The organism is Isoptericola nanjingensis (assembly GCF_050311635.1).
GTDB classification, from domain to species: domain Bacteria; phylum Actinomycetota; class Actinomycetes; order Actinomycetales; family Cellulomonadaceae; genus Isoptericola; species Isoptericola nanjingensis.
In genome coordinates this window covers 102,080-329,696 of the sequence record NZ_JBNOZL010000006.1, presented here as the reverse complement: position 1 = coordinate 329,696, position 227,617 = coordinate 102,080, and the positions used below count along the sequence as shown (strand labels likewise).

The following is a 227,617-nucleotide window of genomic DNA, read 5'->3' as shown; positions in this document are numbered from 1 at the left end:
GGCCGCGTCGCCTACGCGCTGCGCACCGGCGTCCAGCCCGGGGCGAGCACCCCCGAGGGCGAGGAGGTGCCCGACCTGCGCAACGTCGTCGGGCCCGCCGTCATCGACGTCAACACGGCGTGCTCCGGCTTCGCGTACGCCGTGGGCGTCGCCGACCAGGCGATCCGCGCCGGGTCCGCGCGCACCGCCGTCGTGGTCGGCTCGGAGAAGCTCACGGCCGTGACCGACTGGTCCGACCGCAGCAGCTGCATCCTCACCGCCGACGGCGCGGGCGCGGTCGTGCTGCAGGCCACCGACACGCCGGCGGTCGGGCCCGTCGTGTGGGGCTCGGAGCCCGAGCTGACCCCGGCGGTGGTGATCGAGGCGCCGCAGGAGAAGTTCGCGCAGGACGGCCGCGCCGTCTTCAAGTGGGCCATCACCCGCGCCGCCGACCGCGCCCGCCGGATCGTCGAGGCCTCCGGGCTCACGCTGGACGACATCGGCGTCCTCGCCGCGCACCAGGCCAACCTGCGCATCATCGAGCCGCTCGCCAAGTCGCTGGGGCTCGAGGACCGCGTCGTCGTCACCGACATCACCGAGTCCGGCAACACGTCGGCGGCGTCGATCCCGATGGGGCTGTCCAAGTGGTGGCACTCCGGCAGGATCCCGGCGAGCACGCCGGCGCTGCTCTTCGGCTTCGGCGGCGGCTTCACCTGGGCCGGCCAGGTCGTCATCACCCCGTCGAGGTAGTACGGGCTCTGCCGAGGTAGTACCAACCCTGCCGAGGTAGTACGGATTCCGCCGAGGTAGTACTACCTCGGCGAGATCCGTACTACCTCGGCGAGATCCCGACTACCTCGGCACGAAGGGAACTACCTCGCGGGGGTGGGGAGGACGGCGGCGCTCGGGTAGGCTGGCGGAAACCGCTTACCCGACGTCGCCGTCGTGGCGACACCCAAGGAGATCGACGATGCCCTCCGTCCCCACCCCCGCCGGCAGCTCGACCGACGAAGGGCGCCGCCGTTACGCCGTCGCGGGCGCCGGCCACCGTGCCGGCATGTACGTGAACGCTCTGATCGGCGACCACGCCGCCGACGGCGAGATCGTCGCCTGGGTGGAGCCCAACCCGGTGCGCGCGGCCGTGCACGAAGCGAAGGTCGCCGCCGCCGTGGGCGGCGAGCGTCCCGTCTACCACCCCGACCACCTGGAGAAGGCCCTCGACGAGCAGCGGGTCGACCGCCTCGTCGTCACGTCGGTCGACAACACGCACGCCGACCTCGTCTCCCGGGCGCTCCGCGCGGGCGTCGACGTCGTCGTCGAGAAGCCGATCGCCGCCACCGAGGACGAGGCGCGGCAGATCGCCGACGCCGTCGCCGAGACGGGCCGCGACCTCACGATGACGTTCAACTACCGCTACTCGCCGCGCAACTCCGCGCTGCGCGAGGTCATCGCGTCCGGGGAGATCGGGCAGGTGCTGAGCGTCCACTTCGACTGGGCCCTCGACACCGTGCACGGCGCGGACTACTTCCGCCGCTGGCACCGCGAGAAGGTCAACAACGGCGGCCTGCTGGTGCACAAGTCCAGCCACCACTTCGACCTCGTCAACTGGTGGATCGACGCCGTCCCGCAGCGCGTCTTCGCCAGCGGCGGCCGCCGGTTCTACGGCGACGACGCCGCGCACGCGTCCGGCTACGAGCCGACGGCGGGGGAGAAGGCGCTGAACGACCAGGGCGTTGACCCGTGGCGCATCGACGTCGACGCCGACCCGTACCTCTCCGAGCTGTACGGTCCCGAGGCGCAGGCCGTGGACGGCTACCGCCGCGACCGCAGCGTCTTCGACGCGGGCATCACCACCGAGGACACCCTCGGTCTCGTCGTCGAGTACGCCGGCGGCCCGGTGCTCACCTACTCGCTCACGGCCAGCGCGCCGTGGGAGGGGTACCGGGTCGTCGTCAACGGCTCGCGCGGCCGCGCCGAGCTCGAGGTGGTCGAGCGCGGGTCCGTCGTCTTCGGCGCGGACGGCAAGGCGACCGTGGACCCGAGCTTCACCGCGACCTTCGGCGAGGACACGGTGCGCCCCGAGGGTGAGCGGCTCGTCGTGCAGAAGCACTGGGAGCGTGCGGAGGAGCGGCCGATCGTCGCCGTCGGGCACGGCGGCCACGGCGGCGGCGACGCCCTGCTCCTGGCCGACGTCTTCCGCGGCCGCACCGAGGCCGACCCGCTGGGCCGCGCCGCCGGCTTCCGCGACGGCCTGCGCGCGTCCGGCATCGGCTACGCCGGCAACCGCTCGCTGGCCACCGGCGACCCGGTGCGCCTCGACGACCTGGGCCTCGGCATCGACCTCTGACCTCTGCGCCGAGGTAGCAGCGCCCGTGCCGAGGGAGTTCCTGGCCCGTGGTCAGGCACTACCTCGGCGCGGGGCGTACTACCTCGGCGGGGCTCGTGCTACCTCGGCGGGGTGGAGCGGAGCACGCCCGCTCCGGCACCGGCGTCCACCACGGCGGGCACGGCCCGGGTGGGCAGCAGCCGGTAGCGGTAGTGGTCGGACGGCGTCCAGCGGGCGTCGTCGGCGAGCGGCGCGTCGGCCGTGGCGTTGAACGCGCCGACGGCGTCGACGGGGCGACCGTTCACCAGCGTGCCGGTCTCGCGCAGCATCGTGCCGCCGTAGGCGCCCACGGCCCGCGCGGGCTCGACCCCCGGGGCGAGGCGCAGCGCGTTGTTCTCCACGACCAGGCTCGACTCCTTGCCGGCGCCCCAGAAGTACTGGAACGTCGAGGCCCTCGACTGCTCGTAGGAGTTGTCGTAGACGTGCACGTCGCCGAAGCGCACGCGCGGCGCGCGCTGACCGATGTCCTGGAAGTGGTTGTGGTGGATCGTCACGCGGTGCTGGCCGCGGTCCTGCAGCCGCGAGTCGGACGAGCCGATGATCATCGTCTTGTCGTGGGACTCGAAGCGGTTCCACGACACGGTCACCAGGTCGCCGCCGTGCGTGACGTCGAGCAGGCCGTCGTGGATCTCGAACGGCCGTCCGAACACCTGCGGCAGGGACGACGCCGGGTGGTCGCCGTCGTCGAAGGTGTTGTGGTCCACCCAGACGCCGGTGGACGTCCAGACGGACAGGTTGTCGTAGGCGGAGTTCCAGCTGCCGAGGTCGCCGTCGGTGGGGTCCCACTGCGGGAAGCAGTCGCGGCCGTCGGAGAGGGTCAGGTTGCGCACGATGACGTTGTGCGAGTCGCGGACCCGCAGGTTCGCGCCGACGACCCGGGCGTCGTCGCCCACGCCGACGATCGTGACGTTCGAGCCGACGTGCACCTGCGTCTGCGCGGCCTGGACCTTGGCGGCCGCGACGCGCGCGTCCTCCAGCGCCCCCGCGGGCTCCTCGGTGCCCCAGACGGCGGGGTCGTACGCCGCGACGTAGTCGTCCATGGAGAACGGGTCGCCGGTGCCCGCCACCGGCACCCGGTCGGCGAAGTCCTGGCAGCCCAGGGCCGCGCCGTCGGCGCCCGTGAAGGCGTCGATCGTGCCGCGCACGTAGACGATGCGCGGCACCTCGAGCCCGCGCCCGTCGTCGAGGTCCGCGCCCGCGCGGCCGCCCAGGGCGTCGCGCAGCTCGGCCCACGTGTCGACGACGTACACCTCGGACGCCGCGGCCGCGGCGCCGCCGGTGACCGGCGCGGCGTCGCGCGTGACGCCCTCCGGGGAGGTGGTCGTGGCGACCGACGCCCAGCCGTCGGCGCCCGGCGTCACGACCTGGCGGCCGAGGTCGGTGCGCGGGGGATGGCCGTGGCCGGCGGGCCCGCCGTGGGCCGAGGCGGCGCCGGCGCCGGCCGTGACCAGCAGCGCGGCGGCGGCGAGGGCGGCGGCCGCGCGGGGCCGACGTCCGCCCGGGAGGACAGGGGAGGGCTGGGACATGGTGCGAAACTCCTTCGTTCCGGCGGTCACCCGTCCGACGACGGTGTCGGCCGGGGAGGTGTGGCGCGTCAGCCGGCCCAGGGGGCCCCGAGCTCGGCGAACGTGCGCTGCGTGCGCGCGACCTCGGCGCACCAGCGCTCGACGTCGCGCACCACGGGGCGCCGCTCGTCGCCGTCCCCCTGCCACTCGACGTGCTCGGGCGCGATCGGGGTCGGGTCTGCGCTGGTGCGCACGGCCTCCAGCACGCGCATGAACGCGCCGGTGTCGCGGACGTCGCACAGCAGGGGGCGACGGTCGTCGGCACGGGCGGCCAGCAGGTCGTCCAGCAGGGAGGCACGCCCGTAGGTCTTGTCCATCTGGACCGAGTCCGTGCGCAGCAGCAGGCGGTCGTGCTCGTACTCGAGCACCAGCTCGCCGCGGGAGCCGGTCACGACCACGCGCGCAGGCGTGCGCTCCGCCGCGCACAGGGTGAGGCCGAAGCCGTACCGCCGGCCGGCGGCGTCCTTGACCCGCACTGAGGAGGTGTCGTCCGCCTCGATCGGGTTGGCGCGGTACAGGTCGGTGTCCACCCAGGCGACGTCCTGCGCGGTGGACGCCCCGCCGAGCCGCAGGGTGGTCGCGACGGCGTGCGCCAGCGGGTTGGTCACCACGCCGTCGACGACGTCGCGGCCGTCGAGCCGGCGCCGGCCCGCCCAGGCGGCGCGCTGCCAGTACGACGCGGTGCGCACCCAGGTGCCGACGGCGCCGAGGCCCTGCACCTCGCCGATCTCGCCCCGGGCCAGGAGGTCCGCGGCCGCGGGCAGGGCGTGCGAGCCGAACGTCTGGAAGCCCACCTGGCAGCGGCGGCCCGTCCGCTCGGCCACCGCGACGAGCTCGGCGTGCTCGGCGAGCGACGCCGTCGTCGGCTTCTCCAGCAGCACGTCGATGCCCGCCTCCATCGCGGCGCGCGCGAGCCGCAGGTGCGTGGGGATGGGCGTGCTCAGCACGACGACGTCGACCCGCGCCTGCGGGGTGGACAGGAGGTCGCCGAGCGTCGGGAACCAGGGCGCCCCGGCGTCGTGCGCGTCGTGGCCGGGGCCCGGCTCGCGCGGGTCGACGACGGCGGCGAGCCGCGCCCTTCCGGCGCGCTGGAGCTCGAGGACCCGGCGCACGTGGGAGGCGCCGTGGCCGTGGAGGCCCACGACCGCGATCTGCGGGGCGATCCGGGTGGCAGAGCCGTCGGAGGTCGGGTCGGTCATCGTCGTCCTGTCCGTGTCGTGCCGGGGTTGCCGGGAGGGTCAGCGCAGCGTGGCGGCGAGGGCCGCGGCCTCGTCGTGGTCGAGCGCACGGTCCACGAGCGCGGCCACGACGCCCGTCTCGACGGTGCCGCCTGCGGGCACGACGAGCGGCGTGTCCCAGGCGAGCGCCGGCCCCGCGCCGGGGTACTCCGCGGCGCGCAGGAACCAGGGCCGCGGCGGCGACGTCTGCGCGAGCAGCAGCGTCGTCGGGCGGTCCTCGGCGTAGGGGTCGTGGTGCTGCTGGACGTACGCGACCCAGGGCGAGGTGCTGCCGTGGGCCAGGCTCTCGCCCTCGCCCGCCTGCGACAGCACGACCGTGCTCTGCGACATCGGCGCGCGCCAGAAGACGCCGCCGTACCCGGCGCCCGGCCGGCCGTTGGTGGCGGGCGAGCGGATCTCCAGCGGCCGGTACGACGCGTGGAGCGTGGTGCGCCAGTCGAGCACCCAGGTGCCGTCGTCGAGGAGGCGGGCGCCGAGCCGACGCTGCTCGTCGAGCAGGGGCTCGCCGTGCTCGTCGTCCCAGCGCACGGTGTCGTGCAGCACGTGGGGCGCGAGCGGGTCGACCTCCGCGCGCGTGCTCACCTGGCGGCCGTGGTTGGGCAGCAGCGTGGGGCCGACGTCGGCCACGAACGTGCGGCCGCCCCAGAAGCTCGTGCCGTTGACGTCGGGCACCGCCACGCTCACGCCGTAGTGGTGCCGGTGGTCCACCGGCTCGGACTCGGTGAGGGCGACGCCCGCCAGCGAGTGCACCGGGTGCAGGTACGGGCGTGGGGAGTGGATGGCCGGCAGCCGCTCGCCGTCGACGTACCGCGCCAGCGGCACCCGGTCGCGGGTGTGCCGCAGCACGATCTCGCGCGGCTCCACGGACCACGTGGGGCCCGGGTCGACGACGTCGGCCTCGGGCGCCGCGGCGGGCTCGGGCTCCGTGACGACGGCCCGCGCGATGCCGCGCGGCACCGGCCCGGTGCTGGAGCGGGCCTCGAGGCGGGCGGTGAACCGGGTGGTGGTGGCCGCGTGCGCGTCGTCGTCGATGACGGCGTGCAGCTCGCGCCACGCCTGCCGGCCCAGCTCGGCCTGGGGCACGGACACGGTGGTCAGGCCGGGCGTCGCGTACCGGGCGAGGTCGATGTCGTCGAAGCCGGCCACCGAGATGTCGCCGGGCACGGCGACGCCCGCCTCGTTGAGCGCGGCCAGGAGGCCGAACGCCACCAGGTCGTTGTAGGCGACGACGGCGGTGGCCCGGCTCGCGAGCACCTCGCCCGCGGCCGCGTGGCCGGAGGCCAGGTCGGCGCCCACGGGCAGCTCGACGATCTCGAGGTCCGGGTGGCGCCGGAGGGCGGTGGCGAGCCCGGTGCGCCGTGCCACGTCGGTGGCGGCGGCCCGCGGGCCGGCGAGGTAGGCGAGGCGGCGGTGCCCGTGGTCGACCAGGTGCTCGACGACCTGGACCGTGGCGTCCTCGTAGTCGATGACCAGGCTGGGGGTGGCCGGGTGCTCGACGGCGCGGTTGATCACGGCCGCGGGGGTCACGAGGGGGAGCAGCGCGTCGAGCGCGGTGCCGGGCATGCGCGGCGCGACCAGGATGAGCGCGTCGCAGCGCATGCGCGCCTCGCGGGCGATGGCCGCCTCCTCCGAGGGGTCCTCGGCGGCGTCGGCGACGAGCACGCGGTAGCCGTCCTCGGCGGCGGCGGACGTCACGCCGCGGAGGATCTGCTGGAACACCGGGTTGCCCAGGTCGGGCACCACGAGCGCGACGGTCTCCGTGCGCCCGAGGGACAGGCTGCGCGCGACGTTGCTGGGGCGGTAGTTCAGGTCGATCGCCGCCTCCTGCACGCGTGCGGCGATGGCGGGGTCGACGGTGCTGCGACCGTTCATCACGCGGGAGACCGTGGCGCGCGAGACGCCGGCCGCGGCGGCGACGTCCGCGATGGTGACGGACGGGCGCCGGACGTTCAGCTCAGGCATCGATGCCTCCTCGGGCTCACGAGCCGACGGTACACCATTGGAAACCGGTTCCTCTCGTGGTACGTTCCCGAGAAGCAACCGGTTTCCAGGAGCTGGAGCACTGGAAGCCCTCAGATCGACGAAGATCGGGAGGCCGGCGATGACAGCCACCAGCACGCCGATCGGCAGCGTGCGCGGCCGGACGAACGGCCGGGTGCCGCGATGGCGGTGATCCAGGAGGTCGCGCGCACCCGCGGGGCCGCCCGGGAGCGGCGCAAGGGCGACGGCAAGGCCGCGGCGCTCTTCCTCGCCCCGTGGTTCGTCGGGCTGGTCCTCGTCACGGCGTTCCCGCTCGTCGCGTCCCTGTACCTGTCCTTCACGGACTACAGCCTGCTCGAGGCCCCCGGCTGGATCGGGCTCGAGAACTACACGGCGATGTTCTCCGACCCGCGCTTCTTCCAGGCGCTCAAGGTGACCTTCACCTACGTGCTCGTCTCGGTGCCGCTGCAGCTCGCCGCCGCGCTCGCCCTCGCCATGGTGCTCGACAAGGGGCTGCGCGGCCTCGCGTTCTACCGGTCCGTCTACTACCTGCCGTCGCTCCTCGGAGGCAGCGTCGCCATCGCGATCCTCTGGCGGCAGGTGTTCGGGGCCGACGGCCTCGTCAACCAGGTCCTCGGGTTCTTTGGGATCGAGGGCGTCGGCTGGGTGTCGCACCCCGACTACGCGCTCGGCACCCTCATGATCCTGAACGTCTGGACGTTCGGCGCGCCGATGATCATCTTCCTGGCCGGGCTGCGGCAGATCCCGGCGATGTACTACGAGGCCGCGTCGATCGACGGCGCGGGCCGGTGGCGCCGGTTCCGCAGCATCACGGTGCCCCTGCTCACGCCGATCATCTTCTTCAACCTGGTGCTCCAGCTCATCGGGGCGTTCCAGTCGTTCACGCAGGCGTTCATCGTCAGCGGGGGCACGGGCGGGCCGGTCGACTCCACGCTCTTCTACACGCTGTACCTCTACGAGAAGGGGTTCAGCTCCTACCAGATGGGGTACGCGTCCGCGATGGCGTGGTTCCTGCTGCTCGTCGTGGCGGGCATGACCGCCGTGAACTTCCTCGCCTCCAAGTTCTGGGTCTTCTACGATGACTGACGCTCCCGCGCGCACCGAGCCGCGCCCCGAGTCGCACCCCGCCGGTCCCCGCCCCACGCTCTCCGAGGTGGCGGCGACCTACCCCGAGCGCCGTCCGCCCCGCGGCCGCGCCTGGGCCGCCGTCCGCCGCGTGCTCCGGCACGTCGCGCTGATCGCCTTCGGGCTCGTCATGCTCTACCCGCTGCTGTGGATGCTGGCGAGCTCGTTCAAGCCGACCGAGCTCATCTTCCGCGAACCCGGGCTGATCCCCACCGAGTGGGACTTCGGCAACTACACCGACGGCTGGAACGCCCTGCTCGACCCGTTCAGCCACTACCTGCTGAACTCGGCGATCGTCGTGCTCGGCTCGGTGCTCGGCAACCTGGTCTCGTGCTCGATGGCGGCCTACGCGTTCGCCCGGCTGAAGTTCCGGGGCCGCAACCTGTGGTTCGCGATCATGCTCATGTCGATCATGCTGCCGATCCACGTGATCATCGTGCCGCAGTACATCCTGTTCTCGTCGCTGTCGTGGATCAACACGTTCCTGCCGCTGATCGTGCCGAAGCTGCTGGCGACGGACGCGTTCTTCGTGTTCCTCATGGTCCAGTTCTTCCGCGGCATCCCGAAGGACCTCGACGAGGCGGCCCGCCTCGACGGCTGCGGGCACGGGCGCATCTTCCTGCGGATCATGCTGCCGCTGTCGCTGCCGGCCCTCGCCACCACCGCGATCTTCACGTTCATCTGGACGTGGAACGACTTCTTCAGCCAGCTCATCTTCCTGACGAAGCCGGACATGTACACCGTGCCCATCGCGCTGCGGACCTTCGTGGACGCCACGAGCAACAGCTCGTGGGGGCCGCTGTTCGCGATGTCGATCGTGTCCCTGATCCCCGTGTTCCTCGTCTTCCTGTTCGGCCAGAAGTACCTCGTCAAGGGCATCGCCACCACCGGCATCAAGTAGTTCGCACCCGTCGTTCGAAGGAGAACCTCATGCGAGTCACAGCCACCCGGGCGGCACGACGCCGCGGCGTCGCGCTCACCGCGCTCACCGCGGCGGGGGCCCTCGCCCTCACCGCCTGCTCCGGCGACTCCGGCGCCCTGCCGTCCGACGACGACGGCGGCGGCGACGGGAACGTCGAGATCCGCTTCGCGTGGTGGGGGTCGGACGACCGGCACAAGACCACCCAGCAGATCATCGACCTGTTCGAGGAGAAGAACCCCGGCATCACCGTCGTGCCGGACTACACCGACTGGGACGGCTACTGGGACAAGCTGGCCACCGCCACGGCGGGCGGCGACACCCCGGACGTCATCACCCAGGAGGAGCGTTACCTCTCCGACTACGCGTCGCGCGGCGTCATCGGCGAGATGACCGGGGTCGACACCTCCGAGATCCCTGCGGACATCCTCAGCACGGGCGAGGTCGACGGGAAGCTCGTCGGCATCCCGACGGGCGTCAACGCGTACGCGATGGTCGCCGACCCGCAGATCTTCGCCGACGCCGGCGTCGAGATGCCGGACGACACGACCTGGACCTGGGACGAGTACGTCGACATCGCGGGGAAGATCTCGAAGGGTGCCGGCGACGGCGTCTGGGGCGCGCAGGACTACGGCTTCAACGAGGCCGGGCTCAACGTGCTCGCCCGGCAGAAGGGCGAGACCCTCTACAACGCGGACGGCACCCTCGGGGTCTCGAAGGAGACGGTCGCGGAGTTCTTCCAGACGTCGCTGGACCTCATGGCGAACGGCGGCCAGCCCGACGCGTCGCGGTCGGTGGAGTACCAGAACGCCGGGCCCGAGGGCTCGCTGCTCGGCACCAACGCGGGCGCGATGGGCGTGTGGTGGTCCAACCAGCTCGGCGCGCTCTCCGACGCGTCCGGGCACGAGCTGGAGCTGCTGCGCCTGCCTGGTGAGTCCGAGTTCGAGCGCACCGGCATGTACTTCAAGCCGGCCATGTACTACTCGATCTCCGCGAAGACGGAGCACCCGGAGGAGTCGGCGAAGCTCGTGGACTTCCTGCTCAACGACCCGGAGGTCGCCAAGCTGCAGCTCACCGACCGCGGCCTCCCGGCCAACCTGACGGTGCGCGAGGCGATCCTGCCCGAGCTCGCGGCCGCGGACCAGAAGGTCGCGGACTTCATGGCGGCCCTGGAGCCCGACATCGTCGACAACCCGGCGGTGCCGCCGAACGGCGCGAACGAGATCCAGGACATCATGATCCGGATCAACACCGAGGTGCTGTTCGAGCGCATGACGCCCGACGAGGCCGCCGACGCGTTCCTCAAGGACGTCGGCGCCGCGATCGGCGGCTGACCCGGCTCCCCCTCGAGAAAGCGGTCTGCCGCGTCATCCGCTCGGATGCCGCGGCAGATCGCGTTCTGGAAGGGTTTTCGCAGGGTCACGCGGACGGGTCGACGACGCGCGCGACGACGGCGCAACGGTCGTCGCCCGGCGCGGCGCCGGTGGCGGCGCGCACGAGCAGGTGGCGCAGGGCGTCGCGCTCGGCGAGGTCCAGCCCGGCGAGCAGCTCGTCCTCCGCGACGCGCACGCGGGCGTCGAGGTCGGCGAGCACGGCCCGGCCGTGGTCCGTCACGACGATCCGGCGGGCGCGCCGGTCGGCCGGGTCGGGCTGCCGCTCGACGAGGCCGCAGCCGGCCAGCTCGTCGAGCAGGTAGGTCATCACGGTGCGGTCGATGCCGAGCCGGGCGGCGAGCGCCGCCTGGGTGGGCGGCGCGTCGTGGGTGACGGCGGCGAGGACCTCGTAGCCGCGCCCGCCGTGCGGGACGTCGGCGCAGGCGGCGGCGACGCGGGTGCTCCACTCGCGCAGCAGCGCGGCCAGCGACCAGCCCAGCGGGGACGGGGCGTCCGGGCCGGCGGCGGTCTCCGCGGTGCTGCGCGTGGGGTCGGCGGTGGTGCTCACGGTGCCATCGTAAGCGGAATGCGCGGCTCGCCAGAAGAGTTGCCGCTGATATCGTCTGTGCGACAGACGATCTCCCGGACGACGGGAGCGGTCCTCCCGCGAAAGGTCCCGCATGACGGACTACGGCCACGACCTGGTCTTCGGCACGTTCCTCACCCCCACGAACCGCGACCCGCAGCAGCCGGTGCGCCTCGCGCAGGTCACCGAGGCGGCCGGGCTCGACCTGGTGACGTTCCAGGACCACCCGTACCAGCCCGGGTTCCTCGAGACCTGGACGCTGCTGTCGTGGGTGGCCGCGCAGACCGAGCGGGTGACCGTCGCGGGCAACGTGCTCAACCTGCCGCTGCGGCCGCCCGCCGTGCTGGCGCGCGCCGTCGCGTCCCTCGACCTGCTGTCCGGCGGGCGGGCCGCGCTCGGCCTCGGCGCGGGCGGGTTCTGGGACCCGATCGTCGCGATGGGCGGCACCCGCCTGACCCCGGGGGAGTCCGTCGACGCGCTCGAGGAGGCGCTCGACATCATCCGCGGCCTCTGGGACGGCCGGGAGCGCCGCGCGCTGCGGGTCGAGGGCGACCACCACCGCGTCGTCGGTGCCAAGCGCGGGCCCGAGCCCGCCCACGACGTCCCGATCTGGCTCGGCGCGCTCAAGCCCCGGATGCTCCGCCTCATCGCCCGCAAGGCCGACGGCTGGCTGCCGTCGCTCGCGTACCTCGAGGACGGCGACCTGCAGCGCGGGCACGCGATCATCGACGAGGCCGCCGAGGAGGCGGGCCGCCATCCGGCCGAGATCCGGCGCCTGCTCAACGTGCAGGGCGCGGTGACCGCGCAGCCGCAGGGCTTCCTGCAGGGGCCGGTGGAGCAGTGGGTCGACGAGCTGGCGGCCCTCGCGCTCGAGGACGGCATCGGCACCGTCATCCTCGCCGCCGACGACCCGACCCTCATCCAGGTCTACGGCCAGGAGGTCGCGCCCGCGGTCCGCGAGCTGGTGGCGCGCGAGCGGGCGACGTCGGGCACGGCGCCCGCCGCGACGCAGCGCGGCGGGCGGGCCATCGCGCTGCGCCGGCCCGGCATCGACTACGCCGCGGTGCCCGCGGCGCTGGCCGCGTCCGCCGTCGAGCCCGGCGACCGCGCGTACGACGCGGTGCGGCACAACTACCTGCGCTCCGGGGCGCCCGGCCTCGTCCTGCGTCCCCGCGACGCCGCGCAGGTGGCCGAGGCCGTCCGGTTCGCGCGGTCGCAGGACGTGCCGCTCGGCGTCCGGTCCGGCGGGCACGGCATCAGCGGCCGGTCCACGAACGACGGCGGGATCGTCGTCGACCTGGGCGCGCTCGACCAGGTCGAGGTGGTCGACGAGGCCACCCGGCGCGTGCGCGTCGGCGTGGGCGCCACGTGGGGCCGCGTCGCCGAGGCGCTCGCGCCGCGCGGCTGGGCGATCAGCTCCGGCGACTCCGGCGGGGTCGGGGTGGGCGGGCTGGCCACCGCCGGCGGCGTCGGCTTCCTCGGCCGCCTGTACGGGCTGACGATCGACCACGTCGTCGCGGCGGAGGTGGTCACGGCGGACGGGCGCGTGGTGCGGGCGTCCGCCGACGAGAACCCGGACCTCTTCTGGGGGCTGCGCGGCGCGGGCGGCAACCTGGGCGTCGTCACGTGGGTGGAGATCGAGGCGATGGCGCTCGGGGATCAGGGCGCCGTCGTGTTCTCCCAGATGACGCTCGACGCGTCCGACGTCGCGGGCACCCTCGAGCGGTGGGGCGCCGTCGTGGAGTCCGCGCCGCGCGAGCTCACGAGCTTCCTCATCCTGTCGCCGGGACGTCGTGGGGAGGGCCCGGTCGCCCAGCTCATGACCGTGTGGGCGGGCGACGACACGGACGCCGCCGTCGAGCAGCTCGAGCGGCTGGCCGGCGCCGGGCCGCTGCTGGGCCACCAGGCGTACCTGCTGCCCTACGCGGGCGTCGTGCAGGCGGGGGAGAAGCACCACCAGGGCGGCGGGGACCCCGCCGTGCGCTCCGGGCTGGTGGCGCACCTGGACGCCGCGACCGCCCGCGCGTTCGAGAAGCTCGCGCTGTCCGGGGAGGCGTACTTCCTGCAGGTGCGCGCCACCGGCGGCGCCGCGAACGACGTCGACGAGGGTGCGACGGCGTACGCGCACCGGCATCAGAACTTCCTGCTGTCCGCGATGTCGTCGTCGCAGGCCCGGCTCGACGCCGTGTGGGACGACGTCATGGCGCCGTACACGGACGGGCTCTACCTGTCGTTCGACACCGACACCCGGCCGGAGCGGCTCGCCGACGCCTTCCCCGAGCCCACCCTCACCCGGCTGCGCGAGGTGAAGCGCGACTGGGACCCGGACAACGTCTTCCGCGCCAACTTCCCGGTGCGGCCGGCGGAGTGAGCCGGGGGCGCGGCGCGTCGGCCGGGTGCGCGAGGATGGGGCCATGCCTCTCGCACCTCGGTACCTGGCCGACGACGCCCGCTACGAGTCGATGACCTACCGCCGCACCGGTCGCTCCGGCCTGGACCTGCCCGCCCTGTCGCTGGGCCTGTGGCACAACTTCGGCGACGTGAACCCGTTCGACACCCAGCGCGCCATCCTGCGCCGGGCGTTCGACCTGGGCATCACCCACTTCGACCTGGCCAACAACTACGGCCCGCCGTACGGCTCGGCGGAGGAGAACTTCGGCCGCCACCTGGCCAAGGACCTCGCGCCGTACCGCGACGAGCTCGTCATCTCCACGAAGGCGGGCTACGACATGTGGCCAGGCCCGTACGGCGACCACGGCTCCCGCAAGTACCTGCTCGCCTCGCTCGACCAGTCCCTGACGCGGATGGGCCTGGACCACGTCGACGTCTTCTACCACCACCGGCCCGACCCCTCGACGCCGCTGGAGGAGACGATGGGCGCGCTCGCGTCCGCCGTCCAGCAGGGCAAGGCGACGTACGTCGGCGTCTCCAACTACTCGCCGTCGCGCACGCGCGAGGCCGCGCAGGTGCTCGCCGACCTGGGTGTGCCGCTGCTCATCCACCAGCCCAGCTACTCGATGTTCAACCGGCACGTGGAGATCGCCGACCGTGACGACGCCTACGACGGACACCAGAGCGAGTCGCTGCTCGACGTCGTCGAGGACCTCGGCGTCGGCACGATCGTCTTCTCCCCGCTGGCGCAGGGCCTGCTCACCGGGCGCTACCTGGGCGGGTCGGCGCCGGAGGGTTCGCGCGCCGCACGCAGCGACTCGCCGTTCCTGTCGTCGTCGAACCTCACGGACACCTACCTCGACCGGGCGCGGGCGCTGAACGCCGTCGCCGAGGGCCGTGGCCAGACGCTCGCACAGCTCGCCCTGTCGTGGGTGCTGCGCGACGCGCGCGTGACGTCGGCGCTCATCGGCGCCTCGTCCGTGGCGCAGCTCGAGGACAACGTGGCCGCGCTGTCCGCGCCGGCGCTCACCGACGACGAGATCGCCGCCATCGAGCCGCACGCCGTGGACGGCACCGGCCGCTGACCCGCGGTCGGCGCTCATAGGCCAGAAGGGAGCGGTCGATGGTGGTCTGCTGGTTCGTCGGGCTGACGACGCTCGACGTCGTGCACCGGGCGTCGGGACGGCCGGGCGCGAACGAGAAGGTGACCGCGTCGCGGCAGGACGTCGCCGCCGGCGGCCCGGCGGCCAACGCCGCCGTCACGGCGGCCGCCCTCGAGACGCACGCGATCCTCGTCAGCGCGCTCGGCGCCGGGCCGATCGCCCAGGCGGTGCGGGCCGACCTCGACGACCGCGAGGTGCAGGTGCACGACGTCGCGGGCCCGGACGAGGAGTTCCCGCTCGCCGTCTCGGCGGTCCTCGTCGACGCCGCGACGGGCGAGCGGTCGGTGGTCTCGCCCGACGCCTCGCTCGTCGAGGTGCCCGCGCCGCGGCCGGACGCGCTCGCGGGCCTGCCGCGGCCGGACGTCGTCCTCTTCGACGGCCATCACCCCGAGATCGCCCGGGCCGTGCTCGCGCACGTCGACGTCCTGCGGCCCCGGCCGCTGATCGTGGTGGACGGCGGCCGGTGGCGGCCCGTGTTCGCCGACCTGCTGCCCGCCGCGGACGTCGCGGCCCTCAGCGCCGACTTCACCGTCCCGCGGGACGTCGCGCCCGGCGCGACCGACGCGGCGCACGGCGCGCTGGTGCTCGGTGTGGGAGCCGCCGTGGTCACGCACGGCAGCGACCCGGTGACCTGGGCCCTGCCGCGCCGGCGCGACGACGGCGCCGTCGAGGTCGGTGAGCGCGGCACCGTGCCCGTCCCGACGGTCGACGTGCAGGACACCCTCGGCGCGGGCGACGCGTTCCACGGCGCGCTGGCCGTGGCCCTCGCCCGCGGGGAAGGGCTGGCGGACGCCTGCGCCGCCGCGGTGCGCGTCGCGAGCGTGCGCGTGCGAAAGGTCGGGCCGCGGGCCTGGCTCGCCCATCTCCCCGAGCTGTCAGAGCCGCACGGGGGTCTGGACCGACCGGGGTCTGACAGCTCGCGGGACGAGGGGTGACGGCGGTCGCGGCGACGACGGCGGAGCTCGTCGCGCGGGCGCGACGGCTGGCGGTGCCGGGGGAGCGGCGGATCCTGGGGATCGTCGGTGCGCCGGGGGCGGGGAAGTCGACGCTCGCTCGCGCGGTCGTCGCCGGGCTCGGGCCGGCGCTCGCTGTCGAGGTCGGGATGGACGGCTACCACCTGTCGAACGCCGTCCTGGCGGACCTCGGCCGGCGGGAGCGCAAGGGCGCGATCGACACGTTCGACGACGCCGGATACGCGGCGCTGGTCGCCCGCCTCGCCGACGCGCGGCCCGGCGACCCGCCCGTCTTCGCGCCGGTCTTCCGGCGCGAGATCGAGGAGCCCGTCGCCGCGGGGGTGGCCGTGGCGTCCGACGTGCCGCTGGTCGTGACGGAGGGGAACTACCTGCTCGCGCCGACCGGCGCATGGCCTGCCGCCCGGGCCCGCATGGCCGAGGTCTGGTACCTCGACGCGCCCGACGACGTCCGCCTCGCCCGGCTGGAGGAGCGCCACCACGCCTTCGGCAAGAGCCGCGACGACGCCCGCCGCTGGGCGCGCGGCTCGGACCAGGTCAACGCCGAGCTGATCCGGGCGACGCGCGACCGCGCCGACGTCGTCGTCCGCTGGTCGATCTGACATTTCGGTTAGGCCCTGCCGCCTACCGCAATTGCGCTGGAAGACTCGCCTAGGAAGGCTGCTCATTATCCTTCGCGGCGTGCTGCTCGAGCGGGACTGTCGGCGAGTCTGCCCAAGTCGCCCAGTCGAAGCGTGCCATTTACCGGGACCGAAAGGCCAAGGCTTGATATTGCAGCTCGCGCGAATGGATTAACTTCGAGGCAGAACTCGGAACAGAGTTTCGAAGACGATTGATCCTTCAAGACGTCCAGTTGGCTGCTCCGTACAAGAGGTCCCGTGAACCTGCTCGATACATCCTGACCGGATATTCGAGTCAGTAGGAGATGCGAGATCTCGACAACAGGTCCCACTGCTGCGGCGTTCTGCGACCGAATTCCATCGGCAGCGCGGGCAACAGACCCGAGCGCATATTCGCAACGGGCGCGGTCGAGGTAATACCCGCACTCGTCGTCAAGCGCCAGCGCGGCAACTCCAAGCGCGCTCTGAAATTGACTATTTGCGATAAGGACATTCGCGTACTCATTAAGGAACACCCGGAGCGCCGAAGAATAGTCCTCGAACTCACCAGCATGCTCCGCCACTCGTTGCGCGTACACGAGGGCGTCGGCGGCTCGCGTACGCCTGAGGACGCTAATCCTGGTGATCCGAGGCTCGAGCAGAGTGTGGGCCCCTTTGACCGCACCTGAGGCAGCGTGGTCGGATTCGTCGCCTTCAAGTTCTCTTGAGATGAGATATGCACGATTGTAATGATCGCGGCCAACGCCAGGGTGCAGCCGCAATTCTCCGCCGATGCGGCCCACGATTCCCGCAATACGCTTCAACTCACCCCTCTCGCGCAGAACATCTACTGCGACCCGCGCAATTGCAGGATGGCGCGCATAGATCTGATCGCCAGCAAACGAAATCGCCGCCTCCTTTCCGAGCGCGGAGAGTACCCGCTGATCTGTTGCGAGCCGGCCCTGCCCTGCCATCGCCGCAAGCATCACCCTGCTCGTACCCAATCCACTTCGCGCCCCAGCGTCATATGTGACCTGAATCAGGCAGATCGCGCCGAAGATATCGCTCAGGCTCTGCGCAGGTGCGTCGTCGATCTTGGCCGCGCTCAACTTGTCAATCAAATCCTCGACGCGTTGGCGGAGCAATGGCCCATAACGTACCTCAAGAATAGCCCCGAATAGAGACGACGATCCGCCACTGAGCCCTGGTTCGGCGGCCTCAAGAAGTTCCGTGGCAACGCTCGTCACTGCGTTCTCAGAACTGCCCGCGTCGACGAGATTCTTGGCCACATAAGCCGCGGCAAGCGCCTCGGCGTCCTCTTTGGTGAGGCCGCTGAACACGGTAACGTCGGCGTTCTCGAAGCGATGGCCGCCTTGGGACCACCAAAGGCGATCATGACTTGCCAGGCAGAAAATGACACCTGGCTGTCCGAGTCGCGCCTCTTCTGTCGCGAGCAACTGTGGCAAGACCAGGTCGGCCTCATCAACGAATACTGCGACATTTCCGTAGCGAGATTGCACCTCTTCGATCCAACGACCGTCGATCATCGGTGCTGCGGCATCCCGCCAGAACACTGCCCAGTCGGGGTTGGAGCTGGCAACCGCGACCGCTGCTTGACGGAGAGCCATCGACTTCCCCTCTCCGACTGGTCCAATCGCTGCCACGGTCCCACCAGACTCCTTATCGATTCGGCGGAGTACGTGGCTAGTGAACTCTTCCGCTGCATTGAGCACCGGCCAGCTTCCAGGACTTGCGTCGGCCCAAGTCGGCTCGCCGCCATCGGCAAATTCGACAGCGGGCGTTGCGCGGGGTTTTTGGGTCCCTTGAATTCGAAGGTAGCCGTAAGGGCTTGGTGCGGGCGTCTCATCCTCAAATTCTGCTGCTTCGATTCCATCGAACAATGTTGTCGCGTCGATTCCCAGGTATAGATTGAAACCGGGATTGCCTGCCATTGATGCGATGGCCGGAATGTTCTGTGCTTCTGCAACGTTATTGGAGTAGGTCGCCCAGCAGATCTCCGACTCATAGAGATCACGCTCGATCACTCGCTCGTTAAGTGCCCTCGTGAAGGAGTCGTTCCATCCACCATATCCCAAAACTAACACCGTGGAGTTCGTCAGAAGTTGCCGTAGTAGGCCCCGAACGGTTGGTTGTGGGCGGCTGAGTTGCGCAACTGTATTCGACAGCGATCCTTCGGTCCAATACCCATGGAGGTGTAGCACTGGCACGCCGGTCTGATATTTCAGGTGGTCGAGTGTGGGGGCGTTGTCGAGCGATACCGGTATGGAATCGGCGCCGAGGCCGACACGGCGCAGGGCCATCTCAATGAAAGGGTCGAAGTTTGTGGTTACGATCGGACCCCGTATGTCGCCCGGGAGGCTTGCGTAGAATTTTGCGAGTTCCAAATGAGCCCGGGGAATGGTCCAGTTGCCCTCTAGTTCAAGCTGGCGGCATGCATTTGGCCCTGGAAGATCTGTCGCAAGGCCAGAGTTTCGCGTGTAGTCGTCGCAAGCTCGCAGGACGGCACGCCGGATTGTTTTCGCGACCGCATCGTCGCCCATCCTGAGCTTGACGAATGTCGCCGCTTGCCGGTACTTCTCACCGGCGTCCACAGCCGGTGCCAACCTTCGATCAAAGTCGCGACGTTGCGCTAACGGCAGGGCTTCTTTCATGAGATCGATCAGTTCGCTCACATTCGGTAGAACACCGTTGCTAAGTCCGGAACCCACGAGCGGTATAAAACGCCGGCTTTGGTGTTCGACCACGCTAAGTCGAGCGCGAAGGTCCTCGAGGTCGCCGTGTTCCAGGTGTGGCATAGCGTTAGATTGTCGTCGAGTCGGGTGCAGGACGCCAGGCCAGAGGTAGCGTGCCAGCCTGCTTAGTTCGTCGGCAGCGGGTGATTTTCCAGTTCATGCCGTGGTTGCGAAGGCGGTCAGAGTGCGCGCCGCGCCGCCTCGATGAGGGGCCGGATGCGGTACGGGATCAGCTCGCCCATAGACAGCGACGTCTCGGTGCGCTCGACGCCGTCGATGGCGAGGATGGCGGCGTCGATGCGGAACAGGTGGTCGGTGTCCCGGCACACGACGTGCACGCGGAGGTCGGCGGCGCCGCTGTGCCCGTACGCCTGGACGACCTCCGGGATCTCCGCCAGCCGGTCGACGATGGCGGGCAGCTCGCGCTGGCGCACGGTGACCTCGAGGAACGCCGTCAGCGGGTGGCCCAGGGCAGCGGGGTTGATGCGGCGGTCGAAGTCGAGGAAGGCGCCCGACTCCTCGAGCCGGGTCAGCCGCGCGTGCACGGTGTTCCGGGACAGGCGCAGGCGCTCCGCGAGGGCGGCGACGGTGGCCCGCGGGTCGTCGGCGAGGGCCGTCAGGAGGCTCAGGTCCACGGCGTCGTAGCTGCGCACATCGACCAGCCTAACGGCGTCGGCCTGAGCACTCTGCTCAACGTGTCGTGGGGTGCTGGTCGCACTCTGTGAGCGGCGTTACGTTCGCGGTATCCGGCGCTCGACGCGGAGCGGCCGGCGACACGCGAGGTGAGGCGACGATGCCCAGCACCATGGGTTCGACGTCCCGCGACGACCTGTCACGAGCGGGTGCAGCGCGGGCGGAGACGGCGTCCGGTACGACGGACGGAACGACGACGGACGGAACGACGACAGACGGCACGAACGGCAGCACGAACCCGGGCACGACGGCGGCCGGCACGGCGAGCACGGCGCGGCCGGGCGACATCCCGCTGCGCCTGCTCGACGAGAAGGGCGTGCGGCACCCCGACCCGGCGCTCGACCGCTGGCTGACGGACGTCGACGCGGGCACGGGGGACGCCCGGGCGGCGCTGCTGGCGCTGTACGAGGAGATGGTCGTGGCCCGGCGCATCGACGCCGAGGCGACGGCGCTGCAGCGGCAGGGCGAGCTCGCGCTGTGGCCGCCGCTGCAGGGCCAGGAGGCCGCCCAGGTGGGCTCGGCCGCCGCCCTGCGCACCGACGACTTCGTGTTCTCCAGCTACCGGGAGCACGCCGTCGCCCGCAAGCGCGGCGTCGCCCCCGTGGACCTGCTGCGCGTGTGGCGCGGCATCACGGCGTCGGGCTGGGACCCGTACGCGGTGAACATGGCGACGCCGCAGGTCATCATCGGAGCGCAGGCGCTGCACGGCGTGGGCTACGCGCTGGGGATCCAGGCGGACGTCGAGCGCGGCGTCGTCGAGCCGCGCCAGGACGGGACGGACGACGACGGCACGGCCGCCGTCGTGGCGTACGTCGGCGACGGCGCGATGAGCCAGGGCGACGTCAACGAGGCGTTCGTCTTCGCGGCGACGTGGCAGGTGCCGCTGGTGCTGTTCTGCCAGAACAACCAGTGGGCGATCTCCGAGCCGGTGACGCTGCAGTCGGGCGTGCCGCTGGTGCGCCGGGCGGACGGCTTCGGCGTCCCGGGCGTGCGCGTGGACGGCAACGACGTGCTCGCCGTCCTCGCCGTGACGCGCGAGGCGCTGCACCGGGCGCGCACCGGCGGAGGCCCGACGTTCGTCGAGGCCGTGACGTACCGGATGGGCCCGCACACCACCGCCGACGACCCCACCCGCTATCGCGACGCGTCCGAGCTGGACGCCTGGGCCGAGCGCGACCCGGTCGCGCGGCTCGCGGCGTACCTGCGGGCCGGTGGCCTGCTCACCGACGACGACGAGGCGCGGGTGCGCGCGGCGGCCGACGCCGTCGCCGCCGAGCTGCGGGCCGGCGTCGTCGCCCTCGAGGACCCGCCGCCGCTGAGCGTCTTCGACCACGTGTACGCCGAGCCGCACGTGACCGTGGCGGCCGAGCGGGCTGAGCACGCGGCGTACCTGGCGGGCTTCGCCGACGCCGACACCACGACGAGCGGCGAGGGGGCCGACCGATGACCACCCAGACCCTGACCCTCGCCAAGTCGCTCGGCGCCGGGCTGCGTCGCGCGATGACCGACGACCCGACCGTCATGGTGCTCGGCGAGGACATCGGCCGCCTCGGCGGCGTGTACCGCGTGACCGACGGGCTGCAGGCGGAGTTCGGCCCCCGCCGCGTAGTGGACACGCCGCTCGCGGAGTCCGGCATCCTCGGCACCGCCGTCGGCCTCGCGTACCGCGGCTACCGGCCCGTGGTGGAGATCCAGTTCGACGGCTTCGTCTACGTGGCGTTCGACCAGATCGTCAGCCAGCTCGCCAAGATGCACGCCCGCACGAACGGCAAGGTGAAGCTGCCCGTGACGATCCGCATCCCCGTGGCCGGCGGCATCGGCGCCGCCGAGCACCACTCCGAGTCGCCGGAGGCGTACTTCGTGCACACGGCCGGGCTGCGCGTGGTGTCGGTGTCGAACCCGCAGGACGCGTCGACCGTGCTGCGCCAGGCGATCGCCTGCGACGACCCGGTCGTGTTCTTCGAGCCCAAGCGGCTGTACCACGTCAAGGGCGAGGTGGACGCGGACCTGCCGCTCGACGACGCGCCGCCGATGGGCACCGCGCGGGTGGTCCGGCCGGGCGACGACGTCACGCTCGTGACGTTCGGCTCGCACGTCGCGACGGCGCTCGACGCCGCCACCGCGGCGTCCGACGAGGGCGTCTCGGTCGAGGTGATCGACCTGCGCTCGCTGTCCCCCGTCGACCACGACACGATCGCGGCGTCCGTGCGGCGCACCGGGCGGCTCGTCGTGCTGCACGAGGGGCCGCGGCAGGCCGGCGTCGGCGCCGAGATCGCGACGTCGGTCACCGAGCGCTGCTTCGACTTCCTCGAGGCGCCGCCCGCCCGCGTCACCGGCTACGACATCCCGTACCCGCCCGCGAAGCTCGAGGGCAACCAGGTGCCCGACCTCGACCGCGTGCTCGTCGCCGTCGACCGCGTGCTCGGCCGGGTGCCGGCGTCGGGCGCCGGCGTGGAGGTGGGAGCGTGACGGCGACGCGCGAGTTCAAGCTGCCCGACCTCGGCGAGGGGCTGACCGAGTCCGAGGTCGTCGAGTGGCGCGTGGCCGTGGGCGACGCCGTCGAGCTCAACCAGGTGATCGCGGAGGTGGAGACCGCCAAGGCGCTGGTCGAGCTGCCGTCGCCGTGCGCCGGGGTCGTGCGGGTGCTGCACGCCGAGGAGGGGCAGACCGTCGAGGTCGGCGAGCCGCTGGTCACCTTCGACCTGTCAGGACCAGGTGCACCAGAACCTGCTCCTGGTCCTGACAACTCTGCGGGTTCGGCGGGGGAGGACAGCCCGGAGCCGAACCTCGTCGGGTACGGCGCGCGCCCCGCGCGCACGGGACGCCCGGCGCGACGACGGCGCCGGGACGCCCCGGTCGCCGTCCCGGCTCCCGCCGCGGCGGCGGCCCCGGCCCCGACAGCTTCCGCGAACGGCGTCGCGTCGTCCCCGTCGCCGGACGGGCGGGGGGAGCGGCCGCGGTCGACGCCGGTCGTGCGGGCGCTGGCGCGGCAGCACGGGATCGACCTCGCCACCATCACGGGCACGGGCCCGCACGGCCGCGTCACGCGCGACGACGTCGAGGCGGCGTCGTCGGGCACCGCGGGCCCGGTGGCACAGGGCCCGACGTCGGCCCCCGCGAGGACGGCGGACGGCGAGACACGCACCCCGGTGCGCAGCGTCCGCAGGCGCACGGCCGCGGCGATGGTCGCGAGCGCGGCGGCGCCGCAGGCGTCGGTGTTCCTCACCGTGGACGTCACGGCGAGCATGGAGCTGCTGGCCCGGCTCAAGACGCACCCGATGGCGGGCGGTCAGCGGATCACGGTGCTCGCGCTGGTGGCGCGCGCCGTCCTCGCGCTGCTGCCGCAGCACCCGTCGCTCACGAGCCGCTGGGTCGACCTGCCGGGCGGCGAGGCGGAGATCGTCCGGCCCGCGCACGTGAACCTCGGCATCGCCGTCGCGACGGACCGCGGGCTGGTCGTGCCGCACGTCCCCGCCGCGGACACGCTGTCGCTCACCGGGTTGGCCGCCGCCCTGACGGACCTCACGACGACGGCGCGGGCCGGCCGGACCACGCCCGAGCGGCTGATGAACGGGACGCTGACCATCACGAACATCGGCGTTTTCGGGGTGGACTCGGGCACGCCGATCCTCAACCCGGGCGAGCCCGCGATCCTCGGCCTCGGCCAGGTGGCGCGCCGGCCGTGGGAGCACGACGGCGAGGTCGCGCTGCGGCAGGTGACGACGCTCAGCCTCACGTTCGACCACCGCGTGGTGGACGGCGAGCAGGGCGCCCGCTTCCTCGCCGAGCTGGGGGCGGTGCTCGCCGACCCGGCGCTCGCCGTGCTGCTGGGCGGGGACACCCCCGTCCCGGCCCCCGAGGGAGAGGAGCCCGCGTGACCGTCCTCGACTCCGCCGTCGACCCCCGCGCCGACGCGGCCCGCGCCAACGACGAGGCGCAGCGGGCGCTCGCGGACCGGCTCCGCGAGCGCACCGCCGTCGCCGCGGAGGGTGGCACCCGGCGCGCCCGCGACCAGCACGTCTCGCGCGGCAAGCTGCTGCCACGGGACCGCGTGGCACGGCTCCTCGACGAGGGCAGCCCGTTCCTCGAGGTGGCGCCGCTCGCGGCGTTCGGCGTGGACGACGGGGCCTGGCCGGGCGCGGGCGTCATCGCCGGCGTCGGGCTGGTGAGCGGGCGGCAGGTGATGGTGGTCTGCAACGACGCGACCGTCAAGGGCGGCACCTACCACCCGCTCACCGTGAAGAAGCACCTGCGGGCGCAGGAGATCGCGCTGGAGAACCGGCTGCCGTGCGTCTACCTCGTGGACTCGGGCGGCGCGTTCCTCCCCCGGCAGGACGAGGTGTTCCCCGACCGCGACCACTTCGGGCGGATCTTCTACCACCAGGCGAGGCTGTCGGCGGCGCGCGTCCCGCAGATCTCGGCCGTGCTGGGCTCGTGCACCGCGGGCGGAGCGTACGTGCCGGCGATGAGCGACGAGACCGTCATCGTGCGCGACCAGGGCACGATCTTCCTGGGCGGCCCGCCGCTGGTGAAGGCCGCGATCGGCGAGGACGTCACGGCCGAGGAACTGGGCGGCGGGGAGCTGCACGCGCGGCGGTCCGGCGTCGTCGACCACCTCGCCGAGGACGACGAGCACGCGCTCGACCTGGTGCGCGACATCGTGAGCACGCTGCCGCCGGACCCGGAGCCCGCGTGGGACGTCGCGCCCTCCCGGGAGCCCGTCGTCGACCCGCAGGGCCTGTACGCGGCCGTGCCGGTGGACGTGCAGCAGCCCTACGACCCGCGCGAGGTGATCGCCCGGATCGTCGACGGGAGCGAGCTGCACGAGTTCAAGCCGGAGTACGGCACGACACTCGTCACGGGGTTCGCGCGGATCCACGGCCACCCGGTGGGGGTGCTGGCCAACGCGGGCGTGCTGTTCCGCGAGTCGGCGCTCAAGGGCGCGCACTTCGTGGAGCTGTGCGACCAACGCGGCGTCCCGCTGCTGTTCCTGCAGAACATCTCCGGGTTCATGGTGGGCCGCGACGCGGAGGCGGGCGGCATCGCCAAGGACGGCGCCAAGATGGTCACCGCCGTCGCGACGACCCGCGTGCCGAAGCTGACCGTCATCGTGGGCGGCTCGTTCGGCGCCGGGAACTACGCGATGTGCGGGCGGGCGTACTCGCCGCGCTTCCTGTGGTCGTGGCCCGGCTCCCGCATCTCGGTGATGGGCGGCGCGCAGGCGTCGTCCGTGCTCGCGACCGTGAAGCGAGACCAGCTCGCCCGCCGCGGCGAGGAGTGGGACGCGGGCGAGGAGGAGTCCTTCCGCGCCGAGATCCGCGAGGGCTACGAGGTGGCCGGCGACCCGTACCACGCGACGTCGCGCCTGTGGGACGACGGCATCGTCGACCCGCCCGACACCCGCCGCGTGCTGGGCCTCGCGCTGGGCGTGTGCGCCCGCACCCCGCTGCCCGGCGGCTCCCCGACCGCCCCCGACGACGAGCCCCGCTTCGGGCTCTTCCGGATGTGAGGGCGATGGGTACCCGAGAGCTCTCGACCGTCCTCGTCGCCAACCGCGGCGAGATCGCGTGCCGCGTGATCGGCACCCTGCGGCGGCTGGGGATCCGGTCCGTGGCCGTGTACTCCGACGCCGACGCGGACGCCCGGCACGTGCGGGAGGCCGACGTGGCCGTCCGCCTCGGCCCGGCACCGGCCGCGCAGAGCTACCTCGACATCGAGGCGGTCGTGGCGGCGGCCGTCGCCACGGGCGCCGACGCGATCCACCCCGGCTACGGCTTCCTGTCCGAGAACCCCGCCCTGGCGCGGGCGTGCGAGCGCGCCGGCGTCGTCTTCGTCGGGCCGTCGGTCGAGGCGCTCGAGACCATGGCGGACAAGGCCGCGGCCAAGCGCCTCGTCGCGTCCCACGAGGTGCCCGTGCTGCCCGGCACGCTCGACGACGGGCTCGACGACGCGGCGCTCGTCGCGGCGTCGGACGGCGTCGGGTTCCCCCTGCTCGTCAAGCCCGTCGCGGGCGGCGGCGGCAAGGGCATGGAGGTCGTGCGAGCGGCGGACGAGCTGCCGGGCGCGTTGGCGTCGGCCCGGCGGGTCGCCGCGGCGTCGTTCGGGCACGACGGGCTCCTGCTCGAGCGGCTCGTCGAGCGCCCGCGGCACATCGAGGTGCAGGTGCTGGCCGACACGCACGGCGCCGTCGTGCACCTGGGCGAGCGCGAGTGCACGCTGCAGCGCCGCCACCAGAAGGTGGTGGAGGAGGCGCCGTCGCCCGCCGTCGACGACGCGACCCGGGCCCGGCTCGGGGAGGCGGCCTGCGCGGTGGCGCGGTCGGTGGGGTACGTCGGCGCGGGGACCGTCGAGTTCCTCGTGCCCGGCGACGACCCCGGCGCGTTCTGGTTCATCGAGATGAACACCCGCCTGCAGGTGGAGCACCCCGTGACCGAGCTGGTCACCGGGCTCGACCTGGTGGAGCAGCAGCTGCGCGTCGCGGCGGGCGAGCCGCTCGGCCTCGCACAGGGCGACGTCCGGCTGGACGGGCACGCCGTGGAAGCCCGCCTGTACGCCGAGCAGCCCGCGCGGGGGTTCCTGCCCGCCGCCGGGCGGGTGCTCGCCTACGACGACGCCGGCGTCCCCGCCGGCCCGGGGGCCGTTCCCCTGCGGCTGGACAGCGGCCTGCTGGCGGGCGCCGCGGTGACCGGCGACTACGACCCGATGCTCGCGAAGGCCGTGGCCTGGGCGCCCACCCGCGCCGAGGCGATCTCGCGGCTCGACGGCCTGCTGGCCGACGTCGTCGTGCTGGGCGTCGAGACCAACGCCGGCTTCCTGCGCGACCTGCTCGCCGACGACGACGTGCGCGCCGGCCGCCTCGACACCGGCCTCATCGACCGCTTCGTCGCCGAGCGGTCCGACGCGCGGCACGCCCCCGACAACGTGTCAGACGCTCGGGTTGCCCCGGTGGCGCGGACGCCTGACGGGTCGCTGGTCGCGGCGGCGCTGCTCGCCGTCGACACCGGCGCCCCCGCGGCGACCGGCCCGTGGGCCGCCTCCGACGGCTGGCGGCTCAACGGCGCGCCCGTGCCGCGCCGCGCGGTGCTCGTCGACGCGGCGGGCGCGGAGCACGCCGTCGCCGTCATCGGGACACCCCACGACGCCGTCGTCACCGTCGACGACGACGAGCCGGTGCGCGCCTCCTTGCGCACCAGGGACGACCCGGTCCGCGGACGCCACCTGCTCACCGTCGACGGCGTCACGCGCACCCTGGTCACCGCTGTGAGCGGGAGACGCGCCCACGGCACGCCGGGCGACGGGTCCGAACGCCCGCTCACAGCGGCGCCGGCGGTGGTGTGGACGCACCTCGACGGGCGGACGTCGTCGTGCACGGTGCTCGACCGGGCGGCGCTGGCCGCACGACGGCGGGCGGAGCGCGCGCTCGGCGACGACGGCGCGGCGGGCGGAGCGACCCGCGCACCGGTGCGCGTCGCGATGCCCGGCACGGTGTCCGCCGTGCCCGTCGTGGACGGCGACGTCGTCGTCGCCGGCCAGCCCGTCGTCGTCGTCGAGGCGATGAAGATGGAGCACCCGCTGCTCGCGCCGATCGGCGGCGTCGTGCGCCTCGACGTGCGCGCCGGCGACCAGGTGCGCCTCGACCAGGTGGTCGCCGTCGTCGATCCGACCGCCGAACAGCCTGTCGACCCACCCGTCGACACCCCCGAAGACCACGCTCCCGCGCCGGCAGACCCCGCCGTGGCGGCAGCACACTCCGACACCCGAGGAGCGTCATGATCAGCGAGACCCAGTCCACCGTGCTCAGCGACGAGCAGCGGAAGCTCAGCGCCGTGGTGCGCGAGTTCGCGGACCAGGTGGTGGCGCCTGCTGCCTACCGGTACGACACCGAGCGGCGCCTGCCGGTCGAGATCATCGAGCAGATGGGCGAGCTGGGGCTGTTCGGCCTGCCGTTCCCGGTGGACGTGGGCGGGCAGGGGAAGGACTACGTGTCCCTGTGCCTCGCGGTCGAGGCGCTCGCGCGGGTGGACCAGTCGATCGCGGTGACGCTCGAGGCGGGTGTCGGGCTGGGCATCATGCCGATCTTCCGGCACGGCACGGACGAGCAGAAGCAGCGCTGGCTGCCCGACCTGGTCAGCGGCCGCGCGCTCGCCGCCTTCGGCCTCACGGAGGCGGGGGCGGGGTCGGACGCCGGCGCCACGCGCACCACGGCGCGCCGGGACGAGGCCACGGGCGAGTGGGTGATCGACGGCTCCAAGCAGTTCATCACCAACTCCGGCACGCCGATCACCAGCGTCATCACCGTCACCGCGGTGACCGGGACACGCACCGGCGCGGACGGCGCGACCCATCCCGAGCTGTCGTCGTTCCTCGTGCCGTCCGGCACGCCCGGCCTCACGGTGGAGCCCAGCTACGACAAGGTCGGCTGGCACACCTCCGACACCCACCCGCTGACGCTCGACGGGGTCCGCGTCCCCGCCGGGAACCTGCTCGGCGAGCAGGGCCGTGGGTACGCGAACTTCCTGCGCGCGCTCGACGAGGGCCGGATCGCCTTCGCCGCCCTCGCGACGGGCGCCGCGCAGGGCTGCCTCGAGGAGGCCCTGCGCTACGCGAAGGAGCGCGAGGTCTTCGGCCACGCGATCGGCGGCAACCAGCACATCGCGTTCACGCTGGCCCGCATGCAGGCGCGCGTGCACTCGGCCCGCCTGTGCTGGCTGGACGCCGCGCTCAAGCAGGTGCACGGCAAGCCGTTCAAGGCGGAAGCGTCCGTCGCGAAGCTCGTGGGCGGGGAGGCCGCGATGGCGAACGCCCGCGACGCGTCGCAGATCTTCGGCGGCTACGGCTTCCTCAACGAGAACGCGGTGGCCCGGCACTACCGGGACTCCAAGATCCTCGAGGTGGGCGAGGGCACCACGGAGGTGCAGCTCATGATCATCGCCCGCGACCTGGGGCTGGCGTCGTGACCGCCGACCATGCAGCTGCGCACCGTCAGACGGCTCAGAACGTGCGCAGCTGCCTGCTCGGCACGGACGAGGGAGGGCGCGATGCGTGACGAGGTGCAGCGCGGGCTGTACTACGACGAGCTGGACCCGGACGTGCGGTACGTGCACCGGCCGGGCCGCACGATGACGGAGGCGGACGACGTGCTGTTCACGTCCGTCACGATGAACCCGCAGGGGCTGCACCTGGACGCGGCGTGGGCGGCGACGCAGCCGTTCGGACGCCCCCTGGTGAACTCGATGCTCACGCTGGCCACGCTGGTGGGGCTGTCGGTGGCGCACCTGACGCGCGGGACGCTCGTGGCGAACCTCGGCTTCACGGAGGTGGCGTTCCCGCACCCGATGTTCCACGGCGACACGCTGTACGGGGAGACGACGGTCGTCGACCGGCGGCTGTCGCGCTCGCGCCCCGGCACGGGCGTCGTGACCGTCGAGCACGTGGGCCGCAACCAGGACGGCGAGGTCGTGGCGAAGGCGGGGCGGACGATGCTGATGTGGACGCGCGAGGGCCACGAGGAGCACGAGCACAAGAACGCCAGCGAGCACGGCGGGGGCGTGCTGTGAACCCCGCCCCGTTCACGCTCGGGCCGGCGCTCCTGTTCTGCCCGGCCGACCGGCCCGACCGGTTCGCCAAGGCCCTGGACCGCGCCGACGCGGCGATCCTCGACCTCGAGGACGCCGTCGCGCCCGGGCGCAAGGAGGCGGCCCGCGCCGCGCTGGTGGACACGGTGCTGGACCCGGAACGGGTGATCGTGCGCGTCAACGCGGTCGGCACCCCCGAGCACGACGCCGACCTCGCCGCCCTGGCCCGCACGCCGTACCGCACGGTGATGCTGCCGAAGGCGGACGGCCGGTTCGTCGGCCCGCTGCTCGCGCCGGACGGCGGCCCGTACGCCGTCGTCGCGCTGTGCGAGACGGCGGCGGGAGTGCTCGCCGCGCCCGCCCTGGCCGCGCGGCCCGACGTCGTCGCGCTCGCGTGGGGCGCGGAGGACCTGGTGGCGTCGCTGCACGGCACCTCGAGCCGGTTCGTCGACGGCGGCTACCGCGACGTCGCGCGGCACGCCCGGTCGGCGGTGCTGCTCGCGGCCGGCGCGGCGGGCAAGGCCGCGATCGACGCCGTGCACCTCGAGCTCGACGACCTCGCGGGCCTGCGGGCCGAGGCGCAGGACGCCGCGGCCAGCGGGTTCGTCGCGTCGCTGTGCGTGCACCCGAGCCACGTCGCCGTCGTGCGCGCCGCGTTCGCGCCGTCCGAGGCCGAGGTGGAGCGGGCACGCGAGGTGCTCGCCGCGGCGTCCGGCCGGGCGGAGGCGCTCGCGGGCATCGCGGGTGAGCACGCCGGTGAGCACGCCGGTGAGCACGCCGGTGAGCACGGACGGCGCGTGTCGGCCGACTCCGGCGTGCTCACCGTCGGCGGCCGGATGGTCGACGCGCCGCTGCTGCGGCACGCCGAGGCGGTGCTGCGCAGGTCCGAGCAGGCGGAGCAGGGCGCGCAAGGCACTCCCGACGGCCCCGCCGTCGGACGTACGGTCGAGGAGAACGGGGGACGACGATGACGGTGTCGAGGACGGTGGACCGGCTGCAGCCCAGCGCCGTGGCCGCGCTGGACGGCCTGCTGCACGACGGCATGACCATCGCCGTCGGCGGGTTCGGCCTGAGCGGCAACCCGAACGACCTCATCGAGGCGGTGCGCGACTCCGGGGTGAAGGACCTGACGGTCGTGTCCAACAACATGGGCGTGGACGGCAAGGGGCTCGGCATCCTGCTGGAGAACGACCAGGTGCGGCGGGTGCTGTCGTCGTACGTGGGGGAGAACAAGCTGTTCGCGCAGCAGTACCTGGACGGTGCGCTCGAGGTGGAGTTCGTGCCGCAGGGCACGCTTGCCGAGCGGCTGCGCGCGGGCGGCGCGGGCATCCCCGCGTTCTACACGCCCACCGGGGTGGGCACGCCCGTCGCCGAGGGGAAGCCGGTCGACGAGATCGACGGCCGGCGGTACGTGCTGGAGCGCGCCATCGTGGCGGACCTGTCGCTGGTGCACGCGCGTCGTGCGGACCGGTTCGGCAACCTCGTCTACCGGTACACGGCGCGCAACTTCAACCCGGTGATCGCGACGGCCGGGCGGGTCACCGTGGTCGAGGCGGAGGAGATCACCGACGAGCCGATCGACCCGGACGTCGTCGTGACGCCGGGGATCTACACGCACCGACTGGTGCTCGCGCGCGAGCGGGTCAAGGACATCGAGCAGCGCACGGTGCGCCCCGCACCGGCGAGCAGCGTGGCCGACACGACGACGGCGGGAGGTGCGGCATGACCTGGACGCGCGACGAGATGGCCGCCGTGGCCGCCGCCGAGCTGCAGGACGGCGACTACGTCAACCTCGGCATCGGCATCCCGACGCTGGTGGCGAACCACCTGCCGCCCGGCGTGGGGATCACGCTGCAGAGCGAGAACGGGCTGCTCGGCATCGGGCCGTTCCCGGTCGAGGGCACCGAGGACGCGGACCTCATCAACGCGGGCAAGCAGACGGTCACCGCGGTGCCCGGCGCGAGCTTCTTCGACGCCGCCGACTCGTTCGCCATGATCCGCGGCGGCCACATCGACATCGCGATCCTGGGCGCGCTGCAGGTGTCCGCCACCGGCGACCTGGCGAGCTGGACCGTGCCCGGCAAGCTCGTCAAGGGCATGGGCGGCGCGATGGACCTCGTCGTCGGGGCGCGGCGCATCGTCGCGCTCATGGACCACGTGGCCCGCGACGGGTCGCCCAAGCTGCGTCGGCGCTGCACGCTGCCGCTCACGGGGGAGGGCGTCGTCGACCGGATCGTCACCGACCGGGCCGTGCTCGACGTGACCGACCACGGCCTCGAGGCCGCGTTCGTGCTGCGGCGGCTGGCGCCGGGCGTGACCGTCGACGAGGTGCGCGAGGCGACCGAGGCGGAGCTGGTCGTGGAGCTGGAGGACGATCCGGAGGACGACGCCGGGACGGGCGACGGCTCGGCCGCGGCGGTGGAGGAGGGACGACGATGACCGTGATCGCGGGATACCGGCGGACGCCGTTCGTGCGCTCGAACGGGGCGTTCGCGTCCGTGCCGGCGACGACGCTGGGCGCGCACGCGCTGGCGGCGGCGCTCGCGGCGGCGGGCGTGGAGCCGGGGGAGGTGGACGTCGTCGTCGGCGGGCAGGTGCTGCAGGGCGGCGCGGGGCAGAACCCGGCCCGGCAGGCGGGTGTCGGCGCGGGAGTGCCGATGACCGTGCCGGCCGTGACGCTCAACGCCGTCTGCCTGTCCGGGGCGGAGGCGGTGGTGCAGGCGCACCGGCTGATCTCGGGCGGCGAGGCGACGATCGTCGCGGTGGTCGGGATGGAGTCGATGACGCTGGCCCCGCACGCCTGGGTCGGCTCGCGCGCCGGGAAGAAGTTCGGCCCGGTCGAGCTGATCGACACGATGGCGCACGACGGGCTCACCGACGCCTTCGAGCACGACTCGATGGGGCTGAGCACCGAGCGGCACGGCGAGGCGATGGCCGCCGCGGCCTGGAACACGCGCGAGGCGCAGGACGCGCTGGCCGTCGCGTCGCACACGCGGGCCGCCAAGGCGGCCGACCTGCTGGCGGAGGAGATCGCGCCCTACGACGTCCCCGGCCGGCGCGGCACCGTGCGGGTGGAGGCCGACGACGGCGTGCGCCCGGACTCCACGCTCGACGGTCTCGGCCGGCTGCGGCCGGCGTTCCGGGAGGACGGCACCATCACGGCCGGCAACGCGTCGCAGATCTCCGACGGCGCGGCGGCCCTGGTGCTCGTGGCGGACCACGTCGCGGAGGCACGCGGGCTGTCCGGTGTCCGCGTGCGCTCCCACGCGCTCGTCGCGGGGCCCGACGTCGGCCTGCACGCGCAGCCGGCGAACGCGATCGCCGCCGCCTGCGAGCGGGCGGGCCTGTCCCCGCGCGACCTCGGCGCCCTCGAGATCAACGAGGCGTTCGCGGCGGTCGTTCTCGCGTCGGTGGACAGGCTCGGCCTCGACCCGGAGCTGGTGAACGCGCACGGCGGCGCCATCGCGCTGGGGCACCCGATCGGGGCGTCCGGCGCGCGCGTGGTGGGGCACCTCGCCCGGCGGCTGGAGCTGCTCGGGCCCGGCTCGGTGGGCGCCGCCGCGCTGTGCGGCGGCGGGGGCCAGGGGTCCGCGGTGCTCCTGGAGGCCTGAGGCGCGCGGACGGTGGCCGTCACCGGGCGGCGGCCACCGTCACCAGGACGAACGCCGCGACGATCACCGCGAGGCGCACCAGGTGCAGCCGGTCCCAGCGCGTGGCCTGCTCGCGGTGGTCGGCGGGGGCGGTCTCGGCGGTCCAGGTCTTGGCCCGGTCGTTGATCGGCACCAGCAGGGTGACGGACAGGACGACGCTGACGAGCAGCAGGCCGACGGCGGCCCAGGCCACGACCGCGGCATCGGGGACGACCAGCGCGGTGCCGGCGACCAGCAGAGTCGAGCCGATGTACCAGAAGGGCATGAGGCGCCCCAGCATCCGGCCGCCGTGGGCACGGGCGAGGATCCCCGCGCCGTCGGGCAGGCTGTCGAAGATCGGGTTCATCACGAACGCGACGGACAGCTCCACCCCCACCATCAGCCCGGTGACGACGACGGCGACGATCGGCAACCACTCCATGGCCCTGCTCCGTTCCGTGGGCTAGCGCCGCTAGATCTAGCAGCGCTAGAGAACATATCAGCAATCGTCTAGCAGTGCTAGAGTCGCCGGCATGACGACCGCTGCCGCTGCACGACGAGCCCGCCAGGTCGCCGAGCGCCGGGACCGCATCGTGGCCGCCGCCCGCGCGCTCGCCGAGGAGCAGGGGTGGGAGGCCGTGACGACCCGGCGGCTCGCGGACGCGATCGAGTACAGCCAGCCGGTGCTCTACGGGCACTTCCCGCAGGGGCGCACGGAGATCGTCACCGCGGTCGCCCTGGCAGGGTTCGAGGAGCTGGCGGGCGTCCTCTCGTCCGCGACGTCCGGGCAGACAGGGACGGACGCCGCGCGGGTGCGCGGGCTGGTGACGGCGTACCTGGACTTCGCCGCGCGGCACCCCGCGACCTACGACGCGATGTTCCTCCTGCCCGTGCTGGTCCCGTTCGCCTCGGACGACACGCCGGAGACCCTCCGCGCGGGCTTCGCGGCGATCGAGGGGGCGCTGACGGGGCTCGAGGCGCCGCCCTCCGACCCGGCGACCGCGGCCGAGGTGCTGTGGGGCGCCGTGCACGGCCTCGTCGCGCTGCACCGGGCGGGGCGTCTGTCGGCCGGCAACGACGACCGTCGGGTCGACGCGCTCGTGCGGCTCGTCGTCGGCTGACCCGGCGGCGCGATCGATCCCGATCGTTCGGTGGTCCCCGGCGGGTCCCGACCGGCAGGATGGGGCGTCGTGACGACGACGCGCGACTCCCGACCTCCCCGCATCCTGATCCTCGCCGGCCGCGGCCGCCACGAGGACCCCTGGCACGACCACGCGGCGACGTCGCACCGGCTGGCGCTGGTGCTCTCCGGGCTGGACCCGGACGGCGGCGCCCCCGACGTCGTCGTCCGCTCGACGTTCCCCGACGCCCTCGACGACCTGGACGACATCGACCTGCTCGTCGTCAACGCCGGCACGCCGTGGCCGGGGCTCCGGGAGGCCGGCATCGGCCCCGACGACGCGGCCTGGGCGCCGTTCCACGCGCGCCTCGACGCGTGGGCGCGCGCCGGCGGACGGATCCTCGCGGTGCACCAGGCGGCGAACGCGTTCGGCGACCACCCGGAGTGGGAGGAGGTGCTCGGTGGCCGGTGGGTGCCAGGGGAGTCGATGCACCCGCCGCTGGGTCCCACCACGGTGCCGCTGGCCGTGGGGGCGCACGCGATCACGGAGGGGATCGGGGCCGTCGAGGTGGTCGACGAGCGGTACTGCCACCTGCGCGTGGCGCCGTCGTCGCAGGTGCTGGGCTGGGTGATCGGCGACGACGGGGAGCGGCACCCCGCCGTGTGGGTCGCCGACGCGCACGGCGGCCGCACCGTGTACAGCGGGCTGGGGCACGACGTCCGCGCCTACGACTCGCCGTCCCACGCCGAGCTCCTGCGCCGCGCCGCGACGTGGCTCCTGGAGGGTTGAGGCGGTGCGAGTCGTCCTCGTCGCTGCGCTGTTCGTGACCCTTGCGGGCGCGTCGGTCTCCGTGATCGAGGCGCTCGCGCCCGACCTCTCTCCGTTCGGCCGGTTCCTGGTCGATGTGCCGATCTTCATGGGCGGCGGGTGGGCCGTCCGGGCTGCCGCGGAGCGCCGTCGTCGAGAGCGCGCACGCGACCGGATATCTTGACGTCGAGATACTTTCGGAGACGAGGAGACGACATGCGGCTGCATCACGTGCAGGTGGCCTGCCCGCCGGGCGGCGAAGACGCGGCACGCGCGTTCTACGGCGCCGGGCTCGGCCTGACCGAGGTGGCGAAGCCGCCGGAGCTGGCGGGACGCGGCGGCTGCTGGTTCCGGGGGGTCGACGCGAGGGGCGCCGTCGTCGCGGAGATCCACGTCGGCGTGGAGGACCCGTTCGTCCCGGCGCGCAAGGCGCACCCGGCCCTGGTGGTGGACGACGTCGCCGCGCTCGACGCGACGGCGGACCGGCTGGAGGATGCGGGCTTCGCCGTCGACCGCTCCGAGCGGACGACCTTCGCGGGGTACCTGAGGTTCCACACCCGCGACGGCGCGGGCAACCGCGTCGAGGTGCTCGCGCCCGCCTGACGTCGGTCCCAGGCGTGCCGGGACGCGCCAACGGCCGGGCGCCGCCGCGACCGGCGTCAGTTCTGGTTCGGCAGCGGGTGGCCCTCGGACGCCTGCACGACGACGATGCCCTGGCCGGTGAGCCCGAGCTGGTACGCCTCGCCCGAGCCGCGGCCGATGGCGGCGCCGAGCTTCGCCGTCTTGCGCACGGTGCTGGTGAGGGTCGTGGACCAGAGCACCACGCTCTGCATGTCGACGTAGGTGGGCTCGTCGACCTCGAGCACCACGGGGGTGCCGTAGGCGGTGACGGCGAGCGCGCCGGAGCCGGTGAACGTGGTGTTGAACAGCCCGCCGCTGAGCACCGACGCGCCCTGCACGCGGTTGATGTCCCAGGTCAGCGAGCTCTCGAACGCGAGGATGTTGCTGCCCGAGACGGTGACGCTCTCGTTCTCCAGGTACAGCACGAACACCTCGTCGGCGTCCTGGGCGAGGAAGACGTCGCCGCTGCCGGACACCTTCATCAGGGACATGCCCTCGCCGGTGAACGCCTTCTTGAAGAGCTTGGTCATGCCGCCCGCGCCCTCGTAGGCGAAGTCGACGTCGCCCTGGTAGGCGACCATCGACCCCTGCTTGGCGTAGAAGAACCCACCGGAGCCGGCGAGGTCGACCTTGAGCATCCGCGGGTTGACGAGCTGGAAGCTGCCGGGCTCGCCCTGCGGCTCGGTGTGGTGGAAGAGGCTGCTGCGCATGGTGCACATCCTGTCGTCAGCCCCGCAGTGCCCACCACTGGAGCAGCATGATGGTCTTGCCGTCGACGATGCGGCCGTCGCGGACCATGGCCAGGGCGTCGTCGCGGTGGAGCTCGACGGCCTCGATGTCCTCGCCCTCGTGGGCGACCCCGCCGCCGGGTCCGACACGGTCGCCCGGCGTGTAGGGCGCGGCGTAGAAGTGGACCTTCTCCGTGACGGAGCCGGGGCTCATGTACGCGGTGAAGACATGCGCGACCGGGCCGACGGCGACACCGAGCTCCTCGGCCACCTCGCGGCGGATCGCGGTCTCGGGGTCGTCGTCGTCGAGCAGGCCCGCGGCCGTCTCGATCAGCATCCCGTCCGGGTGGTCGTTGACATACGCCGGGAACCGGAACTGGCGGGTGAGCAGCACGGTGGACCGCGCGTCGTCGTGCAGCAGGATCGTGGCGCCGTCCCCGCGGTCGTAGGTCTCCCGCTCGAGGGTGCGCCAGCTCCCGTCACGCCGGCGATGGTCGAACGTCGTGCGGCGCAGCACGTGCCAGCCCCGGGAGGTGAGCTCGACGTCGCGCACGACCACGTCCGGGTTGCGGCGCAGGTCCCGTCCGGCCCGGTCGAGGCCGGTCCGGCCGCGGTGGTCGGGGACGTCGACGCCGGGAAGGCCGCTCACCGGTCGGCGTCCGCGAGACGCGGCACGTCGGCGACGTCGTAGTAGACGGGGAGGCCCCGGCTCTCGGCGATCGCGACGTCCTGGTCGGCCCCGGTCGACTCGCCGGGCAGCCGGAGCACGGCGTCGCAGTGCTGCAGCAGCCGCTGCGCCGTCGGGTAGAGCACGTCGTCCGCGAGGTCGTCGTCCAGCGTGGCGCCGGCCGAGCGCAGCACCGGCAGCGCCACCCACTCGCCGACCACGGGGACGTGCCCGGCGGCGAAGACGGGCCAGGCGGCCTCCTCGAGCCGGCGCAGGTTGGCCTCCATCGCGGCGGGGTCGCCGTCGGTGCCGGAACGGTAGGGGCCGGCGACGAGGATGAGCAGTGGTCGGGTCATGCCCGTAGACTAGACACAAACATGCAGGACTACGAAGAAACGAGAAACGCGATGCTCGCTGCCGAGAGGCGTGACCACCTCCTCGAGACCCTCCGTCGCGACGGCAAGGTCGTGGCCAAGACGGCTGCGGCGGAGCTCGGCCTGTCGGAGGACAGCATCCGGCGCGACCTGCGCGAGCTGGCGGCCGAGGGGCTGTGCCAGCGCGTCTACGGAGGCGCGCTGCCGGTGTCCCCGGCGGTCGTCGACTACGCCGGCCGGCAGCGGGTCGAGGTGGCGGGCAAGGAGCGCGTCGCCGCGGCGGCGGTGCGGCTGATCGACCCGGGGAGCACGGTGATCCTCGACGGCGGGACGACGGCGCTCGCGGTGGCACGGGCGCTCCCGCCGGACCTGGGGTGCACCGTGGTCACGCACAGCCCGACCGTGGCGACGGCGCTGGTCGAGCACCCCGTGGCCGAGGTCTTCGTCCTCGGCGGCCGGCTCTTCAAGCACTCCGCGGTGGCGAGCGGCGCGGCCGCGGTCGAGGCCGCGCAGCGGATCTCCGCCGACGTCTTCCTCCTCGGGGTCACGGGCATCCACCCCGACGCCGGGCTCACCACCGGCGACCCGGACGAGGCCGCCATGAAGCGGGCGCTGGCCGGCCGCGCCGCGGAGACCTTCGTGCTGGGCTCGTCGGAGAAGGTCGGGGCCGCGTCGCCGTTCGAGGTGATCGGGTTCGACGCCGTCGCGGGCGTCGTCACGGACGCCGACCCGGGCTCCGACGTCATGGCCAGGTTGGCAGAGCTCGTCCGCGTCGTCGGCGTGGACGCATGACCGGGCCGGGCACGAACGTGCACGACCGTGCGCCGCTGGAGTATCGGGGACTCATCGACGTCCTGCCCGGGTGACGGCGCCGCGAGACGCGCCGCGTCGCGCTCAGACGGCGCCCGGGAAGCCCGCCTGCCGCCACGCCTCGTAGACGACGATGGACGCGGCGTTGGTGAGGTTGAGCGAGCGCCGACCGGGCAGCATGGGGATCTTCACGCGGTCGGTGACGCGCGGATGGTCCATCGCCTCGTCGGGCAGGCCGGTCGGCTCGGGGCCGAAGAGCAGGACGTCGCCGCGGCGGTACTCGACGTCGGTGTAGGTGGTGTCGGCGTGCGCGGTGAACGCGAAGACGCGCGCGTCGGGCAGGGCGTCGAGCGCGGCGTCGAACGTCGGGTGCACGTCCATGACGGCCAGGTCGTGGTAGTCCAGCCCGGCGCGCTTGAGCTTCGCCTCGGACAGGTCGAAGCCCAGCGGCTCCACGAGGTGCAGCCGCGCCCCGGTGACGGCGGCGAGGCGGATGGCGGAGCCCGTGTTCCCCGGGATGCGCGGCTCGTAGTACACGACGTGGGCGAACGGGGACGCGGGCACGGGCGGGAGCTGGTCGGGCACGGCCCGATTCTCCCACCGGTCGCCCGGGTGGTCGGGCGGGTGGCCGGGAGAGCGGCCGGGCGACGTGCCGCCGTCCCGATGACGCGACGGGCCTCCCGCCCCTACGCTCACTTGATGGCGGAGATCCCGGCGGTGATGAAGGCGGTCCAGCTCGTCGGCCACGGTGGCCTCGACCGGCTGGTGTACCGCGAGGACGTGCCCACGCCCGCGCCCGCCGCGGGCGAGGTCCTGGTCGACGTGCACGCCTGCGGCATGAACAACACGGACGTCTGGGTCCGGGAGGGCGCGTACGGCACGGAGACGGACCCGGGCTCCGTCTCGACGTGGAGACGCGGCAGGTCCACGCTCACCTTCCCCCGGATCCAGGGCGCGGACACGGTCGGCGTGATCGCCGCCGTCGGCGACGGCGTGCCCGCCGGCCGGGTCGGCGAGCGCGTCGTCGTGGACTTCAGCATCTACCACCGGCCCGAGGGCGACGACAGCCTGGCGGACATCGACTACATCGGGCACGGCCGCGACGGCGGGTACGCCGAGTACATGACCGCCCCCGCCGAGAACGCCTACGAGATCACGGCCGACATCGCCGACGCCGAGCTCGCGACGTTCTGCTGCGCCTACCTCACCGCGGAGCAGATGCTCGACCGGGCGCGGCTGGCCGCGGGGGAGCGGGTGCTCGTGACGGGGGCGTCCGGCGGCGTGGGGTCGGCGATCGTGCAGCTCGCCCGCGTGCGCGGCGCCGTCCCGTACGCCGTGACGAGCGCCGGCAAGGAGGCCGCGCTGCGGCAGATCGGGGCGCAGGACGTCGTGCTGCGCGACGCCGCCGACCTCGTCGCCGAGGTGGGGCGTGTGGTGGACGGCCCGGTCGATGTCGTCGCCGACCTGGTGGCCGGGCCGATGTTCAACGACCTGCTGCGCATCCTGCGGCCCGAGGGGAGGTACACGACGGCGGGCGCGATCGGCGGCCCGGTCGTGCAGCTCGACCTGCGCACCATGTACCTCAAGCAGCTCGAGCTGCACGGGTCGTCGCAGGGCACGCGCACCGCCTTCCGGCGGCTGGTGCGCTACATCTCCGACGGCGAGATCCGTCCGCTCCTGGACCGCACGTTCCGGCTCTCCGACCTGCACGACGCGCAGCGCGCGTTCCTGGCGAAGTCCTACGTCGGCAAGCTCGTCGTCGTGCCGGACCGGCACTGGGACGGCGTGGGGGCACCGTATGCGCAGCCGTGAGCGCACCATCGAGCTGATCGACGCGCAGTCGGGCGGAGACGTCAGCCGGGTCGTCATGTCCGGCGTCGAGCCGCTGCCCGGGCGGACCGTGCTGGAGAAGGCGCGCTACCTGGAGCGGCAGGGCGACGGGCTGCGCCGCCTGCTGCTGTCGGAGCCGTACGGCGACCCGGCCATGTCGGTCGACCTGATCGTCGAGCCCAGCGACCCGCGGGCGCAGGCCGGCTACGTGATCATGGAGGCGATGGGGTACCCGCTCTACTCGGGCTCCAACACGATCTGCACGGCCACGGCGCTGCTGCAGAGCGGGGCCATCCCGCTGCGCGACGGCGACGGGCTCCAGGACATCGTCCTGGAGTCCCCCGCGGGCCTGGCCCGGGTCAGCGCGCGGGTGATCGACGGGCGGGTCGTGTCCATCACCACCGAGGGCGAGCCGGCGTACGTGGCCGACGAGGCACTGAGCGTCGAGGTGCCGAACCACGGCGACGTGCTGTTCGACCTCGTGTGGAGCGGGGCGTACTACGCGCTCATCGACGCGTCCCGCTACGGGTTCGACATCGGCCCGACGGAGCAGGTCGCGCTGACCGCGTTCGGGGACGCCTTCGTCCGCGCGGCCCGGCCCGGCCTGCGCCAGGAGCACCCCGACCTGGGCGACGTCGGGCCGTTGCCGTTCGCGCACTTCATGGGCCCGCTGCGCCAGGTCGGCGACGGCCGCTGGGAGTCGCCGTCGGCCACCTACGTGCACCCGGGCGTGCTCTGCCGTAGCCCCACGGGCACCGGCACGTCGGCGCGGCTCGCGCTCATGGCCCAGCGCGGGGAGATCCGCGAGGGCGAGTCGCTGGAGACGGTCTCGCCGCGCGGCAGCCGGTTCGTGGGCACCGTGCTGGAGCGCACCCGGGTGGGCGACTACCCGGCGCTGCGCTCCGCCGTCACCGGCGCGGCCCGCGTGATGGCGCGGTCGCAGATCACGGTGGACCTCGACGACCCGCTGGTCGACGCCTCCGACCTCGAGCCGCTGCTCACGCCGCCCGCCGACCGGTCCCGCTGACGAGCGACCCTCCGGCCACGAAGGGCCGGAGGGTCACCGTCGTGTCACGCCTGGACGAACGCCACGAGGTCCTTCGTGAACTCGTCCTCGTACGCCCCGACGATGCCGTGCGGTGCGCCCGGGTAGACCTTGAGCGTCGCGTCGGCGAGGATCTCCGCCGACCGGATCCCGGCGGCCTTGATCGGCACGATCTGGTCGTCGTCGCCGTGCGCCACGAAGACCGGGACGTCGATCGCGCGCAGGTCGTCGGTGTAGTCGACCTCCGAGAACTGCGCGATGCAGTCGTACGCCGGCTTCAGGCCGGCCTGCATCGAGAGCCGCCAGAACTGCTCGATCGCGCCCTGGGAGACGTTCGCCCCCTCGCGGTTCGCGCCGAAGAACGGCACGGCGAGCTCGCGGTAGTACTGCGAGCGGTCCGTCCGCACGCCCTCGCGGATGCCGTCGAACACCTCGATCGGGGTGCCGTCCGGGTTCTCCGGCGTCTGCACCATCAGCGGGGGAACGGCCCCGACGAGGACCGCCTTGCGCACGCGCGCCGAGCCGTGGCGCGCCAGGTAGTGGGCCACCTCGCCGCCGCCGGTCGAGTGGCCCACGAGCACGACGTCCGTGAGGTCGAGCTGGTCCAGCAGCGCGGCGAGGTCGTCCGCGTAGTGGTCCATGTCGTTGCCGTCGCCCGTCTGCGTGGAGCGACCGTGACCGCGTCGGTCGTGCGCGACGGCGCGGAAGCCGGCGTCGGTGACCGCCATCATCTGGCGGTCCCAGGCGTCCGCGTTCAGCGGCCACCCGTGCGAGAACACGACCGGGGTACCGGTGCCCCAGTCCTTGTAGAAGATCTCGACGGGACCGGTCGAGCTGTCGGAAGTGGTGATGAAAGGCATCACAGCCCCTTTTCCTTGAGCCACGCGAGCGCGGCGTCCGCGACCTCGGCCCAGCCGTGGTCGATGGTGAGCGAGTGTCCCCGGTCGGGGAACTCGACGAGGTCGGTGACGGCGCCGGAGTGCTTCCGGTGGATCTTCGCGGAGGTGCGCGTCAGGGACGCGGGCGCCGTGTGATCCATGCCGCCGCCGATGAACAGGAGCGGACCGCGGTCCGCGTCGCGGGTGTCGACCCGCGCGGGCGAGCCCGGCAGCAGGTTCGCCGCCGCGTCCTCGAACAGGGGCCTGCCGGGGGAGGGGATCGTCCACTGGTCGTAGAGCGCGGCGGCCTCGTCGTCCGAGAGCTCGTTGGCGAAGCCGTACCGGAACTCCTCCGGGGTCAGCGCGACGGTGCCCCGGAAGCTCGCAGGGCTCGTCAGCGCGACGGCGGCCACCCGCAGCGAGCTCGGCGGAAGGAGGATGTTCCCGCGCATGGGTGCCGGGTCGATCGCGACCGCCGCGGCCGCGTGGCCCTCGGTGAGCAGGCGCTGCGCGACGAGGCCGCCGAACGAGTGCCCGACGACGACGGGCCGCGGGTCGAGACCGTCGACGTACAGGCCGTCGAGGACGTCGGCGTAGTGCGCCACGACGTCGTCGATGCCCACGCCGCCCGCCAGCTCGGGGTTCTCCCTCGCCTCCGCCACGGTGGCGGAGGCGCCGGGCCAGCCCGGGTTGTGCGGGTCGTAGCCGGCCTCCGCGAAGCGGTCCATCCACGGTGTCCACGAGTCGGCGTGGAGCCACAGGCCGTGGACGAAGACCACGGCACGGCGGGACGCGCTGAACTCGGTCATGGTGTGTCTCCCAGGGTCGGAGACATCACCCTCACCCGTGCGGGTGGCCGGCCGCTTCTGTCAGATGACTGGTCGCGGTTCGGAGGCCCCGGCGTCGACCAGGTCGCGCAGCTGGCCGCGCGACGTCACGCCGAGCAGCGGGAACACCCGGTAGAGATGGAACCCGACCGTCCGGGGGGACAGGAAGAGGCGCTCCGCGATCTCCCGGTTGGTGCGTCCCTCGGCCGCCAGCCGCACGATGCGGCGCTGCTGGGGAGTGAGCTGCGCGAGGGCGTCGGGCGTGCGCTCCGCCACCGCGACGCCGGCGGCGCGGAGCTCGGCGCTCGCCCGGTCCGCGAACGAGGCGGCGCCGATCCGCAGGAAGGTCTCGCGCGCGGCGCTGAGCTCGGTCCGTGCCTCGCTCACACGCTGCAGGCGCCGCAGCCGCTCGCCGAGGTCGAGCCGGACGAGGGCACGCTCGAACGGCCAGGTGGCGCCGGCAGGGTCGGCCAGCGCGGTGCGGTACTCGCCCACCGCGTCGTCGGGGGACGCCAGCAGGGCGCGGGCGTGGTGCAGCAGGGCCGCCACCCGCGGCCCGGGGGCGTCGCCGACGTGTGCCGTGACGGCGGAGAGCACCTGGGCCGCGTCCTCGAGCCGCTCGGGCCGGTCCGCGCGAGCGGCGGCGGAGGCGAGCAGCGCGATCCCGTGCACCGAGGCGTGCCGGTGGGTGGGGCGCCCGTCGGGGGCGAAGGTCCGGCGGAGGGCGTCGTAGGCGGCCTCGGGCTCGCCGGCGACCAGGGAGGCGAGACCGAGCGCCTGTCGCGCGCGCACCTCCACCGACCGGGTCGCCCCGGGCCCCACGTCGGCGAGCGCGTGCTGCGCGAGCTCTCGGGCCTCGTCCGTCCTGCCTCGGCCGGCGGCGAGCAGGGCGGCCGTCTCGACCGCGGCCGCCCGCACGACCGGCATCCCCGTGGCCTCCGCGACGCGCACCGCGTCCTCGACGTGCCCCTGGGCGTCGTCCCACCTGCCGAGCTCGTGCAGCGCAGCGGCGAGGGTCGCCGTGACGAGGGCGTTGGCCCCCTGCGTGGGGCCGTGGGAGAACAGCTCCAGCAGCTCGCCGAGCAACCGCGCGGCCAGCCCGGTCTCGTCGAGCATCCACGCCGCCCCGCCGAGCACGTTGAGCTCGCTGATGCCGAGGTGCGTGGCCGCCCGGACCGCGCCGTCCAGCGTGGCGCGCGACGCCGGGGCGAACGGCGCGGCCGCGGCCCGCACCCACGCGGTCACCGGCACGGTCTCGTCCGGGTGCAGCGCCTCGAGGCAGCGCGCGACGTCGTCGATCAGCTCGTCGTCGCCGGAGTAGTAGGCCGTCACGGCGGCGGGGGCCAGCGCGGCGAGGGCCAGCTGGGGGTCGGACGCCCCCGCCCGGCGCGCGACGGTCGTCAGCCGTTCGACGGCGGCGCGGTGGCGGGGCGTCGAGGCAGCCGCCCATCCCCCGTAGAGGTCGGCCTCCCAGCGCGTGTGCTCGTCGTCGGTGGCCTCGAGGGCGCGGTCCGCCAGGCGCTCCACCCAGGCCGTGCGCCCGGTGTACATGGCGGCCGGTGCCGCGAGCACGAAGCGGCGCGCCGCCTCGTCCGAGGTTGCCGAGAGCTCGCCCGCCCGCTCGAGCGCGCGGGCGCTCGCGGCCCAGCCCCCTCGCTCGCGGGCCCGGTCGGCCGTGGCCTCGAGGTCGGTCGCCACGGCGGTGTCGGGGCCGACGGCGGCGGCCGCGCGGTGCCAGGCGCGCCGGTCGAGGTCGTCGACGGCCTCCGCCAGGGCCAGGTGTGCGCCACGTCGTTCCGCGAAGGGCGCGGCGTGGTAGACGGCGGCGCGTGCCAGCGGGTGACGGAACCGGAAGCGGGGCCCGTCCAGGTGGACGAGGCCCGCGGTCTCGGCCGGTGCCCACGCGACCAGCCGGTCGTCGTCGGGCACGTCACCGGCGGCGGCGAGGACGGGCGCGAGGTCGTCGCCGTCGGCCGCCGCGGCGAGGAGCAGCAGCCAGCGCGTCGGCGCGGGCAGCGCGGGGAGCCGGGAGGCGAACGCCCGCTCGATCCGCCCGCTCACCGGCCAGGGGCCGTCGGACGACGCGGGCGAGGGCACCGCGGCGTCGGCGCGGGACAGCTCGACGAGCGCCAGGGGGTTCCCGGCCGCGTGCTGGATGAGGTCGTGCCGCACGGCAGCGGCGGGAGGGACGGGCTGCAGGTCGAGGACCCGGGCGGCGTCACGGGGGTCGAGGCTCGACAGGGTGATCGTCGGGAGGGGCTCGGGTGCCTCCGGCCGCGTGGACAGGAGGAGGGACGTCCCGGCGGACGCGTCGGCCAGCCGGCGGGCGCAGAACAGCAGGACGTCGCGGGAGGCGTCGTCCGCCCAGTGCAGGTCGTCGACGACGGCGAGAGTGCCGCTGTCGCTGGAGCCGTCGCTCGTGGAGGGCCCGACGTCGCACAGGAGCGTGAGCGCCCCTGCTGCCAGGTGCAGCCGGTCCGGGACGGCCGTGGCCTCGTGCAGGCCGAGGGCTGCCCCGAGCGCGCGGGCCTGCGGCGCCGGCAGGCGGTCGAGGCGGTCGAGACGCGGCAGCAGGAGCTGGTGCAGCGCGGCGAACGGCAGCTCGCGCTCGCCGCGCGCGCACCGCGCCGTGAGGACGTGCCGTCCCGACCGGCGGGCGAGCTCGCGACCGTGCTCCAGCAGGGTCGTCTTGCCCAGTCCCGGTTCTCCGACGAAGAGCAGCACGCCGCCCGAACCCGGGGCGGCGAGGCGTTCGACGCGGGCGAGCTCGGCGTCCCGGCCCAGGATCGGGGCCTGGCCCTGGGTGGTCCCGGTCGGGCGTCGTGCTGCGTTCTCCACGGGAGAATCTGACCACGGCGTGCACGGACGCGGCGCACGGACGTCCCCGGTTCACCTCGCCGCGGGTCTGGCCCGGCCGTGGCGCGGATTCCGGTACCCCGGCCGCGGGCATAGGCTGACGTCATGACGACGCGCGCGAACTGGTGGTGGCTGCCTCCGCAGCCCTGACCCGACGCGCCCACGTCCCCGTCCCGAGCTGCCCGTCGCAGCCGGGGCGTTCTCGTGTCCGGACCGGTCCGACGGGCGGCGATCCTCCTGAGGAGCCGAACCGATGACCGCACCGACCGTCCTGACCACCCTCACCCCCGCGACGACGAGCGCCGCCGTCGCGCAGGCCCGCTCCGCCGAGATCGAGGCGGAGATCGCGCGCGACCCGGGCCGCTTCCGCGTCCTCACCGGCGACCGGCCGACCGGCACGCTGCACCTCGGCCATCTGCTCGCCACGCTCGACAACCGGGTGCGTCTGCAGGACGCCGGGGTCGAGGTGGTGCTCGTCGTCGCCGACTACCAGGTCATCACCGACCGCGACGACGCCGGGGACCTGCCCGCCGTCGTGCGCGAGGTGGTGCTCGACTACCTCGCCGCAGGCATCGACCCGGCGCGCTCCACGGTGTTCACCCACTCGGCGGTGCCTGCCCTGAACCAGCTGCTGCTGCCGTTCCTGTCGCTGGTGAGCGTGACTGAGCTGGAGCGCAACCCCACCGTGAAGGCGGAGGCCGCGGACGCCGAGAAGCGGCAGGGGCGGGGCATGTCCGGGTTGCTCTTCACCTACCCGGTGCACCAGGCGGCGGACATCCTGTTCTGCCACGGCAACCTCGTGCCCGTGGGGCTCGACCAGCTGCCGCACCTGGAGACGACGCGGACGGTCGCGCGCCGCTTCAACCAGCGGTACGCAGGCGCCCGCCCGTACTTCCCGGAGCCGGAGGCCCTGCTCACGCGGTCGCTCACGGTGCTGGGGAACGACGGCGCCAAGATGAGCAAGTCGCGCGGCAACGCGCTGGAGCTGCGCGCCACGGAGGACGAGACGGTGCGCTTCTTCCGTCGCGCCCGCACCGACTCCGAGCGGCACATCGCCTACGCCCCGGAGGACCGGCCGGAGGTGGCGAACCTGCTGCGCATCGGCGCGCACTTCGCGGGCACGACGCCGGACGCGCTGGCCGCGTCGGTCGGCGACGCCGGGGCGGGGCGGCTGAAGGCGGTCGTGACGGAGGCGGTCGTGGAGGGGCTGCGTCCGCTGCGCGAGCGGCGGGCCGCCCTGGCCGCCGACGGACCCGCCGTCGTGCGCGACGTCCTCGCCCGGGGGAACGCCCGGGCGAACGAGGTCGCCGACCGCACGCTCGCCGACGTCCGGGAGCTCATGGGCACGGTGTACGCCTGACGCCCGGCGCGGCTCGGCGCGGCAGTCTCGGCTCGCCGCGGCAGGACGGACTGCCGCCGTGAACCCGGACTGCCGCGCCGGGCGAGGGGTACGGGCCCGCCGGTGCCTCTCCGGCGGGCCCGGGTCTGTGGGTCAGCCGCGCGCGCCGAGCCGCTCGCGCAGCAGGGAGAGCTGCGCCCAGAGCTGGTCGGGCACGCGGTCGCCGAAGGTCTCGAAGAACTCGCCGGTCAGCGCCGTCTCGGCGAGCCACGCCTCGGCCGGGACGTCGAAGAGGGCGGCGAGGTCGTCGTCGGTCAGGTCGAGGCCGTCGGTGCGCAGCGCGCCCTCCGCAGGCAGCAGGCCGACGGGGGAGTGCACGGCGCCGGCGTCGGTGCGCAGGCCGCGCGCCCGGTCGAGCTGGGTGACGATCCACTCCACGACACGCGAGTTCTCGCCGAACCCGGGCCACAGGAAGCTGCCGTCCTCGCCCTTGCGGAACCAGTTCACCTGGAACACCTTGGGCCGCTTGTCGGCGTCGAGGCCCTTGCCCACCGCCAGCCAGTGCGACCAGTGGTCGGCCATGTTGTAGCCGCAGAACGGCATCATCGCGAACGGGTCACGACGGAGCTCGCCGACCGTGCCCTCGGCCGCGGCCGTCCGCTCGGAGCTGATCGTGGCGCCCATGAAGACGCCGTGGTCCCAGCTCGTCGCCTGGGTCACGAGCGGCACGTTGGTGGCGCGGCGGCCGCCGAAGACGATCGCGTCGACCGGCACGCCGGCCGGGTCCTCCCAGACGTCCGCGATGGACGGGCACTGCGCCGCCGACACCGTGAACCGGGAGTTCGGGTGCGCGGCCGGGGTGTCGGAGCCGGGCGCCCAGTCGTTGCCCTGCCAGTCGATCAGGTGCGCCGGCGGCTCGGGCGTGAGGCCCTCCCACCACACGTCTCCGTCGTCGGTCAGGGCCACGTTCGTGAAGATCGCGTCGTGCGTGAAGGTCTCGACGGCGGTGGGGTTGGTCTCGACGCCCGTGCCCGGCGCGACACCGAAGAAGCCCGCCTCGGGGTTGATGGCGCGAAGGCGGCCGTCGGGGCCGGGGCGCATCCAGACGATGTCGTCGCCGAGCGTCTCGACCGTCCAGCCCGGGATGGTCGGGCGCAGCATGGCGAGGTTCGTCTTGCCGCACGCGCTCGGGAACGCGGCGGCGAGGTGGTACTGCCGCTGCTCCGGCGAGGTGACACGGACGAGCAGCATGTGCTCGGCGAGCCAGCCCTCGTCGCGGGCCATCGCCGACGCGATGCGCAGCGCGAAGCACTTCTTGCCCAGCAGGGCGTTGCCGCCGTAGCCGGAGCCGTACGACCAGATCTCACGGGTCTCGGGGTAGTGGACGATGTACTTCGTGTCGTTGCAGGGCCACGGCACGTCGGCCTCGCCGTCCGCCAGCGGGGCGCCCACCGTGTGCACGGCCGGCACCCACTGCTGCCCGCCGTCGACGAGGTCCATGACCTGCGGCGAGACCCGCGTCATGACGTGCATCGACACGACGACGTACGGGGAGTCAGTGATCTCGATGCCGACCTGCGAGATCGGGCCGCCGACGGGTCCCATCGAGAACGGCACCACGTACATGGTGCGGCCGCGCATCGAGCCGGCGAAGACGCCGTCTGGCCCGGTCAGCACCTGGCGCATCTCGGCGGGCGCGCGCCAGTTGTTCGTCGGGCCTGCGTCCTCCTCGCGCTCCGAGCAGATGAAGGTGCGCGACTCGACGCGGGCGACGTCGGACGGGTCCGACCGGGCGAGGTAGGAGTTCGGCCGCTTCGCCTCGTCCAGCTTGATCAGCGTGCCGGCATCGACCATCTGGGCGAGCAGGCGCTGCTTCTCCGCGGGCGAGCCGTCGCACCACACGACCTCGTCGGGCTGCGTGAGCTCGGCGATCTCCCGTACCCAGGCGCGGGGGTCCCGCGGCGACGGGGCGGTGGCGCGCGACGATGCGGCGCCGGCGTGCTCCGCGGGCGCCAGGGCGCTGGGGGCCAGGACGTCCGGGGCGAGCTCGGCGATCGCGAGTCGCGTGCGGCGCGGGTTCGCGGTGAAGGTCATCGGGTGCTCCGTCCGTCGAGGCCCCGGCGTGCGCCGCCGGGTGGGCTGTCTCCAGCGTCCCTCCCCGCCGCACCGACTTTCCAGCGGATCGGCCGTGAAGAAATGCCGATCTTCACGTAACGTCAAACCATGGCTGCCAAGGACGTCCCCGGGGCGGATGCGCCGGACCTCATCACCCTCGGCCGGCGCATCCGGCACGCGCGCACGTCGCGCGGCCTCACGCTCGAGGCGCTGGGGGAGCGGGTGGGATCGGCGCCGAGCCTGCTGTCCCTGATCGAGAACGGGCGGCGCGAGCCGCGCCTGTCGCTGCTGCGCTCGATCGCCGACGCCGTGGGCGTGGCCGTGCCCGACCTGCTCGCCGACGAGCCGCCGTCGCGCCGGGCGGAGCTGGAGATCGCCCTGGAGCGCGCGCAGCGCGGACCGCTCTTCGGGGCGCTCGGCCTGCCGTCGGTCAAGCCCAGCCAGAAGCTCCCGATGCCCGTGCTGGAGCAGCTCGTCGGCCTGCACACGGAGCTGTCGCGGCGCGAGGAGGAGGCGATCGCCACCCCCGAGGAGGCGCGCCGCGCGAACACCGAGCTGCGCCACGAGCGCCAGGTGCGCGACAACTACCTGCCCCAGATCGAGGCGCTCGGCGAGGAGCTGACCCACCGCGCGGGGTACGCGGGTGCGGGCGCCCTCACGCACCGCACGGTGGCGCGCATGGCCGAGCAGCTGGGACTGACGATCCTGCACGTGGACGACCTGCCGCGGTCGGCGCGGTCGGTCACGGACCTGAAGAACGGCCGGATCTACCTGCCGCCGGCGTCCATCCCCGGCGGGCACGGGCTGCGCTCGCTCGCGCTGCAGGCCATCGCGCACCGTGTGCTGGACCACGAGCGGCCGCGCAGCTACGCCGAGTTCCTACAGCAACGGGTGGAGATCACCTACTTCGCGGCGAGCTGCCTCATCCCGCAGTCGGTCGCGGTGGAGTTCCTGCAGCGGCGCAAGCGGGAGAAGGACCTGGCGGTCGAGGACTTCCGTGACGCGTTCGGCGTCACGCACGAGGCCGCGGCGATGCGCCTGACCAACCTCGCCACCGTGCACCTCGGCATCCCGCTGCACTTCCTGCGCGTGGGCGACGACGGCGCGCTGTTCCGCGGCTACGCCAACGACGGGCTGCCCCTGCCGCAGGACGTGACCGGCGCCATCGAGGGGCAGCTCGTGTGCCGCTGGTGGGCGGGGCGCGAGGCGTTCACGCGCCGCGACCGCGCCACCGAGTCGTACCAGTACACCGACACCCCGGCGGGCACCTTCTGGGACTCGGTCCAGACCGGCACCGGCGCGGACGGGCGGCAGTTCTCCATCACCGTGGGCGTGCCGTACGCGCACGCCAAGTGGTTCCGCGGGCGCGACACCCAGGTGCGGCACGCCTCCACGTGCCCCGACCCGTCGTGCTGCCAGCGCCCGCCCGCCGAGCTCGCCGAGCGGTGGGACGGCGTCGCCTGGCCCAGCGCCCGCATGCACCAGCAGGTGCTCGCGGCGCTGCCGCGCGGCGCGTTCCCCGGCGTCGACGACACCGACGTCTTCGCCTTCCTGCAACGGCACGCCCCCGCCGCCGACCCCTCTTGACGGCGCCCACCACGTTCGGTCGGCACGTCGGGACAGCATGCAGGTCAGTCGAGGCGGACCTCGCGGATGCGGCGGTCCTCGACCGCAGTCACGCGCAGGACGTGCTCGCCGTCCGCATCGGGGTGGTCCGTGGCGGGGCCGGCGTCGTCGACCACGACGGCGTCGCCGGTCTCGGCCAAGCGCCCCAGCCGTGCCAGGACGTAGCCCGCGACGGTCTCGTACGGACCGTCGGGCAGCTCGACGCCGGTGAGCCGGGCGAAGTCCTCGATCGTGAGGCCGGCGTCGTACGTGCCCGCCACGCGCACCGCGGCGAGCGGGTCGTGCTCGTCGCGGATGTCGCCGACGAGCTCCTCGACGAGGTCCTCCAGCGTGACGATGCCGTCCGTCCCGCCGTACTCGTCGACGACGAGCGCGAGGTGGGTGCGGGTGCGCTGCATCTCGGCGAGGGTCGGCAGCAGCCGTCCGGTCGCCGGGAGGTCGAGCACCGGCCGGGCGACGTCGCGCACGGTGCGTCGGCCGGCCGACGGCGCCCCCGCGCCGCGGGCGAGGTCGCGCACGTGCACGAAGCCGAGCACGTCGTCGACGTCGTCGCCGATGACGGGGTACCGCGAGTAGGGCAGGTCGCGCGTGCGCTCCTCGGCCGCGGCGAGCGGCAGGTCCGCCCGCAGGAAGACGACGTCGCCCCGGGGGCGCATGACCTCCCCGAGGCTGCGCTCCGAGGCGGCGAACACGTCCGAGAGGATGCGCCGCTCGTCCTCGTGCAGGCCGGGGTGGGCGGCGACGAGGTCGCGCAGCTCCTGCTCGGTGATCTCCTCCGAGCGCAGGCTGGGGTCGCCGCCCAGCAGGCGCACGACGGCGTCCGTCGAGCGCGACAGCAGCCAGATGGCGGGCCGCATCAGCACGGCGAAGCGGTCCAGCGGCGGCCCGACGGCCAGGGCGACCTGCGCGGTGCGCTGCAGCGCGATCCGCTTGGGCACGAGCTCGCCGAGCACGAGCGACAGGTAGGCGATGACGAGGGTCAGGCCGACGAGCGCGACCGTCGCGGCGGCGCCCTCCGGGAGACCGAGGGACTCGAGCGCGGGGGCGACGTCGGGCGCCAGGGTGGACGCGCCGTAGGCCGCGGAGAAGAAGCCCGCCACGGTGACGCCGATCTGCACGGCCGCGAGGAAGCGGTTCGGGTCGCGGGCGATCCCGGCCACCCGGCGGCCGCGAGGGCCGCTGCGCTCGAGCTGGTCGATCTGCGTGCCCCGCAGCGAGACCAGGGCGAACTCCGTCCCGGCGAACACGCCGCCCAGGAGCACGAAGAGCAGGACGAGCGCGATGTTCCACCAGGTGTCCGCGTCCACCGGGGTCCTCTCGGTCGGTCGGCGGCCGAGGCGCCGACGGTCGCCCCGGTGTCGTCACCCGGTGAACGCGTCGCGGTGCGGCCCGGTTCCGGCGGGAAAGCTCCGGCGGGAACGTCCCGTCGGGAACCGGGGGGGGGGGCGCCGCGGGAGATCAGGTCAGCGGAAGCGCTGCGCCGCCAGGGGCGCCGCCTCGGCGAGGCCGCGGACGGCGGGGTGCGCGTCGTCGTCGGAGCCGGCGGCCAGGACGTCGCCCATCGGGCCCGAGGCGACGAACGTGCCGTCCGCGAGCACATGCACGGTGGGGCAGAGCCGTCCGACCAGCTCGACGTCGTGCGAGACCAGCAGCACGGCGGTGCCCTCGGCGCGGGTGGCGTCGGTGAGGCGGCGCACGATCTCGCCGCGCATCGCCGGGTCGACTGCGGTGAGCGGCTCGTCGAGCAGCAGCGCCTCGGGGCGGGTGGCCAGGGCGAGGGCGAGCGCGAGGCGCTGCTTCTCCCCGCCGGAGAGGGAGTAGATCGCGCGCTTCGCGAAGTGCGGCTCCAGCGCGACGTCGTCCAGCAGGTCCGCCACGGTGCGGCCGCTCGCGCGGCCGGCCTTGCGGGCGTCCGACAGCGCGCCGGAGACGGCGCGCTCCACGGTCCAGCGGAGGTCGACGTCGAGCCCGTTCTGCGCGACCGTGCGCACCGCCGCGCGGAACTTCTTCTTGTCGCGCCGGCCGAGCTTGGCGACGGTGCGCCCCTGGAACGTCACGTGTCCCTCGCGGATGCGCAGCTGACCCAGCAGCACCTGCACCAGGGTCGACTTCCCGGCGCCCGACTCGCCCAGCACGCCCACGGGCTCCGCGCCGGGCAGCAGCTCCAGGTCGATCCCCTCGAGGATCGCGGGGCCGCCGTAGCCGACCACGAGGCCGGACGCGCGCAGGATCGGGGCGGGGGAGGTCGAGCTCATGCTGGTGTCACCTTCGTGTGTGCGTGCGCCGGACGACGGGGCCGGCCCGACAGTCCGACGAACGACGGTACCCCGCGGTTCCCGCCGCCCTCGACGGCCGAGGGCGGCGGGGACGGCGCACGGTCAGGTCACACGCCGGCCAGCACCGCCGCGGCGGCGGGCTCGTCGGGCGTCGCGGCGGGGCTGCGGCCGAGCATGGCGGACAGGGCGTCCGCGAGCCACGCCCGCGCCTCGGCCGCCGTGGCGGGAGCGCTCGCCCGACGGGCGGCGACGTGCAGGTCCGGGCGGACGAGCAGCACCCCGGAGTCCTCGATCTCCCGCAGGCCCGCCCACGTCCCGTAGGGGTCCTCGACGTCGCGGCCGGGCCCGATCGCGACGGTCGTGAGGTCGAGCCCGAGCTCCTCGCCGAGCTCCCGGGCGGCGTCGACCCACGCCTCGCCGCCGATCCCGGTGACGACGGCGAACCGCCCCTGCCCGACGAGGTCGAGGGTCGAGGCCTTGGCGCCGTCGACGGTCACCCAGGTGTGCGGGATCCGGGCGCCCGGCCACGTGGTGGGCTGGGCGTACAGCTCGGGGTCGAGCGCGTACTCCGGCTCCGGGGTGCCGTCCGGCAGGACCGCGCCCGAGGCGTACCGGTGGTTGTGCTCCACCCCGTGCGCGTCGAACTCGTACTGCTTGAAGGCGATCGCCTCGCGCAGCGCGGCCCGCACGCGCTCGCCGTCCTCGCCGGGCGCCTTGCGGAGCTCCAGCTGGGCCTCGAGCCGCGCGGGGTCGCTCGTGTCCTCGAGCTCCAGCGCGGCCAGGATGCGGCCCGTGTCGGCGATGCTCTGGTTGGCGCGCTCGACGATCTGCCGCGCGATCGGGGCCCGCTCGGCGTCGTAGGAGTCCAGCAGCGCCGGGTCCGCCTGTCCGGCGACGACGTGGGCGAGCTTCCAGGCGAGGTTGTAGGAGTCCTGGATCGACGTGTTCGAGCCCAGGCCGTTCGTCGGAGGGTGCCGGTGGACGGCGTCGCCCACGCAGAAGACGCGGCCCCTCGCCAGGGTCGTGGCGTAGTGGTGGTTCACGGTCCACGGGGACGCGGACTTCACGCGCATCTCGAAGTCGTCGGTGCCCACGAGGTTCACGGCGAGCTCGCGCACGAACTCGTCGGTGAGCTCCGGCGGCCCGGCCGCGACCTCGTAGCCCCACATGACCATCCACTCGGTCCAGGGCTTGATCATGCGCAGCACGCCGAGCCCCACGCCCTCGCGCTCCGCGCCCGGCTGCAGCATCCAGTAGAGGACCGACGGCCGGTGGGCCACGAAGCGGGAGAGGTCCGCCTCGAACACGATGCTCAGGGACCCGCCCACGGCCCCGGGGCCCTCGTAGGGCAGGTCCAGGTGCTCCGCCACCCTGCTCCGGGCGCCGTCCGCGCCGACGAGGTAGCGCGAGCGCACCCGGTACGTCGCCCCGGTGAGCCGGTCGCGGACGGTGGTGGTGACGCCGTCGGCGTCCTGCACGTGGTCGACGTACTCGGTGTCGAAGCGCACGGTCGCCCCGCGCTCCTGGGCCGCCTGCACGAGGATCGGCTCGGTGATGGTCTGCGGGGCATCGACCATCGGGCACGGGCTCTGCAGCTCGTACCGGGCGCGGCGCGCCGTGTCGGTGCCCCAGGAGGGGATGCGCCCGAGCTCCTCGCCCGCCAGGCTCGTGCAGAACGTCGTGTTGCCCATCGAGTCCCACGGCGTCGCCTCGCGCAGCAGCGCGTCCTCGAGCCCCATGTCGCGCAGCGCCTCCATCGTGCGCTGGTTGGTGATGTGCGCGCGGGGGCTGTCGGCGAGGCGGCCGTACTTGGTCACCACCATGACGCGCGTGCCGTACGTGGCGAGGAAGAGGGCGGCCGAGGCGCCCGCGGGCCCGGTGCCGACGACGAGGACGTCGGTCTCGAGCACGGGGAGGTCGGGGGCGGGGGAGTCGTGGGTCATCGCGATCAGCTCCTGGTCGTGAGGGTTTCGACGCCCGCACGGTAGCGAGAACCGGCCCTCACCTGCAGCGACGTCCCGAACAGGTGTGGCGTGCCGTCCGCCGTCATACTGCACGGATGGTGGACCGGGAGTCGGTACGGAGCTGGGTCGCGGGGTACGAGCAGGCATGGCGCGAGAGCGACGCCGACGCCGTCGCGCGCCTGTTCACGCCGGACGCGCGGTACGCGCGCTCGCCCTACGACCCCGAGGAGCTCGTGGGCCACGACGCGATCCGCGGGTTCTGGACCGTCGACCAGGACTCGGCGTTCACGATGGCGGCCGAGCCGCTCGCCGTCGAGGGCGACGTCGCCGTCGTCCGGGTCGAGGTGGGCTACACCGCGCCCCGGGAGCAGGAGTACCGCGACCTGTGGGTGCTGCGCTTCGCCGACGACGGCCGCGTCGCGGACTTCGAGGAGTGGGCGTACTGGCCCGGAAAGGCCTGGACGGCGGCGACCTGAGAGGCGCGCCGCCGCCCGGCCGGCGCGGTCACGGGCGCGCGCCCCCGCGGGCGTCCATGCGGGCGAGGAGCCGGGGGAAGACGTCGCCCAGGCGCAGGCCGTCGTGCTCGAACTCGTTGGTCACCCAGGCGCGAGCGTTCCCGACCTGGGCCGCCGTCTCCAGGGAGAGCCCGGCGTCCACGAACATGTCGTCGTGGTAGACGGCGGCCTCGAGCGGCGCCCCGTTGCGGGCGAGGACGCCGAGGTCGTACAGGTCGGTCCAGTCGGTGCGCGCCGCCAGCACCTCGGCGGCCGGGCGGAACGGGCGCAGCGCCGAGACCTGCTCGAACATCCAGGGGTAGATCATCTCGCCCGTGAACAGCAACGGCCGGGCGTCGGCCCCGAACGACGCGTCGTCGTCGCGCACCCGCTGCGCCGCCCATGCCGTGGCGCCGGTGCCGGACTGCGCGTAGATCGACTCGTGCAGGACGGCGTACATCGGGTTGGTGGCGAAGCCGGTGGCGGCCTCGACCTCGGCGAGGAACGTGTCGGTCAGCTCGTCGGGCGCGCCCTCGTCGAAGGCCTCGTCGACGATCCAGTGCACGCGCTCGAAGCCCGGCCCCATGCCGAACGCCATGCCGAGGGTCTGGAACCGCTCGACGGTGAGCGGGTCCCCGCCGGGCAGGCGCACGTCGCCGACGGCGAGCCGGTCGGCGATGCGCGCCACGCGGTCGACGTCGTCGGGGTACCGCTCGCGGTAGAGCGCGTTCTTGGCGACCACGCGCGGCTGGGTGCGCCGGTAGACGTCCTCGGCGCTCGCGGTGAGCCCGGCGAGGCCGCCGGTGACGTACGACGCGGCCACGCCGTCCGGTGCCTGGGACAGGTACGTGAGCGTGAGGAACCCGCCGTACGACTGCCCCAGCGTCGACCAGCGTCGGCCGCCGTAGACGGACTTCCGCACGTGCTCGGCGTCGGCGACGATCGAGTCGGCGCGGTGGTGCGTCAGGTGCTCGGCCTGGGCGTCGGCAGAGCCGAGCGCGGTGAGCGCGGCGGCCCGCACCGCCGTCGAGCGACCGGTGCCGCGCTGGTCGGGCAGCACCACGCGGAACCGCTTCAGGGCCTCGCCCACCCAGCCGTCGGGACCGGTGGGGCGAGGGCCCTTGCCGCCCGGGCCGCCCTGCAGGAAGACGAGCAGCGGCAGGTCGTCGGTGCGCCTCGTGGGGTCCACGAGCTCGCGGACGAAGAGGGAGATCGTGCGCCCGTCGTCGGGGTGCGACCAGTCCAGCGGCACCGTGAGGGTGCGGTCGGTGACATGGACGCCGGGGATCGTGGAGGTGCGGGTGGTGGTGACGGTCACCGGGTCAGCCTACGAGCGCCACCTGGGGGCGTCACCGCCGCCGTCACCGAGGCCTTCAGAGCTGGACGGTCTCGTTCTGGCCACCCTCATGCGGCTTGCCGGTGATCTTCCTGGCCACGAGGCGGAAGAGCGTCACCACGCGGCCTCCGGGCGAGTCCCAGTACTCGGCGCTCGTCGCGCGCAGCCGGACCAGGGCCACGTTCGGGTCGTCGGGACCGTCGGGGAACCATGCGTCGGCGACGGCGTTCCACAGATCGCGGAGCTTGTCGCGGTCGCGCACCAGCGTGACCTGTCCGGCCACCGACACCCAGGACGACGAGCCCGAGAAGGCGGCGTTCGCCGCGGGCTCCTGCCGGGCGTCGGCGGCGAGCGAGGAGTCGGCGCCCGCGAAGAACCACAGGTCCCCGTCGAAGTCGACCGCCTGGACGCCCATGGGCCGGCTGACCAGGGTGCCGTCGGATGTCACGGTCGTGACCATGGCGACCGTCTCGTCCTTGATCAGCTCGCGAACCTTCTCGATCTCCCCCGAGCTAGGGCGGTCCTGGGCGGGCGTGTCACTCATGGCGTCTCCTCTCGCGGCCCGCTTGGTCGGTGGGCACCCCGCGACGCTAGGCGCATCGCCGGATGCTCGCGCGTCGCCCGCCGGATCGGGATCCGCCGCTGACCATGCCCGCCTTGGGCGCGCCGGCAGTCCACGCGCGGGTCACAGCACCAGAGAACCCACCACGCGCCGTAGTCCGAACGCAGAGCGGCGGGGAGGAACGTCGTGCGGGCGGTCGTAGACGTCCCGAAGTGGAGGGCGCCCTGGCGCCCGTGAACGCGACCGCCCGCACGACGTTCCTCCCCGCCGCGGGCTCAAGTGCGACTACTGCACGTCAGCATCAACCCAGTCGAACGTCTTCGTGACCGCCTTCTTCCACGAGCGGTAGAGCCGCTCGCGCTCGTCCTCGGCCATGGCCGGCGACCAGCGCTTGTCCTCCGCCCAGTTCGCGGTGACGTCCTCCTCGCCCTTCCAGAACCCGACGGCGATGCCGGCGGCGTAGGCGGCGCCGAGCGCCGTCGTCTCGGCGACCTTGGGCCGCACGACGTCGACGCCGAGCTGGTCGGCCTGGAACTGCATGAGCAGCTCGTTCTGGACCATGCCGCCGTCGACCTTGAGCTCGGTGAGGTCGACGCCGGAGTCCTTCCTCATGGCGTCGACGACCTCGCGGGTCTGGAACGCCACGGCCTCGAGCGCCGCGCGGGCGATGTGGTTGCGGTTGACGTACCGCGTGAGCCCGACGAGCGCGCCGCGGGCGTCGGGGCGCCAGTACGGGGCGAACAGGCCGGAGAACGCGGGCACGAAGTACGCGCCGCCGTTGTCCTCGACCTTGCGGGCCAGCCACTCGACGTCGGGGGCGTCCTCGAACATGCCGAGGTTGTCCCGCAGCCACTGGATGAGGGAGCCGGTGACGGCGATGGATCCCTCGAGGGCGTACACCTGGGGGGCGTCGCCGATCTTGTAGCAGACGGTGGTGAGCAGGCCGTTCTTGCTCGGCACCTTCTCCGTGCCCGTGTTGAGGAGCATGAAGTTGCCGGTGCCGTAGGTGTTCTTCGCGGTACCGGTCTCGAAGCACGCCTGGCCGAACGTGGCCGCCTGCTGGTCGCCGAGGATGCCGGCGATCGGCACGCCGGGCACGAGGCCGCGGGGGCGGCCCTGCCCGTACACCTCGGAGGAGGAGCGGATCTCGGGCAGCATCGACAGCGGGATGCCCATGTCGGCGGCGATGTCCTCGCGCCAGCTCAGGGTGTCGAGGTCCATGAGCATGGTGCGCGACGCGTTGGTGACGTCGGTGACGTGCACGCCGCCGTCCGGCCCGCCGGTCATGTTCCACAGCACCCAGGTGTCGGTGTTGCCGAACAGGAGGTCGCCCTTCTCGGCGGCCTCGCGCGCGCCCTCGACGTTGTCGAGGATCCACTTCACCTTGGGGCCGGAGAAGTAGGTCGCCAGCGGCAGGCCGACGATCGACTTGTACTTGTCGGCGCCCTCGGAGCCGCCGAGCTCGTCGACGATCGCCTGCGTGCGGGTGTCCTGCCACACGATCGCGTTGTACACCGGCTTGCCGGTGTTCTTGTCCCACACGACGGCGGTCTCGCGCTGGTTGGTGATGCCGATGGCGGCGAGGTCGGTGTGCGCCAGGTTGCCGCGCGTGAGCGCCAGCCCGACGACCTCGCGCACGTTGCTCCAGATCTGCTCGGCGTTGTGCTCGACCCAACCCGCCTTGGGGAAGATCTGGTCGTGCTCGAGCTGGCCGGTGGAGACGATCCGGCCGGAGTGGTCGAAGACGATGGCACGCGAGCTCGTCGTGCCCTGGTCGATGGCGAGGACGTAGTCAGCCATGGGGGTTGCCCTTCACGTCGGTGTGGGTGGTGCGGGGTGCCGGCCGGGCCGTGGGGCCCGGCCGGCGGGGTGGATCAGGAGTAGACGGAACCGAGGAGGCCGGCGAGCACGCCGCCCACGAGCGGGCCGGCGACGGGCACCCAGGAGTACGCCCAGTCGCTGGACCCCTTGCCCTTGATGGGCAGGAGCGCGTGCGCGATGCGGGGCCCGAGGTCTCGGGCGGGGTTGATGGCGTACCCGGTCGGGCCACCGAGGCTGGCGCCGATGCCGACCACGATGAGCGCGACGGCGAGCGGCCCGAGCCCGGACGGCGTCTTGCCCGAGATGACGACGAAGAACACGAGCACGAAGGTCGCGATGACCTCGGTGATGAAGTTCCAGCCGTAGGAGCGCAGCTCCGGCCCGGTCGAGAACACCGCGAGCTTGGTGGCGCCGGGCGCCTCCTGGTCGAAGTGCTTCTTGTACACGATGTAGGCCAGCACCGCGCCGATGATGGCGCCGATCATCTCCGCCGCGAAGTAGATGAACATGTTGCTCACGGTGGGTTCGATGGTGGCGGTGACCCGCCCCTCGGGCCCGGTGAGCGTCGCGAACGGCAACTGCGCCGAGTAGAGCCCGATCGTCACGGCCGGGTTGAGGTGCGCGCCCGACTTGTAGGCGGTGAACACACCCGCGAAGACCGCGAGGCCCCACCCGAAGTTGATCAGCAGCCAGCCGCCGTCAAAGCCCTTGGTCCTGGGCAGGATGACGTTGGCGACCACTCCGGCACCGAGCAGGATCAGCGTCGCGGTCCCGAGGATCTCGGACCAGAACGCCTGCATGATCAATGAGTCCATCGTCGGATCTCTTTCTCTTGTGGGACCTCGTTGTCCTCTCCGGGGTCGGAGAGAGCCCGCGACGGGCGGTGCCCTGCGGGATGCTGGCCGGACGTCCGGGCAGCGTGGGATCAGCCCCGCAGGGGCTGCATGGCGGCGACGTCGGTGGCGCGGAGGCGTACGGCCTCCGCGGTGGCGTCGTCGGGCTCGTGCTCCGCCGCGTCCTCGGCCTGGGCGCGGGCGGTGTAGGCGTCGATCTCGGCCTGCTTGGTCGCGTCGTCCCAGCCGAGCAGGGGTGCCGCGATGTCGGCGATCTCGGGCAGCGCTGCCAGGCCGCGGTCCAGGACCTCGTAGACGAGGCGGGTGCGGTGCAGCAGCAGGTCCTCGAGGTGCAGCGCGCCCTCGTGGCTGACGCCGAAGTGGATCTCGGCGCGCAGGTACGCGGGGGCGTGCTCGAGCGGACGGGCCATCGACGGGTCCTGCTCGCACAGGTCGACGAGCTGGCGCAGCGACGAGCCGTAGCGGTGCAGCAGGTGGTCGACCATCTGCGGCTTCCACCCGTACTTCGCCGCCCAGGTGCGGGCGAGGCGACGCGTGGCCTGCAGGCCGACGGCGCCCAGCAGCGGGATCTGGTGCGTGATCGACGGCAGCGCGGCGGCGCGCTGGCCGATGGCGAAGTCCACGGCGTCCTTCGCCATCACGCGGTAGGTCGTGAGCTTGCCGCCGGCGATGACGGTGAGTCCGGGCACCGGGCTGGCGACGGTGTGCTCGCGCGACACCTTGGCGGAGCTGGTGCCCTCCTTGGTGCCGGGCTGCAGCAGCGGGCGCAGGCCGGCGTACGTGCCGATGATGTCGTCGCGGGACAGGGGGTGGGCCAGCACCGCGTTCGCGTGGTCGAGGATGTAGTCGATGTCCTGCGCGGTGGCGACCGGGTGGGTCGGGTCCTGGTTCCACGGGGTGTCCGTCGTGCCGACCACCCAGTAGCGCGACCACGGGATGACGAACAGCACCGACTTCTCGGTCTGCAGGATCAGGCCGACGGTGCCCTTGATCCGCTCGCGCGGGACGACGATGTGCACGCCCTTGGAGGCCAGCACCCGCAGGCCGCCGGTGTCGCCGGCGAGCGCCTCGGTGTCCTCCGTCCACACGCCGGTGGCGTTGATGACGTGCCGGGCGCGGACCGTGATCTCCTCGCCGCTCTCGAGGTCCGTGAGGACGGCGCCGTTCACCGCGCCGGTGGCGCCCTTGGTGAGCGCCACGACCTGGGTGCGGGACGCCGCGTGCGCACCGTAGCTGACGGCGGTGCGCACGAGCGTGGACACGAGCCGGGCGTCGTCGACCGACGCGTCCCAGTACTGCACGGCGCCGATGGCGGCGTCGTGCGCGAGGTCGGGGAACTTCGTGGACATCCGCCGGCGCGACAGGTGCCGGTGCAGCGGCATGGCCCGACGCCCCGGGGCGAGGGACGCGAGCGTGTCGTAGAGCGCGATGCCGGCGCCCACGTACGCGCGCTCCCACAGCCGGTGCTCCAGCGGGTACAGGAAGGGCACGGGCTTGACGAGGTGCGGGGCGATGTCCTTGAGCAGGAGGTCGCGCTCGGTGAGCGCCTCCTTGACGAGGTGGAAGTCGAGCATCTGCAGGTAGCGCAGCCCGCCGTGCACGAGCTTGCTGCTGCGGCTGGACGTGCCCGACGCCCAGTCCTGCGCCTCGACGATCGCGGTCGACAGGCCGCGGGTGGCGGCGTCGAGCGCGATGCCGGCGCCGGTGACCCCGCCGCCGACGACGAGCACGTCGAGCTCGCCGCTGGGGGTCTGCGAGCCCTTGAGTGCGGCGAGGGCCTGGGTGCGTGACTCGGCTGTGAGCCGGGTGGAGGCCATCGTGGTTCCTTCCGATCGGGACGACGCTCCCAGAGCAGCACCGCCAGCACGTCCGCGCAACCTGGGTGCACAAACGTGCAAAAGGGCATCATGGAGGTATGGCGAGCTACCGGGAACGCGACGTGGTCATGGCCGCGACGATGTACTACCTCCAGGACATGAAGATGGAGACGATCGCGCGGCACCTGCGCACGTCCCGCTCCACCGTCTCCCGGCTGATCAAGCGCGCGCGGGACACGGGCGTCGTCGAGATCACGCTGCGACCCGGCCCGTCGCGCGCGCCCGGACTCGGCCAGGAGATCGCCGAGCGGCACGGCATCGACGCGTACGTGGTGCCCGTCTCGGACTCCGCCACCGACGACGACCGCCTGCAGCAGGTGTCCATCACCACCGCGCGGCTCCTGGCGCGCTGGTTCGACTCCGACATGGTGCTCGGTGTGGCGTGGGGCACCACCCTCGCCGCGATCACGGAGCACCTGCCCCACAAGCCGACCCGCGGGTCCGCCGTCGTGCAGCTCAACGGCGCCGCCAACACCCGCACCTCGGGGATGAGCTACGCGGGCGACCTGATCTCGGGGTTCGGCACGGCCTTCGACGCGTCCGTCCACTACTTCCCCGTGCCGGCGTTCTTCGACTTCGCCGACACCAAGGCCGCGATGTGGCGGGAGCGGTCGGTGCGCCGCGTGCTCGACGTCCAGGGCCGCGCCGACATCGCGCTGTTCTCCGTGGGGGCCCTCACCGGGGGCGTGCCCTCGCACGTGTACTCCGCCGGGTACCTGGATCCCGACGACGTGGCCGTGCTGGACGCCGAGGGGGTCGTGGGCGACGTCTGCACCGTCTTCGTGCGCGCCGACGGCACCTACCGCGACATCTCCCTCAACGCCCGCGCCACCGGGCCCGCGCCCGCCGAGCTGCGACGCATCCCGCGGCGGCTGTGCGCCGTCGCGGGCGACAACAAGGTGGCGCCCTTGCGGGCGGCGCTCGCGGCCGGCGTCGTGACCGACCTCGTGATCGACGAGGTCACGGCCGCCGCTCTCGTGGAGGAACCGTGAACGTCCGTGCACCGGGACGCGCGCGCCGCACGGGGATCACGCTCGTAGAGTGACGGCGTGCTTCCGGAACCGCCCGCGGACCGCCGGCCCCAGGACCACGGCGCGTCGTTCGCCGTCCGTTCTGCGATGCCGGCCGACATGCGTGCCGTGCGCCGCCTCGTGGAGCCGTACGCCGAGCGCCGCATCCTCCTGGCCAAGGAGATGGTCGGCTACTACGAGGCCGTGCAGGAGTTCCTCGTGGCCGCCGACGTCGACGGGGGCGTCGTGGGGTGCGGCGCGCTGCACGTCATGTGGGACGACCTCGCGGAGGTGCGCACCCTCGCCGCCGATCCGGCGTGGCGCGGCCGCGGCGTCGGGCACGCCCTCGTCGAGGGCCTCGTCGACCGGGCGCGCCGCCTCGGGCTGCGCCGGGTGTTCTGCCTGACGTTCGAGGTGGGCTTCTTCCGCACGCACGGGTTCCGTGAGATCGACGGCACGCCCGTCGACGCCGAGGTGTACGCCGAGCTGCTGCGCTCCCACGACGACGGCGTCGCCGAGTTCCTGGACCTGGCGCGCGTGAAGCCCAACACGCTCGGCAACACGCGGATGCTGCTCGAGCTCTGACCCGCCCACGACGTGGGACTAGGCGGGCAGGTGGTAGCGGCCGGCGTCGTCCTGCTCGACGAGCCCGTCCTCGACCAGTCCGCCGAGACAGCGGTCGACCTGGCCCTGGTCGGGGCCGGAGTCGGCGAGCAGGGAGCGGGGCACGGGCTCGACGGCGGCGCGCAGCGCGGCCATGACGCGGCCGCGCACCTGGCGGTCGGTGCCGTGCCAGGCCTGGGTGCGACGGCGGTGGGCGTGCGCGTCGGGCGGGTGGCCGGCGGCGCGCCAGGCGCACAGGTCGGCGACGGGACAGGCCCCGCAGCGCGGCGCCCGCGCGGTGCACACGACGGCGCCGAGCTCCATCGACGCGGCCGCCCAGCGCGCGGCGGTCGCGTCGTCGTCGGGCGCGACGCCCGCGGCGAGCTCGCGCTCCGCGGCCGTGGGGGAGGGCGCGCCGAGCGCGGTGCCGCCCAGCGTGCGGGCCAGGACGCGGCGCACGTTGGTGTCGACGACGACGGAGCGGCGTCCGAACGCGAACGCGCGCACGGCTGCCGCGGTGTACTCGCCGATCCCGGGCAGGGCGCGCAGCGCGTCCTCGTCGTCGGGGACCTCGCCGTCGTGCCGCTCGACGATCGCGGCCGCGCACTGCTGCAGGCGCAGCGCGCGGCGCGGGTAGCCGAGGCGGTCCCACGCGCGCAGCACGTCCGCCGTGGGCGCCGAGGCGAGGTCGGCGGGCGTCGGCCACCGCTCCAGCCACGCGCGCCACACCGGCTCGACCCGGACCACCGGCGTCTGCTGCAGCATCACCTCGCTGACGAGCACGCCCCACGGGGTCCGGTCCGGGCGCCGCCACGGCAGGTCCCGGGCGGCGTCGTCGAACCAGGCGACCGTGCGCCCGACGAGCGGGTCCGTGGTGTCCGGGACGGACGGCGTCGGGCGGAGCGGGGCGGGGACGACGGGCACGGCGCCCATTCTCACCCACGAGTCGTCAGACCCACGGCGGGGTGTACCCCGCTGTGAGCCTGACAACTCGGCGGGTGCTGGGCGACGCGGCGCGGCTCCGCCGCAGGTGGGGGCGTGCGTCGTACGGTGGCGCCGCGGCACGGATCGAGACGGAGGGGTGGCCCGTGGCACGTGCGGAGGACGGGCGTCGAGGTGGCGGCACCTCGCGTGGTTCCGGCGCGCGCTCCGGTGCGGGTCGGTCCGGCTCCGCGGGCACGGGACGGTCCGGCGGCGGCACGCGCAGGACGACGTCGGGCGGCGCCCAGGGCGCGCCGAAGAAGGTGGCGAAGAGCACCCCGAAGGGCGCCGCCGGCCGGGCCAGCGCGAAGGGCGCGGCCCAGGGTGGCTCGCGCGGCGGCTCCGCACGGGGCGGCGCGACGTCGTCCGGTCGGTCCTCCGGCGCCGGCGGCTCGGCTGCCCGCTCGTCGGCCGCGCGTTCTTCGAGCACACGTTCCTCGACGTCGCGTTCCTCGACGTCGCGTTCCTCGGGCTCGCGCTCCTCGGGCTCGCGGGCGACGTCGTCCCGCTCGGCGGGAGCTCGCCGGGGCGACCGCCGCGTCGCCACCGCGTCGCAGCTGGTCGCCCCGGGCGGGTCGCGCGCGGGCTCGCGCTCGGCGTCGTCCCGCCGGACGACGAGCCCCCGGCCGCGGAAGCCGGCGCCGCGCCGCGGCCGTCGGTCGCTGATCGTCTCGATGCTGGTCGTGGTGCTGCTGTGCGCGGTGGGCGTCGTCGGCGGCTACGGCCTGGGGCAGGCGGTCGACGGCGCGCGGAGCCTGCTCGCGGGGCCGGAGAGCCTCCCCGCCGACAAGGTCGCGGCCCCCGAGCCGCTGAGGCTGGGTGGTCCGGCCACCACGTGTCGCGCGGACGACGTCGAGCTGCGGCTCTCGTCGAGCGCGCCGACGGTGACGGCGGGGTCCCCGATGTCCTTCATGGTGCGGGTCACCAACGTGGGGCGGGTGCCGTGCCTGTTCGACGGCGCCGCCGCCAGCCGCGCGGTGACGATCACCGACGAGTCGGGCAAGGAGGAGGTCTGGTCGTCCGCGGACTGCTCCGACGGGTCACGACCGCTGCTGCTCGGGCCCGACGGCGTCGACGCCGGCGAGGTGCACTGGAAGTCCGTCCAGGGCTGCGCGAAGAAGGCGCCGGTCGTCGGGGCGGGCACCTACGAGGCGACCGCGTCGCTGGAGGACGTCCCGGGCGCCACCAGCGAGCCGCTGACGATCACCGTCGCGGCGAAGGCCGAGGCGAAGACCGCCCCGACGTCGGACGACGGCACCAAGGACGCGACGTCGCGCGACGAGGCGAAGGGCGCGGCAGACGACGCCGCGACGGACGACGAGTCGCAGGGGGAGACGTCGAAGGGCGACGCGAAGTCCGGCGACGACGCGAAGGCCGACGCCGAGGGCGACAGGTCGGACGGCGCGACCGGCGACGCCAAGGACGCCGCGGACCGCGCCGCCGACCGCGAGGCCACCGCTGAGGAGAAGGACGCGACCGAGTGAGCGGGTCCCGGGCCCGGGCCGGCCCGTGGACCGGCGGGCCCGGCTCGGGGTCTCCGGCGTAGCGTGCCGGGGTGGTCGAACCCGTGCGCCCCGGCGACGTCCCGGACCTGACCGAATTCCTCCGCGGCGCCGACCTCACGGTGGCGGGCCTGGACGCGCCGGCCGTGCGCCTGTGGACCCGGCGTGACGACGCGGGGATCGCGGCGAGCGCGGGCTACGAGCTCAGCGCGGACGGCCGGCACGCGCTGATCCGCAGCACCGCCGTGCGGCCCGACCTGCGCGGGCGGGGTGCGGGCCTCGCGGCCGCGACGTTCGCCGTCGACCGGGCCCGGGAGTCCGGGGCGGCCACGGCGTGGCTGTTCTCACGCCGGTCGGGGGCGTTCTGGCAGCGGCTCGGCTTCACCCGCTCGACGACGGACGCCCTCGCCGCGGCACTGCCCGAGGCGCAGCAGGTGCGGCTGTTCCGTCGGACCGGTCAGCTCGACCGGGAGGTCGCATGGAGCCTGGCGCTGCGGGGGTGAGGTCGACCGTGCGGGTCCGATGCCCCGGAACCGTCAGACGTAGCGCTCCAGGATGCTGGACTCGGCGAGGCGGGACAGGCCCTCGCGCACGGCGCGGGCACGCTGCTCGCCGACGCCGTCGACGGCCATGAGGTCGTCGACGCTCGCCGCGAGGAGCTTCTGCAGCCCGCCGAAGTGCCCGACCAGTCGTTCGATGATGGCGGCGGGCAGGCGCGGCACCTTGGACAGCAGGCGGTAGCCGTGGGGCGCGACGGCGGCGTCGAGCGCCACCCCGCCGCCGGGCAGCTCCAGGACACGGCCGATGTGGCCGAGGTCGAGCAGCTGCGCGGAGTCGAGGGCGGCGAGGTCGGCGTGCACGCTGGCGAGCGAGCGGCCGCTGCGCTCGAGCTCCACGTAGTCCCGCACGACGAAGTCGCGGTCGGCGCCGATGCCGCCGATGAGCTCGTCGAGCTGCAGGGCGAGGAGGCGGCCGTCGGCGCCGAGCTCGACGACGTACCCGTCGATCTCCTCGGAGATCCGGCGCACCATCTCGAGGCGCTGGACGACGGAGCACACGTCGCGCACGGTGACGAGGTCCTCGATCTCCAGCGCGGAGAGCGTGCCGGACACCTCGTCGAGGCGGGAGCGGTACCGCTCGAGGGTGGCGAGGGCCTGGTTGGCGCGGCCGAGGATGGTGTCCGGGTCCTCCAGCACGTGCCGGTGCGACCCGACGTAGATCGCGATGATCCGCATCGACTGGCTGACCGAGATCACGGGCAGGCCGGACTGCTTGGCCACGCGCTCCGCGGTGCGGTGGCGGGTGCCGGACTCGCTGGTCTCGATCGACGGGTCGGGCAGGAGCTGCACGGCGGCACGACGGATGCGGGTGGCGTCGTGGTCGAGGACGCACGCGCCGTCCATCTTCGACAGCTCGCGCAGCCGGGTGGCGGAGAACTGGACGTCCAGCTCGAAGCCGCCGGAGCACATCTGCTCGACGGTCTTGTCGAGTCCGAGCACGATGAGCGCGCCGGTGCGCCCGCGCAGGATGCGTTCCAACCCGTCGCGCAGCTCGGTGCCGGGGGCGACCGCGGCGAGGGTCTCCCTGAGCAGGGCATCGGAGTGCACGGAGGAGGGAGCCACGGGGGAATCCTACGACGTCAGGGGTCACTCGCCCCGGCGATCCGCCGATCGGACGCCGACCCCGGCGAGCTCGACCGCCTCGGCGAGGTGCCGGGCCTCGAGCAGCTGCATCCCGGCGGGCGCCTTGACCGACGTCCCGGCGGGGACGACGGCGCGCACGAAGCCCAGGCGGGCGGCCTCCCCGACGCGACGGTCCAGCCCGGTGACGGGCCGGATGTCGCCCGCGAGGCCGACCTCGCCGACCGCGACGGTACCGGTGGGCAGCGGCTCGCCGGTGCGCGCGGAGACGATCGCGAGGGCCGTGGCGAGGTCGGCGGCGGGCTCGGTGACGCGGGCGCCGCCGATGGTGGAGACGTAGACGTCCTGGTCGGCGAGGCGCAGGCCCGCGTGCCGGTGCAGGACGGCGAGGATCATCGCCAGCCGTGACGACTCCACGCCGCTCGTCGTGCGCCGCGGGTTGGCGAGCGGCGACGGGGCGACGAGCGACTGCAGCTCCAGGGCGAGCGGGCGGCGGCCCTCGAGCGTCACGGTGACGCACGTGCCGGGCACGCCCGCGCCGAGGTGGGAGAGGAACAGCCCGCTCGGGTCGCTGAGCCCGATGATGCCCCGCTCGGACAGCTCGAAGCAGCCCACCTCGTCGGTGGGGCCGTACCGGTTCTTCACGGCCCGGACCATGCGCAGCCGCGAGTGCCGGTCGCCCTCGAACTGGCACACGACGTCGACCAGGTGCTCCAGGGTGCGCGGCCCCGCGACCGTGCCGTCCTTGGTGACGTGCCCGACCAGCAGGACGGGCACCTGCCGCGACTTGGCGACGGCGATGAGCGACGCCGCCACCTCACGCACCTGGCTCACGCCGCCGGGGGCGCCGTCCACCTCGGCGGACGCGATGGTCTGCACGGAGTCGACGACCAGCAGGTCGGGCTCGTTGGCCTCGACGTGGCCCAGCACGGTGCCGAGGTCGGTCTCGGCGGCGAGCAGCAGCGTGGGAGCGAGCGCGCCGACCCGCTCGGCGCGCAGCCGCACCTGCCCGGCGGACTCCTCACCCGTCACGTACAGCACGGTCCGGGCGTCGCGGCCGTCCGCGCCGCGCGCGTAGGAGGCCGCGACGTCGAGCAGCAGGGTCGACTTGCCGACGCCGGGCTCGCCGGCCAGCAGCACGACGGCGCCCGGCACGAGGCCGCCGCCGAGCACGCGGTCCAGCTCCGGCACCTGGGTGGGCGCCGCCTGCGCGGCCGCGACGTCGATGTCCCCGATCGGCCGCGCCGGGGCGCGCCCGGGGCTGGTGGCGACCGTGCGCGGCCCGGCCGACGCCGGCCCCTCGTCCGTGACCGTGCCCCACTCCTGGCACTCGCCGCACCGGCCCACCCACTTGGGCGTGGTCCACCCGCACTCGGTGCAGCGGTAGCCGGGGCGCGACTGCTTGGCGCGGGTGCGGGACGACGTCGTGGTGCTCACGTCGTCAGACGCTAGGGGGCGGCACCGACAGCGGCCTCTCGGCGGCCCGTGCGCGCCGCGCGCGATGATGGCGACATGTCCTCAGCGCGCCCGGACGTGAGCCGGTTCCTGCACGACGGCCGTCTGGAGACGATGCCCCGGCGCCGGGAGCACCGCCGCACGGTGGCCCGCTGGCTCGCGCACGCCGCGCTGCCGGCGCTGCTCGACACGGTCGGCGAGCGGGAGCTCACCGACCGGCTGGCGCGGCTCGCCGACGACCCGGTCGGGGTGCGCCGGGCGCTGGTGGACCTCGGCGTCGTGCACCGCACCCGCGACGGCGCGGAGTACTGGCGCACGGAGGTCACCGAGTTCGACGACGTCGGGTCGCCCGACGACGCCGGGCACGTGACGCTGCACCTCGACGGCGGCCGGGTCCACTCGATCGCCTCGTTCTACGACGAGCTGAACCGCGTGTTCATGGCGGGCGAGGGCTGGCGGCTCGGCCCGAGCCTCGACGCCCTGGACGACCTGCTGCACGGCGGCTTCGGCGCCGCGCACGGCGCGGACCGGGTGACCGTCGTCTGGCGCGGGTTCGCCCGCTCGCGCGAAGCGCTGGGCTTCGCGGCCACGCGCGACCACTATCGCGCGAAGGTCGAGGACCCACGCTTCGACACCGCGCTGTTCCAGGGGCGGCTGGACGACCTCGAGGCCGGGCGCGGCAAGACGTACGCGGAGCTGGTCCTGGAGGTCTTCGCCGACCACCCTGAGGTGGAGCTGCTGCTGCGCTGAGCGCGGCGGGCCGGCACGCACGGGCGACCGACACGCGGCGGGCGGACGCGGACGATGCGGCGGGCCGCGCCCTAGGCTGCGTCCTGCACCGCCGCCGACCCCGCAGGAGGACATCGTGAGCCAGGCACGCACGGGCGGGAACGGTCGCCCGTCGCCCGAGGTGTTCCGGCGCCGGCGCATCGTGGTGGCGTCGGCCGCGGGTGCGCTGGTGCTGGTGGTCGTGCTGCTGACGGCGTTCGTGTGGCCCGGCTTCGCGAAGAGCGAGCCGGAGCCGCAGGCCACGGTGACCGCGCCGGTGCCGACGCCGACGATCTCGCCCAGCGGGCGCCCGAAGGACCAGACGGCGTTCGTCAAGGCGCAGCCGGACTCGGTGCTGGCGCTGGCGCTGCGCGAGGTCACGGAGGACAAGTCCTGGGAGGACGACGCGGACGCGGTCGAGTCCTGGCAGCTCGTCTACGCGGACGGTGCGGGCGAGGGCGCGACGACGGTCCAGGTGCACGCCGGCCAGTGGGAGGACGACGAGGCGGCGACCGCTGCGTACGGGGCGCTGGTCAAGGCGGCGGGCGAGCCGACCGGCGAGGGCGAGGTGTCCGTCGACGGCAAGGCCACCGGCGCGTACGTCGTGACGCCCGGCTCCACCGAGGGCTCCGCCGTCGTGACCTGGCGCAACGGCACCGCGGTGCTGCAGGCCACTGGCCCGGCGGACGTCGTCGAGGACTTCTACTCCGCCTATCCGTTGTAGTCCGCCGTCCCCCGCGGCGACGTACCGTGGTGCCCGTGAGCGAGCAGACTGACGAGCAGGCCGGTACCCCCGAGAACACCCATGTGGGCGGCGTGAAGATGGCGTTCCTCGGGACGGGGAACATGGGCGAGGCGGTGCTGGCCGGCGCTCTGTCTGCGGGGGTCGCGCCGCAGGACGTGGTGGCCACCTCCCGCCGGCCCGAGCGCGGCACGCACCTCACCGAGCGGTTCGGCGTCCGCGCGACGACGGACAACGTCGCCGCGGTCGAGGGCGCGCACGTCGTCGTCATCGGGGTCAAGCCCAAGGACGTGGGCGCGATGCTCGACCGCGTCGCCGACGCGCTCGAGCCGGGCGCCGTCGTCGTGAGCGTCGCGGCGGGCCTGCCGCTGTCCTTCTTCGAGCAGCGGCTGCCCGCGGGCACGCCCGTCGTGCGCGCCATGCCGAACACCCCCGCGCTGGTGGGCGCGGGCGTCACCGCCGTCGTCGGCGGCACGGCGGCCCGCGAGGACGACGTCGCGCTCGTCGAGCAGGTGCTCGCCGGCTCGGGCCACGTCTTCCGCGTGGCGGAGAAGGACATCGACGCGTTCGGCGCGCTGGCCGGCTCGGGCCCGGCGTACGTGTTCTACGTGGTCGACGCGATGGCGGAGGCGGGCGTGCTGCTCGGCCTCACGCGCGACGTCGCGCGCCGGCTCGCCGTCGAGACCGTGCTCGGCTCGGCGAAGCTGCTCGACGAGACGGGCGAGCACCCCGTGCTGCTGCGCGAGAAGGTGTCCTCGCCCGGCGGCACCACCGTCGCCGCCCTGCGCAAGCTCGACGACGGCGGCGTGCGCGCCGCGTTCCTCGACGCGCTCGAGGCGGCGCGCGACCGGTCCCGCGAGCTCGCGGCCGAGCACGCCTGATCCGGGTCCGACGGGGGAGCGCTCGTGACCGGCGGTCGGGCGGACGACGAGGCGGGCGCCGCACGTCGCGGACGGCGGCCCGCGGGGCAGGACACGCGCGACGTCGTGCTGGCCGGCGCGCGTGCGGAGTTCCTCGAGCGCGGCTACGAGGCGGCGTCGGTCCGCTCGGTCGCGCGGCGTGCCGGCGTCGACCCGGGCACGGTGCGGCACTGGTTCGGCGACAAGACGCGCCTGTTCACCGCCTCGCTCGGCCTGGCGGCCGTCGACCCCGCGGCGCTCGTCCGGGCGGCGGCCGACGGACCGGTCGACGGGCTGGGGGAGCGGCTCGTGCGGGCCGTCGTGGAGCTGTGGGACGCGGACGGCGGCACCACCGTGCGGCTCGTCATCCCCGCCGTGATGAGCGACCCGGGGCTGCGCGGCCTGCTGCCGCAGTTCCTCGGCGCGGAGATCCTGGGGCCGATCGTGCAGCGGCTCGACGTCGCCGACGCGCGGCTGCGGACGGCGCTCGTCGCGTCGCAGGTGGCGGGCGTGCTCCTGACCCGGTTCCTCGTGCCCATCGACCCGCTGGCGTCCCTCCCGCCGGAGCGGGTCGCCGCGCTCGTCGGCCCGACCGTCCAGCGCTACCTCACGGGGGACCTGCCGGTCGCGCTCACCACCGTCGAGGGCGTTGCGGGACGGGGCGGCGAGGAGCAGAATTCCTCACATGGGGAATAATGACGCCGCGGTGCGGGTCCGGTCGCTGCGGGTGGAGCGCGGCGGCCGGCCGATCATCGACGGCCTGGACGTGGCGGTGCACGCCGGTCAGGTGGTGGGCCTGCTCGGCCCCTCCGGCTCCGGCAAGACGACGCTGCTGCGCGCCGTCGTCGGCGTCCAGGCGCGGGTGACGGGCGAGGTGACCGTGCTCGGCGAGGCGGCCGGCTCGCCCGGCCTGCGCCGTCGCGTGGGCTACGTGACCCAGGCCGCCTCCGTGTACACGGACCTCACCGTGGTGCAGAACCTGCGCTACTTCGCGCAGCTCGCGGGCCTGCCGCATGCCGGCGCGGAGGCCGCCGTGCGGCGCGCCGTGGCCGTCGTCGACCTGGCCGGGCACGAGAAGCAGCGCGTCGGGACGCTGTCCGGCGGCGAGCGCTCCCGGGTCTCCCTCGCGGCCGCGCTGGTCGCCGACCCCGAGGTCCTCGTGCTCGACGAGCCCACCGTCGGCCTCGACCCCGTGCTGCGCCGCGACCTGTGGGCGATGTTCCGTCGCCTCGCGGGCGAGGGCCGCACGCTGCTGGTCTCCAGCCACGTCATGGACGAGGCCACGCAGTGCGACCGGCTCCTGCTGCTGCGCGACGGCGCCCTCGTCGCCGACACCACGCCGGCCGAGCTGCTCGCCACGACGGGCGCCCCGGACGCCGAGCGGGCCTTCCTCGCACTGATCGACCAGCAGGCCGCGACGACCGGCTCGACGTCCGAGGAGGGCTCCCGATGACGCTCACCGCCACGACCGCGGGCCGCGTGCTGGCCCAGCTCCGTTTCGACCGCCGCACCGTCGCGCTCATCCTCGTGCTGCCGTGCCTGCTGCTCGGCCTCATCGCATGGATGTTCGACGGCACCCCGGTGCTCGACCAGTTCGGGCCGATGCTCGTGGGGCTCTTCCCGCTCATCGTGATGTTCCTGGTGACGAGCGTCGCGACCCTGCGCGAGCGACAGTCCGGCACGCTCGAGCGGCTCATGACGACGCCGCTGCGCAAGGGCGACTTCGTGGCGGGCTACGCGCTCGCGTTCGCCGCCCTCGCGCTGCTGCAGTCGCTGGTGGTCGTGGGCTTCGCGCTCGCCGTCGGGATGGACGTGCTCGGCCCGCTGTGGCTGGTGCTGGTCGTGGGGATGCTCGACGCCGTCCTCGGCTGCTGCCTCGGCCTCGCCGCCTCCGCCCTCGCACGCACGGAGTTCCAGGCCGTGCAGATGATGCCCGCGGTGATCTTCCCGCAGCTCATCACCTGCGGGCTGCTCATGCCGCGCGACCAGATGCCCGAGGTGCTCGAGTGGCTCTCGCGCGTCTTCCCCCTCACCTACGCCGTCGAGGCCATGCAGACCCTCGCCGCCGGCGGCGAGTGGGCGGACGTGCAGGGCGCCGTCGGCGCCATCGCGGTGTTCATCGTCGGCGCCGTCGTCCTGGGCATCGCCACCCTGCGCCGTCGCACCGCCTGACCCACGACGCTCGCGCGGTGGTCAGCGGAAGCGCGGGTCGTTGCCGGCGCGGGTGCTGACGACGAGCCCGAGCTCGTCGGCGACGTCGTCCCAGGCGACGTACGAGAACCCGGTGGCGTCGCCGCGGCCCGGCTCGACGTCGGCGCCGGTCTCCGGCTCGTCGTGGGTGACGAGCAGGCCCTGGCGGTACGGGCCGACGGGGCGGTTCGTCACGGCCAGGCCGTCGGAGCCGTCGACCTCGTCCACGCCGTCCGTCCCCGCGACGCGGAAGGAGCCGACGGCCTTGTTGCGGCCCGTCGTGGAGTAGACGGCATAGGTGTCGTCGCCCTGGCTGGACACGATGACGTACCCCGCGCGGCCGGACCCGTGGTAGACGTCGACCCCCTCGGCATCGGCGGTGAGCAGGTCGCCGCCGAACGGGTTCGCGGCGACGGCGGCCTCCTCCGACGAGCCGTCGGCGGGGGAGCACTCCTCGGTCTCGGGGTCGTAGGCGTCCTCGACGCCGAAGTCGGTGACCGTGTCGACGAGCCGCGGCTCGCCGGACCCCAGCGGCAGCGGCAGGCGCCACAGGCCGACGTCCTCCTGCGCGGCGTACAGGGTGCCGGTGCGCTGGTCGACGGAGAGCCCCTCGAGCTGCGGCCCCACGCCCGGCTCCTCGCACGGCGTCCACGCGCTGCCGTCGGGCAGGCCGAACGACGCGGGCAGGTCGAGGTGGTCGACGTCCGTGTAGCCGACCGTGCCGTCGGCGCGCGGGACGAGGCGGGCGGTCGCGACCGCCGTCGTGCCCTCCTGCGTGACGACCGCGTACGCCGCGCCGTCGCGGGGCTGCCACACCGCCAGCCCGTACGCGGTGTGCTCGGAGTCGACGCCCGCCCGGTCGGGCTGGAAGAGGAAGCCCTGCTCGGCGGCGGTGATCTCGGTGAGCGGCACGTCGGCGCCGGCGCCCTCCGGGTCGACCGCGAAGAACCGGAGCTGGTCGTTGTACCGGTCGGACACCACGGCGACGTCCACGGTCTCGCCGCCCACGCGCAGGCCGTAGGCGAGGTCCACGTTGTTGTACCGGCCGGCGACGCCGTCCGCCCGCGGCGCCGGGTCCGCGGCCAGCGCCTGCAGCTCGTGGCCGGCCGTGTCGTACACGCGCAGGCCGCCCTCCTTGGCGGTCGCGAGGACCAGCGAGTCCCGGGAGCCGCCCGGGTGCACCCAGATCGCCGGGTCGTCGCCGGACGCGGCGCCGCCGTCCTCGTCGTCGTACAGCGGGGGCGTCTCGACGTCGGTCGTCACGGTCGCGACGTCGCGACCGGGGCGGTCGTGGCCGTGACCGGGCCCGTGGCCCCACGCCGTGGACGCGGGCACGACGGCGAGGGCGGGGAGAAGCAGCAGCGCCGGCAGGGCGCGTCGGGGGGGTCGCATGGACCCCGAGCGTGCCGGGCGCCGTTGGCCGGGCGGTGGCGTCCTCGTGAACGGTCGCCGAACACCGGCCCGGGTCAGGGCCGCGCGGAGAACCGCTCCAGCAGGTCGGCGTGGCCGGAGCAGACGAGCAGGTCGTTCGCGCTCACGCGCGTCTCGGGCGTCGCGTACTGGAACTCCACGCCGGGCGACTTCACGCCGATGACGGTGACGCCGTACCGCTTGCGGATGTCCGACTGGGCGAGCGTGAAGCCCTGCATCTCCTTCGGCGGCCGCATCTTGACGATGGTGAAGCCGTCCTCCACCTCGATGTAGTCGAGCATCTTGCCGCTCACGAGGTGCGCCACGCGGGAGCCGGCGTCGGCCTCGGGGTAGACGACGTGGTGCGCGCCGATGCGGGTGAGGATGCGGCCGTGCTCCGCGGAGATCGCCTTGGCCCAGATCTGCGGCGTGCCGAGGTCCACCAGGTTGGCGGTGATGAGCACCGACGCCTCGAGCTCCGTGCCGACGCCGACCACGGCGACGCCGAAGTCCTTGGCGCCGAGCTGGACCAGGGCCTCCGACTCCGAGGCGTCCGCCTCGACCAGGGGCAGACGACCGGACCACTGCGCGACGAGCTTCTCGTCGCGCTCGACGGCGAGCACGTCCTGACCGAGGCGGTCCAGCACCGTCGCGAGCGAGGAGCCGAAGCGGCCCAGGCCGATCACGAGCACGCCCGCGTCGCGCGCGGGTGCCTTCTTGTCCGCCACGGTTCTCCTCTGTCGGCCGGGTCGCCGGCCGGGTCGTCGGTACGGGTCACCCGATGATCGGGCGTTCCTCGGGGAAGCGTACGATGCGTCGCCGGTCGCGCAGGGCCAGTGCGCCGAGCAGCGAGATGACGCCCACGCGCCCGACGAACATGAGACCCGCGAGCAGGTACTTCGCGCCGTCGGGCAGGGACGCGGTGACGCCGGTGGACAGGCCCACCGTGGCGTAGGCGGAGATCACCTCGAACAGCGCCTCGGAGAGCCGCAGGTCGGTCATGCGCAGCAGCGCGAGGCACGACACGAGCACGGCGGTGGCGCCGACGAAGACCACCGCGATGGACAGCCGCAGGGTGTCGCGGGGGATGCGCCGGCCGAACACCTCGGTGTCGGCGTCGCCGCGTGCCTCGGCGACGATCGCGAGCAGCATGACGGCGAACGTCGTGACCTTGATGCCGCCCGCGGTCGACGCCGAGCCGCCGCCCACGAACATCAGGGCGTCCGTGAGCAGCCAGGTCTCCTGGGTCATCTCGTGCACGGGCACGGAGCTGAACCCGGCCGACCGCGGCATCACCGACGCGAAGACCGACGACAGGATCTTGGTGGAGAAGCTCTGCTCGCCGAAGGTGGCGGGGTTGTTCCACTCCAGCGCGCCGATGAGGATCGCCCCGGACACGAGGAGCGCGAGGCTCGTGGTCACGGTGAGCTTGGTGTGCAGCGACAGGGCCCGCACCCAGTGCTTGTGCTTGCGCCGACGGTTGGTGATCACGTTGAGGATGACGGGGAAGCCGAGCGAGCCGATGAACACGCCCAGCGCGATCGGCACCAGCACGAACCAGTCCGACGCGAAGGGGAGCAGGCCGTCCGGGGTGGGCACGAAGCCGGCGTTGTTGAACGACGAGATGCCGTAGAACAGGGCGTGCCACGCGGCCGTCCCGGCGTCGTCGCCGAGGACGAGGAACCGGGGGAACAGCAGCAGCGAGAGAGCCAGCTCGATGCTCGTGGCGGTGACGATGATCGTCTGCAGGAGGGCGCCGACCTCGCCGAGCCGTTCCGTCTTCGTCTCGGAGGCGGTGAGGAGCTTCTGCGTGAGGCCGAGCCGCCGCGAGACGGCGAGGCCCAGCAGCGAGGCGAGCGTCATCACGCCCAGGCCGCCCACCTTGATGCCCACGAGGATGACGACGTGCCCGAACTCCGACCAGTAGGTCGCGGTGTCCTGCACCACGAGGCCCGTGACGCAGACGGCCGACGTCGCCGTGAAGAGGGCGTCGACGACGGAGGCGCCGCGGCCGGACGCCGTCGCCCAGGGGGTGAGGAGCAGCAGCCAGATGACGGTGATGACGGCCGCGAAGACCGTCATCGCGAGCCGGGCGGGGTACTCGCGGGCTGCGCGGTTGGCCCATCCGCGCAGCGCGAGCGCGCGACCGCCCCAGCTCCCCGGCACCCTGTCCCCTTCCGCCCCTCAGTCGCTGGGCACAGCCTGCCACGGCGTCGGCTACCGTGACGGGATGCGCGTCGCCCGGCTGCTGTGGAGCCCCGAGCTCCTGCGTTACGACTTCGGCCCCGGGCACCCCATGGCGCCCGCCCGCCTCGACCTCACGATGCGGCTCGTGGCGGAGCTCGGTCTGCTCGACGAGCCCACGCTGGAGCTCGCGGACGTCGAGCCCGCCCCCGACGCGCTCATCGAGACGGTGCACGACGCCGCCTACGTCGCGGCGGTGCGTCGCGCGGCCGCCGACGGCACCGCCGACCCGGCGCGCGGTCTCGGCACGGAGGACGACCCGGTGTTCCCGGCGATGCACGAGGCCGCGGCGCGCCTCGTGGCGGCGTCGGTGGACGCGGCGGAGTCGGTCTGGTCGGGGCACGTGGCCCACGGCGTGAACATCGCGGGCGGCATGCACCACGCCCAGCGCGGCGCGGCGTCCGGCTTCTGCATCTACAACGACGCCGCGGCGGCCGTGCAGCGCCTGCTCGACCTCGGGGCCGAGCGGGTCGCGTACGTCGACCTGGACGCCCATCACGGCGACGGCGTCGAGGCGATCTTCTGGGACGACCCGCGGGTGCTCACAGTCTCCGTGCACCAGGACGGGCACACGCTCTTCCCGGGCAGCGGGAACGCCGGCGACACGGGCGGGACGGCGGCGCAGGGCACCGCGGTGAACGTGGCGCTGCCGCCGCGCACCGACGGCGCGCACTGGCTGCGCGCGGTGGACGCCGTCGTGCCCGCGGTGGTGCGCGAGTTCCGCCCGCAGGTGATCGTGTCGCAGCACGGCTGCGACGCGCACGGCAACGACCCGCTCACCGACCTGAACGTGGGCGTGGGCGCGCAGCGGACCGCAGCGCGCTGGGTGCACGAGCTCGCGCACGAGCTGGCCGACGGCCGCTGGGTCGCCCTCGGCGGCGGCGGGTACGCGGTGGTCGACGTGGTGCCGCTGGTGTGGGCGAGCCTGGTGGCGGAGGCGGCGCACGCGCCCCTGGCGATCGGCATCGAGCTGCCGGAGTCCTGGCGGCGGGAGGTGGAGGAGCTGTCCGGGCTGGACCCGGCCGAGCGCCTGGGCAGCGGCGACGTCGAGTGGCGGCCCTGGTCGGACGGCTACGACCCGGCCGACGACGTCGACCGCGCGGTCCTCGCCACCCGGCGGCACGTGTTCCCCGTGTGGGGCCTCGACCCGTACCGCGACTGACGTCACGGCGCCGGTCGGACGGGCGCCGGTCGGGAGGGCGCCGGGCATCGGGTACCCTGGGGGACGGACTTTTCCGCGTTGGTCGGCTGCTCCTGGAGACAGGGCTCCTGGGACCAACCGTGTTCCACCGACCGACAAGCATTGTGAGGACCTCATGGGCTCCGTCATCAAGAAGCGCCGCAAGCGCATGGCGAAGAAGAAGCACCGCAAGCTGCTGCGGAAGACGCGTCACCAGCGTCGCAACAAGAAGTGACGCCGTCCGCCTGACGGCGGACAGCGTGCGCGAACGGGCCCGGCACCTCCACGGTGGTGCCGGGCCCGTTCGCTGTTCCCGGCCGGCGCGAGGGGCGGTCAGCGGCCCTGCAGCCGCCGCCGGATGCTGCGGAGCACGAGGCCGGCGACCCAGGCGGCGCCGGCCCACGACGCCGTCTTCATCCCGCGCCCGGCCACGCGCCGTCCGCGGCCGCGGAACTCGCGGATGGGCCAGCCGACCTCCTTGGCGTGCCGGCGCAGGCGGGCGTCGGGGTTGATGGGGCAGGGGTGCCCGACGGTGCGCATCATCGGCAGGTCGTTGAGGGAGTCGCCGTACGCGTAGGAGGCGGACAGGTCGATGCCCTCGCGCTCGGCGAGCTCGCGGACGGCGGCGCCCTTGGCCTCCCCGTGCATGAGGTCACCGATGAGGCGGCCGGTGTAGAAACCCCCGGAGTGCTCGGCGATCGTGCCGAGGCACCCCGTGGCGCCGAGTCGGCGCGCGATGAGCCCGCCGATCTCGACCGGCGTGGCGGTCACGAGCCACACCTGGTCGCCGGCGGCGAGGTGCTCGTCGAGCAGCCGCTTGGTGCCCGGGAAGATGCGCAGCTCGAGCACGGTGTCGTACACGTCCTCGCCCACGGCCGTGATCTCCGCCACCGAGCGCCCGGCGATGAGCGACAGGGCGCGGCTGCGCACGGTCTCGATCTGGGAGCGGGACTCGCCGAACACCAGGTACTTCGCCTGGATCAGCGCGAACCGCAGCAGGTCGCGGGTGCCGAAGAACCGGCGCTGGTACAGGGCGCGCGCCAGGTGGAAGGCGCTGGCGCCCCGGATGATGGTGTTGTCGACGTCGAAGAAGGCTGCGGCGCGCGCCGGCGGGGACGACTCGGCAGGCGACGGCATGCGGCCCACTGTATCGGCGCCGCTAGTCTTGGCAGGTGAGCATGCCGCAGGGATCCGAAGGCGAACCCCGGGTGCTCCTGTACACGCGTGCCGGCTGCCACCTGTGCGAGGAGGCTCGGGTGGTGGTCGCGGACGTGTGCGGGGCCGCGGGCGAGACCTTCCGGGAGGTCGACATCGACGTCGACGGCCCCGGCGGGGACCTGGTGGGCAAGTACGGGGACTACGTGCCCGTCGTCGAGGTGGACGGCGTGCAGCAGGGCTTCTGGCGGGTGGACGGCGCGCGGCTGGCGCGCCGGCTGGCCCGCTGAGCCCGGGAGAGGACGACAGGGTGATCCAGCAGTGATCGAGCTCGGTGAGGCGACGGTGCCGGCCGCGACGGTGGCGAGGCTGCCCTACTACCTGCGCGCCCTGCGCGACCTGGCGGAGGGCGGTGTGACGACGACGTCGTCGTCGGAGCTGGCGGAGCGGTCGGGGGTGGGGTCGGCGCAGCTGCGCAAGGACCTGTCCTACCTCGGGTCGTTCGGCACGCGCGGCGTGGGCTACGACGTGCAGTCGCTGGCGCAGTACATCGCGACGGCGCTGGGGCTCGGGTCCGAGCACCGGCTGGCGATCGTCGGCATCGGCAACCTGGGCCACGCCCTGGCGAACTACTCGGGCTACGCGGCCCGCGGGTTCCAGGTGGTGGCGCTGCTGGACGCCGACCCTCAGGTGGTCGGGAACTCCGCGGCCGGGCTGACGATCGAGCACGTCGACGCGCTGGAGGACGTGCTCGCGCGCACCGGCGTGTCGATGGTGGTGCTGGCGACCCCCGGGCCGGTGGCGCAGGCCATCGCCGAGCGGATCGTGGCGTGCGGGGTGCGGGAGATCCTGTCCTTCGCGCCGGTGGCGCTGCAGCTGCCCGACGACGTCGTCGTGCGCTCGGTGGACGTGGCCGGCGAGCTGCAGATCCTCGCGTTCCACGCCGCGGCCCGTGCGGCGACCAACGGCACCCCGAGATAGAGAAGCCAGACCCGCGAGATAGAGAAGCCCGGACGGGGCCGCAGCGGGTGCGGCCCCGTCCGGGCTTCTCTATCTCGCGGGTCTGGCTTCTCTATCTCGGCGAGGGTCAGCTCTGCTTGATGGCCGAGACGTCGAGGGCGATCTTGACCTTGTCGCCCACGAGGACGCCGCCGGTCTCGAGCGCGGCGTTCCAGGTCAGGCCGTAGTCCTTGCGCGAGATCTCGATCTCGGACTCGAAGCCCGCGCGCGGGTTGCCGAAGGGGTCGGTGGCGGTGCCGGTGAACTCGGTCGGCAGCTCGATCGAGTTGGTGACGCCGTTGATCGTGAGGTCGCCGGTGATCGTGTAGTCGTCACCGTCGGTGGAGATGCCCTTGGACGCGAAGGACCAGACCGGCTTCTCCTCGGCGTGCCAGAAGTCGGCGCTCTTCAGGTGGCCGTCGCGGTTCTCGTCGCCCGTGTTGACCGACGCGGCGTCGAGCTCCGCGGTGACGGCCGTGGACTCGAGGTCGTCACCCACGGTGATCGCGCCGGACGCGATGGCGATCGTGCCGCGCACCTTGGCGATCCCGGCGTGGCGCACGGAGAACGAGGCGGTCGAGTGGGCGGTGTCGATGGCGTAGGTACCGGCGGTCAGGCCTGCGGGCAGCGCGGTCATGGTGTCTCCCTCGGGTTGGGTCGTGCTGACGTTCACCAAGATAGTTGATGAATCAACTATCGTCACGAGGGGTGGAACGCGGCGCTCTCGTAACCTATTCCCGTGGGTGCGACGAGTGCGCGGGAGCGCGACGACGAGGGCCGGGCGGACGTGCGCTGGCTCGACGTGGAGCAGCAGTGGGCATGGCGACGGTTCCTCGAGGGGACGTCCCGCTTCTTCGAGGCGCTCGGGGACGCCCATGACCAAGGGCTGCCCGTCACGCTCGGCGAGTACCACCTGCTGGTGCAGCTCTCCGAGGCGCCGGGACGGACGCTCCGGATGTCGGCGCTCGCGGACTTCCTCGCGCTGTCGCGCAGCCGCCTGACGCACACGGTCGACCGCATGGAGCGGCGCGGGCTCGTGGTCCGCACGCCGGTGCCGGGCGACCGTCGCGGCGTGAACTGCGTCATGACCGACGCCGGGTACGCGGCGCTCGTCGATGCCGCACCCGGCCACGTCACCGCCGTCCGTCGCCTGCTGGTGGATGCCCTCACCCCCGAGGAGTTCGCGACCCTGGGCCGCGCCATGGCGAAGGTGGCGGACGCGGCCAGGGGGCCGGCGGCCCCCTGACGTGAGCGCCGTCACGCTTGGCTGGACGGGACCTGGGTACCCCGGAGTTCTGGGACACTGGGACCCATGGCCACCACCACCGTCCATCTCGTACGGCACGGCGAGGTCCACAACCCGGACGGCGTCCTCTACGGGCGCATCCCCGGCTACCGCCTGTCCGACCGCGGCCAGGCGATGGCGCGCCGCGTGGCGCAGCACCTGTCCGGCGCGGGCCGCGACGTCGTCGCCGTCGTCGCCTCCCCGCTGCAACGTGCGCAGGAGACCGCGACGCCCACGGCCGAGGCCTTCGGCCTGACGCTCGCCACCGACCACCGGCTCGTCGAGGCGGGGAACCACTTCGAGGGCACGACGATCGGGAAGAACCCGGGGCAGCTCGCCAACCCGAAGTACTGGCGCTACCTGTGGAACCCGCTGCGCCCGTCGTGGGGCGAGCCGTACGCGGACCAGGTGACCCGGATGCGTGCCGCCGTGGACGACGCGCGTCGCGCCTACGAGGGCCACGAGGTCGTGCTGGTCAGCCATCAGCTCCCGGTGTGGGTCACGCGCCGGTCGTACGAGGGCGGCTCCCTGGCGCACGACCCGCGCCGTCGTCAGTGCGCCCTCGCGTCGATGACGTCGCTGACGTTCGACGGCGAGACGTTCGTGGGCCTGCACTACACCGAGCCCGCCGCCGACCTGCTCGCCGGCGCCGACCCCGTGCCGGGGGCATGATGCGCACCGTCCGATCGCGCGTGCTCCGGCGCGCCTCCGCCGCCGTCGGCGCCGTCCTCGGCCTCGGCCTGCTCGCCGCGTGCGGCGCCCAGGACTCGGGCGCCGGCGACGTCGTCGGGCAGGGCTTCGTCTCCGGCGACGGCTCCGTGAAGCAGTGGGACGCGGGCGACCGCGAGGACCCCGTGACCGTCGAGGGCACGTCGTTCGAGGGCGACGAGGTGAGCACCGCCGACTGGCTCGGCGACGTCGTCGTGGTCAACACCTGGTACGCCGGGTGCGCGCCGTGCCGCGCCGAGGCCCCCGACCTCGTCGCCCTGGCCAACGAGCGCGAGGCCGACGGCGTGCAGGTGCTCGGCATCAACACGGAGGACGAGGCCGGCGCCGCCACCTCGTTCCAGCGCACCTTCGACGTGCCCTACCCGTCGATCGAGGACCGCAGCGGACAGGTCGTGGCGAGGCTGTCCGGCGTCGTGCCGCTGCAGGCCGTGCCGTCGACCGTCGTGCTCGACGCCGAGGGTCGCGTTGCGGCCCGCGTCATCGGCCAGGCCGAGGCGTCGACGCTCGACGCGATCGTCGACGAGGTGCTCGCCGAGTCGGGCGACGGCGCGAAGGGCGCCTGATGGGCGAGACGTTCGCGACCACGGTGTTCAGCGGCTCGATGCTGCTGGCGCTGCCCGTGGCGCTGATCGCCGGCCTCGTGTCGTTCGCCTCGCCGTGCGTGCTGCCGCTGGTGCCCGGCTACGTCGGGTACGTCAGCGGCATGGCCGCCGCGTCGGCCGGCACGGGCGCGAAGGGGCGGCCCGGGATGCCCCAGGACCCGGCCCGCCGCCGCGTCGTCGCCGGCGTGGCCCTCTTCGTCCTCGGCTTCACCGCGGTGTTCGTGGCGTTCATGGCCGCGGCGGGGGCCATCGGCTCCTACCTGGTGCAGTGGGAGGGCATGATCATGCGGGTGCTCGGGGTCGTCGTGATCCTCATGGGCCTCGCCTTCCTGGGCGCCGTGCCGTTCCTGCAGCGCGAGCGGCGCATGCACCTGAGCCCCCGGGCGGGCCTGTGGGGCGCGCCGCTGCTGGGCGTCGTGTTCGGCCTCGGCTGGACCCCTTGCATCGGCCCGACGCTCGCGGCCGTGCAGACGCTGGCGCTCGACCAGGCGTCGGCCGGCCGCGGCCTGGTGCTCGGCGTCGCGTACTGCGTCGGGCTGGGCGTGCCGTTCCTGCTCGTGGCGCTCGGCCTGCAGTCCTCGCAGCGCATGCTCGGTTTCCTGCGCCGGCACCGCCTGGGCATCCAGCGCGCGGGCGGCGCCCTGCTGGTGCTGGTCGGCCTGGCGCTGGTCACGGGGCTGTGGTCCACGTGGACCAGCCAGCTCCAGGGCTGGATCGGCGGATTCGTGACGGTGGTGTGATGAGCGAGAAGGCGACGTACCGACCGGAGGGCATCAACGACGCGTTCGTCGAGGGCCGCGCCGACGCCGGGCCCTCGTCCCCGGCCGAGGGGCCGGCCAGGCCCGCCGGCCCGAGCCTGCCCACGCTGGGCTGGCGCGGCATGCTGCGCTGGACGTGGCGCCAGCTCACGAGCATGCGCGTGGCGCTCATGCTGCTCATGCTGCTCGCCGTCGCGGCCGTCCCCGGCTCGGTGCTGCCGCAGCGCGGCCAGGACGCCGCCGCAGTGCTCGAGTACCTCGGTGACCACCCCACGCTGGGGGAGTGGCTGGACCGGTTCGGCTTCTTCGAGGTCTACAGCTCGGTCTGGTTCTCGGCCATCTACATCCTGCTGTTCGTCTCCCTCGTGGGCTGCATCGTGCCGCGCACGCTCGCGCACGCCCGCAACCTGCGGAACCGGCCGCCCCGGACGCCGGTGCGGTTCGGCCGCTTCCCTGCCACCGCCGAGACCAGCACGACGGCGTCTCCCGACGAGGTCGTCGAGGCCGTGGCCGGCCACCTGCGCGGCCCGCTGCGTCGCCTGCCCACGTTCCGGGTCGACGTCGGGTCGGAGGAGCCGCGGCTCGGCCGCCCGGCCACCCGCACGGTGGCGGCGGAGCGCGGCTACCTGCGCGAGACCGGCAACCTCGTGTTCCACCTCGCCCTGCTGGGCCTCCTGGTGTCGGTCGCCCTCGGCCAGCTGATGCACTACCGCGGCCAGGCGATCGTCACGGAGGGCCGCGGCTTCGCGAACGCCGTCGTGGACTACGACACCTTCGACAAGGGCGCCTGGTTCCGGCCGGCGTCGCTGTCGCCGTTCTCGATGACGCTCGACTCGTTCGACTCCGAGTTCGCCTCCGACACCGTGGCGTTCGCGCAGGCGCGCGACTTCACCGCACACGTGACGGTCACCGAGCCGGACGGCGGCCAGCACTCCGACCAGATCAAGGTCAACTCCCCGCTGACGGTCGACGGCGCCAAGATCTACCTGCAGGGCAACGGCTTCGCCCCGGAGATCACCGTCAAGGACGGCGCCGGCGAGATGGCGTTCTCCGGCCGCGTCCCGTTCCTGCCCGAGGACACCATGTACACGTCGCGCGGCGTCGTGAAGGTGCCGGACGTGTCGGAGGGCCAGGAGCAGATCGGCCTGGTCGGCTACTTCCTGCCCACCGCCGTCGTCGACCAGGACGGGTCGGCCCGCTCCGTCTTCCCGCAGCCGCAGAACCCGCTCATGGTGCTCGAGGTGTACCGCGGCGACCTGGGCCTGGACGACGGCGTGCCGCAGAACGTGTACCGCCTCGACACCGCGTCCCTCACGCCGTCGGTGGACGAGGACGGCGAGACGATCAAGCTGCTCGTGAAGCCGGGGGAGACGGTCGAGCTGCCCGACGGCCTCGGCACCGTCACCCTGGGGCAGGACGTGCCCCGCTACGTCGCCCTCGACCTGCGGTACGACCCGTCCCTCGCCTGGGTGCTGACCTTCTCCCTGCTGGCCCTCGCCGGCCTCGCGGTCTCGCTGTTCACGCCGCGCCGCCGCGTGTGGGTGCGATCATGGGAGACCACGGACGACGACGGCAGGGCCGTCACGCACGTCGAGCTCGCCGGGCTCGCGCGCGGGGACGACGCCGGCCTGCAGCGCGAGGTCGACAAGGCCCTGGCAGCGGTGCCGGGCCACGCCGACGATCCCGACGACCACCAGAGAACCGCCACGGAGGACTGACCATGCAGATCGCCGAGCTGAGCGTGCTGCTCGTCTGGGGCGCCGCCACGGCGCTCACGATCGCGCTCGTCGCGTTCGCGATCGACCTGGGCCGGCGCACGGAGGCGCGGGCCGAGGCCCACGCCGAGGCGCGCACGCCCGTCGCGGTGGGGGCCGCGTCCCGGCCCACGCTCGCGCCTGCGAGCACGGTGCCCGGCGCCAGGGACGGCGCGTCCGCCCCCGCGCGCCGTCGCGCCGCGGGCATCGCGATGTCGACCACCTGGCTGGGCACCGCCCTGCTCCTCGCGGCCATCGTGCTGCGCGGGCTCGCCGCGGGCCGCACCCCCTGGGCGAACATGTACGAGTTCACGCTGGTGGGGTCGTTCATGGCGCTCGCCGTGTTCCTCGGCATGAACGTGCGCAAGGACTTCAAGTTCCTCGGCGCGTTCGTCACCGGCCTGTCCGTGCTGTTCCTGGTGCTCGGCCTGAACGTCTTCTACGTGGCGGCGACGGGCGTGCAGCCGGCCCTGCAGAACTACTGGCTGGTCATCCACGTGGGCGTCGCGATCAGCGCCACCGGCATCTTCACCGTCGCGTTCGTGGCCTCGGTGCTGCAGCTCGTGCGCGACAGCCGCGACTCCGGGTCCCCGTACCTGCAGCGCCCCGGCTTCCGCTGGCTCGACCGCGTGCCCACCCCGACGTCGCTGGAGGCCCTGTCCTTCCGCCTCAACGCCGTCGGCTTCGTGCTGTGGACCTTCACCATCATCGGCGGCGCCATCTGGGCCGAGCACGCCTGGGGCCGCTACTGGGGCTGGGACCCCAAGGAGGTCTGGAGCTTCGTCATCTGGGTCGTGTACGCGGCGTACCTGCACGCCCGCACGACCCGCGGCTGGGACGGCCGCCGCGCCGCCTGGTTCGTCATCGTCGGCTACCTGTGCGTGCTGTTCAACTTCACCGGCGTGAACCTGATCTTCAACGGCAAGCACTCGTACTCGGGCCTCAACACCGACACCACCGGCGGCGCCTGAACCCTGCCGAGATAGAGAGGCTCCCCGCCGAGATAGAGAGGCTCCCCGCCGAGATAGAGAGGCTCCCCTCTCTATCTCGGCGGGGAGCCTCTCTATCTCGGCACTAGGACTCGCCGCGCTCACGGCGGCGCTTCTCCTGCTCCAGGCGCCACAGGAACTCGGGGTCGTCGTCGGGCGCCACGGGGCCGGACGGGCGGCGCGGGCCGGAGGGGCCGGGCCGCCGGGGGCGGGACGACGGCCCGCGGCCGCCGGACGCCCGGCGCGCGGACTGCTTGACGACGATCCACGCGACGGCGCCGAAGATCGGCAGCAGCACGATGATCACCGCCCACAACCAGCGGGGGAGCCCGCCGCGCTCGTCCTCCTCGGAGCCGAACAGGTCGAGAAGGGCGTACAGGGCGAGCCCCACCACGAGGAGGGGCAGGATCACACGCGCGAACATGCCTCCAGCCTAGTTCGGCGTCGGGATGCTCAGGAATCGCGCCTACCCTGGAACCGTGCCCCTCGTCATGTACACCGTCTGGCGGATCCTGCTGTTCGTCGCCGCCCTCGGCGCCGGCTACCTGCTCGGCCTGCGCAGCTGGCTCCTCGTCCTGGTCGCCGCCGTCGTGGCGTTCGCCGTCTCGTACCTCGCCCTGAGCAAGCCGCGGGACGCCGCCGCGCGCTGGCTGGCGGAGAAGGAGCAGCGGCGCAAGGACGGCTCCGACAAGCACGACGTCGACTCCGACTACGAGGACTCCGTCGTGGACCGGGAGCACCCCACGGCCGGTTGAGCCGGCGGGCGAGCAGGCGTCAGAGCGCCAGGCCGAGGGCCAGCAGCACGCCGTAGGCGAGCTCGAACATCCCGGTGCCGGCGAGCACCTTGACGAGCAGCGGCCCGCGCGCCCCCGCGATCACCGGGGCGACGAGCAGCGCGGCGGGCAGCAGCAGCACCGTGACGAGCAGCGCCCACGGCGACCAGGCCGCGCACACCATGCCCAGCACCACGGGCAGCAGGATGCAGGCGGCGTACCAGCGCCGGGCGCGGTGGTCGCCGAGGCGGACGGCGAGGGTCCGCTTGCCCGCGACGACGTCGGTCGGGATGTCGCGCACGTTGTTCACCATGAGCAGGCCGCACGCGATCATGCCGACGCCGACGGCGCCGAGCACGGACGGCCAGGTGAGGGTGTCCGCCTGGGTGTACGTGGTGCCGAGCGTCGCGACGAGCCCGAAGAACACGAACACGCCCACCTCGCCGAGCCCCGCGTAGCCGTACGGGTGCTTGCCGCCCGTGTAGTACCAGGCGGCCAGCACGCACAGCACGCCCACCGCGAGCAGCCACCAGTGCCCGCTGACGGCGCACAGCGCCAGGCCGAGCACCCCGGCGACGCCGAACGACGCGAACGCGGCGCCCTTGACGCGGCGGGGCGGGGCGATGCCGGACGCCGTGAGGCGCAGCGGACCCACACGGTCCACGTCGGTGCCGCGGACGCCGTCCGAGTAGTCGTTGGCGTAGTTGACGCCCACCTGCAGGGCGAGCGCGACGCCGAGCGCGAGGACGGCGGGCAGCCACGCGAAGGCGTCGACGTCCGCCGCGGCACCCGACCCGATCAGCACCGGCGCGGCCGCGGCCGGCAGGGTGCGGGGGCGTGCTCCGGCGATCCACTCGCTCGTCGTGGCCATGGTTCTCCGTCCGTCGGTGCGGCGCCGGGGCGTCGCGTGCGCGAGCAGGTCAGGCGTGCGCCTCGTGCTCGCGGACGAGGGCGACGACGCCGCTGCGGTCCACCTTGCCGGGGCCGCGCAGCGGGAGCGCGGCCGCGGCGTACACGCGGCGGGGCGCGGACGGCGCACCCAGCCTAGTCGCCACCGAGGACCGGACCCGCGCCAGCGCGTCGTCGTCGACGGGCGCGATCCGCGGCCCGCCCGACGAGGCCAGGGTCGCGACCACGGCCACGAGCACCTGCCCCCACTCGGCGTCGGGCACGCCGACGACGCACGCCTCGCCGCCGAGCAGCTCACCGACCAGCGCCTCGACGGGCGCCGGGGCGACGTTGACGCCGCCGGTGACGACGACGTCGTCCGCCCGGCCGAGCACCTCCAGCGTGCCGTCGGGGGCGAGGCGGCCGAGGTCGGACGTGCGGAACCAGCGCGACCCGTCGGCGTCGGTGCGGAACGCCGCGGCCGTGGCGGCGGCGTCGCCCAGGTACCCGGCCGCGAGCGTGGGCCCGCCCAGCTCGACGACCCCCACCTCCCCTGACAGGTCGGGAGGGACGACGCGGACCCGGACGTCGCGCAGGGGCGCGCCGTCGTACACGCAGCCGCCGGCGGTCTCGGACATGCCGTAGGTCGTCACGACGCGCACCCCCGCCTCGGCGGCGCGCGAGAGCAGGGCGGGCGGGGACGCCGCGCCGCCCAGCAGCACCGCCGCGCAGCGGGCGAGCGCCGCCAGCCCACGGGGCGCGCCGTCCTGGGCGGCGGCGAGCAGGCGGTGCACCTGGGTGGGGACCAGCGACACGTACACCGGGTCGTCGCCGGCGTCGAGGACCGGCGCGAGCAGGTCGGCCAGGCCGTCGGGCGTGAACCGCGCGTCCGGCCGCGCGGCCGTCAGCGGCGTGCCCGCGAGCACCGACCGCACCACCACCTGCAGGCCGGCGACGTGCGTGGGCGGCAGCGTCAGCACCCACCGACCAGGGCCGCCGAGCCGCTCGTGCGTGGCCGCCGCGGACGCGCGCAGCGCGTCGGCCGGCAGCGCGACCTCGCGCGGCGTCCCCGTCGAGCCGGACGTGCGCACCACCAGCGCCGTGCCCGGCGCCACGGGGGCCGTCGTCGTGCGGGGCAGCGGGACGACGGCGGGGCCGTCGTCGAGCGCGGCGCGCACGGCGTCGCGGAGCGCGTCGACGGACGGGGGCAGGGACGCGAGGGGCACCGCACCAGCGTAGGTCCGGGTCGGTCCGGGTCGGTCCGGGTCGGTCCGGGGCCCGTCCGGGCCGTGACGGGCCTGCCGTAGGGTGGCACGGTCGCGGCCCGGGAGCCCCCGGGCCGCACGCACGTCGAGGAGGACGCCGAGGATGCCCACGAAGCCTGCGGGCGCGCCCCGCGGCGCCCGGACCGGGGCCGTCGGCGCGCTCGTCGCGCTCGCCCTGCTGGCCACGGCCGCCTGCGGCGTCGGCGAGCCCGCCGCGCCGCCCACCGTCACCGCCGCGCCGGACGTCTCCGTGCCGAAGGCGGCACCGCCCGACCCGGTGAAGCCCCAGCCGAAGCCGAAGCCGAAGCCCGTCGTCTGGCCGCTCAACGGCAGGCTGACCGGGACGAAGAAGGTCCCCGCCCGGCCGGCCGTCGCGGTGAAGATCGAGAACTCGACCGCGGCGCGGCCGCAGTCCGGGCTGCAGCAGGCGGACATCGTCTGGGAGCAGGTGGTCGAGGGCGGCATCAGCCGGTACGTCGCCGTCTACCACTCGAAGCTACCCGGCACCGTCGGGCCCGTCCGGTCCGTGCGCCCCATGGACCCGGCCATCGTCGCCCCGATGCGCGGCATCCTCGCCTACTCGGGTGGGCAGCCGCCGTTCATCCGCGCCGTCGGCCGCGCCAAGGTGCAGTCCGTGACGATGGACAGCGGCGACCCCGGCTTCCGGCGCAGCGGCGACCGGGCCGCCCCGCACAACGTGTACGGCTCGGTGAACGCGTTCGCGAAGCAGGCGAACAAGAGCCGCGCGACCCCGCCGCCCGCGCAATTCAACTACGCCGCCAAGGTCGGGCAGGGGACCGCCGCGACGAACGACCGCAAGGGGCGCGTCGCCGACGTCCGGCTCTCCCCGGCGCAGCGCACCGTGTGGCGATGGACGTCGAAGACGAAGACGTACGCCCGCTTCGACGGCTCGGCCCCCTCGATCTCCTCCGGGAGCCAGCTGCGGGCCCGGAACGTGCTGCTCCTGTCCGTGACCATGAAGAACACGAAGTACCGCGACCCGAGCGGCGCCCCGGTGCCCGAGACGCAGATGGTGGGCCGCGGGAAGGGCGTGCTCCTCACCCGCGGCAAGGCGCTCAGCGTGACCTGGTCGAAGAAGTCGACGGGCAAGAAGCTGATGCTGAAGACCCGCGGCGGCGATCCCGTCCGCCTCGACCCGGGCAACCTCTGGATCGAGCTCGTGCCGCGCGGCACCGGGTCGTGGCGGGTGCGTTGACGCCGGATCGGGGCGTTCCCGGCCTACGGTGAGGGCGTGTGACCGCGCGCACGGCCCGTGACCCCGGGAGGACCCGCATGACCGCCACGCCCCGCCCGTCCCGCACCCGGCGTGCCGCAGCGCTGACGGTCGCCGCCGTCCTGGCGCTGGCGGCGTGCTCGTCCGGCGGGTCTCCGACGCCGACCGTGACGCCGGGCAGCACCGCCGACAAGGGCGCCCCACCGTCGCCCACGATGCCGTCGGCCTGGCCGCTCACCGGGGTGCGGTCGGACGACGTGGCGGCCCGGCCGGCGCTCGCGGTGAAGATCGAGAACGCGCCGGAGGCGCGCCCGCAGACCGGCCTCGAGGACGCCGACCTCGTGTGGGAGGAGGTCGTCGAGGGCGGCATCACACGGTTCGTCGCCGTGTACCACTCGCGGGTCCCGAAGGCGGTGGAGCCCGTGCGCTCGGTGCGGCCCATGGACCCCGACGTCGTCGCCCCGCTCGGCGGCATCCTCGCCTACTCGGGCGGTCAGGCGCCGTTCATCGCGGCGGTGGAGAAGTCCGGCACCCAGTCGGTCATCATGGACCGCGGCGACGCGGGCTTCTCCCGCGACCCGGGTCGCGCCGCGCCGCACAACGTCGTCGGGGACCCGAAGGCCTTCCTCGACCAGGCCGACGACGAGCGCACCGTGCCGCCGCCCGCCCAGTTCCGGTACGCGGGCAAGGCGGGCGACGGAACCGCAGCGGCCGACGGCACGAAGGCGGCCACTCTCGACGTGACCCTCAGCCCGGCGCAGCGCAGCGTCTGGGACTGGTCCGGGGAGGACAAGAAGTGGCTGCGCAGCGAGGGCTCGAGCGAGTCGGTGTCGTCGTCGGGGAAGCGGCACGAGGCCACCAACGTGCTCGCGCTGTCCGTGGACGTGGTGGACACGAAGTACAAGGACCCGGCCGGGGCCCCCGTCCCCCAGACCGAGCTGATCGGGAAGGGCAAGGGGGTGCTGGCGTCCGCCGGCAGGACGGTGTCCGTGCAGTGGTCGAAGAAGGACCAGAAGTCCCCGGTCGAGCTGACCCGCGACGGCGAGCCCGTCGAGCTCGACCCCGGCAGCACGTGGATCGAGCTCGTCCCCAAGGACGGCGGGAGCTGGAAGGCGTCCTGATCGGCCCGGGTGCGCCTGCGGCTACGGCCGGCCGAGCCCCGACATGACGCTCCCGGCGGACACCAGGTGACCGCCTGCGGAGAACAGCCCCCACAGGTCGCTCTCGTGGGGCTGCTCCCACACGGTGGTCCCGTCGCGCAGGTCAAGGGCGAGGAGTCGGCTGCCGGACACGAACTCGCCGGTGTCGGCATCCACCGTCGCGCCGGTGGTCGCGAGCAGGAGGCGCGTGCCGTCCGTCACGGCCCCGCTGACGTACGCGCTGCCGCTCGCGTCGCGGTCGCCGATCACGTCCGTCCGGCGCCATCTCTCCTCGCCCGTGCGCGCGTCGAGCGCCGCGACGGCCGTCTCGCCCGCGACGACGACCGTGTCGCCCACGCGGGCGACGGGCGACGCGTACTCGTCGATCGAGGACGACCAGTCGGTCCTGCCGTCCGCGCCGACCGCCGCGAGCGCCGGCGCGTCCCCGTCGCCGCCGCGCACGGCGAGCACCGGACCTGTCGGGTCGGCGTCCACGAGGGGGACCTGCGCCAGGCCACGGACGGCCGTCAGCCGCTCGCCGTGCGCGTCGAGGACCTCGCTCACGTCGCCCTGGGCGAGGTAGCCGCCGCCCGGCAGCGGCGCCAGCATGCTCGCCCCGTCGCCGAGGTCGACGACGTCGCCCATGGGCGTCACCGCGCGCTCGAGCCCGCACAGGCTGAGGACGGTGGACGTCGGCGTCGCGTCGATCCACGGCTGGGGCGCGAGGGCCGTGCCGCCCGGGCCGCCCTCCGAGAACCCGCAGCTGCCGATGTCGTCCGCGGACAGGTGGAGGGACACCTCGGTGCGCTCCTCGCCGGTGGCGGCGTCCAGCACCCGCATCGTCGGGTCCGCCCGGCCCGCGTCCCGGAGCGTGCGCAGGACGTCCGCGTCGTCGTCGCCCTCGTGCCACGGGAACTCGGTCGTCGACGCGAGGTCGTCGAGGACGGCGACGGAGCCGTCCGCCGCAGGGAGCACCTGGGGCCAGACCGGCGCGTTGCCCGAGTCGTCGGATGCGGACGACAGGTCGAGCTCTCGCTCTCCGAGCACGGTGCCGGCGTCGTCGAGCACCGTGACGGTGTCGAGGTCCTCGACGCAGACGACGGTCCGCACCGGGGTGCGCCAGTCGACCGGGGTCCAGGGGGTGGGCCCGCACATCGCGCCGTCGTCGAGAGGGTGCTCCCACACCACGTGGCCGGACGCTGCGTCGATCGCCCGGACACCGGCGCTGTCGGTGACGGCCAGGACGCCGCCCGAGAAGACTGCAGCGACGCTCGAACCCTCCGAGAGGGACCAGACCACGTCGAGCGGCGCGGACAGGTCGTCCACGACGCCGGGCAGGCCCTGCACGGCCTCGGCGCGCAGGCGCTCGGCGCGGGCGTCGAGCAGGCCCGGGGCGACGGCAGCTCCTGCCACGGCGACCACGACGACGGCCGTACCGGCCGCGACGGCGGCGCGGCCTCGCCGGGACAGGCCGCGCCAGCGGGCGAGGGCCCGGTCGCGCAGGTCCGCCAGGTGTCGGCGGCCCTCCTCGGGCCGGTCGTCCGGGGCACCGTCGGGCGCGTCCTCGCGCTCGTCGTCGGGCACGAGCTCGAAGGTGGTCATCGGCTCGGGGCGACGGAACCTCGGAGGCATGACCGGAGGCTACCGGCGGCCGTCAGCCCAGGCCGTGGACGACGCCGTCGAAGGCCACCACGTGGCCGTCGATCGCCATCAGCCACTCGAGGAACCCGGCCTGCTTCCGCCGCTCCCACGCCGTCGTGCCGTCCCGCAGGTCGAGGGCGACCAGCCTGTGGTGCTCGCCGTCGCCACCGATGCCGACCAGCAGGCGGGTGCCGTCGGTGACCGCCCCCGCGACCCAGTCGCCCGAGCCGTAGCCCGAGACCTGCAGCAGGTCGTCACGCGCCCAGACCTCGTCGCCGGTCCGCGCGTCGAGACCGACGAACCCGTCGGCATCCTGCACGACGACGACGCCCGAGACCCGCGCGAGCACGCCGCCCAGGTCGTCGACCGTCGCGACCCACCGCTCCGCACCGTCCGGGGCGAACGACGCGAGGCGCAGCGCCGACGGGCCCTCGCCCACCCCCGTCAGCGCGAGGTAGGAGGAGCCGGGGGCGTCGTCCACCGTCGGCGGGACCGACCACCCCGGCACCGTGGCCACGACCGTGCCGTCGCCGTCGAGCACGGTGCTCTCGTCCTGGCCCGGGACGACGTGCCGCCCGCCGGGGAGCGGCATCGCCCACTGGCCGTCGGCCCCGGCGTCGAGCACGGTGCCGTCGGGGGTGAGGCGGACCGCGCCGCCGCACACGGAGAGCACCGTCATCGACGGGGACGCGTCGACCTGGGGTTCCGTCATGAGCTCGGCGGCGGTGCCCTCGTCCTGCACCATGCCGCACTCCCCGAGGTCCTCCGGCCGGAGCCGGACGGTCGCCTCGCCCCGCACCTCGCCGGTGAGCGCGTCCTCCACGCGCAGCGTCGGGTCCGTCCAGCCGTCGGCGCGGAGCTCGCGCAGGGTGTCCGCGCCGGGCAGGTCGTCCGCCGGCCAGGGCGCGGTGGCGTCCGTGATGCCGTCGACCACCGCGACCGCCCCGGCGGCGGCGGGCACCACCACGGGGGCGCCGTCCGGCCCCCCGTCGCCGAACGTGTCGATCCTGGCGGGGCCGATCGACCGCTCGCCCACGACCGTGCCGGCGGTGTCGAGCACCGTGACGGTGCGGTCGTCCGGGTCGCCGCTGACGCAGACGACGACGGCGGCGGGCGGGACCGGGTCGGTCTGGTAGCCCCGCTGCGGGCCGCACGTCGGGAAGGTGCCGACGTCGTGCCGCCACGTCTCGCGGCCGGTGCCAGCGTCGAGCGCCGACACGGCCGTACCCTCCGTCGTGAGCACGAGGCCGCCGCGCAGCGTCGCCAGGCTGCCGTTGCCGTTCGTGAGCTGCCACGTCTCGGTCAGCGGCTCGGACAGGTCGCCGACGGCCCCGGGCAGGGCCTGCACGGCCTCCGCGCGCAGCCGCTCCGCGCGGGCGTCCAGCAGGCCGGGGGCGGCCACCGCGGTGGCGGCGGCGAGCACGACGACGGCGGTGCCGGCCGCGACGACGACGCGGCCGCGACGGGACAGGGCGCGCCAGCGGGTGACGGCGCGGCCGCGCAGGGCAGCCAGCCGTCGTCGGGCGGCGCCGGGCTCCGGGTCGTCCGGGGCGTCGTCGGGCCCGTCCTCGCGCTCGTCGTCCGGCACGAGCTCGAAGGTGGTCATCGGCTCGGCGCGACGGAACCTCGGCGGCATGACGGGAGGCTACCCGCGGCGCGGCGGCCCGGACGTGGTCACCGCCGCCGCACCCGGGTGAGAAATCGCCGGGGGCGCTCGCCGGTCAGTGGTCGAGGCGGCGCCGGCGATCGACCGCGAACCTGGCCGCCCCGGCGTCGTCCGTGCGCGCCACCCGGGGTCAGAAGGCGTCGGGTCAGAAGGCGTACGGGAAGCGCGACCAGTCGGGGTCGCGCTTCTCGAGGAAGGCGTCGCGGCCCTCGACGGCCTCGTCGGTGAGGTAGGCGAGGCGCGTGGCCTCCCCGGCGAAGACCTGCTGGCCCATGAGGCCGTCGTCGGCGAGGTTGAACGCGAACTTCAGCATCCGGACCGCCTGGGGGGACTTGCCCGCGATGGTGCGCGCGTACTCGATCGCCAGGCCCTCGAGGTCGTCGTGCTCGGCCACCTCGTTGACGCCGCCCCAGCGCTCGGCGTCGTCCGCCGAGTACTCGCGGGCGAGGAAGAAGATCTCCCGGGCGCGCTTCTGCCCCACCTGGCGCGCGAGGTAGGCGGAGCCGTAGCCGCCGTCGAACGAGCCGACGTCCGCGTCGGTCTGCTTGAACCGTCCGTGCTGGCGGCAGGCGATCGACAGGTCCGCCACGACGTGCAGCGAGTGCCCGCCGCCCGCGGCCCAGCCGTCCACGACGGCGACGACGACCTTCGGCATCGTGCGGATGAGTCGCTGCACCTCCAGGATGTGCAGGCGCCCGGCGCGGGCGGGGTCGACGGCGTCCGCGCCGTGCTCCTCGCCGCCGCCGTCGTCGGCGGTCGTGTACTGGTAGCCGGAGCGGCCGCGGATGCGCTGGTCGCCGCCGGAGCAGAACGCCCAGCCGCCGTCCTTCGGGGACGGGCCGTTGCCGGTGAGCAGCACGGTGCCGACGTCGGAGGTCATGCGGGCGTGGTCGAGCACGCGGTACAGCTCGTCGACGGTGTGCGGGCGGAACGCGTTGCGCACCTCGGGGCGGTCGAACGCGACGCGCACCACGGGCAGGTCGCGCACGACGGCGCCGTCGGCGTCGCGCGCCACGCCGCGGTGGTAGGTGAGGTCGGTGAGGCCCTCGAACCCGGCGACCTCGCGCCATCGCGCGGGGTCGAACGTGTGGGAGACGGTGCGGGGGAGAGGTGCGCTGCTCACGCCGTCACCCTAGTTCGTCGGCGCGGCTCGTCGGCGCGGCTCGTCGGCGCGACGACGACAGCCCCAGCACGAGACCCGCCGCGACGACGAGCGCTCCCGCGACGCCGTGCGCCGTCGGAGCCTCGACACCGAGCGCGAGGGAGGCCGCGAGGGCCGCGACGGGCATCAGCCCCGCGAAGAGCCCGGCGCGGGCGGGGCCGACCCGGGCGAGGCCGGTGTACCAGAGCAGGAAGGCGACCGCGGTGACGACGACGGACAGGTAGGCCAGGGCCGCGAGCTCGCCGCCGTCGGGCGCGGCGAGCAGCGGCCCGGGCGCGAGCAGGCCGAGCAGCAGGAGCTGCGGGACCGCCGCGACGCAGGCGTACGCCGAGACGCGCAGCGGTCCCAGCGTCGGCAGCAGCGGCACGGCGAGCAGCGAGAACGCCGCCTCGCACGCGAGCGCCCCGACCGCGAGAGCCAGCCCGAGCGGGTCGGCCGACCCGAGGCCGTCGACGAGCGCCACCCCCGCTGTCACGACGACCGCCGCCGCGAGGGTCCGTGGGGCGAGCCGCCGTTCGCGGACGGCCTGCGTCGCGGCCAGGACGACGGGCGTGGCACCTACCACCGCACCCACCAGCGAGGGCTCGGCGTGCCGGGTGGCGAGGACGACGAACGCGCTGAACCCGGTGAGCCCGGTGGCGGCGAGCGCGACGAGGCGGGCGGCCTGGCGCGGGCGGGGCAGCACGAGCGCGACCCATCGCCACCGCATCACGGCGAGCAGGCACAGGGCGGCGACGCCGTAGCGGACTGCCTGCCCGCCCGCCAGGGGGTAGTCGGAGAGCGCCGCGGAGGCGGTGAACGACGCGCCGACGAGTGCCATCGCGGCGGCGCAGCGGGCGTACGCGCCGGCGAGGTCGCCCGTCCCCGGCGACGTGACGGCGGTGGCGGCGCCCGCGGCGCCTGTCGAGGTGGTCATGCCGTCGACGCTACGAGCGCGCTGGACCGGCGGGCAGGGCCAGTTCGGTGCTGGTTCACTGGTCCAGATGGCACAGGTGTCCAGATGGCACAGGTGGCCGGATGCCGCAGGTGGCCGGATGCGGACGTGCGGCCGGACGAGGAGCGTGACGTGATGAGGCGGCTGCAGCCGGAGGACCTGCTCCTCGTGCTCGGCGCGCGTCCGCCGACCGACGTGGGTGCCTGGTTGCGCGACGGCCTGCGGGACGCCGTCGCGACGGGGCGGCTCGAGCCCGGCGCGACGCTGCCGTCGTCGCGCACCGCGGCGGCGGGGCTGGGCGTCGCGCGCGGCACGGTCGCGGCGGCGGTGGACGAGCTCGTCGGGGAGGGGGTGCTCGAGAGCCGGCCCCGCTCGAGCGTCGTCGTCGCCGACCTCGACCGGCGTCCCCGCGGCGCGGCCGCCAGGCCGGCAGGCCCCGGCCCGGGGGCGGAGCGCCCGGCCAGCGTCGGGGCGCCCGACCCGGCGCTCTTCCCCCGCGCGGCCTGGGCGCGCGCCGTGCGCGACGCGATGCGCGAGCTGCCCGACGCGGAGCTGGGCTACCCGGACCCGCAGGGCCTGCTCGGGCTGCGCCAGGCGCTCGCCGCGCACCTGCGGACCGCGCGCGCCGCCCCGGTCGAGGCCGAGGACGTGGTGGTCGTGAGCGGCGTCGCGCAGGGGCTGGCGCTGCTCGGCGAGGTGCTCGCGGGAGGAGGCAGCGGCCGACGGGTGGTCGTCGAGGACCCCGCGTCGCCCGGCGTCGTCGCACAGCTGCGCGACTCGGGCCTGGAGGTCGTCCCCGTGCCCGTCGACGACCGCGGGCTCCGGACCGACGCCCTGCCCGACGCCGCGGCGGCCGTCGTGACGCCCGCACACCAGTTCCCGCTCGGAGTCGTCCTGGCGCCCGACCGGCGTCGCGAGCTCGTCGCCTGGGCGCAGGACGGCGGCCGCCTGCTGCTGGAGGACGACTACGACGCCGAGCTCCGGTACGACCGGCAACCCGTCGGCGCCCTGCGCGGCCTGGACCCGGAGCGCGTCGCGCTGCTCGGCTCGGTGTCCAAGCTGCTGTCCCCGGCGCTGCGGCTGGGCTGGGTCGTCGCGCCCGCCGGGGTGCGGGAGGCGCTCGTCGACGCCAAGCGCCGCGCCGACCTCGGCTGCTCGGTGCCTGAGCAGGCCGCGTTCGCGCGGCTGATCGCCGACGGCGCGTACGCGCGGCACCTGCGCCGGGCCAGGCTGACGTACAAGCGCCGTCGGGGGCTGCTGCTCGACGCGCTCGCGCGCGACGCCCCGCACCTCCCCGTCGAGGGCGTCGCCGCAGGCCTGCACCTCGTCGTGCGGCTGCCCGACGGCGACGGCGAGGCGCGGGCGGTGTCCGCGCTGCGCGGCGCCGGCGTGCCGGCGGAGCCGCTGTCCGGCACGTCGGCGCACCCCGGGGCCCGGGGTGTCGTCGTCGGCGCCGCGCGGGTGCAGGGCACCGCCGTGCCGCGGGTCGTCCAGATCCTGCGTTCGGCCGCCGACGGTGCCGAGGCTCGCGCGTAGCTGCCCACGGAGCCCGCCGGGACGGGTGCGGGGCCCGGTGTCGGCGCGCCCCGCAGGTTCCGGCGCCGCCCGCGTCAGTGCTGCGGCTCCTCGGGTTCGCCGTCGACCCCGTCGGTGGGCTCCGCGCGGGCCATCACGTCGCCAGGAAGATCGACCTCGTCGGGCACCTCGACGCCCTCGGGCGTGATCGGCCGGTCGGAGGGCTCGACCGCGATCGCGAACTCGTCCCCGTGCTCGGTGACGCCGGCGATGACCGCCTGCTTGACGGCCTCCCGGGCGTACTTCTGCCGGACGATCATCGGGTCCTGGCTGAGGTCCCGGGTCAGCGAGACCATCAGCAGCACCATCACGACCACGAACGGCAGGGCGACCAGGATGGTGAGGTTCTGGAGGCCGGTGAGCGCGTCGTTCCCGCCCACGAGCAGCATCACCGCGGCGACCGCACCTGTCGCGACACCCCAGAAGACGACGTTGGGACGGCTCGGTTCGGCGCTGCCCCGCTGCGACAGCGTGCCCATGACGATGGAGGCGGCGTCCGCGCCGGAGACGAAGAAGATCGCGACCAGGATCATCACGACCACGGTGGTGAGCGACTGCCACGGGTACTCGCCGAGCATCCCGAACAGCTGCGCCTCCGTCTCCCCGGCGCCGGCGATGTCGGTGCCGCCCTTCTGGAGGAAGAGGCTCGCGCCCCCGAAGACGCAGAACCACACGATGGTGACCAGGCTCGGCACCAGGAGGACGCCGCCGACGAACTGGCGGATCGTCCGGCCGCGGGAGATCCGGGCGATGAACATGCCGACGAAGGGCGTCCAGGAGATCCACCAGGCCCAGTAGAAGACGGTCCACTGCGCGAGCCAGTCGCTGGTGGAGACACCGCCGGGGGTGGAGGAGCTGTCGGCGCCGGTCCGGGCCGCCATCATCGCCAGGTCCTGGAAGTAGGTGCCGATCGAGTTCGGGATGAGGTTCAGGATGAACACCGTCGGCCCGACCACGAAGACGAACACCGCCAGCGCCAGGGCCAGCACCATGTTGATGTTCGACAGCCACTGGATGCCGCGGGCGACGCCCGAGACCGCCGAGAGCACGAAGCAGACCGTGAGCACCGCGATGATCGCGACCAGGACGCCGTTGCCCACGTCGCCGGCCCAGCCGACGACCTGCAGGCCGCTCTTGATCTGCAGCGCACCCAACCCGAGCGAGGCGGCCGAGCCGAACAGCGTCGCGAAGATCGCGAGCATGTCGATGACCTTCCCGGCCGGGCCGTGCGCGTGCCGGCCCAGCAGCGGCTCGAACACCGAGGAGATCAGCTGCTTGCGGCCCTTGCGGTAGGCGCTGTAGGCGATCGCCAGCCCGACCACGGCGTAGATCGCCCAGGGGTGCAGCGTCCAGTGGAACATCGTGGTGGACATCGCGTGCTGGACGGCCTCGGGGTCGCCGGCGTCGACGGTGCCCGGCGGCGGGTCCACGTAGTGGGCGAGCGGCTCGGCGACGCCCCAGAAGATCAGCCCGATGCCCGTCCCGGCGGAGAACATCATCGCCACCCAGGACACCGTGCGGAACTCGGGTGCCTCGCCGTCGGCGCCGAGCGGGATGGCGCCGAACCTGCTGATCGCCAACCACAGGCTGTACACGACGAACAGGCTGGCGGTCAGCACGAAGAGCCAGCCCATGTTCGTGGTCACCCAGCCCAGGGCCGAGCTGGAGGCGCTGGCCAGTCCGTCGGTGTCGACGAAACCCCAGACGAGGAAGGCGACGGCCACGGCGGCGGTGACCCCGAAGACGATCCAGTCCATCGGGCTGCGCCGATGCTCGTCGATCCCGATCGGGTAGTCCAGTGCGGGGTGCGGCACGACCTCGGCGGTGGGCGACCTGAGCGCGCGCCCGACCCTGTCCGCCGCGTCGTGCGCGTGCCGCCTCGCGCCGCGCTGTTCGACCTTGCCCGATTGCTCGTTCACTGCACAACCCCGTCCGTGACTTTGACGCCAGCTCCGTGTGCCCAGGTGGGACGGCGTCCGACCGTCTCGCACCTGGCCTCGTCGTGCAACCGCTGCGTGGCCACCGCGCGGGGACAGGGGCGCGGCCCGTCGCGGCACGCCCGGCGCTCCTCCCGACCGCGCGCCGAGAGCGGGCGCACCCTGGAGGCATGAGCGTGCGGGAACCGGACGACGACGTGGTGGACCCGGAGGACGTCGCGCACGAGATCTTCGTGTACGACGCCGAGACGGTCCGCCGCGACGCCGAGCGCATCGGTGGCCGTCCCGCTCCGAGCCCGTTGTCGTACGTGCCGGAGCTGACGGACTTCACCGACTGACCGCCGGGCGACCTCCGGGGCGAGGGCCACCTGGCGTCCTGGCGTGCCCGCGTCCTGCGACCGGCTCCCGTGCCGGCCAGTAACCTGAACGGGTGCAGCTGCTGCGTGAGATCGTGTACCGCACCCCGCTGACCACCCGGTTTCGCGGCCTCGACGTGCGCGACGGCGTGCTGCTGCGGGGCGACGCCGGCTGGGGCGAGCTGTCCCCGTTCTGGGACTACGACGACGCGGAGTCCGCGACCTGGCTGCGCGCCGCGCGCGAGGCCGCCGACGTCGGCTTCCCCGCCCCGGTCCGCGACCGCGTGCCGGTGAACGTCACCGTGCCGGCGGTCGGACCTGAGCGGGCGCGGGAGATCGTGCTCGCGTCCGGCGGCTGCCGGACCGCCAAGGTCAAGGTCGCGCAGCGCGACCCGTCGATCGCCGGACGCCCCGGCGCGCTCGAGCCGCTGGAGGCGGAGGAGGCCCGGGTCGCCGCCGTCCGCGCCGTGCTCGACGAGCTGCACGGCCCGGGCGTCGCCGCCGTCCGCGTGGACGCGAACGGCGGCTGGACCACCGACGAGGCGCTCGCGCGCATCCCCGTGCTCGACGCCGCCGCGGGCGGTCTGGAGTACGTCGAGCAGCCGTGCGCCACCGTCCCCGAGCTGGCCGCCGTCCGGCGCGGGCTGCGCTCGCCCGTCCCGGTCGCCGCGGACGAGTCGATCCGCCGCGCCGCGGACCCGCTGCGGGTGGTGCGCGAGGACGCCGCGGACGTCGTCGTGCTCAAGGTGCAGCCGCTGGGCGGCGTGCGCGCCTGCCTCGACCTCGCCGAGCGGGTGGGGCTGCCGGTCGTCGTGTCGTCGGCCCTCGAGTCGTCGGTCGGGCTCGCCGCGGGCGTGGCGCTCGCGGCCGCGCTGCCGGAGCTGCCCTACGCGTGCGGCCTCGCGACCTCGCAGCTCCTCGTCCACGACGTCGTCGCCGACCCGCTCCTGCCCGTCGACGGCGCGCTGCCCGTGCGCCGCCCCGCGCCCGACCCTGCCGCCCTCGCCGCGGCCCAGCCGGACCCGGGCACGCGCGACCGCTGGCTGGCCAGGTACGCCCGCCTGTCGGCCCTGCTCGAGGAGGCCGCGTGAGCGCCGCCCTGCCGCCGTCGATCGTCGCGGCGCGGGCGATCGTGGCCGACCTCGCGCTCCAGGGCGTGCGGGACGTCGTGCTGGCTCCGGGCTCCCGGTCGGCCCCGCTCGCGTACGCGCTCGCCGAGGCCGCGGACGTCGGCCTGCTCACGCTGCACGTGCGCGTCGACGAGCGGACCGCCGGCTTCCTCGCGCTGGGCCTCGCGCGCGGCAGCGAGCCCGTGCTCCGGCACGCGGGCGGCGAGCCGGTCCAGGTGCCGCGCCCCGTCGCCGTCGTCACGACCTCCGGCACCGCCGTGGCCAACCTCCATCCCGCGGTCCTCGAGGCCCACCACTCCGGCGAGCCCCTCGTGGTGCTCGCCGCCGACCGCCCGCACGAGCTGCGCGGCACCGGGGCCTCGCAGACGACCGACCAGGTGGGGATCTTCGGGACCGCCGTGCGGTACGCCGTGGACCTCCCCGCCCCCGACGGGCGCGACGGCGAGGTGCGCGACCTGCTCGGCGCGCTCGGCCGAGCGCTTGCGGCGGCGCAGGGGCTGCGCGACCGGCACCCCGGCCCCGTGCACGTGAACGTCGCGTTCCGCGACCCGCTGCACCCGCCGGTGCCGCTCGCCCCGCTCCCGCCCGCGGAGACCTGGCCCGCCGGCTTCCGCCGCACGACCGTCGCCCCGCCCGCCCCGGGCCCCGGCGGGGACCCGGCCCTGCAGGGAGATCCGGCGCGCACGCTCGTCGTCGCCGGCGACGGTGCCGGGCCGGTCGCGCGCGCCGTCGCCGAGGCGCAGGGCTGGCCGCTGCTCGCCGAGCCGTCGTCGGGCGCGTGCGGCGGGCCGAACGCGGTGGCGGCCTACCGCTCGGTGCTGGGCGTCGAGGAGCTGACCCGCGCCGTCGAGCAGGTGGTCGTCTTCGGGCGCCCGACGCTGTCCCGCCCCGTGCAGCGGCTGCTGGGGCGGCCCGACGTCGTCGTCACGGTCGTCGCGCCCGACGGCGGGCCGTGGCCGGACGCCGCCCGCAACGCGGAGCTGGTCGTCCCTGCGCTCGCCGACCGGTGGTCGTCGCCGACGACGCCCGTCGGGGCCGGCTCCGAGGGCGACGGCGGGTTCCTCGACCGGTGGCGCGCCGCCGGACGCGCCGCCGCCGCCGTCGTGGACGCCGCGACCGCGGACGCCGCCGTCGCCGAGGGGCTGCTGACGGCCCCCCATGCCGCTCTCGCCGTCGCGCGCGCCGTGGCGTCCGTGCTCGGGCCCGACGACCTGCTCGTCGTCGGGTCGTCCAACCCCGTGCGGGACCTCGACCTCGTGCTCGGGCTGGACCACCCCCAGGCCGGCGAGCTGCCCGACGTGCTCGCCAACCGCGGGCTGGCCGGCATCGACGGCACCGTGTCGACCGCGACGGGCGTCGCGCACGCCGCCGCCCGCCAGGGCCGCCGCACCCGCGCGCTGGTCGGCGACCTCACCTTCCTGCACGACGCCGGCGGCCTGCTGCGCGGGCCGCACGAGCCGCCCGTCGACCTCGAGGTCGTCGTGGTGAACGATGACGGCGGGTCCATCTTCGCCACCCTCGAGCACGGCGAGCTCGCGACGTCGTCCGCGCGGGGCGCCGCCACCTTCGAGCGCGTCTTCGGCACCCCGCACGGAGCGAACCTGGCCCAGCTGTGCGCCGGGTACGGCGTGGACCATCAGCTCGTGCTCGACGTCGGCTCGCTGCGGCACGCCCTGCAGGCGCCGACGCGGGGCGTGCAGGTGATCGAGGTGCACGTCTCGCGCGCCGACCGGCTGTCCGAGACGCGGGACCTCGCGGCGCGCGTCGCCGACGCCGTGCGGGAGACGCTCTGACCTGCGCCGTCACGATTCGCAGGAAGTTCTCAGGTTGAGCCAAGCACCACGCCAGGATGGGGTGGTCTCCTAGGGGCACACATCGAGGAGGGCACCATGAGCACCGACACCCCGGGCGCACCGCAGCCGTCGGGCGCCGACGAGCCGAACCGGAGCGAGAACCCCGCTGAGCGGCCGACCGAGCGGCCGGCCGAGCAGCCGGGCGCCGCGGACCGCACCGCGTCGCAGCCGGCCACGCAGGACACCCAGCACCTCACCGTGCAGCCGACCCAGCAGCTCCCCACCCAGGGGACGCCCCAGCAGGGGCCCCCGCAGCCGCCCGCTCCGCAGCAGGCGTCGCAGCAGTACGGCGCGCAGCAGCCGCGGTACGGGCAGATGGCGGCCGGGTCGCCGTACTACGCGCAGCAGCAGTCCCAGCACCCGCAGGGCGCGCCGCAGCAGTACCAGCAGCAGCAGCACCAGCAGCAGGGCCAGCACCCGCAGGGCCAGCACCCGCAGGGCCAGCCGTACGGCCAGGGCCCGGGCAACCCCTACGGCCTGAACCAGACGTCCCCGCAGCAGGGACCCGGGGGAGGGACCGCCACGAAGCGCGAGCGGTCCGTCTGGGTCCCGGTAGCCAGCGCGGCGGTCATCGCGGCCGTCCTCGCGAGCCTCGGCACCGCGGCGGCGACCGGCGCGTTCGACGCCGGCAACCCGTCGTCGCTGGCGAACGTCGGCGCGAGCTCGCAGGCCACCGACGAGGCCCCGGTCAAGAACTCGACGTCGAACAACCCGAACTGGGAGGCCGTCACGACGGCCGTCGCCCCGTCGGTGGTCGCCATCCAGGTGCAGAGCCAGGCCGGCGGCGCCGAGGGCTCCGGCGTGATCTACGACGACCAGGGCCACATCGTCACCAACAACCACGTCGTCTCGGGCGCGCAGAACGACACCGTGCAGGTCACGCTGTCCGACGGCCGCCTGTACGAGGCGACCATCGTGGGCACCGACCCGACCACCGACCTGGCCGTCGTCAAGCTGAAGAACCCGCCGGACGACCTGAAGCCCGCGTCCTTCGGCTCGTCCGACGACGTCACGGTGGGCGACGCCGTGCTGGCCGTCGGGAACCCGCTCGGCCTGGCGAACACGGCCACCACCGGAATCGTGTCGGCCGTGGACCGCCCGGTCTCGGCGTCGGGGGAGGACGGCAGCACGCAGGTCGTCACCAACGCGATCCAGATCGACGCCGCGATCAACCCCGGCAACTCCGGCGGCCCCCTGTTCAACGCGCAGGGCCAGGTCATCGGCATCACGTCGTCGATCGCCACGATGTCGAGCGGCATGAGCGGCGAGCAGTCCGGCTCGATCGGGCTCGGGTTCGCCATCCCGGTGAACCTCGCGTCGAACATCGCCGACCAGCTCATCAAGGACGGCTCGGCGGAGCACGCGTTCCTCGGCGTGACCATGCAGGACGCGACGGCCACGGCCGACGGCGTCACGCGCCGCGGCGCCAAGGTGGTCGAGGTGTCGTCCGGGTCTCCCGCCGCGGACGCCGGCCTCCAGGCCGGCGACGTGATCGTCGCGATCGACGACGACTCCGTGAACGGCGCCGAGTCGCTCACGGCGTACGTCCGGGAGAAGGCGGCCGACCAGAAGGTCACGCTGACCTACGTCCGCGACGGCAAGACGCAGACCGTCGACGTGACCCTCGCCGTCCGCGACGAGTCCGCCACGACCGGCCAGGGCGACCAGGGCCAGAACGGCCAGGACGACCAGCAGGGTCAGGACCCGAACGGCCAGGACGGCCAGGGTGACCAGAACGGTCAGGACCAGGAGCAGGGCCAGGGCGGCTCCGACTCGTCGGACCCGGGGAACCTGCCCGGCTGGCTCGAGGACCTGCTCCAGGGCGGCAGCGGCAACAACTGAGCCGCGACCGAGCCGCGGCCGGCCGGCACGCGCATCCGGCCGGCCGCAGCAGCCCCGCGGGCCCGCGACGACTCCCCCTCCCCGTCGCGGTCCGCGGGGCTTTGTCGTCCGCGGACCACTCGGGGGGTGGTGAGCGGTATCTGGCCCTGTTCCGGTCGCGGAACAGGGCCAGATGCCCGCCCACGGCGTCCGCCCCCGTCAGCCGGCCGAGGGGTGCAGGGCGGCGAGGACGCCGAGCGCGCTGCGCTCGAGGAAGTCGGCGAGGTCGGACGGCGAGATCTCGGGGTCGGTCGCGGCCTCGACGAGCGCCTGCTCGGCGAACGAGATCCACGAGTGCAGCGCGACCTCGAGCAGGGGGGTGGGGGCGACGCCGATCTCCTGGAAGGCGTCGCGCAGGTGCCCGGCCAGCACGTCGCGCGCGTGCTGGATGGTGGCGCGCACGTGCTCGTCGCCGGACGCCGCGCCGCGCACGAGCGAGTAGAACGTCGCGTCGTGGTCGTGCACGAACTCGACGAACCGGTCGAGGGTGTCGCGGAGGCGCTCGCGCGGCGGCAGCTCGGGCCGCGGCTGCGTGGCGTGCAGCATCGCGTCGCGCGCGGTCCGGACGATGGCGGAGTGCAGGCCCTGCCGGTTGCCGAAGTAGTAGTGGACGAGCCCGGGGGAGACCCCGGCCTGGGCGGCCAGGTCCTCGACGGTGACGGCCTCCAGGGGACGGTCGGCCAGCGCCGCCACGCCGAGCGCGACGAGCTGCTGCCGGCGTTCGTCGGGGCTCATCCGGGTGCGTCGCGCGGCTGCCATGCCCCGAGCATATGGCCGTCTCGCGAGGTGACGGCGCCGCCCGGAGGGTGAAGCGCCGCGGGCAACCATTGCTATTGACGCCGCCTCAGTAAGGGGCGTACCGTCGCCACTCGTCGGCGACACAGGGGTCGCCATGTCGTCTTGGTGGAGGGGAAATGAAGCTCAGCGCACTGACGCGCACGCGTCGAGGCCGTGCGATGCTCGCGGCGGTCCCGACGGTGGCGGTGATCGGCGTCCTCATGGGCGGCGTCGCCCAGGGCGCCGTCCCGGTGTCGATGGCGATCTCGGGCCAGCAGTTCAAGATCGCGGCCGACAAGCTCGACGGGACCGGATTCTCGCAGTACGCCGGCGAGTCCAAGGACGCCGACGGCAAGTCGCGTCCGGTGGCGATCGCCAACATCAAGGACGCGACGCTGCACAACCTGTGCCAGTCGGTGAAGGTCCCCGGTATGCCGCTGGGCCTGCTCATCTCCGCGGGGACCGACCCCAAGAACCCGGTCAAGGCGACCGACCTGCAGATCGGCATGAGCGACCTGCGCGGCACCGCGCAGTTCAACCAGATCCGGATCGGCGTCGACGCCTCCACCGTGAACACGAAGGCGCACGGCAGCAAGGGCGACTTCGCCATGGACTCGGACGCGATCACCATCGACGACCTCAAGCAGGTCTCGACGAGCACGTCGGCCGCGGTCTTCACGCTCACCGACCTGCACCTCAAGATCTCCGACGGCACCGAGTGCTTCTGAGCGGCCCCGGCGACCAGGGAGAGCACGCGTGAGCGACGACGAGAACACCTCGATCCCCGAGGCGTCCACGGGGTCGACCGCTGAGCCGTCCGTGGCGTCGACCCCGGAGGTGCCGGCCACCCGCCGCCAGCGGTTCGCCGCCTGGCGGCGGGGCCGGCCCTTCTGGGGCGGCACGCTGGCGGCCCTGTCGGGTGTGGTGCTGTGGTTCTCCGGCCGGCTGCAGATCGACAACTTCGAGATCCAGCTCGGCATCGAGGGCATGCAGTCCACGCTGCTGCCCGTGGCGCTGGTGCTCCTCGGTGTCCTGGTGACGACCCAGCCGCAGTTCCGGGTGTTCTACGGGGTCATCACCCTGGCGATCTCGGTCTACTCCCTGCTGGGCGTGAACCTGGGCGGCTTCGGCGTCGGCATGGTCCTCGGCGTCGTGGGCGGCATCCTCGCGGTGTCGTGGATGCCGCGACCCGCCGCCGAGGACGCCGAGGCGGGGCCGGCGACGGACGGCGGGACGGACGAGGCGCCCGCGGCGTCGTCCGACCCTGCCGCGACCGCGGTGCCCGCGGACCCGCGCGAGGTGCAGGAGGTCGGCCTCGCCGAGATCCTGCCGTTCGACGACGAGCCCGCCCGCGGCGGGCGGCACGTGGCCGTCGCCGCCGCGGTCGTCGTGCTCGCGCTGGGGAGCACGGGGGCGACGACGGTCGAGGCGGCCGCCGCGCCCGCGTCGCAGGTGCGCTCGGCGTCGGACTGCTGGGACCCGCTGGGCTGGCTCGAGTGGGCCTGCGGCAGCGACGACGAGGCCGAGCCGACGCCCAGCCCCTCGCCGTCCGTGTCGGAGGACGCCGGAGGCTCCGGCGAGGCGACCGACGACGGCGGCACCGCGGCGACGGACGACGGCGCGTCCGCCGGCGACGGGACGGCCGGCGGCGAGGCCGCCGACCCGACCGACGCAGAGGGAGGCGCCCCGAAGGACGCCGATGCGAAGGACGCCGACGGCAAGGACGCCGACAAGGGCGGCAAGGCCGACGAGGACACCCCGGCCGAGGAGCAGGCGCAGGACGACGTCGAGAAGGAGTTCAAGCTCGAGCTCGGCCCCTGCGCGCGGATCACGTTCGGCGGCGACTACGACATCAACGTCTCGCTGCCGGGGGACTGCGGCACGCGCGAGGACGCCAACGTGTTCTCCGTCGACGGCGAGCTGGAGACGCGGGACCTGCAGCTCCCGCTCACCGGCATCAACGGCATCGACGTGGTCAACGTGCCGGTGACGAACGGCGGTCCCCGCCGTGACGCGCTGCGGATCGACGTGGACTACGTCAAGGTGCCCGGGTTCTGGCTCAAGACCTACGCCGACAACGACGGCAAGGTCGGCGGCACCGTCACCGACGCGGACTACGTGTCGATGGAGGGCGACGCGCAGATGTACATCTCGTCCATCCACGCGGACCTGCCCGACGGCGACGACTGGGCCGAGCTGGGGGAGAAGATCGCGGCGGGAGCGTCGCCGGTCGAGATGCTGCTCGGTCTGACGGACGCGCGGATCGGCCTCATGGGGGCCACCTCGGACAAGCAGGTCTGGTCCGGCTTCCGCGAGCAGGTCTGGGAGGGCTGACCGCGAGATAGAGAACCCCTTTCGCCGAGATAGAGAGGCTCGGACGAGGCCGCAAGTGCTGCGGCCTCGTCCGAGCCTCTCTATCTCGGCGAAAGGGGTTCTCTATCTCGCGGAATGTTCAGTCCGCGCCGAGCGCCCAGCGCATGGGCACGAGCTTCGCCTCGGACTCGGCGAGCTCGGCCTCCGGGTCGGAGGCGGCGACGATGCCGCAGCCGGCGAACAGCCGGACGTGCCGCGGGTCCGCGGCCGAGAGCTCGGCGGACCGCAGCGCGATGCCCCACTCCCCGTCGCCGTCGGCCCCGACCCACCCGACCGGACCGGCGTAGCGGGACCGGTCCATCCCCTCGATCTCGCGGATGAGGTCGCGGGCGACGTTCGTCGGCGTGCCGCAGACGGCGGCCGAGGGGTGCAGCGCGGCGGCCAGCGTGAGCGACGACGGCGCCCGCCCGGTGGCGTCGTGGCCCCGGTCGAGGACGCCGGTCACGTCGGACGCGAGGTGCATGACGTTCGGCAGGTGCAGGACGAACGGGGCGTCGGGGACGTTCATCGACGAGCAGAACGGCTCGAGCGCGGCCGCGACGGAGCGCACGGCGTACTCGTGCTCCTCGAGGTCCTTGGAGGACCGGGCGAGCTGCGCCGCGTGCAGCAGCGCGTCGTCGTCGGACATCCCCGCCTCGCGGCGGATCGTGCCCGCGAGCACGCGGGACGTGACGAGCCCCTTCTCGCTGCGCACCAGGAGCTCGGGGGTGGCGCCGACCATGCCGGAGACGGAGAAGGTCCAGCAGGCCTCGTAGCGGTCGGCGAGGCGGCGCAGCAGCCAGCGGGGGTCGAGGGGGTGCTCGGTGGTGGCGAGCACGTCGCGTGCCAGCACCACCTTCTCGAGGGCGCCCGACTGGATGCGGGCCACGCCCTCGCGCACGACGGCGGGCCAGTCGGTGGCGCCGACGGCGCCGTCGGCGAAGCGGACGCGGCCGGGGGCGACGACCTCCGTGCGCGGCTCGCGGCGCAGCGCGGCGGTGCCGGGGGCGGCGTCGAGGCTCGCGCCGGGGGTGATGGTGGTCATCCAGGTGACGCCGGCCCGGCGGCCGACGACGACACGCGGCACGACGAGCGACCCGTCCGGCCGCGGGTGGCCCGCGTCGTCGCCGTCCTGGTCGTCGAGCTGACCCGCGTCGTCGAAGGCGAACGTGCCGAACGCGACGGGTCCCGTGCCGGGCAGGCGCACGTCGTCGCGCACCACGGCCCGCTGGAGGGTGGCCTGCCAGGCGGCCTCGGCGTCGGCGAACCGGCCGGGCCCGAAGGTGTCGAAGCGGAGGGCCTCGCCCCAGCCGACGATGCCGTCACCGCGCCGCACCCAGCTCAGCGGGCGCGTGTCCGGCAGGAGGTCGACGAGGGCGGTGAGGCCGCCGGGAAGGTCGTCGATCCGGGAGGTGCGGACCAGGAGCGCGAGGGGCTCGGTCGCGGGATCGGGGCTGGTGCCGGTGGTCGTGCCCGGGAGGGGGCGCGGCGCCGGCAGGGGCGTGGCGGACATCGGCTCCAGGGTACGCCCGACGGTCCGCCACGCCCCGCTCACGGTGCGTGGGTCAGCCTCGTGTGCTGCCGGACGACCTCACCTCGAGGTCGCCTCGCCCTCCCGGCGGTTGGACCGGTTGAGCACGCCGTCGTCGGCGAGGTCCTCGAGCTGCTCGTCGTCGACGGCCTTGCTCGCGGTGCCCTTGACGAAGACGGACGGGTTCTCGGGCGTCCCGGCCTTGATGTGGTTGAACAGGATGTTCAGCAGGATCGCCATGAGCGCCGCCGAGCTGATCCCCGAGTGGAAGATGGTGCCGAACCACGTGGGGAACTGGTCGTAGAAGTCGGGCTTCGCGATCGGGATCATGCCGAACGAGATGGACGCCGCCACGATGATGAGGTTCATCGAGTTCTTGTAGTCGACCTTGGCGAGCGTGCGGATGCCCGACGCCGCCACGGAGCCGAACAGCACCACGCCGGCGCCGCCGAGCACGGGCGTCGGGACGGCGGCCACGACGCGGCCCAGCACGGGCAGCAGGCCCAGGACCACGAGGATGCCGCCGCCGGCGGTGACCACGAAGCGGGACTTCACCCCGGTGATCGCGACCAGGCCCACGTTCTGGGCGAACGCCGACTGCGTGAACGAGCCGAAGACCGGCGAGACGACGGACGACGCCATGTCGGCGCGCAGGCCGTTGGCGATGCGCTTGCGGTCCACCTTGGTGCCGACGATCTCGCCGACGGCGATGATGTCCGCCGTCGTCTCCGTGAGCGTCACCAGGATGACGATGAGCATCGAGACGATCGCGGCGACCTCGAACGTCGGGGCGCCGAAGCTGAACGGCATCGGGAACGCGACCACCGGGCCCTCACCGACGCCGGCGAAGTCCGCCATGCCGAGGGCGAGGGCGATCAGCGTGCCGGCCACGATCGCGATGAGGATCGACAGTCGCGACACGACGCCCGAGCCCACCTTGGACAGCAGGACGACGATGGCGAAGGTGAGGAACGCCAGCCCGATGTTGCTCGTGGAGCCGTAGTCGGGCGCCTCGGCGTCGCCGCCCATCGCCCAGTTCGCCGCCACCGGCATGAGGGTCAGTCCGATCGTCGTGATGACGACGCCGGTGACCACGGGCGGGAAGAACCGGATGATCTGGGCGAAGAACGGCGTGATGAGGAACCCGATCGCCGAGGCGACGAGCACCGCGCCGAGGACGGCGGGGATCCCGCCGCCGCCCCCGACGATCGCGACCATGGTCGAGACGCCGGCGAACGACACGCCCTGCACCAGCGGCAGCTGGGAGCCGAAGAACCTGATCCCGACGGTCTGCAGGATCGTCGCGAGACCGCCCATGAAGAGCGAGGCGGCGATGAGCGTGCCGATCTCCGCCGAGGTGAGGCCGGCGGCACCACCCACGATGAGCGGCGGGGCGATGATGCCGCCGTACATCGTGAGGACGTGCTGGAAGCCGTACCCGATGGTGGCGCCGAGCGGCAGACGCTCGTCCTCGGGGCGGGCGGGGCTGGTCGCCGCCGCCCGGGGGGATGCGGACCGTGACATAGCGGACCTCCTCGTTCGCTATCGATGGTCATATCTTCCGGTCTACGGAAGAAGCCTTCCACTATTCGACCGGCAAGGGTGATCTGTGTCAACCCCTCCCGGGGGTGGATCTGCGGCTGCCGCGAGCTCAGCCCGCCACGAGCCGGCGTGCCGCCTCGCGGTGCTCGGCCAGGAGCGCGGGCAGGTCGAGCCCGACCACCGCGCCGTCGACGACGCGCCACTCGCCGCCGACCATCACCCGGTCGGCGCGGTCCGCGCCGCACAGCAGCAAGGCGGCGACCGGGTCGTGCGAGCCCGAGAAGCGGGGCTCGTCCAGCCGCCACAGCGCGAGGTCGGCCTGCTTGCCGACGGCCAGCACCCCCAGGTCGTCGCGGCCCAGCACGCGGGCCGAGCCGCGCGTCGCCCACCCGAGGGCGCGCGCCACCGGCACCGAGGCGCCGTACTTGAGCCGCTGCAGGTACAGGGCCTGGCGGGCCTCGGGCATCATCGTCGACGCGTCGTTCGACGCCGAGCCGTCCACGCCGAGGCCCACCGGCGCGCCGGCGTCCTCCAGCTCCAGCACGCGCGCGATGCCCGACGCGAGCCGCATGTTCGACGTCGGGCAGTGCGCCACGCCCGTGCCCGCCGCGCCGAGGCGGGCGATCTCGGCGTCGTCGAAGTGGATGCCGTGGCCCAGCCAGGCCCGGTCGGTGAGCCAGCCGACCGACTCGAGGTAGTCCACGGTGCGCATGCCGAACCGCTCGCGCAGGAAGTCCTCCTCGTCGATCGTCTCGGCCAGGTGGGTGTGCAGGCGCACGTCGTGCCGCTCGGCCAGCTCGGCGGTGTCGCGCATGTTCTGGGTCGTGACGGAGAAGGGGGAGCACGGCGCCAGCGCGATCTGGATCCGGGCCCCGGCGCCGCGCTCGTGGTACGTGGAGATCAGCCGCTCGGAGTCGGCCAGGATCGTGTCCGGGTCCTGCACCACCGACTGCGGCGGCAGGCCGCCGTCGTCCGTGCCGAGCGTCATCGAGCCCCTCGTCAGCGTGGCGCGCATGCCGAGCTCGCGGACCGCCGCGACCTGGAGGTCGATCGCGTCGTCCAGGCCCGCCGGGAACACGTAGTGGTGGTCGGCGGCCGTGGTGCAGCCCGACAGCAGCAGCTCGGTCAGCGCGACCTTCGTCGCGAGCTCGTGGGCGCGCGGCGTGAGGCGCGCCCACACCGGGTAGAGCGTGGTCAGCCAGGGGAAGAGCTCGGCGTCGGCGACCGGCCCCCAGGCGCGCGTGAGGGTCTGGTAGAAGTGGTGGTGCGTGTTGATCAGACCGGGTGTGATCACGTGCTCGGACGCGTCGAACGTGATGTCGACCGGGGTCGACGGGCTCGCCCCCGCAGCGACCAGCTCGGTGATCACGCCGTCCGTGACGACGACGCCGCCACGGGCGTCGGGCGCCCCGGGTGCGTCGTCGGCGGTGAAGACGGCCAGCGGGTTCTTGATCCAGGTGCTCATCGGTGCCTCCATGGCGGCGGCACCGGGGAGCGGCGCCGCGTCGCGCCGGCTCAGTGGTCCTGTCTGCCGATCCAGGGAGCGACGGCACCGCGCCGTCCTCTGTCGGCGACGCTAGGCGACCGGCGCGCGCACCGTCAACGGTGCGGCCTCGGTGCGGGCCTCGGTGCGTGCGGCCGTGCGTGGGAGCATGACGTCCATGTCCCGCGCCAGCCTGGAGAAGAAGCCCGCCGAGGTCGCGTCGATGTTCGACGGGATCGCGAAGCGGTACGACCTCGTCAACGACCTCGTCTCCCTGGGGCAGGACCGGCGCTGGCGGCGCGCGGTGGTGGACGCCGTCGCGGCCGTGCCCGGCGAGCGGGTGCTCGACCTCGCGGCCGGCACCGGGACGTCGAGCGAGCCGTTCGCCGCGGACGGCGCGCTGGTGGTCCCGTCCGACTTCAGCCTCGGCATGCTCGCGGTGGGCAAGGAGCGTCGCCCCGACCTGTCCTTCGTCGCGGGCGACGCGACCCGGCTGCCGTTCGCGGACGCCGCGTTCGACGCCGTGACGATCAGCTTCGGCCTGCGCAACGTGGTCGACACCGACGCCGCCCTGCGCGAGATGCTGCGCGTCGTGCGGCCGGGCGGTCGCGTGGTGATCTGCGAGTTCTCGACGCCGACGTGGGCGCCGTTCCGCACGGTGTACATGGAGTACCTGATGCGCGCGCTGCCGGTGGTGGCGGGCGCCGTGACGCGCGACCGCGGGTCGTACGACTACCTCGCCGAGTCCATCCGGGGCTGGCCCGACCAGGCCGCCCTCGGCCGGCTTCTCCTCGACGCCGGCTGGGACCGCGTGTCGTACCGCGACCTCACCGGCGGCATCGTGGCGCTGCACCGGGCCGTGCGCCCGGCCTGACCGCCGTCGGGCGGTCCCCACCTCGGGCTTTGACGCCCTCGCGGGCCCCGGCGTATCGTCGATCCGATCCTGAAACGATTCAAAGACGATCGGCACGACGACGTACGCAGGGAAGGCACGGTCGATGACGACACCACACGGCGCGACGGCGGGCGGCGGCACCCGCCTGCACGGCTACCGGGCGACGGTCGCGGTCGCGATGTCCAACTACATCGAGGCGGGCTCGATCATCGCGCTCGCCACCAGCCTCACGCTCTGGCAGGAGCACTTCGGGCTGAGCAACCTCGCCGTCGGGCTCGCCGCGGCCCTGAGCGCCAACGCGTTCGGCGCGGCGGTGGGCGCCATGATCGGCGGCCCCCTCGGCGACCGGTACGGGCGCAAGTTCATCTACACCTACGACCTGCTGCTCTACATGCTCGGCACGGCCTTCATCGTGTTCGCCGGCGCCCCGTGGATGCTGTTCGTCGGCATCGTGCTCACGGGCATCGCCGTCGGCGCGGGCGTGCCCGTCGCGTGGACGTACATCGCGGAGGAGGCTCCCGACGATCAGCGCGCCAGGCACGTCGGCACCGCCCAGCTCGCGTGGTCGCTCGGCCCGTTCGTCGGCTTCGTGCTCGCGACGGCGCTGGTCCCCCTCGGCCTGCTGGGCAGCCGCATCATCTTCGCGCACCTGTTCGTCATCGCGTTCGTCACCTGGTGGGTGCGGCGCGGGCTGGCGGAGTCGGACGTCTGGAAGGAGTCCAACGCCAAGCAGGTCGCGCTCGGTCGCAAGCGCCGCGGCTTCCGCGAGCTGATCTCGCACCCGCAGAACGTCAAGGCGCTGCTGTTCCTCGTCGGCGTCTACGCCCTGTGGAACACGGTGGCCGGGCAGGCCGGCATCTTCATGCCGCGCGTCTACCAGACGGCCGGCGTCGAGAGCGCCGTCGCGCAGAACCTGCTGCAGGTGCTGGTGTGGGGCCTGACGTCGGCGGCCACGTTCTGGGGCTTCATGAAGTACGGCGACCGGGTGAGCCGCCGCCTGCTCTACGGCATCGGCGCGGTGATGGCCGTCGCGGCGTGGATGATCCTCGCCTTCGTGCCGCACGTCTCGATGCCGCTGCTCATCGCGTACGCCGTCCTGTGGGGCGTGTCCGCCGGCATCGGCGCCCAGGCGTTCTACGCGCTGTGGACCGCCGAGCTCTTCGCGACGGCGTACCGCGCGTCGGCGCAGGGCGTGCTGTTCTTCGTCGCCCGCATCGCGGTCGGCCTGCTGAGCTACCTGTTCCCGACGATGCTCGCCGAGCAGGGCGTGCCCTTCGTGGGCGGGATCATGGTCGCGCTGCTCGTCGCCTCGCTGGTGATCGGCGTCGTCTGGACGCCCGACACCGCGGGCAAGAGCCTCAAGGAGATCGAGAAGGAGCGCTACGGCGCGGACCTCGACGACGCGGAGGTCTCGGCGGCCCGCTGACCCTGACCGTCGGTCGTCGTCCGTTCGGCAGCGGGTGGATCAGCTCGGCAACGTCACGTGCCGACCTGATCCACCCCCTGCCGAACAGATCGTGGTCAGCTGGGTGAGTTGCCGGCCGTGCGGTCCTTGAGGGTACTGCCCTGCTCCTTGGCGAACTCGGTCACGCTGCTCGTGACGTCCGAGACCTTGGCCTGGACGCGCGGGTCGTTCCAGGTCTCCGTCGCCCAGTCCTTGGCCTTGTCGAGCTGCTGCCGGCCCTTCTCGGTGCCGAGCAGGTAGCCGAGTGCCGCGCCGACGACGAATGCCGGTCCTGCCTTCATGTGTCACGCCTCCCTGATGGTCGTGCTGCCGGGTCGTGCTGCCGGGTCGTCCGGCGGTCGTTGTCGTGGGTCGTGCGCACGACCGTAGGCACGACCGCCGTCGTACGCACCCCGCGACATGCCGACGGCGGCACCCTGCGGGACCTGCGGGGACGCGCCGTCCCGCGGCCCGGCGGCGCGTCGTCGGGCGAAGGAAGGGTTGCCTTCCTACACAGCGCCGCCAGAACGTGACTAGAGTGCTCGCAAGAGTTGTGATGGGGTTCACAAATCGACTCCGGCACCGTCGCCGGGGCGCTCGAGGGAGCGAGGTGAGCACGTGCGGTCAGGTCGCGTCGACGACGCCGACGTCATCGTCGTGGGCGCCGGCCCGGCCGGTTCGTCCACGGCCCACTGGTGCGCCGCCGCGGGCCTCGACGTGCTCCTGCTCGACAAGGCCTCCTTCCCTCGCGACAAGGTGTGCGGCGACGGGCTGACGCCCCGCGCCGTCGGCGAGCTGGCCCGCATGGGGCTCGGCACCCGCGAGGACGACGGGTGGATCCGCAACGAGGGCCTGCGCGTGGTCGCCGGCGCCCGGTCGTGGGAGCTGCCCTGGCCCGACCTCGACTCGTACCCGGGCTACGGCATGGCCCGCGCCCGGACGTCGCTCGACCACCGGCTCGCGCAGCACGCGCAGGCGAGCGGCGCCAAGCTGCTCGAACGGACCAAGGTGACCGGACCGGTCCTCGACGAGCGCGACGGCCGCGTCCTGGGCGTGCGGGCGCAGGCCCTCGACGTCCGGGGGCGCGCCGACGGCGCCGAGACCACCTACCGGGCGCCCGTCGTCGTCGCCGCCGACGGCGTCTCCTCACGCTTCGCGACGGGGCTCGGTGTCGCCCGCCGCGACGACCGCCCGCTCGGCACGGCGGTGCGCACGTACTTCCGCACCGAGGGCACCTCCCGGCACGAGGACGCGTGGATGGAGTCGCACCTCGAGCTGTGGGACGGCGCGCCCGGCGCCTCGAACCTGCTGCCCGGCTACGGCTGGATCTTCGCGCTCGGCGACGGCACGGCCAACGTCGGCCTGGGGTCCGTGAGCTCCACCCCCGCGCGGCAGTCCGCGAACGGTCACGACTACAAGGGCATGATGCGGGCCTGGATGCGCAACGCCCCCGCCGAGTGGGGGTTCACCCCCGAGAACCAGGTGGGGCCGGTCCGCGGGGCCGCGCTGCCGATGGGCTTCAACCGCACCCCGCTGTACCGCGACGGCGCGGTGCTGGTGGGCGACGCGGCCGGGATGGTCAGCCCGTTCAACGGCGAGGGCATCGCCTACGCCCTGCAGGCGGGCCGGGTCGCCGCCGACGCGATCGCCCAGGCGCGCACCCGAGCCACGGACGACGCGCGCGAGCGGACGCTCGCGTCGTACGCCGACCGGATGCGGGCCGACCTGGGCGGCTACTACACGCTGGGCCGCTGGTTCGTGCGGCTCATCGAGCACCCGCAGATCATGCGGGTCTGCGTGAAGCACGGGCTGCCGCGGCCGGTGGTCATGCGGTTCGTGCTCAAGCTGCTGTCCGACTGCTACGAGCCGCGCGGCGGTGACTGGGTGGACCGGGTCATCGCAGGGCTCACGAGGGTGGTCCCGTCGGCATGAGCGCGGCACGACGATCGGGCGAGGCCAGCAGAGCATGAGCGCACACGAGCACAAGGGAGTGGTCGAGATGCACGAGGTCGAGAAGCGTGCGGCCGTGCGGACGGGGGACCGGCGATGACGAACCCGTACGTGCCGGTCCTCATGCTCATGGGCGTGGCCCTGGTGCTCGCCGTGGGCGGCGTGGCGGCGAGCGCCGTCATCGGGCCCAAGCGCTACAACCGGGCGAAGCTCGACGCCTACGAGTGCGGCATCGAGCCGACGCCGCACGCGGTCGGCGGCGGCCGGCTCCCGGTCAAGTACTACCTGGTGGCGATGACGTTCATCGTCTTCGACATCGAGGTGGTCTTCCTCTACCCGTGGGCGGTGGACTTCGCCGTGCTGGCCGGCTTCGGCCTCGTCGCGATGCTCACGTTCCTCGCCCTCATCACCGTGCCGTTCGTCTACGAGTGGCGGCGCGGCGGCCTCACCTGGGTCTAGGCCCGGGCGCACGACCAGCACCACCGCACGACAGCACGACCTGCACCACCCAGCACGACACGGCACTACGGACGGCATCGGCGCCGAGGATCCGGCACCGATGTTCACGAAGGGGAGGGGTCATGGGCCTGGAAGAGGCTCCGTCGGGCTTCCTGCTGACGACGATCGAGGACCTGGCGGGCTACCTGCGCAAGGCGTCCGTGTGGCCGGTGACGTTCGGACTGGCGTGCTGCGCCATCGAGATGATGGCGGCCGGCGCGTCGCGGTTCGACCTGTCGCGGTTCGGTATGGAGGTCTTCCGGGCGTCGCCGCGGCAGGCGGACCTCATGATCGTCGCGGGACGGGTGAGCCAGAAGATGGCGCCCGTCGTGCGGCAGGTCTACGACCAGATGAGCGAGCCCAAGTGGGTGCTGTCCATGGGCGTGTGCGCGTCCAGCGGCGGCATGTTCAACAACTACGCGATCGTCCAGGGCGTCGACCACATCGTGCCGGTCGACGTGTACCTGCCCGGCTGCCCGCCGCGCCCGGAGATGCTCATCAACGCGATCCTCGCGCTGCACCAGCACATCCAGGACTCGCCGCTGGGCGTGAACCGCAAGGAGGCGGCCGCGGCCGCCGAGGCGGCGGCGCTCGAGGCCACCCCGACGTTCGAGCTCAAGGGGCTGCTGCGATGAACGACGGCACGACGGCGGGCGGGTCCGCGGCGGACAGGCCCGTCCCGCAGCCCGAGGAGGTCCTGGGGCCCCGCTCCGGGGAGCTGGTGCCGGGCAGTGAGCAGGCCGGCCGCGGCGGGCGCGGGCCGGAGGTCGTCGAGGTGCGGCGCGGCATGTTCGGCGTCCGCGGCTCCGGCGACACGTCCGGGTACGGCGGCCTGGTGCAGCCGGTCGCGATGCCCGGCGCCGCGACGCGGCCGTACGGCGGCTGGTTCGACGAGGCCGTGGACGTGCTCGCCGAGGTGCTCGGCGAGCAGGGCGTCGCGTTCGACGTCGCCGTGGAGCGCGTCGTCGTCGACCCGCACACCGACCCGCCGAGCCCGCACGCCGAGCTCACGCTGCACGTGGCGCGCGAGCACCTGCTCGCCGTCTGCCGCGCGCTGCGCGACGACCAGGACCTGCGGTTCGAGCTCAGTCTCGGAGTCTCGGGCGTGCACTACCCCGACGACACGGGCCGCGAGCTGCACGCCGTCTACCACCTCACCTCGGTGACGCACGGCCGCCGCGTGCGGCTCGAGGTGTCGGTGCCCGACGCCGACCCGCACGTCCCCTCCACCACGTCGCTGTACCCGACCAACGACTGGCACGAGCGCGAGACCTGGGACTTCTTCGGGATCGTCTTCGACGGCCACCCGGGCCTGGCACGCATCGAGATGCCCGACGACTGGCCGGGCCACCCCCAGCGCAAGGACTACCCGCTCGGCGGCATCCCCGTGGAGTACAAGGGCGCCACGGTGCCGCCGCCGGACACGAGGAGGTCGTACTCATGAGCTCCGCCACCTACACCGCGACGCGGCCGCCGACCGACGACGAGTTCGACCCGGGCATCCCCGGCTTCGAGGCGTCCGGCGGCGACTGGGACGAGATCGCCCGCGAGGCCGTGGGCGAGGAGCGCATCGTCGTCAACATGGGCCCGCAGCACCCGTCCACGCACGGCGTGCTGCGCCTCATGCTCGAGATCGACGGCGAGACGGTCACCGAGGCCCGCTGCGGCATCGGCTACCTGCACACCGGCATCGAGAAGAACATGGAGTTCCGCACCTGGACGCAGGGCACCACGTTCTGCACCCGGATGGACTACCTGGCTCCGTTGTTCCAGGAGACGGCGTACTGCCTCGCCACCGAGAAGCTGCTCGGCGTCACCGACGACGTGCCGGAGCGGGCGTCGATCATCCGCGTGCTGATGATGGAGCTCAACCGGGTGGCGTCCCACCTCGTGTGCCTGGGCACGGGCGGCAACGAGATGGGCGCGACGACGGTCATGACGATCGGCTTCACCGCCCGCGAGGAGATCCTCCGGCTGTTCGAGGCCGTCACCGGGCTGCGCATGAACCACGCGTACGTGCGTCCGGGCGGCGTGGCGCAGGACGTGCCGGAGGGCTTCGAGGACCAGGTGCGGGCGGCGCTGCCGAAGATCCGCCAGTACCTCGGCCAGCTCGGCGACCTCATGCTCGCGAACCCCATCTTCAAGGCGCGCCTCACCGACGTCGGCGTGCTCAACCTCGCCGGCTGCATGGCGCTGGGCGTGACCGGACCGGTGCTGCGCTCCACGGGGCTGCCCTACGACGTGCGCAAGGCGTTCCCGTACTCCGGGTACGAGACGTACGACTTCGACGTGCCGACGTCGACCGACGCGGACTGCTACTCCCGCGTGGTGCTGCGCCTGGAGGAGTGCTACCAGTCGCTGCGCATCGTGGAGCAGGCGCTCACCCGTCTCGAGGCGACGTCGGGGGCGCCGGTCATGGTGGCGGACAAGAAGATCGCGTGGCCGGCGCAGCTCGCGATCGGCGCCGACGGGCAGGGCAACTCGCTCGACCACATCCGCCAGATCATGGGCACCTCGATGGAGGCCCTGATCCACCACTTCAAGCTCGTCACCGAGGGGTTCCGGGTGCCGGCCGGGCAGGTGTGGCAGACCGTCGAGCACCCGCGCGGCGAGCTGGGCGTGCACGCGGTGTCCGACGGCGGCACCAAGCCCTACCGGGCGCACTTCCGCGACCCGTCGTTCAACAACCTCCAGGCCGTGTCGGTGATGTGCGAGGGCGGCCAGGTGGCCGACGTCGTCGTCGCCGTCGCGTCCCTGGACCCCGTGCTGGGAGGGGTCGACCGATGACGGCAGAACCCACGAGCGCCCGCTCGGCCACGCGGTACGACGCCGACACGCTCGCGTCGCTGGCCGCCGACGCCGCGGCCGTCAAGGCGCGCTACCCGGACCCGCGCTCCGGCCTGCTGCCGATGCTGCACCTGGTGCAGTCGGTGGACGGGTACGTGAGCCGCGACGGCATCCTGTTCTGCGCCGAGCAGCTCGAGATGACGCCCGCCGAGGTGAGCGCCGTCGCCACCTTCTACACCCAGTACAAGCGGCACCCCAACGGCACCTACACCGTGGGCGTGTGCACCAACACGCTGTGCGCGGTGATGGGCGGTGACGCCATCTTCGACGAGCTGAGCGAGCACCTCGGCGTCGGGCACGACGAGACCACCGACGACGGCGCGATCACGCTCGAGCGCGTCGAGTGCAACGCCGCCTGCGACTACGCGCCGGTCGTGATGGTCAACTGGGAGTTCTTCGACAACCAGACGCCGGAGTCGGCCACGGACCTCGCCGACCGCCTGCGGGCGGGCGAGGAGGTGGCGCCCACGCGCGGCGCGTCGTCGGTGTGCGGCTTCAAGCAGATGAGCCGTGTGCTCGCGGGGTTCACCGACGGCCGCGCCGACGAGGGCGTGGGCGCGGGGGAGCCGACGCTCGCCGGCCTGCGCCTGGCGCGCGCCGCGGCCGCCGTCGACGGCGGTGAGCCCTCGTCGGTCCAGCCTGCCGAGACCACCGACGGGGGCTCGGCCGGCTCGGCCGCCGAGGTGCCCCCGGAGACCGGGACGGCGCAGTCGAGCGCGGAGCGCAAGCCCGCCGCGCCGGGGGACGACAACCCTGGCCGCTCGCCGTCGGGCGGCGACGCGAACCCCGAGCCGGAGAAGGGTGGCAGCGATGACTGACCTCATGCCGGTGCTCACGGACACGTGGGACGCCGACCGGTCGTGGAAGCTGGCGTCGTACGAGGCCGCCGGCGGGTACGCAGGGCTGCGCAAGGCCCTGACGATGGAGCCCGCGGACCTCGTGCAGACGGTCAAGGACTCCGGGCTGCGCGGCCGCGGCGGCGCCGGCTTCCCGACCGGCATGAAATGGGGCTTCCTGCCCCCGCCGGACGGCGGCCCGCGCTACCTCGTGGTCAACGCGGACGAGTCCGAGCCCGGCACGTGCAAGGACATCCCGCTCATGCTGGCGAGCCCGCAGCACCTGGTGGAGGGCATCGCGATCACCAGCTACGCGATCGGCTGCCACCACGCGTTCGTGTACGTGCGCGGGGAGGTGCTGCACGTGTACCGGCGGCTGATGGCCGCGGTGCAGGAGGCGTACGACGCCGGGTTCCTCGGCAAGGACGTGCTCGGCACCGGCTTCGACCTGGACGTCACCGTGCACGCCGGCGCCGGCGCCTACATCTGCGGCGAGGAGACGGCGCTGCTCGACTCGCTCGAGGGCAAGCGCGGCCAGCCGCGGCTCAAGCCGCCGTTCCCCGCCGTCGCGGGCCTGTACGCGCGGCCCACGGTGGTGAACAACGTCGAGTCCATCGCGTCGGTCCCGGGCATCGTCGCGCGCGGTGCCGACTGGTTCGCCGGCATGGGCACCGCGAAGTCGCAGGGGCACGGCCTGTTCTCCCTGTCCGGGCACGTGACCCGGCCGGGGCAGTACGAGGCGCCGCTCGGGATCACGCTGCGCGAGCTGCTCGACCTGGCCGGCGGGATGCGGGCCGGGCACGAGCTGAAGTTCTGGACGCCCGGCGGGTCGTCGACTCCGCTGTTCACGGCCGACCACCTCGACACCCCGCTCGACTACGAGTCGGTGGGGGCGGCGGGGTCGATGCTCGGCACCCGGGCGCTGCAGCTCTTCGACGACACGACGTGCGTCGTCCGCGCGGTGAGCCGGTGGACCGACTTCTACGCGCACGAGTCGTGCGGCAAGTGCACGCCGTGCCGCGAGGGCACCTACTGGCTCAAGCAGGTGCTGCACCGCATCGAGGCCGGCCAGGGCGAGGAGCGCGACGTCGACCTCCTGCTCGACCTGTGCGACAACATCCTCGGCCGCGCGTTCTGCGCGCTCGGCGACGGCGCGACGTCGCCCGTGACGTCGAGCGTCCAGCTCTTCCGCGACGAGTACCAGGCGCACATCGACGGCCGCGGGTGCCCCTTCGACCCGCGCGCCAGCGCCCTGTTCCCGTACACCCCCAAGCAGTCGCCGGCGCTCGCCGGGGCGGGAGGTCACTGATGACGGCGACCACGGACAAGTCCACCGCGGCCGCGCCCCCGGTGGAGACGGTCACGCTCACCATCGACGAGGTCGAGGTGACGGTGCCGAAGGGCACGCTGATCATCCGCGCGGCCGAGCAGGTGGGCATCCAGATCCCGCGGTTCTGCGACCACCCGCTGCTCGAGCCCGCGGGCGCGTGCCGGCAGTGCCTGGTCGAGGTCGCGATGCCCGACCGCGAGGGCAACGTGCGGCCCATGCCGAAGCCGCAGGCGTCGTGCACGATGACGGTCACGCCCGGCATGGTCGTCAAGACGCAGCGCACGTCGCCGGTCGCCGACAAGGCGCAGCACGGTGTCATGGAGCTGCTGCTCATGAACCACCCGCTGGACTGCCCGGTGTGCGACAAGGGCGGCGAGTGCCCGCTGCAGAACCAGGCGATGAGCAACGGTCGCGCCGAGACCCGGTTCGAGGACGTCAAGCGCACCTTCCCCAAGCCGATCGCCGTGTCCACCGAGATCCTGCTGGACCGCGAGCGCTGCGTGCTGTGCCAGCGCTGCACCCGGTTCAGCGACGAGATCGCGGGCGACGCGTTCATCGCGCTGCAGGAGCGCGGCGCCCACCAGCAGATCGGCCGGTTCGACGAGACGGTGCTGGACTTCACGCCGCCGCCCGGCGAGCCCACCGAGGAGACGTTCGGGTCGGCCGCGGCGACGGACGGAGGTCAGCCGTTCGCGTCGTACTTCTCCGGCAACACCGTGCAGATCTGCCCGGTGGGCGCGCTCACCGGCGCGGCCTACCGGTTCCGTTCCCGGCCCTTCGACCTGGTGTCGACGCCGGGGATCTCCGAGCACGACTCGTGCGGCTCCGCGATCCGCGTCGACCACCGGCGCGGCGTGGTGCTGCGCCGGCTGTCGGGGGAGGACCCGGCGGTCAACGAGGAGTGGATCACCGACAAGGACCGCTTCGCGTTCACGTGGCAGGCGGCGCCCGACCGGCTCACCGTCCCGCTGGTGCGGGACCGCGTGCTGGACGCGCACGGCACCGTCGTGTCGCGCGGCGAGCTGCGGCCCGCGTCGTGGGTGGAGGCGCTCGAGCTCGCCGCCGAGGGCCTGGCCGCCGCCCGTGCGGCCGGCGGCGTCGGGGTGCTGCCCGGCGGACGGCTGACCGTCGAGGACGCGTTCGCCTGGTCGCGGTACGCGCGCACCGTGCTCGGCACCGACGACGTCGACCTGCGGGCCCGCGTGGGCTCGGCGGAGGAGACGGCGTTCCTGGGCCACGCGGTGGCGGGCACCGGCGTCGGCGTGACCTTCGGCGACGTCGAGGCCGCGCCCGCCGTGCTGCTCGCCGGCCTCGAGGCCGAGGAGGAGGCCGGCGTCACCTTCCTGCGGCTGCGCAAGGGGGTGCGCAAGCACGGCACCAGGGTGTGGGCCGTCGCCCCGTTCGCGAGCCGTGGTCTCGCCCGGCTCGACGGCGAGCTGCTGCCCGCCGCGCCCGGCACCGAGGCCGAGTGGCTGGGCATCCTCGCCACCCGCGCCGGCGGCGGGCTCGTGCCTGCCGACTCCGACACCGCCACGCTGGGCGCAGTCGCCGACGGGCTCGCGACGCCCGGCGCGCTGATCCTCGTGGGTGAGCGGCTCGCGTCGGCGCCCGGCGCCTACGGGGCGGCCCTGCGGCTCGCGGAGGCCACCGGGGCCCGCGTCGCCTGGATCCCGCGCCGCGCGGGGGAGCGCGGGGGCGTCGAGGCGGGCCTCCTGCCCGGGCTGCTGCCCGGCGGACGACCGCTGACCGACCCCGCGGCCCGCGCCGAGGTGGCCGCGGCGTGGGGCGTCGACGCCGACGCGCTGCCGGCCGCCCCGGGCCGCGACGTCGCGGAGATCCTCGACGGGCTCTCCGTCGGGCAGCTCGGCGGCGTCCTCGTCGGCGGGGTGGAGCTCGCCGACCTGCCCGACCCCGCGCACGCCCGGCGCGCGCTCGAGGCCGCGGGCTTCGTGGTCTCGCTCGAGGTCCGGAGGACCGAAGCCGTCGAGCTTGCCGACGTCGTGCTTCCTGTTGCTCCTCCCGTCGAGAGGGCGGGGTCGTACTGGAACTGGGAGGGGCGCGTCCGCGCGTTCGGCCAGGCGCTGGAGTCGTCGGCGCTGCCCGACCACCGCGTGCTCGACGCGCTGGCCGACCAGGCCGGCGTCGCGCTCGGCGCGGCGACCCCGCTCGACGCGCACCGCGCGATCGCGGCGCTGCCGGCCTGGGGCGGGGCGCGCGTGCCGGCACCGGAGGGGGAGCCGGTCGAGCCGCCCGCGGTGCCGACCGGGTCCGCCGTGCTGGCGAGCTGGCACCTGCTGCTCGACGACGGCGCCCTGCAGGACGGCGAGCAGTTCCTCGCCGGCACCGCCAAGCGGCCCGTGGCACGGATGTCCGCGGCCACGGCGGCCGCCGTCGACGTGTACGACGGCGACCGCGTGACCGTGGCCACCGACCGCGGCGCCGTGACGGTGCCCGTCGCCATCACGGAGATGGTCGACCACGTGGTGTGGCTGCCGCTCGCGTCGCGCGGGTGCCGCGTGCACGACGCGCTCGGCGCCGCGCCGGGCGACCTGGTGCGGATCGGCGCGCCGGAGGCGGTCGCCGCCGGCGGGGTCCCAGGCTCGACCGACGAGAAGGCACAGGGAGGGGCCGCATGATCCCCGGCGTCGCGTCCGACTTCAGCAACGACTGGCTGTGGGTGTCGCTGATCAAGGCGGTGCTCATCGTCGTCTTCCTGCTGACCAGCGTGCTCTTCGCGATCTGGTTCGAGCGCAAGGTCGTGGCGCGCATGCAGGTGCGCCCGGGGCCCAACTGGCACGGCCCGTTCGGCCTGCTGCAGTCGCTCGCGGACGCGATGAAGCTGCTGCTCAAGGAGGACGTGAACGTCACCCGGGCGGACCGGATCGTGTACCTGCTGGCGCCGATGATCTCGGTGTTCTGCGCGCTGCTCGTGTTCGCGGTCATCCCGTTCGGCCCCGAGGTGACGATCCCGTTCACCGACTACTCGACGCCGGCGCAGCTCACCGACTTCCCCGTCGCCGTCCTGTACGTGCTGGCGTGCGCGTCGATGGGCGTCTACGGCATCGTGCTGGGCGGCTGGTCCTCCGGCTCCACCTACCCGCTGCTCGGGTCCGTGCGGTCCACGGCCCAGGTGATCTCGTACGAGCTCGCCATGGGGCTCTCGCTGGTCAGCGTGTTCATCATGGCCGGCTCGATGTCCACCTCCCAGATCGTGGCCTCGCAGACCAGCATCTGGTGGTTCCTGCCGCTGCTGCCCGCGTTCGTCGTCTACGTCATCTCGATGATCGGCGAGACCAACCGCCTCCCGTTCGACCTGCCGGAGGCCGAGGGCGAGCTCGTCTCCGGCTACATGACCGAGTACAGCTCGATGAAGTTCGCCTGGTTCTTCCTGGCGGAGTACATCAACATGCTCAACGTCTCCGCGGTCGCCACCACGCTGTTCCTGGGCGGCTGGCGGGCGCCGTGGCCGCTGTCGGCGATCAACGACGGGATGTTCAACACCGGCTGGTGGCCGGTGCTGTGGTTCCTGGTCAAGCTCTGGCTGGTCATGTTCGTGTTCGTCTGGGTGCGCGGCACGCTGCTGCGGCTGCGCTACGACCAGTTCATGTCGTTCGGCTGGAAGGTGCTCATCCCGGTCGCGCTGGTGTGGGTCGTGGTGCTGAGCGTGTTCCAGTACCTCGGCCTGGCGGGCGTCACCCGCACACAGCTCATCACCGGCGTCGCCGTCGCGGCGGTGGTCGTCATCGGCCTCCTGTGGCTGTGGCCCGACCGGAAGGCGAAGGCCGCCGACGGCGCCGGACCACCGGGGGACGCGCATCGTCCGGGCGGCGACTTCGACGCCTTCGCGGACGGGTTCCCCGTGCCGCCGCTGCCCGGCCAGGCCCTGCCGCCGTCGCCCCGCGCGCGCCGGCACGTGATGCAGGCCGCCGACGTCCCGGGCGCGTCCGCCGCCCCCGACCCCGCCGTCGACCGATCCGAGGAGACGCGATGACCGACAAGCCGTACGAGCCGCTGCGCCCGTCCAAGGGGCCGCTGGGGGAGCTGTTCGCCCCGGTGGCCGGGTTCGGCGTGACGTTCTCGTCGATGTTCCGGCCCACGGTGACCGAGCAGTACCCGCGCAAGAAGACGGCGCCGCAGCGCCGGTACCACGGGCGCCACCAGCTCAACCGCTACGCGGACGGGCTGGAGAAGTGCATCGGCTGCGAGCTGTGCGCGTGGGCGTGCCCCGCGGACGCGATCTACGTGGAGGGCGCGGACAACGCGGAGCTGCCCGACGGCGAGCACATGTCGCCCGGCGAGCGCTACGGCCGCGTCTACCAGATCAACTACCTGCGCTGCATCTTCTGCGGGCTGTGCATCGAGGCGTGCCCCACCCGGGCGCTCACGATGACGAACGACTACGAGCTCGCCGGCCCCGACCGCGCCGGGATGATCTACGAGAAGCAGGACCTGCTCGCCCCGCTCGCGGAGGGGATGCTCGCCGCGCCGCACCCGATGGTCGAGGGGACCACGGACACGGAGTACTACCGCGGCGAGGTCACCGCCCCGACGGCGCAGCAGGTCGACTGGGTCCGCGAGCACCGGCCGGACGACCCGACCCTGGACGCCGCCGCCCGCGTGGTGCACGGGGACGCGCCGCCCCCGACCCCGCGCCGGCACCGGCTGCGCGGCAGCGCCACCAAGGCCGCCGTCGCGACACGGCAGGCCGCCGAGGGCGGGCACGTCGCGGCGCTCCCCACCCCTGACCTGACGGACGGCCCGCGGTGACGGCGTCGGGCGCGGAGGCCGCGCTGTTCTGGGTGCTCGCGCCGCTCATGGTGCTCGCCGCGCTCGGGCTGCTGTTCGCCCGCAAGGCGGTGCACGCCGCGGTGTGCGTGATGTTCGTGATGGTCGGGCTGGCCATCCTCTACGTGGCGCAGGAGGCGCCGTTCCTCGGCGTCGTGCAGGTGGTCGTCTACACGGGCGCCGTGATGATGCTCTTCCTGTTCGTGCTGATGCTGGTGGGCGTCGACTCCGCCGACTCGCTGACCGAGACGATCAGGGGCCAGCGCTGGCTGGGCGTGCTGCTCGGGCTCGGGCTGGTCGTCGTGCTGCTCGGCGTGATCGCACAGGCGGCGTTCCCGCCCGCGGTCGGGCTGGCCGCGACCGAGGAGCTCACCAACCCGGTGGCCCTGGCCCGGGTGCTGCTCGGCGACTACGTCCTCGCGATGGAGGTGGTCGGCGTCCTGCTGGTCACCGCCGCGCTGGCCGGCCTGGTGCTCACGCACCGTCGTCGGCTCAGCGTGCGGCCCACCCAGCGCGTCCTCGCGGCCGCGCGCGTGGCCGCCCTGCCGCAGGGCAGCACGCTCACGCCGCTGCCCGCGCCCGGCGTCTACGCGCAGAACAACGCCATGGACACGCCGGCGCTCGGCCCCGACGGCGAGCCGCTGCCGCACTCCGTGCCGCGCGTGCTGCGCATCCGCGGGCAGGAACGGTCGGCCACGGCGGTCCTCGCCGAGGAGGAGACGCTCGTGGCGCGTGACGACCTGCGCCTCCTCGGCGTCGGCCCGGCGGCGGACGCCACGGTCGAGCAGGTGGGCGACCCGGTCGCGACGGGCACGACCGACGCGGGCGCGACCGACGAGGGCGACGAGGACGGGGAGGTGCGCTGATGGAGATCACCCACTACCTGGGGCTGGCCGCGATCCTGTTCGCGATCGGCGCGGCGACGGTGCTGCTGCGGCGCAACGCCATCGTGGTGTTCATGGGCGTGGAGCTCATGCTCAACGCCACCAACCTCGCGTTCGTGACGTTCGCGCGCATCCACGGCGACGTGACGGGCCAGGTGCTCGCCTTCTTCGTGATGGTGGTCGCCGCGGCCGAGGTCGTGGTGGGGCTCGCGATCATCATCACGATCTTCCGTTCCCGCCGGTCGGCCTCGGTCGACGACGTCAACCTGCTGCACAGCTGAGAGGCGACCTGTGGACACGCAGACGACGATGCAGACTCTCTCCCTCGCCCCCTGGCTGGTCGCGACCCCGATGATCGGCGCCCTCGTGCTGCTGGTCGCCGGCCGGCGCACCGACCGGTGGGGGCACTGGCTGGGCGTGCTCGCGAGCGCGGCGACGTTCGTCGTCGGGCTGGTGATGCTGCTCGACATGCTGGGCACCCCCGCTGACCAGCGGGTGGGCACCCACACCGTGGGCACGTGGATCGACGCGGGGGCCCTGCACGTGGACCTCGGGTTCCAGGTGGACCCGCTGTCGATGACGTTCGTGATGCTCGTGACGTTCGTCGGCACGCTGATCCACGTGTACTCGGTGGCGTACATGGACCACGACGTCGACCGGCGCCGGTTCTTCGGGTACCTCAACCTGTTCGTCGCGGCGATGCTGCTGCTGGTGCTCGCGGACTCCTACCTGCTGCTCTTCGTCGGCTGGGAGGGCGTGGGCCTGGCGTCGTTCCTGCTCATCGGGTTCTGGGACGGCAAGCGGGAGAACGCGGTCGCGGGCAAGAAGGCGTTCGTCATGAACCGCGTCGGCGACATGGGGCTCATCGTCGCGATGATGCTGCTGCTCGCGACCTTCGGTTCGCTGAGCTTCGGCACGGTGCTGCCGGCGGCCGGCGAGGGGGCGACGGCGGCGGGCCAGGGCGTGATGACGGCGATCGGCCTCATGCTGCTGCTGGCGGCGTGCGGCAAGTCGGCGCAGCTGCCCCTGCAGGCGTGGCTCGGGGACGCGATGGCGGGCCCGACGCCGGTGTCCGCGCTGATCCACGCGGCGACGATGGTGACCGCCGGCGTGTACCTGCTGGTGCGCTCCGGCCCGATCCTCGAGGCCGCGCCGGACGCGCAGCTCGTCGTCGCGATCGTCGGCGCGCTGACCCTGCTGTTCGGCGCGGTCGTCGGTACCGCCAAGGACGACATCAAGAAGGCGCTCGCGGCGTCGACGATGTCGCAGATCGGCTACATGATGCTCGCCGCCGGCCTGGGGCCGATCGGGTACGCGTTCGCGATCTTCCACCTGCTCACGCACGGCTTCTTCAAGGCGGGGCTGTTCCTCGGCGCCGGGTCCGTGATGCACGCGATGGACGACGACGTGAACATGCGCCGCTTCGGTGGGCTCGCCCGGCTGCTGCCGGTCACCGCGATCACGATGGGGCTCGGCTGGCTCGCCATCCTGGGCGTGCCGCCGTTCTCCGGGTTCTGGTCGAAGGACAAGATCATCGAGGCGGCGTTCGTCGGCGAGGGCTGGCGGCCGTGGGTGTTCGGCCTGGCGGCGCTGCTCGGCGCCGGGATCACCGCGTACTACATGTCGCGGCTGTTCTTCATGACCTTCGCGGGGCGCCGGCGGTGGCGGCCCGACGAAGGGTCCGGGGACGACGGCGCCCCCGTGCGGCACCCGCACGAGGCCCCGCGCCTCATGACGTGGCCGATGATCATCCTCGCCGCGGGGTCGGTGTTCCTCGGCGGGATCCTGGCGCTGGGCGACCGGTTCGTCACCTGGCTGGAGCCGGTCACCGGGCACGCGGAGCACCACGAGCCGGTGCTGCCGGTGTGGCTGCTCATGACGCTCACCCTGGTGCTGGTGGTGCTCGGCGCGTTCCTCGCGTTCCGGCAGTACGCGGTCGCGGCGGTGCCGGTCGAGCCGCCGCCGGCGCCGGCCGTCGTGCGGGCGGCGCGGGTCGACCTGTACCAGGACGCCGTCAACGAGTCGCTCGTGATGCGGCCGGGGCAGTACCTCACCCGCGCGCTCGTGTACTCGGACCGCACGGCGGTCGACGGCGGCTGGCTGGGCCTGGCGGGCGGCATCGGGCGCCTCGGCGCACGGCTGCGGCGGATGCAGAACGGCTACGTGCGGTCGTACGCGGCGACGATGCTCGGCGGCCTCGGCGTCGTCGGGCTGGTCGTGTGGGTCCTGGCGAGCTGATCGGGGTGGCGGGAGCGATGGCGATGACGCCGAACATGACGCCGAACATGACGCCGGACACGACGTCGACGACGAAGGACGGGGACGCATGACGATGTCCACAGGGTTCCCCTGGCTCACGGTCCTCATCGTGTGGCCGCTGGTGGCCGCGGCCGCGACGGCGCTCACGGGGGTGGGCAGAGGCCGCCCGGCCGCCGGCCCGGTGACGGGGGGTCGGTTCGGGGCCGGCGCCGCCCGCACGGTCGCGCTGGTCGGCGCGCTGGTGGAGGTCCTCCTGCTGGTCGGGGCCTTCGCGGCCTTCGACACCGGCGACGCGGGGACCCACCAGCTCACCGAGACGTACTCCTGGATCCCGCCGATCGGCGCCAGCTACGCCGTCGGCGTCGACGGCGTGGGCCTGCTGCTGGTGGCGCTCTCGGTGGGCCTCGTGCCGCTGGTGATCCTCGCGGCCTGGCGCGAGCAGGGCGGCGACCACGTGCGCCTGCGTCGCTACCTCGCGACCGTGCTGCTGCTCGAGGCGTTCATGGTGACGGTCTTCGTGGCGCGCGACGTGTTCCTCTTCTACGTGGTGTTCGAGGCCATGCTGATCCCCGCCTACTTCCTCATCGGCGGGTTCGGGCAGGGGCCGCAGCGCCGGTACGCGGCGGTGAAGTTCCTGCTGTTCTCGCTGGCCGGCGGCCTGGTCATGCTGGTGGGCGTCATCGCGCTCTACCTGCAGGTGCCGGCCGCGGACCGCGGGCCGCAGACCTTCCTTACCGACAACCTCACCGGGCTGACCCTCGACCCCACGGCCGAGAAGCTCATGTTCTGCGCGTTCTTCCTCGCGTTCGCGATCAAGGCGCCGATGTTCCCGGTGCACTCGTGGCTGCCCGACGTCACCCAGCACGCGACGCCCGGCACCTCGACGCTGCTCATCTGCGTGCTCGACAAGGTGGGCACCTTCGGGATGCTGACCCTCTGCCTGCCGCTGTTCCCCGAGGCGAGCCGGTGGGCGGCGCCGTTCGTCATCGTGCTCGCGGTGATCTCGATCCTGTACGGTGCGGTCCTCGCGATCGGCCAGAGCGACGTGCTGCGCCTCATCGGCTACACGTCGGTGTCGCACTTCGGGTTCATCATCCTGGGCATCTTCACGTTCACGTCGCTGGGCACCGCGGGGTCCAGCCTGATGATGCTCAACCACGGCATCTCCACCGGTGCGCTGTTCCTGGTCGCCGGGTTCGCGATCGCGCGGCACCCGCGCCAGAGCCAGCTCATCGGCGACTACGGCGGCCTGCGCACGGTGGCGCCGATCCTGGGCGGCACGTTCCTCGTGGCCGGCCTCTCCGCGGCCGCGCTGCCCGGCCTCGCGACGTTCGTCTCCGAGATCATGGTGTTCCTCGGGTCGTACGCCCGCTGGCCCGCCGCGGTGATCGTCGCCGTGCCCGCCGTCGTCCTCGCCGCCGTGTACGTGCTGCTCACGTACCAGCGCATGTTCACGGGGGAGACGACGCCGGAGCTCGCGTCCGCGCGCGACCTCGACGGCCGCGAGAAGACGGTGGCCGGCGTGCTCGTCGGCGCGCTGCTCGTGCTCGGCCTCGTGCCCGGTCCGGTGCTCGACTACGTGCGCGCGCCCGGTGAGGTCGCCGTCGAGCAGGTCGGCGAGACCGATCCGCCACCGGTGCTCGATCCTGCTGCGTCCGGCGTCATCACCGAGGGGAGCCAGCTGTGAACGACTTCGTCGCCCCGCCCATCGACTGGGCGGCCGTCTCGCCGGTGCTGATCGTGCTGGCGGCGGGCGTGCTCGGCGTGCTGCTGGAGGCGTTCGTGCCCGAGAAGGCGCGCCGCACGACGCAGCTCACGCTCACCCTGGCGGCGCTCGCGGGCTCGCTCGTGGCGGTCGGGCTGCTGTGGGACCGGGTGCAGGAGAACGCGCTCTCCGTGGTCGGCGGGTCGTACCTGCTGACGCCGTTCGGCCTGGGCGTGCAGGCCGTGATCGGCGTGTGCGCGCTGCTGGGCGTGCTCGTCGTCGCGGAGCGCACCACGACCGGCCAGGACGCGTTCGCGCCGGCCGCGGCCGCCGTGCCGGGCACCGCGTACGAGGACGAGACGCGCCGCGCGGGCCTGCAGCAGACCGAGATCTACCCGCTCCTGCTGTTCTCGACCGGCGGCATGCTGCTGTTCCCGGCCACCGACGACCTCATCGTCATGTTCGTCGCGCTCGAGGTGCTGTCGCTGCCGTTGTACGTGCTGTGCGCCACGGCGCGCCGCCGCCGGCTGCTCAGCCAGGAGGCCGCGTTCAAGTACTTCGTGCTGGGCGCCTTCGCGTCCGCGCTCTTCGTCTTCGGCATCGCGCTCGTCTACGGCTTCGCCGGCACCGTGCGGCTGCAGGGCGTGGTCCAGGTGCTCGCGGACCCGTCCGTCTCGCCGCTGGGGTCGATGCCGGCCCTGGTGGTGGTCGGGCTGCTGCTGGTGCTCAGCGGGCTGCTGTTCAAGATCGGCGCCGCGCCGCTGCACGCGTGGACCCCGGACGTGTACCAGGGCGCCCCCACGCCGATCACCGGGTTCATGGCGGCGTGCACCAAGGCCGCCGCGATGGGCGCGCTGGTGCGCGTGCTGTTCACGCTCGCGAACGGCCTGGACCCCGCGACCCGGCACGACGTCGAGGTGGCGCTCTGGGCGGTCGCCATCCTCACGATGCTGATCGGCACCGTGGTCGGCGCCGTGCAGACCGACGTCAAGCGCCTGCTCGCGTACTCCGCGATCGCGCACGCCGGGTTCCTCCTGGTCGGCGTCGTCGGGATGGACGAGGCGGGCTCACGGGCCGTGCTCTTCTACCTCCTCGCCTACGGGCTCGCGTCCGTCGGCGCGTTCGCGGTCGTGACGCTGGTGCGCGAGCGCACGGTGTCGGGCGACGACCCCGGCGACGGGGCGACCGGGACGGTCCCCGACGACGGCGTCGTGCTGGGCGAGGCCACGCGGCTCGCGCAGTGGGCGGGCCTGGGCCGCAAGGCCCCGTGGCTCACCGCCGCGTTCTCGCTGTTCCTCCTCTCGATGGCGGGGATCCCGCTCACGGCCGGGTTCGTGGCGAAGTTCGGCGTGTTCTCGGCCGCCGTCGAGGCGGGGGCGTGGCCCCTCGCGCTGCTCGGCGTGCTCGCGTCCGCCGTCTCCGTGTTCTTCTACGTCCGCGTCATCGTGCTCATGGTCCTCACCCCGCCGCCCGGCGGGGAGCAGGGCACGGCACCGGCGGGCGCGGCGTCGTCGGGGACGACGGCGAGCGACCAGCAGGGCGGCGGCACCGCCACCGTGACGGGCGCCGCGACCCGCACGCTCGTCTCGCGGACGGTCGTGACGGTGGTCGGCTCGCGCGGCCCCGCGGCGTTCGCGATCGCGGTGTGCGCGGTGGGCGTGCTGCTCCTCGGCATCCTCCCGGCGGGCGCGCTGGACCTGGTCGGCCAGGCGGCGCAGTTCCGTCCCTGACGGCCCCGGGTCGGCATCCCGTCCCCGGGCCGGCGCGCCCGTGTGCCGACCCGGGGACGAGCCGCCGGCCCGACGCTCGTGCCGGGGTGTCCGACCTGACGCGGCCGAGCGCTGTCTCGGTGCGGTGTTCGGCGCCCCGGACGGATAGGTTCGGACAGTGACTCGCGCTCCTTCCGCCTCGGCCCCCCGGCCCGGGCCCACGCCGCCCCCGGCGCCGCCGGCGATCCCGCTGTCCGACCCGGCGCTCGCCGACCGGCTCGCCGAGCGCATGACGCGGGTGGACGCGGCGCTCGACGCCGCCGTGGCCTCGGCGGACGCCCTGGCCGACGACGCGTCGCGGCACCTCGTCGCTGCCGGAGGCAAGCGGTTCCGCCCGCTGCTCACGCTGCTCGCGGGCGAGCTGGGCGACGGGTCGCGCACGGAGCTGGTGGACGCGGCCGTCGTCGTGGAGCTCACGCAGGTCGCGTCGCTGTACCACGACGACGTCATGGACTCCGCGCCGCTGCGCCGCGGGGCGCCCGCGGCGCACACGGTGTGGGGCAACTCGGTCGCGATCCTGGTGGGCGACCTCCTCTTCGCCCGGGCGTCCGCGCTCGTCGCGGGCCTCGGCCCGGAGGCGGTGGTGCTGCAGTCGCGCACGTTCGAGCGCATGTGCCTCGGCCAGCTGCACGAGACGATGGGGCCGGGGGCCGACGACGACCCGGTGGAGCACTACCTGCAGGTGCTCAGCGACAAGACGGCGTCGCTGCTCGCGACGTCGGCGCGCCTCGGCGCGATGTTCGGCGGCTGCGAGCCCGCCGTCGTCGAGGCCGTGGCGGCGTACGGCGAGAAGGTGGGCGTCGCGTTCCAGCTCGCCGACGACGTGCTCGACATCGCGTCGTCCGGCGACGAGTCCGGCAAGACGCCCGGCACGGACCTGCGCGAGCACGTGCCGACGATGCCGGTGCTGCTGCTGCGCCAGCGGGTCGCGCGGGGCGAGGGCTCCGCGGCGGACGCGGCGCTCGTCGCCCGGCTCGACGGCGATCTCGACGGCGACGACGCGCTCGCCGCCGTCGTCGCGGAGCTGCGGGCGCACGACGTGCTCGCCGAGACCCGCGCGCTCGCCGGCCGGTGGGCGCGCGAGGCCGCCGCGGAGCTGGCGCCGCTGCCCGACGGCCCGGTGAAGGAGGCGCTCGCCGACCTCGCCCAGGCGCTGGCCGACCGGACGGCGTGACCGGGCGGCGTGCCCCGGGTCAGTACGGCTAGGCGGCGGCCAGCCGCGCGAACGTCACCGCGAGCGCCGCGCCGGCGAGCAGGTACGGGCCGAAGGCCAGCGCCGTCCCGCGCGACGCCCGCCGGGTGACCATGAGGACGAGCGCCACGCACCCGCCGAGCAGGATCGGGAGCACCGTCGCGGCGACGAGCGCCGACCAGCCGTACCAGGCGGTGACGAGGCCGAGGAGCACGGCGAGCTTGGCGTCGCCGCGTCCCATCCCCGCGCGGTGGACGAGGTGCAGCAGCAGGTACGCCCCGCCGAGCAGGAGGCCGCCGAGGAGCGCCCGCAGCGCCGCGTCCCACGTCCCGCCGGCGAGTGCCGCGAGGGCGAGCAGGGCGGCGGCGACCGCCGTCGCCGGGTAGGTGAGCGCGTCCGGCAACCGGTGCGTGCGGGCGTCGACCACCCAGAGCGCGGCCCCCGCCACGGCGGCCACGACGAGCGCCGGCGTCGCCCAGCCGGGCCCGCTCGCCCACACCGCCCACGCCGCCCCGAGGGCGGCTCCCCCCGTCACCGCGCGGCGGTGGGGCGCGACCTCGGCACGGGCACGCTGGAGGATCGGGGGCACCTGCGGATGCTATGCGCCGGCGTCGGGGCGCAGGGGCGCCGTCCACAGCCCGTGGGGGCGGGTCAGCCCGGGAGCGCCACGGCGTCGGCCGCGAGGACGAGCTGCGCGACGCACACCACCGCCACGGCCAGGCTCAGCAGGAACGGTGCGCGGCTGTGCGGTCGCACGATCCCCACGGTCCCGGCGAGGGCGGCGAGCAGGACCGCGCCGCCGGCGAGCGTCACCGACGCCGCGGAGGGCGGGCCCGGCGGGCCGAGGAGGATCACCACGCTGCCCGCCGCGAGGACCACGGGCGCCAGCACGCTCGTGCCCCGCCGCCCCAGGCGGTGGGGCAGGCCCCGCACCCCGGTGGCGGCGTCGTCCTCGAGGTCCGGCAGCACGTTGGCGAGGTGGGCGCCGACGCCGAGCAGCGCGGCCGCGCCGACCGTCCAGCCGGCGACGACCCGGCCGTCGCCCGCGGCGGCCACGACGAACGCGGGCAGCAGGCCGAAGCTCACGGCGTAGGGCAGCCACGACAGGGGCGTCGACTTGAGCCGCGCGTTGTACGACCAGGCGCTGCCGACCGCGGCGACGTGCAGCAGCCCCGGCACGAGCCCCGTCGCGAAGGAGAGGACGACGCACCCGGCCAGGGCGGCGAACGCGGCCGTCCGGAGGTCGCGGGGCGCGACGGCGCCCGTCACGGTCGGCTTGTCCGCGCGCCCGACGCGACGGTCGCGCGCGGCGTCGAGCCAGTCGTTGCTCCACCCCACGGACAGCTGGCCGGCGGCCACGGCCGCCGTGACGAGCACGGCACGGCCCGCGGGGAGGCCGACGCCGACGGCGAACACCAGCGCCAGCCCCGTGACCACCGTCGCGGGCGCCGGGTGCGTGGCGAGCAGGAGGCCGCGCGCCCGCGCCGCGGGCGTGACCCGCGCCGTCCCCGTCGTGTCGCCGCCCACGGGGGCAACCTACGCCGCCGGGCCCGCTCCCGCCGGGATCTTCGCAGGCCCCTTTGCCAGGCCTTCCCCCAGCCCCCTTCGCCGGGCCCCGGCGCGGCGGGAGCGACCGCCCCCGCGCGGGGGAACGGCTGCGGTGCCACGATGCGAAGCATGTCGCGCGTCCTCGCCGTCGCCCCCGTCCTGCCCGGTCCGGCGCACCCTCAGGAACGGATCGCCGAGATGGTCGCCCCGCTGCTGGCAGACGCAGGGCCGCGGCGCGAGCTGGCCCGCCGCCTGCACGCCGCCGCGGGAGTGCGCACCCGGCACCTCGCGCTCCCGCTCGCCGACTACGAGCGGCCGTTCGGGTTCGCGGACGCCAACGCCGTGTTCGCCCGCGAGGGGTCGGCGCTGGCCGAGCGGGCGTGCCGGGAGGCGCTCGCGGCCGCGGGCGTCGACCCGGGCGACGTCGACCTGCTCTTCTTCACGTCGGTGACGGGCGTGGGGGCACCGTCGGTCGACGCCGGGCTGGTGGGCCGCCTGGGCCTGCGGGCCGACGTGCGCCGGGTGCCCTCGTTCGGGCTCGGGTGCGCGGGCGGCGCGGCCGGGCTGGCGCACCTGCACGAGTACCTCGCGGGCCACCCGGACCAGGTGGCACTGCTGGTCTCCGTCGAGCTGTGCTCGCTCACGCTGCAGCGGGACGACGGCTCGACCGCGAACCTGCTCTCGTCCGGCCTCTTCGGGGACGGGGCGAGCGCCGTGGTCGTCGCGGGCGACGACGTCGCGCCGCGCGGCCCGCGCCCCGGGCCGCGGGTCGTGGACGCCCGAGGCCGGCTCTACCCCGGCACCGAGCGGCACCTGGGGTGGGAGGTCCGGGACACCGGGTTCGGCATCGTGCTGTCGGCGGAGCTCCCGGAGCTGCTGCGGGCGCACCTCGCGGGCGACGTCAAGGACCTGCTGGCCGCGCACGGCCTGGAACCGCGCGACGTCGGCACCTGGGTGGTGCACGCGGGCGGCCCGAAGATCGTCGACGCCGTGCGCGACGCCCTCGACCTGCCCGAGGAGGCGGTGGCCCGCACCCGCGCGACCCTGGCGGCCGAGGGCAACCTGTCGTCGTCGTCCGTGCTGCACGTGCTCGCGGCGACCCTCGACGACGGCGCACCGCCGCCGGGCGGGTGGGCGGTGCTCATGGCGTTCGGGCCCGGCGTCGCGGTCGAGCTGCTGCTGCTGCGGGCGCCCGCGGCGGGGACGGCATGAGCGCGGCGCTCTACGCCGCCCTCGTGCTCGCGACCGGCCTGGAGCGGCTGGCCGAGCTCGTGGTCTCGGCGCGCCACGCCCGCTGGTCGTTCGCGCGCGGGGGAGTCGAGTCCGGCCGCGGTCACTTCCCGGCGATGGTCGCGCTGCACACGGGCCTGCTCGTGGCGTGCGTCGTGGAGGTCCTCGTCGCCGACCGGCCCTTCCTGCCGTGGCTGGGGTGGCCCATGCTCGCGCTCGTCCTCGCGAGCCAGGGCCTGCGCTGGTGGTGCATCGCGACGCTGGGGGAGCGGTGGAACACCCGCGTGATCGTGGTGCCCGGGCTGCCGCTGGTGCGCCGCGGCCCCTACCGCTGGCTGGCGCACCCCAACTACGTGGCCGTGGTGGTCGAGGGCGTCGCGCTGCCGCTGGTGCACACGGCGTGGGTGACGGCCCTCGCGTTCACCGTCCTGAACGCCTGGTTGCTGCTCGGGTTCCGCATCCCCGCCGAGGAGCGCGCGCTGCGGGCTGCCGAGGTCGGCTGATGCCCGGCCGCCCGCCCGACCGGGGCGTCGACGTCGAGACGGACGTGCTCGTGGTCGGCGGCGGCCCCGTCGGCCTCGCCGCGGCGATCGAGGCGCGGCGGGCCGGGCTGGGCGTCGTCGTCCTCGAGCCGCGCCCCGCGCCGATCGACAAGGCGTGCGGGGAGGGGCTGATGCCGGGCGCGCTCGCGGCCGTGCGGCGGCTCGGGGTCGACCCGGCGGGGTGGCCCTTGCACGGCATCTCCTACCGGCAGAGCGACGTGGTCGCCGACCACCGCTTCGCCGGCGGGCCCGGCCGAGGGGTGCGGCGCACGACGCTGCACGCGGGCCTGCACGACGCGGCACAGGAGGCGGGAGCGGTCGTGCTCGCGCGCCGCGTCACGACCGTCGAGCAGGCGCCGGACGGGGTCGTGGCGGGCGGGGTACGGGCACGGTGGCTCCTGGGGTGCGACGGGCTGCACTCGCGGGTGCGGAGGGCGGTGGGGCTCGAGGTGCCCGCCGGGCCCGGTGAGGGGTCTCGGGCACGCCGGCGCCGGTTCGGGCTGCGGCGGCACTACCGCACGGCCCCGTGGACCGACCTCGTCGAGGTCCACTGGGGGCCGCGGGCAGAGGCGTACGTGACGCCGGTCGCGGGCGATCTCGTCGGGGTCGCGCTGCTCGGCCCTCCGGGCGTCGGCGTCGAGGAGGGGCTCGCGTCGCTGCCCGAGCTCGCCGATCGGCTCGCGGGGGCGGCGGCGGACGGCCCGGTGCTCGGCGCCGGCCCGCTGCGGGTGCGTTCCGCCGCGCGGGCGGCCGGTCGCGTCCGGCTGGTCGGGGACGCGTCCGGGTACGTGGACGCCCTCACGGGCGAGGGGCTGCGGGTGGGGTTGGCGCAGGCGCGCGTCGTCGTCGAGCACCTGGAGGACGGCGCGGCCTACGAGCGCGCCTGGGCTCGCGTCACCCGCGACTACCGCGCCCTGACCACGGGCCTGGTGACGGCCGCGAGGTCGCCCCTGCGCCGTGGCGTGGTCCCCGCCGCGGCCCGCCTGCCGCGCCTGTACGGGCAGGTCGTGGAGCGGCTGGCCCGCTGACGCGCGGGCTGCGGGCGCCGCGCGCCTGAGTCCGCGCGCCCGAGCCCGCGCGTCCCGAGGCGTGGGACGCGTCGCCCGACCCTCCCCGGACTCATTGCCCGGGGCGGGTGAAGTCTGGCACTCTGTCGGGCATCCAGACCCCGCCGACCGGTTCCGGTCGTGTGCGCGTGCGCCGTGGGGTCGTCGTCGACCGACGCTCCGGGGGGAGCCGTGGGCGTGTTCGCCCGACTGCGCACCGACCGCCGCACGACCGTCTCCACGGCGGTCGTGCTCTCGCTGACCGCGGGCGTCGCCGTCGCGGCGGTGCTGTACGACGGCGAGGCGACGGCCGACGTCGACCTGGACGACTCGGGCGTGTGGGTGACGAACCAGGCCGCCGGGAAGGTCGGTCGGTTCAACACGGCGGCCCAGGCGCTGGACGGCGTCCTCCTCGCCGGCAGCTCGTCGTTCGACGTGGACCAGCAGGCGGGCCAGGTGCTCGTCGGGGACGACGGCAGCAGCGCGGCGAACGTCGTGGACGTCGCGCGCCTGAAGTTCGGGTCGACGACGCCGCTGCCGGCCGGGTCCGAGGTCTCGATGGGCGGCGGCCGGGTCGCGGTCGTCGACGACGAGTCGGGATCGCTGTGGGTCACGTCGTTGGCCGACCTGCCGTCCCTCGACCCGAAGACGACCGAGCCGACGGCGGAGCTGGACGGGGCCGCGCAGGTCGTGGTGTCGGAGTCGGGCACCGCCTACGCGGTGGTCCCGGGCCGGGACGTGCTGTGGACGGTCGCGCCGGGGGAGGAGCCCACCTCGACCGAGCTGGGGATGCTCGAGGACGGCGACGACGTCGTCCTCACCGCGGTGGGCGACGACCCGGTGCTGCTGAACCGCAGCGCGGGCGAGCTGCGGCTGCCCGGCGGGGACGTCGTCGAGGTGCCGGACGCCCAGGAGGCGCGGCTCCAGCTGCCGGGTGCGGCGTCGTCGTCCGTCGCGTACGCGACGCCCTCGGCGCTGGCCCTGCAGCCGCTGGGCGGCGGGGCTCCGACGCAGCGCAAGGCGTCCGGCTCGCCGGCGGCGCCGGCGCAGGTCGGGGGTTGCCTGTACGGCGCCTGGTCGGGCTCGGGGCAGATCGTGCGCGACTGCGAGGGCACGGACCGGGACGTCGACGAGGTGCTCGAGGGCATCGACCGGTCCACGGAGCTGGAGTACCGGGTCAACCGCGGCAACGTCGTCCTCAACGACCTCACGGCCGGCACGCTGTGGATGGCGCTGGACGAGTACGAGAAGGTCGACGACTGGGACATCAAGCTCCCCGAGCAGGCCGAGGGGTCGGACGAGGACGCCGAGGACGCGAAGCCCGAGCTGGTCGACAACACGGTCGTGGACCGCGACAAGCAGGACCCGCCGGAGGCGAAGGACGACGAGTACGGGGCACGGCCCGGCCGCGCGACGGTGCTGGACGTGCTGTCCAACGACCTCGACCCGGACGGCGACGTGATGACCGCCGACCTCGTCGGCGACCAGCCGGAGGGCGTGCGCGTCGAGCGGGTGCTGGGCGGCAAGGCGCTGCAGGCGGTGGTCCCCGACGACGCGTCCGGGACGGTGTCGTTCACGTACGAGGCGTCGGACGGGCGGGGCGGCACGGACCAGGCGAAGGTCGACCTGCGGCTGGCGCCCGAGACCGAGAACGTGGCTCCCGTGCAGTCGGGCGACCCGGTGCTGCGGGTCGAGCAGGGCCGGTCGGCGCGGATCAAGGTGCTGCCGTACTTCCGCGACCCGGACGGGGACGACGTGTACCTCGCGTCGGCGGACGTCACCGTCGAGGGCGACGAGGTGCGCGCGTACCCGGACGGCACGGTCGAGTTCCGCGACAACGGCTCGTCGACGGGCCGCAAGAAGGTCACGCTGGTCGTGGGGGACGGCCGCGGCGAGGTCGTCGAGGGCGAGCTGCGGGTGGACGTCCTCGGCGACGGCAACGAGCCGCCGGTCGCGGTCGGCGACCACGTGGTGGCCACGGCGGGGCAGCCGATCACGATCGAGCCCCTCACGAACGACACGGACCCGAACGGCGACGAGCTGCGCCTGTCGAAGGTGAACGACGCGTCGCCGGCGGAGATCACGCGCAACTACGACGCGGGGACGTTCACCTTCCTGGCGCAGGAGCCGAGGTCCTACGACGTGCTCTACCAGGTCAGCGACGGGCCCGGGTCCACCACGGGCGTGGTCCGCGTCGACGTGCAGGACCCGGACGAGGCGACGGGCCCGCCCGTCGTCGTGGCCGACACGGCGATGCTGCCGGCCGGCGGTTCCGCCCTGGTCGACGTGCTGGCCAACGACGCCGACCCGGCGGGCGGCGTCCTCGTGGTGCAGTCCGTGCAGGTGCCGGAGGACTCCGGCGTGAGCGTGGCGGTGCTCTCGCACCAGATGCTGCGGATCACCGAGACCCGCCGGGTGTCGGAGCCGGTGCTGCTGGAGTACACGGTGTCGAACGGCAACGACACCGCGACGGGACAGGTGCGGGTGCTGCCCGTGCCGCCGCCCGACCGGCTGCAGCCGCCCAACGCGGCGCCGGACGAGGTCACGGTGCGCGCCGGCGACTACGTGAACATCGACGTGCTGGACAACGACACCCACCCGGACGGGCTCGAGCTCTCCCTGGACGACGAGCTCGAGCAGGGCGTGGACCCCGAGCGCGGCGAGCTGTTCGTCTCGGAGGACCGGCTGCGCTTCCGCGCCGGCCCGGAGCCGGGCACCGCCTACGCCATCTACACCGTGACGGACCCGAACGGGCAGCAGGACTCCGCCCAGGTGACGATCCACGTCCGCGGCGGCGAGGAGAGCTCCGCCCCGGTGCCGCAGGACGTCGAGGCGCGCGCGCTCGCCGGCGGCACGGTGCGCATCCCGGTGCCGCTGGACGGCATCGACCCGGACGGCGACTCCGTGCAGCTCACCGGCCTGGCGTCCGGGCCCGCGCTCGGTCGCGCGGAGGTCGTCGACGGGTACGTCGACTACGCGGCGGGCGAGGACGCGAGCGGCGTGGACTCGTTCCGCTACACGGTGCAGGACGCGCGCGGCGAGGTCGCCACCGGCGTCGTCCGCGTCGGCGTCGCGCAGCCGCCGGCCACCAACCAGCCGCCGGTGGCGGAGGACGACGAGATCACGGTGCGGCCCGACCGCCGCGTGGCGGTGCCGGCGCTGGAGAACGACTCGGACCCGGACGGGGACCAGATCGGCCTGGTCCCGGGGTCGCTCGAGGGCGGGGAGGAGCTGTCGCCGAAGGTCGAGAAGGACCGGCTCGTCGTGCGCACCCCGGGCGACGAGGGCACCTCCACGTTCTTCTACGCCATCGAGGACACCTACGCGGCGCGCGGCTCCGCCTCGGTGAGCGTCACGGTGGCGAAGGACGCGCCGCTGCTCCCACCGGTGGCGCGCGACGACGCGGTGCCCGTGGCGGACCTGCTCGGCAAGACGTCGGTGACCGTGCCGGTGCTCGACAACGACGAGGACCGCGACGGGGCGGCCGACGACCTCACCGTCGAGGCCTCGTCCTCCACGGCGGAGGCCACGCCGGACGGCGAGCTCGACGTGACGCTCACCGAGCAGCGCCAGGTCATCACCTACACCGTCACGGACGTCGACGGGCAGAGCGCGAAGGCGTTCGTCGTCGTCCCCGGCCTGACGTCCGTGCAGCCGATCCTCACGCCGGGCCAGGCGCCGCTCGAGGTGATGTCGGGCGAGACGCTCGACGTCGACATCGCCGACCACGTGCTCGTGGTCGAGGGCCGCACCCCGCGCCTGACGACGGCCGACCAGGTCGAGGGCCTGGAGGGGAGCGCCGAGGTCACCGGTGCGACGACGATGACGTTCACGCCGCGCGAGGGGTTCACGGGCCCGGCCGGCGTGACCTTCGAGGTCACCGACGGCACGAGCCCCGACGACCCGGAGGGCCACACGGCCGTGCTGACCCTGCCCGTCACGGTGCTGCCGCCGGACAACCTGCCACCCGAGCCGGGCTCGCCGTCGGGCGAGGTCGCCGCCGGCGAGGAGAGCGTCGTCGACCTGGGCCGGTTCGCGAAGGACCCGGACGACGACGACCTGCGGTTCGTGCTGGGCACCCTGCCCGACGGGGTGAGGGCGACGACGTCCGGCTCCCGCGTCACGCTCGAGGCGTCCCCGGACGTGCCGAAGGGCACCGAGCTCACCGTGCCGTACACGGTCACCGACGACGAGCACCCGCCCGTCGACGGCGAGATGCTCGTGACCGTGGTCGCGTCGACGCGACCTCTCGCGCGAGCGGTCGACGACACCGTGGACGACGCCCACCAGGGCGAGGCGGTCTCGGTGCCCGTGCTGGCGAACGACTCGAACCCGTTCGAGGACCGCGGCCCGCTGGAGCTCGTGGGCGACGCCACCGTCGAGACCGGCGTCGCGGACGTGACGAAGGACGGCGACCAGGTGGTCGTCACGCCGGCGGACGACTACGTCGGCACCATGGTGGTGCGCTACACCGTGCAGGACGCCACGAAGGACCCCGACCGCCAGGTCGAGGGGCGCATCACGGTCAACGTGCTCGGCGTGCCCGAGGCGCCGTCGACGCCGCAGGTGGAGGAGGTGCGCTCGGAGACGGTCGTCCTGTCGTGGACGCCGCCGCAGAACAACGGTGCGGAGATCTCCGGGTACACGGTGACGTCGAACCGGGGCGACACGTTCGAGTGCGCGACGACGACGTGCACGCTCGACGGGCTGACGAACGACGTCACCTACACGTTCACGGTGGTGGCGAACAACGCGGTGGGCCCGTCGCAGAAGTCGCCCGCGTCGGCGGAGGCGAGGCCGGACGAGAAGCCGGACCCGCCCGCGGCGCCCCAGCTCGAGTTCGGCGACGGCTCCCTCGTCGTGACCTGGGACAACGCGTCGTACACCGACCGGTCGCAGATCAGCTCCGTCGACCTGGAGATCTCGCCCGCGCCGGCGTCGGGGGAGACCCAGAAGGTGGGCGTCACGGGCGAGCGCATCGTCTGGGAGGGACTGACCAACGGCACGGCGTACAAGGTGCGCGTGCGGGCCGTGAACTCCGCCCCCGACCCGTCGGACTGGGGCGCCTGGTCGACGACCATGGTGCCGGCGGGCCCGCCGGACGCGCCCGCGGCCCCGAGCGCCGCCCGGGTCGACACGCCCCTGGGCGGCCAGGTGCACGTCGCGTGGAAGGCGCCGGCCACCAACGGCGACGCCGTGAAGAAGTACTCCGTGGACGTCGTCGAGGACGGCACGAAGGTGGCCACCGAGACGACGACGGGGACCTCGATCGACCTGGAGGGCCTGGACACCAAGGCGACGTACACGTTCGCCGTGACCGCCGAGAACAAGGCCGGCAAGGGCGGCAAGAGCCCGCGGTCCAACGAGGTCACGCCGTTCGGCCAGCCGGGGAAGCCCGGGAACCCGACGGCGACGCTGGGGTCCGACACGAGCGGTCGCGCCGTCGTCTCGTGGGGCGCGGCCGACGCCAACGGCAACCCCGTCACCTACACGGTGGCGACCGACCAGGGCGGCAGCAAGACGACCACGGGCACCTCGTACACCTACTCCGGGCTGGCGAACGGCACGTCGTACCGGTTCCGCGTCAAGGCGTGCAACGCCGCGGGCTGCTCGGCGTGGACGAGCTACTCGGGCGCCGTGAAGCCGTACACCGTGCCCGGTGCGCCGGGCGTCGCCTGGTCACGGGTCTCCGCCGAGCAGGGCACGTTCAAGGTGACGGCGGGCTCCAACGGCGGCAACGCGATCTCGCGCATCGAGTACTCGTTCACCCAGGGCCAGAGCGGGAGCGGGAGCAGGACGAGCTTCCCGTTCACCGTGACCACGCAGAAGAAGACCGGCACGACCTTCGCCCTGCGGGCGAGGGCGTGCAACGAGGCCGGGTGCGGCTCGTGGGGCAGCGACTCGGGGACGACCCCGACCCCGACGGCGACCGTGAGCCGCGGCGGCTCCAGCGGCGTGCAGTCGGGCTGCCAGTCCGGGAACTGCAACTACTTCAAGGTCACCGTGAAGGACTTCCCCGGCGGCTCGCACCGCGTGGAGTGCTGGTCGGCCAACAACCCGGCCTCGACCGAGTACGGCTGGCACAACATCATCATGGAGGGCAGCAAGGTCTGGACGACGCCGGGCGGCCCGGGCTTCACCAAGAGCTTCTCCGGCAGCCAGTCGTTCGAGCTCGACTGCTACTACGGGTACCCCGGCACGAGCGTCGCCGTGGTGATCGACGGCAAGCGGTACGCCGCCTCCACCTGGTGACCCCGGGCCGCCCCGGACATCTCGGGCATGGGGACCTCTCCCCATGCCCGGAGAGTGGTCGCCCCTGTCGCGAGCGGGAGAAGCCTGGCTATCCTGTGCGGGCGCTGCGTGTGGCCGACGGGGGCCGAAGGCCGGCAGCGCCAACTCATCGGGGGACAACTTGAGCCTGCTCACGCGCCTGCGTGGAGACCGTCGTTCGGGCATCGCGACGACGGTCGTCCTCGCGCTGTCCGCGGGCGTTGTCACCGCGGCCGTCCTGTACGACGGCGAGGCCACGGCCGACGTGGACCTCAACGACTCCGGCGTCTGGGTCACGAACCAGGCGTCCGGTCTCGTGGGCCGCTTCAACACCGACGCCAAGGCGCTCGACGGCACGCTCCTGGCGGGCAGCTCGGCCTTCGACGTCGACCAGCAGGCGGGCGACGTGCTCGTCGCTGACGACGGGTCCTCGAGCGCCAACGTGGTGGATCCCGCGCGGCTCAAGTTCGCGTCCACGACGAAGCTCCCGGCCGGGGCCCGGGTCGCCATGGGCGGCGACCGCGTCGCCGTGGTGGACGACGAGGCGGACGCGCTGTGGGTCACCCGCCTCGACCGGTTCCCCGGGCTGGACACGGAGGAGGACGACCCGACGGCGGAGCTCGACGGCGACGCCGAGGTCGCCGTGTCCGAGTCGGGGACGGCCTTCGTCGTCGTGCCCGCCGAGGACGCCCTCTGGACGGTCGAGCCGGGCGAGGAGCCGCGGTCCGAGAAGCTGGACCTCCTGAGCAAGGACGACGACGTCGTGCTCACGACCGTCGGCGACGACGTCGTGGTGCTGGACCGCACGTCGGGCCGCCTGCGCCTGCCCGGCGGGGACGTCGTCGAGGTGGCCGACGCGCAGGGCGCGCGGCTGCAGCTGCCGGGGATGGGCTCGGAGTCGGTGGCGTACGCGACGTCCGGCGCGCTGGTGCTGCAGCCGCTGGACGGCGGGGCCGCGACGCAGCGCAAGGCGTCCGGCTCGCCCGCCGCCCCGGTGCAGCTGGGCGGCTGCCTGTACGGCGCCTGGTCGGGCACCGGGCAGATCGTGCGCGACTGCGAGGGCACGGACCGCGACGTCGCCGAGGTGCTCGAGGGCATCGACCAGTCCACGGAGCTGGAGTACCGGGTGAACCGGAACGCCGTGGTGCTCAACGACCTCACGGCCGGCACCCTGTGGATGGCGCTGGACGAGTACGAGAAGGTCGACGACTGGGACATCAAGCTGCCGGAGCGGGCCGAGGGCCAGGACGAGGACGCCGAGGACGCGAAGCCCGAGCTGGTCGACAACACGGTCGTGGACCGCGAGAAGCAGGACCCCCCGGAGGCGAACGACGACTCCTTCGGGGTCCGCCCCGGCCGCACCACGGTGCTGGACGTGCTGGCCAACGACCTCGACCCCGACGGCGACGTCATCACGGCGCGCCTCGTGGGCGACCAGCCCGACGGGCTCACCGTGCAGCGGGTGCTGGGCGGCAAGGCGCTGCAGGTCGTGGTGCCGGGCGACGGCTCCGGGTCGGCGTCGTTCACCTACGAGGTCTCCGACGGTCGCGGCGGCACGGACGAGGCGAAGGTCTCCCTGCGGGTGGTCCCGCTCTCCGAGAACGAGAAGCCCGAGCAGTCCGGGGAGCCGGTCCTGCGCGTGCAGCAGGGCGGGACGGCGCAGATCAAGGTGCTCCCGTACTTCCGCGACCCCGACGGGGACGACGTCTACCTGGCCACCGCCGCGCCCACCGTGCAGGGCGACGAGGTGCGCGCGTACCCGGACGGCACGGTCGAGTTCCGGGACGGCGGGTCGGGCACCGGCCGCAAGAAGGTCGCCCTGACCGTGGGCGACGGGCTGGGCGGCGTCGTCGAGGGCACGCTGTGGGTGGAGGTGCTCGCCAGCCAGGAGCCCCCCGTCGCGGTCGGGGACCACGTGGTGGTCACGGCCGGTCAGCCCGTCACGATCGAGCCGCTGAGGAACGACTCCGACCCCAACGGCGACGACCTGCGTCTCACGAACGTCAGCGACGCCGCGCCGGCGGAGATCACGCGCAACTACGACGCGGGCACGTTCACGTTCCTCGCGCAGGAGCCGAAGTCCTACGACGTGCTGTACCAGGTGACCGACGGGCCGTCGTCCACCACCGGCGTGGTCCGGGTGGACGTCCAGGACCCGGACGCCGCGGTCGGCGCGCCCGTCGTCGTGGCGGACACCGCGCTGCTGCCCGCGGGCGGCTCCACGCTGGTGGACGTCCTGGCGAACGACACGGACCCCGCGGGCGGCGTGCTCGTGGTGCAGTCGGTGCGCGTGCCCGACGACTCGGGGCTGAGCGTGGCCGTGCTGTCGCACCAGATGCTCCGGATCACCGAGACGCGGCGCCTGGCCGAGGCGGTCGTGCTCGAGTACACGGTGTCGAACGGCACGGAGACGGCCACCGGCGAGGTGCGGGTGCTGCCCGTGCCGCCGCCGGACCGGCTGCAGCCGCCGAACGCCGCCGCCGACGAGGTCACCGTGCGCGTGGGCGACTACGTGAACATCGACGTGCTGGACAACGACACCCACCCCGACGGGCTCGAGCTCACGCTCGACGACGAGCTCGAGCAGACGGTGGACCCGGCGCAGGGCGAGCTGTTCGTCTCCGAGGGCCGGCTGCGGTTCCGCGCCGGGGCCGAGCAGGGCACCGCGTACGCGATCTACAAGGTGCGCGACCCGAACGGCCAGGAGGACTCCGCCCAGGTCACGATCCACATCCGCGGCGGCAAGGAGAACGCCGCCCCGGTGCCGCAGGACGTGGAGGCCCGCGTGCTGTCCGGCGGCACGACGCGGATCCCGGTGCCCCTGGACGGGATCGACCCGGACGGCGACTCCGTGCAGCTCACGGGTCTCGCCACCGGGCCCACGCAGGGCCGGGCCGAGGTGACCGACGGCTACGTCGACTACGAGGCCGGCAAGAACGCCAAGGGCAGCGACTCGTTCCGCTACACCGTCCAGGACGCGCGCGGCGAGGTCGCCACCGGCGTCATCCGCGTCGGCATCGCGCAGCCCCCGGAGACCAACCAGCCGCCGGTCGCCGCGGACGACGAGATCACGGTGCGCCCGGAGCGGCGCGTCGCGGTGCCGGCCCTGGCGAACGACGCGGACCCGGACGGCGACGTCATCGGCCTCGTGCCCGGCGCCGTCGAGGGCGGCGAGGACCTCGATGCCAAGGTGGCGGACGACCGCATCGTCGTGCGCACGCCGGCCGACGAGGGCACCTCGACCTTCTTCTACGCGATCGAGGACACGTACGCCGCGCGGGCCTCGGCGTCCGTGAGCGTCACCGTGGCGAACGACGCGCCGCTGCTGCGGCCGATCGCCCGCGACGACTCCGTGCCCGTGGCGAGCATCCTCGGCAGGTCGACCGTGACGGTGCCGGTGCTCGACAACGACGAGGACCCGGACGGCGCGGCGGACGACCTCGAGGTCGCCGTCGACGCCGACGTGGCGTCGGTCGGGGTGACCGTCACCGCCGACGGCGCGCTCGAGGTCCCGCTGACCCGCAGCCGTCAGGTCATCACCTACACGGTGACGGACGTGGACGGGCTCACCGCCAAGGCGTTCGTCGTCGTGCCGGGCATGGAGTCGACCAAGCCGATCCTCAAGCCGGGCCAGGCCCCGCTCGAGGTCGTCTCGGGCGAGACGCTCGACGTCGACATCGCCGACCACGTGCTCGTGGTCGAGGGCCGCACCCCGCGCCTGACCACGGAGGACCAGGTCACCGCGACCGAGGGCGCCGCCAAGGTGACCGGCGAGACCACCATGACCTTCACCCCGCGCGCGGAGTACGACGGCCCGGCCTCGGTGACGTTCGAGGTCACCGACGGCACGTCCGTCGACGACCCCGAGGGCGCCGTCGCGCTGCTCACGCTGCCGATCACCGTGCTGCCGCCGGAGAACCTGCCGCCGGAGCCGGGCAACCCGTCCGGCGAGGTCGCCGCCGGCGAGGAGAGCGTCGTCGACCTGGGCCGCTTCGCCAAGGACCCGGACGACGACGACCTGCGCTTCCAGCTCGGCGGGCTGCCGCAGGGGCTGAGCGCCACGATGACCGGCTCGCGGGTCACGCTCGAGGCGTCGCCCGAGGTGCCGAAGGGCAACCGGCTCACGGTGCCGTTCACGGTGACGGACGACGAGCACCCGCCGGTCGACGGCACGCTCACGGTCCAGGTGGTGGCGTCGACGCGTCCGCTCGCCCGCGCGATCGACGACGTCGTGGACGACGCGCACCAGGGCGAGGCGGTCTCCGTCCCGGTGCTCGCGAACGACAGCGACCCGTTCGCCCCCGAGGGGCTCGATCTGCTCGGGACGAGCATCGAGACAGGCTCCGGCGACACGGTCGTGGACGGCGACAAGGTCGTGGTGACGCCCTCCGCCGACTTCGTGGGCACGCTCGTGGCCGTCTACCGCGTGCAGGACGCGACGAAGGACCCGGACCGCCAGGTGGAGGGTCGGGTGCGGCTGAACGTGCTCGGCGTGCCCGAGGCGCCGTCGACGCCTCAGGTGGAGGAGGTGCGCTCCGAGACGGTCGTGCTGTCCTGGACGCCGCCGCAGAACAACGGCGCCGAGATCACCGGGTACACGGTGACCTCGAACCAGGGCGACACCTTCGAGTGCACCACGACCACCTGCACCCTCGACGGGCTGACCAACAACGTCACCTACACGTTCACGGTGCAGGCCACCAACGAGGTCGGCGACTCGAAGCCCTCGCCCGCGTCCGCGGAGGCCCGGCCCGACAACAAGCCGGAACCACCGACGGCACCGGTCCTCGAGTTCGGCGACGAGTCCCTCGTCGTCACGTGGGCCAACGCCTCGTACACCGACCGGTCGCCGATCACGTCGGTCAACCTGGAGATCTCGCCTGCGCCGGCGTCGGGCGCCAGCCAGAAGGTCGGCGTCACCGGCGAACGCATCGTCTGGGAGGGCCTGACCAACGGCATGGCGTACAAGGTGCGCGTGCAGGCCGTGAACTCCGCCCCCGACCCGTCGGACTGGGGCGCCTGGTCGACGACGATGATCCCCGCCGGGCCGCCGGACGCGCCGTCGGCGCCGTCCGCGTCGCGCGTCGACACCGCCCTGGGCGGCCAGATCGACGTCTCGTGGAACGCGCCGGCCGACAACGGCGACGCGGTCAAGACGTACTATCTCGACGTCTTCCAGGGCGGCTCCAAGGTGAAGACGGTGTCGGTGACAGGCACGTCCACGACGGTGGGCGAGCTGGACACCAAGTCGAGCTACACGTTCGCCGTGACCGCCGAGAACAAGGCGGGCAAGGGAGAGACCAGCGCGACGTCGAACGCGGTGACGCCGTTCGGCAAGCCCGGCGTGCCCACCGGGGTCAAGGCCGCCGACGACAAGGGCGTGCCCGTCGTCTCCTGGGGCGCCGCTGACCCGAACGGCTCGCCCGTGACCAGCTACACCGTGCGGGCGTCGAACGGCGCCACGGCGACGACCTCCGGCACGAGCTGGCGCTTCACGGGGCTCCCGTCCGGGAACTCGTACACCTTCACGGTGACGGCCCATAACGCCGCCGGGGCGGGCGACACCAGCGCCGCCTCGAACGGGGTCAAGGCCTACGGCGTGCCGTCCGCGCCCAGCGTGACGTGGACCAAGACCTCGGCCACGGACGGGTACTTCACCGTCAGCGGCCCGGGCAGCTGGAACGGCGACACCGGCACCGTCTCCTGGAGCCTGTCCGGCTCCCAGTCCGGGTCCGGCAACGGCACCGGGCGGATCGACGTGGACGGCGGGTACAGCAAGTCCTACTCCGCCTCCGCGAAGGCCTGCAACGCGGCCGGGTGCTCGGGCAACGCCTCCGACAGTGGCAGCACAGACGCGCCCCCTCAGCCGAAGGTCTGGGTGACGGACTCGGGGGTCGTCTACAAGGTCGACGGGTGCGACACCAACAACTGCACCAAGCTGCGGGTCAATGCCAACGCTGACTTCCCCACCGGCACCTACAGCTTCCACTGCTGGCACAACAACGGCGGTGCGCGGGAGTTCTCGACCCAGACCGCTTACCTCCGCGCGGGTGGGTACGCCGACCTGTACTGCGTGGCCGGCATTCTCCACGGAGCTGATGTCTGGGTGACCGTCGACGGCAAGGACTGGACCTTCGAGCGCCGGGCCTGGCCACGATGACCGCGAGGCAGACCACCGACCACCACGACCGACCGAGCACCACGATCTGGAGAACCCACCGATGAGCACCATGACCCCCGAGCAGGCGAGCTGGTTCGCCCAGACGTTCGACCGCATCGTCGGCAACGTGGCGCAGGCGGTGCTCGGCAAGGACGACCAGATCCGGCTGGCGCTGACGTGCATGCTCGCGGAGGGCCACCTGCTGCTGGAGGACGCCCCGGGCACGGGCAAGACGATGATGGCCCGGGCCATGGCGGCCAGCGTCCAGGGCACCAACCAGCGCATCCAGTTCACGCCCGACCTGCTGCCGTCGGACGTCACTGGCGTGACGATCTACGACCAGAAGTTGGGCACGTTCGAGTTCCACGAGGGGCCGATCTTCGCGAACATCGTGCTCGCGGACGAGATCAACCGTGCGTCGCCCAAGACGCAGTCCGCGCTCCTCGAGGTCATGGAGGAGGGCCGGGTCACCGTGGACGGCGTCTCCCACCGGGTGGGCATCCCGTTCATGGTCGTCGCGACGCAGAACCCGATCGAGCAGGCCGGCACCTACCGCCTCCCCGAGGCGCAGCTCGACCGCTTCCTCATGAAGACGTCGATCGGCTACCCCGACCTCGCGTCGACGGTGGAGATCCTCGCCGGGGCGGCGGTGCGCGACCGCAGCGCCGCGCTGCAGCCGGTCATCACCGGGCAGGCCGTCGTGGAGATGTCGTCCCTCGCGGCCGCCACGCACGTCGACCCGGCCGTCCTGGAGTACGTGTCGCGGCTGGCGGAGGAGTCCCGCGCGGCGGCCGACGTGCACGTCGGCGTCTCCGTGCGCGGCGCGCTCGCGCTGGTGCGCTGCATGAAGGTGTGGGCCGCGGCCCACGGTCGCAACTACGTGCTGCCGGACGACGTGAAGGACCTCGTCGTGCCGGTGTGGGCGCACCGCCTCGTCCTGGACGCGGAGGCCGAGTTCGGCGGCGCGACCGCCGAGGGCACGATCTCGCGGCTGCTGAGCGACGTCGCGGCCCCGCAGGAGCGCCGGACCGCCTGACCGCCGGACCGCCTGACCGGGGCCCCGACCACGCGAACCTCACCGGAGAGCTCATGACCACCACCACCGAGCGGGAGACCGAGGCCGCCGCAGCCGCGGACGCCGAGGCGCCTGCCGACCAGCCGACGCCCGCCCCCGCCGTCCGGCCGCACCGCCGTGCCGCGCGGGGCATCGCCGCCGGGGCTCGCGGCCTCGGGGGCGTGCTCGCCCGCTGGGGCGCGGCCGTCGCCGACGCCGGGCGGCGCGCCTGGGCGCGCGCCACGCCCGTGCTGGGCGTGGTGTCGCCCTTCGGGTGGACCGTCCTCGCGCTCACCGCCGCGGCGTGGTGGGCCGGTCTGGCCCTGAGCTGGGAGGAGTGGGCCGTCGTCGCGGTCACCGTCACCGTGGCGCTGCTGGGCGCGGTCGTGTTCGTCCTCGGCCGCCTGCGCTACGACGTGACGCTCGACGTCGCGTCGCGCCGCGTCGTCGTGGGCGACCGTGCCGTCGGCCGCCTGCTGGTGCGCAACGGCTCGTCCCGCTCGATGCTGCCGGCCGTCATGGAGCTCCAGGTCGGGAAGGGGATCGCGTCGTTCCCGGTGCCGCGCCTGCGCCCGGACGCCGAGCACGAGGAGATCTTCGCCGTCCCGACCCACCGGCGGGCGGTGATCCCGCTGGGCCCGGTGCGCTCCGTGCGCGCCGACCCGCTCGGGCTGCTGCGCCGCGAGCTCACGTGGACCGAGCCCGAGGAGCTGTTCGTGCACCCGCGCACGCTGCCACTCTCCGGCTCGTCCACGGGCCTGCTGCACGACCTGGAGGGCCGGGTCACCCCCGACATCTCCGACTCCGACGTGTCGTTCCACGCGCTGCGCGACTACGTGCCCGGCGACGACCGCCGGCACATCCACTGGAAGTCCACGGCCCGCACGGGCCAGCTCATGGTGCGGCAGTTCGAGGAGACCCGCCGGTCCCGCCTCGCGGTCATCCTCTCGACCCGCGAGGAGGACTACGCGGACCCGGAGGAGTTCGAGCTCGCCGTGTCCGTCTGCGGCTCCCTCGGCCTCCAGGCGATCCGGGAGGACGGCGGCCTCGCCGTCCTGGTGCAGCAGGGCCGCGTGCGCGGCGACCACCGCACCCGCCTGCTGGACGACCTGACCCGGCTGGAGCTCGCGCCGGCGCGGACCAGCCTCGCGGAGGTGGCGCGCGTCGCGTCGGCCACGGTCACGGACGCGTCGGTCGTGGCCGTCGTCGTGGGCAGCCGAGTCACGCCCAACGACCTGCGCGCCGCCGCCGTGCGCCTCCCCGTCGACGCACGCCTGGTCGCCATGCAGTGCGTGCCGGGGGCCTCGGTGAGCCGAGGCCGGGTGGCCGACATGCAGCTGCTCACGATCGGCGAGCTGGCGGACCTGCCGAACGCGCTGCGGAGGATGAATGACTGAGGGCAACGGCCCCGCGCCGGACGACCGCACGTCGCACGCCGAGGCGGGCCACACCGGCGGCACGGGGCACACCGGGAGCACCGGCCGCACCGGCGGGACGTCGCGCACCTCGGTGCGCGCCGGGACCACGCGCGCACGGGGTCGCGACGGCGACCGCCCGCGGGCGCTCACCGTCGCCGGCGCCGTCGACGGCGCCGTGCTGCTCGCCCTGCTGGGCGTCGTGGCCGTCGGCTTCGGCCCCGCCTGGGGCACGACCGGGTACCTCGTGCCCGCGCTGGGCGGCGCGGTCGTCGGCCTGCTGGTCGCGTGGCTGGGTGCCTGGCTGCGCTGGTCCGTGCTGCTGACCGCGGCGACCACCGTGCTGGCGTACTTCCTCCTCGGCGGCGCCCTCGCACTGCCGGCGACGGCGATCGGCGGCGTCGTGCCTTCCCTGGCGACGCTGCAGGAGCTCGCGCTCGGCGCCGTGCACGGGTGGAAGGGCTTCGTCACCACCGTGCCGCCGCTCGCGTCGTTCCCGGAGCTGGCGGTGGTCCCGTACCTGCTGCTGCTCCTCACCGGGGTGCTGGCAGGCACCATCGCGTGGCGCGGACGCCTCGCGGCGTGGGCGCTGCTGCCGGTCGTGGTGGCCCTCGCGGGCGTCGCGCTGCTCGGCACCATCCTGCCCGCGTACCCGCTGGCGCAGGGTCTCGTGGTCGCGGTGGTCGGCCTGCTGTGGGGCTCGTGGCGCGCGGCGGAGAGCCGGATGGGCGCCAACCGCCTGCTGTCCGAGGCGAGCCGGTCCGCGACCCGGCGGCTCCGGGCGCAGCGCCTGCGCGGTGGCGCCGTGCTGCTCGCGATCGGCGGCCTCGCCGCGGTGGTGGCGGCACCGCCGATGGCGCACGGGGAGCGCCTCGCGCTGCGCGAGCTGATCACCCCGCCGCTCGACCTGCACCAGTACACCAGCCCGCTGGTCGGCTTCCGGCACTACACGAAGGACCTCAAGGACGCGGAGCTGTTCACCGTGACCGGCCTGCCGGAGGGCGGCCGCGTGCGCCTCGCGACGCTCGACACGTACGCCGGCACGGTGTACGACGCCTCCAGCGGGGGCGCCACGGGCGTCTTCAACCGCGCGGGCGAGGTCGTCGACACGGTCGCGGCCGGCACCCGGACGCCCGTGCAGGTGTCCGTCACGGGCTACTCCGGCGTGTGGCTGCCCGACGTGGGGGAGCTGGGCGGCATCACGTTCGGGGGGGAGCGCGCCGACGAGCTGGCGTCCACGACCTACTACAACTCGACGTCCGGCACGGCCCTGTCGACCAGCGGCCTGCGGCCCGGCGACTCCTACGAGATCGACGCGATCGTCTCGCCGACGCCCTCCGAGGACGACCTGGCCACCGTGCCGATCCAGGACGTGGACCTCCCGAGGCCGGAGGACGTGGCCGACGAGGTTCCGGGGAAGTCCGCGCAGTTCGCCGCCGACGCCACCGAGCCGTTCGAGAAGTTCGTCAACATCCGCGACACGCTCGTGGCGACCGGCGTCTACTCGAGCGGCCTCGAGAACCAGCCGCCGTCCCGCCCCGGCCACTCCGCGGCGCGCATCGACACGCTGCTGGCACAGGACGAGATGGTGGGCGACGACGAGCAGTTCGCGGTCGCGCTCGCCCTCATGGCGCAGCAGGCCGGCGTCCCGGCGCGGGTCGTGATGGGCTTCTACCCCGAGAAGGACGCGGTGGAGGCCGGCGAGCCGTACACCGTGACGGGCGGCGACGTGCACGCCTGGGTCGAGGTCCCGTTCGAGGGCTACGGCTGGGTGCCGTTCGACGTCGTCCCCGACGAGGACAACAAGGTGGAGCCCCTGCCGCGCTCCAAGCAGGTGCCGAAGCCGCCGGTCCTCGAGACCCCGGAGTCCCCGGAGGAGCCGCCGCAGGCGGAGGCGGGCGACGTCGAGGAGGAGGACCAGGACGACGACCAGACGGCGATCGACTGGCGCCAGGTCGCGATGATCGCCGTCGCGGTGGCCGTGCCGCTCGCGATCCTGGCCCTGCCGCTGCTGCTGATCCTCGGGTTCAAGCGCCGTCGTCGCGGGAAGCGCCGGTCGGCACCGGTGCTCGCCGACCGGGTGAGCGGCGGCTGGCGCGAGGTCGTCGACGCCGCCACCGACCTCGGCGCGGGCGTGCCGCGTGCCGCGACACGCCGCGAGGGCGCCCGGATCGTGGCCGACCAGGTCCCGTCGGCGGCGACGAGCACGGTGCAGCTCGCCCACCGGGCGGACGCGACCGTGTTCGGCGCGGGCGCGCCCACCGACGACGACGTGGCGCGGTTCTGGTCCGAGGTGGACGACGTCGTCGGCACGATGCGCGCCGGCCTGCCGTGGCGGCGCCGGCTGGCCGCGCGCCTGTCGTTGCGCTCGGTGCGCGGCGCGGACGCGCCGCCCGTGGGCGAGGTCGTGCGCCGGTGGTTCGCGGCGGTCCCCGCGGCGGCGGGTCGGCTCGGGCGGGCGGCCGTGCGCCCGCTGCATGACAGGATGGCGCGCGCCCGGCGCCGCAAGGACGGCACCCGGCGCGGCCGGCGGCAGGAGGATCGATGACGACGACGTGCACCGCGTGCGGCGCGCCCGAGCAGCGCGGTGCGTTCTGCTCCGTGTGCGGCACGCCGACCGTGGCGACGGGCTACCGGACGCCCGGCCCGGCGACCGGCAGCCTGGAGGTGACCACGGAGCCGGAGCTGCGCGAGCGGACCCGTCGCGCCCCCGACGACGTGGCCCGCGCGGCCGCGGCACCGCGCCCCGTGGGCGAGCCGCCGCTGGCCGGCGTCGGCCGCCGGGCGGGTGCGTACGTCCTCGACCTCCTCGCCCTCTCCCTGCTCGTGGGTGCGGCCTCCACGGTCACCGCGCTCGCCGTGCGCCTGCCCGCGCGGGTCGCGGACGCCGTCGCGGCCACCACCCCGATGGGGTCGGAGGCCGCGGCGCGCGACGCCCTCGGCGCGTACGTCGCGGTCTCCCTCGTGGGCGGCGCGGTGAGCCTGCTCGGCTGGTTCGGCCTGGCCCTGTGGGAGGGGCGCACCGGCCGTACGGTCGGGAACTCCGCCCTCGGGATCCGCACGGTCGCGCTCGACGGCGGCGGTCCCGTCGGGGCCGGTCGCGGGGTGCTGCGGTGGCTCGTGCTCGCGGGGTGCGGCGTCCTGCCGCTGGTGGGCACGGTGCTGGTGCTCGTGTCGCCCACGTTCGACTCGTCCGGGCGCCGCCAGGGCTGGCAGGACAAGGCCGCCCGGAGCGTGGTGCGGGACGTGCGCGGTGTGTCGCCGCGCAGCTTCGCGCCCGCTTCGCCGTCGGCTCCCGGGGACATCGCCCCGGGCACGGCGCAGGGCGCCGCGCAGGGCAGCCCGCCGACCGAGGACCCGTGGGCCTTCCCGGCCGCACAGCGCGCCGCGGGCGGCCTCATCACGGGAGTCCCGGGCACCGCGGCTCCCGCGGGGGAGCCAGAGGCTCCGCAGGCAGCCGGTGTCGACGCGCACACCGTGCACCGCGCCTCCGCGGCGGCACAGGCCGCGGCGCCCGAGCCGGCGCCGACGCAGCAGCAGCGCGCGGTGCCCGCGGCGACCCCCGAGGCCCCGGCCGCTCCGCCGGTCCCCGTCGTGGCGCCGGTACCCGCCCCGGCACCGGCGCCGCAGGACGACCTCGACGACCTCGAGGCCACCCGGTTCAGCGTGTCCTCGCGGCGCAGCGCGGGCGACGGGAGCATGCCGCCGCGGATCGTGGTCGAGGTCGACCCGGAGCGCCGGGTCCACGTCGCGGCGCGGACGCTCGTCGGTCGTCAGCCGCAGCAGGACGGCGGTGCGCCCGCCACCCTGCTGAGCGTCGAGGACCCGACGCGGTCCGTCTCGAAGACGCACCTCGAGCTCGTGCCCACCCAGGACGGCCTGCGGGTCACGGACCTCGGGAGCACCAACGGCAGCGCCGTCATCGCGCCGGGCGGCCAGGTGCAGGAGCTCGTCGCCGGGCGGCCGGTGACGGTCGTCGCCGGGTGGGTCGTGCAGGCCGGTGCGCGTCGCCTCACCGTCGTGGGGCAGGACGCCGGCGCATGACGACACCGGTCAGTCTCGGCCTGCTCTGGGGCGCCGCCACGCACCAGGGCGCGCGCCGCAGGCTCAACGAGGACTCCTTCCTCGCGCGCGGGTCCGTGTTCTTCGTCGCCGACGGGATGGGCGGGCACGAGGCCGGCGAGGTCGCCAGCGCGGCCGCGGTCGAGGCGCTGGCACCGCTCGGGCGGTCGGACGTCGTCGGGGTCGACGAGGTCCGGTGCCGCGTGCGCGCCGCCCACGACGCCGTGCGGGCCATCGAGACGGCACCCGGCCGCGGCGCGGGCACGACGCTGTCCGGCGTGGCGCTCACCGACCAGGGCGGCGAGCCCTACTGGCTGGTGGTGAACGTGGGCGACTCCCGGACGTACCGGGTTGCGGACGGTGCGCTGGAGCAGGTGAGCGTGGACCACTCCGAGGTCCAGGAGCTCGTCGACGCCGGGCGGATCACCGCTGAGCAGGCGCTCACGCACCCGCGGCGGCACGTCGTGACGCGTGCGCTGGGGGCACCGGACGACCCGGAGCCCGACTTCTGGTTCCTCCCCGTCCACGCGGGCGACCGGATGCTGGTGTGCTCCGACGGCCTGACGGCCGAGCTGCCCGACCGCCGGGTGGCCGAGCTGCTGATGGTCGAGCCCGACCCGCAGACGGCCGCGGAGCGGCTGGTCGGCGAGGCCCTCGCCGCGGGGGGCCGGGATAACATCACCGTGATCGTGGTGGACGCGACGGGGCTGACGGACGCCCTGGAGCGCACGGCGCCCCGGGACGGGCGGCCCGACCACGACGACGACGAGGACACGGTGCCCCGGCGGTCGCCGTGGAAGGGGGCGCTGACGTGACCGTGCGCTACGTGATCGGTCCGGCCTACGCCGTGGTGCGCGGCGGTGCCGTCGTCGTGCTGCCGGAGAAGGTGACGCCGGAGCTCGTCGACGAGCTGTGGACGACGCTGGGCGAGCGCGCCGGCGTGGTGCCGGTGCTCGAGGTGCTCACCGGGTCCTTCGGGGCGAGCCTGGCCTCCTTGCCGCCGTTCGCGATCGCGGTGGCGGACGGCCGACGGGTGCAGGTCGCGAGCCGCGGTGCGACGTCGGTGACGGTGGCGCGGGTCGACGGTCGTGACCACGTGTCCGGCGAGGGGGTCACCACCTGGGCGGAGCGCACGTTCGACGACGTGGTGGACCTCTCCGTGCAGGTCGGCGTGACCGAGCCGGACGATCTCGTCGACGCGCGCGCCCTGCCGTTGGACGCGGGTGTGGTCCTCGTGCGGTCCGTGGGCCTGCGGCTCACCGAGGACGCGCTCGCGGCGGCTCCCGTCCGCCGCCAGGACCCGGTCCGCGAGCCGTGGGAGGACACGGGGCCGCCGGAGGTGGACGAGGTGCCGGCGGCCGCCGCGCCGAGCGCGCCGGCGCCGGTCGTGCCCCGCGCCCCGGTGCCGTCCGTCGACACGGCGTTCGCCTCCGAGGCGACGATCGCCCCGGAGTCGACCGTCGCGCCGGGCCTCGCCGTCACCTCCGACGACGTGCCGCGACCCGTGGCCGACGGCGACCTGGACCAGGTCTCGGGCGCGGACGTGGCCGAGACCCCGGCCGGGCCGGGCACGCCGGTCGAGGAGACGTCCGGCTACGACCACCTCTGGGGCTCGACGGTGCACCGCGCGGTCGAGGCCGCGGCCGTGCGGCCGCCGAGCGAGGAGGACGACGAGGAGGGGCCCGGGCAGGCGGGCGCCGACCCCGCCGAGCCCGCGCCGGGTACTTCGCACGACGCCGCGGCTGACGCCACCGAGGGTGCGGACGACGGGCTTCCGGACGGCGCGACCGTGGCCCCGGAGGAGCACGACGACGCGAAGGGACCCGGCACCGCGGCGCCGCACCCGCCGGCCGACGCCGCGCCGCCGGCCCCCGCGCCGGTCGACCTGGTGCCCGCCGGCGCGCCCGTCCAGGACGTCGAGGAGATCGACGGGAGCACGGTGCTCTCGTCGGCCATCGCCGACCTCCGGGCCGCCGCGGGCGCGCCGGCCGCCGCCCCGGCGCCGGACCCCGCGGCCGCGCCGCCCGGCCCCTCGTTCGCCCCCGGCCCGCAGCCCGGCCGGCCGATGATCCTGGCGCGCCTGTGCACGGCCGGGCACCCCAACCCGCCCCAGCGGGACGACTGCGCCACCTGCGGGCAGTCGCTCGTGGGGGACGCGCGGCAGGTGCCGCGCCCCGCTCTCGGCGTCATGGGCGTCTCCGGCGGGCCCCGCGTCACGCTGGACCGCCCCGTCGTCGTCGGCCGCCGCCCCCGGTCGCCGCGCGCCACGGGCGACGACCTGCCCCGGCTGGTGACCGTCCCGAGCCCGCAGCAGGACATCTCCCGCTCCCACGTGGAGGTGCGGCTGGAGGGCTGGCACGTGCTCGTCAGCGACATGAGCACGACCAACGGCACCACCCTCCTCCGGTCGGGGCAGCCGCCGCTGCGCCTGCACCCGGGCGAGCCCGTCCTGGTCGTCTCGCGCGACGTCGTCGACCTGGGTGACGGCGTGACGCTGACCTTCGAAGGGATCCTCTGAGTGAGCCGCAAGCGTCCGCCGTCACCGCCGCCGGAGATCGAGGGGTTCGAGTACGTCTCGATCATCGGCTCGGGCGGCTTCTCCGACGTCTTCCTCTACCAGCAGCGCCGGCCACGTCGCCGGGTGGCCGTGAAGGTCCTGCTGCACGAGTGGACGAACGAGGGCCAGCGCGAGGCGTTCGAGGCCGAGGCCGACCTCATGGCCACGCTGTCCACGCACCCGTCCATCGTGACGATGTACGAGGCCGACGTGGCCGCGGACGGGCGCCCGTACCTCGCGATGGAGTTCTGCTCGCGGCCCAACCTGGGTGCCCGGTACCGCAGCGAGCGGCTGAGCGTGCCGGACGTGCTGCGGATCGCCGTCCAGGTCGCGGGCGCGGTCGAGACGTCGCACCGCGCGGGCATCCTGCACCGTGACATCAAGCCCGCCAACATCCTCGTCACCGAGTACGGGCACCCGGCGCTGACGGACTTCGGCATCTCGTCCACGCTGGACGACGCCGGGCTCGCCGAGGGCATGTCGATCCCGTGGTCGCCCCCCGAGTCGTTCGCCGAGCCGCCGCGCACGTCCGTCGCGACCGACGTCTGGGGCCTCGCGGCCACGACGTACTCCCTCCTCGCGTCGCGCACGCCGTTCGAGGTGCCGGGCGGGCCGAACTCCAGCGCCGACCTGGTGGCGCGGATCGAGTCCGCGCCGCTGCAGCCCACGGGCCGCAACGACGTGCCGGCGGCGCTCGAGCGCGTGCTCGGCACGGCGATGGCGAAGAACCCGGAGGCGCGGTACCCGACGGCCCTGGCGTTCGCCCGGGCGCTGCAGGCCGTGCAGACGGACCTGTCGTTCGCCGTCACGCCGATCGACCTCCTGGACGACCGCGGCCAGGTGCGCGACGACGACGGCGGCGCACCCGAGCCGACCGACGAGGACGAGGTGGGCACCCGTCTGCGCGAGGTCGTCTCGGTGGACCCGCGCGGGCCGGCGCAGGCCGCCGGCGGGCTCGCGACGGCGGCCCCGGCCGCGGCCTCCCGCCCGTCGTGGGCCGCCTCGGTCCCGGCGCCGACGACGGGCACGGCGCAGGGCGTGCTGGCCGACGACCTCGGCGACACCGTGCACCGGTCGATGGCCCCTGCCGCGCCGGCGACGTCACCCGCCTCTCCGGTCGCGGCGCCCGCCCCCGGGGAGGCGCCCGAGGCCCCGCGTCGTGGACGGGCCACGACGGGCCTCGTCGTCGGGCTGGTGGCCGTGGTCGCCGCCCTCGTGGTCACGCTCGCCGTGGTGCTCTGGCCCGACGGGGCGCAGGACCCGGGCGACGACCCGACGGCCGTCGCGACGGGGGCGGGCGACGACCCCGCGCCTCCGGCGGACAACCTGGGCGGGCTCGTGCCCGCGGTGACCGAGCTGGAGGGCAAGGTCTCGGGAGGCAAGGTCGTCTTCACGTGGACCAACCCCGACCCGGTCGACGGGGACACGTACGGCTGGCGCGAGCCGAAGGCGCTGGAGGAGGCCCACTACCAGCAGGTGAGGGAGACCACCGTCACGGTTGACAAGGCGGACTCCGGGGAGACCTGCGTCGAGGTCGTCATCGTGCGCCAGGGGGCGTTCTCCATCGAGCCGCAGGGAGTGTGCGTGGGATGAGCGACCTGGCGGTGGAGTTCGCGGGGGAGTGGTTCCGACCCGACCCGGAGGGGGTCTTCGAGATCGGGCGGGAGGGCGACCTCGCCCTCGACGACAACCCTTACCTGCACCGGCGGTTCCTGCAGCTCACGCACGTCTCGGGGCTGTGGTGGCTGGTCAACGCCGGCGCGCGGCTGTCCGCGACCGTGTGCGACGCGGCCGGCGGCGTGCAGTCGTGGCTCTCGCCGGGCACGTCGCTGCCGATCGTCTTCCCGTCGACGTCGATCGTCTTCACCGCGGGCCCGACCACGTACGAGCTGCTCGCCCGCCTCAGCCCGTCGCCGTACGCGGAGATCCACTCCGAGGAGCCCGAGGGCGGGGCCACCACGATCGGGATGATCCCGTTCACGGTGAGCCAGCGACAGCTCGTGGTCGCCCTGTGCGAGCCGATGCTGCGCCGCGACGGCACGGGGCTGTCCGAGATCCCGTCGTCCGCGGAGGCGGCGGCGCGCCTCGGCTGGACGACGACGCGCTTCAACCGCAAGCTCGACAACGTGTGCGAGAAGCTCGACCGGGTGGGCGTGAAGGGGCTGCGCGGCGGCTCCGGCGGGCTCGCCACGAACCGGCGCGCGCGGCTGGTGGAGTACGCCGTCGCGTCGCGGCTCGTCACCGCCGACGACCTGCCGCTGCTCGACCTGACCGACGTCGACGGGAAGGACGGGGAATGAGCCGCCGCAACCGTCCTGAGCTCTGGCAGATGGTCGTCGTGGTCGCCGTCGCCGCCGCGGCGATCGCGTTCGTGATCCTCATGGCCGCCGGCGTGCTCCGCGACGGCGTCGGCACCGGCGACCCCCTCGACTACTGGCGGGCGATCGGCCGCGAGCTCACCGACGCCGCCAACTGGCGCATCATCGGTCTGAGCGCGCTGGCCGGCGCGGCCGTCACCGCCGTCGCGGGCGCGATCTCGCGCTGGCGCCGCCCGTAGCAGACCCCGTGGCACGGCCCGGCCGGCCGCGCCCACCCGAGACACCGACGGAACGAACCGAGGAGAGCGATGCGCGTCAAGGTGACGCTCCGGCGCCCCGACACCACGCACGACGACGTCGTCATCACCGCGGACGCGGGGGCGACCATCGGCGAGGTGGCGTCCACCCTGGCCCGCGTGGACCCGCGCGGGACGGGCACGGTCGGCGCCGGCCGGCGGACGATCGAGGCCCGGCTGCCCGGCCAGGACAGGCCCACGCGGCTGCCGGCCGACGCCGCGCTCGGCGAGGCGTGGATCGGCTCGGGCGCGGACGTGGCCATCGTCGAGCTCGACCGCCCGGGCTTCGACTACCAGCCCTCCCGGGACGTGCGCGCCACCCTCCGGTTCGCGGACGGCAGCGTGATCGACCTGCCCGAGGGCAGCTGGACGCTCGGGCGTGCGCCGGGCTGCGACGTCGTGCTGAGCGACCCGCTCGTGTCGAAGCAGCACCTGCGCCTCGACGTCTCGGACGTCGTCGACGTCGTCGACCTGGGCTCGGCCAACGGCCTGCTCGTGGACGGCGACCACGTGCAGCGCCTGCGCGTCGAGGGCAGCCAGCGCGTCACCGTCGGCGACACCGTGATGACGATCGAGCGGCGCAAGCCGCAGACCCTGACGGGCGTGGCGCCCAAGGCGGGGCCCGTGCCGTTCACGCGCTCGCCGCGCGTCGAGGCGCGGTACAAGGGCGAGGAGTTCGACGCGCCCGAGGTGCCCGCCGAGACCGAGCCGCAGCCGTTCCCGCTGCTGGCGATGCTGGCCCCGGTGCTCATGGGCGGGTTCATGCTCGCGATGGGCCGCGGCCTGATGTCGCTCGTGTTCATCGCGCTGTCGCCGATCATGCTGGCGGGCAACTACCTCACCCGGAACAAGCAGACGAAGAAGCGCAAGGAGCGCGACATCGCGCGCTTCGAGGAACGCCTGGACGCGCTGCGCGACGCCCTCGGGGGCGAGGAGGAGACGGAGCGGTCCGTGCGGCTGCGCGAGGCGCCGGCGACCCCGCACGTCTTCGCGGAGGCGATGCGGCACGGGCCGATGCTCTGGACGCGCCGCCCCGAGCACTGGAGCTTCCTCAACGTCCGGTTCGGGATCGGCACGATGCCGTCGCGCAACACCGTGAAGGACACGGCCAAGGGCGCGATGATCAAGGAGTACCAGGAGCGCCTGGACGCCGTCGTCGACAAGTACTCGACCGTCTCCGGCGTCCCCGTGGTGGAGAACCTGTACGACGCGGGCGCCATCGGCTTCGCCGGGCCGCCCGCCAAGGTGGCGGGCAGCCTCAACGCCACGCTGCTGCAGCTCACCGGCCTGCACTCGCCGTCCGAGCTGGTCGTGACGGGCATGGTGAGCCCGGTGTGGACCAGGTCCCTGCAGTGGCTCACGTGGATCCCGCACACCTCGTCGCCCCAGAGCCCGATCGAGGGCCACCACCTGGCCGACTCGGCGAGCGGCGCCGCTCGGCTCGTGGCCGAGCTCGAGGAGCTCGTCACCACGCGTCTGCGGGCCGCGCGCGGCGGCGCCCAGCGGCGCGGCGCGATCGACGAGGACGACGCCGCCCTGGAGCGGGGCAGCGACGTCGGGGGCAAGAAGGCGGAGGCCGGCACGAAGTCCGCGGTGCCCGCGGTGGTGGTCGTCGTCTCGGACGACATCGACGTGGAGCGGGCCCGCCTGGTGCAGCTCGCCGAGCAGGGTCCCGACGCGGGCGTGTACCTGCTGTGGATCTCCGCCGACACCGCGTACCTCCCGGCGGCGTGCCGCACCTTCGTGGACCTCGGCGAGCACGGGCCGCGCGTCGGCATGGTGCGGCTGGGGCGCTGGGTCGACGACGTCGAGCTCGAGGAGATCGACGCGACCGCGGCGCTCGACTACGGGCGGCGGCTCGCCCCCGTCTTCGACGCCGGCGCGATCGTCGCCGACTCGTCCGACCTGCCGCGCTCGGTGACGATGCCGGCGCTGCTCGGGCACGAGCTGTTCGAGGACCCGCGCGCCGTGCTGGAGCGCTGGCGCCAGAACCTGTCGGTCTACGACCGCACGCAGGCGGTGCCTCGCAAGCGCGCCGGGTCCCTGCGGGCCATCGTCGGCTCGGCCGGCCTCGACGCCCAGCACCTCGACCTGCGCAGCCAGGGCCCGCACGCCCTGGTGGGCGGCACCACGGGCGCCGGCAAGTCGGAGTTCCTGCAGGCGTGGGTGCTCGCGATGGCGGCCGAGTACAGCCCGGACCGCGTCACCTTCCTGTTCGTCGACTACAAGGGCGGCTCCGCGTTCGCGGACTGCGTGCAGCTGCCGCACTGCGTGGGCCTGGTCACGGACCTCTCGCAGCACCTGGTGCTGCGCGCGCTCACGTCGCTGCGTGCAGAGCTGCACCACCGTGAGCACCTGTTCAACCGCAAGAAGGCCAAGGACCTGCTGGAGCTGGAGAAGCGCGGGGACCCGGAGACGCCGCCGGCGCTCGTCATCGTCATCGACGAGTTCGCGGCGCTGGTTGGCGACGTGCCCGAGTTCGTCGACGGCGTCGTCGACGTCGCGCAGCGTGGCCGGTCGCTCGGCATCCACCTCATCCTGGCGACGCAGCGCCCGGCGGGCGTCATCAAGGACAACCTGCGCGCCAACACGAACCTGCGTGTCGCGCTGCGCATGGCGGACGAGTCGGACTCCAGCGACGTCGTCGACATCAAGGACGCCGCGCACATCGACCCCGCGATCCCCGGGCGCGGCGTGGTCAAGACGGGCCCGGGCCGGCTGCAGGCCTTCCAGTCCGGGTACGCGGGCGCCTGGAGCACCCGCGCCCCCGAGAACACGGCGATCGAGGTCGCCGGGCTGCACTTCGGCCGTGAGGAGAAGTGGGAGGAGCCGGTCGACCCGTCGGCCTCCGCCGACGAGGACGTGGACCTCGGGCCCAACGACCAGCAGCGGCTCGTGGCCCGGGTCACCGAGGCGTTCCAGGCGGGGCGCCTGCCCACGCCGCGCCGCCCGTGGCTCGACTCCATGGCCGACGCCTACGACCTCACGCGCCTGCACCAGCGCACGGACACCGAGCTCCTGCTCGGCGTCGCCGACATCCCCGAGCAGCAGGCGCAGCGCCCGCTGTACTTCAACCCCGACACCGACGGCCACCTGGGCGTGTACGGCACCGGCGGCGCCGGCAAGAGCACCGCGCTGCGCACGCTCGCCGCGGCCGCCGGCATCACGCCGCGCGGCGGCCCCGTGCACGTGTACGGCCTGGACTTCGCCGCCGGTGCGCTGCGGATGCTCTCGGCGCTGCCGCACGTGGGCACCATCGCGCGCGGAGACGACGTCGAGCGCGTCGTGGCGCTCATGCGGATGCTGCGCGACGAGCTGCTGCGCCGCGGGGAGGCGTTCGCCGCCGTCTCGGCGTCGAGCGTCACCGAGTACCGCCAGATCACCGGTCGCGCCGACGTGCCGCGCATCCTGCTGCTGGTGGACGGGTTCCCCGGCTTCCGCGACGACTTCGAGGTGGGCGCGGGCCGCGCCGAGTGGTTCGACGTCTTCCGCGACATCCTCAACGACGGCCGCGCGCTCGGCATGCACGTCGTCTTCACCGCCGACCGGTCGGGCGCCGTGCCGACGTACGTGCGCTCGATGGTGCAGCGCAACCTTCTGCTGCGGATGACCGACGACGGGTACCTGGCGTTCAACGCGCCCCGCGACATCATCACGGCGGACTCGCCGAACGGACGGGCCATCCTCGACGGCCTCGAGGTGCAGGTCGCCGTCATCGGCGGCACCACCTCCGTGTCGGCGCAGGCCGCCGCGACCGAGAAGCTCGGCCAGTCGATGGTGCAGGCCGGGGTACGCCCGGCGCCGGCGGTGCAGGTGCTGCCCACCGAGTACGGGGCCGGCGAGCTCCCGACGCACGTCGACGGACTGCCCGTGCTCGGCCTGGACGGCATCACCCTGAGCGCGGTGCCCTTCGACCCGACGGGCACGATGGTCGTGGCGGGCCCGCCCGGGTCGGGGCGCAGCAACGCGCTCGTCGCGATCGCCCGGGCGGTGCTGCGCGCCAACCCCGACGCGCGGATGTACCTGTTCGCGCAGGGGCGTTCCGCGATCGCCGACAAGCTGCCCTGGACCGAGGTGGCGACCGGGGTGGAGAAGGTCAAGGCGCTCGCGACGGACCTGCTCGCCGCCGTCCAGGACGAGGACGTGGACCCTGGCATCGTGGTCCTGGTCGAGGGCATCAACGAGTACCTGCAGTCGCCCGCGGACAAGCCGATCCAGGACCTCACGAAGGCGATCCGCAACAGCGACCACCTGCTCGTCGCGGAGGCCGAGACCGCGGGCTGGTCGGCGACCTGGCCGCTGCTCGGCGAGGTGAAGAACGGACGGCGGGGCCTCATCCTGCAGCCCGAGAACCTCGACGGCGACACCATCCTCAAGACGTCGCTGCCCCGCAGCGGCAAGGGGGAGTTCCCGGTCGGTCGCGGCGCATGGATCGCGCGGGGCAAGCAGACGCGGGTGCAGCTGCCGCTGGTGCTGGAGGACTGAGCCGGGCGGTCGGGGTGGACGCCGGTCGATGGGGAGGACTCCCCATCGACCGGCGCCGTCGCCCTCGGCTACGGTGCTGCCCGGCGGCGAGACGACGAGCTGCGTGACGACGAGGGGGAGCTGTGGCCGGGTACGACCTGTCCATCGACATGGAAGAGTTGCGCACTCTTGCCAAGGACCTGAAGACGATCAAGAACGAGTTCGAGGGCGCCGACGACCACGCGGAGGACGCCGCGGCCGCGACCGGCCACGACGACCTGGGCGGCAAGGTCAACGACTTCGCGGACAAGTGGCGCATCAAGCGCGAGGAGATGACCGAGAACGTGGTCAAGCTCCAGGGCATCGTCCAGCAGATCGCCGACACGTTCACCGAGATCGACACCGAGCTCGCCAAGGCGCTCGAAGACGCCGCCGAGAAGGCGAAGTAGGGGGAGACATCGTCATGGGTGACACGCAGTGGCAGAAGCTCGACGGGGACGCCGACCTCGTGCGCAGCAAGGGCAAGCGGTACCAGGACATCGCCGACGCGATCGGGCGCGCCACGGCGACTCTCGACGCCATCGTCGACGACGCGAGCACCACCGCGAAGTCGATGGACGAGACGAAGACCCTGGCGTCCGACGTCAAGGAGGACATCTCCAAGGCGACGGAGCGGTACCGGTTCACCGGGGACGCTCTCGTCGCGTACGCGTCGGCCCTGGACACGGCGATCTCCGAGTCGGAGACCGCGGCGGCCCAGATCGCGTCCCTCGAGGACGACCTCGCCGCCGCGCGCGCGACGGCGAACAACGCGCAGAACGACGTCGACGACCTGCCGAACGACGCGCCCCAGGGCGACGCCGACAGCGCCAACAGCGCCCTGTCGTCGGCCAACTCCCGCGTGACGACCCTCGAGTCGAGCCTGAGCTACTGGCAGGGCCGCTGGAACGACGCGAAGGGCGACAAGGACTCCGCCGCGACCACGGCGAAGAACAAGATCGACGAGGTCGTGACGGGCGACAAGGTCCACGGGCTCGAGGACGGCTTCTGGGACAAGGCCGGCGAGGTCTGGGACAGCATCTACAAGGTCGTCAAGGTCATCTGCGACATCGCGGGGATCCTGGCGATCTTCCTCTCCTGGGTGCCGATCCTGGGCCAGGTCCTCCTGGTGCTCGCGGCGGTCGGCGCGATCCTCGCCGTCGTGGACGCGGTGTTCAAGGCCGCCCGGGGCAAGGGCTCCTGGTGGGGCGTGCTCGGCGCGGCCGGCATGGCGGCGCTCACCCTCTTCGGCGGCAAGGCGATCAGCGTCGTCGCGAAGTACGCCAAGGCGCGCATGGTCGTCCAGACCGCGTCGCGCATGTCGCCGCAGAACGCGAAGAACGTCTTCGGCGCGGCCACCCTCAAGAGCACCCGCAAGATCTTCGCGCAGACCAACGGCCAGCGGGTCACGGAGGTCCTCAAGTCGCCGTTCATCCGGTCGGCGGGCGACAAGCAGATCGCCGGGCTGTTCCGCGGCGGGAACATCGGGACGGGGCTGAAGAAGATGTTCCCGAACCCGTTCACGGGCTCGGGGCTGCGCACGCTCTTCGGCAACGACGACGTGACCGACATGATGGGCGTCATGGGCAGGATCGACAGCCGGCTCCCCGGCAGCATCGGGACCATCCACTTCGACAACGTCAGCTCGGTGACCTCGTCGATCGCCACCATCGGCGGGTACAGCGTGACGGCCTTCAACGGGATCCGGAACGGCGTCGCGTTCGCGGGCGAGATGGGCGTCGGCGACTACGGCCAGGCGGCCTCCCCGGGAGTCAGCCTCGGCACGTCCGGCATGGGCGGCCCCTACGGCAACATCATCGGCGGCGGCCTGAGCCTGGCCGGAGGGTAATCGACGGGTGTGGCCGGCCTCGTGCCGGCCCGCGGGGGCCGCGCCTAGGATGGGCGCGGCCCGCAGCCTCAACCAAGGAGACCGACGACGTGACACGCAGGGTGGCCGGTTACGAGCTGAGCCTGGACGAGGGATGGGTGCTCGTGCCCGACGGGCTCGGCGACGTCGACGCCTGGGCCCGGGAGATCGCCGTCGGGCTCGTGCCGCCGGGCGCGGCGGAGGCCGAGGCCCGGGCCGACGATGCCGTGCCCCACCTCGACGGTGCGGAGACGCCCGTGGTCGATCCTGTCGAGTCCCTCGCGGACCGGATCGCCGACGTGGCACGGTCGGCGTCCGACAGCGGGATCGCGGCGCTCGCGGTGGCCTTCCTGGTCCGCCGGCCGGCGCTCGGCGACGTCGACGCGATGCTGACGGTGGTGGCGCAGGCAGGGCTCTCCGCCGACGCGTTCGCGGCGGACCTCGAACGTCTGGTCGCGGAGTCGGACGATCCGTCGTCCGTGTACGCCCAGGCGATCGACGGGACCGTCCCGGCGGGGGACGTGCGGGGAGTCCACCTCATGGTCGGCCACCTCGACCCCGACCTCGGCGACGGCGTCGCGCACCTGGAGGAGCGCGTCGCGCTGGGTGTGTTCCCGCCCGGCAGCCCGGACATGCTCGAGGTGACGGTGATCGCGAACGGGGTCTCGGTGTTCGACGACATGGCGCAGGAGGTCATCGACCTCCTCGCCGGCCTGACGGTGGAGCTGGAGGCGGCATGACCCGCAACGTGAGGTTCCGCGAGGGGCGGATGCGGATCGTGCTCCCGGGGACGTGGGCCAGCATCCCGCTGGAGGACGAGGAGACCGCCGTCGAGCACGTGCGGCGCCTCGTCCGGCGACAGGTCGGCAAGGCCGACCGGCTCGCACGGGCGCGCCGCGAGGCCACCCAGGAGGTCGTCGGGAACGTCCGCGCGGCGATGGCGGCGGGGGTGCACACGTACCTGATGTCCCTCGAGCTGTTGCCGGGGGTGCCGTTCCCCGCGGTGATCCTGGCCCTCGACGAGGAGTGGCCGGCGGCGTCGGCCGAGGCTCTGGCCGCGGGCGACGTGGCGCAGGCGCTGCGCGACGGGTACCCGACCGGCGAGGTGGAGCCGCAGCGCAACGGGCCGGTGGCCCGCGTGGTGGAGATGACCCAGGGGAAGACCGGCGAGGGCGACACCGTCCTGACGATGCGCCTCGAGTACCACATCCCGTATCCGGACGGTTCGAAGCTCCTGCTCGCGCGCGTCAACGTGCCGGGCATCCCGTCGGCGGAGCCGTTCGCGACGCTCTTCGACGAGATCCTCGACTCGGTGACCTTCATGGACTCGGACCACGACGGTCAGGAGGCGGGGCCGTCGGACGACGCGCGCGACGGCGCGGCCCGTCCCGGACCGTCGGAGCGGGCCGCGAGTTGACCTCCGCCCCCGACGAGGCCGCCACGGCCCCCCGCCCGCCGGGGACGGCGGCGCGCATGCTGCGTCCGCTCGGATATCTCCTCGTCGGCCTCGTGTGGACGGTGCTCGCCCTCGTGATCCTGGGGCTCGGCCCGGGCATCCTCGTCTACGTCGCCGTCGACGGGACGATGGAGGTGGGTGGCATCTGGGCCGGCCTCGTCGAGCAGCCGTCCGAGATGGTGGCCTTCTGCCTGGTCGTCCCGCTGCTGGTGGTGCTCTGGGGGCCGGGAGTGCTGTGGTACCTGCCGTCGGCGAGCTGGCCGCTGGCGGCGCTGTCCTTCGTCTACGTCGGCCGGTCCCTGATGCCGGGGTACGCCGACGAGCGGCTGTCCCGCACCACCCGCGTCGGGCGGGGCAGGACGATCGGGCTGCCGACCGTGGGCGGGGTCGCGCTGTCGCTCCAGCCGGTGCGCGAGACGGCGCTCACCCGTTTCCTCATGCGGTTCTACGTGTCGGGCTGGCTGCCCGACGGACGGATGTTCCTGGCGATGCTGCCGGCAGGAGCAGGCTGGTTGCTCGCGCTCGTGGGGTTGGCCCGGGACGTCCCGGCGCCGGCTCGGGCGGTCCTGCTCGTCGCGGCGGCGGCCCTCGTCCTGTGGAGCGTGGTGCTGGGGCGTCGTGCCTGGCGGCGCCGGTTCGACGGCACCGCGGCGCCGTCCACCACGAAGGGCTCGGTCGCCGAGCTGAGCGCCGGCGAGCGCAGGGCGCGGCTCGCCGAGCTGACCGCGCGCCGCGAGGCGCGGCAGCGCCGGTCGCCCGGGCGCTGACCGCGCGGTCTCAGTCCTTCGTGCCGCCGGTGGACGCCGCGCGGAGGGCGCCGGCCCGCCGCACCGTCAGGACGGCGCCGACCACGAAGACCACCACGATGAGCACGACGAGCACCGGGACGGCGCCCAGCTCGCCGAGAACCTCGAACCCGGCGAAGGCCCCCACCACCGCGAGGATCACGCAGACGAGCGTCGCGATGAGGACCGGGGTCTCGATCTTCTTCCTGCGCACCGGGTTCGACCCGTTCGGTGGCGTGGGCATGAGTGCTTCTCCTCGTGGCGCCGGCGGTGGTCGTCGTGGGCGACGACGACCGCACCCTACGCGGTTCGGCGCCGGAGCGCGCCGCCCGGCGCTCGTGCTCCGGCGGGTGGTGCCCCCGGTACCGGCCGGGCCACGGTGGTGACCCGGCCGAGCACCGGGCGGCTGTCATGGGGAGCGCTCCCCATCGACGGGTGCTCGGAGCGCCCGCTAGGGTCGTCAGCGGACGACGGATCGGCCGCTAGGGGGCCGGCCGAACCACCGATGAGCTGAGGAGCTTTTCATGGCGAACATGAACGTCACCTACGACGAGCTGCGGTCGCAGGCGGGTCAGCTGCGCAACGGTCAGCAGCAGATGACCGACATCCTGCACAACCTGCAGACGCAGGTGAACAACCTGGTGTCGTCGGGCTTCGTGACCGACCAGGCCTCGGGCGCGTTCCAGACGTCGTACGAGGAGTTCACGACGGGCACCACGCAGGCCATCGAGGGCCTCGAGGGCATGGCGTCGTTCCTGGAGCAGGCGGCGCAGACGCTGTCCGACGCCGACTCGCAGCTGGCGCAGGGCATCCGCGGCTGACGACGGTCAGGCGTGCAGGCCCGGTCAGAGGCCGGTGCCCAGGGGCGGTCCGGTTCACCGGGCCGCCCCTGAGGCGTCTGCGGCACCGATCGCCCGGGTCGTGACGCTGCGCACCACCGTGGACGACCCGCAGCACCCGACGACGCCACGGGTACGCGCAGTCCGCCCGAGCTCCACCCGTCGTCCCTCCCGGAGGTTGCCATGGATGCCCGCTCACGCCGCTGGTGGTTCACCGCTGTGCTCGTACTCTTCTTCGTGCTCTCGGCGGTGCGCCTCGCGCTCACGATCCGGCGCGACGGCGTCGAGGACGCCACGCTGTGGATCGCGTTGCTGGTGGTGGCGCTGATCGTCGTCGTCACGCTCGCGGTGGTCGTGCGCCGCGCGGGGGCCGTCGCCGACCACGTCGCGCGCCGGCGGCCGGGCGCCGTCGTCGTCCCGGCGTTCACCACCTCGGAGACGCTGGACGAGGCGCGGACGGCCGGCGCGCCGACGCGGGGGATCGCCCCGGTGGGAGGCAGCCCCGCGGCACTCGCTGTCGTCGGCGACAGGGTCGAGGTGTGGGTGCGCCGTGAGGCGGGCCCGCGCTGGGCGGTGCGGCGGGTGCCGGGCGGGACGACGCAGGTCGAGGCCGCCTACGGCACCCGCGAGACGCCGGCCCTGCGGGTGGCCGACGACGGTGCGACGGTGACCGTGGTGCCGGCGTACCACCCGCTGCGGGCGACGGGCGGCCTGGCCGGCGGCGACGTGGCGCGCGCGGTGCATGAGGTGTCGACCGCGTCATGACGGACGACCGTCGCCGGGCATACCGATGCCCGCGGCAGTCATGACCGACCGGCGAGACAATGCGTTCGCGAGGTGAGACAGATATGGCATCCTGGGTAAGGCTGGACCCCGACAGGTGAGGTAAGCCTCACCCGATTGCAGGAGAATCCTCCTAGAATCGAACGCCACGCATACCCGATCCGGAAGGCGTATCCCGCAGTGAGCAGCATCCGACCTCTGCGCGTCGCGATCGTCGGCGCAGGCCCCGCCGGCATCTACGCCGCGGACATCCTGTCGAAGACCGACCTCGACGTGAGCATCGACCTCTTCGAACGCCTGCCCGCCCCGTTCGGCCTCGTGCGCTACGGCGTCGCCCCGGACCACCCGCGCATCAAGCAGATCATCACCGCCCTGCACCGTGTGCTGAGCCGCGGCGACGTCCGCCTGCTCGGCAACGTGGACTACGGCGTCGACCTCAAGCTGGACGACCTGCGCCAGTTCTACGACGCCGTGATCTTCTCCACGGGCGCGATCAAGGACCACGAGCTGCCGGTGCCGGGCATCGACCTCGACGGCTCGTACGGCGCCGCGGACTTCGTGTCCTGGTACGACGGCCACCCCGACGTGCCGCGCACCTGGCCGCTCGAGGCCAAGGAGGTCGCCGTGCTCGGCGCCGGCAACGTCGCCCTCGACGTCGCGCGCATCCTCGCCAAGCACGCGGACGACCTGCTGCCCACCGAGATCCCGGCCAACGTCTACGACATCCTCAAGTCGTCACCGGTGACGGACGTGCACGTCTTCGCCCGCCGCGGCCCGGCGCAGGTGAAGTTCTCGCCGCTGGAGCTGCGCGAGCTCGGCCACGTGCCGGACGTCGACATCGTCGTCTACCCCGAGGACTACGACTTCGACGAGGGCTCCATGGCCGCCGTCGAGTCGTCCAACCAGACCAAGCAGGTCGTCAAGACGCTCACGGACTGGACCCTCGTCGACCCGTCGACGCAGACGGCCTCCCGCCGCCTGCACCTGCACTTCCTGCACGCCCCCGCCGAGATCCTCGGCGAGGACGGCAAGGTCGTGGGGCTGCGCACCGAGCGCACCGCGCTGCAGGGCGACGGCACGGTCAAGGGCACGGGCGAGCACCACGACTGGCCGGTCCAGGCCGTCTACCGCGCGGTCGGCTACTTCGGCTCGCCGCTGCCGGAGGTCCCCTTCGACGAGCTCAAGGGCGTCATCTCCAACCGCGAGGGCCGCGTCGTCGACCTCGACGGCGACCACCTGCCCGGCGTGTACGCCACCGGCTGGATCAAGCGCGGGCCGGTCGGCCTCATCGGCCACACCAAGTCCGACGCGTCCGAGACGATCCGCCACCTCGTGGAGGACGTCACGGGTGTGGGCGACGGCGGCGACGTCGCGACGGGGGACCTCACGGCCGGCCGCACCGCGACGCAGGCCGAGCCGCAGGCCGTGCTGGACTTCCTCGCCGACCGCGGCGTCGACGTCGTCGAGTGGGACGACTTCGTGCTGCTCGACGAGCACGAGAAGTCGCTGGGCGAGCCGCACGGCCGCGAGCGCATCAAGGTCGTGCCGCGCGACGAGATGCTCGACATCGCGAAGCGCCGTCGCGCCTGACGGATCGACCGAGGGCCCGGGCGGGAACCGCCCGGGCCCTCGGCGCGTTCATCCCGTGGGATCCTGCCGGCGCGCCGGCGCGGGCAGGGCGCACGGAAGGAGACGGCAGGACACATGGGCCACCAGCACTTCAACGGTCTCAAGACGGCGGCGCTCTTCGGCGTCATGTGGGCCGTGGTCCTCGGCCTGTGGGCACTGTTCTTCCGGGGCAGCGCGGGCATGCTCGTCGTCTTCGTGGGGATCGGCCTCGTCACGACGTTCGTCGGCTACTGGAACTCCGACAAGATCGCGATCCGGGCGATGCACGCGTACCCGGTGACGGAGCTCGAGGCGCCGGAGATGTACCGCATCGTGCGGGAGCTCTCCACGGAGGCCCGCCAGCCCATGCCGCGCCTGTTCATCTCGCCCACGCAGGCGCCGAACGCGTTCGCGACGGGGCGCAACCCCAAGAACGCGGCGGTGTGCTGCACCGAGGGCATCCTGCGGCTGCTCGACGAGCGGGAGCTGCGCGGCGTGCTCGGGCACGAGCTGATGCACGTGTACAACCGCGACATCCTCACGTCGTCGGTCGCGTCCGCGATGGCGGGCGTCATCACCTCGCTGGCGCAGTTCCTGCTGATCTTCGGCGGCGGCGACCGGCGCGAGGGCGGCAACCCGCTCGCGGCCCTGGCGATGGCGATCCTCGCGCCGTTCGCGGCGATGATGATCCAGATGGCGATCTCCCGGACGCGCGAGTACGACGCGGACGAGGACGGCGCCAAGCTCACGGGCGACCCGATGGCCCTCGCGTCGGCGCTGCGCAAGCTGGAGTCCGGCACGGCGAAGGCGCCGCTGCCGCAGACCCGCGAGCTGCAGAACGTCTCCCACCTCATGCTGGCCAACCCGTTCCGCGGCGCCGGTATGGCGAAGATGTTCTCCACGCACCCGCCGATGGCGGACCGCATCGCCCGCCTGGAGAAGATGGCCGGCGGCACGGGCTTCGGCCCGGGGGGAATCACCCGATACTGACGGCCCGTGCGACGCGCTCGGGGAGCGTGGCCGACGTCGGTCTGCCAGGCTGACCTGCGATGACCTCAGCCCCGCCGGGCGGCCGGGACGACGCGGCCGAGCCCGGGCAGCGCGAGCGCCCGCCGTCGCACCCGGACGCCGGCCACGCGCGCCTGCGTCGCTGGCAGGCGGCGACCGAGTGGCCGCTGACCGCGATCTCCCTGCTGTTCCTGGTCGCGTACGCCATCCCGATCGCGCGCCCGGAGGTCCCGCCGGAGGTACGAGCCGCCTGCTCCGTCGTGCTCGCGGTGACGTGGGCGCTCTTCGTCGTGGACTACGTCGTACGCGCCCGGCTCGCTCCCCGCCCGTGGCGCTACGTCCGCCGGCACCCGCTCGAGCTCGCCGTGGTCGTGCTGCCCGTGCTGCGCCCGCTGCTGCTGGTGTCCGTGGTGGTGCGCCTCAACCGGGTCAACGCCGTGCGGCTGCGCGGCCGGGTGGTGCGGTTCGCGGCCGCGGGCACGGCGCTCCTGGTGATCGTGGGCGCGCTGACGGTGACGCAGGCCGAGCGGGGCGCGCCGGGCGCCACCATCGTGAACCTCGGCGACGGGTTCTGGTGGGCGATGGTGACCATCACGACCGTCGGCTACGGCGACTTCACGCCCGTGACCCCGCTGGGCCGCGTCATCGCGGTCTGCCTGATGCTCGGCGGCATCGCGCTGCTGGGGGTCGTGACGGCGACGCTCTCGTCGTGGCTCGTGGAGCGGGTCACCGACACGTCGTCGCCGGACGACCGCCTGGGCGCGGTGCGCGGCCCGGCGGGGGAGGCGCCCGTCGGCCTGGTCAGCCAGGCGCAGGTGGCCCTGCTCGTCGCGGAGGTGCAGGAGCTGCGCGCCCAGCTCGTCGCCGACCGGGAGCGCGCGCAGGCTCAGGGGGAGAGCTCCGCGGAGTAGCCGTCCACGGGCGGGGACACGTCGAGCGCGGCCTCCAGCGCGGCGGCGACGCCGTCGTCGTCGTTGCCCGGCACGACGGCGTCCGCGCAGGCGAGCACCTCCGGGTGCGCGTTGGCGACGGCGTGCCCGCGGCCGGCCCAGCGCAGCATCGGCAGGTCGTTGGGCATGTCGCCGAAGGCCCACACGTCGCGGGCGTCGACGCCGAGCCGGCGGCACCAGCGGGCGAGCGCGACGTCCTTCGTCACACCGGGCGGCAGCAGCTCGGCCAGCCCGGCGGCGCCGGAGTAGTGCAGCTCGGCGCGACCGTCCACGACGCCGCGCACGCGGTCGAAGAAGGCCTCCTGGGCGTCGTCGCGGACGTCGCCGCGCTGCACGACGCCGAAGCCCTGCGTCGGCGTGCCCGGCCGGACGGCGAGGAGCTTGGCGACGGCGTCGTCCCCGCCGCGCAGCGCGTCCTCGACGGGCACGGCCCGCAGACCGCGGTCGAGCCCGGGCTCGCCGTCGGGGAACCAGGGGTCGAAGGCCGGGCCGCGGACGGTCTCGACGGCGAGGCCCACCCCGGGCACGGCCTCCCGCAGCCCGGCGACGAGCTCCTGCACGACGCCGTCGCCGAAGCCGCAGGCGTCCAGCGCCCGGCCGGACCCCAGGTCCCAGACCGCGGCGCCGCCCAGGGCGATGACCCGGCCGTGGCCGCCGACCAGGTCGGCCAGGTCGGCCAACCAGCGGGGCGGGCGGGCGGTGACGAAGACGACCTCGGCGCCCGCGTCCTCCACGGCCCGCAGCGCGGCGCGCGTGCGGGCGGAGACGGTGCCGTCCGAGCGCAGCAGCGTGCCGTCGAGGTCCGTCGCGACGACGCGCGGCAGCCCGCGGCGTGCGCCGCCCGCCCGTGCCGTCACCGGTAGTTGACGAACTGGACCGCGAAGTCCAGGTCCGCGCCCTTGAGGAGCGCGATCACGGCCTGCAGGTCGTCGCGGGACTTGCTCGTCGCGCGCACCTCGTCGCCCGTGATCTGCGTCTTGACGCCCTTGGGGCCCTCCTCGCGGATGAGCTTGGTGACCTTCTTGGCGTTCTCGCCCGCGAGGCCCTCCTTGAGGGAGCCGGCGAGCCGGTAGACCTTGCCGGACGACTGGGGCTCGTTCTCGCCCGTGTCGAGGGCCTTGAGCGAGACCCCGCGCTTGACGAGCTTGGTCTGGAACACGTCGAGGGCGGCGAGCACGCGCTCCGCGGAGTTCGCCTCGAAGACGATGGTGTCCTGACCGCTCCACGCGATGGACGCGCCCACCCCCTTGAAGTCGTACCGCTGGGCGATCTCCTTGGCGGCCTGGTTGAGGGCGTTGTCCACCTCCTGGCGGTCCACCTTGCTGACGATGTCGAACGACGAGTCGGCCATGACGGGCTCCTTCGGGTCGGGGGTCAGGGTTCGGTGACCACCGTAGTGCGTGCGCGCGCGGCCAGACGGGCGCTGCGCGCCTGGCGCGTGCCGTCGACGCTGAGGAGCACGAGCGCCACCCAGACGAGCACGAACCCGGCCCAGCGGGTGGGCGGCATGTGCTCGCCGAACACCAGCAGGCCCAGCAGGAACTGCAGCACCGGGGTCAGGTACTGCAGCATCCCGACCACGGACAGCGGGAGCCGGCGCGCGGCGGCCGAGAAGAGCAGCAGGGGCAGCCCCGTGATGACGCCGCAGGCGGCGAGCAGGAGCGCGTGCCCCACGCCCTCCGTCGTGAACGTGCCGACGCCGGTGGCGCCGAGCACCACGAGGTACACCAGGGCGAACGGGGTCGCCACGGCCGTCTCCGCGGCCAGCCCGGGCAGCGCGCCGACGTCGCGCCCCACCCGGTTCTTCACAAGGGAGTAGAGCCCGAAGGCGCCCGCGAGGACGAGCGCGATCCACGGCAGGCCGCCGACCCCGGTGGAGATCACCACGACGGCCGCGGCGCCGAACCCGAGCGCCAACCACTGGGCCACCCTGAGGCGCTCGCGCAGCACGAGGACGCCGAGGAGCACGGTCAGCAGCGGGTTGATGAAGTACCCGAGGGCGGCGTCCAGCACGTGGCCGGAGAGCACGGCGTACACGTACGTGGTCCAGTTCGCGATGATCAGCACGGACGCGACGGCGAGCGCGCCCATGACGCGCCCGTTGCGCAGGACGGCGACGAACGACCCGAACGTGCGCGTGACGAGCAGGAGCACCACGCAGAACACGAGGCTCCACACGACGCGGTGGGCGATGATCTCGACGGGGCCGGCGGGCTCGAGCAGCGGGAAGAACAGGGGCATCGCGCCCCAGAGGACGAACGCCGAGAGGCCGAGCGGCAGCCCCCAGCGGTCGGGGGAGGAGGGGGACGTCACCGCCTCAATGTAGGACCCGGGGGACGGTGCGGGCGGTCGTGACGCGGGCCACGGCGAGACGATTTCCGCCGGGACCCTCCGGGGCGTTATGGTTCTACCCGCGAGCTCGTCCGCGAGCCCGCACGGCAGGTTGCCCGAGCGGCCAAAGGGATCTGACTGTAAATCAGACGGCTCAGCCTTCGGGGGTTCGAATCCCTCACCTGCCACCGCGACGGACGGGGCGCCCCCCTCGGGAGGCGCCTCGTCCGACGTCTGGAGGGGCCCGCACGGGCCCGGCGCACGATGTGATCGAGCGGGCATCCCGCGGATTTCATCAGGTGCCGAGAGCCGTGTAGAGTCTTCTCCGCTGCCCCGATAGCTCAGTCGGCAGAGCGTCTCCATGGTAAGGAGAAGGTCAAGGGTTCGATTCCCTTTCGGGGCTCTGTGATGTGACGCGGGACCGTCGTCCTCATCTGAGGACGCATGGTCCTGCGTTCCGTCACGCGCGGCGGGGTAGCTCAGCTGGTCAGAGCGCACGACTCATAATCGTGAGGTCGCGGGTTCGAGCCCCGCCCTCGCTACCGACATCATCACGGTTCGACGGCCGGCGTCGGACCGGCCTGTTCCTTGATTCACGTGGCGCCTTCCGGGGGCGCGAGAGGTGACACACCATGGCTGCCAAGAGCGCGGACGTCCGCCCGAAGATCACGCTCGCCTGCGTGGACTGCAAGGAGCGGAACTACATCACGAAGAAGAACCGCCGCAACGACCCCGACCGTCTCGAGCTGGCGAAGTTCTGCCCGCGCTGCGGCAAGCACACGTCGCACCGCGAGACCCGCTGACCCAGCCCTCGACGGATCACCGCACCGACGTGGCGAACCCCGACTTCGCTGGCCGCGAGTACCCGGCCACCGCCCCCTACTCCGTGGGGCGCGAGAAGCTCCGTGAGTTCGCCTCCGCCGTCGGTGCCGCCCACCCCGCGCACCACGACCTCGTGGCGGCGCGGGGTCTCGGCTATCCGGACCTCGTCGCGCCCCCCACGTTCGCCGTCGTCGTCGCACAGCGGGCCGAGGCGCACTACGTCCAGGACCCGGACGCCGGGATCGACTTCTCGCGCGTCGTCCACGCGGACGAGAAGTTCACGCACCACCGGCCGATCGTCGCGGGCGACGAGCTGGTCACGGTGCTCCACGTGGACTCCGTGACCGAGCGGGCCGGCATCGCGATGGTGACGACACGCTGCGAGATCTTCACGGCCGCGGCCGGCGACGGCGCCCGCGAGCCCGTCGCGACCGTCTCCTCGAGCCTCGTGATCCGCGGGGAGGACTCCTGATGACCCGCCCCGCCCTCGCGGACCTCACCGTCGGAGACGTCGTCGCCACCGGGACGGTCGAGCTCGACCGAGCCCGCCTCGTGCGCTACGCCGGGGCCAGCGGCGACTTCAACCGGATCCACTGGGACGAGTCCTTCGCCACCGGCGTCGGGCTGCCCGACGTCATCGCCCACGGGATGCTGACGATGGGCTCCGTCGTCGGCGTCGTCGCCGACTGGGCGGGGGACCCGGGCGCCGTCGTCGCCTACCAGACGCGCTTCACGAAGCCGGTCCCGGTCCCGCACGACGGCGCCGCCGTCGTCGAGGTCTCCGCCGCCGTGGGCGCGATCGACGCGGACGCCGGCACGGTGCGCGTGGACCTCACGGTGACGCACGAGGGCGCCAAGGTGCTGGGTCGCTCGCAGGCGACCGTCCGCCTCTCCTGACCTTCCCTCCCGCGCGCGAGCGCGGCCGCTGATCTCGTCGCGCCGAGGCGCGACGAGATTTTTTACGTCTATCACTTCCCATGAAACGGGATTTCACGGTTCGATGACGAGGTGCGCCCGTGAGCGCACTTCGTCCTCGAGAGGAGCACTCCCCGTGAGATCCGTACGACGACGCACCACCGGGCTGGCAGCCGCCGGCCTTCTCCTTCCCCTGGCCACGATCCCCGCGGTCGCCGCGGGGGCCGGACCGTCCACCGCCCCCACGTCCGACGTGACCTGCGACGCCGTCGTCGCCGCGCCGGACCGGGAGTCCGCGTTCGCCGCCGCGAGCGACGCCACCGGCGTCCCCGCCGACCTGCTCAAGGCCGTCTCCTACATGGAGTCCCGCTGGGACCAGCACGCCGGCACCGCCAGCGCCGACGGGGGCTACGGCCTGTTCAACCTGCTCGACCACGCGCCCGAGGCGCCCGACGGGGCCGGCAAGGACGCCACGCCCCGCGCCGCCGTGAGCGAGCTCGACCGCGCCGCCGCCCTCACCGGGCTGTCCGCGGCCGAGCTCCGGTCCGACGCCGCCGCGAACACCTGCGGCGCCGCCGCGCTGCTGGCCTCCTACCAGGGGGACGCGGGGCAGGGGGCGGGCGACGGTCTCGCGTCCTGGGGCGCGGCCGTCGCGCGGCTGGGCGGCTCGCCGTCGTTCGCCGACCGGGTGTACTCGACCCTGCGCCAGGGCGAGAGCCGCACGACCGACGACGGCGGACGCGTGACCCTCGCCGCCCGGCCCGACGCCGTCCTGCCCGAGGCGTCCACGGCCGCGGCGAGCGACGCGGCCGCCGACTGCCCGCCCGACCTGGGCTGCGAGTGGCTGCCCGCGCCGTACGCGAAGGGCAGCGCCGACCTGCCCGACAACACCGGGAACTACGGCAACCACGATCAGGCCGACCGCACGGGCGAGGGCGGTCCGTCGATCGACTACATCGTCATCCATGACACGGAGACGGCGTACGAGCCGAGCGTGCGGCTGGTCACCGACCCCACCTACCTGGCGTGGAACTACACGCTGCGCTCGTCGGACGGGCACGTGGCGAACCACCTCGAGCCCTCCGACGTCGGCTGGCATGCGGGCAACTGGTACATGAACATGCACTCGATCGGCCTGGAGCACGAGGGCTGGGCCGGCACGTCGGGCTGGTTCACCGAGGCGATGTACCAGTCGTCGGCCGAGCTGGTGCGCTACCTGGGCGAGAAGTACGACGTCCCGCTCGACCGCGCCCACGTCATCGGGCACGACCAGATCCCCGGCATCCTGCCCGGGTCCACCAAGAGCGTGCACTGGGACCCGGGGCCGTACTGGGACTGGGAGCACTACTTCGACCTGCTCGGCGCGCCGATCGGCGGCGGCCTGGACCCGACGGCGGACGTCGCGCCGGGCGACGTCGTCGAGGTGGTCGCCGGCTACGACGACAACGCGAACCCGGTCACGGGGTGCGCGCAGGCGTCGCCGGGCTCCGGGGACTGCGTCGCGGGCGCGGGCACGAACTTCGCCCTCGCCTACCAGGCGCCGTCGCTCGACGCGCCCTACGCCCGTGACCCCGGCTGGAAGCCGGGCGGCGCGGACGGCACGACCTACGCCAGCGACATCAGCGCGCGTGTGAACTCGGGCCACAAGCTCGTCGTCGCGCAGGTGCGGGGCGAGTGGCTGGGCGTGTGGTGGGCCGGGTCGCTGGCCTGGATCCACAACCCGGCGGACCGCCCCGTGGTCGTGCCGAGCACCGGGCAGACGGTGACCGTGGGCGGCGACGCGGCGGCCGCGATCTACGGCCGCGCGTACCCGGAGGGCGCGGCCTACGCGCCCTACCCGGGCATCACGCCGCAGGCGGTCACGCCCATCGAGTACACGATCGGCGCCGACCAGAGCTACGTGGTCTCGGACGACACGGTCACGACCGACTACTACAACGCCAAGTCGTTCGACGGCTCGATCCCCGACGACCGGACGGACGTGCGCGGCGAGGACGCCTACTACCAGCTCTGGTACGCGCACCGGCAGGTGTTCACCCGCGCCGCGGACGTGACGCTGCACGACCCTGTGGTCACCGACGTCGAGGGGCCGAGCATCGAGGGCAGGGCGAAGATCGGCAAGGTGCTCACCGTGGACCCGGGGGAGTACCTGCCCGGGGACGACACCGACGTCGACGTGCAGTGGCTGCGCGACGGCGAGCCCGTGCGCGGAGCGGACGGGACGCGGTACCACCTCACGGGCCGGGACCGCGGCGCGGACATCGCGGTCGAGGTGACCGTGTCCGCGCCCGGCTACACGTCCGCGACGTTCACCTCGGACGCCGTCGGTCCGGTGCGCCCGCACTGAGCCCCGCGAGATAGAGAAGGGATCCGGCCTCTCTGTCTCCCGGGGTCACCAGTTGGGTGTGGCCCCCGGGACGTTGCGGGGCAGCTTCACGTCGTGCGGGTGGATGACGTACGCGATGCCGTCGGTGGACGTCTGCCACACGCGCTCGAAGTTCTCGCGGGTGTAGACGTTGCGCACGTCGGCGTCGGTCGCCTTGTTGGGGTCGTTGATGACCGGGTCGCCGTCGGCGGTGAAGCCCACGATGGTCACCAGGTGGCCGTCGGTGCCGTAGCCCGCCTCGGGCATCTCCTCCTTCGCGAAGTTGATCGAGACGACCAGCGGGATGCCCGCGGCGATGAACCGCTCCGCCTCGGCCAGGGAGCGCAGCCGCGTCACGAACGTCTCCAGGCCGTACTCGTGCGCGTACGCCGTGTTGAACGGCCAGTTGCCCGCGCCCTCGTAGGTGTAGTCCCACGCGTTGATGGCGGCGTGCGCCACCTGCGGGTCGCCGTTCGGGGCGACGATGCCCTCGAGCCGGTCGGCGGGCACCCGGTACTTCTTGCCGTACGAGTACTGGATCATCGTGGTCGACGTCGGCGAGCACCACACCTGGCCGCCGCCCCCGAACTCGGGGTACTCGCCGATGTGGATCAGCTGCGAGTAGCCGGGCACGTCGAGCTCGACCGCGCGGCCGAGCGTGAAGTCGCTGGTGCCGGTGTACGCGGAGTCGGGCAGGTACTCGTTGGTCATCGTCGTCACGCCCGACAGTCGCGGGGTCGCCGTCGACCCGGCCGGCCGGTAGAGCGTGACGCGGGTCTGGAAGGCCTCGGGCTCGTGGCCCGTGCGGGCCACGAACGTGTCGGTGTACAGGGCGGCGTCGGCGTCGTTCTGGCCGTCCAGCGACGTGCGGTGGATGTCGCCCACCGAGCCGTCCTCGGGCGCGAAGTCGGCGCCGGACGCCCAGCGGCCCATGACGAACCACTTGGTCCAGGCGCCGTCGGCCTTGCGGCCGCGGAACTCGACCTCGACCCACGTGCCGGTCGGGGTCGTGGCGTTCCAGGAGGTCAGGGACTCGTCGACGGCGTACCCGGTCTCGACGACCGGCGACGTCCACGTCCCCGTCTCGTAGTCCACCGCGCTGCCGTCGCCGAACGGGTCGGTGTACGCCGTGGTGGGCCCGCCGGCGGCGCGGATCCCCAGGGTGCCGCGCGCCCCGGGGCGCAGGTTCTCCCACTCGCCGTGCCGCAGGTCGTCGATGCCCTGCCAGTGGGTCGTGGTGATCTTGTTGCCCGACGTCGCGGTGTCGTCCGGCGGTGCGGCACCGGCGGCTCCCGCCGTCGGTGCGATCACCGCCCCCGCTGCCAGGGCCGCCGTCGTCGCTCTCATCCAGGTCCTCCGCACCATGCCTGTCACGGTCCCTCCCCAGGGACGGGGGCGTGGGACGGTCCCCTCCGCCCGTTGGCAAAGACTTTCCCAGAAACTGTGGCGTGTGTCACGACCTTGCGCGGGGCCGTGGCCCATGGCCGGAGGGCGGGGGAGGTGGCGGGGTGCGGTCAGGCGGCCAGCTCGGCGGGCACGTCGTCGTCGTGCCGCACCGCGAGCGATGTCACCGCCCGGGTCAGGCACACGTACAGGCGCCGCAGCCCGGACCCGCGGTCGGTCTCGCCGGCCACGATCCCCGCCGGGTCGTCGAGGACGACGTGGTCGTACTCCAGACCCTTGGCCAGGGACGCGGGGACCAGGTCGAGCCGTGCGTCGAACTCGGTGGCACGGTCGGCGCCCTCGGCACCGTCGGCGCTGTCAGCGACCTCCGCCGTGAGGTCCTCCTCGCCGACGACGGCGAGCTCCAGCCCAGCCGCCTGGAGCCGTCTGCGCGCGGCGGCCACGCCGGCGTCCGGCACGATCAGGCCCACCGAGCCCTCCCGCGCGAGGGCGGCCCGCACCAGCTCCTCGGTCGGCGCCGTGGTGAGCAGCAGCTCGCCGCGGGCCCGCCGCACGGCCACGGGTGGCGCGAGCGTGGGCGCGATCGTCGGCAGGAGGCGCGCCGCGTACTCGATGACGTCGCCGGGCACGCGGAACCCCGCGGTGAGCTGCTCGACGTGCGCGTCGGGCTTGCCGAGGTGATCGAGGGCGTCCGTCCAGGAGCGCACGGCCCACGGCGTGGTCGCCTGGGCGAGGTCGCCGAGCACCGTGAGCGAGCCGGTGCGGGCCCGGCGCCCGAGGGCGCGCAGCATCATGGGGGACAGGTCCTGGGCCTCGTCGACGACGACGTGCGCCACCGACGGCGCCCGCTCCAGCAGGTCGGCGAGCTCGTCGAGCAGCACGAGGTCGGCGAGCGTCCATCGCGCCGCCCCCACGCTCCGGGGCGGTGCGGCCCAGGTGAGCTGCTGCTGCTCGGCCGGGGTGAGGAGTCCGTCGGCCGTCGCGGCGAGGAAGTCCGGGTCGCCCAGCAGTCGGTGCAGCAGCCGGGCGGGCGTGAGGACCGGCCAGAGCGCCGCGGCGTAGTCCTTCACGGGCTTGGTGCGCGCGAGGACGTCCCAGGCGCGGTCGTCGAGCGCGTCGCCGGCCGCCTCGATCTGCTGCAGGATCCGGTGCGCCAGCGCGTACCGGAGCTGCTCGCGCCCGGCGTCGTAGCGCAGGTCGCGGCCCACCACGTGCGCGACGGCGTCGCGGGCCTCGTGCGCGGGCACGCGCCAGCGGCGGGAGCCGCGCGGCAGGACGAGCGCCTCCGCGGGCTCGCCCAGGTGCGACCACACGGCTCGGCGCAGCACCTGCGCCATGCGGGCGTCGCCCTTGAGGCGGGCGACCTCGGCAGTCTCGGTACCGCGCAGGCGGCCGTGCGCCGCGACGAGCTCCTCGACCGTCGTCTGCGTGGCGTCGACCTCGCCGAGGGCGGGCAGCACGTCCCGGATGTAGCGCAGGAAGCTCGAGTTCGGTCCGACGACGGTCATGCCGCGCCGCGTGACCTGCTCCCGGTGCGCGTACAGCAGGTAGGCCGCGCGGTGCAGGCCCACGGCCGTCTTCCCCGTGCCGGGCGCGCCCTGCACGACGACGGTGCGGTCGAGGTCGCTGCGGACGATGACGTCCTGCTCGGGCTGGATCGTCGCGACGATGTCTCGCATCGGCCCGGTGCGCGGGCGCTCGATCTCCTGTTCAAGGATCTCCGAGTGCTCGGCCGCGGTAGCGCTCGCACTCGCGCTCGCGCCGGACAGCACCTCGTCCTCGAACCCGGTGAGCACGCCGCGTGCGAAGCCGTACCGGCGCCGGGTGGCGACCCCCATCGGGTCGTCCCGGGTGGCGCGGTAGAACGCGGCGCTCACCGGGGCGCGCCAGTCCACGACCAGCGGGTCCCCGGCGGTGTCGGACACGTGCCGCCGCCCGACGTGGAAGACCTCGCCACCGGCCGGCTCGTCGTGGTCGAGCCGGCCGAAGAAGAGGGGCACGTGGGGGTCGTCGGCGAGCTGGGCCAGGCGGCGGGCCAGCGTGGCCTCGAGCACCTCGGCGCTGATGCGGTCGCCGGCGTGGGCGGTCAGCCCCGCCGTGCGCTCGCGCATCCGGGCGAGCTCCTCGCGCGCCCGCTGCAGGTGTGCCCGCTCCCGGTCGAGCTCGGCAGGGGACACGGCGGGCACGGCTGACCTCCAGGGCGGCGGGTGGGAGCCGCAGGACATTACCCGGTCGGGCCCGCCGGGGCAACGCACCCGTGGGCGGGCGCTCCGCTGGATCGACGCCGGCCGAGGGATGTGATCTGCGTCCCAGCGGTTGGCATCGGAGCGAGGTGACCCTAAGTTAGGCCAGGCTGACCTCACTTCGACCGATCGAGGAGACCCGTGACGAAGTCCTCCGCCCTGCTGGGAGCCGCGACCGCGGCCGACTACGCCGGCGCGCTGCACGCCGTCGTGGACGACGTGGCCGCCCGCTTCGAGACCGTCCGGCAGCCGTTCTGCGGCGCCAGCCGCCGCGAGCTGCAGGCCCTCGTCGACGCCGTCGACCTCGACGGACCCCCGGTCGGGACGCCCGAGGCGCTGCGCGAGAGCGCCGACCTCTACGCCTCGCACGCCGTCTGGTTCCACCACCCCGCGTACACGGCGCACCTCAACTGCCCGGTGGCGCTCCCGGCCGTCGGCGCGGAGGCGATGCTCGCCGCGATCAACACGTCCGTCGACACCTACGACCAGTCGACGGTCGCGACCCTCATGGAGCAGCGCCTCGTCGAGTGGACCGCCGGCCGCATCGGCTTCCCGGCCGGGAGCGACGGGGTCTTCACCTCGGGCGGCACGCAGTCCAACCTCCAGGCGCTGCACCTGGCGCGCGAGGCCGCGCTCACCGGGCCCGACGGCGCCCGGCTCGGCGGCGCGGCGCGGCGCGAGCGCCTCGGCCGGCTGCGGGTGCTCGCCACGACCGCCGGGCACTTCTCCGTGGCCCGCTCCGCGCTGCTCCTCGGTCTCGACGACGACGCCGTGATCGGTGTCGGCACCGACGCCGACGGCCGCCTCGACCCCGCCGCGCTGGCCCGGGCCCTGGTCGACGTCGAGCGGGCGGGCGACGTCGTCATGGCCGTCGTCGTCACCGCGGGGACCACCGACCGCGGCTGCGTCGACCCGGTCGCCCCGGTCGCGGACCTCTGCGACGCCGTCGGGGCATGGCTGCACGTCGACGCCGCGTACGGCGGCGGGCTGCTGGTCTCGCCGCGCCGCCGCCACCTGCTGGACGGCGTCGAGCGGGCGCGCAGCGTCACGGTCGACTTCCACAAGACGTTCTTCCAGCCGGTCTCCTCCAGCGCCCTCCTCGTCCGCGAGGCCGCGGACCTCGCGCGCGCCGCGTGGCACGCGGACTACCTCAACCCCGCCGAGGAGGCGGGGGAGCCGAATCCCGACCTCAACCTCGTCGACCGGTCGCTGCAGACCACGCGCCGGTTCGACGCGCTCAAGCTGTGGGCCACCCTGCGCGCCGTCGGCGCCGACGGGATCGGCGCGATGGTCGACGCCGTCTGCGACCTCGCCGCCGCCGTGCACGCCGACCTCGCCGGCGACCCCGAGCTGCGGCTCCTCGCCCCGACCGACCTGTCCACCGTGCTGTTCCGCTACCAGCCCGACGGCGTCGACGACGCGCAGGCGGACGCCCTCGTGCCGCGCGTGCGGCGCGTGCTGTTCGACTCCGGCCGTGCGCTCGTCGCGAAGACGGTGGTGGACGGTCGTGCGTGCCTCAAGCTCACGCTCCTCAACCCGGACGCGACGCTCGACGACGTCCGGGGCGTGCTCGACCTGGTCCGCGCCACGGCGCACGGGCTGCTCGCCGGCGAGGAGCTGCTCGACCTGGACGCGCCGCCGTGCCGCGGCGCCCACCCGCGCCTGCAGCGGGCGACCGCCGTGCCCGCCGACCCCGCCCTCGAGGAGGTCGCCCGATGACCCGCACCACCGACTCCGCCCCCGAGCGCACCCACGACGTCCTGGGCGTCGGCATCGGGCCGTTCAACCTGGGTCTCGCCGCGCTCGCCGACCCGCTCGACGATGTCGACGCGGTGTTCCTCGACCGGCGCGACGGGTTCTCCTGGCACCCGGGCATGATGCTCGAGGGCGCCACCATCCAGGTGCCGTTCCTCGCCGACCTGGTGACGATGGCGGACCCGACGTCGCCGTTCTCGTTCCTCGCGTTCCTCAAGGACACGGGCCGGCTCTACCCGTTCTACATCCGCGAGTCCTTCTACCCGCTGCGCGCCGAGTACGACGAGTACTGCCGCTGGGCGGCCGACCGTCTCACCACCCTGCGCTGGGGCCGGGACGTCACGGCGGTGTCCCGGGACGAGGAGTCCGGGGACCTGGTGGTGACCGCCCGCCTGGCCGACGGGACGACCGAGACGTACCGGGCGCGCCACGTCGTCCTGGGCGTCGGGACGACGCCGCAGCTCCCGGCGCCGCTCGCCGCCCTGGCCGCCGAGGCAGGCCGGCACCCGGGCGCCGGCCCGGTGGTGCACAGCGCCGACTACCTGCCGCACCGCGACGCGCTCGCCGCGACCGGTGCGGTGACCGTCGTCGGGTCGGGGCAGTCGGCGGCGGAGGTGTACCGCGACCTGCTCGAGGACGCCGCGCCCGGCGCGCACCGCGTGGACTGGGTGACGCGCTCGACGCGATTCTTCCCGATGGAGTACACGAAGCTCACCCTCGAGATGACGTCGCCGGACTACACCGACCACTACCGGGCGCTGCCCACCGAGCTGCGCGAGATCCTCGGCCGCGAGCAGCGCGCGCTGTACAAGGGGATCAGCGGCGACCTCGTGGACGACATCTACGACACGCTCTACCGCAAGTCCGCCCTCGGGCGGGAGGTGCCGACCACCCTGCTGTCGGACACGGAGGTGGTCGCGGCGCGCTACGAGCCCGACGGCGCCGACGGCGCGGGGGAGTACGTGCTCACCCTGCGGCACGGCCAGCTCGGCCGGGTGGCGGAGCACCGCACGCGGGCCGTCGTCGCCGCCACCGGGTACGGGTCGGGCGTGCCGGGCTTCGTGGCGCCCGGTCTGGTCGACCTCGACGAGCTCGGGCGCGTGGACGTGGCCCGCGACTACACCGCGGGCGCGGGCGGGCGCCTCCACGTGGGTGGCACGGAGGCGCACACCCACGGCGTCACCGCCCCCGACCTGGGCTTCGCCGCCTGGCGGAACTCGGTGATCCTGGCGCAGGTCACCGGCCGCGAGCCGTACGCGATCGAGCGGCGCATCGCGTTCCAGACGTTCGGGCTGCCGGGCGGCGAACCCGTGCCGAGCCCGGCAGCGGCCGCCGCGGTGCAGGGGGTGGCCCGATGACCGCCGTCGCCGAGTCCGGCCTCCGGCCCGTCGCCGCGACCCGGACCTCTCCGGACGCCGTCACCCTCGAACCGGTCGACCCGGCGCGCGACGCCGCGACCGTGCACGGATGGCTGTCCCACCCGGCGTCCGCGTTCTGGCAGATGGGGCACCTGGGCGCCGTGGACGTCCGGGACTACCTCGCCGGCGTCGCCGACCACCCGGACCAGGACGGCTGGCTCGGGCGGGTCGACGGCGTCCCCGCGTTCTACACCGAGACCTACGACCCGGCCCGCGTGCTGCTCGTCGGCGTGCACGACGCCGCGCCCGGCGACGTCGGCATGCACCTGCTCGTGGCGCCCCCGCCCGAGGACCCGGCCGACCGCGCGCCGGGGTTCACCGACGCGGTGATGGCCGCCGTCGTGCGCTTCTGCCTGACGGCGGAGGGCTGCGGGGGCGCGCGCGTCGTCGTCGAGCCGGACGTGCGCAACCGCGCGATCGGCGCGAAGAACGCAGCGGCCGGGTTCCGCGTGCTGCGCGAGGTGGAGCTCGACGAGGGCGGGCACACCAAGCGCGCGGCGCTGAGCGTCTGCACGCGGGAGGACTTCGCGGCCTCGCCGCTCGGCGCCCTCGCCGGGCGCGCCGCCGGCGCGCGCCTCGCGCCGCACCTGCGCCCCGACCTCGCCGAGCACGCCCACCGTCACCTCGCCGCCAAGGCGCTCGCGGAGCTCGCGCACGAGCGGCTCTTCCGCCCGGAGCCCGAGCCGGCTCACCACGATCCGGCGGACGACGCCGGGCGGTACGTGCTGACGCTCGACGGCGTGACGTACCGGTTCGCGGCGCGCACGTTCGCGCTGGAGCACTGGGTGGTGGACCCGGCATCGATCACGCGCACGGCCACGACGGGGACGGCCGACGTCGAGCTGCCCGTGGACGCCCTGGAGCTGGTGGCCGAGCTGCAGCCGCTGCTGCAGATCCCGGACGACCTCGTGGCGACCTACCTCGAGGAGCTGTCGTCGACCCTCGCCGCGGCGTGCGCCAAGCGGGAGCGGGAGCTGGACGGCACGTCGCCGCAGGTCCCGGACCTGCTGTCCGCCCTCGCCCCCGAGCAGGTCGACGACGGCGACGAGGACCGGCGTCGCGCCGACGCGTTCCAGGCCGCCGAGGCGGCGATGACCGAGGGGCACCCCGGCTTCCTCGCGAACAACGGCCGCATCGGGTTCTCCCTCGACGACTACCGCGCCTACGCGCCCGAGCGCGGCGAGCGGCTGCGCCTGACGTGGCTGGCGGCGCGTCGCGAGCACTCCCACCTCGCGGTCGGTGCCGGCCTCACCGAGCAGGCGCTCTACGGCGACGAGCTCTCGGGCGCCGAGCGCGCCGCGTTCGCCGACCGGCTGACCGCGCGAGGGCTGGACCCCGCCGAGTACCTGTACCTGCCGGTGCACCCGTGGCAGTGGCAGCACCGTGTGCCGATCACGTTCGCCGCCGACGTCGCGCGCGGCGACCTCGTGCCCCTGGGCGCGGGCGCCGACGAGTACCGGCCGCAGCAGTCGATCCGGACGATGTTCAACCGGACGCGGCCGGAGCGGCACTACGTCAAGGTGGCGCTCGCGATCCAGAACATGGGCTTCCTGCGCGGCCTCTCTCCGGCGTACATGCGCGGCACGCCGGAGATCAACGACTGGGTGGCGGGCGTTGTCGAGGGCGACCCCACGCTGCGCGACGCCGGGTTCGCCGTCCTGCGCGAGCGCGCGTCCATCGGGTACACCGGCGACGTCTACCACCGCACCGCCCGACCCAGCGCGCACCGCAAGATGCTCGCGGCGCTCTGGCGGGAGTCGCCGGTGCCGCGCACCGCGCCGGGGGAGCGGCTGGCCACCATGGCGAGCCTGCTGCACCGCGACGCCTCCGGGCGGTCGCTCGCCACCGCCCTCGCCCGGGAGTCGGGGATCGCACCCGAGGCGTGGCTGCGCGCCTACCTCGACGCCTACCTGTACCCGCTGGTGCACTGCCTGCGCGCGCACGACCTGGCGTTCATGCCGCACGGCGAGAACCTCGTGCTCGTGCTGCGCGACGGCGTGGTGCGGCGGGTGTTCATGAAGGACATCGGGGAGGAGATCGCGGTCCTCGGCGAGCGTGCCCTGCCCTCCGGCGTCGAGCGGGTGCGGTCGGTCGTGGACGACGACGAGAAGGCGCTCGCGATCTTCACCGACGTGTTCGACGGCGTGCTGCGCCACCTCGCGGGCGTCCTCGCGGTGGACGGCGTGCTCGCCGAGGACCGGTTCTGGGCCGTGGTGGCCGACGTCGTGGACCGGCACGCCACCGAGCACCCGGACCTCGCCCCGCGCGGCGGGCGGGGAGTCGACCTGCGGGTGCCGCGGTTCGCGCACTCGTGCCTCAACCGGCTGCAGCTGCGCAACACGCTGCAGATGGTCGACCTCACGGAGCAGTCCGCCTCGCTGCTGTACGCAGGGACGATGGCCAACCCCGTCGCCCGCCCGGACGTCCCGTGACCCGACCCTTCGAGCTGTTCCGCGACGACCTCGGCGTGCCGCACGTGCGGGCGGGCTCGGAGGCGGACCTGGCGTACGGGCAGGGCTACGTCACCGCGCTCGACCGGGGCTGGCAGCTCGAGGTCGACCGCTGGTACGGCGACGGCCGGCTCGCGGCGCGGGTCGGCCCGGCCGGGCTCGAGTGGGACCGGTTCGCCGTCCGGGTGCGCCTCGCGGACACCACCCGCCGGGTCTGGGAGGCGCTCGCGGAGCCCGAGCGGGTGTGGCTCGCCGCGTACGCCGACGGCGTGCGGGACGGGCTCGACGCCGGCGGCCGGGACGCCGCCGAGCGGGCGGAGCTGGCGCGGGCCTTCGGCGGTGCCCCGCTCCCCGACGACGAGCCCTGGCGGCCCTGGACCCCGATCGGCACCTTCCTGGTGCACCACGTGCTGTTCAGCGGCTTCCCGCACCTGCTGTGGCGCGAGCACGTGGCGCGCACGCTCGGCCCGACCCTCGGCGACGCGGTCGTCGGGTGGTGGGGCGCGCGCGACGGCGGGGGCGGTGGCCCGTCGTCGGGCTCCAACGCGTGGGCGCTGCCCGGGTCGCGGACGGCGTCCGGCGCTCCGCTGCTCGCCGGCGACCCGCACCGGCTCCTCGAGCTGCCCGGGGTCTACCAGCAGGTCCGGCTCGCGCGCCCGGGGCACGACGTCGTCGGGCTGGCGTTCCCCGGCGTCCCGGGCGTGCTGCACTTCGGGCACGCCGAGACGCCGGTGGGCGCGGTCGCGTGGGGCGTCACGAACGCGATGGCGCACCACGTCGCGCTGGTCGCGGAAGGGGTCGACGCCGCCGCGGCCGGCGCACGGGTGGTCGCGCAGGGCTCCGAGGCCGTGCCCGTGCGCGGCGGGGCACCCGTCGTCGTGCGGTGGGCGGAGACGGCCCGCGGCCCGCTCGTCACCGACCGGCACAGCCTGCGCTGGCCCGTGCGCATGACGGCGGACGCCGGGGTGGCCGCCTGGCGCGCGCTCCAGCGCGCGCGGACGGCGCGCGACGTCGCCGCCGCGTTCGCCGGGTGGGTCGACCCCGTGGACCGGGTCCTCACCGCCGACTCGACCGGCGAGGTGCTGCGCCTGACCGCCGGTCTGGTGCCGGACGTGCCGCCGTCGGGACGCGTCGTCCCGGCGACCCGTCGCGACGAGCCGGGGTGGCGACGGCTGCCCGCGCCCGCGGTCGTGGCCGACGTCGCCGTGGACGCCAACCACCGCCCGGCCCGGCCGGAGCACGACCTGGGCCATGCCTACGCCCCGCACCGCGCCGCGCGCGTGCGGGCACTGCTCGCCGACCCGCCGCCCGGCGGGGAGACGGCCGAGGACCAGGACCGCGTGCTCGCCGACACGCGCGACGGTGGCGCGGCGGAGCTCGTCGCCTGGCTTCCGTCGGTCGAACCGGTCGGGACCCAGGGCCCCGCGGACCGGCTGCGCGCCTGGGCCGCGGCGGGCGCGCGGATGGACGCCGGCTCCCCGGACGCCGCGCTGTTCGCCCGCTGGCGGCACGCGCTGGTGCGCCGCGTGGCGGCCGCCCCGGCCCTCGCCCCGCTGCACGCCCCGCACGGCCTGCCGGAGGTCTTCGCGCCGTGGCTGGACGTCGTCGCGCGCGTGGGTGACGCGCTCGCGCCGATCCTCGCCTCGGGGGTCGTCGACGGTCGGCGCCTGGCCGGGGAGGCGCTCGCGGACGTCGACGGGCGCGCCGACCCGCTCCCCGACCCGCCCGAAGCCGCCCGCGAGACCTGGGGCGACCTGCACCGCCTGGCCCCGCTGCACGCGCTGGGCCTGGTCCCCGGCGCGGCGGTGCCCGCGGTGCCGGCGGAGCAGGCGCGGCCGCTGGGTGGGGCGGGCGACGCCGTCCGCTGCACGGCGGGCGTGCCCGGCGTGACGCACGCCGTCCTGCACGGGTCGGTCGCCCGCTGGGTGTGGGACCTGGGCGACCGCCGCCGCAGCCGCTGGGGCGTGCCGTTCGGCGCCTCCGGCGACCCGCGCTCGCCGCACTTCGCCGACCAGCACCCCGCGTGGGCCGACGCCCGCACCGTCCCGATCGAGACCGACTGGGCGCGGCTGCGCCCCGAGCACCTGCCGACCCGACGACCCCCGGAGGACCGATGACGACCGAGCCCCTGTCCGATTCCCCGCCCGAGCCCGCGACGTCCGACCGACTGCTGTCCGGAGCGCGCGGCGCGGAGGTGTGGCGCGCCGACGTCCCGGGCGCGGGTACCGTCACGGCGCACGTGCTGGACCCGGTCGCCGACCTCGACGTGCTGCACGAGTGGGTCAACCGCCCGCACGCCGGGTTCTGGGGGCTGGCGGGCCTGAGCCGCGAGGACCTGAGCGACACGTACGCGTTCGTCGACTCCCTGCCCACGCACCACGCCTACCTGGTGCGCTGGGACGGCGAGCCGGTCGTCCTGGTGCAGCTGTACCACCCGGAGGACGACCCGGTCTCGACGGCCTACGACGCGCTCCCCGGCGACCTGGGGATGCACTTCTTCAAGGGCGGCGACGGCCCGGCCGCCCGCTACGGCGTCGCGCCCTGGGCCGTGGTCGGCCCCGCCGTACTCGCCTTCGCGTTCACCCGCCCGGGCACGCGGCGGCTGGTCGGCGAGCCGGACGCCCGCAACCGGTCCGCGGTCGCCCGCATGGCGGCGTTCGGCTTCGAGGCCGCGGGCACCGTGCGCTTCGAGTCCCCGCAGGGGCCGAAGGAGGCGGTGCTGGCGTTCTGCGAGCGCGAGCGCGCGGAGGCGATCGTCGCCGGGCGGTTCCGCACCGCCGGACGCTGAGGCCCGTTCACGTCGACGAGGCTCGACGGTGTCGACGTGAGGCGGAGAGTGGTCAGGCCTGCGCGTCGGCGGGGCGGACGACGTCGGGCACGGGCCCGGTCGTGGTGCCGGGAACGAGCTCGACGGGCAGCGTCGTGCAGGTGGGCTCCTCACCGGCCAGCACGCCCAGGACGGCTCGGCCGAGCGCGGCGCCCTTGGCCTGCAGCGGCTGGTGCACGCTGGTGAGCACGTCGGGGGAGAGCCACGGCAGGTCGATCCCGTCGAAGCCGGCGACCGAGACGTCGTCGGGCACGCGCAGCCCGAGCTCGCGGGCCGCGATGACGGCCCCCGCGGCGAGCAGGTCCGAGTGGGCGACGATCGCCGTCGGCCGCTCCGTCTCCGGCACCCATGCCCCGAGGATCTCCGTGGCGGCGTCGCGACCGTGCTCCACGAGGGACGCGGGCGTCTCCCACGAGATGACGGGCTCGACCGCGTCCCGCACGCCCGCGAGGCGGTGCCGCGTCGACGTGCGGTCGGCCTGGGCGAGGCGGGCCGCGTCGATCGGGCCGGACCGCTCCGCGGCGTCGAGGGGGAGCGTGATCTCCGCGATGCGGGTGTGCCCCAGCTCCTGGAGGTGGCGCACGGCCAGGGCCGTGCCCGCCCGGTCGTCCAGGGCCACGAGCGGTGCGCCGTCGACGCGGCCGCCCTCGCCGACCACGACGGGGACGTCGCGGCGACGCAGGGCCGCGAGCGTCGCGTCGTCGGTGAGCACGCCCCACACGAGCACGGCCACGTCCATGGCGGCGGACTCCAGCAGGGGGTCGACGGCGGGCACGGGCGCCGTCTCCTCGCCGTCGACCCGCGGCCCGGGGACCGCGCGCACGCCGGGGATGAGCAGCACGCCCAGGCCCTCGGCGCCGAGCACGTCCACGAGGCCGTCGAGCACCTTGACCGCCACCGGGTCGCGGAACGCGCGGCCGGGCTGGTCGCCGAGGACGACGCCCACGATGCCGGAGCGGCCCGAGCGCAGCTGCCGGCCGAGCGGGTTGGGGCCGGAGTAGCCCAGCTCGGCGGCGGCGGCGAGCACCTTGTCGCGCGTCTCGGCGGTGATCGGTCCCGCGCCCGAGAACGCCAGGGACGCGGTGGAGACCGAGACGCCCGCGAGCTCGGCCACCCGCGCGAGGGTCGGTCGGGCGTTGCTGCGGCCCATGGGGCTCCTTCCGGCGAGGTCCGGGGCGAAGCCTACCCGCGCTGACCAGCGCGCGCTCGAATCGATTTGACCCGCGTGGCGGATTCGGGAAGCGTCGGACCGTGAGCACCGAACTCCCCACCCGGCCGCCCGCGCACGCCGTGCGCGCCGCCTGGGCCGTCTTCGCGGTCTTCGTCGTCGCCGGGATCGGCATGGCCACGTGGGCCTCCCGGATCCCCGCGGTGCGCGACGGCCTCGGCTTCTCCGAGGCCGAGATGGGCGTGCTGCTGCTCACCGGCGCGATCGGGTCGCTCGTCGCGCTGCCGCTGTCCGGCATGATCGCCTCGCGCGTCGGCGCCGGTCGCACCTGCGTGTCGTTCGCCGCGCTGGCGGCCGCGGGCTTCGCCGTCGCCACCCTTGCGGTCGACGGCGACCACCCGATGCTGGTGCGGGTCGGCCTCTTCGTCGGCGGCATGGGCGTGGGCATCTGGGACGCCGCGATGAACCTCGAGGGCGCCGTCGTCGAGCAGCGGCTGGGGAGGTCGGTCATGCCGCGCTTCCACGCCGGCTTCTCGCTCGGGACGGTCGCGGGCGCGGGCATCGGCGCCCTCGCGGCGCACGCCGGCGCCTCGCTGCCGGGGCACGTCATCACCGTGATGGTGATCGACCTGATCGTCGTCGTCGCCTGCGTGCGCTTCTTCGAGCCGACGGCGGACGCCTCTGCCGGCACGGCCGGGGGCGCGACGGACGCGCAGGCGGACCCGGCCACCGCCGTGGACACCGGCACCGGACACACCCTGCGCGACACCCTCGCCACCTGGCGCGAGTCGCGCACGCTGCTCGTCGGGCTGGTCGTGCTCGCTGCCGCGCTCACCGAGGGCGCCGCCAACGACTGGGTGAGCCTCGCGGTCGTCGACGGGTTCGGCACCGACGACTCCGTCGGGGCGATCGGACTGGCCGTCTTCCTGTGCGCGATGACGCTCGCCCGGCTGGCGGGCACGTCGCTCATCGACCGCTACGGCCGCGTGACCATGCTGCGCGTGTGCGGCGCGGCCGCCCTCGTGGGCGTCGTCGTCTTCGCGCTCGTGCCGACGCTGTGGGTCGCGCTGGTCGGCGTCGCGGTCTGGGGCGCCGGCGCCTCGCTCGGCTTCCCGCTCGGCATGTCCGCCGCCTCGGACGACCCGCGCAAGGCCGCCCTGCGCGTCTCCGTCGTCTCGACGGTCGGGTACTCGGCGTTCTTCGTCGGCCCGGCGCTCATCGGCTTCCTCGCCGAGCACGTCGGCTACCGCGACGCCCTGCTGGTGCTGGCGGTGCCGGTGGCCGTCGGCCTGCTGGTCGCAGGGGCCGCGAGGCCCCTGCCGGCCGCTCCCGAGCCGGCGCGTACGCTGGGCGAGTGAGCCTGTCGACCCTGAACACGCCGTCCGCCGACGAGCCCGCCCGTGAGCGCGACGGGCGCGACACGGCCGCCCCGGCGCTCTCCGAGCTCACGACGCTGCGCGTCGGCGGGCCGGTCGACGAGTACGTCGAGGCGGAGTCCGAGGCCGAGCTGATCGACGCGGTGCGCGCCGCGGACGACGCCGACAGGCCGCTGCTGGTGATCGGCGGCGGCTCCAACCTGCTGGTCGCGGACGAGGGGTTCGCCGGCGTCGTCGTGCGCGACGTGCGCCAGGGCCTCGACGCGGACCTCGAGGACTCGTGCGGCACGGACGGCGCGTGCGGGGGCGCGAGCCTGCGCCTGCCCGCCGGCCAGGACTGGGACTCCTTCGTGGCCCAGGCCGTGGCGAACGAGTGGGTGGGGGTCGAGGCGCTGTCCGGCATCCCCGGCACCGTCGGCGCCGCGCCCGTGCAGAACATCGGCGCGTACGGCCAGGAGGTGTCCGGCGTCGTCGCGTCGGTGGTCACCTGGGACCGCGCTACCGGCAGCCGCAGGACCTTCACGCTCAGCGAGCTGGGCTTCGGGTACCGCACGTCGCTGCTCAAGCGGACGATGCGGTCGGGCGACCCGGACGACCCGGGCGCGCCCTGGTACCCCACGCCGCGGTACGTGGTGCTCGAGGTGAACCTGCAGATGCGGCTCGGCAGCCTGTCGGCGCCCGTCGGCTACGGCGAGCTCGCCCGGCGCCTCGGCGTCGAGGTGGGGCAGCGGGCGCCCTCGGCCGAGGTGCGCGAGGCCGTGCTGGAGCTGCGCGGCGGCAAGGGCATGCTGCTGGACGGCGTGGGCGGGGCGCCGCTCGGCGACCACGACCGCTGGTCGGCGGGCTCCTTCTTCACCAACCCGGTGCTGCCGGCCGACGCGGCGGACGAGCTGCCCGAGGACGCGCCGCGCTTCGCCGTCCGCTCCGCGACGCCGGAGTCCACCGTGAGCCCGAGCCTCGGCGTCGTCGACCCGACGCTCGTGAAGACGAGCGCCGCCTGGCTCATCGAGCACGCCGGGTTCACCAAGGGCTTCGGGCTCGCGGGCGAGCACAGCCCGGCGCGCCTGTCGACGCGCCACACCCTCGCGCTGACCAACCGCGGAGGTGCGACGGCGGCCGACGTCGTGGCCCTCGCCCGCACCGTGCGCGACGGCGTCCGCGACGCCTTCGGCATCGAGCTCGAGCCCGAGCCGGTCCTGGTCGGCACCGCCCTCTGACGCGTTGTGAGCGGCAGGGCCGAGGTCAGTAGAGGATGACCGGCGTGCCCTTCGGCATGCCCCACGAGTCCCAGAGCCAGTTCATCGCGGCGTTGGACACGCGCACGCAGCCGTGCGACGCGGGGTACGGCGGGATGGACCCCGAGCCGTGCACCGCGTACCCGCCCGAGAAGTACTTCGGCCGGTACATCGACCCCAGCTCGAGCGTGGACTCGTGCATGCCGTTGCGCTCCATGTACACGGCGTAGGAGCCGCGCGGCGTCGTCGCGTGATAGCTGCGCCCCTTGGCCTCGTACGTCTCCCCGTTGCCCGACGACGCGTTGATGATCCGGGTGACCTTCCCGCCCTCGACGGTCATGAGCAGCTGCCGGTCCAGGTCGATCTCGATCGCCTTGCCGGACGACGAGTGGGCCTGCGGCCGCACGCCGTCGTCGAGCGCGGCCTGCGTCTTCGGGCCGACGACGCCGTCGCGGTACTGCCCGGCGGCCTTCTGCAGCGCCCAGACGGCCTGCTGCGTGGCCGGGCCGAAGCTGCCGTCGGCCTCCTGGATGAAGTACCCGAGCTCCTGCAGCCGCTCCTGGAGCGCGACGACCCGCTCACCGGAGTCGCCGTACTCGAGCATCTTGTCCCGCTCCTCGGCGGCCTTCTTCTCCGCCGCCTCCTGCTCCGCCTGCTCCTTCGCGGCGGCCTCCTCGGCGGCCTTCTTCTCGGCCTCCTTCTTCTCCGCGGCCTTCTTCGCCTTCTCCGCGGCCCGCTTCTCGGCGGCCTCCTGGTCGGCCTTCTCCTTCGCGGCGGCCTCCTCCGCGGCCTTCTTCTCGGCGGCCTCCTGGTCGGCCTGCTCCTGCGCGTCCTGGTCGGCGCGGCCCTGCGCGTCGGAGGTCGACCCGGCGCCGTCCTCGGACGGGGGAGCGGAGGTCGTGGGGGCCGCGCCCGGCTCGGGCTCGGTCTCGCCGGACAGGGGAGCGCACCCGGCGAGCGCCAGGGTGAGCACCACCGGGACGCCGACGAGCGACGCCGTCAGGCGTCGCCTCAGGCTGGGAACCGTACGCATGGAGCCCCTTCCGCGCCGTCGGCGCACCAGGCGCGCCGCGGGGTACCACCGTGCCCCGCGGGTGCCCCGAACGCGACCGCAGCGCTCCGGTCGTGTCGTGATCGTCACCGTGTCGTGACCTGCCGCCTGCCGTTCACCTGCTCAGACGCACGACGGAGCGACACGGTGGGGGCGTGGACACCGATCGACCGACGCCGTCCAGCACGCGATCTCTCGCGCCGTCGGACCCGACGACGCGAGAGATCGCGTGCTGGCCGGCAGGCGCGGTCAGCGGCGGTCCTCCTTGAGGACGGCGAGCCGCTGCCGGTACTCGGCCTCGTCGATCTCGCCGCGGGCGTAGCGCTCGCCGAGGACGTCGACGCCGCCCGCGCCGCCACGGGCCCACGGCGGACCGTACCGCCGCGCGCGGCGGGCGACGAGGAAGACGACGGTGGCGAAGAGCAGGAACCACAGGATCGGGAAGACGATCCACCAGCCCGGCCCGCCGCCGGCGGCGTACGGGTGCGCGGCGAGCGCCGCGGGGACGGCGGTCGCGGTGACGGTGGTGAGCATCGGGGACTCCTCGTGACGGTGGGCCCGCCCGGTGCGAACCCTTCGCCTCCACCGTCGCCCGGTGGGGTGGGCCCCGTCGTCAGCCCCTCGTACCGACCTGCGTCGTATCGTCGTGCCGCTCGCGCGTGCCCGTGCGGAGCGCGGGTCAGCCGGTCCAGCCGGGGCGCACGACGCCGCCCTCGTACGCCGCGACGACGAGCTGCGCGCGGTCGCGGGCACCCAGCTTCGCCATCACCCGGGAGACGTGCGTCTTGACGGTCGACTCCGACAGGTAGAGGGCGCGCGCGATGTCGTCGTTGGACAGGCCGCCGGCCACCTCGACGAGCACCTCGCGCTCGCGGGCGGTGAGGTCGTCGAGGCCGGGCGGCGGCGGCACGTCGCGGGTGGCGTCGGCGACCCGGGCGAGCAGGCGCCGGGTGACGCCGGGGGACAGCAGGGCGTCGCCGGCCGCCACCACGCGCACCGCGCGCACGAGGTCGGCGGGCTCCGTGTCCTTGACGAGGAAGCCGCTCGCGCCGCCGCGGATGGCCTCGGCCACGTACTCGTCCAGCTCGAACGTCGTCACGACCACCACGTGCACGCCGGCCGCGCCCGGGTCGGCGACGATGCGCCGGGTCGCCTCCAGCCCGTCCGCCCCGGGCATCCGCACGTCCATGAGCACGACGTCGGGCCGCAGCCGCAGCGCGAGGCGCACGGCCTCGTCGCCGGTCGCGGCCTCGCCCACGACGGTCATGTCGGCCTCGGCGTCCAGCAGCGCGCGGAAGCCGCCGCGCACCAGCGCCTGGTCGTCGGCGAGCAGCACCCGGATCATGCATCCTCCTGCGAGCTGTCAGACACCTGTGGCGCCCGAGCAGGCTGCGCGTCTGACACGTCGGTGGGCAGCGGGATGGTCGCGGCCACGGCGAACCCGCGTGCGGCGGGCCCGGCGGCGAGCGCGCCGCCCGCGCCCTCGACCCTCTCGCGCATGCCGCGCAGGCCGTAGCCGGCCGCGTCCCCGTCGTGCGCACCGACCGGACCGCCGTCGTCGTCCACCGTGACGCGCAGCAGGTCGTCGTCGCGGGCGACGCGCACGACGACGGTCCGCGCCCGCGGCGCGTGCCGGCCCACGTTGGTGAGCGACTCCTGCACCACGCGGTACGCCACGCCCGCGACGTGCGCGGGGACGGTCCCCGACGGCCGGAGCGCCGGGTCGACGTCGAAGCGCACGGTCACGCCGCGGGCCCGCAGCGGCTCCGCCAGGCGGGGGAGGGCGGCGAGGTCCCAGGTGGGCGTGCGCGGCTCGGGGGCGTCGGTCGGCGGGGTGACACCGTCGCCGTCGCCGCCGTCGCCCTCGCCGCGGACGACGCCGAGCACGGCGCGCACCTCGTCGAGCGCGTCGCGGCTCGTGGCCTTGATGGACGCGAGCGCGGAGCGCGCCTGGTCGACGTCGCGGTCCAGGAGGTGCAGGCCGACGCCCGCCTGCACGTTGATCGCGGACAGGGAGTGGGCGAGGACGTCGTGCAGCTCGCGTGCGATGCGGAGGCGCTCGGTGGCGACGGCGGTCCGCTCCCGGTCCGCGCGGGCGGCCCGCCAGGCGGCGGCCCGGGCCAGCCGCTCGCGGATGCCCGTGGCGACCAGCAGCGCGACGGCGGTCCAGGCGGCACCCCCGAGCAGGCCGCCGACGCGGGTCTCGTCGTCGCGCAGGGCGGCCGCGCCCACCACGACGCCCCACATCAGCAGCGCCCCCGACCAGGCGACGACCCGCGCTCGGGCGGGTTGCCCGGTGAGGAGCACCATGACCAGGACGCCGACCGTGCCGCCCAGCGCCGGCCCCCAGGCATAGCCGAGCGCGAGGTACGTGCCGACGGCTCCGACCGCGAGCACCACCGCGAGGACCGGCCGCCGGGGCAGCGCGAGCAGCACGACCGGCCCGACGAGCGCGAGCAGCAGCCCCAGCGCGTCGACGTCGCGGGCCCCGGGCTGCCAGTGCGACGCCCCGAACGTCCCGACCGTCACGACGACGGCCAGCGCCACCGCGAGGAACAGCCGGGGGCGCCACCGGTCGAGCGGGCCGCGGTCCATGCCCGGCACGCTACGCCGCGGCGCCCTCCCGCGCGTCCGCCCGGGGTGCCGTCCCGGGTCGTCCCGGGGGACCATCCGCGGGCGGACGGGCACCCGCCCGGGGGCGGGGCGTCGCCGGCCGGTCCCGGGCGAGCAGCACGGCGCCGAGGACCAGGGCGATGCCGAGCACCGCCGCGGGCGTCAGGGCCTCGCCCAGCACGACGACCGCGAGGACGGCGGCCCCCACGGGCTCCAGCAGCGAGAGCAGCGCCGCCGACGTGGCGCCGACGCCGCGCTGCAGCCCGGCGTAGAACGCCAGGTAGCCGACGGCGGTCTGCACGAGGGCGAGGAAGGCGAGCGTCCACCACGCGGTGGCGTCGAGGGAGCCGAGGGCGAGGCCTGCACCGGCGGCGGGCACCAGCGACACGAGGCCCGCCAGGGTGAACGACGTCCCGAGCAGCGGGGCAGGGCCCAGCCCCGGCAGCACGCGCCGGTTGACCACGGTCGTCGCCGCGAACGCGACGGCGGCCACGAGCGCGAGGGCGAGGCCCCACGCCAGGTCCCGGGTCGTGCCCGCGACGGGGCGCACGCCGCTGACGAGCGCGAGCCCGACGACGGACGTCGCGAGCGCCGCGAGCACCGGGACGCGCGGGAGCCGGCGCGCGCGGACGGCGGAGCGGGCCGTCACGACCAGCGGCGCCGCGCCCAGGGCCACCACGGTCGCGACGGCGACGCCCACGTGCGCGACGGACTGGAAGTAGGCGGCCCCGAAGACGGCGGTCAGCGCGGCGGTGAGCGCCACGTGCCGCACGGAGGCCCGGGTCCGGGGGACGCGCCGGAGCTGTCCGGTGGCCGCGGTGACCGCGAGCACGGCCAGTCCGCCGCCGAGCAGGCGCAGCGCGGAGACCGCGGTGGGCGGCATCGCGCTGTGGGCGCCGATCGTCGCGGCCGCGACCCCGCCCGTGCCCCAGAGCAGCGCGCCCGCGGCGACGAGGGCGGCGCCGGTTCGGGCCGGGGCGTGCCCGCGGACGGGTCGGGGCGGGAGGGTCGACGTCGGCACCGGCCCATCGTGCGCCGAGGCGTGGTGCAGATCAATCGAAGTCTGCCGAGGTCTGCCTTAAGATTTTCCGATGCACCACGGTTCTCCGATGCACCTGGACCCGCGCCGGCTGGCCACCCTCCTCGCCGTCCACCGGTACGGCGGCATCGTGGCCGCCGGCGAGGCGCTCGGCGTCTCCCCGTCGGCGGTCTCGCAGCAGGTGGCGCGCCTCGAGGCGGAGTCCGGCCAGCGGCTCGTGGACCGGCAGCCGGCCGGGGCCGTCCTCACGCCCGCCGGCCGGCTGGTCGTCGCGGCGGCGGAGCGCATCGAGGCCGAGCTCACCGACACGCGTCGGGCCCTCGCGGAGCTGGCGGGCGAGCCGAGCGGGACGGTCGCCGTGGGGGCGTCGCCCACCCTGGTCGGCGGCCTCCTCGCCCCCCTCGCCGGCCGGCTGGCGCGGACCGCCCCCGGCCTCGACGTCCACCTCTGCCAGACGGAGGGCGAGGCCGCGCAGCGGGACCTGCGCCGCGGCGACCTCGACCTGATCCTCACCGAGACCGAGAGCGCCATCGGGCGGACCACCCCGGCGGGGATGCGGGACGTGCCGGTCCTGGACGAGCCGTGGCTGGTCGTGCTGCCCGCCGACCGCCCCGTGCCCGAGCGGCTGACCGACCTGCGGCACGCCACCTGGCTCGGGGCGGAACCGGGGCACGCCGCCGACCGGGTGGTGCAGCGGGCGCACGCCGCCTCGGGGGCGACGACGCCGCTGACGCACCGGTACGACGACTACGCGGTCGCCCTCGCGCTGGTCGCCGCCGACCTCGGCGTCGCCGTCGTCCCGGCGCTCGCGGCGGGGGACCTCCTGCCCGACGCCGTGCAGGTCGTCGCGCTGCCGGGGCTGGGGACGCGACAGATCGTCGCCCGGCACCGCACGACCGGCGGCGCGCCCGGGCCGGCGACCCTCGCCGTGCTCGACCAGGTGGTCGCCGCGGGCAGGTCCGTCGCGGCGGCCGTGGCGGACGTCCGCGGGTAGCCGCCCGGGTGTCGGGACCCGGCGCTACCGTCGTCGGGTGGTCACCGACCGAGCCGCGGGCGCGCCCGTACGGCTGACGCGAGACCAGGCCCGCCGCATCGCGGTGCGTGCCCAGCTGCTCGACGCCCACCGCCCGGACGACCTCCTCGCGACGGTCGAGCACCTGATGGTGCTCCCGGTCGACCCGACCGCCGCCGTCGCGCCCGCGGTCGACCTCGTCCCGTGGTCGAGGCTCGGCCGCACGACGTGGCCCGGCGCCGTCGAGGACGCGCTCGCCGACCGGATGCTCTTCCGCCTCGGCGGCACGGTGCGGCCGACGGAGGACCTGCCGCTGTACCTCGAGCAGATGCGCCGGTGGCCGTTCGGGGACTGGCGCTCGAGCTGGTTCCACGACAACGCGCCGTTCCTCGACGACGTCCTGCGCCTGCTCGAGGCCGACGGGCCGCTCGTCGCCCGCGACGTCCCGGACACCAGCGTGCGGCCCTGGCGCTCCTCCGGCTGGACCGGGCACCGCAACGTCACGCAGATGCTGGAGTTCGCGAACCTGCACGGTGACGTCGCCGTCTGCGGGCGACGGGGCCGCGACCGGCTGTGGGACCTGGCCGAGCGCGTGTACCCGGACGTCGAGCCGCTGCCGCGCGCGGAGGCGGCGCGCGAACGCGTCGCGCGCCGCGTGCGGGCACGGGGGATCACCCAGGCCCGCCTGCCCGGTCTGCCGGGGGACGAGGACCACGTGGACCTGGCGGGCACGCCGGCCACGGTGGAGGGCACCGAGCGGACGTGGCTCGTCGACCCGGCGGCCCTCGACGCCGTCGACGAGCCGTTCGAGGGGCGCACCGCGGTGCTCTCGCCGTTCGACGCCCTGGTGCACGACCGCGCCCGGCTCCTGGAGGTCTTCGACTTCGACTACGTGCTCGAGATGTACAAGCCGCGCGACCGGCGTCGCTGGGGCTACTTCGCGCTGCCCGTGCTGCACGGGGACCGGTTCGTCGGCAAGGTCGACGCCACCGCAGACCGCAAGGCGGGCGTGCTCCGGGTGGACGCGATCCACGAGGACCTGCCGTTCGACCCCGACGTGTCGCAGGCGGTGCGCGCCGAGCTCGCGGACCTCGCCGCGTGGCTCGGGCTCGACGACGTCTCCCTCTGACCACTCCCTCCGACCGCTCCTCTGACCGGGCCCGCACCGTCCGGCCGGCCGGGGCGGATGAGAGTCCTCTCATCGACGTCTCACCCGGGGCACGCGCGCGACCGCTCGGATGGCGACGTGCCGACCAGCCCCGCTCCGACCAGCCCCACCCCGACCAGCCCCACCCCGACCCGGCCCGCGGACCACCGCGCCTGGCTCGACCTCCTCACCGGCGATGCTGTCGCAGACGTCCTGGGCGCGGCGCTCGCGGCCGACGGCGCCACGCTCGAGTCGTGGTCGGTGCGGCATGTGCACGCGCGCCCCGGGGCCGAGGTGACCGTGGCGTACGACGTCGTGGCCGGGCGCGACGTCGGCGGCCGTACGGTCCGCGGGCCGGAGCACCTGTTCGCGACGAGCGCCCGCACGTCCACGTTCCGCCGCGCCCGTGGCGACCACCGGGACCGTGCCGACCGTGCCGACCGTGCCGACCGGGACGGCGGCCTCGGCCCCGGCGTCGTGCGCCTCGACGACGGGAGGCGCTCGGTGCACGTGTGGCGCCACCCGCACGACCCGGCACTGCCCGGTCTGGCGGCGGGGAGCACGCCCGACCGGGTCGCGGAGCGGCTGCGGGCAGCCGGCGCCGACGCCCCGCTGCTGTCCCTCGAGACCGTCACCTACCGCCCGCTGCGGCGCGCGGTGCTCCGGGCGCGCACGGCCGACGGCGCCGCGTACGTCAAGGTCGTCCGCCCGGCCCGCGTCGACGACCTCGTGCGGCGGCACGCGCTCTTCGCCGCGCGCCCGGGCGGCGTGGCCGGGCCGCGGGTCAGGTCCTGGTCCGCCGACGGCGTCGTCCTGCTCGACGAGGTGCCGGGGGAGTCCGTCGCGGAGCTCGTCGCGCGCACGCCTGCCGCCGACCAGCCCGCGTGCGTCGACCCGGCGGAGCTGCTGCGGGTCGCGACCTCGCTGCCGCGCGCGGGTCTCGCCCTGCCGCGCCGTCCGGCCTGGGCCGACCGGTCGGCCCACTACCTCGGCGCGCTCGCCACCGTGCACGGGGTCGACGCCGCCCGGCTCGCCGCGCTGCGCGAGGCGATCGGTGCCGTCGTCGCCGCGGGCGACCCCGGCTCGCTCGTGACGACGCACGGCGACCTGCACGCCGCCAACCTGCTGCTGGACCCCGTCGTCGGCGCCGGGGACCGCCCCCGCGTCGGCGCCGTGCTCGACGTCGACACGCTGGGCCCGGGGCACCTCGTGGACGACCTGGCGTGCGCCGTCGCGCACCTGGCGGTGCTGCCCTCGCTCGACCCGGCCGCGTACGCGGGCGTGGGCGGGCTGGTGGACCGCTGCCTCGACGTCTTCGGCCGCGCGGTGGAGCCGACCCTGCTCCGCGCCCGGGCTGCTGCCGTCGTCGTCTCGCTCGCCGCGGGCGCGGAGGACGCGGCGGCCGCCGGGGCGCTCCTCGACGTCGCCGAGCGCCTCGCCGCGGAGGCCGCCGCAGTCTGAGAGCCCTCTCATCCACGCCTCCCGGCCCTCTCACGGTGGCCGCGGAGTCTGGGAACCAGTCGGCGGGAGAAGCCCGCCGGGAACCATGCACCACCCGCACCGACGAAGGAGCAGCACGATGAAGGCACGCAGCGCATGGATCGTCACCGGCGCGCTGGGCGCGGTCGGCCTGGGGGCCGGCGTCGCCGCGGCGCAGGGCACGTTCGACCGCACGCCGACCGACGCGGTCGTCGCCGACGCCGTCCAGGTGGGCGACGACGCGGCCTCCTCGACGGCGTCGGCCGCGGCGTCGCCCGCGAGCCCGTCGCCCGCGGCGGTGCAGAACGGCACGTCCATCACCACCGTGACGGCGGGCTCGGTCGCCACGCCGGCGACGGCGCCCACGACGCAGACCGCGAGCACGGCGCCGTCCGCCCAGACCGCCCAGACCGCTCCGACCGCCCAGACGGCCCCGACCGCGCAGACCGCGGCGTCCCCGGTCAGCCCGGTGACCCCGCAGTCGGCGAGGACCGCCCCGACGGCAGCCTCCACGGACTGACCGTCCCGCCCTCGCGCACCTCGCCGCCGGCCGCCCTCACCACGAGGGACGGCCGGCGGCGTCGTCAGGCCAGGCGGTACCCCATGCCGCGCACGGTGACGAACCGCTCGGCGCCGAGCTTGTTGCGCAGGTAGCGCACGTACACGTCCACCACGTTGGAGCCGGGGTCGAAGTCGTACCCCCACACGCGCGAGAGCAGCTGCTCGCGGCTGAGCACCTGCCCGGCGTTGCGCAGGAACGCCTCGGCGAGCGCGAACTCGCGCGCGGACAGGTCCACCTCGACGCCGGCGGCGGTGGCCCGGCGGGTGCGCAGGTCGAGGCTGAGGTCGCCGTGGCTGAGCACGGTGACCTCGCCCGCCGGCTCGGCCCGCAGGCGCAGCCGGATGCGCGCCAGCAGCTCCTCGAAGCGGAACGGCTTGGGCATGTAGTCGTCGGCGCCGCCCTCGAGGCCGGCCACCGTGTCCGCCACGGAGGTGCGCGCGGTGAGGATGATGACCGGCAGGGTCACCTTGGCCTCGCGCAGCCGGCGCAGCACGGTGAACCCGTCCTGGTCGGGGAGCCCGAGGTCGAGCACCATGAGGTCGAAGTCGCCCGACGACGCGAGGTCGAACGCCTCCCGCGCGGTCGCGACCGTGGTGCTCGCGTAGCCGGAGGCGCGCAGCCCCTTCGCGACGAACGACGCGATGCGCGTCTCGTCCTCGGCGATGAGGATCTGGCTCACGTGGCGGGTCCTTCCCGGTCGGGGGCGGTGCGCGGGGGCAGCTCGGGGGTGGGCGCGGACCGCGCGGTCGGCGCGGTCCGGCCGACGGGGGGCACGGCGCGGCCGGGGGCCGGGTCGGGGCCGGCGTCGGGGACCGGCAGCACCGGCACGACGACCGCGAACGTGGAGCCCCGGCCGGGGGCGGACTCGACCGTGACCTCGCCGCCGTGCCCCTCGGCGATGGCGGCGACGATCGCCAGGCCGAGCCCGGAGCCCTCCCGCCGCTCGCCGTCGTGCTCGCCCCGCGCGAAGCGGTCGAAGATGCGCTCCAGGTCGTCGGGCCCGATGCCGACGCCCTCGTCGCGCACCCACAGACGCACGCGTGCGCCGTCCGGCGTCGTGCGCGACCCGATCGCCACCACGGAGCCGGGCGCGGAGAACTTCACCGCGTTGGCGGCCAGCTGCAGCCAGGCCTGGGTGAGGCGCTGCGCGTCCGCCATGGTGCGGGCGTCGGTGCGCGAGTCGACCAGCCAGGTGCGCTCGCCGAGCGTGCGCGCCTTGTCGAGCACGTCGTCGGTGAGCCGGCCCAGCTCCACGGGCGCCGGCCGCACGAAGTCGGGCTGCCCGACGGTCGCGAGGGTGACCAGGTCGTCGACGAGGCGGTGCATGCGGTCGAGCTCGTCGAGGGCGAGCACCCGCGTCTCGGCGGCGTCCGCGGGGTCGGCGGTGTCCATCAGCTCGAGGTGCCCGCGCACGATCGTCAGCGGGGTGCGCAGCTCGTGCCCGACGTCGTCGAGCAGGCGGCGCTGCGACTCGAACGAGCCCTCGAGCCGGTCGAGCATCCCGTTGAAGGCTCGGGTGAGGTGGGTGAGGTCGTCGTTGCCCGACTCCGGGATCCGGGCGGACAGGTCCGACTCGCCGATCTGCTGGGCCGTGCGCGCGAGCACCCGGATCGGGCGCAGCAGGCGTCCGGCGAGCAGCCACCCGACGACCCCCGTCACGACCAGCGCCGCGAGCGCGACGAGCAGGTAGCCGCGGAAGACGGCCTGCGTCTCGGCGTGCTCGGCGTTCCGGTCGTAGGCGAGGACGAGGGCGGCGGGGTCGCCCGACGCCGTCACCGGGGCGACGGGCGCGACGAGCACCCGGTAGTCGGTCGTCGAGGTGCCGATCGTGCGCAGCACGGCCGTCTGGGACGTGAGCAGCGGGGTCACCGCCGCGACGAGCTCGGGGTCGTCCTGCAGGTGCACCTCCACGGCCTGCTGGGAGACGAGCGGCCGCTTGCCGGTGCGCAGGCCGAGCACGCCCTCGTGCCGGGCCGGCACGTCGAGCTGGATGGCGGCGATCACCACCTCCTCCGCGGAGGAGAACGGGTCGCCGGTCACGGGGTCGACCCCGGACGCGCCCAGGGTCTGCAGCTCCTGCGCGCTCTCGGAGAGGTCGGCGTCGATGCGGTCGTCCACGTGGTCGTACGTGAGGAGGTACGCGGTGGCGCCGGCCAGCGCGAGCGCGAGGGCGGTGAGGGCGAGGAGGACGGCCAGGATGCGCGTGCGGACGGTGGGCCCGCCCTGGGGCCGCGGGGCTCGCGCCATCAGTCGTCCTTGTCCGTGTCGGGGGCGTCGTCGTCGTCCGGGCCGTCGTCGTCATCGTCGTCGGGCCCGTCGTCGTCATCGTCGTCGTCCGTGGGCGGGACGGGCGCGACGCCGCCGTCGTCGGACGTGCGCGTCGGCGTGGGCGTGGGGTTCCCGGACGGCGTCGGCGTCGGCTCCCCGGACGGGTCGGGCGTCGGCGACGCCGGGTCGGGCGTGGGGGAGACGACCACCACGCCGCCCACGTCCCGGTCCTCGGGCTCGGACGACAGGGCGGCGGCGAGGACCCCGCCGATCAGCGCGACCAGCGCCACCCCGAGCATCCAGGGCACCGCGGCGCGCCACCGACGTCCGGACCGTTCAGCCATGCCCGGATCATCCCGCGGGCGGATGAGACGCAGATGAGAGCGCGTCGGCCCCGGTGCCCGGTCCCGGGTCGGGGTCCGCGAGCCAGGCGTCGACGTCGGCGAGCAGGCGGCGCCGCGTCCCCTCCGAGGCGCGGCTCGCGCGCACCGACGACCGCGCCAGGTCGGCCAGCTCCGCGTCGGTGAACCCGTGCACCTCGCGCGCGGCGACGTACTGGTCGAGCAGCCGGGAGGAGAAGAGCAGGGGGTCGTCCGCGCCGAGCGCCACGCGGGCCCCGGCCTCGACCAGGGGCCGCAGCGGCACCTGGGACGTGTCGGCGTAGACGCCGAGGCCGACGTTCGAGGCGGGGCACACCTCCAGGGCGACCTCGCGCTCCACGAGCTCGGCGAGCAGCGCCCGGTCCTCCCCGGCGCGCACCCCGTGGCCCAGCCGGTCGGGGTGCAGGGCGTCGACGACGTCGCGGACGTGCGACGGCCCGAGCAGCTCGCCGCCGTGCGGCACCGACGCCAGGCCGGCGCGGCGCGCGATCCGGAACGCGGCGGCGAACTCCGCGGTGTCGCCGCGCCGCTCGTCGTTGCTCAACCCGAAGCCCACCACCTCGCCGGGGCCCTCGCCCGCGTACCGGGCCGCGAGGCGGGCGAGCGTGCGCGCGTCCAGCGGGTGCCGCATCCGCGAGGCGGCCACGACCACCGCCACCTCGACGCCGTGCGCGGCGCTCGCGGCCCGCGCGGCGTCGAGCACGATCTCGACCGCCGGCGTGATGCCGCCGACGAACGGCGCGTACGACGTCGGGTCCACCTGGATCTCGAGCCGTCGCGACCCCTCGGCGGCGTCGTCCGCCGCGGCCTCGTCGACCAGGCGGCGCATGTCCGCCTCCGAGCGCACGCACGCGCGGGCCGCGTCGTAGAGGCGCTGGAAGCGGAACCAGCCGCGCTCGTCGGCCGGCACCCGCAGCGGGTCGCCGTCCAGCAGGGCGCCGGGCAGCCGCACGCCGTGCCCGACCGCCATGTCGCGGAGGGTGGGCACCCGCATCGACCCCGTGAAGTGCAGGTGCAGGTGAGCCTTGGGGAGCTTCGCCAGATCGCGCACGGCGCCAGTCTGCCCCGACTTCGCGGGCGACGGCCCGATCAGGGCAGCCAGCCGCGCTCGCGGGCCACGGTCACGGCCGCCGTGCGGTCGTCGACGCCCAGCTTCGCGAACGCCCGCAGCAGGTGCGTCTTCACCGTGGCCTCCGCGATGAACAGCTCCCGCCCGACGGCGGCGTTGGACAGACCGCGCGCCACCAGGCCCAGCACCTCGGCCTCGCGCGCGGTGGGCCGCTCCGCCGCGGTGCGCACGCTCGTCACGAGCCGGGTCGCGACGCCCGGCGCCAGCACCGTCTCGCCGCGCGCGGCGGCGCGCACGCCCGCCACGAGCTCGTCGCGCGGGGTGTCCTTGAGCAGGTAGCCCGTCGCCCCCGCCTCGACCGCGCGCAGGATGTCGGCGTCCGTGTCGTACGTCGTGAGGACGACGACGCTCGGCCCGGCGCCGCGCGCCGCCGCGACGATGCGCGCCGTCGCGCCCACGCCGTCGAGGCGCGGCATGCGCAGGTCCATGAGCACGACGTCGGGCGCCAGCTCGCCGGCCAGCGCCACCGCCACCTCGCCGTCCGGGGCCTCGCCCACCACCTCGACGTCGGGCTCGCCGTCGAGCATCCCGATGATCCCCGAGCGCACCACCGGGTGGTCGTCGGCGACCAGCACGCGCACCGTCGCGCCCGTCCGCGGGCCCGTCATGCTGCACCGCCCGAGACCGGCACGTGCACCTCGACGCGCGTGCCGCCGCCCTCGCCGGGCTCGACGGCGAGGGTGCCGCCCACCGCGGACACGCGCTCGCGCATCCCGGCCAGCCCGAGCCCGTCGACCTGGCCGGGCGGCAGGCCGCGGCCGTCGTCGGTCACCTCGAGCCGGACGTCGGGCGCCCCGCCGCCGTCGCGCGTCAGCCGGATCGTCACGCTCCGGGCCCCGGCGTGCCGCCGCACGTTCGCCAGGGCCTCCTGCGCCGCGCGCAGCAGCACCACGTCGGCGGCCGCGTGGCCGGTGGCGCCGCCGGCGCGGGCCGGGGCCGTCGCGCCGGCCACGTCCAGCAGCACGGGCGTGCCCGTCTCGGCGGTGAACCGGTCGGCCAGCCGGCGCAGCGCCTCCGCGAGCGTCGAGCCCTGCAGGGGCACGGGCGCGAAGGCGGCGACGAGCGCGCGGGCCTCCGCGAGGTTGTCCCGCGCGGTCTGCTCCACGACCACGAGCCGCTCACGGGCACGGTCCTGCTCGCCCCGGTCGAGGGCCGCCGTCGCCGCCTGCGCCTGCGTCACCACGCTCGTGAAGCCCTGCGCCAGGGTGTCGTGGATCTCCCGGGCGATGCGCTCGCGCTCCGCCGTCACGCCCGCGGCGTGGTGCGACTCCGCGAGCTCCGCCTGAGCCCGGCGCAGCTCGTGCAGCAGGCGAGCGCGCTCCTCCGAGCGGCGCATCGTCGCGGCGAACCAGAGCCCGAGCAGCACGGAGAACGCGATCGCGATGCCCATCTGCGGTGCGGCCTCGATCAGCGTCGGGACGTCGAAACCCTGCTGGGCCGCGATCGCGAACGTGGTCGCGACGCCGAGCGCGACGCTGGCCACGACGGCGCGGCGCGGCGGCTCGAGGAGCATCCAGAGCTGCGTGAACGACGCGAACAGCAGGAACGTGGCCAGGCCGCCCTGGGCGACGGCGACCGCGGTCGTCGCGACCAGCACGACCGCGTAGGCCAGCGCCCGGCGCTGGTCGCGGCTGCGCGCCGCGGGGGCGCCCCACACCGCGTAGCCGACGAGCATCACCGCCATCGCCGCGTACGCGGTCCACAGCCCGCGGGCGTCGGTGCCCCCGCCGAGCGCCATCGCCGAGGCGGTGAGCAGCACGATGAGCACGAACCCGACGTCCCACCACACGACCTGCCGGTCCCACGGGTCGGACGTCACCCGCGCGACCTCGTCGTCGGCCCCCGGGCCCGCCGCGGTGCCGTCCCCCGCGCCGGGGGCGTCGTCAGCCGTCGTCACGGCGCCGCCACCGGAAGGTGCGCACCCCGACGACGAGCCCCACGATCAGCCATGCGACCAGTACAGCAGCGGTCGCGGGGTGCTGCCAGGACCCGCTCGTCTCGAGCGCCGCCATCTCCTCCGGGAGGAACACGGACCGCATGCCCTGCGCGATCCACTTGAGGGGGAACACCGAGGCCAGGGTCTGCATCCAGCCCGGCAGGGCGAAGAACGCGAAGAACACGCCGGAGATGAACTGCAGCACCAGCACGACCGGCGTCACGACGGCGCTCGCGGACCGGCCGGACCGGGGCAGGGACGAGAACCCGACGCCGCAGACCGTGCCGGTGGCGGCGCCGAGCACGAACACCCAGGCGAACGTGACCCAGCGGCCGGCGTCCGTGGGCAGCGGGACGTCGAAGGCGAGGGCCGCGACGGCCAGCAGCAGGGCCGTCTGCACGACCGACGTCGCGAGCGTCAGCGCCACCTTGCCGCCCACGTACGCGGTCACCGGCAGGGGAGTGGCCCGCAGGCGGCGCAGCGTGCCGTCGTCGCGCTCCACGGCGATGGAGACGGCCAGCGACTGGAAGCTGGTGAGCATGATGCCGGTCGCGACCATGCCGGGCAGGAAGTACTGGGCGAAGCCGATCTGGGCGACCTCGGTGCCCTGGTCCTCGCTCCCGAACACCGACGCGAAGATCGCCAGCATGACGATCGGGTAGGCGAACACGAAGATCACGGCGTCGCGCTCGCGCCAAAACTGGCGCAGCTCCACGCCCGCCCGCACCAGGGTGAGCCGGGCGACGCCGGGCAGCCGTCCGCCCCTGCCCACCCAGGCCGCCGTCGCGACGGCCGGGCCCGTGGGGCCGGCGTCCCGGCGTGTCGAGACCTGGTCCGTGGTGCTCATCGGTCGTCCTCCGAGGTCAGCAGCCCCAGGTAGACGTCCTCGAGGCTGGGGCGGGTGATGCACAGGTCGGCGACCTCGCCGTCGGCGCCGGCGACGGTCGCCATGAGGTGCGCGGCGAACGCGGTCGGGGCGTCGGTGCGCTCGGCGTGCGGGACGCCGTCGGCGGTCCAGGTCACCCGGGGGGTGCGGGCGTCGGGGCCGCCGAGCGCCTCCGGCGTCCCCTCCGCGACGACGCGCCCGTCGCGCACGACGGCGACGCGGTCGGCCAGGTGCGCGGCCTCGGCGAGGTCGTGCGTGGTGAGCAGGATGGTCGTGCCGGCGTCCCGCAGGCGCAGGACGAGGTCCCAGAACGTGCGCCGGGCCTGCGGGTCGAACCCGGTCGTCGGCTCGTCGAGGAAGAGCAGCTCCGGGTGGCCGACGACGCCGAGCGCGACGTCGAGCCGGCGCCGCTGCCCGCCCGACAGGGAGCGCACCCGTGCGCTCGCCTGGGGCGCGAGGCCCACGGCCTCGACGACCTCGTCGGGGTCGCGGGGCGCCGGGAAGTAGCGGGCGGTGGAGCGCACGGACTCCGCGACCGTGAGCTCGGCCTGGTCCCGCGAGTCCTGCGCGACGACGCCGAGCCGCGCCCGCCATGCGCGTCCGCCCCGGGCGGGGTCCTCGCCGAGCACGCGCACCTCGCCGCCGTCGCGGTCGCGGAACCCCTCGAGGATCTCGATCGTCGTCGTCTTGCCCGCGCCGTTGGGGCCGAGCACGGCGACGATCTCGCCCGTCGCGAGGTCGAGGTCCAGCCCGTCGACCGCCTGCTTGGCCCCGTAGCGCTTCGCGAGCCCGCGGACGCGGACGACGGCGCCGGAGGTGCCCGGTGCGCCGGGGGAAGGATCCCCGGGACGCCCGCGCGGGGCGGCCGGCGGGGGAGCCGGGGAGGGTGTCGTCGTCGAGGTCATGCGTCGATCGTCGCCCTCGCGGCGGGTCCCGCGGGAGCCTCGGACGACGGGACCGGGCGTCCACCGATCGGTGGACGGCGGGCGGCCGGGCCGAGGTTCGGGCGTGGTGCGGGCGGTGGTGCGGGCGTGGTGCGGGCGTGGTGCGGGCGTGGTTCGACCCAGCCCTCCGCGTCGCGTACAGTTGTCCCTCGGTGGTTGATGCCCGCCAAGATCGAACGCGCCCTTCCGGGGTGGTTCGAGCGTGGCGACAGGGGCGTCGAGCACGAAGGGTAGTGGCGCAATTGGTAGCGCAGCGGTCTCCAAAACCGCAGGTTGCAGGTTCGAGTCCTGTCTACCCTGCCAGCGTGATCCCCCGCGGGGCCGCGCGCAGCGGGGCCATCCGCATGACCCCGGAACGCCAGGAGTCAGTGCCGTGGGTGCGTCGCCGGCAGGTGGCGCGGCCGCGGCGGGAACGCGAAACGGGGTAGACGAGTGAGCGAGTCACCGGCTGAGGCCGTGGGGACGCCCGGCGGTGGCACGTCCGCCACCGGCAAGCGCCCGAACCTGTTCGCGCGCATCGCGCTCTTCGTGCGCCAGGTCGTCGCGGAGCTCCGCAAGGTCGTGACCCCGACCCGCTCGGAGCTGGTCAACTACACGATCGTGGTGCTGGTGTTCGTCACCGTGGTCATGCTGTTCGTGGTGGCCCTCGACTGGGTCATCGGACTGGGCGTCCTCGCCCTCTTCGGCGACTGACCTCGGCACGCCGCCGGACGCCCGCCCCCGAAGCAAGCAGATTCCAGAAAGCAGGTTCGTTCGTGTCCCAGGATCCGCTGGACCAGACGGAGAACGTCGACCCCACCCAGCCCGACGCCGACGGCGCCGCGGCTGACCTCGACGTGCCCGCGGACCCCGCCACGGACGCGGCGCCCGAGGAGGCCGTCGAGGTCGCCCCCGACGAGACCGACGCCGAGGACACGGACGCCGACGAGGCCGCCGAGGACGAGCGCCCGGCGGACGCCGACGGCGACGTCGTCGAGGACCCGGCCGAGGAGTTCCGCCGCACCCTGCGCTCGCAGCTCGGCGACTGGTACGTCATCCACTCGTACGCCGGGTACGAGAACCGTGTGAAGGCCAACCTGGAGAACCGCATCCAGAGCCTGAACATGGAGGACTACATCTTCCAGATCGAGGTCCCCATGGAGGAGGTGACCGAGATCAAGAACGCGCAGAAGAAGACCGTCCGCCGCGTCCGCATCCCCGGTTACGTCCTCGTGCGCATGGACCTCACGGACGAGTCGTGGGGCGCCGTGCGCCACACGCCGGGCGTCACCGGCTTCGTCGGCCACACGCACCAGCCCGTGCCGCTGACGCTCGACGAGGTCTACTCGATGCTGGCGCCGGTGTTCGTCGAGGCCGCCCCCGAGGCCGGCAAGGCCGCCGCGGCGGCGTCGGGCGCGACGGCGAAGGCCCCGGTCGAGGTCGACTTCGAGGTCGGCGAGTCGGTCACCGTCACGGACGGCCCGTTCGACACGCTGCCTGCCACGATCTCCGAGATCAACGCCGAGGCCCAGAAGCTCCAGGTCCTCGTCTCCATCTTCGGCCGGGAGACCCCGGTCGAGCTGTCGTTCAACCAGGTCGCCAAGATCTGACGGACGCGGTACTGCAACCGGGTCATCGCCCACGGCGTCGGCCCACGAACAAGAAAGACAGGGAAGAGTCATGCCTCCCAAGAAGAAGGTCTCCGGCCTCATCAAGCTCCAGATCAAGGCCGGTGCGGCCACGCCCGCCCCGCCGATCGGCCCCGCGCTCGGTCAGCACGGCGTGAACATCATGGAGTTCTGCAAGGCCTACAACGCGGCCACGGAGTCGCAGCGCGGCAACGTCGTCCCCGTCGAGATCACCGTGTACGAGGACCGCTCGTTCACGTTCATCACGAAGACGCCGCCGGCCGCCGAGCTCATCAAGAAGGCCGCCGGTGTGGCCAAGGGCTCCGCGACCCCGCACACCGTCAAGGTCGCGCAGCTCACCCAGGACCAGGTCCGCGAGATCGCGCAGACCAAGCTCCAGGACCTCAACGCGAACGACATCGACGCCGCGATGAAGATCGTCGCCGGCACCGCTCGTTCGATGGGCATCACCGTCGCGGAGTGATCCGCGACCGGGCCACCCGCGCCTGACCGGATCCGTCCGGTCCGGTTCGGGTGGCTCGGACCAAGTCCCGGCGAACGACGTCGGGCACGTGGCAGGGTCCGCGCGGACCCGCTCACCACGACTGCAGAAGGAGAAGCAGATGGCAACGCGCAGCAAGGCGTACCGCGCCGCGGCCGAGAAGATCGACCGCGAGAACCTGTACAGCCCCCTCGAGGCGGTCCGCCTCGCCAAGGAGACCGCGACGGTCAAGTACGACGCGACCGTCGAGGTCGCCTTCCGCCTGGGCGTCGACCCCCGCAAGGCCGACCAGATGGTCCGCGGCACGGTCAACCTGCCGCACGGCACCGGCAAGACGGCCCGCGTGATCGTCTTCGCGAACGCCGCCAAGGCCGAGGAGGCCGTGGCGGCCGGCGCCGACGAGGTCGGCGGCGACGACCTGATCGCCAAGGTCGCGGCCGGCTACACCGACTTCGACGCCGCCGTGGCGACGCCGGACCTCATGGGCAAGGTCGGTCGTCTGGGCAAGGTGCTGGGCCCCCGTGGTCTGATGCCGAACCCGAAGACCGGCACCGTGACGATGGACGTGACCAAGGCCGTGTCCGACATCAAGGGCGGCAAGATCGAGTTCCGCGTCGACAAGCACTCGAACCTGCACTTCATCATCGGCAAGGCGTCCTTCGACGAGAAGGCGCTGGTGGAGAACTACGCCGCCGCGCTCGACGAGGTCCTGCGTCTCAAGCCGACGTCGTCCAAGGGCCGGTACATCACCAAGGCCACGATGACGACGACGATGGGCCCGGGCATCCCGCTCGACCAGTCGCGCACCTCGAAGCTGCTCGACGAGGCGTGATCGAGGGCGTGATCCCGGCAGGGACCCGCTGAACCACCGCCGACGGCCCGGCACCCGCGAGGGTGCCGGGCCGTCGGCGTCCCACCGGAACGCGGCGGTGGGCCGGGTCATCGACCGTGGTGATGGCCCTCGAGGCCGGGTAGGTCCGGGAGGTGGTGCTCGCCGTGGGGCACGGCCCGTGCGCCTGCCTCCGTGTCGGTCAGGCCGGCGGACGCGACCGTGGAGACGGCCACGGCACCCACGAAGAGGATCGCGAGCGACGCGGCGGCGCGCGGTCTCCGCCCGGCGGCCGTCGCCGCGGGCCCGGTCCGGGACCCGTCGGGCCGGTCGGCGCCCGGCATGCCGCGCGCCGGTCGGGCCGTGGCTCCCACCACGCAGGCGGCGGCGAGCTGGAGGGAGGCCGCCGCGGCGGCCGCGCCGACGTGGGTTCCCTCCGCGACGCCCAGCGCGATCCCGAAGACGCTCGTCACGGCGAGAGCCCCGACGGCGACCCGCGCGAGCACGGCGGGATCGGCGCCGCGTATCGGCGTCCCGCGCAGGACGAGCACCGCCACCACGAGCTCGGTCGCGCCGACGACCAGTGAGAACACGCCGTGGGGGCGAGGGAACGCGCCCCGCACCAGGCCCATGTTGACCAGGCCGGCGCCGACCAGCGCGAACGCGACGAGCAGGCGGGCCAGGGGCGCGGTCCGGGTCATGCCGTCGCGACGCCCGTCTCGGCGCGGCGGTCCGCGCCCAGCCCGACGCCGAGCAGCAGGAGGGCGCTGGCAAGGTGCAGCACGTTGTCGGCGCCGTTCAGCGCGATGATGTTCGCGCCGGTGCCGACGAGGAAGAGGCCGAGGACGCCGACCAGCAGGTAGACCGCGCCGACGGTCACGTTGACGCTCTTGGCCGCCGCGACCGAGCGCGAGGCCAGGAGCAGAGCGGCTCCGATCGCGACGTGGATGATGTTGTGCAGCGGGTTCACCTCGAAGAACAGGAGCTTCTCGCCCTCCGTGGCGGCGAAGCCGACGCCCGAGGTGACGACGAACCCGGCGAGGCCGACCAGCAGGTAGACGGCGCCGAAGACTGCGGCGAGGAGACGGTTCGCGGACGAGCCCATGGTGGCTGCTCCTTCTTCTGTCGGGCGCGGGGTGGTCCCGCGCTCGGAGGTGGTTCGGAGCGGCTGCCCGGTCGGATGGGCCCCGGTGTATCACGCGGTGCGGGTCGTCCTCTTTCCGTGCGATGACGAGTACGCAGCACCGCACGAGCGCTGCCGGAGGAGGTCCGTGCATGTCCATGCAACTTCCTCCTGCCGCGTCGTCGGGCCGCGCCGTAGGCTCGGAGGCCCCGGGGCGCGGCAGCCCCGGCTTCTCGACGAGCCCTCACGAGGTGCGAACAGCCATGACACGAGCCGCTGAGGAACCACTCGGTGGGACGCCCGACGCCGACGAGAGCCTGGGCGACCGGGCCGCGCGGGCGGTCCTGGAGTTCCGGGAGGGCCGCACCGACGCCCTGTCGGACCTGGTCCGGGAGGCGACGCCGTTGCTGTGGCACACGGTGCGCGCCCAGGGCGTCGACCGGGACGTCGCCGACGACGTGGTGCAGTCCACGTGGGCGGCGCTCGTGCGGCACGCGGACACGATCGCCGAGCCGAAGGCCGTGCTGAAGTGGCTCCTCGTGACGGCCCGGCGGGCCGCCTGGGAGACGGTGCGCAAGGGGCGTGCGGACCTGCGCCGCCGCACCGAGCTGCCGGACGACGTGACCGAGGGCGCCGCGGCGCTGCCGGACGCCCGCCCGGGCCCGGAGGCCGAGGTGCTGACCGACGAGCGCGACCGGATCCTCTGGTCGTCGCTCCGCCGGCTCCCGGAGCGCTGCCAGGAGCTGCTGCGACTCGTCTCGCTCGCCGACCGCCCGGACTACAAGGCGATCTCGGCGTCGATCGGCATGCCGGTGGGAAGCATCGGCGCCACACGGGGACGGTGCCTGGCGAAGCTGCGCGCCGTCCTCACGGAGCATGGGGAGGCCTCGTGGACATGAGCCAGAAGCACGAGAACGCGTGGGGCGAGCCCGTGCCCGGTGAGGACGAGGCCCTGGACGCGCGCGACGTCGCCGTCCTGGGGCGGCTCGGACGCGCCGTCGAGGTGGTCGACCCCGTGCCCCAGGGGCTCGTCGAGCGGTCGCTCTTCGCGATGACGCTCGCACGGCTCGAGGCAGACGTGATGGAGCTGCAGCAGATCGAGGCCCCCGCCGGGTCCGTGCGCGGCGACGCCCCGCCGCTCGAGGCGCGCACCATCACGTTCACGCACGAGCGCCTCACCGTGATGATCGCGCTGTCCACGGACGACGACGGCACCCACGTGCGCCTCGACGGCTGGGTCGCACCCGCCGCGACGCTCGTCGTCGAGCTGAGGCAGCCGGACGGCGAACGCACCACCACCGCCGACGACGACGGCCGCTTCGCCTTCACCGGCGTCGACCGCGGCCCCACCAGCCTGCTCGTGCGCCTGCCCGACGGCGGCGACGTCACCGTCGCCACGCCGGTCATCGAGCTCTGAACGAACCGATCTGCCCGCATGACTGAGGGGCGAGGACTCTTGCACGCCGCCGCTAGGCGTGCCCACTCGAGGAGGAGCAGGTGAGCGAGACCCCAGACCAGGCCGCCGGAGCAGCGGTGCCGGACCCGAACCACGACTATCGGCCGGTGCGTTTCCTGGACCCGTCTCTCGTGCGGCGCCGGCCTGGCGTCCCGCAGGTGCGACCCACGTGGTACGTCGCCGACAGGGTCATCGTCCAGGGGCCTCCGCCGCGGCGCTTCACCGAAGGCCCGGAAGGCCCGGCGGACGTGCGTCGAGTGGCGTCGATCGCGAGTGCCGGGGAGGACGCGGAGCTGTCCGACCTCACCGAGATCGAGCGACTCGCACACGAACGCGGCTGCACCCTCGCCCTCGAGGCGGCCGGACGGCGACGAACTCGCCGCTCGACCGGTGGTCCCTCCGCGGACGACTGCGACGACGACTTCGCGTTCGCGCTCCGTCTGGTCCCCGAGAAGGACGGCGACGAGCCCGACGCCTGGGAGATCGTGGAGGCCCTCGGCGGCACCCTCGAGCTCGGTGGCGAGCATGGGTGTCGGCGCGTCAGCCTTGATCACGTGATGCTGGCGCGCCCGTTCACGAGTTCGCCCTTCACGTCGTCGCCGTTTACGAGTTCGCCGTTCACGAGTTCGCCCTTCACGTTGTCGCCGTTCACGAGTTCGCCCTTCACGTCGTCTCCGTTCACGAGCTCGCCCTTCACGTCATCTCCGTTCACGAGCTCGCCGTTCACCTCGTCCCCGTTCACGTCCTCCCCGATGCGAGGGATGGCGGAGTACGCGATGCCCGGATGGGGTGGACGTGCGCCTGTCGCCTGGCTGGGCGACCGACCCGCGCGGCAGCACGCGGACGGGCCGACGCCGTACGTCACCGAGGGCGGCATGCTGCGACCGTTGGTGGCGATCGTCGACACCGGGCTCGGGACCCACCCCTGGTTCGGGACCTACGACATCGCGGAGGGGGACGATCCTGCCGCGGAGCTCGACGGCAACGGGATCGTCGTGCGGAACGCGGTCCTGCCCGACGGGCGGCCGATCGGGACCCAGCCCGTCCCCGCGCGGCGGAGCGAGGACGCCGAGATCGGCGGAGCCAGCGCCTCCGCGCTGACCGGTCCTCTCGACCCCGTCGCCGGGCACGGCACCTTCATCGCCGGCATCGTGCACCAAAAGTGCCCCGATGCGGCCATCCTGCCCGTCAGGGTGGTCGGTGGCGACGGTGTCGGCGCGGAGTCCGACCTGGTCACGACCCTCACCCGGCTGCTGGAGTTCCACCAGCTCGGGCTGGAGGCAGATGTTGTTCCTGGCGACGGCGGCGCTCCCGTCGACGTCGTCGTGCTCTCCCTGGGCTATTACCACGAGGAGGCCGAGAATCTCGGCGTGACCGACGCGCTGCGCGCCGTGATCGACGAGCTGCGGTCGAGCGGCGTCGTGGTCGTGACGGCCGCCGGGAACGACGGCACGACCCGGCCGAGCTTTCCCGCCGCGCTCGCGCCCCTCGTCGAGCGGACGCGCGACCCGCACGACGGCCGTGTCCGGGCTCGGGCGATCGGGTCGACACCCGCGGACCGCGACGGCGCGCCGCCGGTGCTCGCGGTCGGCGCAGAGAATCCTGATGGAACGACGGCGCTGTTCAGCAACGACGGTCGCTGGGTGACGACGACGCGGTGCGGCGCCGCGGTGGTGAGCACGATTCCCACCACCCTCGACGGTCCGATCACCCCCTCGTTGCGGATCGAGGACCGGTATGGCACGGGGCACCGGGCTACCCTCGATATCGAGGGCTTTCAGGGAGGGTTCGCGACCTGGAGCGGGACGTCGTTCGCCGCGCCGGTCCTGGCCGGCGAGATCGCCTCCACGCTGGCGGAGCGACGCGACGGACGGACGCCGGCCGTCGCGCCTTCGGGACGGGACGGTAGCGTTTCGCCGGAACAGCGGCTGCGTCTGGATGATGCCTGGGCGGCCGTCGCGGAGCACACGGGGCTCACGCCTCCGGAGGGCGCTGCGATGAACTGATCGGGGAGGCGAGGCCTTGGGCGAGGATCCCGTCGTTGCGTTGCGTGGGGCGCTCGACCGAGCCCTCGACAACGATCGCGTCCGGCGCCGATTCGGACTGGCAGTGCGTCAGTACAGAGCGGTGCGTCGTGAGCTCGGGCGCCTCGCGCCTACTGCCCCGGCGGCTGTGGCGGAGCTGCACGTGCGCGCTCTGGTGGGTGAGTCCCGGTGCATGTCCGAACAGGGGGCGGCCACGGAGGACTGCCTGGCACTGCTCGCCGAAGCGCGGTGGTGGGCGGAGATGAGCGGAGACCCTGCGCTCGTGGCGCTGGTCGACGGCCGACGTGGACTGCTGCGTCTGAGGCGCGGACAGCTCGACGACGCCCTGATCGACTTCTCCAGCGCGGAGAGAGGGCTCCCGGACGGTCCCGACCTCGGCGCGGTGTACCTCAACCGCGGGTCGCTCCGTCTCGAACGCGGCGAGACGGAGCTGGCGGCGCGTGACTTCGAGCGGTGCGTGTCGATCACGAGCGCCGGGGTCGAACCGGCGCTCCACGCGATGGCGGCTCACAACCTCGGCTACGCGCTCTTCCTCCGTGGCGAGCTCCCTGCCGCGCTGCGTTCGATGGCGGAGGCGGCGCGGGTCGCGCCGCCTGAGCACGCCGGGGTGGGCCTGATGGACAAGGCGGCGGTGCTCTACGAAGCGGGCCTGCTCACCGACGCGGAGGAGGCGCTCCGGCAGGCGGGACAGCTGCTCTCGTCCACCGCGGCCCGGCGTGACCTGCTCGACGCGAGGCTCGCTCGCGCCCGGTGCCTGGTCGGGCTCGAGCAGTACCTGGAGGCCGTGGTGCTCGCCCGGAGCGTGCGGTCGTCCGCGCGTCGTACGGGAGATCGGCTCCTCGAGCTTCGTGCGGACCTGATCGGACTGGATGCCCGGCACGGGAAGATCATCGACCAGGGCGCGCAGCCCGCGCGCGTCCGGCGGCTCGCTCGGGCGGCCGAGCAAGTGCTCGACCGCGCCATCGCCGTGCCCGGAGGGGCGCGACTGGCCGCCGACGTCTCTCTCGTCGCCGCCGACGCGCTTGCGCGCGCGGGCGACGTCGACGCGGCACTGGGCCACCTGCGGCGCCTTCCGTCCCGCTCCGGTTTGGCTCTGGGGACGCGGCTGCGTGCCGAGGCAGTTCGAGCCCTCGTCGCGTTCGGGCAGGGCGACCGGCGGCGCGGACTTGCGGCAATCCGTCGGGGGCAGGGCCTGCTCGCTGTGCAGCGCCAGCGGCTGGGCGCCGTCGAGGCGGTCACGGCGGCGGCTGCGCATGGCGTCCGGCTCCAGGGCGTGGACATCGTGGCGGCGCTGTCCCAGGGGAGCGCGGACGCCCTCTTCGACGCGCTCGAGCGAGGGCGCGCCACGTTCGCCGGTTCAGGGAGGGTGAGGCCGTCGACGGACGGCGAGACCGCTGCGCTGGTGTCGGCGGCGCGGAGCCTGCTGGACCAGGCGCGTGCGCTCGAGCTCGAGAGTTCCGAACCGTCGCGCGAACCCTTGGAGCTCCGGCGCGAGGCGAGGCGGCTCCAGGACCGCGCGCGCGAACGGTCATGGCAGGCCGGGGGCGAGATCGAGGCCCCGCGCGCGGCAACGGCGCGGGCGATCCGCGCCGAGCTGCGCTCCGCGGCGTCGGATCGGGTGGTGCTGAACCTTGCGCTCTATCGAGGGAAGGTCCTCGCCGTCCGCGTCGACCGGTCAGGCGCCCGGGTCAGGGAGCTCGGTCAGGTCGACGACGTCGTCGAGCGAGCGCGCCGCGTCCGTGCTGATCAGTACGTGCTCGCCAACCCACTGATCCCCGCGCCGATGAGGGCGGCTGCCCTGCGATCGCTCGAGCGCGACCTCGCCTGGTTGGACGCCACATTGCTCCGGGGCGTCGACCCCGAGGTCCCCCTCTTCGTCGCGGCTCGTGGCCGTCTGGTCTCGCTGCCGTGGGCATCGCTCCCGTCGCGTCGAGGGACGTCGACCGTGGTGAACTCGTGGGTCGCACGGGGGAAGGCCGAGTGGTCACCCGGTCCCGCACTCGTGGTCGCAGGTCCGGAGCTGCGGCACGCCCCTGCCGAGGCAGATGCTGTCGCGAACGTGTGGGGTCCGGGGACGACCGTCCTGGCCGACGCGCGGGCCACGTGCGAGACCGTGGCTCGCGAGCTCGACGGGCACGCGATCGTCCATCTGGCAGCGCACGGTCAGCACGAGCCCGACAACCCGGTCTTCTCGAGCGTGCGCCTCGCGGACGGGCCGCTGTTCGCGCACGAGCTCGATGGTACGGATCTCGCACGGTGTGTCATGGTGCTCTCGGCGTGCGACGTCGGGTCCGTCAGCATCAAGCACGGCGGTGAGCCCCTCGGCCTGACGAGCGTGCTGTTGCGCATGGGAGCGCGTGCCGTGGTCGCGAGCGTCGCGCCGTTGCGCGACGAGGTCGCGGTGCGCGTCATGCCGGCGCTGCACCGAGGCCTCCGCGACGGGCTCCGCCCCGGGGAGGCGCTCGCCCGTGCCGTCGCGGACGAGCCGGAGCCGGTGCCGCTGGTGTGCTTCGGGCCGCTCGTCTTGTGATGTGGACGACACCTTGTGCTCACCCCCCCGCCACCGGTGTGATGTCGGAGCCGAACTCGGCAGCCCTCCGCAAGGCGGGGACAACCGACGGAAGGACGTTCGATGAAGTCACGCGCCACTCGCGTCATCGCTGGTCTGCTGCTCGCCGCCACCGCCGTGGTGGGCGCCGCGGCAACGGCGTCGGCGGAGCCCCCGGGCCCGCAGCACCCGTTCAGCTCCCACTGACGGCAACACGTCGCTGTCAGAGCGCGGGGGGGGGGGGGGGGGGGGGGGGGGGGGGGGGGGGGGGGG

196 protein-coding genes, 4 tRNA genes and 1 pseudogene (1 of these 201 only partly in view) are annotated in these 227,617 nt (G+C 74.3%); 131 read left to right on the top strand and 70 right to left on the bottom strand.

The features are described from left to right. Together ACQP6G_RS14065 and ACQP6G_RS14060 are read left to right on the top strand one after the other, a co-directional pair. Positions 1-729, top strand: partial view of a beta-ketoacyl-ACP synthase III gene (locus ACQP6G_RS14065; RefSeq protein WP_429765081.1) — the 3' portion only. 318 nt of this gene lie to the left of the window's left edge; the window shows 729 of its 1,047 coding nt (coding positions 319-1,047); the start codon falls outside the window, past its left edge; its stop codon occupies positions 727-729. A gap of 220 nt (positions 730-949) precedes the next feature. Beyond that, complete coding sequence (locus ACQP6G_RS14060; protein WP_429765079.1) at positions 950-2,326, top strand: Gfo/Idh/MocA family oxidoreductase; 1,377 nt, start codon at positions 950-952, stop codon at positions 2,324-2,326. A gap of 98 nt (positions 2,327-2,424) precedes the next feature. Here ACQP6G_RS14060 and ACQP6G_RS14055 read toward each other — a convergent pair whose 3' ends face one another. From ACQP6G_RS14055 to ACQP6G_RS14045, 3 genes are all read right to left on the bottom strand, one after another. Then, entirely contained in the window at positions 2,425-3,891 is a 1,467-nt protein-coding gene (locus ACQP6G_RS14055) for a pectate lyase family protein (RefSeq protein ID WP_429765077.1), read from the bottom strand. Positions 3,892-3,959: 68 nt separating this feature from the next. After that, positions 3,960-5,129 carry a Gfo/Idh/MocA family protein gene (locus ACQP6G_RS14050; protein WP_429765076.1) on the bottom strand — a complete coding sequence of 390 codons (1,170 nt, stop codon included), beginning with the start codon at positions 5,127-5,129 and terminating at the stop codon, positions 3,960-3,962. A 39-nt stretch (positions 5,130-5,168) separates the two neighbouring features. Beyond that, complete coding sequence (locus ACQP6G_RS14045) at positions 5,169-7,130, bottom strand: DUF6807 family protein (RefSeq protein WP_429765075.1); 1,962 nt, start codon at positions 7,128-7,130, stop codon at positions 5,169-5,171. Between the two features lie 201 nt (positions 7,131-7,331). Between ACQP6G_RS14045 and ACQP6G_RS14040 the strand changes: the two genes are divergently transcribed. The 3 genes from ACQP6G_RS14040 to ACQP6G_RS14030 are packed head-to-tail and all read left to right on the top strand — an operon-like array spanning position 7,332 to position 10,547. Beyond that, entirely contained in the window at positions 7,332-8,255 is a 924-nt protein-coding gene (locus ACQP6G_RS14040; RefSeq protein ID WP_429765074.1) for a carbohydrate ABC transporter permease, read from the top strand. Then, positions 8,248-9,195 carry a carbohydrate ABC transporter permease gene (locus tag ACQP6G_RS14035; RefSeq protein WP_429765072.1) on the top strand — a complete coding sequence of 316 codons (948 nt, stop codon included), beginning with the start codon at positions 8,248-8,250 and terminating at the stop codon, positions 9,193-9,195. Before ACQP6G_RS14040 ends, ACQP6G_RS14035 begins: the two co-directional genes overlap by 8 nt. A 29-nt stretch (positions 9,196-9,224) precedes the next feature. Further along, positions 9,225-10,547 carry an ABC transporter substrate-binding protein gene (locus ACQP6G_RS14030; protein WP_429765071.1) on the top strand — a complete coding sequence of 441 codons (1,323 nt, stop codon included), beginning with the start codon at positions 9,225-9,227 and terminating at the stop codon, positions 10,545-10,547. 85 nt (positions 10,548-10,632) lie between these two features. Here the strand turns inward: ACQP6G_RS14030 and ACQP6G_RS14025 are convergent, their stop codons facing one another. Continuing rightward, positions 10,633-11,154 carry a MarR family winged helix-turn-helix transcriptional regulator gene (locus ACQP6G_RS14025; RefSeq protein WP_429765070.1) on the bottom strand — a complete coding sequence of 174 codons (522 nt, stop codon included), beginning with the start codon at positions 11,152-11,154 and terminating at the stop codon, positions 10,633-10,635. 112 nt (positions 11,155-11,266) lie between these two features. Between ACQP6G_RS14025 and ACQP6G_RS14020 the strand changes: the two genes are divergently transcribed. From ACQP6G_RS14020 to ACQP6G_RS14005, 4 genes are read left to right on the top strand one after another with little or no spacing between them, the layout of a single operon-like run. Beyond that, a complete protein-coding gene (locus tag ACQP6G_RS14020) occupies positions 11,267-13,543 on the top strand; it encodes an LLM class flavin-dependent oxidoreductase (RefSeq protein ID WP_429765068.1) in 2,277 nt (758 codons plus the stop codon). Between the two features lie 43 nt (positions 13,544-13,586). After that, complete coding sequence (gene mgrA / locus ACQP6G_RS14015) at positions 13,587-14,648, top strand: L-glyceraldehyde 3-phosphate reductase (RefSeq protein WP_429765066.1); 1,062 nt, start codon at positions 13,587-13,589, stop codon at positions 14,646-14,648. Between the two features lie 38 nt (positions 14,649-14,686). Beyond that, complete coding sequence (locus ACQP6G_RS14010; RefSeq protein ID WP_429765064.1) at positions 14,687-15,661, top strand: PfkB family carbohydrate kinase; 975 nt, start codon at positions 14,687-14,689, stop codon at positions 15,659-15,661. Further along, positions 15,658-16,299 carry a nucleoside/nucleotide kinase family protein gene (locus ACQP6G_RS14005; RefSeq protein WP_429765063.1) on the top strand — a complete coding sequence of 214 codons (642 nt, stop codon included), beginning with the start codon at positions 15,658-15,660 and terminating at the stop codon, positions 16,297-16,299. Before ACQP6G_RS14010 ends, ACQP6G_RS14005 begins: the two co-directional genes overlap by 4 nt. A 65-nt stretch (positions 16,300-16,364) precedes the next feature. On the opposite strand, the gene ACQP6G_RS14000 is transcribed toward ACQP6G_RS14005, so the two are convergent. Next, complete coding sequence (locus ACQP6G_RS14000; RefSeq protein WP_429765061.1) at positions 16,365-18,989, bottom strand: P-loop NTPase; 2,625 nt, start codon at positions 18,987-18,989, stop codon at positions 16,365-16,367. Positions 18,990-19,228: 239 nt separating this feature from the next. After that, a complete protein-coding gene (locus ACQP6G_RS13995; protein ID WP_429765060.1) occupies positions 19,229-19,702 on the bottom strand; it encodes an Lrp/AsnC family transcriptional regulator in 474 nt (157 codons plus the stop codon). Between the two features lie 140 nt (positions 19,703-19,842). Here ACQP6G_RS13995 and ACQP6G_RS13990 point away from each other — a divergent pair, with 140 nt between their 5' ends. From ACQP6G_RS13990 to ACQP6G_RS13940, 11 genes are all read left to right on the top strand, one after another. Continuing rightward, entirely contained in the window at positions 19,843-21,189 is a 1,347-nt protein-coding gene (locus tag ACQP6G_RS13990) for a thiamine pyrophosphate-dependent dehydrogenase E1 component subunit alpha (RefSeq protein ID WP_429765058.1), read from the top strand. Further along, positions 21,186-22,211 carry an alpha-ketoacid dehydrogenase subunit beta gene (locus ACQP6G_RS13985; protein ID WP_429765057.1) on the top strand — a complete coding sequence of 342 codons (1,026 nt, stop codon included), beginning with the start codon at positions 21,186-21,188 and terminating at the stop codon, positions 22,209-22,211. Before ACQP6G_RS13990 ends, ACQP6G_RS13985 begins: the two co-directional genes overlap by 4 nt. Next, the gene (locus ACQP6G_RS13980; protein WP_429765055.1) at positions 22,208-23,620 is read left to right on the top strand and encodes a dihydrolipoamide acetyltransferase family protein; all 1,413 of its coding nucleotides are present in this window, start codon (positions 22,208-22,210) and stop codon (positions 23,618-23,620) included. The genes ACQP6G_RS13985 and ACQP6G_RS13980 overlap by 4 nt, the downstream gene beginning before the upstream one ends. Beyond that, a complete protein-coding gene (locus ACQP6G_RS13975; RefSeq protein WP_429765053.1) occupies positions 23,617-25,251 on the top strand; it encodes a carboxyl transferase domain-containing protein in 1,635 nt (544 codons plus the stop codon). The genes ACQP6G_RS13980 and ACQP6G_RS13975 overlap by 4 nt, the downstream gene beginning before the upstream one ends. Positions 25,252-25,256: 5 nt before the next feature. Then, entirely contained in the window at positions 25,257-27,515 is a 2,259-nt protein-coding gene (locus ACQP6G_RS13970) for an ATP-binding protein (RefSeq protein WP_429765051.1), read from the top strand. Further along, a complete protein-coding gene (locus ACQP6G_RS13965; RefSeq protein WP_429765049.1) occupies positions 27,512-28,699 on the top strand; it encodes an acyl-CoA dehydrogenase family protein in 1,188 nt (395 codons plus the stop codon). Before ACQP6G_RS13970 ends, ACQP6G_RS13965 begins: the two co-directional genes overlap by 4 nt. Before the next feature lie 81 nt (positions 28,700-28,780). Next, on the top strand, positions 28,781-29,299 hold the full coding sequence (locus ACQP6G_RS13960) for a MaoC family dehydratase (protein WP_429765048.1): 519 nt from the start codon (positions 28,781-28,783) through the stop codon (positions 29,297-29,299). Beyond that, positions 29,296-30,288, top strand: coding sequence for an HpcH/HpaI aldolase/citrate lyase family protein (locus ACQP6G_RS13955; RefSeq protein WP_429765046.1), 993 nt, complete (start codon positions 29,296-29,298; stop codon positions 30,286-30,288). The genes ACQP6G_RS13960 and ACQP6G_RS13955 overlap by 4 nt, the downstream gene beginning before the upstream one ends. Beyond that, complete coding sequence (locus tag ACQP6G_RS13950) at positions 30,285-31,043, top strand: CoA transferase subunit A (protein ID WP_429765044.1); 759 nt, start codon at positions 30,285-30,287, stop codon at positions 31,041-31,043. Before ACQP6G_RS13955 ends, ACQP6G_RS13950 begins: the two co-directional genes overlap by 4 nt. Continuing rightward, positions 31,040-31,756 (top strand): CoA transferase subunit B, encoded by a 717-nt coding sequence (locus tag ACQP6G_RS13945; RefSeq protein WP_429765042.1) that lies wholly within the window; start codon positions 31,040-31,042, stop codon positions 31,754-31,756. Before ACQP6G_RS13950 ends, ACQP6G_RS13945 begins: the two co-directional genes overlap by 4 nt. After that, positions 31,753-32,928: an acetyl-CoA C-acyltransferase gene (locus ACQP6G_RS13940; RefSeq protein ID WP_429765040.1), complete on the top strand. Its 1,176-nt coding sequence runs from the start codon at positions 31,753-31,755 to the stop codon at positions 32,926-32,928. Before ACQP6G_RS13945 ends, ACQP6G_RS13940 begins: the two co-directional genes overlap by 4 nt. 19 nt (positions 32,929-32,947) lie before the next feature. Here ACQP6G_RS13940 and ACQP6G_RS13935 read toward each other — a convergent pair whose 3' ends face one another. Beyond that, complete coding sequence (locus tag ACQP6G_RS13935; protein WP_429765039.1) at positions 32,948-33,388, bottom strand: anthrone oxygenase family protein; 441 nt, start codon at positions 33,386-33,388, stop codon at positions 32,948-32,950. Positions 33,389-33,479: 91 nt separating this feature from the next. On the opposite strand from ACQP6G_RS13935, the gene ACQP6G_RS13930 reads away from it, so the two are divergent. The 4 genes from ACQP6G_RS13930 to ACQP6G_RS13915 all read left to right on the top strand — a co-directional run bounded on the left by ACQP6G_RS13930 (position 33,480) and on the right by ACQP6G_RS13915 (position 35,477). Next, on the top strand, positions 33,480-34,067 hold the full coding sequence (locus ACQP6G_RS13930; protein ID WP_429765037.1) for a TetR/AcrR family transcriptional regulator: 588 nt from the start codon (positions 33,480-33,482) through the stop codon (positions 34,065-34,067). Positions 34,068-34,136: 69 nt separating this feature from the next. Beyond that, positions 34,137-34,856, top strand: coding sequence for a ThuA domain-containing protein (locus ACQP6G_RS13925; protein WP_429765035.1), 720 nt, complete (start codon positions 34,137-34,139; stop codon positions 34,854-34,856). A 4-nt stretch (positions 34,857-34,860) separates the two neighbouring features. Continuing rightward, positions 34,861-35,058, top strand: a complete 198-nt coding sequence (locus ACQP6G_RS13920) for a hypothetical protein (RefSeq protein WP_429765033.1) — start codon at positions 34,861-34,863, stop codon at positions 35,056-35,058. A gap of 32 nt (positions 35,059-35,090) precedes the next feature. Continuing rightward, a complete protein-coding gene (locus ACQP6G_RS13915; protein ID WP_429765031.1) occupies positions 35,091-35,477 on the top strand; it encodes a VOC family protein in 387 nt (128 codons plus the stop codon). Between the two features lie 56 nt (positions 35,478-35,533). Here ACQP6G_RS13915 and ACQP6G_RS13910 read toward each other — a convergent pair whose 3' ends face one another. From ACQP6G_RS13910 to ACQP6G_RS13900, 3 genes are read right to left on the bottom strand one after another with little or no spacing between them, the layout of a single operon-like run. Next, positions 35,534-36,205 carry an AIM24 family protein gene (locus tag ACQP6G_RS13910; RefSeq protein WP_429765029.1) on the bottom strand — a complete coding sequence of 224 codons (672 nt, stop codon included), beginning with the start codon at positions 36,203-36,205 and terminating at the stop codon, positions 35,534-35,536. Between the two features lie 16 nt (positions 36,206-36,221). After that, complete coding sequence (locus ACQP6G_RS13905) at positions 36,222-36,872, bottom strand: NUDIX domain-containing protein (protein WP_429765027.1); 651 nt, start codon at positions 36,870-36,872, stop codon at positions 36,222-36,224. Continuing rightward, a complete protein-coding gene (locus tag ACQP6G_RS13900) occupies positions 36,869-37,246 on the bottom strand; it encodes a DUF4406 domain-containing protein (RefSeq protein ID WP_429765026.1) in 378 nt (125 codons plus the stop codon). The genes ACQP6G_RS13905 and ACQP6G_RS13900 overlap by 4 nt, the downstream gene beginning before the upstream one ends. Before the next feature lie 51 nt (positions 37,247-37,297). On the opposite strand from ACQP6G_RS13900, the gene ACQP6G_RS13895 reads away from it, so the two are divergent. Next, entirely contained in the window at positions 37,298-38,056 is a 759-nt protein-coding gene (locus ACQP6G_RS13895) for a DeoR/GlpR family DNA-binding transcription regulator (protein WP_429765024.1), read from the top strand. A 102-nt stretch (positions 38,057-38,158) separates the two neighbouring features. Here the strand turns inward: ACQP6G_RS13895 and ACQP6G_RS13890 are convergent, their stop codons facing one another. Beyond that, the gene (locus ACQP6G_RS13890) at positions 38,159-38,659 is read right to left on the bottom strand and encodes a tRNA (cytidine(34)-2'-O)-methyltransferase (protein WP_429765023.1); all 501 of its coding nucleotides are present in this window, start codon (positions 38,657-38,659) and stop codon (positions 38,159-38,161) included. Between the two features lie 114 nt (positions 38,660-38,773). On the opposite strand from ACQP6G_RS13890, the gene ACQP6G_RS13885 reads away from it, so the two are divergent. Next, positions 38,774-39,886 carry an alcohol dehydrogenase family protein gene (locus tag ACQP6G_RS13885; RefSeq protein ID WP_429765021.1) on the top strand — a complete coding sequence of 371 codons (1,113 nt, stop codon included), beginning with the start codon at positions 38,774-38,776 and terminating at the stop codon, positions 39,884-39,886. Beyond that, positions 39,873-40,931 (top strand): proline racemase family protein, encoded by a 1,059-nt coding sequence (locus tag ACQP6G_RS13880; protein ID WP_429765019.1) that lies wholly within the window; start codon positions 39,873-39,875, stop codon positions 40,929-40,931. The genes ACQP6G_RS13885 and ACQP6G_RS13880 overlap by 14 nt, the downstream gene beginning before the upstream one ends. A 44-nt stretch (positions 40,932-40,975) precedes the next feature. On the opposite strand, the gene ACQP6G_RS13875 is transcribed toward ACQP6G_RS13880, so the two are convergent. The 3 genes from ACQP6G_RS13875 to ACQP6G_RS13865 are packed head-to-tail and all read right to left on the bottom strand — an operon-like array spanning position 40,976 to position 45,492. Next, positions 40,976-41,809 (bottom strand): alpha/beta fold hydrolase, encoded by an 834-nt coding sequence (locus ACQP6G_RS13875; protein ID WP_429765017.1) that lies wholly within the window; start codon positions 41,807-41,809, stop codon positions 40,976-40,978. Then, the gene (locus ACQP6G_RS13870; protein WP_429765015.1) at positions 41,809-42,636 is read right to left on the bottom strand and encodes an alpha/beta hydrolase; all 828 of its coding nucleotides are present in this window, start codon (positions 42,634-42,636) and stop codon (positions 41,809-41,811) included. The genes ACQP6G_RS13875 and ACQP6G_RS13870 overlap by 1 nt, the downstream gene beginning before the upstream one ends. A gap of 60 nt (positions 42,637-42,696) precedes the next feature. Beyond that, a complete protein-coding gene (locus ACQP6G_RS13865) occupies positions 42,697-45,492 on the bottom strand; it encodes a helix-turn-helix transcriptional regulator (RefSeq protein WP_429765013.1) in 2,796 nt (931 codons plus the stop codon). A 271-nt stretch (positions 45,493-45,763) separates the two neighbouring features. Between ACQP6G_RS13865 and trpS the strand changes: the two genes are divergently transcribed. Next, positions 45,764-46,870 carry a tryptophan--tRNA ligase gene (trpS, locus tag ACQP6G_RS13860; protein ID WP_429765011.1) on the top strand — a complete coding sequence of 369 codons (1,107 nt, stop codon included), beginning with the start codon at positions 45,764-45,766 and terminating at the stop codon, positions 46,868-46,870. A gap of 132 nt (positions 46,871-47,002) precedes the next feature. Here trpS and ACQP6G_RS13855 read toward each other — a convergent pair whose 3' ends face one another. Beyond that, positions 47,003-48,943, bottom strand: a complete 1,941-nt coding sequence (locus tag ACQP6G_RS13855; RefSeq protein WP_429765009.1) for a phosphoenolpyruvate carboxykinase (GTP) — start codon at positions 48,941-48,943, stop codon at positions 47,003-47,005. Between the two features lie 129 nt (positions 48,944-49,072). Here ACQP6G_RS13855 and ACQP6G_RS13850 point away from each other — a divergent pair, with 129 nt between their 5' ends. Continuing rightward, positions 49,073-50,551: a helix-turn-helix domain-containing protein gene (locus tag ACQP6G_RS13850; protein ID WP_429765008.1), complete on the top strand. Its 1,479-nt coding sequence runs from the start codon at positions 49,073-49,075 to the stop codon at positions 50,549-50,551. Positions 50,552-50,595: 44 nt separating this feature from the next. On the opposite strand, the gene ACQP6G_RS13845 is transcribed toward ACQP6G_RS13850, so the two are convergent. The 3 genes from ACQP6G_RS13845 to ACQP6G_RS13835 form a co-directional block, all read right to left on the bottom strand. Next, positions 50,596-51,897 (bottom strand): hemolysin family protein, encoded by a 1,302-nt coding sequence (locus tag ACQP6G_RS13845; protein ID WP_429765007.1) that lies wholly within the window; start codon positions 51,895-51,897, stop codon positions 50,596-50,598. Between the two features lie 156 nt (positions 51,898-52,053). Beyond that, positions 52,054-52,845: an ABC transporter ATP-binding protein gene (locus ACQP6G_RS13840; protein WP_429765006.1), complete on the bottom strand. Its 792-nt coding sequence runs from the start codon at positions 52,843-52,845 to the stop codon at positions 52,054-52,056. Positions 52,846-52,973: 128 nt separating this feature from the next. Next, complete coding sequence (locus tag ACQP6G_RS13835) at positions 52,974-54,809, bottom strand: FAD-dependent oxidoreductase (protein ID WP_429765005.1); 1,836 nt, start codon at positions 54,807-54,809, stop codon at positions 52,974-52,976. 116 nt (positions 54,810-54,925) lie between these two features. On the opposite strand from ACQP6G_RS13835, the gene ACQP6G_RS13830 reads away from it, so the two are divergent. Next, positions 54,926-55,306 (top strand): YybH family protein, encoded by a 381-nt coding sequence (locus tag ACQP6G_RS13830; RefSeq protein ID WP_429765004.1) that lies wholly within the window; start codon positions 54,926-54,928, stop codon positions 55,304-55,306. A gap of 28 nt (positions 55,307-55,334) precedes the next feature. On the opposite strand, the gene ACQP6G_RS13825 is transcribed toward ACQP6G_RS13830, so the two are convergent. The 5 genes from ACQP6G_RS13825 to ACQP6G_RS13805 all read right to left on the bottom strand — a co-directional run bounded on the left by ACQP6G_RS13825 (position 55,335) and on the right by ACQP6G_RS13805 (position 61,714). After that, the gene (locus ACQP6G_RS13825; protein WP_429765003.1) at positions 55,335-56,642 is read right to left on the bottom strand and encodes an alpha/beta fold hydrolase; all 1,308 of its coding nucleotides are present in this window, start codon (positions 56,640-56,642) and stop codon (positions 55,335-55,337) included. A gap of 55 nt (positions 56,643-56,697) precedes the next feature. Then, positions 56,698-57,204, bottom strand: coding sequence for a pyridoxamine 5'-phosphate oxidase family protein (locus ACQP6G_RS13820; protein ID WP_429765001.1), 507 nt, complete (start codon positions 57,202-57,204; stop codon positions 56,698-56,700). 303 nt (positions 57,205-57,507) lie between these two features. Beyond that, positions 57,508-59,022: a glycerol kinase GlpK gene (gene glpK / locus ACQP6G_RS13815; protein WP_429765000.1), complete on the bottom strand. Its 1,515-nt coding sequence runs from the start codon at positions 59,020-59,022 to the stop codon at positions 57,508-57,510. 74 nt (positions 59,023-59,096) lie between these two features. After that, positions 59,097-59,858 carry an MIP/aquaporin family protein gene (locus tag ACQP6G_RS13810; protein ID WP_429764999.1) on the bottom strand — a complete coding sequence of 254 codons (762 nt, stop codon included), beginning with the start codon at positions 59,856-59,858 and terminating at the stop codon, positions 59,097-59,099. Positions 59,859-59,968: 110 nt separating this feature from the next. Then, complete coding sequence (locus ACQP6G_RS13805) at positions 59,969-61,714, bottom strand: glycerol-3-phosphate dehydrogenase/oxidase (RefSeq protein ID WP_429764997.1); 1,746 nt, start codon at positions 61,712-61,714, stop codon at positions 59,969-59,971. A 98-nt stretch (positions 61,715-61,812) separates the two neighbouring features. Here ACQP6G_RS13805 and ACQP6G_RS13800 point away from each other — a divergent pair, with 98 nt between their 5' ends. Then, positions 61,813-62,766 (top strand): sugar-binding transcriptional regulator, encoded by a 954-nt coding sequence (locus tag ACQP6G_RS13800; protein ID WP_429764995.1) that lies wholly within the window; start codon positions 61,813-61,815, stop codon positions 62,764-62,766. Between the two features lie 57 nt (positions 62,767-62,823). Next, positions 62,824-63,369, top strand: a complete 546-nt coding sequence (locus tag ACQP6G_RS13795) for an amino-acid N-acetyltransferase (protein ID WP_429764994.1) — start codon at positions 62,824-62,826, stop codon at positions 63,367-63,369. Positions 63,370-63,387: 18 nt separating this feature from the next. Here the strand turns inward: ACQP6G_RS13795 and ACQP6G_RS13790 are convergent, their stop codons facing one another. Both ACQP6G_RS13790 and ACQP6G_RS13785 read right to left on the bottom strand, forming a co-directional pair. Next, complete coding sequence (locus ACQP6G_RS13790; RefSeq protein WP_429765200.1) at positions 63,388-64,320, bottom strand: HhH-GPD family protein; 933 nt, start codon at positions 64,318-64,320, stop codon at positions 63,388-63,390. Positions 64,321-64,336: 16 nt separating this feature from the next. After that, positions 64,337-64,915: a hypothetical protein gene (locus ACQP6G_RS13785; protein ID WP_429764992.1), complete on the bottom strand. Its 579-nt coding sequence runs from the start codon at positions 64,913-64,915 to the stop codon at positions 64,337-64,339. 127 nt (positions 64,916-65,042) lie between these two features. Here ACQP6G_RS13785 and ACQP6G_RS13780 point away from each other — a divergent pair, with 127 nt between their 5' ends. Together ACQP6G_RS13780 and ACQP6G_RS13775 are read left to right on the top strand one after the other, a co-directional pair. Continuing rightward, the gene (locus ACQP6G_RS13780; protein ID WP_429764990.1) at positions 65,043-65,852 is read left to right on the top strand and encodes a hypothetical protein; all 810 of its coding nucleotides are present in this window, start codon (positions 65,043-65,045) and stop codon (positions 65,850-65,852) included. Positions 65,853-65,923: 71 nt separating this feature from the next. Then, a complete protein-coding gene (locus tag ACQP6G_RS13775) occupies positions 65,924-66,373 on the top strand; it encodes a GNAT family N-acetyltransferase (RefSeq protein ID WP_429764988.1) in 450 nt (149 codons plus the stop codon). A gap of 33 nt (positions 66,374-66,406) precedes the next feature. Here the strand turns inward: ACQP6G_RS13775 and disA are convergent, their stop codons facing one another. Further along, complete coding sequence (disA, locus tag ACQP6G_RS13770) at positions 66,407-67,492, bottom strand: DNA integrity scanning diadenylate cyclase DisA (RefSeq protein ID WP_429764986.1); 1,086 nt, start codon at positions 67,490-67,492, stop codon at positions 66,407-66,409. Between the two features lie 24 nt (positions 67,493-67,516). Next, entirely contained in the window at positions 67,517-68,947 is a 1,431-nt protein-coding gene (gene radA, locus ACQP6G_RS13765; protein ID WP_429764985.1) for a DNA repair protein RadA, read from the bottom strand. A gap of 75 nt (positions 68,948-69,022) precedes the next feature. Here radA and ACQP6G_RS13760 point away from each other — a divergent pair, with 75 nt between their 5' ends. The 6 genes from ACQP6G_RS13760 (at position 69,023) to ACQP6G_RS13735 (ending at position 73,546) form a co-directional block, all read left to right on the top strand. Continuing rightward, positions 69,023-69,715 carry a DUF2087 domain-containing protein gene (locus tag ACQP6G_RS13760; RefSeq protein ID WP_429764984.1) on the top strand — a complete coding sequence of 231 codons (693 nt, stop codon included), beginning with the start codon at positions 69,023-69,025 and terminating at the stop codon, positions 69,713-69,715. A 115-nt stretch (positions 69,716-69,830) separates the two neighbouring features. Beyond that, complete coding sequence (locus ACQP6G_RS13755) at positions 69,831-70,457, top strand: hypothetical protein (protein ID WP_429764982.1); 627 nt, start codon at positions 69,831-69,833, stop codon at positions 70,455-70,457. A 98-nt stretch (positions 70,458-70,555) separates the two neighbouring features. Then, complete coding sequence (proC, locus tag ACQP6G_RS13750) at positions 70,556-71,356, top strand: pyrroline-5-carboxylate reductase (RefSeq protein WP_429765198.1); 801 nt, start codon at positions 70,556-70,558, stop codon at positions 71,354-71,356. Positions 71,357-71,380: 24 nt separating this feature from the next. Beyond that, positions 71,381-72,070: a TetR/AcrR family transcriptional regulator gene (locus tag ACQP6G_RS13745; RefSeq protein ID WP_429764980.1), complete on the top strand. Its 690-nt coding sequence runs from the start codon at positions 71,381-71,383 to the stop codon at positions 72,068-72,070. Continuing rightward, positions 72,060-72,827, top strand: coding sequence for an ABC transporter ATP-binding protein (locus ACQP6G_RS13740; RefSeq protein WP_429764979.1), 768 nt, complete (start codon positions 72,060-72,062; stop codon positions 72,825-72,827). The genes ACQP6G_RS13745 and ACQP6G_RS13740 overlap by 11 nt, the downstream gene beginning before the upstream one ends. Further along, complete coding sequence (locus tag ACQP6G_RS13735) at positions 72,824-73,546, top strand: ABC transporter permease (RefSeq protein ID WP_429764977.1); 723 nt, start codon at positions 72,824-72,826, stop codon at positions 73,544-73,546. The genes ACQP6G_RS13740 and ACQP6G_RS13735 overlap by 4 nt, the downstream gene beginning before the upstream one ends. A gap of 21 nt (positions 73,547-73,567) precedes the next feature. On the opposite strand, the gene ACQP6G_RS13730 is transcribed toward ACQP6G_RS13735, so the two are convergent. From ACQP6G_RS13730 to ACQP6G_RS13720, 3 genes are all read right to left on the bottom strand, one after another. Next, the gene (locus ACQP6G_RS13730) at positions 73,568-74,956 is read right to left on the bottom strand and encodes a phytase (RefSeq protein ID WP_429764975.1); all 1,389 of its coding nucleotides are present in this window, start codon (positions 74,954-74,956) and stop codon (positions 73,568-73,570) included. 74 nt (positions 74,957-75,030) lie between these two features. Beyond that, positions 75,031-75,702, bottom strand: coding sequence for a potassium channel family protein (locus tag ACQP6G_RS13725; RefSeq protein ID WP_429764974.1), 672 nt, complete (start codon positions 75,700-75,702; stop codon positions 75,031-75,033). A 46-nt stretch (positions 75,703-75,748) separates the two neighbouring features. Next, positions 75,749-77,140 carry a TrkH family potassium uptake protein gene (locus tag ACQP6G_RS13720; protein ID WP_429764972.1) on the bottom strand — a complete coding sequence of 464 codons (1,392 nt, stop codon included), beginning with the start codon at positions 77,138-77,140 and terminating at the stop codon, positions 75,749-75,751. Positions 77,141-77,204: 64 nt separating this feature from the next. Here ACQP6G_RS13720 and ACQP6G_RS13715 point away from each other — a divergent pair, with 64 nt between their 5' ends. Both ACQP6G_RS13715 and ACQP6G_RS13710 read left to right on the top strand, forming a co-directional pair. Beyond that, the gene (locus ACQP6G_RS13715; RefSeq protein ID WP_429764970.1) at positions 77,205-78,380 is read left to right on the top strand and encodes an acetoin utilization protein AcuC; all 1,176 of its coding nucleotides are present in this window, start codon (positions 77,205-77,207) and stop codon (positions 78,378-78,380) included. A gap of 154 nt (positions 78,381-78,534) precedes the next feature. Then, positions 78,535-78,633 (top strand): 30S ribosomal protein bS22, encoded by a 99-nt coding sequence (locus ACQP6G_RS13710; RefSeq protein WP_003792170.1) that lies wholly within the window; start codon positions 78,535-78,537, stop codon positions 78,631-78,633. A gap of 98 nt (positions 78,634-78,731) precedes the next feature. On the opposite strand, the gene ACQP6G_RS13705 is transcribed toward ACQP6G_RS13710, so the two are convergent. After that, entirely contained in the window at positions 78,732-79,535 is an 804-nt protein-coding gene (locus ACQP6G_RS13705) for an HAD family hydrolase (protein WP_429764969.1), read from the bottom strand. A gap of 41 nt (positions 79,536-79,576) precedes the next feature. On the opposite strand from ACQP6G_RS13705, the gene ACQP6G_RS13700 reads away from it, so the two are divergent. Together ACQP6G_RS13700 and ACQP6G_RS13695 are read left to right on the top strand one after the other, a co-directional pair. Further along, positions 79,577-79,843, top strand: coding sequence for a glutaredoxin family protein (locus tag ACQP6G_RS13700; protein WP_429765197.1), 267 nt, complete (start codon positions 79,577-79,579; stop codon positions 79,841-79,843). 31 nt (positions 79,844-79,874) lie between these two features. Next, positions 79,875-80,534, top strand: a complete 660-nt coding sequence (locus tag ACQP6G_RS13695) for a redox-sensing transcriptional repressor Rex (RefSeq protein ID WP_429764967.1) — start codon at positions 79,875-79,877, stop codon at positions 80,532-80,534. 106 nt (positions 80,535-80,640) lie between these two features. Here ACQP6G_RS13695 and ACQP6G_RS13690 read toward each other — a convergent pair whose 3' ends face one another. Beyond that, on the bottom strand, positions 80,641-81,189 hold the full coding sequence (locus ACQP6G_RS13690; protein WP_429764966.1) for a YceI family protein: 549 nt from the start codon (positions 81,187-81,189) through the stop codon (positions 80,641-80,643). Between the two features lie 102 nt (positions 81,190-81,291). On the opposite strand from ACQP6G_RS13690, the gene ACQP6G_RS13685 reads away from it, so the two are divergent. From ACQP6G_RS13685 to ccsB, 6 genes are all read left to right on the top strand, one after another. After that, complete coding sequence (locus ACQP6G_RS13685) at positions 81,292-81,798, top strand: MarR family winged helix-turn-helix transcriptional regulator (RefSeq protein ID WP_429764965.1); 507 nt, start codon at positions 81,292-81,294, stop codon at positions 81,796-81,798. A gap of 66 nt (positions 81,799-81,864) precedes the next feature. Beyond that, positions 81,865-82,509 carry a histidine phosphatase family protein gene (locus tag ACQP6G_RS13680; protein WP_429764964.1) on the top strand — a complete coding sequence of 215 codons (645 nt, stop codon included), beginning with the start codon at positions 81,865-81,867 and terminating at the stop codon, positions 82,507-82,509. After that, entirely contained in the window at positions 82,509-83,129 is a 621-nt protein-coding gene (locus ACQP6G_RS13675) for a TlpA family protein disulfide reductase (protein WP_429764963.1), read from the top strand. The genes ACQP6G_RS13680 and ACQP6G_RS13675 overlap by 1 nt, the downstream gene beginning before the upstream one ends. After that, positions 83,129-83,908, top strand: a complete 780-nt coding sequence (locus tag ACQP6G_RS13670; RefSeq protein WP_429764961.1) for a cytochrome c biogenesis CcdA family protein — start codon at positions 83,129-83,131, stop codon at positions 83,906-83,908. The genes ACQP6G_RS13675 and ACQP6G_RS13670 overlap by 1 nt, the downstream gene beginning before the upstream one ends. Continuing rightward, entirely contained in the window at positions 83,908-85,644 is a 1,737-nt protein-coding gene (gene resB, locus ACQP6G_RS13665; protein WP_429764959.1) for a cytochrome c biogenesis protein ResB, read from the top strand. Before ACQP6G_RS13670 ends, resB begins: the two co-directional genes overlap by 1 nt. A 2-nt stretch (positions 85,645-85,646) precedes the next feature. Then, positions 85,647-86,651, top strand: coding sequence for a c-type cytochrome biogenesis protein CcsB (ccsB, locus tag ACQP6G_RS13660; RefSeq protein ID WP_429764958.1), 1,005 nt, complete (start codon positions 85,647-85,649; stop codon positions 86,649-86,651). Between the two features lie 103 nt (positions 86,652-86,754). On the opposite strand, the gene ACQP6G_RS13655 is transcribed toward ccsB, so the two are convergent. After that, entirely contained in the window at positions 86,755-87,093 is a 339-nt protein-coding gene (locus ACQP6G_RS13655) for a PLD nuclease N-terminal domain-containing protein (protein ID WP_429764957.1), read from the bottom strand. 55 nt (positions 87,094-87,148) lie between these two features. Between ACQP6G_RS13655 and ACQP6G_RS13650 the strand changes: the two genes are divergently transcribed. Further along, a complete protein-coding gene (locus tag ACQP6G_RS13650) occupies positions 87,149-87,424 on the top strand; it encodes a DUF4229 domain-containing protein (RefSeq protein WP_429764956.1) in 276 nt (91 codons plus the stop codon). 19 nt (positions 87,425-87,443) lie between these two features. On the opposite strand, the gene ACQP6G_RS13645 is transcribed toward ACQP6G_RS13650, so the two are convergent. After that, on the bottom strand, positions 87,444-88,313 hold the full coding sequence (locus ACQP6G_RS13645; RefSeq protein ID WP_429764954.1) for a 1,4-dihydroxy-2-naphthoate polyprenyltransferase: 870 nt from the start codon (positions 88,311-88,313) through the stop codon (positions 87,444-87,446). Positions 88,314-88,362: 49 nt separating this feature from the next. Next, positions 88,363-89,556 carry an AMP-binding protein gene (locus tag ACQP6G_RS13640; RefSeq protein ID WP_429764953.1) on the bottom strand — a complete coding sequence of 398 codons (1,194 nt, stop codon included), beginning with the start codon at positions 89,554-89,556 and terminating at the stop codon, positions 88,363-88,365. Positions 89,557-89,698: 142 nt separating this feature from the next. On the opposite strand from ACQP6G_RS13640, the gene ACQP6G_RS13635 reads away from it, so the two are divergent. Both ACQP6G_RS13635 and ACQP6G_RS13630 read left to right on the top strand, forming a co-directional pair. Continuing rightward, positions 89,699-90,811 (top strand): DUF3048 domain-containing protein, encoded by a 1,113-nt coding sequence (locus tag ACQP6G_RS13635; RefSeq protein WP_429764952.1) that lies wholly within the window; start codon positions 89,699-89,701, stop codon positions 90,809-90,811. Between the two features lie 77 nt (positions 90,812-90,888). Further along, positions 90,889-91,950: a DUF3048 domain-containing protein gene (locus ACQP6G_RS13630; protein WP_429764951.1), complete on the top strand. Its 1,062-nt coding sequence runs from the start codon at positions 90,889-90,891 to the stop codon at positions 91,948-91,950. A gap of 21 nt (positions 91,951-91,971) precedes the next feature. Here the strand turns inward: ACQP6G_RS13630 and ACQP6G_RS13625 are convergent, their stop codons facing one another. The 4 genes from ACQP6G_RS13625 to ACQP6G_RS13610 all read right to left on the bottom strand — a co-directional run bounded on the left by ACQP6G_RS13625 (position 91,972) and on the right by ACQP6G_RS13610 (position 97,353). Further along, positions 91,972-93,600, bottom strand: coding sequence for an outer membrane protein assembly factor BamB family protein (locus tag ACQP6G_RS13625; RefSeq protein WP_429764950.1), 1,629 nt, complete (start codon positions 93,598-93,600; stop codon positions 91,972-91,974). A 22-nt stretch (positions 93,601-93,622) separates the two neighbouring features. Beyond that, positions 93,623-95,245 carry a PQQ-binding-like beta-propeller repeat protein gene (locus ACQP6G_RS13620; RefSeq protein WP_429764949.1) on the bottom strand — a complete coding sequence of 541 codons (1,623 nt, stop codon included), beginning with the start codon at positions 95,243-95,245 and terminating at the stop codon, positions 93,623-93,625. Between the two features lie 175 nt (positions 95,246-95,420). Then, positions 95,421-96,398 carry a 1,4-dihydroxy-2-naphthoyl-CoA synthase gene (locus tag ACQP6G_RS13615; protein ID WP_429764948.1) on the bottom strand — a complete coding sequence of 326 codons (978 nt, stop codon included), beginning with the start codon at positions 96,396-96,398 and terminating at the stop codon, positions 95,421-95,423. Between the two features lie 4 nt (positions 96,399-96,402). Further along, positions 96,403-97,353 (bottom strand): DMT family transporter, encoded by a 951-nt coding sequence (locus ACQP6G_RS13610; protein WP_429764946.1) that lies wholly within the window; start codon positions 97,351-97,353, stop codon positions 96,403-96,405. A gap of 153 nt (positions 97,354-97,506) precedes the next feature. On the opposite strand from ACQP6G_RS13610, the gene pdxR reads away from it, so the two are divergent. After that, positions 97,507-98,907: a MocR-like pyridoxine biosynthesis transcription factor PdxR gene (gene pdxR / locus ACQP6G_RS13605; protein WP_429764944.1), complete on the top strand. Its 1,401-nt coding sequence runs from the start codon at positions 97,507-97,509 to the stop codon at positions 98,905-98,907. Between the two features lie 74 nt (positions 98,908-98,981). Here pdxR and ACQP6G_RS13600 read toward each other — a convergent pair whose 3' ends face one another. Beyond that, a complete protein-coding gene (locus tag ACQP6G_RS13600; RefSeq protein WP_429765195.1) occupies positions 98,982-100,703 on the bottom strand; it encodes a BCCT family transporter in 1,722 nt (573 codons plus the stop codon). A gap of 350 nt (positions 100,704-101,053) precedes the next feature. Here ACQP6G_RS13600 and ACQP6G_RS13595 point away from each other — a divergent pair, with 350 nt between their 5' ends. The 4 genes from ACQP6G_RS13595 to ACQP6G_RS13580 all read left to right on the top strand — a co-directional run bounded on the left by ACQP6G_RS13595 (position 101,054) and on the right by ACQP6G_RS13580 (position 106,064). After that, positions 101,054-101,221 carry a hypothetical protein gene (locus ACQP6G_RS13595; protein WP_429764943.1) on the top strand — a complete coding sequence of 56 codons (168 nt, stop codon included), beginning with the start codon at positions 101,054-101,056 and terminating at the stop codon, positions 101,219-101,221. Between the two features lie 92 nt (positions 101,222-101,313). Continuing rightward, complete coding sequence (locus ACQP6G_RS13590; RefSeq protein ID WP_429764942.1) at positions 101,314-102,330, top strand: o-succinylbenzoate synthase; 1,017 nt, start codon at positions 101,314-101,316, stop codon at positions 102,328-102,330. Next, positions 102,327-104,162 carry a 2-succinyl-5-enolpyruvyl-6-hydroxy-3-cyclohexene-1-carboxylic-acid synthase gene (gene menD / locus ACQP6G_RS13585; RefSeq protein WP_429764940.1) on the top strand — a complete coding sequence of 612 codons (1,836 nt, stop codon included), beginning with the start codon at positions 102,327-102,329 and terminating at the stop codon, positions 104,160-104,162. Before ACQP6G_RS13590 ends, menD begins: the two co-directional genes overlap by 4 nt. Before the next feature lie 96 nt (positions 104,163-104,258). Continuing rightward, positions 104,259-106,064: a S1C family serine protease gene (locus tag ACQP6G_RS13580; protein ID WP_429764938.1), complete on the top strand. Its 1,806-nt coding sequence runs from the start codon at positions 104,259-104,261 to the stop codon at positions 106,062-106,064. A gap of 198 nt (positions 106,065-106,262) precedes the next feature. On the opposite strand, the gene ACQP6G_RS13575 is transcribed toward ACQP6G_RS13580, so the two are convergent. Then, entirely contained in the window at positions 106,263-106,862 is a 600-nt protein-coding gene (locus tag ACQP6G_RS13575; protein ID WP_429764936.1) for a TetR/AcrR family transcriptional regulator, read from the bottom strand. 155 nt (positions 106,863-107,017) lie between these two features. Here ACQP6G_RS13575 and ACQP6G_RS13570 point away from each other — a divergent pair, with 155 nt between their 5' ends. Both ACQP6G_RS13570 and ACQP6G_RS13565 read left to right on the top strand, forming a co-directional pair. Beyond that, positions 107,018-107,608, top strand: coding sequence for a DUF6230 family protein (locus tag ACQP6G_RS13570; protein WP_429764934.1), 591 nt, complete (start codon positions 107,018-107,020; stop codon positions 107,606-107,608). Between the two features lie 28 nt (positions 107,609-107,636). Beyond that, positions 107,637-109,214: a DUF6114 domain-containing protein gene (locus tag ACQP6G_RS13565; RefSeq protein WP_429764932.1), complete on the top strand. Its 1,578-nt coding sequence runs from the start codon at positions 107,637-107,639 to the stop codon at positions 109,212-109,214. 118 nt (positions 109,215-109,332) lie between these two features. Here the strand turns inward: ACQP6G_RS13565 and ACQP6G_RS13560 are convergent, their stop codons facing one another. The 3 genes from ACQP6G_RS13560 to ACQP6G_RS13550 form a co-directional block, all read right to left on the bottom strand. Further along, complete coding sequence (locus ACQP6G_RS13560) at positions 109,333-110,745, bottom strand: isochorismate synthase (protein ID WP_429764930.1); 1,413 nt, start codon at positions 110,743-110,745, stop codon at positions 109,333-109,335. A gap of 78 nt (positions 110,746-110,823) precedes the next feature. Next, positions 110,824-112,287 (bottom strand): nucleobase:cation symporter-2 family protein, encoded by a 1,464-nt coding sequence (locus ACQP6G_RS13555; RefSeq protein ID WP_429764928.1) that lies wholly within the window; start codon positions 112,285-112,287, stop codon positions 110,824-110,826. 127 nt (positions 112,288-112,414) lie between these two features. Next, positions 112,415-113,770 carry an 8-oxoguanine deaminase gene (locus ACQP6G_RS13550; RefSeq protein WP_429764926.1) on the bottom strand — a complete coding sequence of 452 codons (1,356 nt, stop codon included), beginning with the start codon at positions 113,768-113,770 and terminating at the stop codon, positions 112,415-112,417. Positions 113,771-113,966: 196 nt separating this feature from the next. On the opposite strand from ACQP6G_RS13550, the gene ACQP6G_RS13545 reads away from it, so the two are divergent. Beyond that, positions 113,967-114,662 carry a demethylmenaquinone methyltransferase gene (locus tag ACQP6G_RS13545; RefSeq protein ID WP_429764925.1) on the top strand — a complete coding sequence of 232 codons (696 nt, stop codon included), beginning with the start codon at positions 113,967-113,969 and terminating at the stop codon, positions 114,660-114,662. Positions 114,663-114,786: 124 nt separating this feature from the next. After that, positions 114,787-116,109: an MFS transporter gene (locus tag ACQP6G_RS13540; protein WP_429764924.1), complete on the top strand. Its 1,323-nt coding sequence runs from the start codon at positions 114,787-114,789 to the stop codon at positions 116,107-116,109. Between the two features lie 95 nt (positions 116,110-116,204). Here the strand turns inward: ACQP6G_RS13540 and ACQP6G_RS13535 are convergent, their stop codons facing one another. Beyond that, positions 116,205-116,429, bottom strand: coding sequence for a YtxH domain-containing protein (locus tag ACQP6G_RS13535; RefSeq protein ID WP_429764922.1), 225 nt, complete (start codon positions 116,427-116,429; stop codon positions 116,205-116,207). Positions 116,430-116,745: 316 nt separating this feature from the next. Here ACQP6G_RS13535 and ACQP6G_RS13530 point away from each other — a divergent pair, with 316 nt between their 5' ends. The 16 genes from ACQP6G_RS13530 (at position 116,746) to ACQP6G_RS13455 (ending at position 136,164) form a co-directional block, all read left to right on the top strand. Next, positions 116,746-118,059, top strand: coding sequence for a geranylgeranyl reductase family protein (locus ACQP6G_RS13530; protein ID WP_429764920.1), 1,314 nt, complete (start codon positions 116,746-116,748; stop codon positions 118,057-118,059). A 114-nt stretch (positions 118,060-118,173) separates the two neighbouring features. Next, the gene (locus tag ACQP6G_RS13525; RefSeq protein ID WP_429735904.1) at positions 118,174-118,536 is read left to right on the top strand and encodes an NADH-quinone oxidoreductase subunit A; all 363 of its coding nucleotides are present in this window, start codon (positions 118,174-118,176) and stop codon (positions 118,534-118,536) included. A gap of 122 nt (positions 118,537-118,658) precedes the next feature. Then, entirely contained in the window at positions 118,659-119,210 is a 552-nt protein-coding gene (locus ACQP6G_RS13520) for a NuoB/complex I 20 kDa subunit family protein (protein WP_429735902.1), read from the top strand. Beyond that, positions 119,207-120,019 (top strand): NADH-quinone oxidoreductase subunit C, encoded by an 813-nt coding sequence (locus tag ACQP6G_RS13515; protein WP_429764918.1) that lies wholly within the window; start codon positions 119,207-119,209, stop codon positions 120,017-120,019. The genes ACQP6G_RS13520 and ACQP6G_RS13515 overlap by 4 nt, the downstream gene beginning before the upstream one ends. After that, complete coding sequence (locus ACQP6G_RS13510) at positions 120,016-121,362, top strand: NADH-quinone oxidoreductase subunit D (protein WP_429764916.1); 1,347 nt, start codon at positions 120,016-120,018, stop codon at positions 121,360-121,362. Before ACQP6G_RS13515 ends, ACQP6G_RS13510 begins: the two co-directional genes overlap by 4 nt. After that, positions 121,359-122,240 carry an NADH-quinone oxidoreductase subunit NuoE gene (gene nuoE / locus ACQP6G_RS13505; protein ID WP_429764914.1) on the top strand — a complete coding sequence of 294 codons (882 nt, stop codon included), beginning with the start codon at positions 121,359-121,361 and terminating at the stop codon, positions 122,238-122,240. The genes ACQP6G_RS13510 and nuoE overlap by 4 nt, the downstream gene beginning before the upstream one ends. After that, the gene (gene nuoF, locus ACQP6G_RS13500; protein WP_429764913.1) at positions 122,233-123,567 is read left to right on the top strand and encodes an NADH-quinone oxidoreductase subunit NuoF; all 1,335 of its coding nucleotides are present in this window, start codon (positions 122,233-122,235) and stop codon (positions 123,565-123,567) included. Before nuoE ends, nuoF begins: the two co-directional genes overlap by 8 nt. Further along, positions 123,567-126,224, top strand: a complete 2,658-nt coding sequence (locus ACQP6G_RS13495) for an NADH-quinone oxidoreductase subunit G (RefSeq protein WP_429764911.1) — start codon at positions 123,567-123,569, stop codon at positions 126,222-126,224. The genes nuoF and ACQP6G_RS13495 overlap by 1 nt, the downstream gene beginning before the upstream one ends. Continuing rightward, positions 126,221-127,579 (top strand): NADH-quinone oxidoreductase subunit NuoH, encoded by a 1,359-nt coding sequence (gene nuoH / locus ACQP6G_RS13490; protein ID WP_429764909.1) that lies wholly within the window; start codon positions 126,221-126,223, stop codon positions 127,577-127,579. The genes ACQP6G_RS13495 and nuoH overlap by 4 nt, the downstream gene beginning before the upstream one ends. Then, positions 127,576-128,355 (top strand): NADH-quinone oxidoreductase subunit NuoI, encoded by a 780-nt coding sequence (gene nuoI, locus ACQP6G_RS13485; protein ID WP_429764907.1) that lies wholly within the window; start codon positions 127,576-127,578, stop codon positions 128,353-128,355. Before nuoH ends, nuoI begins: the two co-directional genes overlap by 4 nt. Further along, positions 128,352-129,239: an NADH-quinone oxidoreductase subunit J gene (locus tag ACQP6G_RS13480; protein ID WP_429764906.1), complete on the top strand. Its 888-nt coding sequence runs from the start codon at positions 128,352-128,354 to the stop codon at positions 129,237-129,239. The genes nuoI and ACQP6G_RS13480 overlap by 4 nt, the downstream gene beginning before the upstream one ends. Next, positions 129,239-129,538, top strand: a complete 300-nt coding sequence (gene nuoK / locus ACQP6G_RS13475) for an NADH-quinone oxidoreductase subunit NuoK (RefSeq protein WP_429764904.1) — start codon at positions 129,239-129,241, stop codon at positions 129,536-129,538. The genes ACQP6G_RS13480 and nuoK overlap by 1 nt, the downstream gene beginning before the upstream one ends. Positions 129,539-129,566: 28 nt before the next feature. Continuing rightward, positions 129,567-131,495, top strand: a complete 1,929-nt coding sequence (gene nuoL, locus ACQP6G_RS13470) for an NADH-quinone oxidoreductase subunit L (protein ID WP_429764903.1) — start codon at positions 129,567-129,569, stop codon at positions 131,493-131,495. Between the two features lie 94 nt (positions 131,496-131,589). Continuing rightward, a complete protein-coding gene (locus ACQP6G_RS13465; protein WP_429765194.1) occupies positions 131,590-133,203 on the top strand; it encodes an NADH-quinone oxidoreductase subunit M in 1,614 nt (537 codons plus the stop codon). Continuing rightward, a complete protein-coding gene (nuoN, locus tag ACQP6G_RS13460; RefSeq protein WP_429764901.1) occupies positions 133,200-134,951 on the top strand; it encodes an NADH-quinone oxidoreductase subunit NuoN in 1,752 nt (583 codons plus the stop codon). The genes ACQP6G_RS13465 and nuoN overlap by 4 nt, the downstream gene beginning before the upstream one ends. Positions 134,952-135,108: 157 nt before the next feature. Further along, a complete protein-coding gene (locus ACQP6G_RS13455; RefSeq protein ID WP_429764899.1) occupies positions 135,109-136,164 on the top strand; it encodes a polyprenyl synthetase family protein in 1,056 nt (351 codons plus the stop codon). 28 nt (positions 136,165-136,192) lie between these two features. Here the strand turns inward: ACQP6G_RS13455 and ACQP6G_RS13450 are convergent, their stop codons facing one another. Next, on the bottom strand, positions 136,193-136,771 hold the full coding sequence (locus ACQP6G_RS13450; protein ID WP_429764898.1) for a prepilin peptidase: 579 nt from the start codon (positions 136,769-136,771) through the stop codon (positions 136,193-136,195). Between the two features lie 62 nt (positions 136,772-136,833). After that, entirely contained in the window at positions 136,834-137,709 is an 876-nt protein-coding gene (locus ACQP6G_RS13445; RefSeq protein WP_429764897.1) for a UbiA family prenyltransferase, read from the bottom strand. A 150-nt stretch (positions 137,710-137,859) separates the two neighbouring features. Here ACQP6G_RS13445 and ACQP6G_RS13440 point away from each other — a divergent pair, with 150 nt between their 5' ends. The 20 genes from ACQP6G_RS13440 to ACQP6G_RS13345 all read left to right on the top strand — a co-directional run bounded on the left by ACQP6G_RS13440 (position 137,860) and on the right by ACQP6G_RS13345 (position 173,273). Next, a complete protein-coding gene (locus tag ACQP6G_RS13440) occupies positions 137,860-138,942 on the top strand; it encodes a type III polyketide synthase (RefSeq protein WP_429764895.1) in 1,083 nt (360 codons plus the stop codon). Continuing rightward, the gene (locus ACQP6G_RS13435) at positions 138,939-139,463 is read left to right on the top strand and encodes an isoprenylcysteine carboxyl methyltransferase family protein (RefSeq protein WP_429764893.1); all 525 of its coding nucleotides are present in this window, start codon (positions 138,939-138,941) and stop codon (positions 139,461-139,463) included. The genes ACQP6G_RS13440 and ACQP6G_RS13435 overlap by 4 nt, the downstream gene beginning before the upstream one ends. Next, the gene (locus ACQP6G_RS13430; protein WP_429764892.1) at positions 139,463-140,530 is read left to right on the top strand and encodes an NAD(P)/FAD-dependent oxidoreductase; all 1,068 of its coding nucleotides are present in this window, start codon (positions 139,463-139,465) and stop codon (positions 140,528-140,530) included. Before ACQP6G_RS13435 ends, ACQP6G_RS13430 begins: the two co-directional genes overlap by 1 nt. Before the next feature lie 216 nt (positions 140,531-140,746). After that, positions 140,747-146,800, top strand: coding sequence for an Ig-like domain-containing protein (locus tag ACQP6G_RS13425; RefSeq protein WP_429764890.1), 6,054 nt, complete (start codon positions 140,747-140,749; stop codon positions 146,798-146,800). Positions 146,801-146,960: 160 nt separating this feature from the next. Then, positions 146,961-152,978, top strand: a complete 6,018-nt coding sequence (locus ACQP6G_RS13420) for an Ig-like domain-containing protein (protein ID WP_429764889.1) — start codon at positions 146,961-146,963, stop codon at positions 152,976-152,978. A 61-nt stretch (positions 152,979-153,039) separates the two neighbouring features. Continuing rightward, positions 153,040-154,014 (top strand): AAA family ATPase, encoded by a 975-nt coding sequence (locus ACQP6G_RS13415; protein WP_429764887.1) that lies wholly within the window; start codon positions 153,040-153,042, stop codon positions 154,012-154,014. 53 nt (positions 154,015-154,067) lie between these two features. Further along, positions 154,068-155,429 carry a DUF58 domain-containing protein gene (locus tag ACQP6G_RS13410; RefSeq protein WP_429764885.1) on the top strand — a complete coding sequence of 454 codons (1,362 nt, stop codon included), beginning with the start codon at positions 154,068-154,070 and terminating at the stop codon, positions 155,427-155,429. Continuing rightward, entirely contained in the window at positions 155,422-157,995 is a 2,574-nt protein-coding gene (locus tag ACQP6G_RS13405) for a transglutaminase domain-containing protein (RefSeq protein ID WP_429764883.1), read from the top strand. Before ACQP6G_RS13410 ends, ACQP6G_RS13405 begins: the two co-directional genes overlap by 8 nt. Next, positions 157,992-159,491, top strand: a complete 1,500-nt coding sequence (locus tag ACQP6G_RS13400) for an RDD family protein (RefSeq protein ID WP_429764881.1) — start codon at positions 157,992-157,994, stop codon at positions 159,489-159,491. Before ACQP6G_RS13405 ends, ACQP6G_RS13400 begins: the two co-directional genes overlap by 4 nt. Next, positions 159,488-160,324, top strand: a complete 837-nt coding sequence (locus tag ACQP6G_RS13395) for a PP2C family protein-serine/threonine phosphatase (protein WP_429764879.1) — start codon at positions 159,488-159,490, stop codon at positions 160,322-160,324. Before ACQP6G_RS13400 ends, ACQP6G_RS13395 begins: the two co-directional genes overlap by 4 nt. Then, positions 160,321-162,027, top strand: a complete 1,707-nt coding sequence (locus ACQP6G_RS13390) for a hypothetical protein (protein WP_429764877.1) — start codon at positions 160,321-160,323, stop codon at positions 162,025-162,027. Before ACQP6G_RS13395 ends, ACQP6G_RS13390 begins: the two co-directional genes overlap by 4 nt. Beyond that, on the top strand, positions 162,028-163,659 hold the full coding sequence (locus ACQP6G_RS13385) for a serine/threonine-protein kinase (RefSeq protein ID WP_429764875.1): 1,632 nt from the start codon (positions 162,028-162,030) through the stop codon (positions 163,657-163,659). It begins immediately after the preceding gene. Further along, the gene (locus ACQP6G_RS13380; RefSeq protein ID WP_429764873.1) at positions 163,656-164,366 is read left to right on the top strand and encodes an FHA domain-containing protein; all 711 of its coding nucleotides are present in this window, start codon (positions 163,656-163,658) and stop codon (positions 164,364-164,366) included. The genes ACQP6G_RS13385 and ACQP6G_RS13380 overlap by 4 nt, the downstream gene beginning before the upstream one ends. Next, a complete protein-coding gene (locus tag ACQP6G_RS13375; protein ID WP_429764871.1) occupies positions 164,363-164,623 on the top strand; it encodes a hypothetical protein in 261 nt (86 codons plus the stop codon). The genes ACQP6G_RS13380 and ACQP6G_RS13375 overlap by 4 nt, the downstream gene beginning before the upstream one ends. 69 nt (positions 164,624-164,692) lie before the next feature. After that, a complete protein-coding gene (locus ACQP6G_RS13370; RefSeq protein WP_429764869.1) occupies positions 164,693-169,165 on the top strand; it encodes a type VII secretion EssC family protein in 4,473 nt (1,490 codons plus the stop codon). Positions 169,166-169,287: 122 nt separating this feature from the next. Further along, the gene (locus tag ACQP6G_RS13365; RefSeq protein ID WP_429764867.1) at positions 169,288-169,593 is read left to right on the top strand and encodes a hypothetical protein; all 306 of its coding nucleotides are present in this window, start codon (positions 169,288-169,290) and stop codon (positions 169,591-169,593) included. Positions 169,594-169,607: 14 nt separating this feature from the next. Then, positions 169,608-171,032 (top strand): hypothetical protein, encoded by a 1,425-nt coding sequence (locus ACQP6G_RS13360; protein ID WP_429764865.1) that lies wholly within the window; start codon positions 169,608-169,610, stop codon positions 171,030-171,032. 89 nt (positions 171,033-171,121) lie between these two features. Then, entirely contained in the window at positions 171,122-171,790 is a 669-nt protein-coding gene (locus tag ACQP6G_RS13355) for a hypothetical protein (RefSeq protein WP_429764863.1), read from the top strand. Beyond that, positions 171,787-172,467 carry a hypothetical protein gene (locus ACQP6G_RS13350; RefSeq protein WP_429764861.1) on the top strand — a complete coding sequence of 227 codons (681 nt, stop codon included), beginning with the start codon at positions 171,787-171,789 and terminating at the stop codon, positions 172,465-172,467. Before ACQP6G_RS13355 ends, ACQP6G_RS13350 begins: the two co-directional genes overlap by 4 nt. Further along, positions 172,464-173,273, top strand: a complete 810-nt coding sequence (locus ACQP6G_RS13345; RefSeq protein ID WP_429764860.1) for a hypothetical protein — start codon at positions 172,464-172,466, stop codon at positions 173,271-173,273. Before ACQP6G_RS13350 ends, ACQP6G_RS13345 begins: the two co-directional genes overlap by 4 nt. Positions 173,274-173,283: 10 nt before the next feature. Here the strand turns inward: ACQP6G_RS13345 and ACQP6G_RS13340 are convergent, their stop codons facing one another. After that, the gene (locus ACQP6G_RS13340) at positions 173,284-173,535 is read right to left on the bottom strand and encodes a hypothetical protein (RefSeq protein WP_429764858.1); all 252 of its coding nucleotides are present in this window, start codon (positions 173,533-173,535) and stop codon (positions 173,284-173,286) included. Between the two features lie 280 nt (positions 173,536-173,815). On the opposite strand from ACQP6G_RS13340, the gene ACQP6G_RS13335 reads away from it, so the two are divergent. From ACQP6G_RS13335 to ACQP6G_RS13315, 5 genes are all read left to right on the top strand, one after another. Continuing rightward, a complete protein-coding gene (locus ACQP6G_RS13335; RefSeq protein ID WP_344246257.1) occupies positions 173,816-174,112 on the top strand; it encodes a WXG100 family type VII secretion target in 297 nt (98 codons plus the stop codon). A 201-nt stretch (positions 174,113-174,313) separates the two neighbouring features. Further along, complete coding sequence (locus ACQP6G_RS13330; protein ID WP_429764857.1) at positions 174,314-174,895, top strand: hypothetical protein; 582 nt, start codon at positions 174,314-174,316, stop codon at positions 174,893-174,895. 198 nt (positions 174,896-175,093) lie between these two features. Next, positions 175,094-176,503 carry an FAD-dependent oxidoreductase gene (locus ACQP6G_RS13325; RefSeq protein WP_429764856.1) on the top strand — a complete coding sequence of 470 codons (1,410 nt, stop codon included), beginning with the start codon at positions 175,094-175,096 and terminating at the stop codon, positions 176,501-176,503. A gap of 114 nt (positions 176,504-176,617) precedes the next feature. Beyond that, entirely contained in the window at positions 176,618-177,511 is an 894-nt protein-coding gene (gene htpX / locus ACQP6G_RS13320) for a zinc metalloprotease HtpX (RefSeq protein ID WP_429764854.1), read from the top strand. Between the two features lie 59 nt (positions 177,512-177,570). Continuing rightward, the gene (locus ACQP6G_RS13315) at positions 177,571-178,440 is read left to right on the top strand and encodes a potassium channel family protein (protein WP_429764852.1); all 870 of its coding nucleotides are present in this window, start codon (positions 177,571-177,573) and stop codon (positions 178,438-178,440) included. Here ACQP6G_RS13315 and ACQP6G_RS13310 read toward each other — a convergent pair. The 3 genes from ACQP6G_RS13310 to rarD are packed head-to-tail and all read right to left on the bottom strand — an operon-like array spanning position 178,416 to position 180,792. Beyond that, positions 178,416-179,336 carry an HAD family hydrolase gene (locus tag ACQP6G_RS13310; RefSeq protein ID WP_429764850.1) on the bottom strand — a complete coding sequence of 307 codons (921 nt, stop codon included), beginning with the start codon at positions 179,334-179,336 and terminating at the stop codon, positions 178,416-178,418. The two genes, ACQP6G_RS13315 and ACQP6G_RS13310, sit on opposite strands and share 25 nt — an antisense overlap. Beyond that, positions 179,333-179,830 carry a YajQ family cyclic di-GMP-binding protein gene (locus ACQP6G_RS13305; RefSeq protein WP_429764848.1) on the bottom strand — a complete coding sequence of 166 codons (498 nt, stop codon included), beginning with the start codon at positions 179,828-179,830 and terminating at the stop codon, positions 179,333-179,335. The genes ACQP6G_RS13310 and ACQP6G_RS13305 overlap by 4 nt, the downstream gene beginning before the upstream one ends. 23 nt (positions 179,831-179,853) lie before the next feature. Further along, positions 179,854-180,792 carry an EamA family transporter RarD gene (gene rarD, locus ACQP6G_RS13300; protein WP_429764846.1) on the bottom strand — a complete coding sequence of 313 codons (939 nt, stop codon included), beginning with the start codon at positions 180,790-180,792 and terminating at the stop codon, positions 179,854-179,856. Between the two features lie 124 nt (positions 180,793-180,916). Between rarD and ACQP6G_RS13295 the strand changes: the two genes are divergently transcribed. From ACQP6G_RS13295 to ACQP6G_RS13265, 7 genes are all read left to right on the top strand, one after another. Beyond that, positions 180,917-180,998 (top strand) — tRNA-Tyr (locus tag ACQP6G_RS13295). Between the two features lie 142 nt (positions 180,999-181,140). Then, positions 181,141-181,213, top strand: a tRNA-Thr gene (locus ACQP6G_RS13290). A 65-nt stretch (positions 181,214-181,278) separates the two neighbouring features. Further along, positions 181,279-181,352, top strand: a tRNA-Met gene (locus tag ACQP6G_RS13285). Between the two features lie 90 nt (positions 181,353-181,442). After that, entirely contained in the window at positions 181,443-181,613 is a 171-nt protein-coding gene (rpmG, locus tag ACQP6G_RS13280) for a 50S ribosomal protein L33 (RefSeq protein ID WP_079572326.1), read from the top strand. Positions 181,614-181,642: 29 nt separating this feature from the next. Beyond that, the gene (locus tag ACQP6G_RS13275; protein WP_429764845.1) at positions 181,643-182,104 is read left to right on the top strand and encodes an FAS1-like dehydratase domain-containing protein; all 462 of its coding nucleotides are present in this window, start codon (positions 181,643-181,645) and stop codon (positions 182,102-182,104) included. After that, positions 182,104-182,529 (top strand): MaoC/PaaZ C-terminal domain-containing protein, encoded by a 426-nt coding sequence (locus tag ACQP6G_RS13270; RefSeq protein WP_429764843.1) that lies wholly within the window; start codon positions 182,104-182,106, stop codon positions 182,527-182,529. The genes ACQP6G_RS13275 and ACQP6G_RS13270 overlap by 1 nt, the downstream gene beginning before the upstream one ends. Positions 182,530-182,683: 154 nt before the next feature. Beyond that, positions 182,684-184,894: an N-acetylmuramoyl-L-alanine amidase gene (locus tag ACQP6G_RS13265; protein WP_429764842.1), complete on the top strand. Its 2,211-nt coding sequence runs from the start codon at positions 182,684-182,686 to the stop codon at positions 184,892-184,894. 45 nt (positions 184,895-184,939) lie between these two features. On the opposite strand, the gene ACQP6G_RS13260 is transcribed toward ACQP6G_RS13265, so the two are convergent. Then, positions 184,940-186,259, bottom strand: coding sequence for a C39 family peptidase (locus ACQP6G_RS13260; protein ID WP_429764841.1), 1,320 nt, complete (start codon positions 186,257-186,259; stop codon positions 184,940-184,942). 167 nt (positions 186,260-186,426) lie between these two features. Next, the gene (locus tag ACQP6G_RS13255; protein WP_429764838.1) at positions 186,427-188,502 is read right to left on the bottom strand and encodes a HelD family protein; all 2,076 of its coding nucleotides are present in this window, start codon (positions 188,500-188,502) and stop codon (positions 186,427-186,429) included. A gap of 198 nt (positions 188,503-188,700) precedes the next feature. Between ACQP6G_RS13255 and ACQP6G_RS13250 the strand changes: the two genes are divergently transcribed. Genes ACQP6G_RS13250 through ACQP6G_RS13230 form a run of 5 tightly spaced genes read left to right on the top strand, consistent with a single transcriptional unit; the run spans position 188,701 to position 196,970 of the window. Then, complete coding sequence (locus ACQP6G_RS13250; RefSeq protein WP_429764836.1) at positions 188,701-190,278, top strand: pyridoxal phosphate-dependent decarboxylase family protein; 1,578 nt, start codon at positions 188,701-188,703, stop codon at positions 190,276-190,278. Beyond that, complete coding sequence (locus ACQP6G_RS13245; protein WP_429764835.1) at positions 190,275-191,672, top strand: lysine N(6)-hydroxylase/L-ornithine N(5)-oxygenase family protein; 1,398 nt, start codon at positions 190,275-190,277, stop codon at positions 191,670-191,672. The genes ACQP6G_RS13250 and ACQP6G_RS13245 overlap by 4 nt, the downstream gene beginning before the upstream one ends. Beyond that, complete coding sequence (locus tag ACQP6G_RS13240) at positions 191,669-194,164, top strand: GNAT family N-acetyltransferase (RefSeq protein ID WP_429764834.1); 2,496 nt, start codon at positions 191,669-191,671, stop codon at positions 194,162-194,164. Before ACQP6G_RS13245 ends, ACQP6G_RS13240 begins: the two co-directional genes overlap by 4 nt. Then, the gene (locus ACQP6G_RS13235; RefSeq protein ID WP_429764832.1) at positions 194,161-196,299 is read left to right on the top strand and encodes a penicillin acylase family protein; all 2,139 of its coding nucleotides are present in this window, start codon (positions 194,161-194,163) and stop codon (positions 196,297-196,299) included. The genes ACQP6G_RS13240 and ACQP6G_RS13235 overlap by 4 nt, the downstream gene beginning before the upstream one ends. Beyond that, positions 196,296-196,970, top strand: a complete 675-nt coding sequence (locus tag ACQP6G_RS13230; protein WP_429764831.1) for a GNAT family N-acetyltransferase — start codon at positions 196,296-196,298, stop codon at positions 196,968-196,970. Before ACQP6G_RS13235 ends, ACQP6G_RS13230 begins: the two co-directional genes overlap by 4 nt. A 52-nt stretch (positions 196,971-197,022) precedes the next feature. Here the strand turns inward: ACQP6G_RS13230 and ACQP6G_RS13225 are convergent, their stop codons facing one another. Then, the gene (locus ACQP6G_RS13225; protein WP_429764829.1) at positions 197,023-198,159 is read right to left on the bottom strand and encodes a LacI family DNA-binding transcriptional regulator; all 1,137 of its coding nucleotides are present in this window, start codon (positions 198,157-198,159) and stop codon (positions 197,023-197,025) included. A 35-nt stretch (positions 198,160-198,194) separates the two neighbouring features. Between ACQP6G_RS13225 and ACQP6G_RS13220 the strand changes: the two are divergent. Both ACQP6G_RS13220 and ACQP6G_RS13215 read left to right on the top strand, forming a co-directional pair. Beyond that, positions 198,195-199,535, top strand: a pseudogene (locus tag ACQP6G_RS13220) (MFS transporter); the annotation flags it as partial. Further along, complete coding sequence (locus ACQP6G_RS13215) at positions 199,532-200,770, top strand: UDP-N-acetylmuramate dehydrogenase (protein WP_429764827.1); 1,239 nt, start codon at positions 199,532-199,534, stop codon at positions 200,768-200,770. The pseudogene ACQP6G_RS13220 and the gene ACQP6G_RS13215, both read left to right, overlap by 4 nt. A 25-nt stretch (positions 200,771-200,795) precedes the next feature. On the opposite strand, the gene ACQP6G_RS13210 is transcribed toward ACQP6G_RS13215, so the two are convergent. The 5 genes from ACQP6G_RS13210 to ACQP6G_RS13190 form a co-directional block, all read right to left on the bottom strand. Beyond that, the gene (locus ACQP6G_RS13210) at positions 200,796-201,821 is read right to left on the bottom strand and encodes a L,D-transpeptidase family protein (RefSeq protein WP_429764826.1); all 1,026 of its coding nucleotides are present in this window, start codon (positions 201,819-201,821) and stop codon (positions 200,796-200,798) included. Positions 201,822-202,088: 267 nt separating this feature from the next. Then, on the bottom strand, positions 202,089-202,373 hold the full coding sequence (locus ACQP6G_RS13205; RefSeq protein ID WP_429764824.1) for an SHOCT domain-containing protein: 285 nt from the start codon (positions 202,371-202,373) through the stop codon (positions 202,089-202,091). 145 nt (positions 202,374-202,518) lie between these two features. Further along, entirely contained in the window at positions 202,519-203,184 is a 666-nt protein-coding gene (locus ACQP6G_RS13200) for a response regulator (protein ID WP_429764823.1), read from the bottom strand. Further along, positions 203,181-204,434, bottom strand: a complete 1,254-nt coding sequence (locus ACQP6G_RS13195; protein ID WP_429764822.1) for a sensor histidine kinase — start codon at positions 204,432-204,434, stop codon at positions 203,181-203,183. The genes ACQP6G_RS13200 and ACQP6G_RS13195 overlap by 4 nt, the downstream gene beginning before the upstream one ends. 10 nt (positions 204,435-204,444) lie before the next feature. Beyond that, the gene (locus ACQP6G_RS13190; RefSeq protein ID WP_429764820.1) at positions 204,445-205,473 is read right to left on the bottom strand and encodes a DMT family transporter; all 1,029 of its coding nucleotides are present in this window, start codon (positions 205,471-205,473) and stop codon (positions 204,445-204,447) included. Positions 205,474-205,543: 70 nt separating this feature from the next. Here ACQP6G_RS13190 and ACQP6G_RS13185 point away from each other — a divergent pair, with 70 nt between their 5' ends. From ACQP6G_RS13185 to ACQP6G_RS13170, 4 genes are all read left to right on the top strand, one after another. Then, the gene (locus ACQP6G_RS13185; RefSeq protein WP_429764818.1) at positions 205,544-206,485 is read left to right on the top strand and encodes a LysR family transcriptional regulator; all 942 of its coding nucleotides are present in this window, start codon (positions 205,544-205,546) and stop codon (positions 206,483-206,485) included. A 37-nt stretch (positions 206,486-206,522) separates the two neighbouring features. Then, positions 206,523-207,632 (top strand): DNA glycosylase AlkZ-like family protein, encoded by a 1,110-nt coding sequence (locus tag ACQP6G_RS13180; protein WP_429764817.1) that lies wholly within the window; start codon positions 206,523-206,525, stop codon positions 207,630-207,632. Between the two features lie 117 nt (positions 207,633-207,749). Further along, positions 207,750-209,111, top strand: coding sequence for a phosphotransferase family protein (locus ACQP6G_RS13175; protein WP_429764816.1), 1,362 nt, complete (start codon positions 207,750-207,752; stop codon positions 209,109-209,111). Positions 209,112-209,229: 118 nt separating this feature from the next. Beyond that, positions 209,230-209,649 carry a hypothetical protein gene (locus tag ACQP6G_RS13170; RefSeq protein WP_429764815.1) on the top strand — a complete coding sequence of 140 codons (420 nt, stop codon included), beginning with the start codon at positions 209,230-209,232 and terminating at the stop codon, positions 209,647-209,649. A gap of 64 nt (positions 209,650-209,713) precedes the next feature. Here the strand turns inward: ACQP6G_RS13170 and ACQP6G_RS13165 are convergent, their stop codons facing one another. The 8 genes from ACQP6G_RS13165 to ACQP6G_RS13130 are packed head-to-tail and all read right to left on the bottom strand — an operon-like array spanning position 209,714 to position 217,195. Further along, positions 209,714-210,370, bottom strand: a complete 657-nt coding sequence (locus ACQP6G_RS13165; RefSeq protein ID WP_429764814.1) for a response regulator transcription factor — start codon at positions 210,368-210,370, stop codon at positions 209,714-209,716. After that, the gene (locus ACQP6G_RS13160) at positions 210,367-211,938 is read right to left on the bottom strand and encodes a sensor histidine kinase (RefSeq protein ID WP_429764813.1); all 1,572 of its coding nucleotides are present in this window, start codon (positions 211,936-211,938) and stop codon (positions 210,367-210,369) included. Before ACQP6G_RS13160 ends, ACQP6G_RS13165 begins: the two co-directional genes overlap by 4 nt. After that, entirely contained in the window at positions 211,938-212,303 is a 366-nt protein-coding gene (locus ACQP6G_RS13155) for a hypothetical protein (protein WP_429764811.1), read from the bottom strand. Before ACQP6G_RS13155 ends, ACQP6G_RS13160 begins: the two co-directional genes overlap by 1 nt. A 7-nt stretch (positions 212,304-212,310) precedes the next feature. Beyond that, on the bottom strand, positions 212,311-213,390 hold the full coding sequence (locus ACQP6G_RS13150; protein WP_429764810.1) for an adenosine deaminase: 1,080 nt from the start codon (positions 213,388-213,390) through the stop codon (positions 212,311-212,313). Positions 213,391-213,428: 38 nt separating this feature from the next. Continuing rightward, the gene (locus ACQP6G_RS13145) at positions 213,429-214,076 is read right to left on the bottom strand and encodes a response regulator (RefSeq protein ID WP_429764808.1); all 648 of its coding nucleotides are present in this window, start codon (positions 214,074-214,076) and stop codon (positions 213,429-213,431) included. Next, positions 214,073-215,365 (bottom strand): sensor histidine kinase, encoded by a 1,293-nt coding sequence (locus tag ACQP6G_RS13140; protein ID WP_429764806.1) that lies wholly within the window; start codon positions 215,363-215,365, stop codon positions 214,073-214,075. Before ACQP6G_RS13140 ends, ACQP6G_RS13145 begins: the two co-directional genes overlap by 4 nt. Continuing rightward, positions 215,352-216,251, bottom strand: coding sequence for an ABC transporter permease (locus ACQP6G_RS13135; RefSeq protein WP_429764804.1), 900 nt, complete (start codon positions 216,249-216,251; stop codon positions 215,352-215,354). Before ACQP6G_RS13135 ends, ACQP6G_RS13140 begins: the two co-directional genes overlap by 14 nt. Beyond that, positions 216,248-217,195 (bottom strand): ABC transporter ATP-binding protein, encoded by a 948-nt coding sequence (locus tag ACQP6G_RS13130; RefSeq protein WP_429764803.1) that lies wholly within the window; start codon positions 217,193-217,195, stop codon positions 216,248-216,250. The genes ACQP6G_RS13135 and ACQP6G_RS13130 overlap by 4 nt, the downstream gene beginning before the upstream one ends. 266 nt (positions 217,196-217,461) lie before the next feature. On the opposite strand from ACQP6G_RS13130, the gene ACQP6G_RS13125 reads away from it, so the two are divergent. From ACQP6G_RS13125 to rplA, 5 genes are all read left to right on the top strand, one after another. Then, positions 217,462-217,537, top strand: a tRNA-Trp gene (locus ACQP6G_RS13125). Positions 217,538-217,666: 129 nt separating this feature from the next. Beyond that, a complete protein-coding gene (gene secE, locus ACQP6G_RS13120) occupies positions 217,667-217,927 on the top strand; it encodes a preprotein translocase subunit SecE (RefSeq protein WP_429764801.1) in 261 nt (86 codons plus the stop codon). 62 nt (positions 217,928-217,989) lie between these two features. After that, positions 217,990-218,823 (top strand): transcription termination/antitermination protein NusG, encoded by an 834-nt coding sequence (gene nusG, locus ACQP6G_RS13115; protein WP_429764799.1) that lies wholly within the window; start codon positions 217,990-217,992, stop codon positions 218,821-218,823. A 70-nt stretch (positions 218,824-218,893) separates the two neighbouring features. After that, the gene (gene rplK / locus ACQP6G_RS13110) at positions 218,894-219,325 is read left to right on the top strand and encodes a 50S ribosomal protein L11 (protein WP_429764797.1); all 432 of its coding nucleotides are present in this window, start codon (positions 218,894-218,896) and stop codon (positions 219,323-219,325) included. A 139-nt stretch (positions 219,326-219,464) separates the two neighbouring features. Next, complete coding sequence (gene rplA / locus ACQP6G_RS13105) at positions 219,465-220,175, top strand: 50S ribosomal protein L1 (RefSeq protein ID WP_429764795.1); 711 nt, start codon at positions 219,465-219,467, stop codon at positions 220,173-220,175. A gap of 107 nt (positions 220,176-220,282) precedes the next feature. Here rplA and ACQP6G_RS13100 read toward each other — a convergent pair whose 3' ends face one another. Next, positions 220,283-220,873, bottom strand: coding sequence for a hypothetical protein (locus tag ACQP6G_RS13100; RefSeq protein WP_429764793.1), 591 nt, complete (start codon positions 220,871-220,873; stop codon positions 220,283-220,285). Beyond that, positions 220,870-221,277 (bottom strand): DUF4383 domain-containing protein, encoded by a 408-nt coding sequence (locus tag ACQP6G_RS13095; RefSeq protein WP_429764792.1) that lies wholly within the window; start codon positions 221,275-221,277, stop codon positions 220,870-220,872. Before ACQP6G_RS13095 ends, ACQP6G_RS13100 begins: the two co-directional genes overlap by 4 nt. A gap of 281 nt (positions 221,278-221,558) precedes the next feature. On the opposite strand from ACQP6G_RS13095, the gene ACQP6G_RS13090 reads away from it, so the two are divergent. Together ACQP6G_RS13090 and ACQP6G_RS13085 are read left to right on the top strand one after the other, a co-directional pair. After that, on the top strand, positions 221,559-222,194 hold the full coding sequence (locus ACQP6G_RS13090) for an RNA polymerase sigma factor (RefSeq protein ID WP_429764791.1): 636 nt from the start codon (positions 221,559-221,561) through the stop codon (positions 222,192-222,194). Continuing rightward, positions 222,191-222,712, top strand: coding sequence for a carboxypeptidase-like regulatory domain-containing protein (locus ACQP6G_RS13085; RefSeq protein WP_429764789.1), 522 nt, complete (start codon positions 222,191-222,193; stop codon positions 222,710-222,712). Before ACQP6G_RS13090 ends, ACQP6G_RS13085 begins: the two co-directional genes overlap by 4 nt. 589 nt (positions 222,713-223,301) lie before the next feature. Here the strand turns inward: ACQP6G_RS13085 and ACQP6G_RS13080 are convergent. Continuing rightward, positions 223,302-223,493 carry a hypothetical protein gene (locus ACQP6G_RS13080; RefSeq protein ID WP_429764788.1) on the bottom strand — a complete coding sequence of 64 codons (192 nt, stop codon included), beginning with the start codon at positions 223,491-223,493 and terminating at the stop codon, positions 223,302-223,304. Between the two features lie 34 nt (positions 223,494-223,527). On the opposite strand from ACQP6G_RS13080, the gene ACQP6G_RS13075 reads away from it, so the two are divergent. The 3 genes from ACQP6G_RS13075 to ACQP6G_RS13065 all read left to right on the top strand — a co-directional run bounded on the left by ACQP6G_RS13075 (position 223,528) and on the right by ACQP6G_RS13065 (position 227,551). After that, positions 223,528-224,757 carry a S8 family serine peptidase gene (locus ACQP6G_RS13075; RefSeq protein WP_429764787.1) on the top strand — a complete coding sequence of 410 codons (1,230 nt, stop codon included), beginning with the start codon at positions 223,528-223,530 and terminating at the stop codon, positions 224,755-224,757. A gap of 16 nt (positions 224,758-224,773) precedes the next feature. Next, complete coding sequence (locus ACQP6G_RS13070) at positions 224,774-227,326, top strand: CHAT domain-containing protein (RefSeq protein ID WP_429764785.1); 2,553 nt, start codon at positions 224,774-224,776, stop codon at positions 227,324-227,326. 102 nt (positions 227,327-227,428) lie between these two features. Continuing rightward, the gene (locus ACQP6G_RS13065) at positions 227,429-227,551 is read left to right on the top strand and encodes a hypothetical protein (protein ID WP_429764784.1); all 123 of its coding nucleotides are present in this window, start codon (positions 227,429-227,431) and stop codon (positions 227,549-227,551) included. Positions 227,552-227,617 lie beyond the last annotated feature (66 nt).

Bases quoted from the DNA above. Each gene is read 5' to 3' on its own strand.
- ACQP6G_RS13305 (WP_429764848.1), bottom strand. From the start codon at position 179,830: ATGGCCGACTCGTCGTTCGACATCGTCAGCAAGGTGGACCGCCAGGAG.
- ACQP6G_RS13205 (WP_429764824.1), bottom strand. From the start codon at position 202,373: ATGCTCACCACCGTCACCGCGACCGCCGTCCCCGCGGCGCTCGCCGCG.
- ACQP6G_RS13850 (WP_429765008.1), top strand. From the start codon at position 49,073: ATGGCTGCCAAGGACGTCCCCGGGGCGGATGCGCCGGACCTCATCACC.
- ACQP6G_RS13545 (WP_429764925.1), top strand. From the start codon at position 113,967: ATGTCCCGCGCCAGCCTGGAGAAGAAGCCCGCCGAGGTCGCGTCGATG.
- mgrA (WP_429765066.1), top strand. From the start codon at position 13,587: ATGCCTCTCGCACCTCGGTACCTGGCCGACGACGCCCGCTACGAGTCG.
- ACQP6G_RS13495 (WP_429764911.1), top strand. From the start codon at position 123,567: ATGACGGCGACCACGGACAAGTCCACCGCGGCCGCGCCCCCGGTGGAG.
- ACQP6G_RS13735 (WP_429764977.1), top strand. From the start codon at position 72,824: ATGACGCTCACCGCCACGACCGCGGGCCGCGTGCTGGCCCAGCTCCGT.
- ACQP6G_RS13870 (WP_429765015.1), bottom strand. From the start codon at position 42,636: ATGACCGAGTTCAGCGCGTCCCGCCGTGCCGTGGTCTTCGTCCACGGC.
- ACQP6G_RS13535 (WP_429764922.1), bottom strand. From the start codon at position 116,429: ATGAAGGCAGGACCGGCATTCGTCGTCGGCGCGGCACTCGGCTACCTG.
- ACQP6G_RS13260 (WP_429764841.1), bottom strand. From the start codon at position 186,259: ATGAGAGCGACGACGGCGGCCCTGGCAGCGGGGGCGGTGATCGCACCG.
- ACQP6G_RS13710 (WP_003792170.1), top strand. From the start codon at position 78,535: ATGGGCTCCGTCATCAAGAAGCGCCGCAAGCGCATGGCGAAGAAGAAG.
- ACQP6G_RS13360 (WP_429764865.1), top strand. From the start codon at position 169,608: ATGGGTGACACGCAGTGGCAGAAGCTCGACGGGGACGCCGACCTCGTG.
- ACQP6G_RS13885 (WP_429765021.1), top strand. From the start codon at position 38,774: ATGGCGGAGATCCCGGCGGTGATGAAGGCGGTCCAGCTCGTCGGCCAC.
- ACQP6G_RS13820 (WP_429765001.1), bottom strand. From the start codon at position 57,204: ATGAGTGACACGCCCGCCCAGGACCGCCCTAGCTCGGGGGAGATCGAG.
- ACQP6G_RS13400 (WP_429764881.1), top strand. From the start codon at position 157,992: ATGACGACGACGTGCACCGCGTGCGGCGCGCCCGAGCAGCGCGGTGCG.
- ACQP6G_RS13835 (WP_429765005.1), bottom strand. From the start codon at position 54,809: ATGACCCACGACTCCCCCGCCCCCGACCTCCCCGTGCTCGAGACCGAC.
- ACQP6G_RS13880 (WP_429765019.1), top strand. From the start codon at position 39,873: ATGCGCAGCCGTGAGCGCACCATCGAGCTGATCGACGCGCAGTCGGGC.
- ACQP6G_RS14050 (WP_429765076.1), bottom strand. From the start codon at position 5,129: ATGACCGACCCGACCTCCGACGGCTCTGCCACCCGGATCGCCCCGCAG.
- ACQP6G_RS14060 (WP_429765079.1), top strand. From the start codon at position 950: ATGCCCTCCGTCCCCACCCCCGCCGGCAGCTCGACCGACGAAGGGCGC.
- ACQP6G_RS13520 (WP_429735902.1), top strand. From the start codon at position 118,659: ATGGGCCTGGAAGAGGCTCCGTCGGGCTTCCTGCTGACGACGATCGAG.
- ACQP6G_RS13895 (WP_429765024.1), top strand. From the start codon at position 37,298: ATGCTCGCTGCCGAGAGGCGTGACCACCTCCTCGAGACCCTCCGTCGC.
- ACQP6G_RS13930 (WP_429765037.1), top strand. From the start codon at position 33,480: ATGACGACCGCTGCCGCTGCACGACGAGCCCGCCAGGTCGCCGAGCGC.
- nuoK (WP_429764904.1), top strand. From the start codon at position 129,239: ATGGAGATCACCCACTACCTGGGGCTGGCCGCGATCCTGTTCGCGATC.
- ACQP6G_RS13855 (WP_429765009.1), bottom strand. From the start codon at position 48,943: ATGACCTTCACCGCGAACCCGCGCCGCACGCGACTCGCGATCGCCGAG.
- ACQP6G_RS13225 (WP_429764829.1), bottom strand. From the start codon at position 198,159: ATGGGCCGCAGCAACGCCCGACCGACCCTCGCGCGGGTGGCCGAGCTC.
- ACQP6G_RS13550 (WP_429764926.1), bottom strand. From the start codon at position 113,770: ATGAGCACCTGGATCAAGAACCCGCTGGCCGTCTTCACCGCCGACGAC.
- ACQP6G_RS13330 (WP_429764857.1), top strand. From the start codon at position 174,314: ATGGATGCCCGCTCACGCCGCTGGTGGTTCACCGCTGTGCTCGTACTC.
- ACQP6G_RS13515 (WP_429764918.1), top strand. From the start codon at position 119,207: ATGAACGACGGCACGACGGCGGGCGGGTCCGCGGCGGACAGGCCCGTC.
- ACQP6G_RS13910 (WP_429765029.1), bottom strand. From the start codon at position 36,205: ATGCGCAGCAGCCTCTTCCACCACACCGAGCCGCAGGGCGAGCCCGGC.
- ACQP6G_RS14040 (WP_429765074.1), top strand. From the start codon at position 7,332: ATGGCGGTGATCCAGGAGGTCGCGCGCACCCGCGGGGCCGCCCGGGAG.
- nuoL (WP_429764903.1), top strand. From the start codon at position 129,567: ATGCAGACTCTCTCCCTCGCCCCCTGGCTGGTCGCGACCCCGATGATC.
- ACQP6G_RS13335 (WP_344246257.1), top strand. From the start codon at position 173,816: ATGGCGAACATGAACGTCACCTACGACGAGCTGCGGTCGCAGGCGGGT.
- ACQP6G_RS14020 (WP_429765068.1), top strand. From the start codon at position 11,267: ATGACGGACTACGGCCACGACCTGGTCTTCGGCACGTTCCTCACCCCC.
- ACQP6G_RS13780 (WP_429764990.1), top strand. From the start codon at position 65,043: ATGCTGGTCGTGGTGCTGCTGTGCGCGGTGGGCGTCGTCGGCGGCTAC.
- ACQP6G_RS13170 (WP_429764815.1), top strand. From the start codon at position 209,230: ATGAAGGCACGCAGCGCATGGATCGTCACCGGCGCGCTGGGCGCGGTC.
- ACQP6G_RS13800 (WP_429764995.1), top strand. From the start codon at position 61,813: ATGGCGAGCTACCGGGAACGCGACGTGGTCATGGCCGCGACGATGTAC.
- ACQP6G_RS13900 (WP_429765026.1), bottom strand. From the start codon at position 37,246: ATGACCCGACCACTGCTCATCCTCGTCGCCGGCCCCTACCGTTCCGGC.
- ACQP6G_RS13715 (WP_429764970.1), top strand. From the start codon at position 77,205: ATGCGCGTCGCCCGGCTGCTGTGGAGCCCCGAGCTCCTGCGTTACGAC.
- ACQP6G_RS13370 (WP_429764869.1), top strand. From the start codon at position 164,693: ATGCGCGTCAAGGTGACGCTCCGGCGCCCCGACACCACGCACGACGAC.
- ccsB (WP_429764958.1), top strand. From the start codon at position 85,647: ATGCAGATCGCCGAGCTGAGCGTGCTGCTCGTCTGGGGCGCCGCCACG.
- ACQP6G_RS13950 (WP_429765044.1), top strand. From the start codon at position 30,285: ATGACGGTGTCGAGGACGGTGGACCGGCTGCAGCCCAGCGCCGTGGCC.
- ACQP6G_RS13435 (WP_429764893.1), top strand. From the start codon at position 138,939: ATGAGCGCGGCGCTCTACGCCGCCCTCGTGCTCGCGACCGGCCTGGAG.
- ACQP6G_RS13430 (WP_429764892.1), top strand. From the start codon at position 139,463: ATGCCCGGCCGCCCGCCCGACCGGGGCGTCGACGTCGAGACGGACGTG.
- ACQP6G_RS13315 (WP_429764852.1), top strand. From the start codon at position 177,571: ATGACCTCAGCCCCGCCGGGCGGCCGGGACGACGCGGCCGAGCCCGGG.
- ACQP6G_RS13580 (WP_429764938.1), top strand. From the start codon at position 104,259: ATGAGCACCGACACCCCGGGCGCACCGCAGCCGTCGGGCGCCGACGAG.
- ACQP6G_RS13440 (WP_429764895.1), top strand. From the start codon at position 137,860: ATGTCGCGCGTCCTCGCCGTCGCCCCCGTCCTGCCCGGTCCGGCGCAC.
- ACQP6G_RS13635 (WP_429764952.1), top strand. From the start codon at position 89,699: ATGCCCACGAAGCCTGCGGGCGCGCCCCGCGGCGCCCGGACCGGGGCC.
- ACQP6G_RS13810 (WP_429764999.1), bottom strand. From the start codon at position 59,858: ATGGACTCATTGATCATGCAGGCGTTCTGGTCCGAGATCCTCGGGACC.
- ACQP6G_RS13155 (WP_429764811.1), bottom strand. From the start codon at position 212,303: ATGGCTGAACGGTCCGGACGTCGGTGGCGCGCCGCGGTGCCCTGGATG.
- ACQP6G_RS13600 (WP_429765195.1), bottom strand. From the start codon at position 100,703: ATGGACTGGATCGTCTTCGGGGTCACCGCCGCCGTGGCCGTCGCCTTC.
- ACQP6G_RS13805 (WP_429764997.1), bottom strand. From the start codon at position 61,714: ATGGCCTCCACCCGGCTCACAGCCGAGTCACGCACCCAGGCCCTCGCC.
- ACQP6G_RS13510 (WP_429764916.1), top strand. From the start codon at position 120,016: ATGAGCTCCGCCACCTACACCGCGACGCGGCCGCCGACCGACGACGAG.
- ACQP6G_RS13680 (WP_429764964.1), top strand. From the start codon at position 81,865: ATGGCCACCACCACCGTCCATCTCGTACGGCACGGCGAGGTCCACAAC.
- ACQP6G_RS13465 (WP_429765194.1), top strand. From the start codon at position 131,590: ATGTCCACAGGGTTCCCCTGGCTCACGGTCCTCATCGTGTGGCCGCTG.
- ACQP6G_RS13085 (WP_429764789.1), top strand. From the start codon at position 222,191: ATGAGCCAGAAGCACGAGAACGCGTGGGGCGAGCCCGTGCCCGGTGAG.
- ACQP6G_RS13240 (WP_429764834.1), top strand. From the start codon at position 191,669: ATGACCGCCGTCGCCGAGTCCGGCCTCCGGCCCGTCGCCGCGACCCGG.
- ACQP6G_RS13970 (WP_429765051.1), top strand. From the start codon at position 25,257: ATGGGTACCCGAGAGCTCTCGACCGTCCTCGTCGCCAACCGCGGCGAG.
- rpmG (WP_079572326.1), top strand. From the start codon at position 181,443: ATGGCTGCCAAGAGCGCGGACGTCCGCCCGAAGATCACGCTCGCCTGC.
- ACQP6G_RS13940 (WP_429765040.1), top strand. From the start codon at position 31,753: ATGACCGTGATCGCGGGATACCGGCGGACGCCGTTCGTGCGCTCGAAC.
- ACQP6G_RS13560 (WP_429764930.1), bottom strand. From the start codon at position 110,745: ATGTCCGCCACGCCCCTGCCGGCGCCGCGCCCCCTCCCGGGCACGACC.
- ACQP6G_RS14030 (WP_429765071.1), top strand. From the start codon at position 9,225: ATGCGAGTCACAGCCACCCGGGCGGCACGACGCCGCGGCGTCGCGCTC.
- ACQP6G_RS13395 (WP_429764879.1), top strand. From the start codon at position 159,488: ATGACGACACCGGTCAGTCTCGGCCTGCTCTGGGGCGCCGCCACGCAC.
- ACQP6G_RS13340 (WP_429764858.1), bottom strand. From the start codon at position 173,535: ATGCCCACGCCACCGAACGGGTCGAACCCGGTGCGCAGGAAGAAGATC.
- resB (WP_429764959.1), top strand. From the start codon at position 83,908: ATGAGCGAGAAGGCGACGTACCGACCGGAGGGCATCAACGACGCGTTC.
- ACQP6G_RS13145 (WP_429764808.1), bottom strand. From the start codon at position 214,076: ATGACGGGCCCGCGGACGGGCGCGACGGTGCGCGTGCTGGTCGCCGAC.
- ACQP6G_RS13935 (WP_429765039.1), bottom strand. From the start codon at position 33,388: ATGGAGTGGTTGCCGATCGTCGCCGTCGTCGTCACCGGGCTGATGGTG.
- ACQP6G_RS13230 (WP_429764831.1), top strand. From the start codon at position 196,296: ATGACGACCGAGCCCCTGTCCGATTCCCCGCCCGAGCCCGCGACGTCC.
- ACQP6G_RS14010 (WP_429765064.1), top strand. From the start codon at position 14,687: ATGGTGGTCTGCTGGTTCGTCGGGCTGACGACGCTCGACGTCGTGCAC.
- ACQP6G_RS13540 (WP_429764924.1), top strand. From the start codon at position 114,787: ATGACGACACCACACGGCGCGACGGCGGGCGGCGGCACCCGCCTGCAC.
- ACQP6G_RS13875 (WP_429765017.1), bottom strand. From the start codon at position 41,809: ATGCCTTTCATCACCACTTCCGACAGCTCGACCGGTCCCGTCGAGATC.
- rplK (WP_429764797.1), top strand. From the start codon at position 218,894: ATGCCTCCCAAGAAGAAGGTCTCCGGCCTCATCAAGCTCCAGATCAAG.
- ACQP6G_RS13595 (WP_429764943.1), top strand. From the start codon at position 101,054: ATGAGCGTGCGGGAACCGGACGACGACGTGGTGGACCCGGAGGACGTC.
- ACQP6G_RS13160 (WP_429764813.1), bottom strand. From the start codon at position 211,938: ATGGCGCGAGCCCCGCGGCCCCAGGGCGGGCCCACCGTCCGCACGCGC.
- rplA (WP_429764795.1), top strand. From the start codon at position 219,465: ATGGCAACGCGCAGCAAGGCGTACCGCGCCGCGGCCGAGAAGATCGAC.
- ACQP6G_RS13245 (WP_429764835.1), top strand. From the start codon at position 190,275: ATGACCCGCACCACCGACTCCGCCCCCGAGCGCACCCACGACGTCCTG.
- ACQP6G_RS13760 (WP_429764984.1), top strand. From the start codon at position 69,023: ATGTCCTCAGCGCGCCCGGACGTGAGCCGGTTCCTGCACGACGGCCGT.
- ACQP6G_RS13620 (WP_429764949.1), bottom strand. From the start codon at position 95,245: ATGCCGCCGAGGTTCCGTCGCGCCGAGCCGATGACCACCTTCGAGCTC.
- ACQP6G_RS13655 (WP_429764957.1), bottom strand. From the start codon at position 87,093: ATGTTCGCGCGTGTGATCCTGCCCCTCCTCGTGGTGGGGCTCGCCCTG.
- ACQP6G_RS13130 (WP_429764803.1), bottom strand. From the start codon at position 217,195: ATGACCTCGACGACGACACCCTCCCCGGCTCCCCCGCCGGCCGCCCCG.
- ACQP6G_RS13075 (WP_429764787.1), top strand. From the start codon at position 223,528: ATGCCCGGATGGGGTGGACGTGCGCCTGTCGCCTGGCTGGGCGACCGA.
- htpX (WP_429764854.1), top strand. From the start codon at position 176,618: ATGGGCCACCAGCACTTCAACGGTCTCAAGACGGCGGCGCTCTTCGGC.
- ACQP6G_RS13790 (WP_429765200.1), bottom strand. From the start codon at position 64,320: ATGGGCGCCGTGCCCGTCGTCCCCGCCCCGCTCCGCCCGACGCCGTCC.
- ACQP6G_RS13380 (WP_429764873.1), top strand. From the start codon at position 163,656: ATGAGCGACCTGGCGGTGGAGTTCGCGGGGGAGTGGTTCCGACCCGAC.
- ACQP6G_RS13985 (WP_429765057.1), top strand. From the start codon at position 21,186: ATGACCACCCAGACCCTGACCCTCGCCAAGTCGCTCGGCGCCGGGCTG.
- ACQP6G_RS13200 (WP_429764823.1), bottom strand. From the start codon at position 203,184: ATGATCCGGGTGCTGCTCGCCGACGACCAGGCGCTGGTGCGCGGCGGC.
- ACQP6G_RS13960 (WP_429765048.1), top strand. From the start codon at position 28,781: ATGCGTGACGAGGTGCAGCGCGGGCTGTACTACGACGAGCTGGACCCG.
- ACQP6G_RS13555 (WP_429764928.1), bottom strand. From the start codon at position 112,287: ATGTCACGGTCCGCATCCCCCCGGGCGGCGGCGACCAGCCCCGCCCGC.
- ACQP6G_RS13570 (WP_429764934.1), top strand. From the start codon at position 107,018: ATGAAGCTCAGCGCACTGACGCGCACGCGTCGAGGCCGTGCGATGCTC.
- ACQP6G_RS13270 (WP_429764843.1), top strand. From the start codon at position 182,104: ATGACCCGCCCCGCCCTCGCGGACCTCACCGTCGGAGACGTCGTCGCC.
- ACQP6G_RS13945 (WP_429765042.1), top strand. From the start codon at position 31,040: ATGACCTGGACGCGCGACGAGATGGCCGCCGTGGCCGCCGCCGAGCTG.
- ACQP6G_RS13195 (WP_429764822.1), bottom strand. From the start codon at position 204,434: ATGGACCGCGGCCCGCTCGACCGGTGGCGCCCCCGGCTGTTCCTCGCG.
- ACQP6G_RS13630 (WP_429764951.1), top strand. From the start codon at position 90,889: ATGACCGCCACGCCCCGCCCGTCCCGCACCCGGCGTGCCGCAGCGCTG.
- ACQP6G_RS13965 (WP_429765049.1), top strand. From the start codon at position 27,512: ATGATCAGCGAGACCCAGTCCACCGTGCTCAGCGACGAGCAGCGGAAG.
- ACQP6G_RS13575 (WP_429764936.1), bottom strand. From the start codon at position 106,862: ATGGCAGCCGCGCGACGCACCCGGATGAGCCCCGACGAACGCCGGCAG.
- ACQP6G_RS13210 (WP_429764826.1), bottom strand. From the start codon at position 201,821: ATGCGTACGGTTCCCAGCCTGAGGCGACGCCTGACGGCGTCGCTCGTC.
- pdxR (WP_429764944.1), top strand. From the start codon at position 97,507: ATGAGGCGGCTGCAGCCGGAGGACCTGCTCCTCGTGCTCGGCGCGCGT.
- nuoH (WP_429764909.1), top strand. From the start codon at position 126,221: ATGATCCCCGGCGTCGCGTCCGACTTCAGCAACGACTGGCTGTGGGTG.
- nuoF (WP_429764913.1), top strand. From the start codon at position 122,233: ATGACTGACCTCATGCCGGTGCTCACGGACACGTGGGACGCCGACCGG.
- ACQP6G_RS13185 (WP_429764818.1), top strand. From the start codon at position 205,544: ATGCACCACGGTTCTCCGATGCACCTGGACCCGCGCCGGCTGGCCACC.
- ACQP6G_RS13625 (WP_429764950.1), bottom strand. From the start codon at position 93,600: ATGCCTCCGAGGTTCCGTCGCCCCGAGCCGATGACCACCTTCGAGCTC.
- ACQP6G_RS13095 (WP_429764792.1), bottom strand. From the start codon at position 221,277: ATGGGCTCGTCCGCGAACCGTCTCCTCGCCGCAGTCTTCGGCGCCGTC.
- ACQP6G_RS13740 (WP_429764979.1), top strand. From the start codon at position 72,060: ATGGGGAATAATGACGCCGCGGTGCGGGTCCGGTCGCTGCGGGTGGAG.
- ACQP6G_RS13135 (WP_429764804.1), bottom strand. From the start codon at position 216,251: ATGAGCACCACGGACCAGGTCTCGACACGCCGGGACGCCGGCCCCACG.
- ACQP6G_RS13690 (WP_429764966.1), bottom strand. From the start codon at position 81,189: ATGACCGCGCTGCCCGCAGGCCTGACCGCCGGTACCTACGCCATCGAC.
- nuoI (WP_429764907.1), top strand. From the start codon at position 127,576: ATGACCGACAAGCCGTACGAGCCGCTGCGCCCGTCCAAGGGGCCGCTG.
- ACQP6G_RS14035 (WP_429765072.1), top strand. From the start codon at position 8,248: ATGACTGACGCTCCCGCGCGCACCGAGCCGCGCCCCGAGTCGCACCCC.
- ACQP6G_RS13610 (WP_429764946.1), bottom strand. From the start codon at position 97,353: ATGACCACCTCGACAGGCGCCGCGGGCGCCGCCACCGCCGTCACGTCG.
- ACQP6G_RS13705 (WP_429764969.1), bottom strand. From the start codon at position 79,535: ATGCCGTCGCCTGCCGAGTCGTCCCCGCCGGCGCGCGCCGCAGCCTTC.
- trpS (WP_429765011.1), top strand. From the start codon at position 45,764: ATGACCGCACCGACCGTCCTGACCACCCTCACCCCCGCGACGACGAGC.
- glpK (WP_429765000.1), bottom strand. From the start codon at position 59,022: ATGGCTGACTACGTCCTCGCCATCGACCAGGGCACGACGAGCTCGCGT.
- ACQP6G_RS13990 (WP_429765058.1), top strand. From the start codon at position 19,843: ATGCCCAGCACCATGGGTTCGACGTCCCGCGACGACCTGTCACGAGCG.
- ACQP6G_RS13065 (WP_429764784.1), top strand. From the start codon at position 227,429: ATGAAGTCACGCGCCACTCGCGTCATCGCTGGTCTGCTGCTCGCCGCC.
- ACQP6G_RS14055 (WP_429765077.1), bottom strand. From the start codon at position 3,891: ATGTCCCAGCCCTCCCCTGTCCTCCCGGGCGGACGTCGGCCCCGCGCG.
- ACQP6G_RS13405 (WP_429764883.1), top strand. From the start codon at position 155,422: ATGACTGAGGGCAACGGCCCCGCGCCGGACGACCGCACGTCGCACGCC.
- ACQP6G_RS13830 (WP_429765004.1), top strand. From the start codon at position 54,926: ATGGTGGACCGGGAGTCGGTACGGAGCTGGGTCGCGGGGTACGAGCAG.
- ACQP6G_RS13090 (WP_429764791.1), top strand. From the start codon at position 221,559: ATGACACGAGCCGCTGAGGAACCACTCGGTGGGACGCCCGACGCCGAC.
- ACQP6G_RS13350 (WP_429764861.1), top strand. From the start codon at position 171,787: ATGACCCGCAACGTGAGGTTCCGCGAGGGGCGGATGCGGATCGTGCTC.
- ACQP6G_RS13700 (WP_429765197.1), top strand. From the start codon at position 79,577: ATGCCGCAGGGATCCGAAGGCGAACCCCGGGTGCTCCTGTACACGCGT.
- ACQP6G_RS13915 (WP_429765031.1), top strand. From the start codon at position 35,091: ATGCGGCTGCATCACGTGCAGGTGGCCTGCCCGCCGGGCGGCGAAGAC.
- ACQP6G_RS13670 (WP_429764961.1), top strand. From the start codon at position 83,129: ATGGGCGAGACGTTCGCGACCACGGTGTTCAGCGGCTCGATGCTGCTG.
- ACQP6G_RS13375 (WP_429764871.1), top strand. From the start codon at position 164,363: ATGAGCCGCCGCAACCGTCCTGAGCTCTGGCAGATGGTCGTCGTGGTC.
- ACQP6G_RS13730 (WP_429764975.1), bottom strand. From the start codon at position 74,956: ATGCGACCCCCCCGACGCGCCCTGCCGGCGCTGCTGCTTCTCCCCGCC.
- ACQP6G_RS13100 (WP_429764793.1), bottom strand. From the start codon at position 220,873: ATGACCCGGACCGCGCCCCTGGCCCGCCTGCTCGTCGCGTTCGCGCTG.
- ACQP6G_RS13675 (WP_429764963.1), top strand. From the start codon at position 82,509: ATGCGCACCGTCCGATCGCGCGTGCTCCGGCGCGCCTCCGCCGCCGTC.
- nuoE (WP_429764914.1), top strand. From the start codon at position 121,359: ATGACGGCAGAACCCACGAGCGCCCGCTCGGCCACGCGGTACGACGCC.
- ACQP6G_RS13410 (WP_429764885.1), top strand. From the start codon at position 154,068: ATGACCACCACCACCGAGCGGGAGACCGAGGCCGCCGCAGCCGCGGAC.
- ACQP6G_RS13525 (WP_429735904.1), top strand. From the start codon at position 118,174: ATGACGAACCCGTACGTGCCGGTCCTCATGCTCATGGGCGTGGCCCTG.
- proC (WP_429765198.1), top strand. From the start codon at position 70,556: ATGGCGTTCCTCGGGACGGGGAACATGGGCGAGGCGGTGCTGGCCGGC.
- ACQP6G_RS13840 (WP_429765006.1), bottom strand. From the start codon at position 52,845: ATGAGCTCGACCTCCCCCGCCCCGATCCTGCGCGCGTCCGGCCTCGTG.
- ACQP6G_RS13415 (WP_429764887.1), top strand. From the start codon at position 153,040: ATGAGCACCATGACCCCCGAGCAGGCGAGCTGGTTCGCCCAGACGTTC.
- ACQP6G_RS14045 (WP_429765075.1), bottom strand. From the start codon at position 7,130: ATGCCTGAGCTGAACGTCCGGCGCCCGTCCGTCACCATCGCGGACGTC.
- ACQP6G_RS13645 (WP_429764954.1), bottom strand. From the start codon at position 88,313: ATGGCCACGACGAGCGAGTGGATCGCCGGAGCACGCCCCCGCACCCTG.